Genomic DNA, 230,686 nt, shown 5'->3' with positions numbered 1-230,686 from the left:
GCAGCGCATGTCACCGATCGACCAGGGCGACGAGTACCACGCGTTGTTCGGCGACCTGGTTGCTATGGAGGCGTACCGGCGCAGCCTGCTGGAGCAGGCTAGCGGCGACGATCTGACGGCGTAAGGGCCTCGTCGGCCGGCCGCTCGACCTCCCGCCGCACGACGGCCGTCTCGTTGTCGATCTCGGCCACGGTGACGAAACCCGCGTCGGGCGAGATGGTGTTTGCGATCTTGCGCCGCCCCCCTTCGATCATCGACCGGGCCATCGGACTGCTGGTCAGCGCGCGATAGGTACCGACGAGCTGCTCGTACCGGCGACGGCCGGCTTTCGAGCCCAGCACGTAGCCCAGTCCGAGCACGACGACATAGCGGATCAAAGCGTCCCTCCCCACGCGGTGCGGATGGGTCCATCCTGCCTCACTCGGCGCAGTGCGTGCGCGTCCGATCGGTCTAGCTGGGCGCGCACGGCCGCCCGGCGAACTTGGGCGCGGCCGTGCCAGTACGCTAGAGTCGTCCAGCGATCCGCGCCAGATTCCGCGCGGGCCAGGTTAATCCCCTGTAGCTCAATTGGCAGAGCATTCGGCTGTTAACCGAAGGGTTGGTGGTTCGAGTCCACCCGGGGGAGCGGGCAACGGCGCATCTCCAGTCCAGCGTGCTCGGGAGCGCCAGCAACAGGGGGCTCGACATCCATGGTTAGAAATTTGACCTGTGTACAGAGCATGGTGCGTTTACGTCACCGTCAGTTAAATAGCGATGCGTACGGTTGGCCCGTCTCACTCGTGTGTGTCCGCACATGACGGCAGGAGGGTGGTGTCGGGCGGTGCCGTTGACCGGATTGGTAACCACATTCGACGCTGTCATTCGCGCCGGCTACCCGCACGGCGTGCCGTACGCCGACTACGTCCCGCTGTTGGCGCTGCTGCGGCGGCGCATGCCCGACAACGCGGTGGCCGCGGTGGCGACCCACGTCGCGGCCCGCGGTGAGCTCAACATCGATGCCTGCGACATCCAGGCGGCGATCACCCGCGTCGCGGCAGAACTGCCCTGCGCGGCCGATCTCGAACGCGTCCAGGGCCGGCTCGCGGCGATCGTCGGATTGACCCAACAGCCCGCGTAGTCACCCGCCTAGTCGTAGCTGGGACGCCACATTGTGTCGAGCGCGACTTGGCGGGGGTCGTCATGTGTTCGGGTGGCGACCCCGTCGGCGACGGCGGCGTGATAGACGGCCTCGGCGACCGCAGACGAGATGGCGCACAAGTTCTGCACATCCGGCAGCAGTGAGTCCCCGATTTTCGCTGGGCTAGCCTGTCCCGCAATGGCTTTCGCGGCCGCATGCAACATGGCCGGGGTCAGCCGCCGTGCTCCGGCCACGATGATGCCCAGCCCGAGCCCGGGGAACACCAGCACGTTGTTGGCCTGGCCGATGGTGTAGGTGACGCCGTTGTATTCGGTTGGGGCGACCGGGGTTCCGGTTGCCACCAGCGCCCGGCCATTCGACCACGCCAGCACGTCGGCCGGCATGGCTTCCATCCGTGAGGTCGGGTTGGACAGCGGGAAGATCATCGGGCGTTCGCAGGACGCTGTCATCGCCTGCACGACCTCGCGGGTGAATGCGCCGAAAACGGTTGAGCATCCCAGCAGCAGCGTGGGGGAGGCCAATTTGATGGCCTCGATCAGACCGATTCGTTCGTCGGGCGCCACGCCCAACTGTTGACGATTCTTGGCGTAGGGCACCTGGAAATCGCGCAGGTCGTCCATGTCGTCGAAAAGCAAGCCCTGCTTGTCGATCGCCCAAATCGCAGACGTGGCCTGCTCGATACTGGCGCCGTCGTCGACCATCGCGTCGCGGATCTGATCCGCGACACCGATTCCGGCGGTTCCGGCGCCGAACACGATCGTCTTCTGCTTTCGCAGCGGCACCCCGGTGACATGCGCTCCGCCGTGCGCGGCGGCCACCACCACGGCGCCGGTACCCTGCACGTCATCGTTGAACACGCAGTAGTCGTCGCCGTAGGTCCGCAGGATCTTGCGCGCGTTGATCGGCCCGAAGTCCTCGAAATGCAGGATGGCGTTGGGGAACAACCGGTTGGCGGTTTCGATGTAGCGCTTGATGAAGTCGTCGTATTCACCGCCTTGGCGCCGCGCGTGGCGATTGCCCAGATAGTACGGATCCTGCAGAAGCTGTTCGTTATTCGTGCCGACATCGAGTGACACCGCGATACAGCGGCGTGGATCGATACCGCCGCCGGCGGTGTAGAGCGCTAACTTGCCTACCGCGATTTGAATGCCGCCGACGCCCCAGTCGCCGATGCCCAGGATGGCTTCGGCGTCGGTGCACACGATCAGGTCTACGTCGTCGGCTCCCAAGCCGAACGTTTGGAACGCGTCGGCGATCTCGTCGGGTTCGTCGATGCTCAGAAACAGGCCGCGCTGACCGCGGTATTCGTCGGAGAAGCGTTGAATGGCCTCGCCGACCGTGGGTGTGTAGACCACCGGCATCAGCTCGGGTAGGTGATCTTCGAGCACCTTGTAGTACAGCAACTCGTGACGGTAGTGCAGCTGCTCGAGCAGCAGATTACGCCCGAGATCCGTTGACATGCTTTGCAATTGGTGCCACACCCGGTCGGCTTGCTGTTCCAGAGTGAGCACCGCCGACGGAAGCCGCCCGGTCAGCCCGAGCCGCCGCCGCTCTTCGTGCGTGAAGCCGACGCCACGGTTGAGGCTGGGCGAGGACATCGCTATTGGAATCCGCGGCACGTGGCCGTCGCTCATCGGAAGCCTCCGTTGTCGAGTCGGTACGTCAGTCACGGTAGCGCTGATCGCGGTAAACGGATCTTGAAGAGCAACTGAAGGCCGCGTCAGATGGAGAAGTCCTCACCGTGCCACACCCCGGCTTCGGGGGGCCTGATCATCCGGCCGTTCTCGGTGTCGTCCCCACTCGCGGCCTCGAGCCGGGCCACCCGGGTGAGCAGGGACTGCAGGCTGACCCCGACCAGATCGGGCATCAGTGCGTCGTCCTCGTGGCCGCGGGCCAGGCGGGTGACGACCTGACCGGGAACGCCGACGACGACGGAGCTGGTCGGTACCTCTTTGACGACGACGGCATTGGCGCCGATCCGGCTGTCGTCACCGATTTTGATCGGGCCCAGGACCTTGGCACCGGCCCCAATGATCACGCGGTCACCGATCGTGGGATGGCGTTTGCCGAGATCCGCGCCCGTGCCGCCGAGGGTGACGCCGTGATAGATCGTGACGTCGTCTCCGACCTCCGCGGTTTCCCCGATCACGATGCCGGTGGCGTGGTCGATGAACAGCCCCGAGCCCAGAATCGCGCCCGGGTGGATCTCGACCCCGGTCAAGATGCGGGTGAGTTCCGCCAGTGCGCGCGCGGCCAGCCGAGCGCCACGGTTCCATAGTTGGTGGCTGATCCGATGACCCCAGATCGCGTGCACGCCGGGATAGGCGAAGATGACCTGCAGCGTGGTGGGCCTGGCCGGATCTCGCTCCTTGGCCGCCCGGATGTCGCGCCGCATGGTTTCGAACATGACTAGTCCGCCACATCCGCGAAAAGCGGCGTACTCAAATATCGTTCGCCGAAGGACGGCAACACGACGACGATCAGCTTGCCGGCGTTCTCCGGTCGGCGGGCCACTTGCAGAGCGGCGGCGACGGCCGCACCCGACGAGATGCCGACCAGTAGGCCCTCCTCGCGGGCCAGCCGTCTTGCCAGGTTAATCGAGTCGTCATTGCCGACGGTGATGATCTCGTCGACCAGATCCAGGTCGAGCACCGGGGGAATGAACCCGGCGCCGATGCCCTGAATAGGGTGCGGGCCCTTCTGACCGCCAGACAGCACCGGCGACGCGGCCGGTTCGACGGCGACGAATTGCACCGAGGGCTTGCGCTCCTTGATGACCTGCGCGACTCCCGTGATGGTGCCGCCGGTGCCGACGCCCGCGACGAAAAAGTCGATCTTGCCTTCGGTGTCGTTCCACACCTCTTCGGCGGTGGTCTTGCGGTGGATCGCGGGGTTGGCCGGGTTCTCGAACTGCTGTGGGATGAAGTACCGCTGGTCGGTTTTGGCCAGTTCCTCGGCCTTGGCAATGGCGCCCGGCATGCCCTCGGCACCTGGGGTCAGGATGATTTCTGCGCCATAGGCGCGCAACACCTTGCGCCGCTCGACACTCATCGTCTCGGGCATTGTCAGCACCAGCTTGTAGCCGCGCGCCGCGGCCACCATGGCGAGGGCGATCCCGGTGTTTCCGCTCGTCGGCTCGAGGATGATGGTGTCCGGCCTGATCAGACCGGCTTCCTCGGCCGCGTCGATCAGGGACACCCCGATGCGATCCTTGACGCTGCCCGCCGGATTGAACGATTCCAACTTGGCGACGACGTCGGCGCGCGCGCCGTCGGCGACCCGGTTCAGCCGGACCAGCGGTGTATGTCCGACGAGCTGCGTGATGTCCTCGGCGATGCTCATGACACTTCCTCCACGATATCGATGTAAGATCCGTCAGCCGGGCTGGTGATGTCGGATATGCTGCACATCAACGGGATTGGCACTTGGAATAGTCCTATGAGTCCGGATACGGCGGTTGCCTGGTTGGGGTTCATCGGTGATCGCAAAAGGCCTTTTCGTGCTGTGATTTCTAATGAGCAAGAATGCGCCAAGAAATCAACGACAGCAGCAACAACAACAGTCCACAGCTGGGCGGCGCGTGAGGACAAGGCGCGGCTGTATGGCCTGATGCATAGGCACCACTATAGGGCACGGCGCATAGCCCCAGTTCAGGTCGCTGGCGTCGGGCTCCTTGTTGAAGGTTAGTGAAGCTTCGCGCCTACGGTATCGGCGTGCGGGCAGTACCTACGACCGATGAAATATTAACGGCGACAAGCGATCTGACCGATCAAGGGGGGCGGGAGCGGTCGCGGAGGCGACTGGCTTCGGCGAAGGCCGGCCCGCGTGCTACCCGGCGTGGCGCCGATCGTCGCTCAGCCACTCACGCGGGTGACTCGCGCCGGAGTCGAGCAAGCCGTTTTCGGTGGCGGCCTCAGCGTCGTTTGCGTCGGTGCCGTTTCTGAGCGCGCACCAACGCTTCCGCAACAGGTGCTGCGCGTAGACCTTGTCGCGCTGGGCGTAGGAGAACGCGAAATCCAGGTTGATCGGCAGTCCCGCCCACGCAACTTCACCCGTCGGTAATTCCTGGTCACCGAGGTGTTCGTCAGTCGCCATGCGGGCACCCCTTCATCGAGTACGCACCTGTTGTTGAGCACATGGTGCGACAGCGATGTTTCGGCCACGCTTGTCCGGCGTTTCCGCCGTATTACGAAGTCCTAGTAGACGTCGCGGTGGTAGCGCTTGTCCGCGCTGAGCGACTGGACGTAGTCCTTTGCCTCGTCCAGGTCGAGGTTGCCATGCTCGGCCGCGATGTCGCACAGCGCGCGGTCGACGTCTTTGGCCATCGGGTCGGCACTGCCGCAGACATACAGTTGGGCGCCGTCCTGCAGCCAGCTCCACAGCTCGGCCCCACGCTTGCGCATCAGGTGCTGGACGTAGACCTTCTCTTGCTGGTCCCGGGAGAACGCCAGGTCCAGCTCGGTGAGGAGCCCGTCGGCGTGCATCTTCTCGATCTCGTCGCGGTAGTAGTAGTCGGTCTCGGCGTGTTGTTCGCCGAAGAACAGCCAGTTGGGCCCGGTGTGGCCGAGGGCGCGGCGCTCCTGCAGGAAGCCGCGGAACGGCGCGATGCCGGTTCCGGGGCCGATCATGATCATCGGCGTCTCTGACTCACTCGGCGGCCGGAAATTGCTCGACGGCTGTAGGTAGACAGCCACGCGATCACCGGGGGAGCGGTCGGCAAGGTAGGTCGAACACACCCCGCGGCGGGGGACGCCCTGGAAGTTGTAGCGCACCGGAGAGACGGTCAGGTGAGCTTCGCCCGGGCATTCCTTAGGGCTCGACGAGATCGAGTACAGCCGCGGTTGCAGGCGTTTGAGGACGCGCAGCCACTCATGGGCCGACGCGTAGACCGGCAGCTGGGCCAGCAGGTCGATGGACTGGCGCCCCCACGTCCAATTGCTCAGGGCGGCTTTGTTTTCCGGTCGCAACAGTTCCGCGAGTTTCGGGTCACCGGTGCGCTCCTGCACGAACCGCACCAGGTCCCGGCTGATGTGGGCGATCTCGATTCGCTCGGTAAGCGCGGAACGCAGCGACATCAGGCCGTGCTCGCCGACCTCGACCGGCGTCTGCCCGTTCAGTCCGGTGACCGACAGCCATTCGTCGACCAGCTGGTCGTTGTTGCGCGGCCACACCCCGAGCGCGTCGCCCGCTTCATAGCTAGCGGCCTCGTCGGAAACGTCGAAGACGATCTGGCGCACGTCTTTTGCGGAGTTCGGCCCGCTGAGGGTGATGTTGCTGATCATGTCGGTGACCAGCGGGCGCTTCTTGTTGTAGGCGGGCGCCTGGGGGCGGGCCGCCGGACGGGGCGCGGACGTGGCGGGGGCCGGCGCCGGGGCGCCGACGCGGGTGGGGGTGCGCCGCAGCGCCTCGATCACTGCGCTCATCCACCCGGCGGCGGCCTCCTCGTAGTCGGGTTCGCAGTCGACGCGGTCGACGATCCGGGTCGCGCCCAGCTCCGCCAGCCGCTCGTCGAGCTTGCGCCCGTAACCGCAGAAGTCGTCGTAGTTGGAGTCGCCCAGGGCCAACACGGCGTAGCGGGTGCCGGGCAGCCGCGGTGCGCTGTCGCCGGTTAGCGCGCGCCACAGTGCGGCACCGTTGTCGGGGGCGTCGCCGTCGCCGGTGGTGCTGGTGATCACCAGCAGTTCCCGCGTGGTGGCCAGATCGGCCACCGGGAAGTCGTCCATGCTGTGCGAGGCGACCTGCAGCGACGCCTCCGCGAGCTGGGCGACGCAGTCGGCGGCGAGTTCTTCGGCATTGCCGGTCTGCGACGCCCACAACACCACAACCGGAGCCTGCTTCGGTTCTGCCGCAGTTACCGGGGCGCCGGGCGGGCCGGCCGGTTCCTGTGCGGCGGGGGAGACCGGGGTGAAAGCCGGCATCGACGGCGGTGCCTCGGTACGAGCGAACATCCCCGCGAGCAGACCGTCCACCCATAGCCGGGTGTTGGCGTCGAGTGGGGCGTTGAGCGGCAGGGTGGGGACCCCGGCCGTGCGGCGGCCGGCCTCCGAGCGCAGTCCGGCCAGCACCCCGGCCAGATAGGTGCGGCCCAGCGGACCCAGCTGGGGAGCGGGTTCGTTTGCGACACCGAGGATTTCCGCGAGGGCGTCCACCTGTGACACGCTGATTTCCATAACTTCCGTGGGAGCGGGCTCTGCTGTGCCGGTGGCCAACGAAGGCTCGGGCTCTGCGTCGGATTCGGCTGTGCCGGCAGCGATCTTGGTGACGGTAATCGCGCACGCCTTGAACTCGGGCTGGAAAGACACCGGGTCCACGGCGTCGTTGGTGACCGCGTTGATCGACAAGTATTCGCCGAACGCGTCGTTCCAATGGAAGGGCGCGAAGCAGTTGCCCGGCCGCACCCGGTCGGTGACCACGGCAGGAAGCACGGCTCGCCCACGGCGCGAGGCGATTTCGACCTGGTCGCCATCGGCGATCTCGAGCCGCGCGGCGTCGTCCGGGTGGATTTCGACGAACGGTCCCGAGTTGAGTTTGTTGAGCTTGGCCACCTTGCCGGTCTTGGTCATCGTGTGCCATTGGTGGGGGAGACGACCGGTGTTGAGCAGGAACGGGTAGTCGTCATCCGGCATCTCGTCGGGCGACAGGTGCGGCCGGGCGAAGAACATCGCCCGGCCGTTCGCGGTGGGGAAAGCCAACCGTGGCACGGTGCCGTCCTCGCGCACCAGCTGATTCTGGCTGACGCCGTCGTTGCGGTAGCGGATCGGGTTGCGGTCATCGGCGCCATCGGGCGGGCACGGCCACTGCAGCGGAGTCTGCCGCAGCCGGTCATAGCTCGCACCGCGCAGGTCGTAGCCCGTCTTGGGATTCCAGAACCGCTTGATCTCCTCGAACACGTCCTCGGCGGAGTCGTAGCTGAAGGAATCCGAAAAGCCCATCTCGCAAGCGATTCGGGCGATGATCTGCCAGTCCGGCATCGCCTGTCCGGGCGCTTGCACGGCCGGCTGGAACAGCGTCAGGTTGCGCTCGGAGTTGATCATCACGCCCTCGGACTCCGTCCACAGGGCGGCGGGCAGCAACACGTCGGCGTAGCCGTTGGTCTCGGTCTCGAGGAAGGCGTCCTGCGCGATCACCAGCTCGGCGTTCTCCAGGCCGGCCAGCACGGTCTTCCGATTGGCAACGCTGGCAACGGGATTGGTGCAGATGATCCAGCAGGCTTTGATCTCGCCGTTGGCCATGCGGGAGAACATGTCGACGGTGCCGGTACCGACCTCGGTGCGCAGCGTTCCGCGGGGGATGCCCCACTGGTCCTCGACAAAGTCGCGATCGGCCGCAGAAGTCACCACGCGCTGGCCCGGCAGACCCGGCCCCATGTAACCCATTTCGCGGCCGCCCATCGCATTGGGTTGCCCGGTGAGCGAGAACGGGCCGCTGCCCGGCTTGCAGATCGCCCCGGTCGCCAAGTGCAGGTTGCAGATCGCATTGGTGTTCCAGGTGCCGTGGGTGCTCTGATTGAGCCCCATCGTCCAGCAGGTTACGAAGTTCTCGGCTTCGCCGATCCAGCGGGCCGCGGTCCGGATGTCGTCGGCGGGGATGCCGGTGGTCTTGCTGACCCGCTCCGGCGTGAAGTGTTCGAGGAAACTCGGCATCTCGTCCCAGCCCTCGGTGAACTCGGCGATGAATTCCGGGTCGGTGTAGCCGTTTTCGACGATCAGGTGCAGCAGTCCGTTGAGCAGAGCGAGGTCTGCGCCAGACGAGATCTGCAGGAAGAGGTCGGCCTTTTCCGCGGTCGCGGTGCGGCGCGGGTCGACGACGATAAGCTTGGCGCCGGCCTTGACCCGATCCATCATCCGCAGGAACAGAATCGGATGGCAGTCGGCCATATTGGCGCCGATGACGAAGAAGACGTCGGCCTTCTCGAAATCCTGATAGGACCCGGGCGGCCCGTCCGCGCCCAGCGACAGCTTGTAGCCGGACCCCGCGCTGGCCATGCACAGTCGCGAGTTCGACTCGATCTGGTTGGTGCCGATGAACCCCTTGGTCAACTTGTTCGCGAGGTATTGCGCCTCCAGCGACATCTGGCCGGACACGTACAGGGCGAAGGCATCCGGGCCGTGCTCGTCGATAATGGCCCGCAGCTGCGTGGCGGACCGGGTGATCGCGGCGTCGATGTCGATCCGCGCCGGGGATTCGCCACGGTCGGCGCACCAATACGCCGAATCCATCCGGCCCGATGCCGCCAGCATGTCCGCGGTCGTTGTGCCTTTGGTGCACAGGCGGCCGAAGTTGGCCGGGTGGCTTTTGTTTCCAACAGATTTCGCAACGTGACGGCGGTCGCTGTCCGGATCGGTTGTGATCTGCAGCACCATGCCGCAGCCCACGCCGCAGTAGGCGCACATGCTGTTCACGGTGTCTTGACCGTGGTCTGCAGCCACGCCTACGACCTCCTTCCGGGCGCGCACGGGTCTATCCGCTAAATCGTGCGACAAGGATGTTTCGGCATCGGGCGTCCGATGTTTCCGCCGTTTTACGGCTTGATCTCACCGGCTCCGGACGCAAATGTGAGATGTCCGGGAAATCCACCGTCAAGCGCGTAGCCGCAGGTCAGCATTGATCCGCGACTGGGGCCAGATTACCCACGGATCCTTCGGAATTTCCCCTCAGAACAGGGGTTCCGACCAAACAAATGGCACATTCACAGTTTTCGCTAAGCTCACAATGTGCGTCGTCACTTTGTGATTTTTCTGGCTTTCTTGGCAGCGTCTTGCGGCGGAAAACCAACGGCACCGCCGGCGTCGTCGCGAGCGGACACGTGCAAGGAGGCCGACGGGCCGAGCGCGGCGACCGTGCGCCAGGCCATCGCCGCCGTTCCGATCGAGGTTGCCGGGTCGAGTTGGGTCGAGATCGCTCGCGGGCACACCAAGAATTGCCGGTTGTACTGGGTGCAGATCATCCCCACCATTGCCAGCGAGTCGACTCCCCAGCAGCTGGTGTTCTTCGACCATGCCCGGCCATTGGGTACGCCGACGCCAAACCCCAAGCCGTACATCACGGTGTTGCCCGGCGGCGACAACGATGCGGTCACGGTTCAGTACCAATGGCAGACCGGGAACGAAGAGCCTTGTTGTCCCAAGGGAATCGGCACCGTTAAGTTCCACATCGGGCCCGACGGCACACTACAAGCACTAGGCAAGATTCCGCACCAATAGGTCTACCGCACATCATGTTCCGACATTCCGCCGCATTGGGTCTTGGTATCGAAGGGATTACGGTGCCCGCACTAGGCGATGCTTCCAGTACTTCTACAGGAATCCACCAGCGATTTCGGGCCCAATTCCCGAGCCAACTTGCTTCGAACGGTCAAGCGAGTGGGTAGCTCACGTCACCTCTCGCATTGGGACGCAGAAGATCTCGAGGCATGGGAGGCGGGCGGCAAGACCATCGCGCGGCGCAACCTGTTCTGGTCCGCGATGACCGTGCACCTCGGTTATGCGATATGGGCGCTCTGGCCGGTTATGGCTCTGTTCATGCCCCGAGACGTGTATGGCTTTTCCGCCGGCGACAAGCTGCTGCTCGGTGTCACCGCCACCCTGGTCGGGGCATGCCTGCGGCCGACGTACGCGGTGGCAACGGCGATCTTCGGTGGCCGCAACCTGGCCATGTTCTCGGCCTTCGTCCTGGTGGTCCCGGTCATCGGGGCGATGGTGCTGCTGGCTCATCCGGGGCTGCCGTTGTGGCCGTACCTGGTGTGCGCGGCCCTGTCCGGCATGGGTGGCGGCAATTTCGCGGCCTCGGCGAGCAACGCCAACTCCTTCTATCCACACCGGCTCAAGGGCGCGGCGCTGGGGCTCGCCGGCGGGATCGGCAATCTCGGCGTGCCGGTGATCCAGATAGTCGGGCTGGTGGTGATCGCCGCCGCGGGCGACCGGCAGCCGTACTGGGTGTGCGGCCTGTACGTGGTCCTGTTGATGGTCGCGGGCATCGGCGCCGCGTTCTTCATGAACAACGTCGCCCAGCACCGGGTGGAGCCCGGCCGGCTGAGATCGATGCTGTCCGCGGTGCTTTCCACGCGCGACACCTGGCTGCTCTCGCTGCTCTATCTCGGCACCTTCGGAACGTTCATCGGGTTCTCGTTCGCGTTCGCCCAGGTACTGCAGACCAGCTTCGTGGCCGGCGGGCAGACTAATTCCCAGGCCGCCCTGCATGCCGCCGAACTGGCCTTCATCGGACCGCTGCTGGCCGCGGTGTCCCGCATCTACGGCGGCCGGCTGGCCGACCGCCTCGGCGGGGGCCGCGTCACCTTCGTGGTGTTTGTCAGCATGGTCGTGGCCGCCGGGCTGCTGATCACGGTCGGCACCATCGAGGATCCGCACGCCGGGCCGGTCAGCCGCTCGGCGATGGCGGGCTATGTCACCTGCTTCATCGCCCTGTTCACTTTGGCCGGGCTGGGCAATGGATCGGTCTACAAGATGATCCCGACCATCTTCGAAACGTGCAGCCGGAACCTGGAGATGGACGAGGCCGACCAGCGACAGTGGTCCCGCGTGATTTCGGGCATCGTCATTGGTGTCGTCGCCGGCGCCGGGTCCTTGGGTGGCGTCGGGATCAACCTCGCGTTGCGCCAGTCCTATGTCAGCACCGGCACGATGACGTCGGCGTTCTGGATCTTCCTGGCCGTCTATGTCGCTGCCGCGGTGCTGACCTGGGGCAGGTACGTGCGGCGCCCGCTGAGCTTGCGCAGCCTTGCCGATGCGGTCGACGCCGGTTGAGCCGCGTGTTCAGTCGGCTTCGGGCAGGTTTTCCGGGTGCAGCATCTCGGCGTAGCGCAACGGCTCCGGGATGCCGAAGCCGTCAACCAGTGTCTCGGCATGCGGGCGCAGGGCCCGGCACCGATCGTTGATGCCGCGGGTCACCGCCTTGGCCCGCCCGGTGGACAGGTAACCGTGCTCGATGTACCAGGCCTTGTCTTCTTCGATCACCGACAGCGCGTACAGGTCGCACACGATCTCCAGTAGCTCACGGGCCGCGTCGTTTTCGCAGGCGTCGATACCTGCGACGAATGCTTCCAACACGATGCGGTCGATGTGTGCACTCGCGGCATGCAGCACGTGATCCTGCACGGCGTTGAACGCGTCGAACTCCGACATCTCCTTGGACTTGCCCTGGAGGCGACGCGCGACCGAAGACAGCAGGTATTCCTCGCGCTCTTCGAACATGTTCACCTGGGTGCCGCGGTTGAACAGGCTGCCCTCTTCTTCGCTGTCCTGGCGAGAGTCGACGAGGGTTTGCATAATCGCTTCGGCCGCAGTACGTTTCAGCACCCGCTCGCCAACGGTGTTGGCCGCGAACCGAACCCAATCGACCGGGCTCATGCTCTTGATGTCGTCGGCGTAGGCGGTCAACAGTTCCTTGGCCACCAGCTGGGTCAGCACGTGGTTGTCACCCTCGAAGGTGGTGAACACGTCGGTGTCGGCCCGCAGGGCGATCAGCCGGTTCTCGGCCATGTAGCCCGCGCCGCCACACGCTTCGCGCGCTTCCTGAATGGCGCGGCTGGCATGCCAGGTGTTGGCCGCCTTCAGGCCGGCCGCACGCGATTCCAGCTCGCGCTGCTCCTCGGCGTCGGGAAAGTCCGACGTCTGCAGGTCGTGGCACTTGGACACCAGCTCGTTCTGGGCGAACTGCAGCGCATACGACTTGGCTATCAACGGGAATAGCCGCCGCTGATGCACCAGATAGTCCATGATCAGGACTTCGCCCTCGTCGGCGGGAGCGCTGAACTGCCTGCGCTGCAACGCATATCGAGTGGCGATGTCGAGCGCGACGCGGGCGGCGTTACCGGCGCTGCCGCCGACGGTGATCCGGCCACGGATCAGCGTGCCGATCATCGTGAAGAACCGGCGGTTCGCGTTGTCGATCGGGGAGCTGTACGTGCCGTCTGGCGCGACGTCGCCATACTTGTTCAACAGATTCACCCGCGGGACGCGGACATGGTCGAACATGATGCGGCCGTTGTCCACACCGGGCAGGCCGCCCTTGTAGTGACAGTCCGACGTCGTCACGCCGGGCAGATCGTTGCCGTCGGCGTCGCGGATCGGTACCAGCACACAGTGCACGCCGTGGTTGACCGGCTCACCGTTCTCGGTGGTGATCAGCTGCGCGAAAACCGCTGCGACCGTTGCTGTCTCGGCGGCCCCGCCGATGTAGTCCTTCCGGGCGGTCGGGGTGGGGGAGTCGATGACGAACTCTTCGGTTTGCGTGTCGTAGGTCGCTGTCGTCTCCAGCGCCTGCACGTCGCTGCCGTGCCCGGTCTCGGTCATCGCGAAGCACCCGCGGAGCTCGAGATTGATGACCTTTTTCACATACGGTTCGTGATGGCGCTCGGTGCCCAAGTTTTCGACGGCCCCACCGAACAGGCCCCACTGCACCCCCGCCTTGACCATCAGGGACAGATCCGACATCGCGAGCATCTCGATCATCGTGATCGCCGCGCCGACGTGGCCGGTGCCGCCGTGTTCCTTGCGGAATCCCTCGTCGGGGATTCCCGCGGCGGCGATGAGCTTCATCTGCTCGAACACCTTGGCGCGGGCCAGGACCGTGTTCGGCGTGTAGTGCGGCCGGAACTGATCCTGGCTCAGCCATTTGCGGGTCTCGTTCTTCGCATCCCGGAAACGTCCGTCCAACGCGTCGCGCAGGTGCTCGGCAGTGTTTGTCGTGTCTGGCGCCATACCCGACGGTAACCTGCCGGCCGCTCCGCGGGAACAACCCACCGGTGCCGACCGTGTGGCGGTGTATCAGCGTTGCGGAGGCGGCAGGATGCGATTAGATGACGTCATGTCCCAGCCCGGCACCTTGCCCGGAGAACCCGGAGTCCGACGACGCCTGCCTGCTCGTGGCGGCAGTCGTTTGATGCGGGGCCGGTCGCTGACGCTGGTCGGGTTATGTCTTGCCTGCTTGCTCACCGGTTGCGATGCCGCGCGCCCGTCGGCTCCGCCGAGTCCGCCGCGGCCGGTGCTGGCCTACCTCGGTCAGGCCCAGGTCGCCTTCGGCACCACTTTCGGTGACACCGCGATCGGCGGCTTGTCTGCTCTGAGCTACGACCCGGAGCGCGGACTCTACTACGTGATCAGCGACGACCGCTCGGAGAAGAACCCCGTCCGGTTCTACGCCGTGCAATTGTCGTTGTCGGACAAAGGAATTGACGGGGTTACCTTCACCGCCACCCACCCACTGCTGGACCGGTCGGATCAGCCGTTTCGGCCGCTGGCGGTGAACACGACGCCGCCGGTGGTTCCTCCCGACCCGGAGGGCATCGCGTTCGACCGTGCCCGGCAACGCTTGTATTGGAGTTCGGAAGGCGAGCGGCTGGCCGAGGGGCCGGTGCTGCTGGACCCGTGGGTCAGGACCGCGGGACTCGACGGCGCCTATCTTGGGCAGTTCACGTTGCCGGCCAATCTGGCCATGTCCGCTCAGCAGACCGGACCGCGGCGCAACCGGGCGCTCGAGGGCGTGACGCTGACGCCTGACGGTCGATCGGTGTTCGCCTCGATGGAGGACCCGGGCTACAACGACGGCCCCGAGACCGGTGACGGGAACCGGGTGCTGACCCGGTTCACCAAATTCGACGTCGCCACCGGAAAGCCCACCGCCCAGTACGCCTACCCGATGGAGCCACCCACACCGCCGGCCGAGGAGAACGGCGTCTCGGATCTGGTGGCGCTGACCGATACGACGTTTCTGGTGATCGAGCGGACCGATTCCATGCCGCAGACGATCCGCGTTTACCGAGCCGAGATCGGTTCTGCCACAAACGTATTGGATATGCCGTCGATGACGAACGTGATGTTGACGCCGATGACGAAGTCGTTGGCGGTCGACATGACAGCGACACCGGGCCTGTCGCCGCTGGGCAACATCGAAGGCATCACGCTGGGACCGAAGTTGACCGACGGCCGTCAATCGGTCGTATTCGTCAGCGACAACAATTTCTCACCTCGGGGAATCACTCAGTTCCTGCTGTTCGCGATGTAGCGGCCGCGGGCCGATGTCGCGGGTCGGCGGCCGAAGCCGGTACCGAGCAAAACCGGCCCACAGCGCGCCGAAGCTGGCGAGCACGATCATGTCGAACATCCACCAGCCCGCATAGTGCGTCCAGACCAGGATGTCGGCGGCCTGGGCGTCGACTCGGTGCAGGTCGACGGTCGAGGCGGATGCCGCGAAGCCCCACTGCGCGGGGACGAACCAGGAGATCTGGTCGTAGCCCCAGGTGCCTACCAGGGTGATCAGGCCACCGGCGAACACCGCCGAGGCCAGGATCGCCGGGATGGCCAGTGGCAGGACCTCGCGCAGCGACGTGCCCATGGCCGACAGCGCCAGGCCCACGACCGCCGAGACGATGGCCGTTAGCGCCACGCCGACATACAGCTCGGCGGTGGCGTTGTGCAGCAACACAGCGCCACGCGTCGGCTGGCCCTTGTCGGCGATGACGATCGCGAACACGACGCCCGCCAGCGCGGCCGCGGCCACGCCGAAGAAGACGATCTTGGCCGCCAGATATGCCGACGTCGAAAGCCCGACGGCTTGCTCGCGCCGGAAAACGCGCCGCTCGCCGGCCAGTTCGCGAATGGTCAGCGCGATACCCAGGATTACGGCGGCGATGTTGAGTGCGGCCAGGATCTCGACGGCTTCATGGGGGTTGCGGCTCGTCGGCCCGGGCCGGCCCAGGCCGGAGTCACCGGGAATCAGCAACGCCAAGCCCGCCAACGCGAGCGGCAGCGCCACCAAGAACACGGTGTAAAGCGGGTCCGCGACCAGCACCCGCACTTGGCGACGCGCGACCAGCCAGGCCTGGCGGGTCAGGGTCGGCGCTTGCTGCGGCGGCCACGGTGCGGCGACCTCGGGCGGTTCCGCCTGACCGGGTGCCTGTTGCCGTGCGGTGAACGCGCGGTGCGCCCCGTCGGGATCGGCGCTGATCCGCGCGAGAGCTTCGGACCAGTCCGCAGTGCCCAGCGCGGACTGGACCTGCGGCGGCGCTCCGGTGAAGGCCAGCGTCCCGGCGGCCGTGAGCACCAGGACCTGGTCGCAGATCGTGAGGTGGGTCGGTGTCGTGGTGGCCACCACGACGACACAGCCCAGATTGGCCTGACGTCGCAGCACGGCCATTACGTGATCTTCTTGCTCCTCATCGAGTCCGATGCCCGGCTCGTCGACCACCAGCAGGCTCGGCCGGGTGATCTGTTCGATCGCCACCGATGCGCACCGGCGTAGTTCCGGGGTGAGCTTGCCGATCCGCGTCGTGCGGTGCGGCGTCAGCTCCACCTCTTCGAGCACCTGATCGACCACCCGGTCGCGATGCTCGGGTGTCGTGTCGGGCGGCAGCCGCAACTCGGCGGTGTAGCGCAGGGCTCGTTCGACGGTCAGCCGCCGGTGCATGGTCTCGTTGCGTCCGACGATCCCGATGCGGGTGCGCATCGGGTCGAGTTCGGCGTACACGTCGTGGCTGTCGATGGTGAGCTGCCCGGTGCTGGGCGCCCGGGTGCCGGCCAGCATCCCCAGCAGCGCCGAATTGCATGCGGCCGACGGGCCGGTGACCGCGGTCAGCGTGCCCGGGCGCGCCGTGAACGACACGTCCGTGAGCAGATCGTGGCTGTCGGTGCGCAGTCCCAGCCGGTAGGCGTTGACGCCGACCGTGCGGGCACCGGTCGCCAGCGGCAGCCGATAGGTCGTGTTCGGCTCCTCGGCGCGGAAGTTGGTGGTGGCCTCGGCGGGACGGCTTGCCCGCAGCTTGCGGGTCGCGTCGGTCATCCGCTCGATCAGGCCACGGCCCTTGGGCTGTTCCTCCGGCGCGATGGGTTGCTCTCGTGGCGGAGGTGGGTGTGGTGGAGGCGGTGCGGCAGGTGGCGGCGCGGGCGGAGGCGGCGCGGTAAGGGGCGGTGGCGGCGCGGGCGGCCCGACCGTCGGCGGAGGCGGCGCGGGCGGAGGCGGCGGAGGAATCCGCTGCTCGACCGTGGGTTGTCGCGTCGGCCCGATCTGCATGCGCTGGGTTTCCCGCTGCGTCGGAATCTGCGGCGCGACGGGCGGGGGCTGCTGCCGCGGAGGCGGTATCGGCGGCTGCTGCGGCGGCGGTGCAACGGGCGGTGGCGGCATCGGCGGCGGTGCGACGGGCGGTGGCGGCGCGACGGGCGGTCGCGGCATGGGCGGCGGCTGAGGCGCGCGTTGCGGGGGACCGGGCGGTGGCCCCGGCGGGCTGGCGGGCGAGCCAAGCCGGAAAACCAGCCGTGGCCCGCGCTGGGGGTCCCCGAGCACGATCGCGAGGCCGTCGCGGATGTCGACCGTCGGCACCCGAGAGCCGTCGACGAAGATGCCGCCGCGGCTCCTATCGATGGCGACCCAGCGCGTCTCGGCAAAGCGCAGCAGCACGTCGGGCTGCGGAATCGGCGGTGGCGGGGCGGCAAAGCCCAGGCGGTCCAGCGGGATGTCACACCAATCCCCGTACGCCACGATCGCGTCGCGGCCCGGGGCAAACACGTACCGCATCGGGCCGACGAAGACGGTGAGCGGTGAGGCTGGGAAGGCGGAAGCCACTGACTAAGTGTCTACCCGCTGGCGGTCATCGCCCCACAAGGGGTGCACGCCGGTCACAGTGTGTTGCGGCGCGGCGTCGCCGCGGCATTGTCGAGCAGTCGGCGCAGCACCTGGACCGCCTCCGCGAGCACCTCGCGGTCGGCGGGCTCGAGCATCGCCAGCTGCGGTTCGATCGCGGCGGCGCGGTCGGCCCGGACCGCGTTCAGCGTGCGTCGTCCCTCGTCGGTGATGCGGATCCGGACCGCACGCGCATCGCCGGGGTCGACGGTTCGGCTAACCAGCCCGGCGTCCTCGAGTCGGCGCACCTGGGTGGTCATCGTGGGTTGCGAGCAGTGGTCGACGGCGGCAAGGTCGCCGATGCGGGCTTCTCCGTGAACCTCGACAGTCGCGAGCAGTCTGGCCTGCGCCGAAGGCAGCGGCATCTGGATACGTTGGGTAGCCAGTCGGTTCAGCCGCGCGACCACAGCGAGCAGGTCCGCGCCCAGCCCCTGCTGGAGCGCGACGTTTGCGGTGTCGACAACGTTGTCCATAGATCCATGCTTGCATAGCTTTGCTATGCGAGACCAACCGCTGTCGCCCTGATGCACAGAATCGTCACCGGCCAGCAAAGGGCCGCTAACTCGGGGCGGCCGGTGTGTCGGCCTGGCACAATCGAGAAAGTGACCTTGCGCCCTCTTCGGCACAGCACGAGCGGACCGCTGCAGCCGAACGAATTAGCTCAGGCCGCGGTGATGGGGGCGCTGTGTGCGGTGACCGCAATCATTGCCGCGGTCATTCCGTTCGCTCAGGGCTTCGGCGTGCTGGGCACGGTGCCGATGGGGTTGCTCGCCTACCGCTTCCGTCCTCGGGTGCTGATCGCCTCGGCCGTCGCCGCGACGGTGATCGCTTTCTTGATTTCCGGGATGGGCAGTTCGGCGATGGTTGTCGACGCCGCCTGGGTCGGTGGGATATGCGGCATCGTCAAGCGCAAAGGCCGCGGCGTACCCACGGTGATCGTCTCGTCCCTGGTTGCCGGATTCCTCTGGGGCGCCGCCTGGGTCGGCGTGTTCGCCGTGCTGACTCGGTTGCGGCAGTTGATCTTTGGCGTACTGACCGCGAACGTCAACGGCGTCGCCGCATTCTTGCGCTGGGTGCACCTGCCGAATGTCGCCGCGGCGCTGCAGCGTTACGTCGCGGAGGGGCTGCAGTACTGGCCGTGGTTGGTGCTGCCGTACTTGATGTTCGTCGTCGTGCTGGTGACGCTGGTCGGCTGGTCGGGGTTGTCGCGGCTGCTGGAACGGATGGGCGACATCCCCGATGTGCACAAATTGGATCCACCCGACATCGAACTGCCCGCGGATGCCGGGATCGGTCCGGTGCCGGTGCGGCTGGACCGGGTGCGGTTCCGTTACCCCAAGGCGGCTAAGGACGCACTGCGCGAAGTCAGCCTGGAGGTGCGAAGCGGCGAGCACGTCGCGATCACCGGCGCCAACGGCTCGGGCAAGACCACGCTGATGCTGATCCTGGCCGGCCGGCGGCCGACCTCGGGAACCGTGCACCGGCCCGGCGCGGTGGGTTTGGGCCGACAGGGCGGCACGGCGCTTGTCCTGCAACACCCGAAGAGTCAAGTGTTGGGCACCCGGGTCGCCGACGACGTGGTGTGGGGCTTACCCCCGGACGCCAAGGTCGACGTGAGCCGGCTCCTGCACGAGGTGGGCCTCGACGACCTTGCCGAAAGCGATACGTCCAGTCTGTCGGGCGGGCAGTTACAGCGTCTGGCGCTCGCCGGGGCACTCGCCCGGGAGCCCGCCTTGCTCATCGCCGACGAGGTCACCTCCATGATCGATCAGCAGGGTCGCGATGCCTTGCTGGACGTGATGTCGGGCCTCACCACACGGCACCGGACCGCCCTGGTGCACATCACCCACTTCGACGACGAGGCCGCGTCGGCAAACCGCACGATCAATCTCAGCGAGTCGTCGGACAACACCGTCACGATCGGATTCGACGAATCGTTGGTGTCAAGCGCCGTGCCGCCGCGGCGCCACGACGCGGGAGCGATCGAACTCGTCGGCGTCGGGCACGAATACGCCAGTGGCACACCGTGGGCCAAGACCGCGTTGCGCGACATCAACTTCGTCGCCGAGCAGGGTGATGGTGTGTTGATCCATGGCGACAACGGCTCGGGCAAGTCGACACTCGGGTGGATCATGGCCGGGCTGACGGTCCCCACCACGGGCACCTGCCTGATCGACGGCGAGCCCACCCATGAGCGTGTCGGCGTGGTGGCATTGGCATTTCAGTCGGCCCGGCTGCAATTGATGCGCAGCCACGTCAACCTGGAAGTGGCCTCGGCAGCGGGTTTTTCGCATGAAGACGAAGAGCGGGTCGCCGCGGCATTGGGTTTGGTCGGGTTGCAGCCCGCGTTGGCCGAGCGCCGCATCGACCAACTCAGCGGTGGCCAGATGCGCCGCGTGGTGCTGGCCGGAATGTTGGCGCGTTCGCCGCGAGCGCTCATTCTCGACGAGCCGCTGGCGGGATTGGACGTCGCCAGTCAGCGCGGGTTGCTGACACTGCTGGACCGCCTTCGCCGTGAGCAGGGTCTGACTCTGGTGGTGATCTCGCACGACAGCATCGGCCTGGAAGGAATTTGCCCGCGCACGTTGCATTTGCGCGACGGCGTGCTGGAAACGGTGCCCACCGCGACCGGGGGTGCGGCATGACCGACACCGCGTCCCCGCGCGCCGCCAAGGCCACCACCAAGAAACCCCGTCGTCCGGTGGTGCTGTTGGTACCGGTCCCCGGAGACACCGTCATCCACAGGTTGTGGGCCGGCACCAAACTTCTGGTCGTTGTCGGCACCGCGGTGCTGCTGACCTTCTATCCGGGTTGGGTGACCATCGGGCTACTCGGGGCCCTGACGATCGCGGCGGTGTGGCTGGCGCACATTCCGCGCGGCGCCATGCCATCGGTGCCGCGCTGGATGTGGTTCATGATCGCGCTGGGCTTCATCACCGCCGCGGTCGCCGGTGGTAGTCCGGTGGTATCGGCGGGCGGGCTTCATGTTGGCCTCGGCGGATCACTGCATTTCCTGCGGGTGACCGCATTGACGATCTTGTTGATAGCGCTCGGGGCGCTCGTGTCCTGGACGACCAATGTCGCCGAAATCGGCCCAGCACTGGCAACTTTGGGCCGCCCGTTCAAGGTATTCCGGATCCCGGTCGACGAATGGGCTGTGACGTTGGCGCTGGCGTTGCGCGCCTTTCCGATGCTGATCGAGGAGTTCCAGGTGCTCTACGCCGCCCGCCGGCTGCGTCCCAAAGAGTTGCCGGCGACCCGCAGGGCCCGGCGCAAGCAACAGGGCCGGGAGCTGATCGACCTGCTCGCGACGGCCATGGTCGTGACGTTGCGGCGTGCCGACGAGATGGGCGACGCGATCACCGCTCGCGGCGGGGCGGGTCAGCTGTCGGCGTCTCCGGCCCGACCGAAACCGGCGGACTGGGTGGCGCTGGCGCTGTTTGCCGCGGCGGGGTCCGCGTCGGTGGTGGTCGAGACAATGATGCACATCACTCCGATTTAAGACTTGTCGCGTAGCGTAAGCGCGTGGCCGACATCCAGCGCACTCGTACCATTGCTGCGCGCCCGCAAGAGGTCTGGGATGTCCTGGCGGACTTCGGCGCCATCGTTTCGTGGGCCGATAACGTCGACCACTCGTGCATCTTGGCTTCGGGAGCCGACGGAGCACCGGTCGGCACCACGAGACGAGTCCAGGTCAAACGCGACACACTGGTCGAGCGCATCACCGAGTTCGACCCGCCCCACGCGCTCGCCTACGACATCGAGGGTCTGCCCCGGCTGCTGCGCCGGGTGGTCAACCGCTGGACGCTGGCGGCGGGTTCGGGCGATTCGACCGTGGTGACGCTGACCACCACGGTTGAGATCGGGCCCTGGCCGCCGCAGCAGCTTGCCGAACGTGTCGTGTGTCAAGTCGCTGCGCGACAATCTGATTCGATGCTCGCCGGGCTTGCCAACCGATTGGAGAATGCGCGTGTCTGATCGCCCCGACATCGTCATCCTGATGACCGACGAGGAACGGGCGGTGCCGCCGTACGAGACGCCCGGTGTGCTGGCGTGGCGCGACCGAGTACTGACGGGCCGCAAGTGGTTCGACGACCACGGTGTCAGTTTCGGCCGCCACTACACGGGATCGCTCGCCTGCGTGCCGAGCCGCCCGACCATTTTCACCGGGCAGTACCCGGACCTGCACGGCGTCACCCAGACCGACGGTATCGGGAAGACGGCAGACGATTCCCGGATGCGCTGGCTTCGTCCCGGCGAGGTGCCCACCCTGGGCAACTGGTTTCGCGCGGCCGGATACGACACGCACTATGACGGCAAGTGGCACATCTCGCACGCGGATCTCGAAGACCCGGACACCGGCCGTTCGCTGGCGACCAACGACGACGACGGCGTCGTCGACCCGGCCGCGGTGCAACGCTATCTGGACGCGGATCCGCTTGGGCCGTATGGCTTTTCCGGGTGGGTCGGCCCGGAGCCGCACGGGGCGCTGCTGGCCAATGCCGGGATTCGCCGCGACCAGCTGATCGCCGATCGCGTCGTCGCGTGGCTCACCGACCGCTACGCGCGCCGTCGCGCCGGCGACCCGTCCGCGCTGCGCCCGTTTCTGCTGGTCGCCAGTTTCGTCAACCCCCACGACATCGTGCTGTTCCCGCTGTGGTCGCAGCGCGGTCCGGTCAAGCCGTCGCCGCTGGACCCGCCACCCGTCGCCCCGGCGCCCACCGCCGACGAGGACCTGTCGACCAAGCCCGCCGCGCAAATCGCCTTCCGCGAGGCGTATTACTCCGGCTACGGCCCGGCACCCGCGATCGACCGGACCTACGAGCGCGGCGCGCAGCGCTACCGCGATCTGTACTACCGCCTGCATGCCGAGGTGGACGGGCCGATCGACCGCGTCAGACGGGCCGTCGCCGAAGGTGGTTCGGAGGACGCCGTTTTGGTGCGCACCGCCGATCACGGCGACCTGCTGGGCGCCCACGGCGGGCTGCATCAGAAATGGTTCAACCTCTACGACGAGGCCACCCGTGTTCCGTTCGTGATAGCCCGCATCGGTGCGCGCACGACGCAGCCCCGGGTGGTCACGGCGCCGACATCGCATGTCGACCTGGTCCCGACGCTGCTGGGTGCCGCGGGGGTCGATGTCGCGGAAGTGGCTGTCACACTGGCGGAGTCGTTCTCGGAGGTACACGAACTGCCGGGCCGTGATCTGATGCCGGTCGTCGACGGCGCACCCGCCGACGACACCCGGGCCGTCTACCTGATGACCCGCGACAACATGCTCGAAGGGGATAGCGGCGCGTCGGGTCTGGCGCGGCGCCTGAAGCAGACGGTGAATCCGCCCGCGCCGCTGCGGATTCGGGTTCCCGCGCACACCGCCTCCAATTTCGAGGGTCTGGTATTGCGGGTTGACGAGGCCGGCGGCGACGGACATCTGTGGAAGCTGGTTCGCACCTTCGACGACCCGGGCACCTGGACCGAGCCGGGCGTTCGTCATCTGGCGGCCAATGGCCTTGGGGGAGAGGCGTATCGGACGTCTCCGCTCGACGATCAGTGGGAGCTCTACGACCTGACCGCCGACCCGATCGAAGCAAACAACCGGTGGACCGATCCCAATCTGCACGACCTGCGGCAGCACCTTCGGATGCAGCTCAAAGGGGCCCGGGCGAGTTCGGTGCCGGAACGAAACCAGCCCTGGCCTTACGCAACTCGCCAGCCAGCGGCCCGGCCGGCGCGCTGGTTCGGCGCTCGAGCGTAACCACACGCTGAAAATTCAACCAAAATCCCGGCCTGGCGTTACGCTCGCGAAGCCCGGCGCGCGCGCTAGGTCCGCATCCGGTCGATCAGGTTTGACAGCACCACGATGCTCTCGCTGCGCTCGATGTCGGCACTCTCCCGGATGCGTTCGAGTGCGGACTCCAGGTGGCGCATATCGCGGGCCAACACGTGCAGGATCGCATCGGACGTCCCAGTCACCGTCGCGGCGCTGACCACCTCGGGCATCTCCACCCAGGCCGCGCGCAACTGATCGGGCGCGATCGTGCCGTGGCAGTACACCTGCACATAGGCCTCGGTGTTCCAGCCGAGCGCATTGCGGTCGACGATCGTGGTGAAGCCCCTGATCACGCCGTTGTCGAGCATGCGGTCGATGCGCCGTTTCACCGCCGGCGCGGACAGATTCACCTTCTCGCCGATCTCGGCGAAGGTCGCCCGCGCATGCTCGGTGAGTTCGGCGAGGATGCGCTCGTCGGTGTCATCCAGGCGGTCCATTGTCCCCATTTCAAGCTTGCGCAATAAATCGCTGTCGACAGCACTGTAGCGCAATAAATCGTCCATAGACACGCAAGAATCGTCGTTTGATTGTGTATAGGCGTCCAAATACCCTTGATCTATGACGGATTCCTATGTCGCCGACCCGGCTCCGCGCGCCCGGCCCGAGGCATGGCAAGACGCCGCCCCCAGGCGGTCCAGAACAGCTCGGACTCGTCGATATGCGATGACGCCGCCGACCTACTTCGCGGTCGAGTACGCGATCAACCCGTGGATGGACACCAGTGCGCCCGTGGACGTCGACGTCGCACACGCGCAGTGGGAAGGCCTCCGGCAGACCTACCTCGGGCTCGGCCATCGCGTGGACATCGTCGAGCCGGTCCCGGGTCTGCCGGATATGGTCTACGCCGCCAATGGCGGGTTCGTCGCCGGTGAGGTCGCCATCGTCGCCCGATTCCGCTACCAGGAGCGGGCCGGCGAGGCGGTGGCGTACGGCGAGTGGATGTCGTCGATGGGTTACCAGCCCGTCACGACCCGCCACGCCAACGAAGGGCAGGGCGACCTGCTGCTGGTCGGCGAAATGGTGTTGGCGGGCTACGGCTTTCGCACCGATCGGCGCGCACATGCCGAGATTTCGGCGGCGTTGCGCATGCCGGTGGTCTCCCTCGAGCTGGTGGACCCGCGGTTCTATCACCTCGACACCGCGCTGGCCGTGCTTGACGACCACACGATCGCCTATTACCCTCCCGCGTTCAGCGTGGCGGCTCAGGATCAACTGCACGCGCTGTTTCCCGACGCTATCGTGGTGGGAAGCGCGGACGCCTACGTGCTTGGCCTCAACGTCGTATCCGACGGCCTGCATGTCGTGTATCCTTGCGCCGCAACGGTTTTCGGAGCCCAGTTGCGGGAAGCGGGCTTCGAGGGCGTCGGCGTCGATCTCTCCGAGCTGCTCAAGGGGGGCGGTTCAGTCAAGTGCTGCACATTGGAGGTGTTTGAATGACGATTCTGGACCACCCGACTTCGTTGGCCGGCGACGAAACCGAGAACGCGATCGGACTCGTCGAAAAGTATGCAGCACACAATTATTCGCCGTTGCCCGTGGTGGCGGCAAGCGCCGACGGTGCCTGGATCACCGACGTCGAGGGCCGGCGCTACCTGGATTGCCTGGCCGCGTATTCGGCGGTCAACTTCGGGCACCGCAACCCGGAGATCACCGCGACAGCGCACGCCCAGCTCGACACCGTCACGCTGGTCAGTCGCGCATTCCACGCCGCGAACCTGGGCCCGTTTTGCGCCGGGCTTGCCGAGCTGTGCGGCAAAGACATGGTGCTGCCGATGAACTCGGGCGCCGAAGCCGTCGAGAGCGGCCTCAAGGTCGCCCGCAAGTGGGGCGCTGACGTCAAGGGCGTGTCCGAGGGCCGCGCCAACATCGTCGTAGCCGAGAACAATTTCCACGGCCGCACGATCAGCATCGTCAGCTTCTCCTCGGACCCGACGGCGCGGGAAGGCTTCGGTCCGTTCACCCCCGGCTTCCGTGCGGTGCCCTTCGGTGACGTCGCGGCATTGGCCGACGCGATCGACGAGAACACCGTCGCGGTGCTGCTCGAACCGATCCAGGGCGAGGCTGGCATTATCGTGCCACCCGACGACTACCTACCGGCCGTTCGTGCGCTGTGCACCGAACACAACGTGCTGATGATCGCCGACGAAATCCAATCGGGCCTGGCGCGCACCGGTTACACGTTCGCCTGCGACCGCTGGGGTGTCGTGCCCGACGTCTATCTGCTCGGCAAGGCGCTCGGCGGCGGCGTCGTTCCGCTGTCGGCGGTGGTCGCAAACCGCGATGTCCTCGGCGTGCTGCATCCGGGTGAGCACGGCTCGACGTTCGGGGGCAACCCGCTGGCCGCCGCGATCGGCACCACGGTGGTCGCGATGCTGGCGCGGGGCGAATTCCAGGCCCGCTCGGCCGAATTGGGAGCCCATCTGCACGGACGGTTGCGGCACCTGATCGGTGACGGTGTGATCGCGGTGCGTGGCTTCGGCTTGTGGGCCGGCGTCGACATCGAACCCACCCTGGCCACCGGCAAGGAGATCAGCCTGCGGCTGGCCGAGCACGGTGTGCTGGTCAAAGACACGCACGGTTCGACGCTGCGGTTCGCGCCACCGCTGGTGATTACCGAGCAAGAAATCGATTGGGCCATCGACCAGTTTGCAGCCGTCTTACGGGCATAATCAGCTGATCCAGCACGAGGGGGCGCCATTTGCCAGCCAGCTCGATCAGCCTGACAGCACAGATGCTGCGGCGCCGCCCGGTATCCGGCGCGCCCGTCGCAGCCGGGGCCGCGGAGCATCTCAAACGCGGCATCACCGCGTTCCAGCTGACCATGTTCGGGGTCGGTTCGACGATCGGCACCGGCATTTTCTTCGTGCTGTCGCAGGCGGTGCCAGAAGCCGGCCCCGGGGTGATCGTCTCGTTCATCATCGCCGGCGTCGCGGCCGGGCTGGCCGCTATCTGCTACGCCGAATTGGCCTCGGCCGTCCCGGTTTCCGGGTCTTCGTATTCGTATGCGTACGCGACGCTGGGTGAGGTGGTCGCGATGGCGGTCGCGGCCTGCCTGCTGCTGGAGTACGGCGTAGCGACCGCGGCGGTGTCGGTGGGCTGGAGCGGCTACGTCAACAAGCTGCTGCACAATTTGTTCGGATTCGAGCTCCCGCATGCGTTGTCGGAGGCGCCGTGGGATTCCGACCCCGGCTACGTTAATCTGCCGGCGGTCATCCTGATCGCCATGTGCGCGCTGTTGCTGATCCGCGGCGCCAGCGAATCGGCGCGGGTGAACGCGATCATGGTGATGATCAAGCTCGGCGTGCTGGGCATGTTCGTGATCATCGCGTTCACCGCATTCGACGCCAACCAGCTCAAGGATTTTGCCCCGTTGGGCGTGGCCGGAATCGGCTCGGCGGCGGGCACGATCTTCTTCTCGTTCATTGGCCTGGACGCCGTGTCCACCGCGGGCGAAGAGGTGAAGGACCCGCAGAAGACCATGCCGCGCGCCCTGATCGCGGCGCTGACCACGGTCACCACCGTCTACGTGCTCGTCGCGCTCGCCGCACTGGGCACCCAGCCGTGGCAGGATTTCGCCGGGCAGGAGGATGCCGGGCTGGCGACCATCCTCGACAACGTCACACATCAACGCTGGGCCAGCACGATTCTGTGCGCGGGCGCGGTCATCTCGATTTTCACCGTCACCCTGATCACGATGTACGGCCAAACCCGCATCTTGTACGCGATGGCCCGCGACGGGCTGCTGCCGTCGCGATTCGCATTGATCAACAGGCGCACGTTGACTCCGGTGTCGAACACGGTGATCGTCGCCGTCGCCACCGGGACATTGGGTGGCCTCGTCCCGCTGGACAAGCTGGCGGACATGGTGTCGATCGGCACGCTGACCGCGTTCATAGTCGTCGGGGTCGGCGTGATCATTCTGCGGGTGCGCGAGCCGGACCTGCCCCGCGCGTTCAAAGTGCCCTTTTACCCTGTCACGCCGGTGCTTTCGGTGCTGGCCTGCGGCTACATCCTGTCCAGCCTGCACTGGTACACCTGGATCGCGTTCAGCGGCTGGATCTTCGTGGCGTTGATCTTCTACTTCGGGTGGGGCCGCCACCACAGCGCGCTCAACGAAACCGACTAGCGGTGCGCGGCGGCATTGGCCGCTGCCTGTGCCTGCCGCAGCGTGGTTGCGACGTTGCCGCGGCCGAGGAACATCTCGTCGAAATAGCTTTGCAGCGCGGCGTCTCCGGCCGCGAAGCCCGGACCACCCGGCGCCGGGATGCGCGGGCCCTGCAGGACGGAGAAGAAGGGCTGGACGTCGACGCCGCGCGCCGCCCAGTACTTGAAGTACACCTGCTGGGCCGAGCGCACCGCGGGGATCGCCGCACCCTGATTGCCCAGATAGGCATTGCCTTCGCTGCTGCCCATCCAGGCCAGCACCTGACGCACCGCGTCGGGATGCTTGGTAGCCGAATTACCAGCCGCGGCAATGCCATTGGTGACGCTGATCCGGCCCGCGGGTCCGATCGGCAGCATCGCGATGCCCCAGCGGAATTGGGTGTCACGCGCGATCGCCGCCAGGTTATAGGTGCCGGACTGGAACAGCGCCATCCTGCCGGCGAGGAATTGGTTGCGGGAGAAGTCGCCGTTGGTGTTGGTGTCCGAGGCCGGTGGCGCGACGTGGTCGTTGTTGATCAGGCCGACCACGTAACGGAAGGCCGCGACGGCTTGAGGATTGTCGAACGCGAACTCGTCACCGCGCTGGAACACCCCGCCCGCCGAGCCGATGTAGTTGAGGTAGATCGCCTGGGCGTCATTGGCCGCGTTGTAGCCCCACTGCCGGATCCGGCCGGGGTCGAAACCCGGTGTACCCGCAGCCTTTCCGCCGGCGTCGACGGTGAGGCGGGCCGCGGTCGGGCGCAGGGTGTCGTCGCCGTCGGGATCCCACCGCAGGCTGTTCAGCTGGCCGGGATCGATGCCGGCGGCGGCAAGCAGGTCCGCGTTGTAGTACACCGCGATACCACCGTCGGTCAGCTGCGGCACGCCCCACAGCGAGCCGTTGCGGGTGAACTGGTCGACCACCGCCGGTTCCCAATCCGAAATCGCGTCCGGGCTAAAGGTTTTGCTGATGTTCAGTAACCGGCCGTTGTCGGCGTAGCCGGCGAAGTAGGCATTGGACAGCCAGAAGATGTCGTCGGCGCTGCCGCCCGCGACGTCGGTGCGCAGCGTGTTGAAGTACGTCGCGTAGGCCACCAGGTCGACGCGCACCTCGATATCGGGATGCGTGCGGTTGAACTCCGCGAACGACTGCCGGTAGGCGTCGGCGATCGGCGTGCCCCAGACCCGCACGCGCACCACGATCTTGTTGCCGTGGGGATCGCCGGAGTAGTTCAGCAGCATGGCGATGGCGGCCAACAGCACCGCGACCAGTCCCAGCGCACCGGCGGCCAGTGTGGAGGAGCGCGGCCTTTTCACTTGACACCCGAGAGGACGATCGAGGAGACGATGTGTCGCTGGGAAGCGATGAACAGCAGGGCCAGCGGGACGATCGCGATCGTGGTCGCCGCCATCACCAGCGTCCACTGCGCGTTGAAGCGGGACTGCAGTTCGGCGGTCGCCACGGTGAGCACCCGCCACTTGTGGCCGCTGGTGATCACCAACGGCCACATGAAGTTGTTCCATTGCGAGACCACGGTGATCAGCGTCAGCGTCGCCAGCACCGACCGACTGGACGGAACGACGACGTGGGTGATGACGTCGAGGGTGTTGGCACCGTCCAGGCGTGCGGCGTTGACCAAGTCGTTGGGGATCAGGCGAAAGTGCTCGCGCAGCAAGAAGATCGCGTACGGGGAGCCGAACATGAACGGCAGCACCAACGCCCAGAACGTGTTGCGCAGACCCGCCTCGGCCATCATCAGATACATCGGCACTACGGTGACCGTCCCGGGCACCATCAACGTCGCGAGGTACACCCAGAACAACACGTCGCGCCCGGGGAACTCCAGCCGAGCGAACGCGTAGCCGGCCAGCACCGAGAACGTCATCTGGCCGACCAGGATCACTGCCGTCATCAACGCCGTCACCGCCGCGGCGCGCCCGAATCCGGCACCGGCCAGGTCGCCGTAGTTGGCCAGCGTGGGTGGGTGCGGCAGCTGCAGCGGTGTGCCCGTCGCGAACTGGTGCGCCGAGGTGAACGAGGTCAGTAGGCCAAGTGCGAACGGCAGCAACGTGATCAGCGCACCGACGAGCATGCCGGCGTAGATCAGCGCGTTAACGACGCGGCTAGACGAGGTCATAGGTGATCCGCCGCCGGAAATACAGATGCTGAACGACCGTGACGCCGATCAGGATCACAAACAGCACCACCGCCATCACCGAAGCCCGGCCAATGGCCGCCGAACCGAACGCTTCGGCGTAGATGCGGTGGGCCACCAGGTCGGTGCTGCCGCCCGGCCCGCCGTCGGTCAACGCGTACACGGTGTCGAAAACCTGTGCGGTGCTGACGATCCCGGTCACCAGCACGAAGAACATCGTCGGGCGCAGCATCGGCAGGGTGATGCGCCAGAACCGTTGCCACGCGTTGGCGCCGTCGGTGCGCGCGGCGGCGTGGATGTCGTTGGGAATGGCCAGCAGGCCCGCCAAAAAGGACAGCGAGTTGTAGCCCACGTTCATCCAGACGACGACCGCCGACACCAGGGGCAGTGCGAAGGTGGGATCGGAGAGCCACTCGATGCTGTGCCCGAGCATGGTCGCGATCGCGCCGTCGGTGGGCGCCAGGATCCAGCGCCACAGCACCGCGATCGCCAGCGGTGCGCAGATCCACGGCAGCACGAACACCGTCCGGAAGAAGCCGGTCCCCGGCAGCAGCCGGGCCAGCATCGAGGCGACAACCAAGCCCAGCACGGTCTGGGTGGGGACCACGATCGCCACGAAGATCGCGGTGACGAACAGCGAGTGCCCGAAGTCGGAGTCGGTCAGCACCGAGCGCCAGTTGGCCAGGCCGACGAAGCGCAGCGGACCCAGCAAGTCCCACCGGTACAGGCTGAGCCAGATCACCACCAGGATGGGCAGCAGCAGAAAGGTGACGACCCCGAACAGGCTCGGGGCCAGCAACCCATAGGCCAGCACGCTGGATCGCGGCTGACTCCGGCTGGCCATGCAGCTAATTAAAGCGGGCGCTGCCGGGGTTTGGAGTGCACAGTCGTTACGGTGGGAGCCGTGACACCGAATCGGGGGATCGATGCCGACTTCCTCGGCCTGCCGCGACACGAGCTCGCCGAGGCTGCGTTGTCGGCGGCCACGACGGCCGGGGCCAGCTACGCGGACCTGCGAATTCATCGCATCAACACCGAGATCATCCAGCTGCGCGACGGTGAACTCGAGACCGCGGTCGTCAGCCGTGAGGTGGGGTTGGCGGTACGGGTGATCGTCGACGGCACCTGGGGGTTCGCCTCGCACGCCGAGCTGGCGCCCTCGGTCGCGGCTGAGACGGCGCGGCGCGCGGTGCACGTGGCCACCACGCTGGCGGCGCTGAACACCGAGCGCGTCGAGCTGGCGGCCGAGCCGGTCTACGCCGACGCCACCTGGGTGTCGAACTACCGGATCGACCCGTTCGACATCCCCGCGGCCGACAAGATCGGTGTGCTCGAGGAGTACTCCGGGCGGCTGTTGAGCGCCGACGGTATCGACCACGTCTCGGCGGGACTGACCGCGGTCAAGGAGCAGACGTTCTACGCCGACACCTTCGGATCGGCGATCACCCAGCAGCGGGTGCGGGTGATGCCGTCGCTGGAGGCGGTGACGGTCGATCCCGCGGCGGGCAGCTTCGACTCGATGCGCACACTGGCCCCGCCGATGGGACGCGGCTGGGAGGTGCTTGTCGGCGACGAGGTGTGGAACTGGACCGACGAGCTCGCGCAGCTGCCGGCGCTGCTGGCCGAGAAGGTCAAGTCGCCCAGCGTGACCGCGGGGCCCACCGACCTGGTGATCGATCCGACCAACCTGTGGCTGACCATTCACGAATCCATCGGCCACGCAACCGAATACGATCGCGCCATCGGCTACGAAGCCGCATACGCGGGAACGTCGTTCGCGACTCCGGACAAACTCGGCACCATGCGCTACGGCTCGCCGGTGATGAACGTGACCGCCGACCGCACCGTCGAATTCGGTTTGGCCACTATCGGTTACGACGACGAGGGGGTGGCCGCCCAAAGCTGGGACCTGGTGCGCGACGGCATGTTCGTCGGCTACCAGCTCGACCGGGTGTTCGCGCCGCGGCTGGGGCAGTCGCGCTCCAACGGCTGCTCGTATGCCGACTCGCCGCATCACGTGCCCATCCAGCGGATGGCCAACGTGTCGCTGCGGCCCGGCCCCGACGACCTTTCCACCGACGATCTGATCGGCCGGGTTCAGGACGGCATCTACATCGTCGGCGACAAATCGTGGTCAATCGATATGCAGCGCTACAACTTTCAGTTCACCGGACAGCGGTTCTTCCGAATCCGCGACGGCCGGCTGGACGGCCAGCTGCGCGACGTGGCCTATCAGGCCACCACGACGGATTTCTGGAATTCGATGGAAGCCGTGGGCGGGCAGTCGACGTGGCGGCTCGGCGGCGCGTTCAACTGCGGCAAGGCGCAGCCGGGGCAGGTCGCCGCGGTCAGCCATGGTTGCCCGTCGGCGTTGTTCCGGGGTGTCAACGTGCTCAACACCCGGACCGAGGGCGGCCGATGATCACACCGCAACACGTCGTCAACATCGTCTTGGACGAGGCGGCCAAACTGGGCCGCGCCGACGAGACGATGGTGCTGGTCACCGAGAAGGTCGAAGCGACGCTGCGGTGGGCCGGCAATTCGATGACCACCAATGGGCTTTCGCACAGCCGAACGGTCACGGTCATTTCGATTGTGCGCAAGGGCGATAGCGCGTCTTTGGGCACGATGACGTCCGCCGAGGTTGACCCGCGGGTGATCCCGAGTCTGGTGGCGGCGTCCCAGGACGCGGCCGCCGCGGCGCCGGAAGCCGGCGATGCCGCGCCGCTGCTGGCCGATACCGGGGTGCCCGTCGATTGGGATGCGCCGGTGCCCGGCACCGGGGCCGAGGTGTTCGCCGATGTGGCCGCTTCGCTGAGCCGCGGGTTCGCCGGCACCGACCGGCTGTACGGCTTTGCACACCATAGTGTTTCGACGACGTTCCTGGCGTCCTCGACGGGGCTGCGGCGGCGTTACACCCAGCCGACCGGCGCGGTGGAGATCAACGGCAAGCGCGGCGACGCGAGCGCCTGGGCCGGTGTCGGGACGCACGATTTCGTTGGTGTGCAGACGGATTCGCTGCTCGAGGACCTGGCGCTGCGGCTGGGCTGGGCCGAGCGCACCGTGGCGTTGCCGGCCGGGCGGTACGAGACGCTCATGCCGCCGTCGACGGTGTCGGACATGATGATCTACCTGGGCTGGTCGATGGCCGGCCGCGGCGCGCAGGAGGGGCGGACCGCGTTCTCCGCGCCGGGCGGCGGCACCCGGGTGGGGGAGCGGCTCACCGATCTGCCGCTGACGCTGTTCTCCGATCCGATGGCGCCCGGGCTGGCATGCACGCCGTTCGTGATGGCGAGCAGTTCCTCGGAGACGGTGTCGGTGTTCGACAACGGCATGGAGATCAGCCAGGTCGACTGGATCCGCGACGGGGTGATCAACGCACTGGCCTACCCGCGCGCCTCCGCCGCGAAGTTCGACGCGCCGGTGGCCGTCGCGGCGGACAACCTGGTGATGACTGGAGGGGACAAGGACCTTGCCGACATGATCGCGGGCACCGAGCGCGGTCTGCTGCTGACCACGCTGTGGTACATCCGCGAGGTCGATCCCACCACGCTGTTGCTCACCGGGCTGACCCGTGACGGGGTGTACCTGATCGAGGATGGCGAGGTCACCGCGGCGGTCAACAACTTCCGCTTCAACGAGAGCCCGCTGGACCTGCTGCGGCGCGCGACCGAGGCCGGCGTCAGCGAGAAGACGCTGCCGCGCGAGTGGGGCGACTGGGCGACCCGGGCGGCGATGCCGACGCTGCGGATCCCGGATTTCCATATGTCCTCGGTGAGCCAGGCGCAGTAGTCGTAACGTATCGGGCATGGTGGTTCCCGCTACGGTTCGAAACGGACAGCTGACGCGGTTGGTTTCGCTGGCGTCGCCCGATGGCCGTCTGGTGGGCCTGGTGCGGCGGGTGTGTGCGCAGACGATGTCGTTGCCGCCGCTGCCGGTCGAGGTCTCGGTTTCCGAGCCGGTGTCCGACGTTGAGGCCGTCGTCGCCGAGTTCGCCGAGCAGTTCAGCGCCGACGTGTCCGCGATCACCGTCGAGCAGCGGACGCGGTTATTCAAGGCGTTGGGGGACAACACCTTTGGTGTCGTGGTGGCGATGTACATCGCCGACCTGGTGCCGCGGGTGCGGGCCGGATTCGAAGCGCTGGGTGTCGGTTCGAGCTTTTTGGATTGGACAAGCGGGCCGATCGAGTGGGATCACGCCACGGACCCGTCCGCGGAGGTGTTCAACGAGTTCCTGCCCTCGGTGGGACGGATGCGTTCGCTGGACCCGGTGACGTCCGAGCTGGTGCGGCTGCGCGGGGCGGGCGCGCACAACTGCCGGCTGTGCAAGTCGGTGCGGGAGAGCCGGGCGCTGGATGCCGGGGGCTCGGAGACGCTGTACGACGACATCGGGCGGTTCGAGCAGTCGGAGTTGATCGACGATCGCGCAAAAGCCGCGCTGCGGTATGCCGATGCGTTAATTTGGACGCCGGCGCACCTCGACGCCGACGTTGTCGCCGAGGTGCGCGCTCGGTTTTCCGCGGCCGAGGCAGTCGAGATCACCCTCGATGTGATGCGTAATGCCAGCAACAAAATCGCCGTTTCGCTGGGTGGCGATGCTCCGAGGGTCTCGGAAGGCACCGAGACCTACCTGCTCGATGTCGACGGGCAGACGGTCTTCAGCTGAATGTTTCGAACGCATGTGCGATGGATATTCCGTCGTCCATGACAAACAACACGCAAGCCGCGCCGCAGGAGACTCCCGAAAAAGACACGTCGGAATGGGTGACCGGCGACGAGCCGATGACCGGGCCGCAGCGCAGTTACCTGCACACGCTGGCTCAGGAGGCCGGCCGGGATGTTCCCGACGACCTAACGAAAGCAAAAGCCTCGGAGCTCATCGATGAGCTGCAGCAAGCGACGGGACGAGGCGCAGACTAAGCACCACGGCTTCGCCGGGAGTGCGAGCTGGGGCTAAGGTCGAACCCGTTGAATACCAGGGGCGGTAGCTCAGTTGGTTAGAGCCGCGGACTCATAATCCGTTGGTCGCGGGTTCGAGCCCCGCCCGCCCTACCGTATAAGGACTGGTAGAGGCTATTCTGCGGTGCCAGATCGGTCCGATCGGGCTCCCGTCGCGGCGTCGTCGCGGCGCGCGGCGAAATCCCGGCGGTGACGTTGGCGCGCTAGCTAACTCATAGCGTTCCGATGCGAGGCGTGGTGCGACACGGACGACGCGCGCAGCGGATCGCGATGACGGCGCTCGACGCGATGCCCGAAATGTTGTGTGCTGTCGTGGGTTTAAGCGGGCTGGAAGAATGTGGCGTCGATCCCGGCCGCATCCTCTGGCCAATGCTTCTCAATTTCGTGCCGCGCCAGCATGACGCCGACCGGCGACAGCTCCAGGTCCAGTGCATTCGTCGATGCAAGTTTGCCGAAGAACGTAGCTAGTTGTGGATAGTCTTTGGCAATCGTTTCTCGAAAAACTGTCAGCCGACATGGAGCGTCCTTGGGCAAAATGCAGAATTTCAAATTCTGTAGAATCCAAAGTGCTGTGCAATAAGAAAGGTCGGCAGATGGTTCGATCTGCCATTTCTTGATTGAGTCGAAAGCGCGGTGATCCGTCACCGGATGTCCGGGGATCGGACACTCTAGCGACGAACGGTGGTTCAGCGCCCATTTTAGCTAACTGCGGTGGAAGTTCGCTTAATTTGAACGGTGGATACATAACGTTTGCATAAACATAGTGGAGGTATTGATAGATCGACAGGGAGTGCCCGATTTTGAAGCTGCCTGCTTCCGTAGTTCCGATGTAACTGTAGTCAAACTGCCTTGTGGTGATGACGTCGAAGAAAGGAGCGAATTTCGTCAACCAATGGTCGAGGAGCTCTTCGAGTGAATTGGGCTCTACTCGGGATTTCGTGATCAATAAGTTGACGGCCAGGCAGGCCATCTGCAACTGCGTCAACAGTGGCGCGCAGTCGATTGCACGACGAAGGACGATTTCTTTAGTAGTCCGAATTGGTTCCGCCGCGGTGTCGGCGAGTAGGCCCGCGAGAAGTTTTCCGAGCTCTCTGTCGCCAATTTCGGCATAGCTTCGATGGGCTCGTGCGAGCGGCGCCAGAAATCTCGGATCTGCGAATCGCGAAAATAAATCTGGATCCTTTACATTTATGCGCTCCAACACCGTCTCAGTGAACTCGACCAGACGGCGGTTCATTATTTCCTCGGCGGTTGCCCTCGCGTCGGGCATACCGATCGAATGGATCTCCGGTAATAAGGCCGATTTGCCTGTGTTGATCGACGTCTGACGCGCCTGGTCCTCCGACACATGGATATTGATTGTCCCGGAGTCGGTGTGGGCTTGAATCGCATGCTGGCCCTTGCTATATAACTGCGGTGACCTTTCTCCGGCGACGTTCGTTGGAGAACCCTTACCAGATCGCATGTCAACTATTCGTCGTGCGGAACCGTCGTCGGTCTGGCCCCATGGGATCATAATTATCGACGCGATGCAGAGCAGGCCGAAAACGATGCAGGACACCCAGCGAGCAAGGTGATTTTCGACCTGTGCGTACGCCAAGAAACCCAGCACCAACGTGGTGATTGTCGTTCCGCCCCACAAGAGCCGCTGTCTGAGCATCCCGCCTCCTTTGCTGGCCTGCCCGCGCCGCCTGCCCCTGCGAAACCAGCCGAATACCGAGGAACGTGATCAGTTTATTTGGGCGGCAGGCGAATTAGGGTGGTCTTTATCCCGTCGAAGGGCTCGAAGAAAGGTGAGGTGTCGATCACCCATGCCGGTCAGCGCGAGGTACTTTCGATGGTCGTTGACCGGTCGCTTCTTTTGACCCTTGTCGATTAGTCCGAGAGCGCGGAACTGAAGAACGATCGAATCCCAGTCGTCGTCATAGATGCTCAGTTGGCGCTCGACAAGGTTTTCGTACACCTTGTCCTGTTCCGGGGTCGCCCATTGGTAGATCGTGAGTTCCGTTCGCCTACGGACGTCGTCTTCAGTTGCTTCGTCGATCATCAAGGCGGCAATGTCGCCGAACAGGTCATCCCAAGTCATCGCCACTTCGACCCGCTTTTGATACTTAGTCCATTGTTCTTTGGTACCTGCCTTGGTCTTGTCGCGCCCGACCACAGTCAACGGGATAACGATCTTATCGTTGCCCTGAGCCAGTTCCGACGTATCTGCGACCAAGGCGCGCTGAGCGTCTGCGCGCTCTGATTCCGCCTGTGCGAGTTTTTGTCTCAGATCGAGCATTTCGCGCTCGGTCTCGACAGTCATAGCCTTGTCGCCACGAACCCAGCCTGTGCGCGGGCTGTTTTTGATCTCGCGGTTCAGACTGGTTATAACTTGCCCACCCAGTTGATCAGGGTTGGTGAAATGTTTGACCATCCGCGTCTGGACTTTCGCGCGGAACTCCGCTAACTTTCTGCGCGCTCGCTGAGTCGACTCTGTTTTGCCGGACTCGATCTTGTCGGGCTCACCGTGAACCAAGCCAAGGATCGGAGTACCGGTCTCAACCGCATAGTCATACTCCATTTCGGTGTAGCTGATCCCTTCAGCGCTGACCGAACCGTAGCGACCTCCGACAACAACGACGTAATAGTCGCTCTGATCAATGACCTGTTTGATGAGCGTCCATTGGTCGTCGTTTGCAGCTGGGAACAACTCCATGCCGGCCGGGAAGTGTTCGAGGTTCAAGATCGCTTGGATTACAGCGGCGCGCTCTTCGGTGAGGTCCTTGTAGGTGGAGCTCACGAAGATCTGATACCGCTTCTCGTCCACGTGGCAATCGTCGCATCGCACGGCATGTCTTCACGCTGAGACGCGCCGTACCTAGATTGCAACCGCGTGGCTGTACCGGCGTTTTACCGGCGACCGAGGGCGATTTGTAGCCGTACCGGAGGCGTACCGCGCCCGTATTGGCAGGGCAGACTTTTGCTGTCTAGCAGCTCGTATAGCATCGACCAGCTAACTATCTGTGCTGGTCAGCGAGTCGCTGAAAAGGGACTCATAATCCGTTGGTCGCGGCTTCGAGCCCCGCCCGCCCCACTTCAGGCCATGTGATACCTCGGTTGATGCTCAACATCCCGGTTTCGGGTGATGGCTGACAGTGTTTCGGCTGATGGTTGACAGCTACTTCGGTTGATCCTTGACACTCCCGAGATGAGGGAGTTGCTGCACGTGGCCGGGCTGCGGTCTGCGGCCGTGTTGGCGGTGATCGGTGGTGGGTCGTCGATTTCGCAGGTCGCCGAGAAAGTGGGAGTGTCGCACGTTGCACCGGTCGCATCGGCCGGCGAGTTGTCCGCACCAGATGCCAGCGGTGGCAAACCTGTTAGCCTGCTCGGTGCACTGTCCCGGGAGGACGATTGAGCGCCGACACCACAGTACGTACCGCCGTGGTCTTCGTGCATGGTCTGCGCGAGCGCCGGCCAATGGACACCTTCGACGACTTCGCCAAGACGGTATTACGCCCCTGCGATAAAGGTTGGGAGTACTACTCCCATCCCATCGAGATCACGGATTCCTACGAGGCGCGCCGCTACGTTGCGCCGTCGATCGGAGTCGAACTCTTCGAGTACGACTGGTCGTTTCTGATGAAGAGCCCCCGGTATGCCGGATTCATGGCAGCGCTCGCGCGGGTGTTCCTCCGCCGACCTCGGCACGTGCCCGACCAGTTGTTTGGTATCTGGCGCCTGATCTGGCTGGCTCTGCTCGTCCCGCTCACCGTGCTGGCGGTGCTGTTTGTGGTGGGCGGCTACTTCCTCCACACCGGGGTGGCCGGATGGATCATCGGCCTCGCCACCAGCGTGGTGGTGGTGACCATCGGGCTGGCCTTGCTCCGCATCGCGCCGCGTGCGTTGACCCGCAGCTTTCTCACGATGGGCTTTGTCAACGTCGCCCGTTACTTCGACCCGTTGCCCGAATCTCACGCGGCCCGGCGGGCGATCCGGGGTGGGCTCGTCGACCTGTTGAACACGCTGCACCAAGGCCGCTACGCACGCATCGTCGTGGTCGGACACGGCATCGGCGGCTATATCGCCTATGACGCCCTGACGACGTTGTGGGACGAAACGCACGAACTCCGCGCGGCACCGGCCGAGGGTCCCGGCGGCCTCAAGTCGTTGGGCGGCCTCGAGAAAGCTGCCGACCGGCTGGCGGCCGACGCCGACTCGCAGGCCGCACTCGACGATTTCCGGGCCATGCAGTTCGGCCTGTGGCAGGACGTGCGAGCGCAGGGAAACCCTTGGCGAATAACAGATTTCGTAACTGTCGGTACACCGATGGCGCTGGCCGACCTGTTCGTAGCGCGACCGCCGATCCTCGGCGGTCTCAGCTCCTCCGACGGGCGGCGGCGCGAGTTGTTCGACGGGCTTACCCGCAGGGGCGTGGTGGTCAGTTGCCCCCCTCGGTCGGAGGCGTTGCCTGTCGACACCGTGGGGAACGGACCGGCGAACTACGGTGCGCCCGGTGTGCTGGGAGCGCAGTCCGCGTTCGCCGTGACCCGCTGGACCAACATCTGGTTTCCGGTGCGCCGGGGCAGCGTCCGCGGGGACTGGTTCGGCGGCGTGCTTCGCCCGTTGTTCGGACCGGGCATCCGCGAGATCGCGGTCAGCGGTAACCGACCCGAACGGCTTCGCCCGGGGACGGCGCACACCCAGTACTTCAAGCACCCCGATCGCGACGCCGAGGGCGACGTGGCGTTCCACCTCCGCGAAGTTCTTCGCCTCGCCGATCATTCGGGCCTCGACGCCTCGATCACCGCACCTGAGCCCGATCCCGCGACGGTCGGTCGGATCGTGTATCGGTCGTGGCAGCGCAGTATGTGACTACTCGGCGCGCCGGCGAAGGCACGTTCACCGGGCAACGCGGCGCGGTTCAGCTATAAGGTGCGGTCCTATGGCGCAAGAGGTTACGAGCGAGCTCGATCGCACCACGCTGCCGCTCCCTGACACACCGACGGGCGGCAGAGCGGCACGAACGATTTCTGATTCGGTGATGCCCACGATCACGCCCATCCGGCCGCCGCAGGGCGCACCGAATGTCGTGATCGTCCTGCTCGACGATGTGGGGTTCGGGGCCACCGCGACATTCGGCGGTCCGGTCCCATCGCCAACCGGTGACGCGTTGGCACGGGAAGGTCTGCGGTACAACCGCTTCCACACCACCGCGCTGTGTTCGCCGACGCGGGCAGCATTGCTCACGGGCCGGAATCATCATGTGGTGAACACCGGCAATATCACCGAGTGGGCCACCGGATACGACGGCTACAACAGCATCATCCCGAGATCGGCCGCCACGGTTGCCGAGACGTTGCGGCTCAACGGCTACAGCACCGCGGCGTTCGGAAAGTGGCACAACACCCCGGTCTGGGAAGTGAGCCCCAGCGGCCCGTTCGACCGGTGGCCGACGAGCATGGGTTTCGAAGAGTTCTACGGGTTCATGGGCGGTGAAGCGCACCAATACAACCCCGGCCTCTATCACGGGACGACGCCGATCGAGCGTCCCGAAAACGTCGAGAACTACCATCTCACAACCGATCTCGCCGATCGGATGATCGAATGGGTGCACCGGCAGCGGTCCATCTCACCGGACCGGCCGTTTTTCGCCTACTGGGCCCCCGGCGCGACCCACGCACCGCACCACGTCGCACCCGAGTGGAGCGAGCCCTTCCGAGGCCAGTTTGTCCAGGGCTGGGACGCGCTACGCGAGCAGATCTTCGCTCGCCAGAAGCAGCTGGGGGTGATCCCCGCGGACGCGGAGTTGACACCTCGCCACGAGTCCATTCCCGCATGGGACTCGATCTCGCCGGATCGGCAGCGCATCGCCTCACGGCTCATGGAGGTCTACGCGGGCTTCTTGGCCCATACCGACTACGAGATCGGGCGCATCGTCGCGGCGCTCAAAGACATGTCCGAATGGGACAACACGCTGTTCTTCTACATCATCGGCGACAACGGAGCCGCGCCGGCCGGCGGAATCGATGGTGTCTTCAACGAAATGGTGGCACTGAACGGACTCCAGGAGGACGTCGCGGTTGTGCTGTCGAAGATGGACGAATTCGGCGGGCCGAAGGCCAGCAACGAGTATCCGGTCGGATTCGCGTGGGCGATGTGCACGCCCTTCCAATTCACCAAGCAGTTCGCCAGCCACTTCGGCGGCACCCGCAACCCGATGATTGTGACCTGGCCCGAGCGACTTACCGACAGGGGCGGGCTGCGTTCCCAGTTTCACCACGTCATCGACATTGCCCCCACCATTCTAGAGGCCGCCGGCATCCCGGCGCCGACGGTTGTCCACGGTGTGGCCCAAAGGCCCTACGACGGCCTCAGTATCGCGTACACCTTCGACAGTGCCGCAGCCGAAGATCGTCGCCGCACACAGTATTTCGAGATCCAAGGCACCCGCGGGATCTATCACGAGAATTGGATCGCATGCACCTACCACGGCAAAATCCAGTGGAAGAAAAGCCCTCTGCCGGAGTTCAGCGATGACCGCTGGGAGCTCTACGACCTGAGCCGCGACTACAGCCAAGCGGTCGACCTATCCGCCCAATACCCGGACAAGCTCGCCGAACTACAGGCATTATTCGACGCCGAAGCCGAGAAGAACGCCGTCTTTCCCCTCGACGACCGCGGACCGATCCGCGCGATGGGTGCCCGTCCCACCATTCTGGGGCAGCGGTCTTCCATCTCGTTCAGTCAGGGCGCTATTCGCATGCCCGAGGACATCATTCGCAGCACGTTCAACCGGTCGTATTCGATCACCGCGACGATCGACACGCCGGGCGGCACAGCCGTGGAAGGCGTTCTGCTCGCAGCCGGCGGCTATTTCGCGGGGCTGTCGCTGTATGTGCAGAACGGGCGGCCCACGTTCACCTACAACTATTTCGGGTCGACGTACACCACCATCACCGCATCGGAAATTCTGCCCGCCGGCGAAGCCACCGTCTCGATCGAATTCGACTACGACGGTGGCGGTTTAGGCAAAGGCGGCGTGGCGAAGTTGCTGCTCGACGGTCGCCGCGTCGGTGACGCGCGCATCGAACGCACTGTGCCCTTCGGGTTCAGCGCGGACGAGGGAGTCGACATCGGCATCGATGGCGGAACACCGGCCGCCGATACTTACGACGGCACGTTCCCGTTCAACAGCACCATCAATGCGGTCACGATCCAGCTGCGATAAGCGGCGCCGCCAACCGGTAATCCGTTGGTCGCGGGTTCGAGCCCTGCCCGCTCTACCGAGTGTTTGTGCAGTTTGGCTGTTGGGCCTCCTCGGTCGCCGTTGTGTCGTCAACCGCGTGACCTAAACGAGTGGAATCAGCTGCGTGTTTCAGGGGCAAGCCACCTCAACGCGGAGGCTAAAGACTCTATTGTCTGAGCGCTCACGGAAGGAACGTGAAACTCTGGCGGCCAAATCCGCTGAATCATCAGCACCTCGAAGGAGAAAGTGAGATGGCGAAAAACATCGCGTGGGGGTACATCCGATGAAGACGCCGACAGCAGTAGCCTGGATTGGAATCAGCACTGTCGCGCTGAGCTTTTCACTGTTGGGCTGCGGTCCCAGCACCAAGACCTCCACTGCTACATCGACGTCAACCACTGCGTCTGCGCGGGCGTCGGGTGTCAACAGTGCATGTCCGAGAACTCAGATCCTCGCAAAGATAAAACAGATTGCTAAGGACGGCGGGGCTTATGTGGAACCAGTACACACGAAAGATGGACTAATTGTCATTGAGATGGCCAATGACCAAAACACTGTTACAGCCTTGCACGGCGCAGCAGACGAATACAAAAATGCTCAGAACAATTTCACGAGCTCCAAGACCGGCGAGAAATGCGACCCAGTGTGGGATGCGGTCCAGAGTCACAATTTGGACGAGAGCATCGAGCGGACCTCAAAGGGGTTCATTGTCGTGTACTCATCGCAAGACCCCAAGATGGTGGATTACATACAGAAGAATGGTTGCTGCAATTATTGCGTTTGCCCAGCAGGCACGGTGACTCAGTGCGCTTCCTGCTGTTAGAACGCTTTCGTCGTACCGACACGTAGCCTAGCGTTGCAGAACGAAGGCCGAATCTTTGCCTCGTGCTTCTTTGCACATGAGTGTATTTTGGTATGCAAACCCAAATTGTTTTGGGATTCTACTACGACCTTCTGGCGCCTTCCTCCAATGCATATCGTCTTTCGTGGTTATATAACTTGTAAGCCGAAACCGGAAGCGTGCCACGATGCTCCGAGAGTGGGCCTACGCGCTTACGTGCGACAGACTCTTCGCTTCGACGATGAAGGTTTTGTCAGAACGATCACTGCGACCTGAGCGCGCATCAGGAATTCAATGAAACCGGCCTACGCGTGACAATGATGCGTCCGGCACCTGGTTGAGCAGCGAACGTCCGTGCTTGCGCAGCTGCAGCGCGGGTACAGACCTGATCACGATGACACAAACGCCCTACAGCAGCACAGACGACGTCGACCCCTGCGTGCGGGTTTACGGAACCCGGGTCCACAACCTGCGGGGCGTCGACGTCGTAGCGCCCCGCGACGCGCTGGTCGCCTTCACCGGAATCTCCGGATCAGGCAAATCGTCGTTGGCCTTCGGGACCATCTACGCCGAGGCCCAGCGCCGCTACTTCGAATCCGTCGCTCCGTACGCCCGACGCCTGCTCTTGCCCTCTGGGGCGCCGAAGGTCGATGACATCACCGGACTACCGCCCGCCGTCGCGCTACAGCAGCGCCGCGGTTCGGCGACGTCGCGGTCGACGGTCGGCACCGTCACCACGCTGTCGAACCTGCTCAGGATGTTGTTCTCCCGCGCCGGAACTTACCCGCCGGGAACCACGGAACGACTGGACTCCGACGCGTTCTCCCCGAACACCGCGGTCGGTGCGTGTCCCGAATGCCACGGGCTGGGACGAATCCATCGGGTGACCGAAGAGACGCTGGTGCCAGACCCGTCGCTGACTATCCGCGAAGGCGCCGTTGCCGCATGGCCGGGGGCGTGGCAGGGCCAAAACCTACGGGACATCCTGGTCACGCTGGGGTACGACATCGATAGGCCATGGCGGAAACTGCCTAAGCGGCAACGTGATTGGATTCTGTTCACCGATGAGCAGCCAACGGTCGAAATCGATCCCAGCCAGCACCCTGTGCAGGCCGACTATTACTACAACGGCACGTTCTCCAGCGCCGAACGCCATGTCCGCCACACGCTGGCCAACTCCCAGAGCGCGATGATGCGTCGCCGCGTACTGCAGTTCGTCGACAGCGTCGAGTGCCCGACATGTGGCGGTTCCGGGCTTCGGCCGGAGGCGTTGCAGGTGACTTTCGCCGGGCGCACGATCGCCGACTACGTGGCGATTCCGTTGACCGACCTCGCTGATACATTGCGCCCGACGGCTTCTCGGACCGATGCCGCCGCTGCATACGAGTCAACAAACTCCGGTGAGCTGACGGACGTAGCGACCATGATCGCGGCCGATCTCGTGGCACGCCTGCAGGTGCTCATCGATCTCGGCCTCGGCTATCTCACGCTCGGTCGCCGCACTCCGACGGTGTCGCCGGGCGAACTGCAGCGGTTACGGCTGGCCACGCAGCTGCGTGCCGGCCTGTTCGGTGTGCTCTATGTGCTCGACGAGCCGTCGGCCGGACTGCACCCCGCAGACGCCGAGCCGCTCCTCGATGTGCTGGATCGCCTGCGGCGCGCGGGCAATTCGCTCTTCGTCGTCGAGCACGACATGGACGTGGTACGCCGTGCCGACTGGGTCGTCGACGTGGGGCCCGGGGCGGGGGAGTGTGGCGGGGACGTGCTGTACAGCGGGCCGGTGCCGGGCCTCGCCGACATCGAGGAGTCGGTCACTCGTAGGTACCTATTCGAGGAGGCAAGGCCGCTGGCTCGTCAAACTCGGACGCCGTCCGGGTGGCTGCGGCTGCGCGGGATCTCCTTTCACAATCTCAAAGATCTCGACGTGGACCTGCCACTTGGTGCGTACAGCGCGGTCACCGGAGTGTCCGGTTCGGGCAAGTCGACGCTCGTCGTCAAGGTCCTCGGCGACGTCGTGAACAGCCATCACGGCAACGGACGCGCAGCCGAACCGGCCGCAAGCGACGACGACGAAACCGACACCGAGATCGCCGATCTCGATCGTGACGCGAGCATCGGCGTGACGGCAGAAGGTGTCGAGCAGATCAATCGGCTGGTTGCTGTCGACCAGCGTCCGATTGGGCGCACGCCGCGCTCGACACTGGCGACCTACACCGGTTTGTTCGACGCCGTTCGTCACGAATTCGCCGCGACCCCAAAGGCTCGTCGCCGCGGGTGGACGGCGGGCAGGTTTTCCTTCAACGTGGCCGAAGGTCGGTGTCCCACTTGTCAGGGAGAGGGGTTCGTTTCGGTCGAATTGCTTTTTCTGCCAGGCACATACGCCACCTGCCCGGCGTGTCGAGGAGCGCGTTACTCCGACGAGACACTCGAAGTGCGATACCGCGATCGGACGATCGCCGACGTGCTCGCGATGACCGTCGACGAGGCCTCGGACTTTCTTGCCGACGTCACGAAGGCTGCGCGCAGCCTGACCACGTTGCGAGAGGTCGGATTGGGATATCTCCGACTCGGACAGCCCGCGACCGAGCTGTCAGGTGGTGAGGCGCAGCGGATCAAGCTGGCCTCCGAATTGCAGAGGCCGCGGCGAGGACACACCCTCTACGTCCTCGACGAGCCGACCACCGGGCTTCACCCCGCCGATGTGGATTTGCTCGATCGTCAACTGCATCGCCTGGTCGACGCGGGCAATACCGTCGTGGTGGCCGAACACGACATGCGGATGGTCGCGGGCGCGGACTGGGTGATCGACTTGGGGCCAGGAGCCGGCGGCGACGGCGGTCGCGTCGTTGCGGCGGGTCCGCCTACGGAGGTGGCTCGCGCTAAGGACAGCCGCACGGCCCCGTACCTGGCAAAGCGGTTGGTGCCATCCGCTACTCGCTGAATTCTGCCCGGACGAATAAGGCGGTGGCCGTCACGAGGCCTCGGCGTCGGCTCGTTCTTCCCGCAGTCGATCCGTGCTCCGCAGCAGTCGCAACAGAGTGACAAACAGCAACCCGCCCAACATGTTTCCAGCGACGGTGTAGCCGAACCAGGTCAGCCAGTCGAAATAGCCGAACGGTGCGCGACCGGTAATCAATGCGCCGAAAATCAGTAGGGAGTCCAGGATTGAATGAAACAACTGCAGACCAGCGAGCAGGAAAGCAACAGCAACGGCCGCGGCGATCTTTCCCGTCATCGAGTCCGTGCCGTGCTGCATCCGGGTCATCAACGTGATCGCCATACCACCGAGCACGGCCAGCGACATAGTTTGCGCCGACATCGGCGCGGTGGCGAAGTGGGTCGCCGATTCAACGGTCTGGGCGCGCAGCTGAGGAAATCCGACCATGATCAGACACATCACTACCCAGCCGCCAACGAGATTCGCGAACAGGGTCCCTCCCCACAGCTTGAATAGCTGAACGAAGCTGGCGCGCTTGGCCGCCACGGTCGTGACTGGCACCAGGAAACCCTCGGTAAACAACTCACTGTGGCCCAACAGCAGGGCCAAGAAGCCAATCGAAAACGCCAAGCCCGCCAGCAGCGGCCGGTGGGTGGCATCTAGGACCGCCAGGTAGGCAAGCACGCCCAGCGCGACCTCGGTGCCGCCGAAGAAGCCGGTGACCAAAAGACCGCGCCAGGTTCGGTGCAGGCGCTGCGCTCCCTCACTCAGCATCCTGGTGAAAGCATCTTCGAGCTTGTCTTCGATCGGGCTGTTGTGCGAGCCGAGTTGGCGTTGCGTTTCCTCGCTCATTGCGTGTCCTCCAAGTTCGCCGAGATGCAGCAATACCCGCCCAGCGAGGGCAGCGGCCCGCGCGCGCCTGTGAGCCGCCCCACCCGCGAGTGCAGGAGCACCGGGTGGGGCGGCCTCGCTAGAGTCAACGTGCGCCCAAAGGCCGGGAAGCTAAGTACGGCGTTCGCGCATCACACTCATAATTCACAACATGAGGCCCGGACCATCGCGGTGTAGGTTAGAGCGTCTAAGCTTACTCTTAGCTAAGCAATCCGAGTAGCCTTCGTCCCTGGTTAGGAAAGCGCCCATGACGACCACCAAGCCATGGACAGAGTCGCGAGATCCCAAGGCTGCGCCACGCGGCGAGGAAGAACCCCGTCCACCGCGCGCCCAGAAAAAAGGCCTGTTCAGCCGGTTCTGGCTCGTCCTCACTATTGTGGCCGTCGTCGCTCTCTCGGGTTTCATGGTGTACCGACTGCACGGAATCTTCGGGGTCCACGCCGGTTCGTTCGGTGGTGGCACGTCGGGCGAGGTCCTCGACCAGTTCAACGCCAAGACCATCACCCTCCAGGTCTGGGGCTCACCGGGCAGCACGGCGACCGTCAACTACTTAGATGAAAACTCCCATCCGCAGCAGGCCCTCAACGTCACCTTGCCCTGGAGCACAGTCTTGAGTTCAACCAAGCCCGGTATCCCGGCAAACCTGGTAGCGCAAGGAGACGGGAGTTGGATTGCCTGCCAATTCGTTGTGGACAACCATGACGGGCGCGGTGCTGTGATCAAGGGCGCTAATCACTCGCCCCCCAACGAAACGGTGAATGCCTTCGTCTACTGCCTGGACAAGTCCGCATGAGCGAGACCACCGAGGCACCCGCGCCGCGCGTCGATCAGCCACTGATCCCGCCGTTCCTGCCGCGGATGATCCATCGGCTTGCGCTGCCGATCGTCCTGGTGTGGTTGGGCATCGTCTTTGTCACCAACACCATTTCCCCGCAGCTCGAGGTTGTCTCCAAGAGCCAATCGGTGTCGCAGAGCCCCAAGGACGCGGTGTCCTTCCAGTCGATGATGCGCGTCGGATCGACGTTCAAAGAGTTCAATACCGACAGCTCTGCCATGATCCTGCTGGAGGGCGACAAGCCGCTGGGGGCGGACGCCCACCGCTACTACGACGAGATCGTCAAGCGACTCGAGCAGGACAAGAAGCATGTCCAGCACATCCAGGATTTCTGGAGTGATCCGCTGACCGCTGCGGGCTCCCAGAGCCACGACCAGAAGGCCGCGTACGTCCAGGTTTACCTCGCCGGCAACATGGGCAGCGCCATGTCCGGCGAATCCACGGACGCCGTCCGCAAGATCATCGAATCGGTACCCGCGCCGCCGGGGATCAAGGCTTATGTCACCGGGGCGGGTCCGCTGTTTGCCGATCAGTCGCACGCGGGTGAGAAGGGCGTTGCGACAGTCACCATGATCACCTTCCTGGTGATTATCGTGATGCTGCTGTGGGTCTATCGGTCGGTGATCACCATGCTGGTCATGCTGGTCATGGTCTTCATCGAATTGGCCGCGGCCCGCGGTGTCGTCGCGACGCTGGGCAATTACGGCATCATGGGGCTTTCGACGTTCGCCAACAACATGCTCGTGCTAATGGCGATCGCCGCCGGAACGGACTACGCGATCTTTGTGGTCGGCCGGTACCACGAGGCCCGCGGTCAGGGCGAAGACCGCGTGAAAGCGTTCTACACGATGTTCCACAGCACGGCGCATGTCGTGCTGGGTTCGGGGCTAACCATCGCCGGGGCGATGTACTGCCTGAGCTTCTGCCGGTTGCCCTATTTTTCCTCCCTCGGCATACCCTGCGCCGTCGGCATGCTGGTCGCGGTCCTCGCGGCCTTGACTCTGGCACCGGCGATCCTGACCGTGGCGTCGTTCTTCAAGCTCTTGGACCCGAAGCGACAGCTGCAGACCCGGGGGTGGCGACGCATCGGCACCGCCATCGTCCGCTGGCCCGCGCCGGTTCTCGCGGTGACGATTGCCGCCGCATTGGTCGGCCTGCTCGCGCTGCCCGGTTACAAGACGGACTACGACACCCGCCACTTCCTGCCGGCGGACACCCCGGCCAATGTCGGTTACGCGGCTGCCGACCGGCACTTCAACCAGGCTCGGCTGAATCCCGAGCTGTTGATGATCGAGACCGATCACGACCTGCGTAACCCGGCCGACTTCATCGTCCTGGACAAGGTCGCCAAGGCGATCTTCCACATCCCCGGTATCGGCCGAGTGCAGACCATCACCCGGCCGTTGGGCACGCCGCTCGACCACAGCACCCTCGGTTTTCAGATGGGCGCACAATCCGCGGCGCGGCTACAGACGCAGCACTATCAGGAAGAGCAGGCGAGCAACCTGCTGAACCAGGCCGACGAGCTCAAGAAGACGATGGCAACGCTGCATGAGCAGATGCAGGTCACCCAGGATCTGAGCAACACCACGCACGAAACCACCAGGCTCACCAAGCAAACAGTGGAGATCACCGAGAAGTTGCGTGACGACATCGCGAACTTCGACGACTTCCTCCGGCCGATCCGTAGCTACTTCTACTGGGAGAAGCACTGTTACGACATCCCGGTCTGCTGGGCAATCCGGTCGGTCTTCAACGCGCTCGACGGCATCGACCAGGTGGCTGAGAACATCGTGAACCTCAGCGCGAATCTGGACAAGCTGGATCAGATCCAACCGAAGCTGGTGGCGCTGATCCCGCCGCAGATCGAGAGCCAGCAGCACAACCTCGACACGATCATGTCGAACTACGCGATCACCAAGGGTCTCAACGACCAGGCGAAAGCGCAGGCCGACAACGCCACCGCGCAGGGCGACGCCTTCGACAAATCCAAGAACGACGACACGTTCTACCTGCCGCCGGAGGCGTTCAAGAGCCCGGACTTTGCGCGGGGTCTCAAACAGTTCATCTCGCCGGACGGGCACGCTGTCCGGTTGATCATCTCGCATGAAGGCGACCCGGCGACCCCTGAGGGCGTCAGCCACATCGAACCGATCAAGCAGGCCGTGCACGAGGCGATCAAGGGCACACCCTGGGAGGGCGCCAACGTCTACCTCGGCGGTACCGCCGCGACGTACAAGGACATGCACGACGGCTCCAACATCGACTTGTTGATCGCCGGAATTGCCGCGGCCACACTGATTTTCGTCATCATGTTGATAATCACCCGAAGCGCCGTTGCGGCATGCGTGATCGTCGGCACGGTGTTGCTGTCGCTGGGCGCCTCGTTCGGACTCTCCGTGCTCCTGTGGCAGTACATCCTGGGGATCAAGTTGCACTGGATGGTGCTGGCGATGGCGGTCATCCTGCTGCTGGCGGTGGGCTCGGACTACAACCTGCTGCTGATATCGCGGTTCAAGGAGGAAATCCACGCCGGGCTCAAGACGGGGACGATCCGCGCGATGGCCGGTTCGGGCTCCGTGGTCACCGCCGCCGGACTGGTGTTCGCCGCCACCATGGCCACGTTCGCGTTCAGCCCGCTGCGGGTGATGGCCCAGGTGGGTACGACGATCGCGCTGGGCCTGTTGTTCGACACCTTGATCGTGCGGTCGTTCATGACACCGTCGCTGGCCACCTTGCTCGGGCGCTGGTTCTGGTGGCCGCAGCACGTGCGCCCGCGGCCGGCCAGCAGCATGCTGCGACCGTACGGAACACGTACCTCGGTGCGTGAGCTGATCCTCAAGGACGTGGACGAAAACCCACCGGGCGGACTGGTCACAAAGCGCTAAAAGGGTTGACGACAACCTAATTCGGGCTACGGCTCTAATACCTTGCGGCGTTCCCACCAGGGAGCCGATTGCCAAGCATCAGTTCCCTTTTCGACGGTCGCCGCGCGGAAGCGTTCGTCGAGTCTTGCGACAGCCACTCTCAGCCGATGAGCGCGCCGCCCACCGTTGCGCATCATGCTTTCGAGCTGTCCGCGGCCGTCCTCGTGCGCGAGTTCGTCGCAACATGGACAGCCTGCGTGGGGGTTGAATTCGCCTCTACGGGCTCGGTGTTCAGTGAGTTCGACGTATTTGCGCCACTGGGCCAGGTAGCGCAGCGCAGCGCCGTCGTGGCGGGGCCGGCGTCGACGGTGCGGGTTCATCCGCGAGAAATGGCTGTGGCCTCTTCCGGAAATTTATTCACGTCTGAGCGCCGTGACGTGGCGCGGTCGGTGATTGGACAGCCCTGATGCCGTCGAAACGACTTTACCTTGCGACCGGTGATGACGGGAGCAGGTCACGCGGCGGTGAGATGCCTTGCCGTCCGTAGGGGTATGGAGATGGCGAGTTCGGTTCCGGGAGAGGTCGAACGCACGTCGAACTGTCCACCGGAGGCAAGCACTCTCGCGCGCATCGAGGTCATTCCGATGTGGCCTTCGTCAGCTTTTCGCGCCATGGCCGCCTCCGAGATGCCCACGCCGTCGTCGGCCACACGCAGCGAGGCCAGCCCGTCCCAGTGTTGTAACTCGATCCGAACATTTTGCGCCCGTGCATGTTTGATGACATTGTTCGACGCCTCACGCGCAGCGTTGTACAGCACGTCATCGGCCTCGGTGCGCAAGCCATCGGGCCAACTCGACGCGTCGAAATCGACGGTGAGCCCTGCCCGGGAACCGAGGCTTTCGGCGAGAGCGGCCAGGGCTGATTTCAATCCCATCCGCACGAGAACGTCTGGGTGCAGTTCCCGGACCACGTCGCGCAGCAGGCCCGAACATTCGGCGAGCGCCGATGCCACCCGGTCCGCGGCATCGGCCGAACCTTCGCGCACATCCTCGATGTCTTGGCGCGCGACCAGGATGTACTGCAGGGCGCCATCGTGCAGACGCTCTGAGATTGCCTGCCGCTCATGCCGTTCCACTTCGAGTAACTCTTCCAGCAGCTGGCGCCGTTGCCGCGCCAGGTCCGCGATCATGTCCACTCTGGACCGCTGGATGAACGATAAGACAACCGATCCGCCGGCCAGCGCGGCCAAGACGAACGAGCTCAGCAGGATCGACGCCCACGGCTCCTGGTTGGCCGACCTGGTGATCCAGCACGTCAGAACGAATACCGACAAAGTCGGAATCGCCACCGCCGCACTGATCTTGGGATCCAGTTGGGCGGCCGCGATCAACGGAATCAGGAAGAAGCCATTCCTCATCACGTCCGATGTCCAGTCCTGCGGCGACGTCACGCCGGCGAGTATCGACAGGACAGAGACCATCGCGACGTCGGCGGTCAGCATGAGCAGTGGTACCACCGTCCGGGTGGACGTTGTCGTGGGCGCCCGACGTCGCAGCGCCCACGCGGTCCAGCATCCGAGGACGATCACGTACACCATCGGGATGGACACACAGACCCACTCGTAGTGGTCCGGAGGCTCCAGCAACAAGGTCGCAACGACCAACACGATCAGCACCGAGCGCAATCCGAACTGCAGCAGAGTGCCTAGCCACAACGTCCGCCCGACGTCCGGGACAACCTGTTGCGCGCGCAGGTCGACCACACGCTGCTGGTCTCCGGGCATGGGCGGCTCCTGTCGTCTCGCGATGGCGAGATCATAACCGCCGATTACCGGCAAAAATGGACTCTGCGGCAAACGGATTCGGTGCCGGCCAAGGCCCCGGCTCGGGGTGGGCCGGAAGGCTAAGGCCGCGGTGCAGCGGGGGCAGCCGCAGTTCCGCGCATGCAGTCCTGAAACTCAGGACTAGCCGGCGCGAAGTCGAAGCCGCAGTTGCACTCATGAGCTTGCTGCGGGTTGCCCAGCGAATCGCAATACGGGGTGCCGGCCGACGCCGGAGACGCTGTCCACATCACACCAGCGGCCAAGGCCGCCGATGCGGCGCCAAAGGCGGCCATCAATGCTCTCGTCTTCATGCTGGGATTCCTTTTCGTCGAAGACGACGGTATTGCCGCCCCGGGTTCCAGCGGTGACTACATCCGTAGCACCCCGCTAGCCGAATAGTAGGGGCCGCAAGGCCTGCCCGCGATTCGAGATACCTCCCGGCATCGGGGGCGGGCCGCCCGACACGAGAAAATGCCTCCTCCACAGCGCGCTATCGTCTGCTGGTGGCTATACCTCCGCCCATCCGCGCAGCGGTTGCGACAATGCTGGCGATGACGGCGTGCGCGACGGCGCCCGTCGGCAACGCCGACCCGACGGCCCAGCAGTCGCCGTTTCCGACCGGCAAGTCCGGCACGTCGATCCATGTCACGGAGTACAGCACCGCGACCGCCGACGTCACGCTCAACAACGCGACCTGGGTCTCGTCGGGATGCACCAGTCTCGGTGGGGGAGGCTGCAACGTCATCGAGCTCACCATCGTCGGTAAGTCCGATGCACCCTTCAGCTATAGCGAAAGGTCCATCACCGCCGCCTCCACCGCGTGGCGGCAAGACCCCTACCGGGACATCCAGGGCGGCTCGTCCATGGTCGATTACCAGACGATCGGCAAGACGCCGCCGCTGCGCTCGGGCACCGTCACCAACGGCCAAACCGCGCACGGATTCATCGCCTACGACAGCAATGTGAAACAGGGCGATTTTTACATCGAGTTCAACGATCCCAACGCTCCGGCTGCACCGACCCCATTGGCCGGCTGGAAAGTGCACACCTAGCGGGGTATCGGTGAAGCGTTGACGCACATACACATTGGGTCCGCCGGTCCGCGCCAGACCATACTCCAAGAGACCGATCGTCTCATTTTTGCCACCCGAGCCTGAACCAAAGCGATAATGTTCGCTGGCTCGGTGGGATCGTAGACAGTTGCACACCGGAAAAGCACGGGGAGGACGGATGAAGTTTCGTGTGCTTATTGCCGCGGCGGTGATGCTGCTCGCGGCGGCATGCGGTTCGAACTCGACAGGCGGTTCAGGCAGCGCCGGGTCCACCTCCCGCAATCTGGCCACCGCGCCCCCCACGTCGGACGTGACCTTGTCGGAGACCGGTTCCAACAATCTCTACCCGCTGATGAGCTCGTGGGCCGGTATTTTTCACTCGAGATACCCCAACGTCACGATCAATACCCAGAGCGCGCTATCCGGTGTCGGGATCGCCCAAGCGGCCGCGGGCGCAGTCAACATCGGCGCCTCTGACGCCTACTTGTCCGACGCTGACATCGCCGCGCACCAGGGCCTGATGAATATTGCGATGGCGGTTTCCTCGGTGCACGTGCACTACAACCTGCCCGGTGTCACCGGGCACCTCAAGCTCAACGGCAAAGTACTGGCAGCCATGTACCAGGGGACTATCAAATCCTGGAATGACCCGGCGATCGTCGCGATGAACCCTGAGGTAGAACTGCCGGCCATCCCGGTAGTCCCGCTACACCGTTCCGACGGCCAGAGCAGCGATACATTCCTTTTCACCCAGTACTTGGCTAAGCAAGACCCCGACGGCTGGGGTAACTCGCCCGGCTCCGGCACCACCGTCAACTTTCCCGCGGTGCCGAACGCCGTAGGCGCCGCGGGCCAACCCGGCATGTTGGGTGGCTGTGTCAAGTCTCTTGGCTGCGTGGCCTACATCGGCACCCGGTACTACGACGACGCTGTGGAGAAGGGCCTCGGCGACGCCCAATTGGGCAATGCCTCAGGCAATTTCGTGCTGGCCAGCGCTCAAAGCGTTGACACCGCGGCGTCGGGCTTCGTTGCGCAAACCCCGGCCAACCAGGCGATTTCACTGGTCAACGGACCGGTCCCGGACGGATACCCAATCGTCGGTTACGAATACGCAGTGGTCTACAGCAAGCAGAAGGATCCCGCCGTCGCGCAGACGATCCGGGCTTTCCTGCACTGGGCGGTCACTGCAGGGAGTTCCCCGAGGTACCTGCGCAGGCCGCACCTCTACGCTCAGCCGCTGCCGGGAGCCGTGGCGAAGCTGTCTGACGCCCAGATCGCCACCATCAGCAGCTAGCCGGCGCGACGCTGGTTGATGGTGATCGCATCCGCATCTGCGGTCACGAATTGATCTTCGAAATGTGCGGACCTTGATTTAGCAGGACTATTTCAACCTCGCGCCACGTTGCCTCTTCGGAGTGCCAGGGCTGTTGCCATGTCTGGATGAAGACACCCTTGCCGGCATTCGCGCGCACGAAGGAGTCGAACTCATGAGCACGAGGCCTTTGCACTTCAACGCTTTCATCTGGCCGAACGGCTATCACGAGGCCGCGTGGCGCGTGGTGGACGGCGATGTACGCGATGTCCTGGGCCTGTCCTATTACACGGATATCGCGCGGATCGCTGAACGCGGCTTGATGGACTCGATCTTCTTGGCCGACAACCTCGCCATCGCCGAATATCGCGCCACCTACCTGCCTCAGACGCAGTTCGATCCGATTTCGGTGCTCTCGGCTCAGGCGGCGGTCACCGATCGCATCGGACTGATCGGAACGGGCTCGACGACCTACAGCAAGCCGTGGGAGCTGGCCCGCCGATTCGCGACGCTGGATCACCTCAGTGGCGGCCGCGCCGGCTGGAACATCGTCACCACCGTCACGCCGCTGGCCGCAGCCGCGTTCGGCGAGCAGTTCCACCCGGAGCACGCCGACCGCTACGCGCAGGCCCACGAATTCGTCGACGCTGTCACCCACGTGTGGGACAGCTGGGAGGACGACGCGGTCATCGGTGACCGCCAACGCGGCGTATGGGCAGACCGCGCCAAGTTGCATGCGCCGCGTTTCCACGGCAAGTACTACGACGTCGAGGGCGTCCAGCCATTTCCGCGCAGCCCGCAGGGACACCCGGTGCTCGTCCAAGCGGGACAGTCCGCCGCGGGCGTCGGGCTTGCCGCGCGATACGCCGAGGTGGTCTTCTCCGGGCCGCCCTCACTGGAGGCGGCCGTGGCTTTCCGGGCCAACCTGCATCAGCAGGCCGCGGCCATCGGCCGAAAGCCCGATCAGATGCTGGTGCTACCCGCGTTGATGATCACCCTCGGCGCCACCGAGGCCGAAGCGAGGGCGCGCGCACAGCGCCTCGAAGACCTGGAGAATCCGGAATTCCGTTGGCAGAACACGCTTTACACGGCCGGGCTGGACCCGGACGGTTTCGACCCCGATGCTCCGCTGCCCGCCGATCTTTGGACCGAGAGGTCGGCTCCGTCAAGCGGCGCCGAGCACCTCTTTGCGGCCTCGCGTGCGCGGCCCGAGGCCTCCTTGCGGGAGATCACCAAGGAGATGACCGGCGGGCTGGCACGGCAGACGCATTTCGTCGGCACCCCTGAGCAGCTGGCCGATCACGTGATCGCATGGCAGGATGCCGGCGCGGTCGACGGGTTCACGATCATGGGATCGACACTGCCACACGAGCTCACGACATTCGTCGACCATGTCGTGCCCATCCTGCAGCACCGAGGGCGATTCCGCACCGAGTACGCCGGTTCCACCTTGCGCGATCATCTCGGGCTCGAACGGCCGGCCAAATAGCCGCTTCCTTACACTTCCTCGCGATCAACGACGAAGCGGACCTGGCAGCATTTGTGAATGTTGCCAGGGCGGAACCCCACGATTTCCGTTTCCACGGTACGGAAGCCAAGGCTACTGAAAATCGAATGCCATTCGCTGACACGCTTGAACTGAAAGCCGAAATTCATATCGACGAGGCCCTGCGCAACAGCATTTCCGAAGAAATCAATGAGCATCAGCGTGCGGAATTGATCCCGGTCATTCAATTTGTTGAATTCAGCTAATTCAGCCTGTTTTCTTACCGCTCCCAGCCGCGCTGGGCGGACGGCGTAGGTATCCTCTTCGATAATCAACCGCCGCGCAACACGCCGCAGATTTACCAGCAGCGGAATCAGATCGGGCTCATCAACGTGATGGAGCACCGTCTTGACAATCGCACTGTCGAAGGAGTCGTCCGGGTAGGGCACATCAATGGGCGACGACATCTGCCGAAAAGGTAAGGCAGCAGCGTCCTCGCCCCGGTAGTCCATGACGTCTGTGGTGGAGCAGTCAAAGCCGGCACGAGCGATCAGTGCCGCCAAATGACCTCGGCCACAGCCGAAGTCGAGCACTGTGCGGCCTTTGATGGCGTCCGCGAGGTTGTTGAAATCCTGTATCGGCTTGCGCAGTGACTTATACCTCGAGTAGCCCTCGCTGAACCACGACCCGGATCCTTCGGACGTGAAGAACTGCTCATGCACCTCTGTGCATACCTGATATAAATCATGCCCGTCGCTGGCTGCGAGCAGATACTTCCACGCGTTCTGCAGCAGGGTGCTCACCTCGCTGGTGTGGTCAGGGAAGTGAGATTTGTAACTTTTTTCGAACAGGGACGTCGTGAAGTCGAGTGCCGCCGTTCCTTGTTGCAAAGTCTCGTGAATCAACTCGTATTGAGCTTGTTTGGTGGCTGTTGGCACCAAGAAATCCTTTCGTCGCCCACGCTGCAAATGCCTGACGCTGCGTCGTTGGGTAGCGGCAGGCACAGGGCCAAGTGGTTGATTAACGTATGATATCAGGACACTGCAAATTGAACGTATTAGGATAAAGGTAGTTAAATTTCCTTTGATTCGCCTTTACAAAAGCTGGCGACTCGCGTACGGGCAACGACCAATCTCACAAGACGGGGCCTCCCGGTCGCCGCAACGCGGTCTCGAAGAAGCCGTTTGACGTGCGGGTTTCTGCGCGGGACGGCCGAGTGATGCCGGTCTGAACATCGTCGACGCCATCGGCGACGGCAAACCCCAGACCGACCGTATCCGCCCCTTGAACCTCTGGTCGCCGGATCCGAAGCCGAGTGCATGACCGGCTACCGCGCCTGTTTCCTAGGACACACCGTCGGGTGTGCGGACGCTACCCGCATTAGGGTTGCAGTCGATGGCGGTTCTGCACGGCAAACGAGTCTTGTTCGACATCGATGGCACCTTGGTTGACTCAACCGCCACGGTCGAACGCTCCTGGGGCACCTGGGCCCACGAATACGGCGTCGACTACGACGAGGTACTGAAGGTCTGTCACGGCAGGCGAACCGAAGACACTGTCGCGCAGTTCGTCGCGCCACAGCAGCGGGCCGCAGCGACAGCCCGGCTACTCGCGCTGCAGGAATCCGCTGATCTGGATGGCGTCTTGGCGCTACCGGGAGCGCATCGGTTGCTCGATGCCCTACCCCTTAGTCATTGGGCGGCGGTGACGTCGGGGCCCCGTTCGTTGATGGCCGCTCGATTGGCGGCGGCACGGCTCCCGGCTCCGATGTTGTTGATCGGCGCGGAGGATGTGGCGTTCGGTAAGCCAGACCCCGAGAGCTACCTCAAGGCGGCCGCCGCGCTGGGCTTCGAGGCACGTGAGTGTCTGGTGGTGGAGGATGCGCCCGCGGGCGTCGGTGCCGGCCGAGCCGCGGGGGCGCAAGTGCTAGCCGTCACGACGACTCACCCCGCGGCCGAACTGGTCGACGCCGACGTCGTCGTGACCGATCTATCCTGCGTCAGCGTCGACGTCACTGACAGTGGTGTCGCCTTGCTGATCGCCTGAGACGCCTTCTGCTCAAGCTGTCCGCGGCCAGAAGCGGTACGCCACCAGCATCGGCACGATCAGCCAGGGCAGGTTGAGTGGCAGGTAGGTCGTCAGGTGTGGCGGACTGTCGGGTCCGAGAAATGTCTGCATGAAGTAGAAGTACATGTTCATCACGGCGCTGACGGCGTAGGCCAGGGCCAGCGTGCCCAGCCACGGCCAGGATTTGAGCTTCCAGACACCGATGGTCAGCACAACAAGCAGCGGAAGCTGAACGAAACCGTCGTACAACAGTGAGGCCTTCAAGGCGGGCGGCATGACGAGGTGCTGCGGTTCCTGCTCGACCGCCCAGGTGTGCAAGGCACGCAGAGGTGGCCACGGGCTGTCAGTGGCGACAGGAACTCCGAGGGCTTCCGGCAAACTCAACAAGGCGGCGTTGATGATGCCGAGCACGAAGGCCGGGAGCAGGAGGTAGTCCAGCCGACGCCGGACAAGGTCGCGCTGCATCTGCTCATCTTGCATGACGGGCGCGATGTTTCGAGTCTGAATCGGGGCGACATCTGCGTCGAGTTGAACACCCACGCGAGTCAAGCAGTCGTTCAAGAGGTTTGGGGTGCGCCCGGCGGTATAGGTGCACTGCACAGGCTTTTAGCCGAAATCGAGTAGCCCACTACTCGTGACCAATGACGATCGGAAATCCAATACTTGGTTTCGTCGGTGCCATTGCCAACAATGCCCGCACCGGCGACACTCCGATCAGGACAACACATCATGCGTCGAATCATTGTCGGAGCATTGTTTTTGAGCGCCATGGCATCGGCCAGTTCGGGGCTTGGCCCCGGCAGCGCCCAGGCCGACCCGTCAACGCACATCTGCAACCGCTTGGGAATGTGCAGCCGAGTTTGGTGTCCCGGCAGTCCTCTGCCGCACCAGGACGTGGTTTGGGACATGGGTATGTGCCACCACTACTACCGCGGCCGCCTCGGCCAGCCGGGAACCGCGGGCGGCATTCCCGTCGGTGCCCACATCCTGGAGGGAGATCCTGCCCGGGTGAATACCTGCCTCGGAACGCTCATCCGTGTGCCGGGCGGAAAGGTCGGCTGCCGGAAGTAATGAGCTGTAAATGCTTGGTGGCCATTGTGATTGGGATCATCGCTCGCCGGTAATGGCGCCACGGCCCGGCGGATTCCCCTGCGTAGGGGCATGATCTGGGCTATCGGCCGGCGGCGGGCTAGATTACCCATATGCGAATCGTTCGCCTGGTCGGAGTGGTCCTGACGACGCTGCTGGTGGCCCTCCTGCTGACAACGCCTGCCGGTGCGCAACCGCCGACCAAGCTCACCGATCACATCACTGACAACACCCAGGTGTTGACGGATTCCGATCGGGCGACGATCGGCTCGGCGATCGACCGGCTCTATCAGGATCAGCACGTTCAACTGTGGGTGGTCTACGTCGACAACTTCTCGAGGTATAAACCCGAGAACTGGGCCGACAAAACCCGCACCGCCAGCGGGATGGACGATCACGACGCGCTGCTGGCGGTGGCCACCAATACCAAAGCGTATGCGTTCTCGGTGCCGGGGACGGTGCGGGGCCTGACTGCTGCCGACTTGAATAGCCTGCGCAGCAACAAGATTGAACCGGCAGTGAGCGCTAAAGACTGGAGCGGTGCTGCCGTCGCTGCCGCCGCCGGGTTGGACCAGTCGGCACCGGCGACCAAACCGCCGGCGCCGAATCAAGCACACGGCCCGTCGAACCGGATCTGGCTGTGGATCGCGATCGGCGTCATCGCCGTCGTGGTCATCGTCGTGGTGGTTCTGCTGCTCTATCGCGCGCGGCGTCGGCGCGCCGCACGGCCGGTCGACCATCGCGACGGGCAACGCGTCGAGTCGTTGGTGCAGGCATTGCCCATCGCGGACGCGCGATTGCGCCAAATCGCCGACTACGTCGCCAAGCATCGCGACAACGTCGGTGCCGAGGCCCAGGGCCGACTGGAAGAGGCGAAGCGGCATTTGGCGGCTGCACGCGGCAAGGGAGTCAGCAACGAGGCCGAGGCCCTCGCACATGCCAACGGGGCATCGACGCTGGCCGCGCAGGCGCAAACGTTGGCAAATGCCGACGTGCTCGCGGCTCACCGTGCCCCACGACGCCGGGGCACCACATCCGCGCGATGAGCATAGGGATCGCTGAGTGTCGGCCGGTTCTGACCCGGATGAGGGCCGCCGGACCGTAGGGTTGACGGGTGCTGGCAAACGGGTCCCTGGTCTGCGGTTACCGCATCCAGGCGGTCCTGGGCAGCGGGGGCATGGGAACTGTGTACTTGGCCGCCGACCCGGCATTGCCTCGCAAAGTAGCGCTCAAGGTGTTATCCGCCGAGCTGTCGCGCGATCGGGATTTCCGGGCACGTTTCATCCGCGAGGCCGACACCGCGGCCGCCCTGGCACACCCCCAGATCGTGTCGGTCTACACCCGCGGACAAACAGACGACGGCCAGCTGTGGATCGCGATGCAGTTCGTGGACGGCACGGACGCCGAGGCCGCGCTGTGCGACGGAACCATGACCCCGCACCGCGCGGTACACATCATCACGCAGGTCGCCCGGGCGCTCGATTTCGCGCACGCCAACCACGTCATTCACCGCGACGTCAAACCCGGCAACTTCATGCTGTCCGGCCCCGTCGGCCCCGACGAGCGAGTTCTGCTGGGCGACTTCGGGATTGCACGCGCCCTGGACGACGTGGGGCTGACGGCCACCGGGGCGGTGGTGGCCACCGTCGGCTACGCCGCACCAGAAGTGCTGTCCAATGGGCGCATCGACGGACGGGTCGACATCTATTCACTGGGCTGCACGCTGTATCGGTTGCTTACCGGCAACACGCCTTTCGCGGCAACCAACGGGGCCGCGTCGGTGATGATGGCCCACTTGTTCCAACCGCCGCCGCGAGCCACCGACGTGGTGCCTTCGCTTCCTTCCGCCCTCGACCACGTGATCGCGGTTGCGATGGCGAAAGATCCGGCCGCCCGGTTCCCGACGGCGAGCGCCCTTGCCGACGCCGCCGTTTCGGCGCTGCACGATCGCAACCGTTACGCGCCACTGCCACCGATACCCAGCGGTGCCGTCAACTCCTACCCGCACACCTCGCAGCCGCCGACGGTGTCCGCGTGGCCGGGATCGCCGCCACCCGGACCGTTCCCGCCACCCGGCCCGGCTCCTAAGCGTCGGCGCGGTCTGATCGCCGCCGCGCTGGCCGGTGTGGTGCTGCTGTTGGCCGCCACGGTCACCGTGCTGGTCTGGCCCGACGCCTCGGGACCAAGCGCTGACTCCCGCCAGGGTGCCGGGTCACCCGGTGTGCCGGTGTCGCCTCCCGGGCCGCCGGCCACCAACGTCGCGCCCGCCCAATTGCGCGCCATTTTGCTGTCCGCCGCACAGCTTCCGGTCACGGCCAATGGCGATCCGCTGGTTCTGGAGCAAGACAGCGCCAGCCTGCTCGACGATTCCGCGGAAGTCGATAACCAGCAATGCCTGGGCGCGTGGGCGCCTGCGCAGCAGAGCGTCTACGGGCAAAAGGGTTACACGGGCGTGGCCGTGCAAACGTTGCGCGGCATGAACGAACAGGCCTGGCAAGACAGCGTCACCCAATCGGTTCTCGCCTTCCCCGGCGACAAGGCCGTCTCGGCCCTTACTGCTCAGGACGGGCAGTGGTCCCTGTGTGGCGGAAAATCCATCACCGTTACCGAACCGGGCGCGCCCGCCAAAATCTGGGACTTCGGCCAGCCGCAGACTACCGCCGGTGTGCTGACCCTGGCGGCGACCCTTCGCGGTGGCGGATCGTGCGACCACGGAATGATGGTGCGCGGCAACGTCTTAGTCGACATTCGCCAATGCCGTGCCGCGGGAGGTGCCGACATCGCCACTTTGGTCAGCGCCACCGCCAACAAAGTGCCTCGACAATGAGGCAACAAGGGGGACAGATGAATAGTTCCGCGCCGGTCATCGCCCGCCTGTGGGCCGTCGGTGTTACCGTCGCCCTGGCGACATCGTGTACAACGGTGACCGGGGGCTCGGCGCTGCCGCAGAAGACGGGTATCTCGGCCTCGCCGTCCGTCGTCGCCCCGTCCGGTCGCCCGGCGCCGCCGGCCCCCTCGGCCAGCCCTTCGGCCGAGGATCAGATCCGCGAGACCCTGATGGCGTTTCAGGACGCGTACAACACCCAAAACTGGGACGCCTACCTGCAATTGATGTGCACCGCGATGAGAAACCAATTCAGCGGCACCGCAATGAATTACGTCAAGAAGGGCCGTGCCCAGAACGGCGTGACCACGATCAAGAACATCACCAACATCGCGATTACGGGCAACACCGCCGATGCCACGTTCGAGGGTCAGAACGAAACTTTGGGCACTCGCACCGTCAGCTTGCCGTTGAAACTCGAAGACGGATGGAAGATCTGCAAGACGTCGTGACCAGTCACTCAAGGCCCGGGTCGATATGAAAAGTAAACTGCTGCAACCAAACCCGAGTGTTGTCAGTGTGCTACTCGCGCTGGTGCTGGCGGGCTGCAGCCACACCATCGGCGGAGAAGCCGCCCGCGCGCCCGGGTCGAGGTCATCGTCCACGGCGCCGGTGAACGCTTCGATGCTCGACCCTGGGAGCTATCCCGTCACGCCGCAGCCGCCGCTGGGCAATGCCGGCTCCGACCACGCGGGGCGACTGGTCGAGGGCCGTCGTATGGCGGCCTACGTCGTCGGTCCCTGGGAAGTCGAGCCGAGTCTGATTGGCCTGAACTCTTCCGGTCCGGCTGTGATCGCCGAAACCAAGGGGCTGACGCGCGCGGTGTGGGCGCCGATCGGCGGCGGCGCGTACAACTTATCGCTGGTGGTCGGATTCGTTACCGAGCGGCAAAGCCCGGGCCCCAATCCACAGATGGCGCTGCGCAATTCCGTGCTGCGATTCGCCAGCCCCGCGGAGGCCGCGCAGGCGGCGCAGAACATGACCACAGCGGCCCGACATATGCCTCGAGATCCCACCGCCACCCCGATCGTGACCGAGCCAGAAAGCTCGCTGCCCATTCCAGGGCATCCCGACGCCAACGGCACGGTGCTGACTTTCCAGGAGGGCACCCAAACGGTTCGTGAACTGACGGCGCTTACCGCGCGTGGTCCCTATGTACTCGTTCAGGTGGTGCGGTGTGCGGCCGGCACGGACTGCGAAGCCCAGCTCGCTGGGCGCACACTGGATCGCCAGGTTCCGCTCATCGACACCTTTGTGCCAACCGAAGCCGTCGAGTTTCCCACGCTTGCATTGGATCCCACCGGCCTTGTCGCGCGCACCTTGCCGGCGCCGGACGACCAGACCACCTCGATGTCCGGGGCCGCCTACCCGCCGGCGGGCGCGCTGCACCTCGAGGACGACCCGGTGCAGACCGGGCCGCTGCTTTCCGCGGCGGGTGTCGACTTCGTTTCGGTGAACCTGACCACCGTTTACCAAACGAAAGACCCCTCGGCCGCACAGACGCTCGCGCAAGCCTATAGTGATCTCGCTGCTAAAACCCCTGCTGCGCAAGCGGCTTCTTCAGTTCCCGGTCTTCCGGACAGCCACTGCACGCGCGTCGCCGGATCCAACGGCCTAGTGCCCCGCTACTGGTGTCTGGCCGCGGCGGGCCGCTACACGATCAAAACTGTTGCCCGCCAACTCGACAACGTGCAGCAGGAGATGGCTGCCCAGTATCGAATCCTGACGGCGAGTTGATGCAACGGGTAATTTCTTATCCGGCCGCCGCCACAGGAATCGCACCGGCCCCGGGGAAGGTGCTCGCCACCCAATCCGCGAGTCCTTCAGCGTTGTACTGAGGTTGGATTGCCGCGGTTCCGGCCAGTCCCGGCGAGCCGACCAACGGCGAGACCGGCCCAGTCGACACTGCGGCGCCGTTTGCGCCCACACCGACACCGACGCCGACGTTGACTCCGGTGGATCCGCCGACGCTGGCGCCGACTCCGGTGGAGCCGCCGGTGGAGCCGCCGACTCCGACTCCGGTGTTGACTCCGGTGGAGCCGCCCACGCCGACGCCGACGTCGACTCCGGTGGATCCGCCGACGCTGGCGCCGACTCCGGTGTTGACTCCGGTGGAGCCGCCGACTCCGACTCCGGTGTTGACGCCGCTACCGACGCCGCCCGCGCCGACTCCGATGTCGACTCCGGTGGACCCGCCGACGCTGGCGTCGACTCCGCTGGACCCGCCCACGGTGGCGCCGACTCCGATGTTGACTCCGCTGGAGCCGCCGACGCTGGCGTCGACTCCGCTACTGACGACGTTGGAGGCGCCGACGTCAACGCCGGACAGGGGTGCGGTCGTGCCGTCCAGAGAGCTGAGTTGTGTCAGCAGGCTTTGGGTTCGGGCGACGGTGTTAGTGGTCGCGGTCTGTGCGACCGCACGGGCCTGGGTGATCGGCCCGCTCGGGTTGGTGGTCTGTGGCGGCTCGTCAAATGAGACCAGGGTGCTCGCCGTGGCGGAGTCGAAAGCGTAGCCATACATGGCGATCGCATCTTGAATCCACATCTCCATGTATTGCGCTTCGGTGGCTGCAATCGCCGCGGTGTTCTGCCCGAAGAAGTTAGTCGCCACCAACAGCATCAGCAGTGCACGGTTGGCGGCGATCGCCGGCGGCGGCACCGTCATCGCGAATGCGACTTCGTATGCGGCCGCCGCGGCATACGCCCGGGTAGCCGTGAGCCCGGCCTCGGCAGCACTGGCGTGCAGCCACGCCACGTATCGTGCGGCCGCGGCCGACATCGCCATCGATGAAGGGCCCAACCATTGCCCGGTCAGCCCCGCAACCTGCGAGGAGTAGCCCGCGGCGGCGGACTCGAGTTCAGCGGCCACTGCTTCCCAGCCCGCCGCCGCGGTGAGCAGAGGCTCGGCGCCGGGGCCGGTGTACATGCGCCCCGAATTGACCTCTGGCGGCAGCAACCCAAAATCCATAACCCCGAACCCTTCTGCGAATTACGGAAGCGTCAATATTTGGGCGTAACGGTACCTGACCGGTTCGTCTGAACGTTTGATTAATAGGGACTTACGCCGGCCGCCGAAAAGCGTGGAATGTGTTCTAGGGCAATAAGTTTCGCAGCACCGGCGACACGCTTACGGCACAGTCGGCGCATTCTTTGAATCGCACATGAAATCTGCGCGTATGTTTCGAGGCCCCGGTGCAGCCCGTTCGGGCCCCGACAGAAGAGCAACCGCCTCGGCCCGTCGGGCGTGCGGCTCATGGGCGGCCGACGTGTGGAAATTCAGTGGCCGGGTACCCCGTCGTGCGTATGAGCACAGCACGGACGCAACCGGATCAGGGCGAACTCGACAGCGTGCGGGGGGTCATAGGCGCCATCTCCGAGGCATTCGCAGCCAAGATCGTCGGGCAGCAAGAACTCAGGGAGTCGCTGCTGATCGGCCTGCTTGCGGGCGGCCACATCCTGCTCGAAAGCGTGCCGGGCCTGGCTAAGACCACCGCGGCGAAGGTACTCGCCGAGTCGGTTCACGGCCGCTTCCACCGCATCCAGTGCACGCCCGACCTGCTGCCCAGCGACATCATCGGCACGCAGATCTATGACTCGGCGACCAACTCGTTCGTCACCCGTCTGGGTCCGGTGCACGCCAACATCCTGCTGCTCGATGAGATCAACCGGTCAAGTGCGAAGACCCAGAGCGCGATGCTCGAGGCGATGGAGGAGCGGCAGACCACGATCGCCGGACAGGAACATCCGATTGCGGATCCGTTCCTCGTCATCGCCACCCAGAACCCCGTCGACCAGGAAGGCACGTATCCGCTCTCGGAGGCACAGACCGACCGCTTCCTGCTCAAGGAGATCGTGCGCTACCCCTCCCCGGAGGAGGAGGTGGAGGTGATGTCGCGAATCGACGCCGGCGTGTACGACAAGGACCATCCCACCCCGCCGGTGGCCAGCCTCGAAGACGTGCTGCGCCTGCAGGACGTGGTGCGTCACGTCCACATGGATCGTGCGCTGATGCTCTATGCCAGCCGACTGGTCGACGCGACCCGCTACCCGGCGCGGGCGTTGCCCAAGCAGATCGCGAGGCTGGTCGACTACGGTGCCAGCCCACGCGCCACGATCGCGTTCTGTAAGGCGGCCCGGGCGCAGGCGGTGTTATCCGGGCGTGCGCACGTGCTGCCCGAGGACATCGCGAAGCTCGCCCACCGGGTGTTGCGGCACCGGCTCATCCTCGGCTTTGAAGCGGCCAGTGCCGATATCACCCCCGAGGTCGTCGTGGACGCCGCACTGCGGGCCGTCAGGGTCCCCTGAGGTGCCAGACGGTCGTCGTGGGTAAGCATCTCAACCGGGCGAAAGCCCACTTCGGCACCGACACCCGCGGCTTGCTCGAGGGTGGCCGCTACACGCTGTTACACACGCGCAGTATGGAATTCGACGATCTACGCCCTTATGTTCCCGGTGACGACGTCCGCGATATCGATTGGAAGGCTTCTGCGCGCTCGGGCAGCGTGCTCATCAAACGGTTCGTCTCCGAAAAGCACCACAAGATCCTGCTCGTCGCCGACGCCGGTCGCAACATGTCGGCTCTCGCCCCGAGTGGGGAGTGCAAGCGCGACGTAGCCGCGCACCTCATGGGTGCGGTGGGGCTGATCGGCCTGCGGCGCTCCGATCAGATCGGCATGGTCTACGGCGACCGCCGCGGCTGCGTCAACATTGCGCAGCAGCGCGGCGAGCCGCACGTCGAGGGACTACTGCATCGCTGGTACCAGCACACCACGAACGAACCTGGAGCCAGTGATATCTGCGGCCAACTCGATTACGCCGCAACGCATTACCGGCACAGCGTGCTGATCATCGTGGTGTCCGACGAACCCGAAATCGATGACCGGCTCCGCACGGTGCTCACCCGACTGCGCGCACGCCACGACATGATGTGGGCAATGGTGTCGGACATGCCCGCGGTGGGGCCCGACGACACGGACGGGTATGACGTCGCCACCGGTCGCTTCGTTCTGAACGGAGCCGACCTTGGCCCGCGGGTCGTCGCTGCTTACCGCCGGGCCGAGCGCGCTCGCCGCGCCCGTCTGGGTGCGTTTCTGACCGGACATGCGATTCCGCACGCAACTGTCGGCGCCAGCAGTGACATCCGGCGTGAACTCGCCGGCCTGACCGAGGTAGCCGCCCGTGCCGGATGACTTGCTGCGCCATGCGTTTGGGCCGCAGCCGTACTCGGCGTGGTGGCTGGTGTGGTCCGTCCTGTTGGTTCTTGGCGTAACCGCTTGGTATGCGTGCCTTTTCGTATGGACGCTGCCGTCGCATCGGTTGCGACGCATCCCCATCGTGCGGCGGGTGCACTCCCGGATCATCCGCAACCGGTTCGCGCGCGGTGTACAGCGTGTCGCCGCCGAGTACGACGCGGGCCGAACGTCGGCGGCGCAGGCGTGTGCGGCCATCGGCCGGACGGTACGCAGTTTCTTGCATCAGGCGACTGGTGAGCGCGCTCAGTACCTGCATATCGACGCGGTGGCCGACGGGGGTCTGGCCGCGGCCGCGCCCCTGCTGGCCCGCCTCGGAGACGGGCAGTTCAACGCCGAGACGCGAGTCGACGTCGGCGAGGTGAGTGCCTCGGCGCAGGAGTTGATCCGCTCGTGGACCTGAAATGGTGGCCGGTAGCGGCCATTGCATCGTCCTGCCTCCTCGCCGCCGTGGCGCTGGCGGCGTTGCTGCCCATGACCGCTGCCCGCAGACAGCTGCGACCGTTGGCCAACGTCGCCCGGCTGACCCGGTTGCCCGAGTACGCAAGAGTGGCTCGGCTTCGTTCACTGTCGACGATCGTGAAACTGGTGGTGCTGACAGTTATGTTCAGCGCTGCGACGTGGGCCGCGGCCCGGCCAAGCCGGGCCGGCAATGATTTTGACGCCATGCATCCCGAGGACATCATGCTGTGCGTCGCGCAGCCGGTAACCGATCCCGCGACGACTGAACTGCTCGACTACTTCGCGCGGCAGACCACCGCTTCGCCACAGACCCAACGCATCGGCCTGACATCGGTGAACCGGCGTCTGGTCCCGTTGACGCGCGATCACCAATACGCGGCCGGTCAATTCAGCGGATACGTTGGCGCCCATGAGGGGCAGTTGACGTCGTTTTCCCCTCCGGTGCCCTACACGGACTATGCCCCCAGCGTGAATGATGTTATCGCGCTGTGCCTCACCGGCTTCACCGCTAACGAACAGCAGGACTCGCATCGGCGCTCGGTGATTTATCTTGGGCCCTCGGAGCTTCGCGCGTCGGGGGAGTCGCGTGCCTCGCTGTTCACCGATAACTCTGTGCGAGAGCTGGCCAAACGTACGGGGGCTCAGGTCAATGTGGTCGACACGGCCCCATCGCCTGCCAGCGGTGCTCTGGTCGCGCTCGCGCAGCAGACCGACGGCCGGCACGTCAGGGCTGGGGCAAAGCCAGTCACCGCGGCACTCAACGAGATTCGCACGCACACTCCGGCGGCGCGTCTCGCGGACGGCACCATCGTGACAGCGGATTTCCGTGATGCACCGGTGATACCGCTGGCGATCGCGTTGTTGTCGGCGGCCGTGCTCTCGGTGGCCCTACTGGTATTGCGCCGATGACGTATCAGCCCGTGCTGCCCTGGCCGATCCTCGCAGTCGTAGCTGGCGCGCTCGCCCTGGCGCGGCTGGTGGCGCTTTGGCGGGTGCTGCAGTCGGCCGGGAGCCGGCGTCTGCGTGCGGTGCTGCGGTGGAGCGGCGTGACCGTGGCGGTGCTGCTGCTGATTGCGGCAACCACCCGTCCAACGATCCGCGACGACCAAAATCGCGCTGGGACAACGGCCGCGGCCGGAGCGAATCTCAACGTATTCCTCGTCGTCGATCGGTCGGCCGCCTCGGGTGTCGAGGATCACGGCGTCGACACTCCGCGCATCGCCGGGATACGCGATGACATCACGGAATTGATCAAGCAGTACCCGGCGGCTCGGTACGCACTCGTCAGCTTCGTTTCGAAGGCCTCGCTGAATTGGCCGCTTTCTGAAGATGTCTGGAGCTTGCGTGCGGCCATCGCGGCTCTCGGCGCCGCCCAGGACGGTGCCGATGTCGACGCCGCCGCACCGGGCAACGTCCTGCGGTACCAGCTGACGCAGGCGCTGCAACAGTATCCGGGTTCGCGCAACGTAGTGCTGTACTTCGGCTCCGGTGCGCCGGGATCGCCCGCGAGGCAGGGCGACCTCAACCTCACGCCACGGTCGGTAAATAGCGGGGCGGTGCTGGGTTACGGCCGCACCGACTCGATCGACGAAGCCGAATTGCGGCAAATCGCAGAACAACTCGAGGTGCGGTACGTACATCGGGACCCTGGTCAGCCCTTCCGGCTCGATCTCCCCGATGCAGCGCGCGGTCTTGACGTCGGGGTCGAACGGGTAGAGCTGTACTGGCTGCCTGCGTTGCTTGCGGCGGGACTGCTGCTGGCCGAGATCTATCTTTCGGTGCGCGAGTTCCGGCGCGGCCGTATTGCCCGACGAGACTTGGCATCATGATGCATAGACCGGCAAGGCTGCGGCTACGACGACGGCTGCTGATCTACTCGGCCCCGGTGACGGTCACGGCGCTATTGGTAATTGTCAAGCTGATTTCGGTTGTGGTAGCCGGTAATTCGGCCGGGACTTCTTTCGAGCACGGTGACGCAAGAGCGGTCCAAAGTGATGCAGAGGTCCTCGGCATCGCCAATGTGGTGGAACCGGCGAAGGCTTCGTTCGCCGCCGGCGCGGCCGCCGTTCTCGACGGCCGGCTCGACGATGCTGACTTTCACTTCTCGGCTGCCCTCGACCGCACCGATGCCGCCCGTTCTTGCCCCGTGCGAGTCGACCTCGAGCTGGTTCGCGAAACTCAGGGTGATCAGGCCACGGCGGCGGGGGACCGAGCCCATGCTGACGAACGCTACCGAAGCGCACTGGCCGTCGTCGACGCCGCGCCGCACGACTGTTTCTCGGGCAACAACGACTCGGACCCGCAACGGCGGGCCATTCGGCAGGACACCGCGAACCGGCTGACGAACAAACTCAACGCCGCACCGTCCGCGGTGCGACCGCTCCCGCCCCCGCCACCCCCGGCGGCGCCTCCCGCACCACCGCCCCCAGTGCTCGCCGCCGTCACACCCGATGGCCGCGAGATACCGCCGCGTCGGCTCGACCCCACCGAAGGCGATCCGCTCGACAAGTTGCAGCAGGTACTGCAGGACGCGGCGGCCACGGCAGGACCGTAAGCGTCTGTCAGGCTTGATGACGTGGACGAATTCCTCGGGCCGGCGTGCCCGTGCGGCAGTGGTGATGGCTATCGCGGGTGCTGCGGGCCGCTGCACGACGGCGAGTCGCAGGCACGATCGGCCGAGGAACTGATGCGGTCACGGTATTCGGCATTCGCCTGTGGAGACGCCGCTTATCTGTTTCGTACCTGGCATCCGCGAACTCGGCCGGCCGACGTGACCGTCGACCCGGGCATCACCTGGACGGGTCTCGAGGTGATCGATACCGTCGCGGGTGGTCCCGACGACGATCGCGGTGAGGTCGAGTTCAACGCCCAGTTCGAATCCGGGGGCCGCGCCGACCGCTTGCATGAGCGCAGTCGCTTCGAGCGCCGCGCCGGCCGGTGGTTTTACCTCGACGCCGTTTCAGACCGCGCGGCGGAAGATGTGTAGCCGCCTTTCGCGTTGACACGCTGTAAGGCTGACCGACAACAGAAATGAGGCACCGCCCATGACCGCAGATCTACCTGGCGAAGCACTGGAGCTGCGTTCGCTGGTGACCTCCGATGGCACGCTCGAACTTTCGTTGCACGAGCTACCCGTCCCGACGCCCGGCGCCAGCGAGGTGCTGGTGCGAGTGGAGGCCTCGCCGATCAACCCGTCGGATCTGGGTCTTCTGGTTGCCAGCGCCGACATGACCAAGGCCGCGGTGACGGGCACGCCCGAACGCCCCGTGGTCACCGCCTCCCTCGGCGAGGGCGCCCTGGGTGCGCTGTCGGCGCGACTCGACAAGTCGCTTCCGGTGGGCAACGAAGGCGCGGGCACCGTTGTGGCCGCGGGGTCCTCGGACGCGGCCCAGGCGCTCGTTGGAAAAACCGTGGCGATCGCGGGCGGCGCGATGTACTCGCAATATCGAGCGGTCGACGCGTCGGCTTGTCTGGTCCTGCCCGAGGGGGCCACGGCCCGCGACGGCGCGTCGTCGTTCGTCAACCCGATGACGGCATTGGGAATGACGGAAACCATGCGCCGCGAAGGACATTCGGGCCTCGTACACACCGCCGCGGCGTCGAACCTGGGACAAATGCTGGTCAAGCTCTGCCTGAAAGACGGGATACCGCTGGTCAATATCGTCCGCAAACCCGAGCAAGAGGAGCTGCTGCGCTCACTCGGCGCAACCCATGTCCTCAACTCCTCCACGCCCTCATTCGGCACCGACCTTGTCGAGGCCCTCAAAGAGACGTCCGCGACACTTGCGTTCGATGCCACCGGCGGTGGCACGTTGGCCAGCCAGATCCTCAACGGCATGGAGAAGGCAGCCAATGCGACCGCGGCGGAGTATTCGCGCTACGGGTCGAACGTCCACAAGCAGGTGTACATCTACGGCGCGCTGGATACGAGCCCCACGGTTCTCACGAGGAGCTTCGGCATGGCGTGGGGCGTCGGAGGGTGGCTGCTGACGCCGTTCATTCAGCGCGTCGGCGCGGAGACCTTTGGCCGGTTGCGCGCACGGGTGGCCGCCGAGCTCACGACGACGTTCGCGAGCAACTACACCCGAGAGGTTTCGCTCGCCGGGATGCTGCAGCCTGACGCGTTCAACGAATACGTCAAGCGAGCTACCGGTGAGAAGTTCCTCGTGACGCCGCAGGCGCGGCCCTGAATCCGCGGAGCGAGTGACGGGATTCGAACCCGTGTGTACGGCTTTGCAGGCCGCTGCCTAGCCGCTCAGCCACACCCGCATGAGTGGTCACGATGCCAGCGCGGGCGGCTAGGGCCCAGTGTTTCGCTCGCCCCGATCATTTCGGTCTAGCGGCGGCGCGGCGGACGACAGTAAGGTCGCAAAATGGCCAACGGTCGCCTCGCTGATCCGGATTGTTGTCTGCGAACCGAGCCTCGGGCGGACCCGCGAATGGTCGACGCTCTTGCGCCGGTCGGTCTCGACGACAACGCGCCGACGGTGGCACTGACACGTGATGCGCCACTCGAGGACCTGCTGGCCTATGCCGCGATGGCCGAGGAGGGGATGGGCGCCGTTCTCGGCCTTTTCGCGGCAGGTGTTCCGGACGCGGACGGCGTGACCACGACGGCCACCACGATCAGCGGCGAGGACGGCAACGATGTGACGCTCTACGTCAGCCGCCCCGCTGCGGATGGCCCATTGCCTGCCGTGGTGCACCTGCACGGTGGCGGCATGGCCATCGCCAGCGCCGCCGACGCAACGTACACGCGGCTGCGCGAGTACATCGCGGGCACCGGCCTTGTCGTTGTCGGGGTCGAGTTCCGCAACTCCGGCGGCAAACTCGGCCCACACCCCTTTCCCGCCGGGTTGAACGACTGCGCAGCCGGCGTTCGTTGGGTGGCATCGCATCGCGCAGAGCTCGGCGTCAGCCACCTGGTCGTCGCGGGCGAGTCCGGCGGCGGCAATCTCACTCTGACCGTGGCGCACAAAGCGAAACGCGAGGGATGGCTGCACGAAATCGCGGGCTTCTATGCGCAGTGCCCGTTCATCTCCAACCGATGGCACGAACCCCCCGCGGAGTTGCCTTCGCTACGAGAATGCGACGGCTACTTCATCAGTCTTCAACAGCTGGAGCTACTGGGTTCGCTGTACGACCCCGACAGTGAGAACTCGAACGACCCCACCTGTTTCGCCGGCGTCGCGACCGACGAGGATCTGAATGGCCTTCCGCCACATGTGATCTCGGTGAACGAACTTGACCCGTTGCGCGACGAGGGACTGGATTACTACCGCCGTCTGGTGCGCGCGGGTGTACCCACCGTGGGCCGGTTGGTCGCGGGCACCTGTCACGGCGGCGATCTGATATTCGCGGGTGCGATGCCCGAGGTTTTCGTGTCCAGCATCCGCGATCTCAGCGGCTTCGCCAAGAGCCTCGCCTAAGCGGCCCAGGGCCGACCCGCGAGCGTAACGCCAGGGTGGAAAATCGGCCCGGTTTCCCGCGTGACGTTACGCTCGCGGGAGCCGGCCTAGCCCCCGTCAGAGGCCGATGTAGACCGCCTTGGTGTTGAAGTAGGCTTCGATGCCCTTGCGGCCCCGCTCGCCACCCCAACCCGACTGCTTGTGGCCGCTGATCGGCATCGACGGGTCGGCTGCGAGCGAGGAGTTCACCCAAATCTGGCCTGCGCGAAGCTCATTGACGACGCGGTGGGCCCGGCTGAGGTTCTCGGTCCAGATCGAGCCGGCCAACCCGTAGTGCGTGTCGTTCGCCGCGGCGAGCACCTCGTCCTCGTCGTCGAACGGGATCACACAGCCGACCGGCCCGAAGATCTCCTCCTTGATGAGGCGCATGTCGGGCGTGGTGTCGGTGACGATCGTCGCCTCATAGAAGTAGCCCTTGCGGTCCATCGGCTTGCCGCCGGTGATCACCTGCGCGCCGCCCGCGACCCCGTCGTTGACGATGCCCTCGACGCGCGTGCGCTGCTTGTCACTGATCAACGGCCCGAGCACGGAGTCGGGATCGTCGCTGCCGCCCATCGGCAGCATCTGCGCGAAGCCGGCGAGCCCTTCGACCACCTGGTCGTAGATGCCGCGCTGCACGTAGATGCGCGAGGTGCACGAGCAGTTCTGCCCCGAACCGGCCAGCAGGCCCATACCGGCTCCCATGATCGCCTTGTCGAGATTGGCGTCGTCGAACATGATCAGCGGCGACTTGCCGCCGAGCTCCAATGTCAGCCGCTTGAGATTGCCCGCCGCCGCCTTGACGATCAGCCGTCCGACCTCAGTCGATCCGGTGAACGAGATCTTGTCGATGTCCGGGTGTGCGGTCATCGCCGCGCCCGTCGTCTCGCCGTAGCCGGTGATGACGTTGAGGACACCGTCGGGCAGGCCCGCCTCGCGGAAGATCTCCTCGAGCTTCAGCGCGGTGAGCGGCGTCTCCTCGGCGGGCTTGAGAACCGCGCTGCAACCGGCCGCCAGGGCGGGCGCGACCTTGAGCATCGCGACGAAGAAGGGCCCATTCCACGGAATGATCAGGCCGACGACGCCGACCGGCTCGAGCTGGGTGAACGTGTGGTAGGTCTCCCAGGTGCCGAGGAGGCCGTCGGACACGAGGTTGGCCGACTCGCCGTGGATCTTGCCGACCCAGCCGGCGTAGTACTTCAGCATCTCGACCGCCACCGGGATGATGTGCCGCGCGGCGGTCAGGTTCATGCCGTTGTCTTGGCCTTCGAGCGCGGCGAGTTCGTCGGTGCGCTCCTCGATGATGCGAGCGGCGCGGAAGAGCACGTTCGCGCGGTGCGACGCGGGCGCCTTGCGCCACACCCCCGACTCGAAGGTCTCGCGCGCGCGGGCCACCGCCGCGTCGACGGCCGCCTGATCGGAATCGGGGACCTCGGTGATCAGCTCCTCGTTGGAGGGGTTGTAGACAGCTATGGCGTCAGTCAATGTTCCCGGCCCTTTGCTCGCGTGGCGTCGTTGCCCGACAGAGGTTACGCGCGTAACTAGTCAGTGTCCAGTACGGCTCAGGCGGATTCGCGGACGACCAGCGTTGCGATGTTCCGGGCAGCTGGACGGGGCTCGTCGGGCACGCCGAGCTCGGTCAACACCGCTGTCAGCGCCACCTCGGCGATCGCCGTGCGGTCGAACATGACCGTCGTCAGAGCGGGGACGCTGAAGGGCGACAGGGCGGTGGCGTCGACCCCGATGACCGCGAGGTCGTCGGGGCAACGCAGTCCGGCGCGCCGAATGCCGTCGAGCACCACGAAGGCCACTTCGTCGCTCTGTGCGCAGACCGCGGTGACGCCCGCGTCGTGCAAGTCGCGGACCGGTGCGGCGCTGTCGTCCGGCGTCAACGCGGTCACCACGACGTCGGGCAGACCGTGCTGGTGCGCCGCGCGCCGGACGCCGTCGATCCAGTAGTCGCCAAGAGCGCGCCATCGGCGATCGCCGGAGTAGGCAAATCCGAGGTTGCGATGACCCCGGGAGACGAGATGGTCGACACGCAGCTGTCCGACCGAATACTGCGGGTCGCCGAGCCCCGGCAGGGTGTGCACGCAGATATGGGGGATGGCTGCATCCTTCACGGCGCCAGATGCCTTGCGGCCCAAGGGGAAAAGACTCGTCACAGCGATCGGTTGGAGATGATTGATGGCGTCGGCGACCGCGTCGTCGTGTTCGGTCTCGAACAGCTGGACCTGCATGATGCCGCGGCGGGTCAACTCGGTGGTCATGTGCGTGCCCACCTGCATGGGCATCTCACCGCCGGCGAGCTGCGGCACGATGTACAAGATCACCCCGCTTTTCCCGCGGGCCAGGTTGCGGGCGGCAAGGTTGGGCCGGTACCCCAGTTCGGCTGCGGCACTGTGCACCGCGGCGCGCGTCTGCGCCGAGATGGTCCGCCCGACCGAGTTATTCAGTACGTAGCTGACCGTCGCGGTCGACACGTTCGCCATGCGCGCGACGTCGGCCTTGGTGGGTCTGCCCTTCACGCTCAGATCGACCTCCCAGCCAGCCGTCTTGTGTGACGACTCAGATTACGTCGACCGAGGCGCGCTTCCTGCGCATTCGCTCTGCCCGCGGGTTCGGACACCCATTGAAGTCATGCGGGCTTATGCGAAAGACTCGGTGCGGGCCAACCAGTCGCAGGGCTTCACGTAATCGTTGGTGGTGGACGCAATGAACCGCAGACATGGGTGCGCCGCGCCGCTGGCTCTGGCGGTGATCGTGGTCGCAATCGTCGCAGGTGGGCGGGCGGTGGCGGCACCGGCGATGTTCGCCGAGGCGCCGGGTGTGCCACTCGGCGTGCAGCCGCAGCTGGCATCCGACCCAGCGCAGCTGGCCAAAGATCTCGTCGCTGACGAACTCGCGCTGCGCGACCAAGCGACGCCGGAGTCAGCGCTCGCCGCGGCGGCGCATCGCGAGCAGGCGGCCTACCGGGCCATCGGACGGCATCCGGAATGGGATGCGACCGTCCGGCCACTAGTCCCGGCGTCGTTGATCGATGTCTACGACCGCAACGTCGACGCCCGTCGACAGCTTCAGGCGATGGCGCAAGTGCGGGACACGGTGCCGGCTTGGCGGATCGACCCGCCGGCTCCGCCCGACGAGCTGATGGGTTACTACCGCGCGGCAGAGGCGGAATCGGGTGTCGGCTGGAACTACCTGGCCGCGATCAACCTGGTCGAGACGCGTTTCGGCAGCATCAACGGCGTAAGCACTGCCGGCGCCCAGGGTCCCATGCAGTTCTTGCCGTCGACGTTCGCGTCGTACGGCCAGGGCGGTGACGTCAATTCGCCGCACGACAGCATCATGGCAGCAGCCCGGATGCTCAACGCCAACGGATTTGCCAACGACCGCGATCGCGCCGTCTACAGCTACAACCACGCACACCAATACGTGCAGGCGGTCGACGACTACGCCGCGTTGATCGGGGCCGATCCCGCGGCGTTTGCCACCTTCTACCGCTGGGACGTCTATTACGTCACGACCGCCGGCGACGTGTTGCTGCCCGTCGGTTACGCCGCGTCGGCACCGATCCGCGTCGCGGACTATCTGGCCGACCACGCGCAGTAGCCGCGCGAGTGCAAACCGGATAGTCGACTTAACCGAACCCGCCCGCCCGGGCAAACGTCACAATTGTGGACTATCCAGCGAAAAAGTGGCGACGAGACGTCGGGGAATGGTTGTCTTGAGGGAGCCGCTACGGGCAGCGGTTAGGCGACCGTCTCTGGGTCTGAGCACATTCGGAAGGGATGTCAGTGGTTTTCCGGGCAGACCAGGAGATTGGCCTCGATCTGGCCGCCGTCGACTGGGCGGCCACCCCGCTCGGGCCAGTCGAAGATTGGCCGCAAAGCCTCCGTACGGCCGTCAGCATCCTGCTGTCATCCCGATTCTCGATGTGGATGGCGTGGGGCCCGGAGTTGACCTTCTTCTGCAACGCCGCCTATCGCCGCGACACCCTGGGCCGCAAGTACCCCTGGGCGCTGGGCCGCCCCGCCAGCGAGGTGTGGGCCGAGATCTGGGACGACATCGGTCCGCGGATCGCGAGCGTGTTGGTGACCGGCGAGCCCACTTGGGACGAGGGTTTGCTACTGATCATCGAGCGGTCGGGATACCCCGAGGAGTCGTATCACACGTTCTCCTACAGCGCGCTGCGCGACGAGGACGCCAGCATCGTCGGGATGCTCTGCGTGGTGCGGGAAGACACCGATCGGGTGATCGCTCAGCGTCGGATGGCGACGCTGCGCGACCTGGGCTCGGATCCGAGCGTCGTGCGGACCGAACGTCAGATGCTGGACCACGCCGCCCGACAACTCGCGAACAACCCGTACGACCTCCCCTTCACGATGACCTATCTGTTCGGTGAGCACGGCGAGGCACTGCTGGCCGGGGTCAGCGGAATCGAGCCCGGGCATCCCGCGGCGCCGCAAGTGCTTCCCGCCGGCGGCCTTTCCGACTGGCCCACGGAAATGTTGGCGCAGGGCACAACCCAACTGATCGACCTCGACAACGAAGCACAGGATCTGCCCACCGGCGCCTGGACGGAACCACCCGCACAGGCGCTCGTGGTGCCGCTCCTACAGCAGGGCGGGGATCCAGTCGGCTTCCTCGTGGCCGGGCTGAATCGGTACCGCCAGTTCGACGACGGCTACCGCGGCTTCGTCGAGCTCGTGGCCGGCTACATCGCCGGAGGGATCGGCAGCGCGCGCAGCTATCGGGCTCAGCAACAGCGGGCCGAGGAGCTGGCCGAACTCGACCGGGCGAAGACGGCGTTCTTCTCCAACGTCAGCCACGAATTCCGCACTCCGCTCGCGTTGATCCTCGGACCGGTCGACGAGTTGCGCGGCCGGACAGCCGGGTTGGACGAGCAGGCCCGCCAGGAGCTGGAACTGGTGCACCGCAACGGTTTACGGCTGGCCAAGCTCGTCAACACGCTGCTGGACTTCTCCCGTATCGAGGCGGGGCGGATGCGCGCCCGATTCGAGCCCGTCGACTTGTCAACTGTCACAGCTGATTTGGCCAGCGTGTTCCGCTCGGCCATCGACCGGGCCGGCGTGGCGTTCACGGTGGACTGCCCGCCGCTCGACGAACCGGTCTATCTGGATCACGAGATGTGGGAGAAGGTGATCCTCAACCTGCTCTCCAATGCGTTGAAGTTCACCTTCGAGGGGACCATCAGGGTCGCGGTGAGCCGCGATGACACCGATGCCGTCGTCACGGTGTCCGACACCGGGGTCGGGGTGCCCGCCGCCGAAATGCCCCGGCTCTTCGAGCGTTTCCACCGCGTCGAGAACGCGCGCGCCCGCTCCACCGAAGGCAGCGGAATCGGGCTGGCTTTGGTCAAAGAACTCGTCGGGCTACACGGCGGCAGCATCTCGGTCGACAGTCAGGAGGGCGTCGGCACCACCTTCACCATCCGCTTGGCCTTCGGCTCGGCCCATCTGCCGAGCGACGAAGTCTCGACGCCACCGGCAGCTCGCACCACATCCGGCGTGATCGCGGAGCCCTTCGTACAGGAAGCCTTGCGCTGGCTGCCCCGCGACACCGGCGCCACAGCGTCCGACGCCGGCAGCACAGCGATGATGACCGCGGTCGCGCCCGCCGGGAAAGACGGCGAACGGACACACGTGTTGATCGCCGACGACAACGCCGATATGCGTGAATACCTGATCAGCCTGATGCAGACGTCCGGCTACCAGGTCACCGCCGTCACCGATGGACAGCAGGCGCTCGACGCCATCCGAGCGCAGGTTCCCGACCTCGTCATCAGCGATGTGATGATGCCCGGGCTGGATGGTCTGCAACTACTCTCGGCGCTGCGCGGTGACCCCCGCACCGCGGCTTTACCGGTGCTGTTGCTATCGGCGCGCGCCGGACAAGAAGCGTCGATCGAAGGCTTGCTGGCCGGCGCCGACGACTATCTCGTCAAGCCGTTCGCCGCCGCCGAGCTGCTGGCCAGGGTGCGCGCCAACGTCGAGTTGTCGCGGTTGCGCAGCCACCACAACCGGTGGCGCACCGCCCTGGTGGATTCGCTGCAGGAGGGATTCTTCGTCTGCGACGAACAGGGTGCCGTCATCGAGATCAATGCCGCGTTCAGCGAGCTCATGGGCTACGGCCCCGAACAGCTGCCCTATGACGCGCCCCACCCGTGGTGGCCGGACGCCGAGACCAGCCCGGAAGCCCACCGCCAAGTTGCGGGGGTCTTCCAACAGCTACTGAACGAGACCCAAGGCGCGTTCACCGCGCCGGTGGTCCACCGGGACGGGCACCGGCTGTGGGTGGCGGCGAACTTCAACCACGTCGAAGACCCGGACACCGGCCGCCGAATCATGGTGGGCACCCTGCGTGACATCACCACCGAGCACTACATCGTGCAGAGTCAGCTCGCCCTGGCTGCGCTGAACCAGCAACTGGCACAAGCGGATACGCTCGACGACACGCTGCAGGGCGCGGTCGGAGAGCTACGCCAGACCTGGAATGCGCGCCGCGTTCTGGCTGCGACGTTTGCTCGCGACGCTCCCCAGGACGACACGCCTGCGCTCGTGTGCGCCGGTGAACCGTGTAACTGGGACGAACTGCCGCCGGGTCACCGGCTGTTGATCGAGTCGCTGCGCGATTCCGATCTGCTGACCACGGTCGCCGAAGAGCCTGGCACAGCGGGCATCTCGCTGCAGCATCCCCGCGGAGTGCTCGTCGTGTGGATCGACTTATCGGAGCAACGCCCGTTCACCTCCGAGGATCACAACCTGCTGAAGGTCTTGGGCGGGCGGCTCAGCCAAGGTCTGCACCGCGTCTATCGGTTGGACGAGCAACGCGAGACCGCGCTGGCGCTGCAACACGCGATGCTCGGTCCGACGAATTTGCCGGGAGGTTTTGCGGTGCGGTATCACCCGGCCAGCCATCCGCTGCAGGTTGGCGGTGACTGGTACGACGTGGTCGATCTCGACGACGGGCGGGTTGCGTTGATCGTCGGCGACTGCGTCGGCCACGGGCTGGCCGCAGCGACGGTGATGGGTCAGCTTCGCAGCGCGTGTCGTGCGCTGCTGCTTGACCGGCCCGGTCCCAGTGCGGTCCTCGCCGGTTTGGACCGCTTCGCCGCGCGTCTGCCCGGTGCCCGTTGCACCACCGCATTCTGCGCCGTGCTCACCCTCGACACCGGAGAGTTGGTGTACTCCAACGCGGGTCACCCGCCGCCGATCATGGTGCACGCCAATGGAACCAGCGAGCAGCTCGATGGTGAACATGGGCTTCCCCTGGGGCTGCGTCCGGAGTGGTCGCGGCCCGAAATTCGCGTGACGATGCCGCCGCGATCGACGTTATTGCTCTACACCGATGGTCTGGTCGAACGCCGCGGCCATTCGATCGACGAAGGCATCGCCAGTGCGACGGATCTGATTCAGGTCGGCCGGGCCCAGTCGCTTGACGAGGTGGCAGACGATCTCATGGTCGGGCTCGAACCTGGTGGCGGCTATTCGGACGACGTGGCCATGTTGCTCTATCGGCAGCCTGCGCCCTTGTCGATGAAATTCGCCGCCGATGTCGATCACCTCGCGCCGAGCCGTGAAGCGTTGCGCGGCTGGCTGACCCAGGTAGGTGTCGAGCCCGACCAAATCACCTATCTGCTCACCGCTGTTGGGGAAGCCGTCGCCAACGCCATCGAACACGGCTACCGCGACCAACGCGAGGGCACCGTCTCGTTGCGCGCGACCGCGGTCGTCGACGCACTGCACGTGACCGTCTCCGACGGCGGCACCTGGAAGACACCCCGCACCATCCCTGGAGCCAACCGGGGCCGCGGCATCGCCTTGATGCGAGGTCTGGTGGAGGACATCACGATTCGCTCCACCGAGGCCGGCACCACAGTTCACTTGTACGCGAGGATCGCCTAATGCCCGCAGAGCTCACGCTGAACACCGACCACGGCCCCGACGGGACGCCCCGGGTGACCGCGACGGGGGAGATTGATCTCAGCAACGTCGCCCAGCTCGTCGAGGCACTCAACACCGCGAGCGCGGGGTCCCGAAGTCCGATCACCATCGATCTCAGCACCGTCAAGTACCTCGACAGCGCCGGAATCAACGCGCTTTTCGACCATGCCGACAAGGTGGACGGGCTGCATGTCGTCGTCCACCGCTTGCTGATTCGAGTCCTTACCATCACCGGCCTGGACAAGGTAGCGACCCTGGAAGCCGCACCAGCAGGCGACGACGGTTAGGAACCGAGTCCTCGCAACGGCTCAGTCGGTAGAGCCCGGGGAAAAGCGGCTTCACTCGGCCGCATCGGCAGGCAGCAGTGAGTGCGCGACGTGTGTGCCCTCGAAACGGAACTGGTGCGCAGGACGCCGTAGCGGCTCGATGGTGTTGTCGGTGTGCACGACGACTCCGCCCCCGGCAGGGATTCCCAGCCCCGTGGCCGCACCGCCGAGCGAGGCAATCGCGCGGGAAAGTCGCGCCCAGCCTTCCCGCTCGTCGTGGGTGTCGATAACCGCGGGGACGAGGTTGAACACCTCGAGCAATTCGGGTCTCGGAGTCTCGACGATTGCGTACTGTCCGAGCTGGACCGCGCCGGCTGATATGCCCACCAGGATCGCACCACGGGTATAGCGGTCCAGCAGCACATCTTTCATTCCGGTTTCCTCGAACGTCCTCCAGCCGAGAGGCACGTCGCCGCCCGCGAGGACGATCAGCTGCGCGCCTTCCAAGAAGGTGCGGTCGTCTGGTCCGAACGACGAATCGACCATGCGGCGGTCCGTGATTCCAATCGCATCCATCCCCGCCTCGAAGATGTCGTAGAACTCCGGACGGTCACCGTTGGAGGCCCCGATGTACGCCGCGCATAGTCGTGTGTCGCGAGCCAACCCGTGAAGTGCCGCCTCGAGCAGTGGGCGACCACGTCGCCGCCAGAACAGCAGCTGACTGTCCGCGAGCAGATACAGCGGTTGGCGCGGTTTCCGATCGGCCTCGGACATGAAATCACCCTATCGGCGAAATGCCCCCGCGCTCGGCTCGGTTTCCAGGCACCGCTTCGGTGCGCGTGCGGGCCGCGCGGCCACGACCAGAATCGTTGTCGCACAGGGAATACGGTGCAGCGCAAGTCGAGTTGGTGGTTACCGGCGGACCGACATTTGCCCGCGCATGGTGTTACGGGTGCATCCATGATGGGAGCGTTAGGTGTAGGTGTCCTAAACTTCTAATCCTTGATGGAACGTGCCAGTCAGCTTCGTCGCTGGCACTGGCCGAACAGAGGGGCTGTCGACCATCGACTGTGTGGTGATTCAGGACCAGGAGCGCAAACCGTCGACGTGGGCGCCCTTGCGCAACCGCGTGTACCGAGGCCTGTTCATCGCCCAGTTCGTCTCCAATATCGGAACGTGGATGCAGGCGGTGGCGGCGCAATGGTTCTTGGTGGAGAACCACAGTCCGGACGTCATCGTGGCACTGGTGCAGACGGCGAGTCTTGGGCCGACGCTGCTCCTGGGGTTGTTCGCCGGCGTGCTCGCCGATCTGTTCGACCGGCGTCGCCTCCTGATATTTCTGCAGACGTATGCCGTACTGGTGGCACTCGCGCTGGCCCTGCTGACGAACCTCGGCCGCCTCACCCCGACCGCACTCTTGATGTTTACCTTGGCCATCGGGTTCGCTTCCGCATTGACCGGACCGGCCTGGCAGGCGATTCAGCCCGAGGTTGTTCCGCGCGAGCAGATACCGGCGGTTTCGGTTTTGGGCAGCGTCTCCGCGAACTCCACCCGAGCTATTGGGCCGGCTATCGGCGGCATCGTCGTGGCCTGGCTCGGCCCCGCGGCGGTCTTCGCGATCAATGCGGTGTCGTTCTCGGCGATCATCGTCGCTTTGCGGGCGTGGAATCGGCCGAAGCAAATCGTGCCGATCGAGCGAGAACGCATCGGCCAGGCCATCATCACCGGGCTGCAATATGTCGAGAACAGTCCGATCTTTCGCAGGATCCTGTTGCGCACAGCCCTTTTCCTGTTTCCCGCGTCGGCCATACTCGCACTTTTGCCGGTTGCCGCCGCGCACACGTGGCACCTCGGCGCCGGTGGCTACGGTGTGGCGCTGGGGGCCATCGGTTTGGGTGCCATACTCGCCGTGATCGCTGCCGAACCGTTGCATGCACGAATTTCGGATAACCGGCTGCTGGCGATCTCTGCCGCGGCGTACGGCCTCGCGCCGGTAGCGGTGGTCTGGCTGCCATTCGGGGCCGCGATTCCGTTTCTGGTGCTGTCGGGGACGGCATGGCTGATCACTTTGACGACGTTGAACGCCGCAGCGCAACTGTCGCTGCCCCGATGGGTTCGGGCCCGCGGACTGTCGGTGTATCTGTTGGTCTCGACCGGATCTCAGGCGCTCGGTGCCTATATCTGGGGCCTGCTTGCCACCCGGTGGGGACTTGACGTCGCGATGCTGTGGTCGGCCGCAGTGCTGGGCGTTGCTGCCCTCAGCGTTGCCGTGCTGCCGCTGCGGCCGTGCACCGGGACGGAGAGTGTCGAGGTTTCCAGCGCCTGGCCGACACCGACGCTGGTGTTCGAACCGTGCCCACAAGATGGACCGGTGCTGGTGGCCGTCCGCTACCAGGTGCCGCCCGAGAACCTCGATGAGTTCATCGAAGCGATGCGGGACGTTAGGCAGTCACGGCTGCGGACGGGCGGCCACAGTTGGCGGCTCTATCACAGCGTCGAGGAACCCAACTCGTTCCTCGAGAGGTTCACCGTGACGTCCTGGAGCGAATTTGAGCGCCAACGCACGGAGCGATGGGTGGATGTCGATCATGACGGCGTCACGAGGGCGGTCAGCTACACCGTCGACAACACCCGGCGACACGAGTACTACGTCGCGTTGCGCACGCGCAAGTGAGACGGCTATGTGGCTGCGCCACAACATAATCGGCAATTATCCGAGCGTCGGGGGCGGTCCCAGCGGCTCGCCGGGGCCTAGATCGAGTTGCATCCACGCGACGTCGTGCCAGCGGTCGTTCTTGAAATAGACACGCGGCCAGGCGCCGATATCCTCGAACCCGAAGGATCGGTGAAATGCGTTGCTGATCTCGTTGGGTTGGGTGATACCGGCGAAGATGCGCCGGTATCCGCGATCGGCGAGCCGGTGCAGCACCTCGGCATAAAGTCTGCGTCCCCAACCCGCGCGGTGACGGTCGCCGCTGATGTAGATGCCCGTCTCGGCCGACCATTTGAAGGAAGGCAGGCTGATCAGCGCATGGCCGTAGGCGAAGCCGATGACCTGATCGTCATGTTCGAGGACGAGCCATTCGTGCGCCCGTTGGGCGCCGGCGATACGCGCCGCCATCTCGTCCGGGCTCGGTGCCTCGAGTTCCCAACTGATCAGCGTGTTCTCGACGTACGGCCGGTAGATCGCAACGCAGGCGGCTGCATCCTGCGGCGTAGCCGAACGCACAGTACCGCTGATTGCTTGCATGCCAGCAGTCTTGCAGCCGCTCGGTTTGCCTGCGAATCGCGGGTCCAGGTTTCGCTGCGTCGTCATCGGCGCACAAGACTTGCGATCACGCAAACGGCCGCCGGGTCATGGACCCGGCGGCCGTATCACGGTTTATCGCAGTATGCGTGCGACGGTGGTCTCCGCGTCGGCTCAATCGCCTGGGCGGAACGAACGTAGTGCAACTCCTACGCCCCACGAATACTCCGTGAGAGTTGAAGGGGCGCAGAGGAAAAAGTATGAGATTTAGCGGCCGCCGCCGGCACCGCCGCCGCGGCCACCACCGGCACCACCACCGCGTCCGCCGCCGGCACCGCCACCGCGGCCACCACCAGCGCCACCACCGCGTCCGCCGCCGGCGCCACCGCCGTGGCCGATGAACATTGTCTCGATGCTGTTGTTGATCATGACCCTTACCCTATCGCCGAATCAGGCATGGCGGCAATACGATTCACGGCGCGCATCGGCACCGGTCGGGAAGTGAACAGAGACCGCAATTCGGTTGAACACAAGGGGTGCGGGGCCGTGGCAGCGTCCGCTGTTCGCGTTGCTCGGGCCCTTTGAACCAGGATTGGGCGAGCCCACAGGTTACGAGGCTGCGAGGACCAAATGGGAGGCTCGAGAAGAAAATCAGGCGATCGACGTGGTTTGCTGTCATTCCTTGCGTGGCGGCCACCCCTCCAACCGGCTGCGCGTGAGATGGCGACGTCAACCTGACGAGCAGCCGAGGCAAAGTTCCGGGCAGCGCGGTAGGGGTCTTGATGAAATCAACAGCGAAAGCTGATGGGCAGGGGCGATCGTCAATCGGGCTCGGCCCGGTTGCTTAGCGGGCGAGCTCGTCGAATCGGGCGAGGGCGGCGTCGAGATCGGACTCGTCGAACATCTCACAGTGGTTGATCAGGTCGCCAGCGACCGTATAGAGGCTTGTCATGCGCCACTCGGCGTAGAAGCCCTCTCGTGACGTTCCCTTAGCCACATGGGTGACGACCGCGCCGAGCTCGGTCAGCCGATGAACGGCCAGAATGTCGAGGCGGTTGCCCACCGAGTCCGCCAGCGCGGCGCGCAGGTACGGCATCAGGTCGCCGGGGCCAATCGTTGTGAGATGCCGATGGTCAACGTCGACGAAATCGTTTGTACTCAACGGCATTTCCCCTCGATTAAGCGCGGCATATCCCTCCACAACAATCGACCACGTATGGGCGTGCACTGCGCCTTCACCAGCGAGGTACCGGGCGTCAAGTTCGGCGAAGGCGGCGGCCATGTCGTCGGAATCGAAGACCACGGTGTCGTGCAGTAGGTCGTCGCCGGCTAAGTCCACGAGGCGCAGAAGTTCGACGACGACCGGTCGATCGGCTTGATCAATGTCGCGGTAACGCTCGCGGCTCAACGAGAGGCGAGACCCTCTGACCGCGATGGCCTCATGCTCCATCCGCCAGCTACTGGGTACGGTCTCGAACATCGACTCGGCGGCCGTCGGCCATGCACGAACCTCGAGGACAGCTCGCAGACCCTCTCGGCGGTCGTCGACTCGGCCCTCCACGCTGGCGAGCGCGAGCATTCCGGCCATGTCGTGCCGGTTGAACGCAGCGGCGAATTGCGCCAAGGCCTTTGTTGCGTCGTTCTCCAGCGGTGGCGCTGGTCGGGCGAGCTCGTCAAATCGGGCGAGGGCGGCGTCGAGGTCGGACTCGTCGAACATCTCGACGCGGTTCAGCAAGTTGCCGTCGATGATGATGACGTTGGTCACGCGCCACTCGACGTCCAAGCCCTCTGGAGTCGTCCCGTTCGCCACATGGGTGACGACCGCGCCGTGGTCAGTCAACCGGTAAACGGCGACAATACGGAGGGAGTTGTTCTCCGTCTCGTCGAAGGCGACATGAAGGTAGTCGATCAGGTCGCCGGGTGCCATCGTTGCCCCACTGCGGTGATCGATGTCCGCGAAATCCGCTGTAGTTGGCGGGATGTCGCCCCGATTGAGCGCGCCATACGCGTCCGTTATGGCCGACCAGGTGTGCGGGTGCGCCGCGGCTTCCCCGGCGAGGTAACGAGAGTCGAGTTCGTCGAAGGCCGCTTCGACAGCGTCGACGTCGAAGACCGCGACTGCTTTAGTCCGGCGTTCGGAATCGATCTCGACGACGTGATAGATGTCGAGCTGAAATGCGTCGGGGTCCTGGGGTTCTGAACCCGATGCGTGGACGAGCATCAGCGCGAGGTCGTTGCCCCGGGTCGCAACAACTTTCGACGTTATGTGCCTGAACCCGACCTCGACTGCCGCCCGCATATCGTCGATCGAGTTTCTCCGGCCGCGTCGAATTCCGGCATTCGCGCCGGGACGGCGATCCTCGATGGAGACGTCGGCGGCCAGGATGTCCGCCATGCCCTCCCAGTCACGTGTCGTCATGTACACCGGAAAGCGCTTGGCTACCCGGGTCGCCTCGTTTTCGAGTTGCCGCGTCGGTGCCTGCAGCTCCTCGAACCTCGCGAGTGCCGCGTCGAGGTCTGTCTCTTCGAAGAATTCGTAGCGGTTGATCAGATCGCCTTCGACCATAAAGACATCGGCCATCCGCCACTCGGCGTAGAAGCCATCTGGTGTCGTCGACTGAGCAACGTGGGTGACGACGGCCCCGCGACCGGTCAGCCGGTGAATTGCCTCAACGTAGACGATGCTTTGCTTTGTATCAACCATCGCGGCATGGAGGAACTCCATCAGATCGCCGGGCGCTAGCATTACCCCGCGTCGGTGGTCGACATCCTCGAAGGTCTGTGTCGTCGTCGGCAATTCGCCTCGGTTGAGCACCTCGAACACCCGTGTGATGGCAGACCACGTACGCGACTGGGGGGCCGCCTCTCCGGCATGGTAGCGAGCATCGAGTTCGGCGAAGGCTGAATCGATGTCATCAGGGTCGAAGGCGACGCGTGCCGATATCCTTTCGTCCGAGTCGATCTCCGTGATGCTGAGCAGCTCGACACCGAATTCGCCGTGCCGCAGTTCGCGATTGGAAGAGCAGAAGCGGGTGAGCGCGAGGCGCTCGCCGCGGATCGCGATAACGGTCAACGTCGTATTCGCCCCGCCGTCTACTGCCAGGGCTTTCATTTTCTCGACCACTTCGTCGCGACCGTGCCAAATCCCCGCATTCACCACGTGCCGACGATCCTCGACCGAACTATCGGCGGCCAACGTATTGGCTACTGCCGGCCAGTTGCGTTGCCCCAAATTTTCCACGAAGCGCTTGTCCATTCGGGTTGCCGCGTTTTCCAGCCGTCGCGCTGGTGGACGCAATTCCTCAAATCGCGCGAGCGCGGCGTCGACGTCGTCTTCTTCGTACACTTCCATCCGTGGTCCGTCGGCAACGAACAAAAGGGTTCGTGCCCACTGCAATTCGTTCCCATGTTTGTCGCTGCCCTCGATGACGAGACCGGACACGATCCCATGGGTATCGAGCGCGTGGGCCACCGTCGTACGGTAGCGAGCGTCGGGCACGAGAGACCATAGCTCTTCGACAGCGTGCGCGAAATCCCCGGGCGCGAAAGGAACTCGTCGATGATCCGTGTACGCGATTTGTCCCATCATCGGCCCCGGCTGGTGACGATTAGCCTCGCCCAGAGTGTCGATTCCCATCTGCCACACGCGCGCATATGGTGCGGCCTCGCCGGCCAGGTACCGACGTTCGAGTTCTTCGTAAGCGGCGTCGATGTCTCCGAGATCGAACGAGACCAGTGCGACGATCCGGTCCTCGGCGTCGACCTCGACGATGGAGAACGACTCTGTGAAGTACGCGTCGGCTCCTTGATCGCGGAACGTGAGCTGGCCGCGGGTGAGGACAAGGCGTTGCCCGCGCAGCGCAATGGGTTTCGACGTTATGCGCGTGGTCCCGACGTCGGCAATTGACCGGATGTCCGCCATCTGGGCGTCTCGACCGTGCCGGACTCCCGCGCCTACCACTCGACGGCGGTCGTCACTGCAGAAGTTGTCGGCGAGTGCCTCGCTGAGACCGGACCAGTCGCGAGCGGCAAAATGCGCAAGGAATTGGTCGGCCACCTTGCTCGCCGCGTTTTCGAGTCGTCTAACGGTCGGGTGCAGTTCGTCGAACCGGGCAAGGGCGGCGTCGATGTCTGCCTCGTCGAAGACCTCTAAGCGATCGATCAGGCTACCGTCGACTGTGAAGACGTCGACGGTACGCCACTCGGCATCTACGCCCTCGTCTGAAATCTCTTGCGACACAGAGCCGATCACCGCTCCGAGATTGCTGAGCCGATGCGCAACCTCGATATACGAAAAGTTCCTGAGTCCGGTTGACGGTTTCCACAACGCGAGTAATGCGGGCAGCTCGCCGGGCGGAAACGACGATCCCTGCCGGTGGTCGATGTTGAACCAATTCGGCGTCGTCACCGGAGGTCCACCCCGGTTGATTGACGTGTAACTGCGTGTGATGGCCGACCAAGTCGCTGCACACGATGCGGCTTCGCCGACGAGGTAGCGCGCGTCGAGATCGTCGAACGCCGCCTCGGTGTCGTCCAGATCGAAGACGACGATCGACACAATTCGCTGGTCTGCGTCGATCTCGACGATGTTGAAGGCATCGTTTTGAACCGTCTCAGGGTCGCGGCCACATGCGCGTACGCGGGTAAGGGCGAGGCGTTGCCCCCGGACCGCCACGACATCCACCATCCAGATCGCGAATCCGAGATCGGCAGCTACGTGCAGATCCTCGATCACGGTTTCTCGACTGCCTCGGTCCCCGGCATTCACGACCCGTCGATGGTCGGCGCCGGTAAGGCTTTCGGAAACAATCCCAGCGGCGGCGTTCCAGTCACGGGCGGCGAAGAACGACCAGAAGTGCTCGTACACGCGCGTTGCCGCGTTCTCGACCCGCTGCGGGTGGTCGCTGAGCTGTTCAAACCGCGTGATGGCAGCATCCAGGTCCGCCTCGTCGAAAAGCTCGCAGCGGTTGATAGATTCGCCCTCTGTCGTTAGTAGGAAGACTTCCCGCCACTCTGCGTCGAAACCCTCTCGCGAGCTGCCATTCATCGCGTTGGTTACGACTGCTCCACGATCACTCAACCGATGCACGGCTTCGATATAGATCTCCGACTTCGCCGTGATATCCCAGGTCGCATGGGTGTATCGAAACAGCTCGCCAGGCGCGAAAGATCTTCCTTGCCGGTGGTCAATGTTCACCCAGTCTGGCGTCGTCGATGGGAGTTCGTGCCGATTGACCGCGGCGTAGGCGGACAGAATAGCCGACCACGTCTCTGCGTGCACTGCCGCTTCACCGGCGAGGTAACGGGATTCGAGTTCGGCAATGGCGGGGTCGAAGTCTTCGAGGTCGTACGTTACGACGGTTGCGATTCGGTCATCGGCGTCTATCCCGACGACGTTGAGGGCATCGTTTTGTGCCGTTTCCGGGTCGTTGCCGCAGGCGCGGGTTTGTGCCAAGACGAGACGCTCCCCGCGAACAGCAAGGGCGTTCACCATCGAGATTGTGAAGCCAACCTCGGCGGCAGCCTGCAGGTCTCTGATCACGACATCGCGGCTGTGTTGAGTCTCGGCGCTCACGATTCGCCGGTGATCGATGCCGATGTAGTTATCGGCCACGGTTTGGGCCACCGCATCCCAGTCGCGAGTCGCCATGTGCGACCAGACATCCCGAAATACGCGTGCGGCCGCATTTTCGGGTCTCGGTGCCTGCGGCTGCACCTCCCGCTCGAACCGGGCATGCGCCGCATCGAGTTCGGCGAGCGCGGAATCGAGATCTTCGACATCGAACGACACCTGCAGCGAAATGCGGCCGTCTGGGTCAAGACCCAACAGATGGAGGAGCTCGTCCTGTGGCGCCCCGGGACTCTCGTCTGCCACGCCCAGAGTCGTTCGGACGAGAGCCAGGCGTTCACCGCGCACGGCGAGCGCTGCACGAGAGCACCGCACTATGCCAATATCCGGGAAACGCCTTGCCTCGCTTGCCCACTCGCTAGGTGAGAGCCCGATCTGCGATAAGCCGACTATCTTGCGACGGCTCTCAACGGAGACGCTAGGGGCGAGCACTTCCTCGACTTCGCTCCAGGCCCCGCGGGAAGCAGCGTCATCCAGCCGGCCGACCGCTCGCACACACGCGTTGTCGAGCCGGTGTGTCTGACCGTGCTCTTCTCGCTCGAATTGCGCCTGCATGGCATCGAGTTCGGCAAGCGCGGCGTCGATGTCTTCGACGTCGAACCAAATCTGCAGCGCGACTTGACCGTTGTCGTCAATGGCGTACAGCTGAAGAAGTTCGTCCTGCGGCGCTCCAGGGCTTGCGTCGCCAGTACTCGTCACCATTCGAGACAAAGCCAGCCGCTCGCCCCGTGCCGCTACCATCACATGGTCGATCCGGATTGCACCAGTCTCGAGCTCCCACCGCATCTCACGGCGCATCGCAGCCGACTGCGTTGTTAGGCCGACGACCTTCCGACGACTTTCGACCAAGGCATCCGGCGCGAACAGCCGCTCGAATTCATCCCAGTCCTCGCGATGGATGGCGGCCATCGCACGTTCGCCCACTCGTATGCACTCGGTGTCCAGCTCGACGCTGGGTGCTACCGGCAGGGGAGCGGCGGTCGCAGCGATCCGCTCGCCGAGCAAACCCAGTGTCTTTTCGACGAGTGCCGCCGCACCTTTGCGCTCGTAGAGGGCGACCGCTTGTTCGGCGGCGGCCCGTGCTCCGGCGGTATTGCCGGCGGCGGCCAAGACTGTTGCGAGCGTGAGGCACGCGTCACCATGATCGACCAGGGCGTCGGTCCGCTCGGCCAAGGCCACCGCGGCCTCGGCGACGCGCCGAGCTGCTTCGTGGTCAGCGCCGCGAGCCAGCAGGTGCGCCCGAAGTGTGCGCCACCCCATCGACGCCTTCAGCGCATGGCCGGCGAGACATTCACTCTCGGTGCATAATTCGTCCGCTTCTGCAACCCGATCCAGCGCAAGGCATGCCCGGCCCAGAAGCGCCGCGGTCTCGGCAGTGTCGGCGTCGAGACCCATGCGACGAAAGCCGTTGTACGCCTTGCGCAGATGCGGCTCCGCGGCAGCAGGGTCATTGACGATGAGTTCGACGATCCCGGCGAATTGCTCGACTTCGAGCCGTGCGTGACGCAAGCCGAGCTCGGTGACGGTGCGCCTGGCCGAGTCGATCATCCGCCGGGCGGCGGCGGCGCGCCCCCGGAACGCCTCCAACACGGCCTGACACCGCGTCGAGGTGGCCTCGACGGCGGGGGAGTCGGTCGTGATGCGAAGCAGCCGGACCACGTCGAGACACCGTCCGCCCGCCCGCGGAACGGGGTTGGGTCCCCACAACGCCGCGAGTGGTGCGCCCGCCAAAACCGCGTTCACACTGCGGTGTTCGCGCGCCCGCCGCGCCGCGGTCAGCGCATCGTCGAGTGCGATTTCACAGTCGGCGATGCGTCCCAGGCGGGCGAGGCACCCCGCGCGGACGGTGTGCGCCTTGGCTTCTCCGGCGGCATCGTCCAGTTGGGCAAGCTTGGCGGCGGCCGCGCTCAACGCGGATTCGGCCTCGTCCAAACGCTCGGGGTGAATCAACAACGAGAGTTGGCCGTCGAAGCATGCGGCCCACGCCGCGAACCGGGCCGAATCGACGGTCGTTTGCTGCAATTGAGCGACCGCGCCAGCCGCCGACGTCACATCGCCGGCGGCGAGCAGGGCCTCGCAGCGCGCAACCAACAGGTCGGCCGCTTGAGCGTCGCGGTCGGGCAACTCGTCGTCGATTTCTTCCAGCGCATGCAAGGCCTGGTGATACAGGTCGGCCGCGCCCTCGTAGGCAAGTCGCGCCATCGCCTGGTCCGCGGCACGCCGGCAGTAGAAGACGGCCTTCGCCGCGTTTCCCGCCCAGGCACACTCGAAGTAGTGGTGAGCCAGTTCGGCCAACAGTTCGTCGTCGGCGCCCGGCCGCGTCTCCAGCGTCGCGGCGATGCGCTGGTGCAGTCGCATGCGCCGCACCGAGGCCAACTCGGCCAACAGTGACTGGCGGACGATTGCGTGGTTGAACCGGTAGTTGCCGCCGGGTTCTTCGATGACGATGCCGGCTTGGCACGCCTCGTCGAACGCGTCGATCAAGTCGTCTCCGATGACCTGTTCGACCAGTTCCAGGGCGAACCGGCTGCCGACGACCGCAGCGGCTGCCAGAGCTTTGTTGGTCTCGGCTGGCAGCCGAGAAAGTCTGCGGCTCACCGCTTCTCGCACGCCCTGCGGCAGGGTGCTCTGATCCCACACGCCGCCACTTTCGTCGACGTGGCGCAACGCCTCGATCAGGAAGAAGGGGTTGCCGCCGGTGACCGTCGCCAAGGCGTGAGCAAGTTCCTCGTCGTCGTAGCCGGCCTCGGCGACGTAAGCGGTGACATCTTCCTCGTCGAGTCCGCTGAGGCTCAAGCGGTTTGCGGTGCCAGAAGGGGCACCGCGGTGCAGATCGGCGAGCATCGCGGCCAGGGGATGGGAGCGGTCGAGGTCGGTGCTGCGGTAGGTGCCGACGATCTGCACGCGGGCGTGGTCGCCGAAGCGCAGCAGATGGCGCAACAGCAGCAGCGTCGGTTTGGCCGCCCAGTGCAGGTCGTCCAGGATCAGCAGGACCGGCGCGCTGCGGGATGCGATTTCCAGCAGCGCCACGACGGCATCGAAAAGCGCGTAGCGCTCGGTGTCGGGATCCGGATGAGCCCGGGAGACCAGATCGGGCAGGACGTCGGTCAGCCCGGGCGCCAGCGTTAGCAGCGCTTCGACGCCGCGCAGTCCCCGCAGTCGGTCAGCGCCCATGCACGGCACCAGCGAACGCAGCGCCTCGGCGAACGGCTGGTAGGGCGCGCCGAGGTCCTCGTCGCACCGGCCGTACAACACGACCGCTCCTTGCGCATAGGCCCGCTGCGACCATTCGCCGGCCAGTCGTGTCTTGCCGACGCCCGGTTCGCCGGCGATCAGCACCGTCGGCACCCCGCCTGCGAGCGCGGTCTGCCACACCGACAGCAGCCGTTCGAGCTCGCGGCTGCGTCCGACGAACGGCCCGGGTCCGACGAGGACCGCGGGAAGGCCGGGGCGCTCCATCGGCGGTTCGGGTGCGTGCGGTTGGGGCGGGGCCGCGGCGGTTTCGAGTCGCAGCTCGAAAACATGCTCGGGGCGTGCGAGGTTTTTCAGCTGACGCGTCCCGAGGTCGTTGAGCATGACGTCGTCGGCCAGCGAGTCGATGACGAGTTCGGCGGTCGCGCCGGAGCACAGGATCTGGCCGCCCTCGGCCAGCGAGCGCAGGCGCGCAACCCGGTTGACCGCCCGGCCGAAGTAGTCACCGCCGCGAAGCTCGACCTCACCGGTGTGTAGCGCCATCCGGACGCGGATGGGCTCGACAGATGCCCACGGTTCGTGAGCGATTGCGTCTTGCAACTCAATTGCCGCGGCGGCAGCCGCAGACGGCCGCTCGAAGACCGAGAACGTCGCATCGCCCTCGCCACGTGTCTTGATCAGCCGACCGCCACGTGAGGTGACGACCTGTTCGACCAGCTCGTCGTGACGGGCGAGGGCGAACGCCATTCCATCGGCGTCGGCCTCCCAGGCCGCGGTCGATCCCTCTATATCGGTGAGCAGGAAGGTCACAGCGCGTGTCACCGACGGAAGATGCTGTGTGACAGCAACATCCAGTGACGAATCCTGAGCAACGATCGCGGATTCGAGCCGTCTGAGCTCCGGGCCGGGATCGACACCCAGTTCGTCGGCGAGCAGCGACCGCACCCGTTGATATGCCCCGAGGGCTTCACCTTGCCGGCCTGCCCGGTACAGGGCGAGCATCAGCTGCGCCCATCGTCTTTCACGCAGCGGCGCCTCGGCGACGGCGGCCTCGAGGTCGCCGATGACTTCGGCGGCGCGTCCGGTGGCCAGCAGCGCGTCTGCCCGATCCTCGACGAGTGCGGCATGGCTTTCGATCCAGCGCGTCTTTTCGGAGAGTCCCCGCGGGCCTTCGGGGAGTTCGGGGATTCCGCGCCACAGGACGAGCGCCTCCTCCAAGGACGCCACCGCTTGGCTGGTGTCGCCCACGGCAGCCGCATCGCGTCCCGTTTTCGCCGCCGACTTATAGCGCGACGCATCCACTTCGGCGCCGTCGAGCCGCCAGCCCGTTCCCTCGGTGACCACGAGGCCGTCGCCAAGCGCGCGGCGCAGCGCGGAGATGTGGGTTTGCAGGGCCTTGCCGGCGGTGCGCGGCGGATCGTCACCCCACAGCAACTTGATCAATGCGTCGGCGGGCACAACTGAACCGTCGTGCAGCCCCAGCATCGTGAGGATGGCACGCGGCTTGGCGCCCGGGATCGCGACGGTCTTCCCGTCCTGCCGGACCTGGAGAGGTCCCAAAACCCCCAGTTCCACGGTTGAAAGCGTACTCACGTCAACCATCGTCGGAGGAGCAATTCAATACCCGGTCAAGGTCGAGTAAAGGTGCCGCGCCGACGAGTCACGGCTGCCCTTGACTTCAGGGCCAGCTAATACTTCTTACTCGGGCGGTGCCGGCGTCATGGACGCGATGTAGTAGACCTCGTTGCCCTTGGGATATCCGCCGCCACCGGTGGCGATATGGACGTGGTCGTAGTGGTTGGCCGTTTCGTTTCCGAGGTCGGCCGTCCACGCGCCCGAGTTGGGGCCCGGGTAGATCTTCTGTCGCCAGATCACGTGGTTGATGCCCCAGCGCTTGGCATTCGCCAGCGCATACCCGGCGATCTGGTTGCCGAGTTCGATGCCGTCCGGGCTGCCGTGGTCCGGGATCATCACGTCAATCGCCAACCCGTTGGGATGCCACGGCAGTGGATCTTGCCGGTACCCGTAGATGGTCTTGATCTGCGGGAACAGCACGCTGATGACGCGAGCCGCCCAGATGGTCTTGACCTGCAACCGGTCCTCGGAGGCGATGCCGGGCGGTAACGGGAACTGGAAGCCCTGCGCCCCGGTGGGCGCGGTCGCCGCCAGCGCCGCCAACGACTCCGCTTCCGCCGGCGTCGCGACGTGCGGGCCCAGTCCGGTCGCCGGGTCTTTCGGAGGCGGTGCCGCGGTAACCGTCGGGGGCGCGGTCGGGGCCTCGGGGCTAACCGTGGACTTCAGTCCCTGGGCGTAAATCATGCCGGCGGACACGACGAGCGAGGCCGCGATCGCCATCCAGCGGCTTCGGCCGATGGCTAACACGTTCCTGCTCACGCTGAGCACTTTAGTGTCGCGTGCGACGTGTGTGGCGATCTTCGTCGTTTCTTGTCAGTCCGCTACCAACGGATGGTGCCGACCCGGTGCAAGTTATGGTGACTGCTATCGCTTTTCTGCTCTCGCGGCCGCTTTCAGGATGGGGGTAACGGTGTCATCGGATGGCGTAGCGCGCACCGAAGGGGACAGCTGGGATCTCGCCTCCAGTGTGGGAGCGACGGCAACGATGGTGGCCGCATCTCGCGCGCTGGCGTCACGCGAACCGGATCCACTGCTCGACGATCGATTCGCTGAGCCGTTGGTCCGGGCGGTGGGACACCCATTCTTCACCCGCATGCTCGACGGCGATATTCCGCTGGACGACAACGAAATACCCTTGACCGCGCGGCAGCGCTGCGAGCAGATGGCGGTACGCACAAGGTTTTTCGACAACTTCCTTCTTGCAGCAGCCGACAGTGGGATCCGTCAGGCGGTCATCTTGGCGGCCGGGCTCGACGCCCGGGCCTACCGGTTGCCGTGGCCGGCGGGCACGGTGGTCTTCGAGGTGGACCAGCCCGAGGTGATCCTGTTCAAGGGCACCACGCTGGCTCAGATCGGAGCCGAACCCACCGCGGAACGACGGGCAGTCGGCGTCGACTTGCGCGATGATTGGCCTACCGCCTTGCGCGACAACTTCTTTGACACCGCGGCGCCGACGGCGTGGATCGCCGAAGGCCTGCTGCCGTATCTGCCACCGGATGCCCAGGACCGGCTGCTGGACAACATCACCGCACTCAGCGCGCCGCGCAGCATGCTGGCCACCGAAAACATCACCGACATGCGCGTGTTCACCGACGAGCGCGCGCGGGCGCTACGCAGCGGCTGGAAAAAGCACGGACTCGATTTCGACGTCGCCGATCTGGTGTGGGCCGGGCAGCGGCGGCAAGCCGGCGAGCACCTGGCGGGAACCGGCTGGACCGTCACCAAGCACCTCACCGAAGACCTTTACGCCGAAAACGGATTCGAGCTGCCGGATCACGAACTGCTCGCCGAGTTTCGGCGCACCATCAGCTACCTGAGCGCAGAACTGGGCTGACCAAGGCCCCAGGCAGGCCGCTCGGGGCCAGCAAGTCCCTCGAGCAGATCGGCCGCTTCGGCAACGCTCGCATCGGGTTTGCTCATCCGAGTCGCGAATTCGCGGGCTCGGGCCACGCACTCCGGGCTGAGGATCTTGCGTAGGTCGGCCACCAACGATGCGCGGGTCGTGTTCGCAAATCGCCGGGCGGCACCGACCTTCAGCCGGGTGACTTGAGCTCCCCAGATCGTCTGAACGAGGTCCATCGACAGGACCAACGTGGGAACCCCGGCGCGCAGGCCCGCGGCCGTGGTGCCGGTGCCGCCGTGGTGCACGACCGCCCGGCAAGAGGGAAAAATTGCCGCATAGTTGACTTCGCCGACCACCTTGACGTTGTCGAAATGCGGCACCCCGCCGAAGTCGCTCCACCCCGAGCACACCAACGCCCGCTCACCGAGTTCCGCGCATGCCGCGCTGATCATTTCGACCGTTTCGGCAGGGGATTCGACGCGCATGCTGCCAAAGCCGAAGCAGATCGGTGGCGCTGCCGCGGCGATCCACGACGCGACTTCCTCGTCGGCATCCGTCATCAATTCCAGTGTCAGCGCGCCGACGAACGGGCGCTGTCCTTTCCATTTCGCCCATTCGGCTTCCAGGCCGGGAAAGCAAGCGTCGTCGTAGGCCTGGATTTCCAACGATCCACGGTCGGTGATGCGTCGTGAGGCGGGACGAGTTGCCCTGGGCAGGCCCAATTCACGGCGCTGCGCATTCTCGAGATGTTTAGTCATCCGCCACGTCAGCCAGTTGGACACACCCATGGCCGAGCGCACCAATGGCGCGGGCACCATCGGGACAAGCTGGCCGTTCGCCCGGATCGGGACGTAATGCAGGGTAGCCAGCGGTATGTCGTAGTACTCCGCGACGTTGGCCGCGGTTTCCATGAAGCTCTCGCCGGTGAACATCACGTCGGCCCCGTCGGCCAGCGGAGCCAGTGTTTCGCTCATCTGCACCCAGCTGCGGATGACGGAGTCGCGAAGTTCGCGCCACATCCCGATCAGAGCGGGGATCCTCCACGCGTTATGGAACGCAGACGCCCAGAAGTCGCGGTAGGTATCCAGCCACTCCCGCGTGTCGAGGCCATAGCCGACCGCGGTGAGGCCGGCGGCTTCGGCGAAGTCGACGAGATCCGGCGAGACGGCCATCTGCACGTCGTGCCCTCGGCGCAGCAGTTCGCGGCCGACAGCGACTGACGGCTCGATATCCCCCCGAGTTCCATAACTTGCGAGCACAAATTTCATTGCGGATCCCGGATCTTCAGTTGTAGTGCACCTGATCCGACCTCAGGGGGCCATCGGTGGCGGTCGTGCCGGCTCAGCCTAACGTGCTCCGCCAGCAAATTGGAGCAGGTGCTGACCGCGCAGGCGATGTCGCGTTGGTGAGCGGCCACGCCCCGGTCTTCTTGTGACGCATGAGAATCGCGGCGCAACGTCAATGCTCGGCCCCGCGTGAAACACGGTCGCCGCGCCAGCACCATGCGCGCATCGGGATATCGATCGCGTCAACACCGGGAAAGTGTGCCTGCATCGCCGTGCGTGCTGCGTCGAGCGTTTGGGCGCGGTCCTGCGGGGAGGCAATGATCGCCCGGCTGTATGTGGCCAGCATCGCGACGGCGTTCTCGAGGGTCATCGTCCGCACGAACCGGAAGATCTCGCGCTCGATGTTGTGGAAGGTCTGCGGTTCGGGAAGGTCGAAGTGCAGGCGCTGCCGGAAGCGGTCGACCGACTGGACCTCTTCGAGGTCCTGGCCGGGCAGCCGGCCGAGGTCGCGCACCCAGTCCACCTCACGGTCGCGGCTGGTCCAGATCAGGCCGAAGCGACCGCCGTCGCGCAGCACCCGAGCGATCTCGGGCAGGGCTCGTTCGTGATCCATCCAGTGCCACGCCGACGACACGAATACCGCGTCGGCGGCGGCGTCCGGAAGCGGGATCGACTCGCCGCGCCCCTCGAGCGCACGGACGCCCGGGGACCGCTCGGTCAACACCTTGCGCATTCGCGCATCCGGCTCCACCGCGATGACTTCTGCTGCCTTGTCCACCAGGGTGCGGCTGAATAACCCGGTGCCCGCCCCGACGTCGACGGCCACCTGGCACCCGGGCGGCACCAGCCAGTCGACTGCATCCTGTGGCGGCCGCGGCCGCAGTCCGTCATAGTCTTCGGCGATCGATCCGAAAGACATTGCGCGTTCTTGACGATCAGTCACACCGTCACGCTAAACCGCTCACCTGTGTCCGAACTTAGTGATTCCCGTGCGCTGCAAGCGTTTCGTGCAATCGGCTGACGGATCCCCACAGATAGAATTCGGGAACACCCCGTTGCAAGCCCGATCGGTAGATTCCTACGCCGGTGACTGGCAACTCGTCTCCGAGGTATGGGGCCTGAGCGGCCTGGGCCTTACGGAAGAGTTCCCCGGCTGAAAAGGCGGAGCCGTCATCGGCGTCGACTCGCCTTCCTGGTTTGGTGCCTCCGGCCGGTCCGAAGAGTGACAGATACACGCGGGCGACGTTCAGCTCTGCGCCACGCACGCCCGGCCGCCCGACGGGATCTGATGACCACGTGATCGCCGCGTCCTGCAGTGCGGCGAACGGCAGGTCGGGCCGGTGAATTGCCCGCTCGTCGTCGGTGAGGGGATCGGACCGTAGCTGCGTCGCCTTCTCCACCAGTGTGGTGACCGTGGTGAGGTAGTAGGCGATGCGCTTGCGTTGGACGGTGGCGAGGTTTGCCAGGCCCCAGCCATTCTGGTGCGGCCACCAGACGTCGTACATCACGACCTCGCCGTCGTGTAGCAGGACTCGGTTAGGCCGCTCATCGTGCGGGAACCGGAACACGGCTCCGAGTTCGATCGTGGACGCATCCATGCGCCGCAGCGTAGCGGCGATCTTCCGCCATCGCCTTCGGGCCAATGCCGGCCACGACGCAGCCGTCGAATCCGGACCGCAAAGTCTTCGGCTTGACGCACAATGATATTTCCGGTTGCTGGCCAGATGTTGGCGGGGAGGAGAAACCGACATGACCAAGACAATCAGCGGCCCACGATTGCTACGCCCTTGCGCGATAGGTGTATTCGCGGTCGTATTGGCAGGGCTGCCGATGGCCTGGATCGCCGCGCCCGCGATCAGCCGGGCCGACCCGTATTGCGCGCCGGGGTGGGCCTGGAGCGTCGAATTGAACCAGTGCGTGTTCGTGCTTCCTGCCGCAAATGGACCAGGCGGACCAGGCGGACCGGGTGGCCCGGGCGGACCTGGTGGGCCCGGCGGACCGGGCGGACCCGGGGGCCCCGGTGGACCCGGGTTGCCGGGCCACCACTAGACATGTTGTATGACCGCACCGCGACGTCGGGGGTTCAACAGCGCCATCACCGGGGTGTGGAGTTTTCTGGCTCCCGCCTACGACCATCCAACTTTGCAGCAGTGGGTGTATCGCCCGCCCCATGACGAGGTGATCGCGCGACTGCGTGACCACCAATCGCGCAGGATCGCCGACATCGCTTGTGGGACAGGAATTCTGAGTGATCGCATCGAGCGTGAACTGCAGCCCGACGCGATCTATGGGGTAGACATGTCGGACGGCATGCTTGCCCAGGCCCGCGCCCGATCCGATCGGGTGCAATGGCTGCGCGCCCCGGCCGAGCAGCTGCCGTTTGACGACGGCTCACTCGACGCCGTCGTCACCACCTCGGCGTTTCACTTCTTTGATCAGCCGGCAGCGCTCCGGGAATTCCATCGCGCTTTGGCGCCGGGCGGATTAGCGGCCGTGTCCGCGCTGAGTACGCGACAAACGTTGCTTCATGTGTCGACGAATAAATGGAAACCGCAGCACAACGCGTCACCTGCCGAGGTGCGGTCGATCTTCGAGGGCGCCGGGTTCACCGTCGTCGATCAGCACCGGATCCCGCGACCAATCTGGCTCCGGTTCGTTTCGGACGTGATTACCGTCGGTATCAAGTCCTGACGCCGGTCAGGAGATCAGCACGGCGGGGGATCGGCATCCCACTCGGTCATCGTCCAGCCGTCGGACGGATTCCCGGTAAGGATGACGTGACCGACATTGGTCAGTGACTTGGTTTTCAGCAACGACGGATCGGCATTGCGTGCGTTCATCAGCACCCAGAACATGATCGCCGCGCTGTGCGAGAACGCGACCGGATTCTGCTCGCCGCTGTCGTAGATGCGTTGAACGGCTTCGGTGAACCGCGCGTTGAACTCGTTGCCATCCACCGAGCCGGGGATCCGCGCGCTGCGGTCACCCTGCAGCCAGCGCGCCGGAGCGGCGAAGTAGGTCTGCGGGATGTCGGCCTCTGGTGTGCCCTCGAACTTGCCGGCCTCGATCTCGCGCAGCCCGGGCAGCACGGTGATCTGTTCGCCCAGCAATTGCGACGTCGGTGTGGCCGTCTCCTGGGTGCGGATCATCGTCGAGGCATAGACACCGTCGTAATGGTTGGGCGCCAGCTGCGCAGCCGCCACGCTCGCCTGGCAGAACCCGCGGGGCGAAAGTTCAGGGCCCGGGACCGTCGTGTCGATCAATCCCGATGCGTTGGCCGCCGACTGGGCATGTCGCACCAGCGTCAACGTGATAGTGCGATTGCCGGCGGCCCGCGCCGGCGCCCAGCTTGTCGCCAGCATCGCAATGATGAGGATGGCAACGAAACTTCGTATGGTCACCGTGATTTCACGCGCGCGCCGACGTTGGCGATCGTCCGCAGTTTTCACGCGAGAAGTGTAAGTCGTTCCGATCATCCGCGCTGCGCAAGCCCGGCAAACGTCGGCTTGTCACTGCGGGACGCTTGCACACCCGGTCGGCCATACCACGACGCCCGCCTCGCCGAATGGCGAAACGGGCGTCGTGGTGGGTCGTTGGTCAGCTATTTACAGCGGGATCCAGACTCCGAAGAACCAGAAGCCCCATGCGTTGAATCCGGGATCCCATACGGGAGTTTCCGGGTAGCCCCAGTAGTTGATCGGGCCGTAGTTCCACGGACCCCCTGGGGGCGGAAGCGGACGATCCCAGACCGGCCGAGGCGGCTCACCCGGTCCCCAAGGGGCCGGTCCGTCGCCCCACGGCGCGTTGTTGAAGTAGCCCCGATGGGGATCGCCGTGCCACGGACCGCCGGGGCCACCAGGCCCGCCCGGTCCGTTGAAGCCAGGGCCGCCTGGGTGTCCAGGTCCGCCCGGACCGCCGGGTCCACCAGGTCCGTTAGGACCACCAGGCCCACCCGGGCCGCCGGGTCCACCAGGACCGTTAGGACCGCCGGGTCCGCCCGGGCCGTGCTCGCCCGGGCCGCCGGGTCCGCCCGGACCAGGACCACCGGGGCCGCCCGGACCACCCGGGCCGCCGGGTCCACCCGGGCCAGGACCACCGGGGCCGCCGGGACCACCGGGATCGTTTGGCCCGTTCGGAGCGTGGCCGCCCCCGGGTCCGGGAGCGCCATGGCCCCCCGGGGCCGAAGGTGGTGAACCAGGAGCGGCATTTGCCAAACCGGCGCCCACGCCGAGCGCTGCCGCGCTGAAGGCGCCGGCCAGCGTGCCCGCCGCAATCAGTTGCTTGATTTTCATACTTATTCCCCCCACTCAAATTATTTGGTGGATATTCGAATGCTGACCCCCAACCCACTCGACGCTAGATAGGTTAGCTATGCGTCGGCTGTGACTGGGCCCTGCGAAGCCTTTGGCTGACCCTCGGCCTTAGGCGCCAGTCAGGTTGACCAGCGGACCAAGCGGTTTTGCGTGATTGTCAATACTGCTGTGCGCGTTGGTTTTTGATGCGAACAGCGACCGCGCATCCGATGCCCGGGAAAACGAACTGTAACATCTACTGTTGCTCACCTCAGAGGAGGAATCTGGATGAAAGCCCTGTTCGCGCGGAGATTCGCGTGGTGACCGAACCGAACATTCTGGCGGATGACGTCGATGCGATGACGCCCGGGCCGTACTTCATGCGCGACGAAAGTCGTTACGTGCCAACGGCGGTAGCACGCGGTGGGTGGGGCCCGACAATGAGCGGCCATGTGGTCGGTGGCATCCTGGCCGCGGTCCTCGACGGTACGGTCGACGACGCGGACTTGCAGCCTGCGCGCCTGACGGTCGACTTGCCCGCCCCCGCTGCGCTGGAGCCGTTCGAGGTGCACACCAAGGTCCAGCACGAACGCCGGCGATTGCGCCTGGTTGAGGCGCTTCTCATCCAGCGTGGTGAACCCGTCGCGCGAGCGAGCGCGCTGTTCCTGCGGCGGGGTTCGCAGCCCGACGGCAAGGTGTGGTCACAAACCCCGCAGATGCCGCGGCTGCCCGTCGAGCTTGACGGCGACCAGCCGACGCTGTTCCTACGGACCTATGGCTGGGGCGGAGACCTGCAGAATCCCGATCCCGAGTGGGACATGACCGGACCGAAGTACACCTGGCTACATGAAACGCGTCCGTTGATCGACGACGAGCCGCTCACACCGTTCGCTCGCGCCGCGCTGTGTGCCGACGTCACCGCCGCGATCGCCAACTGGGGCACCAAGGCGCTGGAGTTCATCAACGTGGACTACACGCTGACGCTGAGCCGACTGCCCGAAGGACCTCATATCGGGCTGGCCGCGCTGACCCACTACAGCGACGACGGCGTGGCCAACGGTTCAGCCGTTGTCCTGGACCACCTCGGTCCGATCGGCAGCGCGGTGTCGGTGTCCATAGCGCACTCCGGATTTCGACCACCTTCGGACTTGCCGTCGGTCTGATGACGACCGGAACGGACGTCACCTACTGGACGTTGATTGCCGAAGCCGCACTGCGTCAGCCGGATCGGGCACTATTCGCCGACGACTATGGCCGCAGCCTGACCGCTCGTCAGCTGCACGACGCCGCTTGTGTGACGGCGGCGGCGTTCGCCGAACGGGGAATTGGCGCGGGAACCGTGGTGTCCTGGCAGCTGCCGACCACACTCGAGACCGTGGTCGTCATGGCCGGGCTGGCCCGACTCGGCGCGGTGCAGAACCCGATCATCCCGATCCTGCGCGAGCGTGAAGTCGGCTTCATCACTGGGCAGCTGTCGACGGAATTCCTTGTGGTACCTGAAGTTTGGCGGGGATACGATCACGGCGCGCTGGCGCGTTCACTGGCCTCGGCTCAGGGCTTCGAGGTCGTCGCGGTAGACCTGGCAACGCCTCCGCGGGCCGGTGAGCTGCGGTTGCCCTGTGCCGACGCCCATGCGCTCACGACGGCGCCCGGTGGCGACAACCAGTGGATCTACTACTCATCGGGAACTACGGCGGCGCCCAAGGGAATTCGTCATACTGACAGCACCGTGATCGCCGGTTCGCGCGGAATGGTGAGCGCGATGGGTATCACCGCCGGCGACGTGGATCCGATCGCCTTCCCGATCGCCCACATCGGCGGGGCCGCGATGATGGCCGCCGCGCTGATGACCGGTATGCGGCTGGCGCTCTTCGAGGTATTCGATCCGGCCGCGACACCGCTTGCTATCGCGGCACACAGCCCGACGTTCCTGGGCACCGCCACGCCGTTTTTCGTGGCTTTCCTGGAAGCGCAGCGGGCCCATGGCGATAAGCCACTCTTCGGTGCATTGCGGGGTTGCATCGCTGGGGGTGCACCGATCACCGCCGAACTGGGGCGACAGGTCCGCGAGACCTTCGGCGTGGCCGGAATCGCCAACGCCTGGGGAATGACCGAGTTTCCGGTGGCGACCTCACCACCGCTCGGCGCCGCGCCCGAGGTCCTCGATTACACCGTCGGCGCACCGGTACCGGGGGTTAGCGTGCGCGTCGTCGACAACGGCGAGAACGAACTGCCCGCGGGACAGGAAGGGGAGCTGCGACTCAAGGGGCCGCAATGCTTCCTCGGTTACGCAGACGCCGCACTGGACGCCGACGCATTCGACCGCGACGGCTGGTTGCGCACCGGCGATCTCGGGTTGATCGACGCTGACGGCAATGTCCGTGTTACCGGCCGAATCAAGGACGCGATCATCCGCAATGCGGAGAACATCTCGGCCCTCGAGATTGAAAACGTGCTAGCCACCCATCCCGCCGTCGCCGATGTCGCCGTCATCGGAGTCCCCGATTACAGCGCGGGGGAGCGGGTGTGCGCCGTCGTGGTGCCCACGTCCGCCGATGGTGTGTCGTTGGAATCCCTGGTGCAGCACTGCCGTTCGCTAGGGCTAGGCCGCTACAAGCATCCCGAACGCCTCGTCATCGTTGACACCTTGCCGCGCAACCAATTCGGCAAAGTCATCAAGAAGGACTTGCGCGAGGCCTTCGGCCGTCCGTAATCGTGGGCCGAGGCCTTGGGGCGGCACGCTGGAACACGGCGCGAGCCTACAAACCCTTAGGCGCATCGCGGACGGTCTGCGCAACGGACGCATCGCCGTCGAATTCGACGCGGGCCTCGCGCCCGACCGAGAACAGCAGCAGCTCCTCGGGCGCACCGGTCACCGTGACGGCCGGGCCACTGCCGGCTATCAGCACCGTCTTGCCCTCCGGGGTGCGCAACGCGACCCGGGCCGGAACTTTCGCCAGCGTCATCCGGGCCATCAACGGCAGCGTGCGGCGCAGGCGTTTGACCAGGGCGGGCTCCAGGACACGCGGTGCCCAGTTCGGCTGCGCGCGGCGCACGTCCTCGTGGTGGATGAACATCTCTCCAACGTTGGCCACCGGGTCGAGCAACTTCAGCGGCGAGTAGGCCGGCGGACCGGACGCGACCTTGTCCAGCAGCGTGTCCCACTCGGTCCGCCCGGCCACGTCATTTTGCACCTTCTCGGTGTGGCCGGCGAAGAACGGGATCAGGATGCCGGGTGCGGCGTCCGGACGGTATTCGCGAATCACCAGGTGGGCGGCCAGATCTCGCGTCGTCCAGCCTTCGCACAGAGTGGGTGCATCCGGTCCGACGCTGCGCATCGTCTCGACGAGGGCGGCACGTTCGCGTTGTGCAACAGACACCTGGATTCCCTTCACCGGTTGGGCTGGCCTCTTCAGGGTAGGCAGGCCGGACCCCTGCACGGTAACGATTCCCACCTCGGTAAATTTGAATCCCATGAATGCCGGTGTTGAGCAATTGGAATTCCAGGCCGAGGCGCGCCAGCTACTCGATCTGATGGTCCACTCGGTCTACTCCAACAAGGACTCGTTTCTGCGCGAGTTGATCTCGAACGCCTCGGACGCGCTGGACAAGCTTCGGCTGGAGGCGTACCGGAACAAAGACCTCGACGTCGACACGTCCGACCTGCACATCGAGATCGACGTGGACAAGGCCGCGCGCACCCTGACCATCCGTGACAACGGCATCGGCATGACGCGCGACGAGGTCATCGGCCTGATCGGCACGCTGGCCAAATCGGGCACCGCCGAGCTGCGCCAGCAGCTGCGAGAAGCCAAGAACGAGGCCGCATCGGAAGAGCTGATCGGTCAGTTCGGTATCGGCTTCTATTCGTCGTTCATGGTGGCCGACAAGGTCGAGTTGCTGACGCGTAAGGCGGGCGAGAGCGACGCCACCAGGTGGGAGTCGACCGGCGAGGGCACCTACACGATCGAATCCGTGGCAGACGCCCCCCAGGGCACGGCCGTCACCCTGCACCTCAAACCGGAAGACACCGAAGACGAGCTGCACGACTACACCTCGGAGTGGAAGCTGCGGAGTCTCGTCAAGCAGTACTCCGACTTCATCGCGTGGCCCATCCGAATGGAGGTCGAGCGACGTACTCCCCCCTCTCAAGAAGAAGGGGAAGAGGGCGGCGACGAGGTCGTCACCATCGAGACCGAGACCTTGAACTCGATGAAGGCACTGTGGGCCAGGCCGAAGGACGAGGTGTCCGACGAGGAATACAAGGAGTTCTACAAGCACATAGCGCACGCCTGGGACGACCCGCTCGAGGTCATCGTGATGAAGGCCGAGGGCACTTTCGAGTACCAGGCCTTGCTCTTCATTCCCTCGCACGCGCCGTTCGACCTTTTCAACCGGGACGCCCAAATCGGCGTCCAGCTGTATGTCAAGCGGGTGTTCATCATGGGCGACTGCGACCAGCTGATGCCGGAATACCTGCGGTTCATCAAGGGCGTGGTCGACGCACAAGACTTGTCGCTCAACGTTTCTCGCGAAATCCTGCAACAGGATCGGCAGATCAACGCGATCCGTCGCCGGCTGACCAAGAAGGTCCTGTCCACGATCAAGGACTTGCAGTCCGAGCGGCCAGAGGACTATCGGACCTTCTGGACCCAGTTCGGCCGGGTTCTCAAAGAGGGCCTGCTGTCCGACGCCGACAACCAGGACACCTTGCTGCAAATCGCCTCCTTCGCGTCGACGCACAGCGAGGAGGACGCCACCACGCTGGCCGAGTACGTCGAGCGCATGAAGGACGGGCAAGAGCAGATCTTCTACGCCACCGGCGAGACGCGGCAGCAAATCCTGAAGTCGCCGCATCTGGAAGCATTCAAGGCCAAGGGCTACGAAGTCCTAATCCTCACCGACCCCGTCGACGAGGTCTGGGTGGGCACCGTGACCGAATTCGACGGCAAACCGCTGCAGTCGGTGGCCAAGGGCGAGGTGGACCTGGATTCCGACGAGGAGTCGAGCGACGCCGAACGTGAGGAGCGGGAGAAGGAATTCGCCGACCTGCTGACCTGGTTGAAAGAGACTTTGACCGAGCACGTCAAGGAGGTCAGGCTGTCCACCCGCCTGACCGAATCGCCGGCGTGCCTGATCACCGACGCTTTCGGGATAAGTCCCGCGCTCGCGCGCATCTATCAGGCATCCGGGCAGAACATCCCGATCGGGAAGCGGATCCTGGAGCTCAATCCGGACCATCCGCTGATCACCGGATTGCGCAAGGCTCACCAGGAGCGCGCCGACGATCCGACGGTCGCCGAGACCGCGGAATTGTTGTACGGAACGGCGCTATTGGCCGAGGGCGGTGCCCTCGAAGATCCGGCCAGATTCGCCCAATTACTGGCGAATCAGTTGACTCGCACCCTGTAAGCAGGCAACACGATCTCCGTCGGTCGAAATTGCGTGCGATTGAAACTCGTCCGGAGGGGATAAACACATCGCATGCCCACGTTTCGAGCTATCGACCCACACGGCGAGATAGTCGCGGCAAAGAATTTCGACAGCGCAGAGGATGCGCACGCATGGTTTATGGACACCATCGCGGGCCGTTGCGAGCTGGGTTGGCGAATGGAAGTCGACGACCACGGGTCGTGGGCGTTGTTCGACGACACCGGGGGTTTCACCGCCCCGGCGAGCCGTCGTCCAGGCAAACGGCGTACGCCGGCGCCCAGGTGTAGCTAGTCGGCGGCGGATAACCGCTTATCCGCGCGCGTCAGGTGCACGGGGAACTCGTCACCCGGCTCGGGCCACGGCTGACGCGCCAGCATGTCCGCGACGGTGACGTAGCCTTCCTCGATCACCCCGAGTTTGGCGTCCGCGATCCGGTAGCACTGTCGTTGCGTCTGAATGGGCTGGCCCTCCAGAATGACCACCCGCACATCGCCCTCCTCGAACTGACAGCGCCGCTGCAGGGCCTCTAACAATTGCTCGTTGTGCAGGTGGCCTTCGCCGAAGTTCCAGCCGACCAGCGGACCGGCGACGACTTCACCCTCGCGCATCCGGTAGTCGGCTTCGTTGTCGACGGCGCGGGGCAGCAACCCGTTGAGTGCGCGACCATGAGTGTGCATCGACCGGAACGCGCCGGCCTTGTCGATGGTGATCTCGGCGGTCGCCTCGTCGTACAGCCTGGCCAGTTGCTTGGCCGTGAGCGCAGAGCTTTTCACGACGTTGGCTTCGATCTTCTCTTCGGCCCCGGCGCGGAAGCACCAGACGCTGGTCGCCCAGTTGCCGGCGTAGTAGCGCATCGCGGGTAGGAACGAAAATTGCTGAGGGAAAATGTTTCCCAGAATTGGAACGACGGCCAGGGCGACGACGAGGATGGCCAGCAACAGCGGTGACTGAAGGTCGGTGGCGTGAATTGCGTTGTAGTGCCCGAACAAATAGAACAGCGAGAAGATCAGGAATACATTCCACTCCAACGGAACTCCCATCGGGAGGTTGGAAATGATGTTGAGGTGAAAGATCACCATGAAGGCGATCAGGAACCAGGCCCAGCGGTGGCCGTCGGCGAAGAAGACCAGCACCAGGGGCACCAGAAATTCGGCCGTGGTGCCGCCGACATGCGCCATGATTTTCGGCACCCAGGAGGGACGTATGTCGTTGACCGGGTCCAGGTAGAGCCGGTGTTTGACCCAGTTGAACATTTTGCTGCGCAATAGCGGGTGGTTGCTGGTCATCACCGCTACGACATAAGGGAAGTGATGGTTGAGCTTGGAGGTCGCCGCTCCCCACCACAGCGCGAGCATGACGATCTTGAATCCCGCGATCTGATCGGTGAAGGGGAAAAAGAACACGAACAGGGTCAGCCAGTAGTGCTCGCCGCGCGCCGCCAAGAACACCGTTTTGTCACGCAGACCCAGTAAGGCCAGGGCGACGATCGCCGGCACGACCAACATCGGGTCGAGCAGGCCGACGTCGCCGGCCGCGGTGACCGGGCCGCCACGGCCCGGCGAGAGCAGTGCCCAGATGCCGGAGCCCAGCACGATCGCGTAGAGGGCCACGTCGACGATCGAGCGAGTATCCCCGCGGGTGAAGGGAATCACGCGTGGCCAGGGTGGCAGGCGAATCGTCTTGGGCCGCAGCCAGAACAGGAAACCTCCGATCGGAGGCCAGAACCGTGCTGTCAGCGGCCCGGATCCACAGCCCAGACCGAGGACCTCGAACAGCAGCGTGAACACCACGACCTTCTGGTACACGATCGGTTGGGTCCACCACTGCTCGATGCGATCGAGGCCGCCCAGCCCCGGGGTCAACGCGATGACCGCCGCGGCTCCGCCGGCATAGGCGGCCATTTTCAGCACATACAGCAGATAGATCGCCGACGGCGTGCCGAAGCCGTGTTCCACCCAGTGCCGGGTCACCACTTGCATCCGCGCGGACCGAGGCAGCGTGGGCCAGGTGTCGTGGTCGACGTCGGGAAGGTCCGGCGTGATGAATCCCATGATGGCCCCGTTCCGCGTTGAACCTGGTAGGCGATTACTCAATGTAGCGCCACCACGCGATTTGGTCGTGGATGCCTCGATCGAAACTCGATTGGCGAACGACAACACCCATTGCCTTCTGGGGTCGAGCTTGCCGTGCGTCTTCGCTGGCACGTCGCTGCGAAATAGGCTGTCGTGACACGATTGCCATCGCAACCGCGCACGAAATCGCGCAATGCCAAAGCGATTCAGCAACGCCACTTTTGCGTACTCACGCGATGGCCGTTCGGCCGATGGTTTTCAGCGAGAGGGCGACATGAGTTCAACGACAGAACAGGTAGTGCGCGCGCGCCGTCGCACCCCGCTCAACCGCTCACAGATCGTGGGCTTTTGGGGGGCATGGACCGGTTGGACGCTCGACGGGATGGATTCGTTCATCTACGCGCTGGTGTTGACGCCCGCGTTGACTGAGTTGTTGCCGCGCTCGGGCATTGCCGCGACTCCGGCCAATGTCGGGCTGGTGGGCTCGATTTTGTTCGCCCTGTTCCTGGTCGGCTGGGGTCTGTCCTTCGTCTGGGGGCCGATCGCCGACCGCTTCGGGCGAGCCAAGGTGCTCGCGGCGACGATCTTCACCTTCGCAATCTTCACCGGGCTTTCCGCCATGGCGCAAAACGTCTGGGAGCTTGCCACCTTCCGATTCATCGCGGGGGTCGGGATCGGCGGCGAATGGGCGCTTGCCGGGACTTATGTGGCCGAGGCGTGGCCCGAGGATCGACGCAAAATGGGCGCTGGCTATTTGCAGACCGGTTACTACGCCGGCTTCTTCCTGGCCGCAGCGCTCAACTACACCGTCGGCGTCCAGTTTGGTTGGCGCGCAATGTTTCTGACCGGCGCATTGCCGGTCGTGATCGCCATCCTGATCCTGACGCGAGTCAAGGAGACCGAGAAGTGGCAGCGGGCCGACGCCGGCAGCCCGGTGCGCGTCAACCCGTTGCGCGAAATTCTCGGCGCCCGTTACCGGCGCCGCACCTGGGTGGCGTGCGCGCTGCTGACGATTGCGATCGTGGGCTTATGGGCGGGCACGGTGTACGAACCGACGGCCGTGATTCAGCTCGCGCAGCATGCCGGTCTGGGCAAGAGCGACGCGACCAAGACCGCCTCGTGGGCGACGGGCCTGTTGTCGATCGGAACCATCCTGGGCTGTCTTGTCTTGCCCCTGATCGCGGAGCGCGTCGGACGCAGGAAGACGGCCGCGTTCTATTTTGCCGGAATGGCGGTCGCGATCACCGGCAGCTTCGGCTGGGCGTTTTATCTGCCCAACGGCCTCGGGCCGTTTATCGGGTGGCTGTTCGTGCTGGGCTTCTTCGGCGGTAACTTCGCGCTGTTCAGTCTCTGGCTGCCCGAGCAGTTCGAGACACGGGTGCGCGCAACGGCATTCGCATTCTGCACGTCATTCGGCCGTTTCGTCGGGGCCGGCGTGAACTTCGTGCTCGGCGCCGCGGTACTGCACACGCACACCCTGGGCTTGCCGGTTGCGTTGACGGCGATCGTATTCGTGGTTGGGCTCCTGATCATTCCGCTGGCGCCCGAGACGCACGGCGAGGTGCTGCCGCAGTAGGGGAGTCGTCGCGGTACTCGGCGCGCCAGCCGGGAGTAAACGACCTCGTTACGCAGGTCTTCGAGTCGGTGGCCACCGGCATGACGGTCAGCCGTTCGGGGTGATCGTCAGATGCCGTCGACCTGAAGCAGCGCGTGCATTTTCAGTGTCGACTGGGCGTGGGCGACAAAGCGTTTCCGCGCCTCGCTCAGCTCGGCGAGTCGGGTGTCGACGGCGGCGCGAGTCCGCTGAATGTGTTCGGTGGGAGCATCGGATCGGATGGTTTCGCGGTGGGCATTGGCGGGTTCGACCACTTGATCGGCCGCGTGACGGATCTGCGCGCAGGTGTCCGCCAGTTCAGGAAATCCGATGAGGCTCAGGCTGTCTGCTGTGGCTGACAGTCGCCGGATTTCACCCGCAAGAGTGAGCATATTCTGGGTGAACACGTCGTCGTTGGTGGCGAATGAGCGCACGTTGTACAGGCGGTCGATCTCGAATGCGTGCCCGGCGGCATGCGATCCGAGCTGCAATAGCGTTTCTCGTAACCACTTGTGATGATCGAGCATGCGCGCCGATCGGATGGCGGCGCGGCTGTTCTTGTTGTTGATCATGACGCCGAGAAATGCGGTCGCGGTGACGAGTATCGACCCCAGCAGGGGCAGCCAGGGTATCCACCATTGCGTGTTGTCCATGGTGTGCCAGTATCCCTGGTCCGCGCTCGCGGCAGGACGGGTTTGCAGCGCTCGTCAATAACCGATCGACGCCAGGAAGGAACCGCGCGGCTCTTGGTAGTAACCAAGCGCCATCATGTTCAGCAGGTAGACGACGCGCAGGTCGTGGTCGAAACACCATCGCAACAAGTCGGCGTTGCGCAACGGAACAAGAAATCCGTTCCAGGAGAACTTCTCTGCGTCGGCGATCAACGCCTCGATATCCTCGTTGCTCACGGCGACGGAGTGGCCGGTGAACCCGACATCGGTCGTGTAGCCGGTTATTTGGCCGTCGCGCTCGACGACCTTGGCCGATCCCTGTGCGATCGCATCGCGCAGTTCGCCGCTTCGATCATGGCCGTGCACCTGTAAGCAAAGCTTGTCGCAGTCCGCCAGATCCCCTTCGTGAGCCCTGCGCACGTCAAATCCGTTGATCTGCATCAATAGTGGCTTGCCCTGAATTGCGGCGAGGGGCTCACGGGTTTGAAAGCCCAGCTTGGTGTAAAGGCTCATCGAACGGTTGTGATACGCAACCTGTACCAGCCGCACTCCCGATGCCTGCTGCTGGGCGCTTCGGTCCAGCACGGCCTGCATCAGGGTGCGACCGACGCGGCTGTCCTGGGCATCTGTAGCCACGCTGAGGGGACCGACTCCGAAAATCGCGGAGCGCTCGTCGAGAAAATTGCTGCCAATGATCTGACCATCGGATTCGGCTACGACACTGAAGTATCCGGGGTGAGGCTGCAACGCACCGACGAGATCGTGAGCATGTTGGACCGAGGGAAAGTCCGACGGAAAGTTGTGCCTGGCCGCGATCGCGTTGAACGCCTTGTAGCAGATCCGCGCGGCCGCATTGGTGTCTGCCTGTGTCATGGTGCGTATGCGGGTCATCTGTTGTTCCTCTATCCGTCGCCTGCACTAACGACGCAGCCTACCTAGTTGACCAGCGGCCAAACACCCTGCGGTTGAAAGGTTTACCCTCCGAGAAGGAAGCCAGTTCCTCTCAACGACGCGAAAACACCAGGGGGAGAACCAGGTACGTGTCTAACTGCCGACCACGAAACAACGGCCACTGCTCGACGCTAGCAGTACTTCCTGAACGGCGGACTTATCGATGGCCGGGAATTCGAAGCGATGTGTCTGTTGGCCGGCCGCGATTGCGGCATCTTGAGACTCGTTGGTGCCGTCCTTCTTGCGCACTATTGCCGTGACCTTGTCCGGCTTCGACATGTTCTGCGGCTCGTGGAAGTACCAGACTTCGATGCCCGCCCCGGCTGAATTCGATTGCCAGCCATCGGAGTAATAACACGCAGGATTCCCCTCGGCGTCCGGCGGCGGTGGAGTGCAGATCGACAATCCGACACAATCGGGCGGTGCGCTGCTCGTAGCCGGGGGAGCGACGGTCGTAGTGGCAGGGGGAGAAGCGGCAATGCTGCTGCTGGCCAATGGTTTCGCCGAACTCGAGCCGGACGTGCTCGGGCCGGACGCCTGGTGCGAACCGCACGCCGTCACGGCGATGCAGCACACGCCGATGGTGGCCTTCAATCGGAACATGGGTACCTCTCAGTGGCAGATTTCGCAGGCAATGCCGTCGTTGTCACGGTCAAGAGGAGCCCGATAGCCCGGCTGTCCCCGATAAATCGGAGCCGCACCGGCATCGCAGGCGGCCTTGCAGTTCGGGTAATAGACGCTCGAACCCGTCGTCGGTGCAGGAGACGTGGTGGTGGTGGACGGCGCAGCGTGGGCTGGGGGCGTCCCCGCTATCCCTGCCGCAATAGCTCCCACGGCGAACATCTGACGAAGCATTGGGCAAAGCCTCCCATTAGCCAGGCAGCGTTGGTTGCTAACGAGTACAGAGCTAACACCTCGACGCACTCGCATGGCAAGGGGCGAGCGCCGGGCAGTACGCCTAGCAGTGGTCGGCGATCCAGGTGGTGGTGAAGCGCTGCACCGCGGGGATGCTGTCAGACAAACCCGCGCCGAGAGTTTTCTCCAGTTTGCCGCCCACCAATGGGATTTTCACGTGCACGTTGACCGCGAACCGCAACTGTGTGCCGGCACCGCTGGGCTCCAGCCATGCTTGTGCGCGGGCCCCGCCTACCCCTGGCGAAGTCGAGACGTTGACCTGCCCGAGAACCTGGCCGTCGCCGTTGGGTTTCCACGTCTCCTCATGGACGAGTTTCAGCTCGCCAGGTGCGAATTTGGCGACCGGTCCGGGCAGCAGCTGGCGTCCCACGTGCTGAGTAACCCGCACTGTCACCCTGCCGGCGGGGTCGACATCCAGCGAGTCCAGTGTGGTGGTCGCGGCGTCCCCCAGGGCGATCCGGGCCAGCCAATAGGCCTCACTACTGAACGCCGCGTGGATTTGGTCAACACTGGCGGGCGATTCGGTCAAGATGTCGAATGAGCGCGGCATAGCATCCCATTCTTACCAAAGTCACTGTCGTTTTGTCGGGCTTGCTCGAATCGCCTGAACGCCAGGGGAACTGACGCGCGATGATTACTGCTTGTCGACTTTGGCCGCGATCTGTTTGGCGGCGCTGACGCCCGCGTCCCCCGGATCCTTACGGCATGCCTCAGTGTCGATCACGACGTTGTTGCGGACCGTCAGCGCTCGCTGACAGGTTTGGCCCATCGACTCGGTGCCCTTGCTCAGGGTCACGCTCACGGTCGTGCTCAATATTCCGTTGCTGTTGGAAACGGGTCCCACCTTCCACTGAATATCCGGTGCGTCCGGGTCGCCGCCGCTGGGAACGGTTTCCTGGTGGTTGGCGCAGGCGGGCCAACGCTGGGCCGACGTGTTGAAGAAGGCGTTCGCCTGGTCGGCGGACGGAAACAACGCCACGAATTGGCTGATGTCCGGGTTCGGATCGGTCGAACCCTCGGGAATCGGCGCAATGTCACGTTCGCCGTGCACCGCGGTGTTGCCGCTGCCCGTGTAAATGGGCGTCAAGCCCACGCCGGTGATGTAGAGGCACTCGGCGGGGAATTTGTATCCCTTGGGGAACACCTCAGTGCTCTTGTCCTCTTGGAGCGTGTCGAACGATTTGTCGTTCTTCGACCCCGTGACGCCCAGAACACTGTCTACCTCGGCGGGAGTGAGCAACAGGCTCGGCAGTGCGGCCTGCGCCAGGGGAGGCTTCGACGAAGTGGTGGTGGTCGACGAAGCTGTGCCACCGCCGTTGCTACCGCCGCAGGCAGCGACCAATATCCCGGTAGTGACGACGGCGGCGGCGACGGCAAATGGGCGCATCGTTGGTGCCTTCCTGCTCGAGTCGACTCGACAGCGTTGCGAGCATGGTGCGCGTCGGCCGGTCAGAGGGTGTTTGCGGATGGAGCATACGACAGCTTCGCGGGTCCTGGGGTGTTTGCGGGCAGCGGGACGCATCCAACACGCCAAGCGAGATGGCAGAGGGAAACGCTGAATTCGTGCGGACGGTGCAACGTCTACTGTTTGTCGACTTTGCCGGCGATCATATTGGCGATGTCGACGCCCACGTTGCCCGGGTTTTGGCGGCACCCGTCGACGTCGATCGCGACGTTGTTGCGTACCGTCAGCGCCCGCTGGCAGGCCTTGACGATGTGCTCGCCATCCTTGGTGAGGTTTACCGACACGGTCGTGCTCAGAACTCCGTTTTCAGTGGAAACCGGTCCGACCGTCCACTGGAAGCCCGGGGAGATCGCGCCGTCGGGAACAGTGCCTTGGCGGTTGGCACACGCGGGCCAGCGCTGGGCAGAGTTGTTGAAGAAGGCGTTCGCCTGTTGGGCGGACGGATACAGCACCACATACTGGTTTGCGTCGGGACTGGACTCAGTCGACCCGCCGGGGGAGGGCTCGGTAATTCGCTCGCCGTGTACCGACGTGCTCCCGCTGTTGGCGAATACCGGTGCGAGGGCAGGTCCGGTGATGTACAAGCATTCCTCCGGGAACCTGAATCCCTTGGGGCCCATTCCGGCGGTTGGGTCTTCTTGCAGCGAGTCGGACACCTTGTCGGTCCTTGAGCCGTTAACCCCCAGAACGTTGTCGACTTCGGCCGGAGTGAGCAAGAGATCCACGAGTGCCATTGGCGCAAGTGCCTGTTTCGACGAAGTCGTCGCGGTCGACGATGGGAAAGAGGTGCCGGTGCCACCCCCGTTGCTGTCGCACGCCGCCGTCAGCATCACGGTGGCGGCGACTGCGGCGAAGGCCGATAGCTGACTCATCATTGAGTGCCTTCCTGCTGCGGTCGACTCGGTGGAGCATACGACAGCGTTCGCCGGCGCGATCAGCGCGACGAGCTGACAGACTCACGGTGTGCCCGAAATCGATTTCGCCTCGGTAGCCCCGATCGTTCCCGTTCGAGATCTCGACATCGCCTTGGACCGTTACCGCCGACTCGGCTTCGATGCCCGCAGCTACGAAGGTCCCCAGCGTTACGGCTTCGTTGACCGCGGCGCGGTGTCGATGCACCTCAGCGAGTGGGCCGAACACGATCCGCTGCGCACGGCATCGAGCGTGTACTTCTATGTCAGCGACGCCGACGCCCTGTACGCGCAGTGGGCCGCGCTGAAGGATCTCGAGGGCCGTTTGGTGGAACCAGTCGATACGCCTTACGGCTTAAGGGAATTCGCCTACATCGATCCCGACGGGACCTTACACCGGATCGGTTCGCGGCGACGCTGATCGCGCGTCGACGGACGGATCGGCGGCCGGGGTTCCGGCGGCCTGGCTGTGTGCCAGCGCCACCGCCGCGGCGATCATCACCGCGACCGAGACACCGAGCGCAACCATGCCGACGTGGTTGGTGCTCAACGTCTCGCCCAGCACGGTGACGCCGAGCACCGAACCGACGAGTGGCTCAGCGACCGTCACCGCGGGCAGCGACGCGGTCAGCGAGCCGGCCCGAAACGCCGACTGCTCCCAGGCCGTCGCGGCGATCCCCAGTACCGCCCACACGTACAACTCGGGGGTTCGCAACAACTCCGGAATGCCGCGGCCGAGTTGGTCGACCACACCCTTGGTCAACACCGAGAAAAGCCCCCACAACGCTCCCGACATGAGCCCCAGCAGCAGCGCGCTGAGCCAGCCCGAGGTCAACCGAGCGCCGATCACACACACGATCAAGGCTGGGCCCAGGATCAAAGCCACGATCGTCCATGTCTTGATGGACCCACGGGGAGTGCCGGCCTGCGGATCCCCGACCGTCACCACCACCGCGACGGCACCAACGAGGAGGAAAGCCCAAATAGCTTGCCAGCGTGAAATTCTGCGGTGATTTGTGGTGCTACTGATGATCAGCGCGAACAGCAGCGACGTCACCGACAGCGCCTGCACGAGAACCACCGAACCCAGGCCGAGCGCCGCAGCCTGCAACCCGAACCCGGCGGCGGCCACGAGACTGCCCAGCCACCAACGTCGATCGCGCAGCAGCCGATGGAACAGCGCCGGGGTGCTGACCGGTTTGTCGGTTACCTGCTGGGCGGATCGCTGTTCCAGGACGTCTCCGATGCCGATCATCAGCGCGGCCGCCAACGCGAGCAGTACCGCGAGTCCGGTGGTTTTCACCTGACGCTCCGGTCAGCTGTTGCGCATGATCTTCAACGCGGTGGTGATCATCGGAATCTGAAGCGGCAGCCGGGCGAAGGCGGCAATGCGCATCGGCCACGGCTTGTTCCACCACAACCGGCACATGTTGACGTTGGCCGGGAACACGCCGATGTACAGCAGGACGGCGGCCAGTGCGGCGAACCGCCGGGTCTGTCGCGGCACCAGCAAGGCGCCGGTGGCTATCTCGGCGACACCCGATGCGTAGGTGTAGAAGCGCGGATCTCCCGGCAGCTCGACGGGGACGATTGTGTCGAACGGTTTGGGGGCGAGGAAGTGCACCGTGCCGACACTCATCAACATCGCGGCGACTCGGTATGCGGCGTTCTGGGCCTCACGCTGGGCTACGGGGGTGGTGGTCATGGACTCATTGTGCTCACGCCGCGCGAACGTCGAGTTATCCGGGGGGAAATGTCACAGTCGCCCAACATCTCGACGTTGGCGCACCAGGTGCGATCAAACCCTGTCGGCGTCGGTGAATCGGATGACACCACGGATGTTGCGCCCCTCAAGCATGTCGCGATAGCCGTCGTTGACCTGCTCGAGGCGGTATTCGCGGGTCACCATGTCGTCGAGGTTGATGTGACCTAGTTTGTAGAGCTCGAGAATCGCCGGGATGTCGTGTTGCGGGTTGCCTCCGCCAAAGATGCTGCCCTGCAGGCTTTTCTGGAGCAGCGACAGCCCGGCAAGATTCAGCGTGACATCGGTGTCCAGCACGCCGCCCATCGCGGTGAGGCAGCACACGCCGCCCTTGGCGGTCAGGCCCATCCAGGATTCGACTTCGCTGCCCTCGGTGCGGCCGACGGTGACGATCACCTTGTGGCACATGAAGCCGCGTGTCGCCTCCGCGATGCGACCGAAGGCGCTGGCGACACCGGCGAAAGCCTGTGTGGCGCCGAACTTCAACGCCTGCTCACGCTTCCAATCAAACGGGTCGATCGCGAATATCCTTCGGGCGCCGGCGATTCGGGCACCTTGCAACGCGGCGACGCCGACACCACCGATTCCGATGACCGCGACGTCCTCACCGGGTTTGACCGCCGCGCTGCGGACCGCCGAACCATAGCCGGTGGTCACCCCGCAGCCGACCAGGCAGGCGACTTCGAACGGGATCGTCGGATCGACCTTGACCACCGAGGTGTGATGTACCACCACGTAGGGCGAGAAGGTGCCCAGCAGCGACATCGGCAGGACGTTGTGCCCTCTGGCGGTCACCCGAAAGGATCCGTCGGATACCGATTGGCCCGACAGCAGGCCCATACCGAGGTCGCACAGGTTGCGCAGCCCGGTCTGGCACGGCTTGCATGTCCCGCACGACGGGATGAACGACATCACCACGTGGTCGCCGACGGCCAGATTCTCGACGCCCTCGCCGATCTCGGTGATGATCCCGGCGCCCTCGTGGCCGCCCAGGACCGGAAAGCTCGGGATCGGGAAGTCGCCGGTCAGCAAATGTTGGTCGGAGTGACACAGGCCGGCCGTCTCGAGCGCAACGGTCACCTCGCCGCGGCGGGGATCGCCGATCTCGATCTCATCGATCGACCACGGCTCGTTCAACTCCCAGACCAGCGCACCTTTGGTCTTCAACGGTCGGCCTCCGTTTTACCCGAAACGCTTAATTGTTAGCGCCGTCACAGACCCCGGCGTACCGAATTTAGACCATTACTATTGCCTATACAGTATTTGATACGATTCGCGTCGTCTGACCGCCCACCGCAGCGAGGTTAAGAACATGGGAACACCCGTCATCGTCGGAGCTGTCCGAACGGCCATTGGCCGGTCGTTCAAAGGGACGCTGGTCAACACACCGCCGGAGACGCTGATCACCGCGGTGCTCCCGGAGGCGGTCCGCCGGTCCGGCGTCGACCCATCAGAGATCGACGACATCATCTTCGCCGAATCGCATTATGGCGGTGGCGATTTGGCCCGCTATGCCGCGACAGCTACCGGTCTCGAGCACGTTCCCGGTCAGTCGGTCAACCGCCACTGCGCGGGCAGCCTGACGGCAATCGGCAACGCCTCGGCGCAGATCGGCTCAGGTATGGAGCGGGTGCTGATCGCCGGTGGCGTGCAGTCGCTGTCCATGACGCCGCTGACGAACTGGCGCATCCCGGGACCTGAACTGAAGTTCGAGGAGCGGTGGATGCCGCCGACGCACGTCGAGACGCCGGATGCGCCCGCCAAGGACATGTCGATCACCGTGGGTTGGAACACCGCGCAGAGCGTCGGCATCACCCGCGAGGAGATGGACGCCTGGGCGGCCCGCTCGCATCAGCGCGCCGTCGCGGCCCAGGACGCCGGCAAGTTCGCCGACGAGATCTTGCCGCTGAAGATCACCCAGTTCGACGGCTCGGTCACCGAGTTCGCCGTCGACGAGCACCCGCGTCGTGACACCACCATCGAGAAGCTGGCCGGCCTGAAGGTGCTGCACCCGGAGATCGAAGGCTTTTCGATCACCGCGGGCAACAGCAGCGGTACCAACGACGCCGCCGCGGCCGTCGCGCTCGTCGACAGCGATTACGCCACGGCCAACAAGCTCAACGTGATGGGCACGGTCAAGGCGTGGGCCGCCGCGGGCGTGGCGCCTCGGGACTGCGGTCTGGGCGCGGTGAAGGTCATCGGAAAGGTGCTGCAGCGGGCCGGCCTGTCCCCGTCGGATGTGGCGCTGTGGGAGATCAACGAGGCGTTCGCCTCGGTGCCGATCGCGGCGTGCCGGGAGTACGGCCTCGACGAGGAGAAGGTCAACTTCTCCGGTAGTGGATGCAGCCTTGGCCACCCCATCGCCGCCTCGGGGGCCCGCATGGTCACGACCCTGGTCTACGAGCTGGCTCGCCGCGGCGGCGGTATCGGGGTTGCCGCGATGTGCGCCGGCGGTGGCCAGGGCGGCGCCGTCGTCGTCGAGGTCTAAGCGAGTTTCGCTTGCCGAACGTGCTCTGACGGTGAGATTCTGCCGATTTTTGCGTCCTGAGAGCACGTTCGGCGCGTCTCGTTGCCGAGATGTTCAGTTGCAGAACGTGTAGCCGATGAACTCGGTCTGGTGGGTATCGCTGGGCGAGTAGTTGACGAAGTGCACCGCGGGCATCCCTTTGTACTGAGTGTCGATCGGTTGCGCATTGGGCGGCGGGACGTCCTTCGGGAAGGCCATGATCATGTCGCTGAAGATCCTGAGGCCGACCACGCAGATGGCATCCGGACGTGGTTTCTGCGCATTCCACGCATGAACGACAACCGGTTCTGTGAGTTGGGTGCCGGTGGCGCAATTCGGATCGCACAATTTGAAAACGGCGGTTCCGGTCCCGTCGGCGCCCTGCGGTCCCCAAGAACTCCATGACATGTCTTGCAGCGCAACGGCAACGCTCGCGCATCCCAGGACATTGAGCTTTTTCGGACGTGCGCTCGGCTGGACCGACGGGTTGTAACAACCCGGGAGGGCGTAGCTGTCCGGCGGGGCGGGTGGTTGGCTGGTGGACTGGGCCGTCGTGCTGTGTTGGCCCTGGGTCAATTTCACGCCAGCAAAGATCAGCACACCCACCAGTAGAAGGGCCACGACGATGCCGATCGCCGTCAGCCGCCCCCGCGGAATGTGCCGCAACCCGCCCGTCGGAGAGACGTTGCCGCTCACGTTCTCCAGGTTATGTCAGAAGCCGGTGGTGGGTGCCGACTGCGCCAAGCCAGCTGGCACGGTAAATTTGGTCAACGCTACCAACATAGGGAAGTATGAAACTCTCGCGACGGGTTAGGAGTAACCGATGAATGACCACGCACTGGCTGCGCGCTTGGCCACCGAGGCGGGGCAGCTGTTGCTCGGGGTGCGCGAGGAATTCGCCGACGCCGACGCGAGCGATCGGAAAGCGGCGGGGGACAAGCGATCCCATGACTTTCTGATGCAAGCACTCGGCGCTGAACGACCCCAGGACGCCGTGTTGTCCGAAGAGGGCGCCGACGACCCAGTGCGGCTGCGCTCGGAGCGGGTCTGGATCGTCGACCCGCTGGACGGCACGCGGGAATTCTCCGAACTGGGACGCGACGACTGGGCGGTGCACGTCGCGCTCTGGCAGGCCGGTGAGCTGGTCGCCGGCGCCGTGGCGCTGCCGGCCCAGGGTGTCACGTTGGCGACTCCCGACGTGGCCGCCCCGCCCGCCGCCCCGGCCAAGCCGCGCATTGTCGTATCACGAACTCGTCCACCGGCTATCGCGTTGACTGTTCGCGACGCGTTGGACGGCACACTGGTCGAAATGGGTTCTGCCGGAGCTAAAGTCGCGTCGGTCATCCAGGGGCTGTCGGATGTCTACGTACACGCCGGCGGACAGTTCGAGTGGGACTCGGCCGCCCCCGTCGCGGTGGCGCGTGCGGCCGGCTTGCACACCTCCCGCATCGACGGGTCGGCGCTGCTCTACAACCAGGCTGACCCGACGTTGCCTGATGTGGTGGTCTGCCGCCCCGAGCTCGCCGAAGCGGTGCTGGCCGTCACCGGTTAGCGCCGCCGAATTGATGCAGCCCCAGGTGATGTCCGACTGAGGCTGATTATTGCGACCCGCTGTCAGATGAATCTGCCCAACGGTACTACCTGCTGCGGCTTTGCCTTCGGCGCCGACGGCCTTTCGCCTCTTCGGTCCACTCCTTTTCGACGCGTCCGATCTCCAGCGAGAGTTGCATCAGAGTCGGGTTATCGCAGTGGACTTCGTGGGCGGTGCGAAACTTGGCGGCTTCGCCGGTGATCGATAGATGGGGCCGCAGGCCCTCGAACCACTCGTCGCCGACGACGTTGGGCGGGTCGTCGACGCGAGGGCCGCAGGACCACTGTCGGTAGGCATCTCGAGCCCCGGCCAAGCCGCTGCGCCACTGTTGGATCGCTTCGCATCGCTGCGAATGTATCTGGCACCGCATCTGATGCCGGTTGGTGCCGCTTATCGCCATGCCGGGGATCAGGTTGTCGACGGTCGACTTAGCAATGCCCGCGATGCCCATGGCCGAAGCGCCCACGACCGTGCCCATCAGGCCCATCGTCATCATGTCCATTGGCTGATCGTTGCACTCGGGAACCCCCGACAAAAGAAAACTGCCGCATTCGGTGGACACGCCGGCGCTGGTCGCCGCGCCGGATCGGGGGAGTCGATGCCATCGGCACGCCGCGAATGGTTCAATCGGTTGTCCATCGACTTCCTGGGCGGTGCGCGATCATTCCACCGGCAACGTCTGTCCGGGGACCGGCGATCGGCGATGGCGAGGACGTCGCCCCGCACTGTCAGTGCCGAACACCGCGGACCCTTGAGCGCCAATCACGTAAGGAGCAGCAACGATGCGGATCGACACGCACCACCATGCCATCCCATCCTTCTACCGGGACTTGTTACGAAAAGCGGGTGTTGACGAAGCCGGTGGCTGGGCCGTACCGGAATGGAGTCCGGAAAGCTCACTGGTGACGATGGCCGAACTCGGTGTGGCGACGGCAATTCTGTCCGTCTCCACGCCCGGGACCACGATACTTTCCAGCCCCGCCGATGCCGCCGCACTCGCGCGTGACCTCAACGACTACCTGGCTGATTTGGTTGCGGCACAAAGCGATCGGTTCGGGTTTTTCGCGACCATACCGATGCCGCACGTAGGTGAAGCCGTCGACGAGGCCGTCCGTGCACTCGACGATCTACACGCGGATGGTGTTGTGCTCCTGGGCAATAGCGTGGGGACCTACCTCGGCCAAGACGGCCAAGACGATCTTTTTGCCGCATTGGACGAGCGTTCGGCGGTGGTCTTCATCCACCCCAGCGACTTGCCCGGCGCCGCGGTGGCAGGAATTCCGCCATTTGCCGCCGACTTCTTGCTCGACACCAGCCGCGCGGCATTTCTACTGGTCCGCAATCAGATACGCCGCAAGTACCCGAGCATTAAGTTCATCCTGAGCCATGCGGGCGGATTCGTGCCCTATGCCTCGCACCGCATGGCCGTCGCGATCATGGGCGACACCGGCCGCGGCCTGACCGACATCCTGGATGACTTCGCCGGCTTCTACTTTGACACCGCGTTGTCCTCGACCGCCGCGGCGCTGCCGAGCCTGCTCGCGTTCGCGAAGCCCGGGCATGTGACCTTCGGTTCCGACTTTCCCTTCGCACCGACCGCGGCCGCTAAGCTGTTCGCGGCCGGCTTGGAAATCTACCCCGGTCTCGGCGTCGAGGCCCGCACGGCGATCGAGCGCACCAATGCACTGCGACTGTTCCCCCGTCTGGGGACGGCGGCACCGCCGCCCGCGAACTCGGCGGTCGATCAGGTCCGCCACGCGGTCAGCAGAGTCGTCATGCGCGGTATCGCGCGACTAGCCAACACCCGGTGACGGGCTCATAGCAAGGGCTTCTGCCAGGCGAGGACGCGTTCGGCCAGCTCGGGCCCGCTGTCTTCCTGGATGAAGTGACTGGCCCGGATGCGAGCGTGCGGCTGGCCGGTGGCACCGGGGACGTGCTTGATCAGGGGGCGATCCGCCTGCCCCAAGATCGGGTCGCGATCTCCGAAGATGGTCAGGAAGGGTTTCTCCCATCGGCCCAGGGCATCCCAGGCCGCGCGATTGGCCGGAACCGCCGGATCGTCGGGTGACGTCGGCACCAACTGCGGAAAAGCCCGGGCCCCGGCTTGATACGTCTTGTCCGGAAAGGGCGCGTCATAACCGGCCCGCACCTTGGGTGGGACCCTGCGGACGGTGCCCGCCGCGACGATGCGACCGGCGGGCAGCATGGGGGAGTAGCGCGCGAACGCCCGCCACGCCAGAAATCCCGGCGAGGGCTTGCGCTGGGCGGCAGGCAGAAAGCCGTTGGCCACGACGATCCGCGCGATCCGCTCGCCCTGCTCGGCGGCGATGCGCAGACCGATCAGTGATCCCCAGTCCTGGACGAACAGCGTGACTTCCTTCAGGCGGAGACGCTCGAACCACGCCGTCACCCACTCGACATGGCGCAGGTAGGTGTAATCCTCGATCCGGCTGGGCTTGTCGGAGCGGCCAAAGCCGATCAGATCGGGCGCGAGTACCCGATTACCCGCGTCAACCAGCGGCGGAATCATCGTGCGGTACAGGTAGCTCCAGGTGGGCTCGCCGTGCAGCAGCACGATCGGCGGGCCGTCGGCCGGCCCCTCGTCGAGAAAGTGCATGCGCACCGGCGGAGAATCGCTCGCCGTCACGTCAATGTAATTCGCTACGAACGGATAGCCTTCCAAGTTTTCGAATCGGGAGTCCGGGGTTCGCAGCACATCCATATTCAGCTCCTCCGGTGAACGGGCACCCCTGCTAGCCTCTCTCCGCTACGCCACTTCGTCCAGTACGAAATTTGGAGAACCTGGCAGGTCACTAAACTAGCGAATTTATGGCCATCCGGCGCGGCGTTCGGCTGATCGTGGACATCAGCGGCTACCCGGGCTCGGTGCATTGGACCGGATGCCTGTGTCGGAGTGTGTGTTGATAACAGTCGTCGTCATCGAAGCGTCCTGCCGCTGACGCACCAGCGGATGGGAGAACCGCTGCCTGCAAAAGGTGGCTTGCCCGGACGCCTCGGTGCCAAGGCGAGGTTCGTTGCCCGTCATGCTGAGCTTCCGCAACTTGGGCCGCGAAACCCTGGAATTCGTCTTATAGTCGAAAGGCGTTGTCGCGCAGTGTTACTGGGCGTCAACGAGTGCACGGCCCATGCGTGACACGGCCTCGGTGAGAATTGCTTGCGAGGTAGCGAAATTTAGCCGCACGTGGCCGGCTCCGCCACTACCGAACACATGGCCGGAGCTGAGCGCGACACGGGCGTGGTCAAGAAACCAGCGTGCCGGCCCGGACAGGTCGGCGACCACGGCGAGGCCGTTGTCGGCATCCTCGGTGAAGCCGAGACGCCGGCAATCGAGCCACGCCAGGTAAGTGCCCTGTGTGCCTTGATATTTCACTTGTGGAAGGTGTTCGGCGACCAGGTCGCCCAGTAACGTCCGATTGGCGTCCAGACCCCGCAGCAGCGCGTCGAGCCACTCGTCGCCGGTCCGGAAGGCTTCCGCGTGCGCGATGACGCCCAGGTGGCTCGGCCCGTGGCTGACCTCTTCCGGCATCCGCTGCAGATCCGCCGCCGCCTCCGGCCCGGCGATGGCCAGGGCCGCCTTGAGCCCAGACAAGTTCCATGCCTTCGAGGCGGAGGTCAGGGCGAACGCGTCCTCGGCGCCCGGAACGCTCAGGTACGGCGTGAAGCGCGATCCCGCCAGGATCACTGGTGCGTGAATCTCGTCTGCGACCACCCGCACTCGCGATCGCCGGGCGCATTCGGCCACCCCGCGCAACTCGTCGACGGTGTGAACTGTGCCCGTCGGATTGTGCGGATTGCACAACAAGTACGCGACCTTGCGGCCCGACGCGCGCGCCCAAGTAAACGCTTCCTCCAACACGTCCAACGCAATTCGGCCCTCAGGATCGAGCGGCGCCTCGATCACCCGCCGGCCCGAGTGCGACACGAACGCGTAGAACGGCGCGTACACCGGGGGATTGACGACGACCGCATCGCCGGGGTCGGTGATAAGCCGCAGTGTCTCAACGATTCCGAGCATGACGTCTGGGACGATCGTCGTACGGCTGACTTCGAGGTCGTGCCATTGCCAACGGCGCGAAGCGAATTCACCGACGGCCTCGGCGAGTGCGGTGCCCGACGGATAGCCGGTGTCGCCGATGTCAATCGCCGCGTGCAGGGCCTCGGCGACGGTTGGCGGCAGTTTGACGTCCATCTCGGCAACCCACAGCGGCAGGACGTCGGCGGGATGCGCGCGCCACTTCATGCTGGTGCGCAACCGCAGTTGTCCCAGCGTGAGTTCCTCGAGTGGATTGACCGTCATTCCCGCCAGACTAAGCCGCGGGTGCCGCGCGCCGGCTCAGCCGGTCACAAACGCGCCCTTGGGGATCGTCAACGGCAAGTCGATTGAACTCAACAATCCGGGCTCGGCGGCGACGACATAGGGCACGGCGTTGACGACGCGCATGGCGGTGGCGACCATGGCGCCCGCGCCCGAGGTCATGCCCCCGATGCCGGCCTGCCGCGGATCCTTCAGCGTGGCCGCGAGCGTGCAGTCGATATCGGGATCACCACTGATCTGGACGCGGTAGGACAGGTCGCCGATGCCTTCCGGCCAGTCCGGGGCGACGTCGTGTGCCAGTCGCGTGACGTGCTCGATGATGATGGCTTCGCGGCCGTCGACGATCCCGGTGGCCCGCATACGCAGCGCGCCGCACGTACCCGCCTCGACGGTTCCCATCGCGACCTCCAGCGTCCGGTTGGTGACCGCGCGGTCGAAATGCTCACGGACTTCCTGGACTTCGACTCCCAGCGCGTCGGCGATCAACCGGATCTGCCCCTGCCATTCGCCTGCGATCGCGCCCGGGAAGCCGATCCACGGCTGGTAGTCGAGCGGCCGTCCGAAGCCCAACGCGTCGCTCATGATGTCGGGCACGCCGTAGTCGTCGTACAGGCCGATCTCCCACGCGTGAATCTTGTCGATGGACGACGACTGCGTGGACAACACCAACGGCAGATAGTCGGCGGCGAAGCCCGGCTCGATCCCCGAGGCGTAGAGCGACGCCTGGCCCTGCTTGGCCGCGGCGACCAACTGGTCGCGCCACTCGGCAGGTTCGTACGCGTGTGGATTGACCAGGCGCGTCGTGCTCGTCGTGACCACGTTGATTCCGGCCTCGAGCAGCCGGACGTAGTCGGGGATGGCCAGGGCGTCGCGTTCCGGGCCGCTGGCCGCGTAGATCACGCAATCCGGCTTGGACGCGATCAGCGCATCGGCGTCAGTGGTGGCCCTCAGGCCGATCGGCTCACCGTTGGCGAGTTCGCCGGCGTCCTTGCCGTCTTTCTCCGGGGAGTGCACCCACACCCCGACCAATTCCAGGTTGGGGCGCCGATCGATCGCGCGGATGGCGATCGAACCGATTCCGCCCGTTGCCCAAACCACTACCCGCTGAGCCGTCATCTCGTTCCTCCTCAGTTGCGTGCGCGATGAAAGCCGAGGCGGCCGTTGCCCTTACGCCGGCAGTTACCCAACGTTCGAACGGAAGCTAACAGCCGCGAGCCAGCACGGTCAAGGGTTTAAGAGAGTAAGTACTATCCTAAAGAACAAATCTTAGGTTATGTGCGCATGGGCTGAGAATCCGGACCAAGCGGGCAGCGAGAGTGAATCCGACGACGCTGCGACGGCGTGTCGCGTCGCAGGATTCACACTCGGCGCCGACCACGCTGCCGCTTTACGCCTTCGACTGAACGTGTAACGTGCATCACAACGTTTAGGCCAGCTAGGAGTTAGCCGTGTACACACTGCGCTTCGACATGCGCGACCCCGAGTGGGCCGCGCCCCCAGCGGATCTCTATGCCGCGGCGCCCGAGATGTGCGCGTGGGCCGAGGATCACGGCGGTCTGGCCGCCGTTCTCTGCGAGCACCACGGCTCCGATGACGGCTACCTGCCGTCCCCGTTCTTGCTGGCCTCAGCGGTGGCCGCGCGAACGCAACGGCTGGCGCTGAGCCTGATCCTTATCCTGCCGTTTTATGAAACCGTGCGCCTGGCCGAGGACATGGCGGTGCTCGACATCATCAGCAACGGGCGCGCGTCGTACATCCTGGCGCTGGGTTACCGGCCCGAAGAGTTCGAGCACTTCGGCGTGCCGATCAAGAAGCGCGGCCGCGTCTGCGACGAGAAACTGTTGCTGTTACGGCGACTGCTGGCCGGTGAAACGGTCGAGGAGGACGGACGGCGCATCACGGTGACGCCGCGGCCACTGACCGCTGGCGGGCCGGGATTGATGTGGGGCGGTGGAACGGTGGCCGCGGCCCGTCGTGCCGGTCGATACGGGCTGGGCATGCTCGGCAATGCAAACGAGCCCGGCATGCAGGAGGCCTACGAGCAGGCCTGCCGTGAGTACGGCCATCAGCCCGGTCCGACGATGTTTCCCGACCGCAACACCCCGTCGGTCGTCTTCGTCGCCGACGATCTGGACCGGGCGTGGAAGGAGATCGGGGAGCATCTGCTGCACGACGTGCAGACCTATGCGGCGTGGAATCCCGGGGACGAGACGACGGCGGGTTTCTCGCACGTGAAGACGGTCGACGAGCTGCGCGCCAATCCCACGTCGCACATCATTATCTCTGTGCCGGAAGCAATTTCGCGGGTCCGTGCCGGTCAGGTGCTCAACTTGTCGCCGTTGTGCGGCGGGCTGTCGCCCGACATCGCGTGGCGGTATCTCAAACGGGTGGGCGAAGAGGTGCTGCCCGAGGCGCTGGGCTGACGGCTACCCGCTCACTGGGGTTGGTTCGGTACCCCCGGGTACAGCTGCTCGGTCGGGCCCGCGGTCACATAGCCGCCCAGCTTCGTAATGAGATGCGGCGCAAAGACCGCGCCGTACACCAGGTGTCCGACGACGATGACGGCCACGACGGACAACGCCGCGGACTGCCCCCGGCTCTTGGATCTTGCGTCGGCCCACATATCGATGACGTTGCGTCCTTGTTCATCGGTGCGGCCGAGCAAATAGGTGAAGACCATCATCTGGATGCCCATCGCGAGCGAGTCGTACAGCGGGTACTGGTGCTTGGTCCCCTCGAAGATCGCCAGGCCGGGGATCACGTAGCCGTAGTAGAAATTTCCGAGCTGGGCTCCGGTGAACCCGTTGAAAAACAGTGCCCAGCAGAACCCGACGACGAGGCCGACCACCAGAAGAGTAATAGGCTTGCGCCAGTTGAACTTTGCGCTCAGCTGGCGTCCCAGGGCCGCCGCGGTGACGGCGGGAATGATGAAGTAGGAGACGTAGCCGATCGGCACTGCCAACGGCAACCCGCCCCACGTCACGTTCAGCGGCCACCAGGACGGCATGCGGGGCAGCCCCGGCGGGAATTGTGCGTACATCGCCCAGTCGTAGGGTGACTCGATCCACGAGAACGAGATCGCCGAAATGCCCAGCAACAACAGCGGATGGATGCGGCGGCAACGGTAGCTCAAATAGCTGCCGATCACCAGGAAGGTGATGCTCGCCGCGTAGGAAAAGTACTGAGCCCCGGCCATCACCGGCGTCATCCCGGTGTTCACTGGCGGCCCTTTTCGCCGGGCGCGCGCCGGGCCTCGGGATCGAAGCGGAGTACCAGCCCGAAAATCAGGATGATCAGGCCGAACAGCGTGCCTAGCATGATGACAGCGCCCATGGTGTCACCCTTTCGATGATGCGCCTTTTTAAGGTAGTGGATACTATCTTATCGGGATAGTGGATACTATCCCCACGGCGGTGGGTTATGGAGGAGTGGACATCGGTGCCCCAGCGAGCGACTAAGCGGTCGATACCGGCAACGGTGGTGCGTCGGCCCCGCGGAGAGCCGCGCAGGCTGCTGCTCGACGCCGCCCGGGCACTGTTCGCCGGCCAGGACTATCGCAGCACCACCACGCGTGAGATCGCTCAGGCCGCCGGTGTCACTGAGCACCTGCTGTTCCGCAATTTCGGCTCGAAGGCGGCGCTGTTCCGCGAGGCACTCGTCGTGCCCTTCGTCAGCTTCGTCGACGAATTCGGCAAGACCTGGCAGTCGGTGGTCCCCGAGGAGACCGACGAGCAGGAGCTGACTCGGCTTTTCGTATCGCAGCTCTACGACGTGTTCGTCGAACACCAGGGTCTGCTGCTGACGCTGATGGCGGCCGAAAATCTCAGCGACGAGGAAAAGACCGACGCCGGCATCGCCGAGATCCGCAGGGCGGTCACGGTGCTCGGCCAAATCAGCGTCGAGGGAATGCAATTGCGCGGGTTGCGGTCCGACCACCCCGACTTGCCGGCCCACTCCACGGTTTCGATGATCGCGGGGATGGCCGCACTGCGTTCGACCTACTTCGGGGACACGCCGCCCCCGCGGGAGGTGATCGTTGAAGAACTCGTCCAAGCGCTCTTGCACGGCTTCTTGCACCGCAACGACTGAGTTAGGGATCCGACTATGACAAGCGCCAATGCCGTCGAGTTGTATTACGACCCATTCGATGTCGAGATCGACTCGAACCCGTATCCGGTGTGGAAGCGCATGCGTGAAGAAGCGCCGCTGTACTACAACGAAAAATACAACTTCTACGCGCTGAGCCGATACGACGACGTCGTTCGCGAACTGCCGAACTGGGAGACGTACCGCTCCGGCCGGGGCACCACCGCCGATATCTTGTTCGCGAATATCGAAGTGCCACCGGGCATCCTGTTGTTCGAGGATCCTCCGCTGCACGATCTGCACCGCAAGCTGCTGTCCCGTGTCTTCACGCCCAGGCGGATGTTGGCCGTCGAGTCGATGGTGCGGGGATTCTGCATCCGCGAGTTGGACCCCCTGGTCGGCGGGAGCGGGTTCGATTTCATCGCGGACCTCGGCGCGATGATGCCGATGCGAACCATCGGCTATCTGTTGGGCATCCCCGAAGAGGATCAAGAGAAGATCCGCGACCGCAGCGTCGCCAACATCGAATTGTCCAAGGACAGTGACCCGGCTGCCGTGGATGCGAACGTCTTCGCGAATTCCATCGCGCTATTCGCCGAATACATCGAATGGCGGGCCAGTCATCCGTCCGACGACCTGATGACCGAACTGCTGCGCGCCGAGATCGACGAGCCGGACGGGACGCGCCGACCCCTGTCGCGGACCGAGGTGCTGGCCTACACCGCGATGATCGCCGGCGCCGGTAACGAAACCACTGCTCGCTTAATCGGTTTCATGGGACAGCTGTTGTCGGATCACCCTGATCAACGCCGTGAGCTCGCCGCGGACCCGGCACTGATCCCCGGCGCGATCGAGGAGACACTGCGCTACGAGCCGCCGTCGCCGGTGCAGGCCCGCTATGTCGCACGCGATGCCGAACATTATGGTCGCGTGGTTCCCGAGGGGTCGTTCATGCTGCTGCTGAACGCATCCGCCAACCGCGACGAAAACCATTTCACGGATCCGGATCGCTACGACATCCACCGCCGCGGAAGCCATCTCAGCTTCGGGCAGGGCCTGCATTTCTGTTTGGGCTCGGCACTGGCCAGGTTGGAAGCGCGGGTGGCCTTCGAAGAGGTCCTCAAACGCTGGCCGGATTGGGAAGTCGACTACGCGAACGCCCAACGGGCGCATACGGCGAGCGTGCGCGGCTGGGCACGCTTGCCCGTCGTTACCGGCTGATCAGCGCCGAATGTGCGGCTGGCAGCACACCCGAGCGCGAACATGCGGCTGGCCGCACAGTCGCGGCAGCCTACAGGCTTTGATCCACCAGCACGGCGCCGTCGGGCTGGTTCCCGAGGGTGTGCAGCGGAATGTCCTCGTCCTGGACCGTCATCAGGACAATCTGGGCCAATTGTCGTGCGGCGTCGCATTGCACGTAGTGGTCGGCACCCGGCACCACCCAATAGCGATTACGTCCGGGCTTGGCCTTGAGGTACGTCTGCCACACGTGGTTCGGGACGCGCAGCGGCGCGACGTTGTCGTGCAGTCCCCACACCACGGTGGTGTTCACGTCGCTGGTGGAAAGTGCTTCCAGCCAACTGGTTTCGTCAGCGGCACGCTCGTGCAGATATTGGATGGTGTCCGGCAGCACCCGGATTCCGTCGTTATGGGCAAAACACTTGGCCAGAGCGTCGATTTCGGGATCGGCCAATTTCCTTCTCGGCATGAAGGTGCTGGCCCCCATGCCGGCCGCCAGCGTCTCCGGTGTGGTCGCCGCCGCGGTGGCTCGCCCCGTTTCAGGATCCAGCAGCGCGGTCTGGAACAGTGTCAGGTTCGCCAGCGGGAGGTAGATGTTGGCGTTGGTCAAGATGAGGTCGAGAGGGGCCACCGGCGGGTCCAACGCCGCCAACATGCCCAGCGCGATCATGCCAACACTGCTGCCTCGATCATGGGTGAGCATGCGAAATTCGGTCAGCTGCCACACTTCGGTGATCGCGTGCACCAGCAGACGGGCATCGTCGTACAACGAATAGACGTACGGCTCCGGGGGTTTGTCCGACAATCCGTAACCCGGAAAATCCAACAGGTAGATATCGAAGTCGGAACTCAGCTCGTGCGCCAGCTCGAAGTAGTCGATGCTCGACGTCGGAAACCCATGAACGAGCACGAGTGGCGGTGCCCCAGCCGTGCCGCAGCGGCGACTGAACACCCCCACTTCCTGCCCGTCGTTGGCGGCCGTAGTCGAGCGCCAGCGAAGTTCGGTCCCGCCCTTTTGCCACTCCGCGAAGATGTCCAAGATGCCAGCATCTCAGAGGCGATCGTGGTTAGACAACCGATGTTTCGCGAATCGGGCGCTCACGGGCAAGTTAGGTGTATCCCGAATGTGATCTGTCGCATACCGGTTTGGCCTGGCATGGTCCCCTGACCATTGCCCGTGATCGTGTAATTCGGGCCGTCTTTGGCGACCATCACCTGGTTGACGGATTGGGTGGGTTGATAGGGCAGTTGGTACTCGCCGTTTCCGACTTTCAGCGAAATCGAAAAGCCGTCAACGCTGGGCGGCTTCTCGTCCGAGAGCGCGAAGGACAGCGACGCCGAATCGTCGTGGACGCTGATTCGCGTCGTCAGGTCGCCCGATTCCGGCGGCGTTGCATGCGGCGCCGAGGCCGAGCTGGTGCAGCTGACTTGGGAGGTGATCGTGTGGGTGTGCTGGTCCAGCATCAAGATTGTGTGCGACGGAGGCGGACTTGAGCTCGTCGGCGACGCGGGCTTGCTGCCGTTGTTCGAACAGCCCGGCAGGCCCACCGCCAACACGACCGCGCCGAGCCCGGCAACACCGCGGCCGATTCGCCGCCGGGCGTCCGGATTCTTCATCGCAAGTCCTCCTAGAGGTCTTTCTCCGAAGGCGCGCACCGCGCCGTGCCTACCGTAGCCGCGAAGCCGCTGTTCAGCGCGTGCCGGCCCCCAACGGGCTACGGCCAGGCTTCCCACTGGATCATTGTGCGCAGCGGGCCGGCGAAAACGGGACGCACCGCCCCGGTTCGCCAACGTTCTTCGACGAGCGGTGCGAGGGTCTTTGTGGTGCTCAGCGGATCCCCGTCGAGGTAAACGACGGTGATGTATTGGTGGTCGGCTCGCCATCCCCGGGGTAAATGGCTCCATCCGGTACTCGAACCGAATGTCCAGGCGCCCGCGGTGCCCGGGGTGGCGAGCAACGCCGGAAAGTGTTCGGCGTGCAGCCATTGCAGCCATTCGTTCGAACGGCCGTCGGTGGGCTCCTCGACGATGAACAGGACTCCGCGGTGCGGGCGGAACGGAACGACCTCAGCGGAAACGAGCGCCTGCGGCGCGCAGTGCCACTGCAGCAGCCGCAGTCCCGCGATTTGCAGTAACGGCCGTGCGACAGGGAAGCGACCGTTCTCGCGCAATTCACGGCCGAGCGCCACGAAGTCGTCGAATGTTTCTTCGACGGGGTCGCTGACCAGATAGTGCACGACGTTGCCGACCTCGCCCAGTGGTCCGGCCGCCGCGAGACGATGGTTGAGGTACTCGCCGTCTGCTATCCAGCGCAATCCGTACACGATGCCCGGGAGTTGATACTGCTCCGGCATGTGATCGAGCAGATGCCAACGCAGATAACCGCTTTCGTCGTCTGCCGGCGCGGTGAGGCTGAAAATGCCTGCCTTGACTCGGTTCATGCGACGCCGCCCGGGGGATGGAGTTCGGCGAGAGCGTGCAGGTTCTCCAGATAGTGCTGCACCGACGTATGGGTGAACCAGGTGGTGACGGTGGTGGCGCCGTGGGCGGCGGTGTCGGCGAGTATCTCGCGGGTGCGTTCAGGGTCGTTGATCGGGTCCAGCGGCGCCGGCGGCGGAAGCACTACCTCGAAGCCGGCCGGAAGTTCGAAGCGGCCCAGCCATTCTCGGCTCTGCTGCAACGTCACGTTGAAGGGAGACCACCCGTCGGCCAGGGTGACGGCGCGGCGCAGTGATCGCAACGTGCGTCCCCCGATCCAGATCGGGACATGGGCCTGAACCGCGCACGGGTCGACGACCATGCCGTCGAACGAATAGAACTCACCGTGGTAGGCGGGTTCTGAAACCGACAGGGACGCGCGCAGCGCTCGCAGCGCGTCGTCGCCGCGCGGTCCGCGGTCGTCGAAAGGGGCGCCGAGCAGGTCGAATTCCGCTTTGAGACTGCCAACGCCGACGCCGAGGATGAGCCGGCCATTGCTGAGCTTGTCCAACGTGCCATAGCGCTTGGCGATTTCGAGCGGGTGGTGGTAGGCGAGGACTAACACGTTGGTGGCCAACCGGATCCGCTGCGTGCGCGCGGCCAGGTAGCCCAGCGTCGCCAGCGGATCCCAGTACCGCATACCCCGGCGCTGACGTTCCACTGCCGGCAGCGCGATGTGCTCGCTACAGTTCAGGTGGTGATAGCCCAACCGGTCTGCGGTCTCGGCGATCTGAGCCAGGTCCTCGATCGAAGCATCCTGCTCCCAGGCCGCGCTGGCGCCGGGCACCGTGATCACGACCGGTGTGGATAACGACAGCTTCACGGATGGGGTGCTCATCCCTGCATGTACCCTCCGGCGTCGACGGGGATTGATTGCCCGGTGATGGTTCGGCTCTCGTCGCTGGCCAAGAACAACGCCAGGTTGGCCACATCGTCGGGTGACGAAATATCGCGCAGAGCGACGCCTTTGAGTGACTTCGCGCGCACGGCCTCGACCTCGAGGCCCTGCTCGTCGGCGGTGCGCTGTAACCAATTGCGATATAGATCCGTATCGATCGCGCCCGGCACGATGCAATTGCAGCGGATGCCGTGCGGACCGACTTCGAGGGCAACGGTCTTGGTGAAGGCACGCAGTGATGCCTTCGCGGTGACGTAATGGGTTTTGCGGACGATGCCGTTGTAGCCCGCGGTAGAGGAGAAATTCAGGATGACTCCGCTGCGACGTTGCAGCATCGACTGGTTGAGCACTTCGCGGGTGCACAGCATCGCCGCGGTGACATCGATGGCGATCGTGGCATTCCAGTTGTCGAGCGTCTGCTCCCAGATCCAGTGGTCTTTGCCCGGCGCGGCGGCGTTGTTGCACAGGATGTCGACGTGCCCGAACTCGTCGACCGCGCGCGCCACCATGGCGGCGACGTCGTCCTCGTCGGTGACGTCGGCCCGCATCGCGATCGCGCCGGACCCGGCCGCCGCCGCGGCCTCGCGGACCAGCTCCTCACGTCGCGCGGCGAGCAGTACCCGCGCGCCTTCGCGGACAAACACCGAACCGAGGACTGGGCCCAGGCCGGTGCTTGCCCCGGTGATAATCGCCACCTTGCCCGCTAACCGGCCCGTCATTGGGCAAATATTACATAGCGGATTCATTGGTTACGGCACCCCGATACCGGGTAAATTCGAACGGTGCTCGAATCGCTTTTTAACGACGATCGAAACTGATGGAGGAATGACGTAGTGGTAGCAACCGGCACTCCGGCCGCCGTGCCGTCGGGCGCACGCCGCGCCTACGGCGGTCTTGATCGCGATGAGGTGGTGGTCGCGCTGCGGGACTTGGCGAAGCGGGTGGGCGTGCAGCGTGTGACGATGCGCGAGCTGGCCGCTGAACTCGGCGCGGCCGTGCCCTCGGTGTACTACCACGTCCCCAGCAAGCAGACCGCGCTCGAGCTCGTTGCCGAGTCCGTACTCGCGGAAATCCCGGTCCCGGAAGGGGGACGATGGGACAAACGGCTGGTCGAGCTCTATTGTGCCGCCAGGGAGATGATTCTCGGAGTCCCCGGTGTCGCGAGCATCCTGCAGACCAGCGCCGGGAACGAGCCCGCCCGCCGTCTCGATCGACACAGCCGGGCCCTGCTCGCCGAGGCGGGCCTCACTAAACCCGCTGCGGCCGCGGCTCATACGGTCTTGTACACCTACCTGCTGGGCTCGATTGCCCTGGAAGAGACCCGCTCCGGCGACGCCACGCCCCGCGTCAAACGCCAGCTGGCCACCCATTTTCGCGCCGGACTGGATGTGATCGTCGCCGGAATCAAGGCGTCGTCCTAGGTGCCTTGATGAGCATTCCCAAGCCGAATGTGTTGGGGTCCCTGGTCGTCGAGAATCAGCAGACCGCTTACGATCGGGATGCCGCGGCGGTGCTCGATCCCGACACCTTCGTCGCCGGCGCCCCATTCGACGCGTTGGCCCGGTTACGGGCCGGCTCACCGGTGCACCCGGTGCAGTTACCGGGCCTGCCCAGGGCGTGGCTGCTCACCAAGCACGCCGATGTGCGACTCGTCAGCCGCGACACCGATACCTTCACCAGCAGCAAGGGCAACACCCTTGTGGAGGTCGAGGCGGCACCCGACTCGGCGCTGCTGCCCGGCATCGACCCACCACGTCACGTGCTGTACCGCAAGTTGATCAACCAGGGCTTCACCGTCCGCAATGTGCAGCGCCTGGAACCACGCATGCGTAAGGTCGCCCAAGACATCGTCGCCGATATCACCGCCAAGGGTGAATTCGACGCCGTTACAGACATTTCCGCGGAAATGTCGCTACAGGTGATTGCCGATGTGCTCGGGGTACCCGCCGCAGACCGGATGGAGGTTTTCCGTTGGAGCAATGCCATCGGAAGCCTTGGCATCGAAGATCCCGACTACGCTCCGACTCCGCAAGCCCTTGGGCAGGCTGCAGCCGAAATGTTTTCCTACTGCGGCGAACTGGTGGCCCACCGGCGCAAATACGGGCTCACCGAGGACATCTTGTCGGCGCTGCTGGCCGCGGAGGTCGACGGCGAAAAGCTGAACCGCGACCAGCTGAACGAGTTCTTCCTGCTGCTCGCGATCGCCGGCAACGAAACCACCCGCAATACCCTGAGCCACGGGGTGTTGGCGCTCTCAGAGCACCCGGAGCAGCAGGCCCTGCTTGCCCGTGATCGCGAGGCGGTCAAGCCTGCCGTGGAGGAACTGCTGCGCTGGGCCTCACCGGTCATGCATTTTCGTCGTACCGTCACCCGTGACGTCGAAATCCGTGGCTGGCACATTCCCGCCGGCGATTGGGTATTGCTGCATTACCTGTCGGCCAATCGCGACGAGGAGGTGTTCGATCGGGCGGGCGAATTCGACGTCACTCGCCCGGACGCCGGTCACGCCGCGTTCGGTGGCGGGGGAGTGCACTTCTGCCTCGGCGCTCAGCTCGCCCGGCTGGAACTGCGCGTCATGCTCGAAGAGTTGTACCCAAATGTGCCGGGCCTGACGGTCACTGGGCCCCCCGACCGATTACGCTCGTCGTTCTTCCACGGCATCAAGCGCCTGCCGTGCAGTACGCGGGGCGGTTAGGCCTTCCAGCCACGCGTGAATTCGTGCGGCCACCAGGGCCCATTCGGGCTCGACCATCATGTTGTGGCCCATGTTGGCAAAGATCTCTGCTGTGGTGCCGTAGGCCCGTGCGGTCTGATGCACTTCGCGCGGGGTGAAACACCCGTCGTCTTCGGCGCCCAGGACCAACACCGCAGTGTTGACCCGCTCAGGTTTGGGCAGGTCGAGGAACAACATATCGAGGAACCATCTGCCCGCATATTCTTCGCCCAGCGGTGCGGTGTAGCGCACCACGTCGGCTTCCGGGGTGTATCGCGAATAGAACTGCTCGCGGGCTAATTTCGGTGTGCCACCTACGCCGTGTAATGACTTGGTGGTCAACAGAGTTCGTGCGGTATGCCACGGATGCCGCCTGCCGAGGCGCAGCATGAATCCGGTGACCCCGCTGGGCGGTGCGGAGGCGAGCAACACGGCGGCTGGAGCGTCGTGTGACTCCAGGTACTTCTGGACCACGAACCCACCCATCGAGTGGCCGACCACGATCGGCGGGGTCGGCAAGTCGTTGGCAACGGACGCGACATCGTCGACGTAATCAGCGATCGAACAGAGTAGATTCCGCTTCGGCTCAGCGCTCTTGCCGTGGCTGCGAAGGCTTACCGCGAGCGACCGATAGCCCTGTTCGGCGAAGAAGTCCAAGAAGTACTCGTCCCAATACCACGCGCCGTGCCAGGCGCCGTGGACGAAGAGCACCGGCGGTTTCCCGGAATCGCGGCCCGGTCCCTTTTCAATCACCTCAAGCATGGGCAGACTCCTTTGTCGCGCCCTGAGACTAGCTTCTGGCCGCCCGTGACGAGCGGAAAAGGCGATAATGGTGGGTGCCGCCGAACCTGAGGAGTGCCCCGACGTGACGGTGGATTCATCCGAACAGCGCACGCTGGTCTTGACGGCCTTTCCCGTCGAGGCAGATGAGGTGCTGTCGCACACCACACTCGACCTCGACCCCGTGGTCGTGGCCGACCGTCGACACTTCTATCTCGGCTCGATCCGCGGCAGGAAAGTCATCGTGGCGATGACCGGCATTGGCATGGTCAACGCAACCGAGGCCACCGATACCGCGTTGACCTACTTCTCCAGCATCGTTGGCGCGGTGGTGTTTTCGGGCGTGGCCGGTGGTGCCGGGCGGACCTCCATTGCCGATGTGGCCGTGCCGGCGCGCTGGACATTGGACAGCGGCAAGACATTTCATCCGGTCGATGCCGACATGCTGGCTGCTGCCGAGACCCTTTCCGTCACACTGGAAAGCGCCAAACGGATGCGTCATGAGCCGCGGCTGCTGGTCGGCGGTGACGGCTGCAGCTACGACAACAACAACGGGCGGGCCTTCCCGGGTGTCCCGCTCGGTGGCGGGGTGTTCGGCTGCCAACCGCGAACGGCGCCAGATCACTCGTTCTTCCACACCGGCAACTTCTTTCGGGCCGCGTGGCCATGGCTGCGGCATGGCCTGATCAGCAACGCGAAGATCGTTTCGGCGGCGGATCCGGCCTTCGATGCCACCGACAGTGAGACCGCGGCGGCGCAGGCCGTCGCGGACGCGCATGGCGTGCCGTTCCTGGGGATCCGTGGAATGTCGGACGGACCGGGCGATCCACTTCGGTTGCCGGGTTTCCCGTTTCAGTTCTTCGTCTACAAGCGGGTTGCCGCGGTCAACGCCGCGCGCGTGACGGCAGCGTTTCTGCGGCGCTGGCCGGGCGCCTGATCTATTCGGGTCCGTGAGCGACGGGGAGGCTCGGATCCGAAGACCATTCGGACCACGATCCCGGGTACAGCGCGGTCTCGCGGCCCATCGCCGCGAGCGCCGCGACCGCGATGGTGGCGGTCACGCCCGAGCCGCAGTAGGCGCCCAACGGGCCGGTGCTGTCGATGCCGCGATCGGACAACTGCTGGGCGAGCGCGTAGTCACCGAGAAACGTGCCGTCGGCCGCCAGCACCGAGCCGCTGGGCAGGTTCCGTGCCCCGGGAATGTGACCCGCGACAGCGTCGACGGGTTCGGAGTCGCCGCGATAGCGTTCCGGTGCGCGCGCATCGAGCAGTGTCACGTCGCCCGCGCCGGCTTGTTCGGCGGTCAGGGTAGGTAGAGCTCCGGCGTACAAATCCGTATGGGACACAGTCACATTCCCCGCTTCCGGGGTGACGTCGCCCGTCTCAAGGCTTCGCCCGGCTGCCCGCCATGTGCCCAGTCCGCCGTCCAAGATGCGGACGTTCGCGAGTCCGGCCGCGGTCAGCACCCACCACGCGCGCGCCGAACCCGCGCGATTCCAGTCGTCATAGACCACGACCAATGCGTCTTGCCGGATACCCCAGCGGCGTGCGGCGTTTTGCAGGCTTCGTCCCGAGGGCAGCGGGTGACGGCCGCGGCCGGACACGGTGTGATCGCTGAGTTCGTCGTCGAGCGACACATAGACCGCACCCGGGAGGTGGCCGTCCCGGTACGTCGCCCGGCCGTCGGGTTGGTCGAGCCGCCAACGGACGTCCAGTATGGTCAGCGGATCACCGGCCTCGATCAATTCCGCCAACTCCGTGGCGGTGATCAACACCTGGTCGCGCGGTTCCACGGTCCACCTCCTCGTCGTCTTCAGCGAGCCTAGCCCGCGGACCGAAAGCGTTTCGTCTCAGCAAACAACGGCGTAGCGTCGGCTATCAGCACCGGCCGTCGACGGGAGCCGATATGGGCAACATCTATCGGATAGCGCTCGCAGCGGGCATCGCGCTCGCGGCCGTGCCGGCGATTCCGGCCAATGCGATGCCAAATACCCAGTGCACGCTGACAACACCGGTGACGGAAGTGCGCAGCCTGTCGCAGTTGCCGCCGGAACTCGTCAAACTCCTTCCGCCGATCGCCGACGTCGGCGCGCCGTTCAACAAGACGGATTCGGTGACCGATCCCTCGTTGCCGTTCCGGCGGCTGATCCGCGCCGGCAACCGCGACGCCGACTGGTTCATCTGGTACGAACACGGCGGCGCGGGCTACTTCTGGCAAGCAGTGGTGGCACGCGTGTCACCGGGCAGCCCGCCGACGGTCATCGCAAATGCCGGAACCATCACCGACACCCTGTGCAGTCTCACCGACGGCGCCTTTGCCGGCCGCGTGCCGCCCTATCCGGCGGGCTCGTGGGGTGCGTCCGACTTTTAGGCGGTGTTCTCGGTGTCGTCGTCCGGCCCACCGATCGCGGGTCCCAACGTCGCCAGCATGCCGGCCGCCGCCCGCTGCCAGGTGAAGTTCTCGGCACGGCGCCGCGCGGAGGTCCGGCGGTGGTATTCGGGCAGGCTGATGACGGTGCCGACGGCCCTGGCGATGGCCTCCGGGTGGTTGTCGGCCGATGCGCCGCTGTCCGGGGTGATGATCTCGGTGAGTGCCGAGGTGCGCGAGACCACGGCCGGCGTGCCGCATGCCAGCGATTCCAGCGCGGCCAACCCGAACGTCTCATGCGGACCCGGGGCCAGGGTGACATCCGCCGAGGCCAGCAGCCCGGCGACGGTGTCCCGGTTGGAGACGAACCCGGTGAAGTCGATCGGCAGCCCGGTGGCCTGGCGCTGCAGCTTGGCCCGCATCGGGCCCTCGCCCATCACGACCAGTCGGGCATCGACGCCGAAATCGCACAGCGCGGCCAGCGCGTCGATGCTGCGATCGGCCCGCTTCTCCACCGACAGCCGGCCGCAGTGGACCAGCAGAAGCTGGTTGGGCGTGGCCCACTGCCGGCGGACCAGCGCGGAGTGCCGACTCGGGTGGAAGGTCTTCAGGTCGACACCCAGTGGCACGGTGACGACGTTCTTGGCGCCGATGCGGTCGAATTCCTCGCGCGCGAATCCGGTAGTGCAGACGACGGTGTCGTAGTCGGCGGCGGTGCGGCCATTGGCAAAGTCGGCGAGGCTGCGCGCCGGTCGCTTCGGAAGTACTTGTCCGGCAAGGCGATCCAGCCGCTCATGCGAGATCATCACGGTCGTGGCGCCGTGTTCGCGGCCCCAGCGGCCCAGTGACCTCAGGGTCAGGCGGTCGGAAACTTCCAGCGCGTCGGGTTGCAGCGCTTCCAGCAGCGCCTTGACCGGACCTGGCATCACCGCGCGATAACCACCGGTGAAGGGAATCAGCCAGGCGGGCATAGTGATTCGCACCACACCCGTCGGCAGTAGGGTACGTTCGGCGCGCGGCCCGGGAACGATCAGAAAAACTTCATGCCCGTTGGCGCTGTATTCCGCGCCCAATCGGTCCACCGCGGTACGAAGACCGCCGGACCGTGGGCCATAGAAATTAGCGACCTGTACTACGCGCATATGCAGAGGACACGCGGCGGTTGTGTGCGTTCAACGATGCGGACCTGACGTGTGCCTTAACAGTCCATGAATTCGGCTGGTTATTCGCCGTCCTTCAGTGTGCCTTCGGGGATTTGAGTGTGCGGCCACGGTGGCGATACCCCAAGCCGGGCCAGGTCACCCAGGACGCACACTCGGTGCGACGCTGGCACTCAGCGTTTTCCCCAGTCCCAGCGCGGTGTGCTGAGCAGGTCCTGGCCGGTGATGCGGGTTTCGCCCCAGTCCTTGTAAAGCTCGATTTCCACGGCCCCGCCGCGATCGCTCTCCGCGACCGGCACCGTGTCGAGAAACGTCAGCAACGACCGCGAGTGCGTCACGACCACAACCTGAGTCTGCTCGGCGGCGGCGCGGATCAGTGCGGCAAGCGGTCGCACCAGGTCAGGATGCAGCGAGGTCTCCGGCTCGTTGAGCACCATCAGCGACGGCACTTCCGGGCTCAACAGCGCGGCGGCCCACAGCAGGAATCGCAGTGTGCCATCGGATAATTCGGCCGCACGCAACGGACGCAGCATGCCACGCTGGCGCAGCTGAACGTCGAATAACCCGTCGTGGATCGCTACCGAGATCGTGGCGCCGTCGAAAGCGTCTGCGATGACCCGGCTTAACTCGTCGGATCCCGATTCGAGGATGGTTTGAATCGCCGCGGCCAGGTCGCTGCCGTCGTCGCTCAGCACCGGGGTGCGAGTGCCCACCTGCGGATGCCGCGCGGGCGCTCCGCCGTCGACACGAAACCCGTCGTAGAACCGCCATCCGCGCAGTCGCTCCCGCACCGCCGCGAGTTCGGGAAGCGCGTGCGGGTTGGCGTACTCGGCAAGCACGCTGCGGTACAGGGGCAACGATCGGCTCAGTTCGTCAAAACCGTTGTCGGCGTTGACGGCTTCGGCGAACGCCCGTGATCGGCTCACCAGCGTCGCACTGGGCCGCAGCACCGGTCCGGCGAATATTATTTCCCGTTTGATCTCGGGATCGCGGACGAAGACCGACGGCCCGGCCGACTGCGGGATGCCGAGGTCGACTAGATAGCCGAAATCGTCTGCGGCGAAGCCCATTTCGAGCGAGATAGGCCGGGTGCGAACCGTGCCTTGGGTCTTCTGGGAGCGCCGCGCGCCCTTCAGTTGCTCGGGGCCGGCCCACAGCACCGATTGCAACCCGCCCTCGCGGGCCAGCGAGCCGATGACCTCACCCCGGCCGCAGTCCGCCAACAGCCGCAGCGCGCGGTAGACCGACGACTTCCCCACGCCGTTGGCGCCGGTGATGAGCGACAACCGCCCCAGCGGCAGGATGACCTCGCGCAGTGACCGGTACCCGCGGATCGCGACCGTCTGCAACATGTCGCCGACTGTACGGCGGCACACCGACTCCCAGTCAGCTGTCGGCGGTGTCGAGCAGTTGCACCTCTTCGAGGTCCATCTCGGCCTGCAGCTCGCGCAACACCAGGTCGTCGATTACCCGTTGATTGCGTAGCCCGACGATGGCCCGCCGCTTGTGCTCGAGCACCCCGAGGCGCACCCGCCGAACCATGTCGTCGCGCCGGGCCAGGTCGCCGGTCGACGTGCCGTCGTCACACTCCGTCACGAGCGCCGCGTGCTCGTCGTATTCCTTTTGCAGGCGGCTCAGCATTTTCGGGCTGACGCCGAGTTCGCCCGCCACCACCGGCAGCGCGTCGAGCGCGGCCTTGGCGCCCGCACTGCGGGCCAGCTGGAGCTCGGCGGCGTAGGCGACGTCTTCGGGCATGCGCGCCCACCGAACGACCGCCGGCAGCGTGATGCCCTGAACCAGCACGGTGGTCAGGATGACGACGACCACGACGAAGATCAGCAGGTTGCGGTCGGGGAACGGTGCCCCGTTCAGCGTGGTCGCCGGGACGGCGAGCGCCGCAGCGAGCGAGACGGCGCCGCGGAATCCGGCCCACGCGGTCACGAAGCGCTGACGCCACGGGACACGACGCTCACGCTGCACCTCACGGCGGTCGATCAGGCGCAGCAGCAACGTGGTGAATTCGCCCCAGAAGATCCGCGACACGATCACGACGCCGGTGACGGCGAACGCGATGAACAGGGCGTGGCGCAGTCCGCCGTCGACGCCGTTGATGCCGCGCACCGCGCCCGGGATCTGCACTCCGACGAACACCCACAGCGAGCCGTTGATCAAGAACGTCGCCATGTCCCAGAAGCCGTAGGACAGCAGCCGGGACCGGGCCCGGATCACCACCGGCCCGGAGTACGCGAGCACCAGCGCCGACACCAGTACCGCGACCACCCCGCTGCAGTCGAAAGCCTGGGCCAACAAGAACGCCGCGAAGGGCGTCAGCAGGCTCATCGCTCCTTCTTCTTGCGGCGCGTCGATTCGTTTGCGGGCCAGGGTGACCAGCCCGCCGACCAGCAGCCCCGCGGCGATACCGCCGAGGTAGGAGCCGATGAAGCGCAGGACCAGGTCGGTCGGGCCGATTTCGGCCCCGCCGACTGCGACGTGCACGGTCACGAAGAACAGCACCAGCGCCGTTCCGTCGTTGATGAGGCTCTCGGCGCGCAGCACGGTGAGCGTGCGGCGGGGCAACTTCTTCGCCAGGCCCGCCACGGCGGCGGCGTCGGTGGGGGAGAGCACGGCGCCCAGCACCGCCGCCGTGTGGGATTCCATGCCGAGTAGGCGGGCCGTCCAGGACACGGCGACGGCGGTGACGATCACCAGGATGACGGACAGGAAGATGATGATGCGCAGGTTGGCGCGAACCTCACGCAGGCTGGTGTCCAGGCCTTCCCAGTACAGGATCGCCGGCAAGAACAGCAGCAGCACGATCTCGCCGTTGATGTGAATGTGGGCGAACGCGGGGATCAGGCCCAACAACGTGCCCAGAAAAATGAGCAGCACCGGGGGACCTACGCGATAGCGCCGGCCGAACACCGTTCCGACGATGACGGCCGACACGAGCGCAACGATGACTTCGAGCCCAAACACGTGCCCATCCTGCCGTACGGGACCGCGTCTAGTTATCTGGGCCGAGACACGTCACAAACATGTAATGGCGCAACGGGTTCGACGAGCCGCCTTACGAGCAGTCGCAGCAGTCTCCACAATCGCAGCAACACTCGCAGCCATCGCAGCAGCAAATGCAGGTGCCGTCACCGCGCCCGCCCTTGCGCTTGTTGCCGGGGTCTGGGGTCTCGCCCTCGGGGTTTTCGCCGGTCGGATAGCCGGCACCGACGGGCTGATTCCCGAAGTTGATGCCCTCCTGCTGGCCGTGCGGGGTCCCGCAGGTGGGATGGCCGGACCGGCTGAAGGTGCGCGAGATCGCCCGTCGTACCTCGCGGGTCAGCAACCGCTGGGCCAGGCGGCCGTCGGTGAACTCGACTTCGGCCAGGGCCAATTCGATGCCGAGCGCCGCGTCGTCACACAGCACACGGGCCTGCTCCATCGGAGTTTCAGTGGCGGCCAACGGGTTCCACTTACCGCGGGCGAGGTCGTCGTGGTAGTCCTCGACCGCGTCGAGCAGGTGCGCGACCCGTCCGAACAGCTGACCGATCTCGCGCAGCGGCGCCTGGTTGCCCGGCCGGCCGGCCAGCAGTGCGGTGTGGGCGAACGCCTCGGCGACCGCGGTTTCGGTGGGCTCGGTCACCAGCAGCAACGAGCTGCCCGGCCCGGCCGTCGCCTCGAGCCTGCCCTGGCGGTCCATCGCGGCGACGAGCACGCCGGTGTCGAATCCCAGGGTGTGACCGGTGTCGGTGCCCTGGCGCACCCAGCGCTCGGCGATGCGGCGCGCGGCCGGTCGCACACCGACGGCCCCGACCATGCCGTCGTGGTCGTCGACGTGATCGCGGACCCGGGCCGCGGCCAGGGCCAGGGACACGACGGCGGCCAGTCGTGCGCAGTCGCCGGTGGCCACCTCGGCGCGCCGCATGCCACGCCCCGGGCAGGGCCCCGCCTTGCGGCGGGTGGGCTGCTCGGGGGACTGGGCTTCGACCAGAAGGGAGACCACCAGGCCGTCGTAATTGGTGGCGATCCGCGCGGACTGGCCATAGTCGTCGCGGAGTGCCAGACACAGTCCGCACAGTTGGGCGGTCCAGGCTGCTGCGAGCTCACTGCCGAGTCGATGACGGCAGGGTCGAATGATGCCGAACATGCACAGAAGCTACCCGACCCACAGCAAACGCGTGCCTAAAAACGCCGACCTGTGATCGGCGACGGCAAAGATTGCCGCGAGGGAAAATCGCGCTGCCAAAATGGTGATCATCACAGTCCTGCCCCCAGGACGCCGAACGGGAACATTCTGCGCCCCGCCATAATGGAGGCGATGACTGTCGTGAAGATCAGGTTACTGATGACCGTCGCGATTCTCGTCTCGTCGATGCTGGTGGGTTGCCACTTCGAGAGCAGAAACCCGCCGACGTCCAAGTCCCTTGTGGTTCCGATGGAACAGGTGCTCAAGCAGAACAGCATCACCCAGAACGTCACGTTGGCGGTGGGGAACACGCTGAAACTGCAGCTGGGCGCAAACTACAGCACCCCGTTCCGGTGGCAGGTCGACACGAAGATCGCCGACGGTTCGATCATCGAGCAAACCAGCCACCAGTACGTACAGCCGAGCACCGATGCGATGGGCGCGCCCGGCACCGAGATGTGGATGTTCACGGCGCTCAAGCCGGGGACGACGACGATTTCCACCTATTACTCGAGCTTCGTGGGCAAGAACACCGCGCCGGTGTGCCAGTACACCGCGATCGTGACTGTGCAGTAAAACACTGCGGACGGCCACTGCCTCAGCTAACGTCTGGCTGTGCTTGGCTTACTTCGCAAATGGGCGCAGTTGACCAATGTGCCCGCCGAGCTGCACGCCGAGCTCGAAGCCGAGGGGCTTATCTTTCTGGCCGGCCGGGTCGGCGTCGTGCGGCATTTCAGTGGGCATGTCCCCGGTGTCTTCTCGGCCTCGGGTGTCGCGCGCTATTCGGGTGCGTTCGCATTCAGCGCCGCACGGCTGGTCGCCACTTTCCCGACGCGTGGAGACGCCGATCTGCGGTCCATCGACTGCCCTTGGGATACCAATAAGGGTCCGGCCGCCGCGACGATCACCCGTAAGGGTCTGCTGATCGACATCGATCTGCGCGGTGTCGACCCCGCTTTCAGCGGTTCGATGAAACTGCATTACAAGCGACACGTGCCCGACGAGGTGTTGGAGCGGCTGCCGACCCGTTCGCTGCGGTTCCCGGTTGACCCGGTGTTCGTCTATCGCGCCGCGGGAGTGCGTCCCAAGTCGTAGGGTCAAGCGATGAACACCGTGGTGGACTTCCACTTCGACCCGATGTGCCCCTTCGCGTTTCAGACGTCGTTGTGGATCCGCGATGTGCGTGACCAACTGGGCACCACCATCAATTGGCGGTTCTTCAGTCTGGAAGAGATCAACCGGGCCGACGGTAAGAAGCATCCGTGGGAGCGCGACTGGTCCTACGGCTGGTCGCTGATGCGGATCGGTGCGCTGCTGCGTCGCACCGACATGATGTTGCTCGACCGGTGGTACGCCGCGATCGGCCACGAACTGCACACCCTGGGCGGCAAGCCGCACGAGCCCGCGGTGGCGCGAAAGTTGTTGCGCGACATCGGCGTCGACGAAGCGAATCTCGATGCGGCACTTGCCGACCCGACGACCCACGACGAGGTTCGCGCCGAGCATCAGACAGTGGTGGATGCGGGCGGCTACGGTGTCCCGACGCTGTTCATCGACGAACAGTGCCTGTTCGGCCCGGTGTTGGTGGATCCGCCGACCGGGTCGGCGGCGCTGAGACTGTGGGACGTGGTGACCGGGATGGCCGAGCTGCCGCATGTGTACGAGTTGCAGCGGCCCAAGACGGCGGCAGACGCCGAGCTGATCGGGAAGAGTCTGCGTCCGTACCTCGACGGTCGCGATTGGGTCAGCATCAATCGCGGTGAAGTCCTCGACGTCGAGCGGCTCACCGGTGGATCCTCGGGCTGAAATACCGCGATGGCCGATGTTTGGCTGGACACCCAAGAGCGCCTGGAGCTTTGCGATCTGTTCGACGAGCTCGGCCCGTCGGTGCCGACGCTTCTTGACGGCTGGACTGCCCGCGATCTCGCCGCCCATCTGGTGTTGCGGGAGCGTGATCTCGTTGCCGGGCCCTGCCTCGTGTTGCCCGGGCCCTTCGGCCGGTTCGCCGAGCGGCGGCGAGCGGGATTGGCGCGTCGCGAGGACTTCTCGTGGCTCGTCACGCGAATCCGGTCCGGACCGCCAGTCGGGCTCTTCCGCATCGGATGGGTTCGCGCGATGGCGAATCTCAATGAGTTCTTCGTTCATCATGAGGACCTGCGCCGAGCGAATGGGCGAGGCACTCGGAGCCTCACGCCCGCGATGGATGCCGCACTGTGGCGAAATGTCCGCCGAGGTGGTCGATTTCTGAGTAGACGTCTTCAGGGCTTTGGGCTCGAAATCCGCCGGGCCGGAACCAGCGAGTGGGTGACGGCTGTAGCGGGAGATCCCGCGGCTCTGCTCACCGGAGAGCCGGGCGAGCTCCTGCTTTACATTTTTGGGCGTCAAGCCACCGCACAGGTGCAAGTCGGCGGACCGCCGGAGGCGGTTGCGGCCGTGCGCCGCACGCGTTTTGGCATGTGACTTTGTCGCCGGCGGGGAGCACGACGTTTTGCCCGCCTCTGAGCGACAATTCGCGGCTTGGCGTCACTCACGCAGCTGGCGGGCGACCTCCCCATACCGCTCGAAACGCTCGTCATCGCCCAGGGCGTTGTAAAGGGCCACGCGCGTGGCGATTCCGCCGTACTTCTGGGTCAGCGCGTCGGCCAGGCCGTCCCACGTCGACTCGGTGGCAAAAGCCGCGATGTGTTCGTCGCTGATCTGGGCCGCCATGCCTGCGAAATCGCCGGCCTTCTGCTTCTCGCGGATGCGGGCTGTGGTGCCCTCGAATCCGGCCTCGTCCCAGATGAATGCGTAGTTGGGGGTACTGCCGTAGAAGGCCATGCTGGTGCGCACCGTCTCGCGTTGAGAGTCGCGGTCTTCGTCGCTGTCGCCGACGATCGTCATGACCGGGACGATGATCGCGACGTCCGACGGTGAGCGCCCGGCCTGCTTCGCGCCGGTGGCGATGTTGGGCAGCACATGACGCTTGAGGTAACCGAGCTCGCCGAGCGGATGGACGTGCACGCCGTCGGCCACTTCGCCGGCCATCCGCAACATCCACGGATTGACTGCCGCGACATCGACTTTCGGATCGGGCGCGTCGATCGGGCCCGCGCTCCACTGCGGCGTGATGAAGTCGAGGTCGTAGAACTCGCCGTGGTGATCGAGCTTGCCGGTGCGGAAGGCCGAGAAGCACGCCTTGACTGCCAGCACGTAGTCGCGCAGCCGCGGGCCGGGGTGTTCGAACGCAACACCGTAGCGGCGCACGACATGCGTGCGCACCTGGGTGCCCAGGCCGAGCCGGAAGTTGCCGCCGGTCGCCTCCTGTAGCTCCCATGCCGCGGCGGCGGTGACGAAGGGGCTGCGCGGAAAGGCCACCGCGACACCGGTGGACAGCTGGAGTCCGGGAGCGGCCTGCGAGGCCACCGCGGCGTTGAGGTAGGCGGTGCGGCCGGTTTCGGTGAACAGCATGCCGGAGAAGCCCGCGGCCTGGGTGCGCTGGGCCACGCCGCCGATCTGAGTCAACGGTTGCGGAACCGTCATCACGTCAATGTGCACGGCGCAACCCTATGCCTTGGCGTGATCACTGGGTCGCGAGCGTGGCATTCTGCGAGACTTGCGGAATCTCAGAGGCAGGCACCGGGGGACAGAAGAAGTTGCCCTGCACGGCGTCGCAACCGTATTCCCTAAGCCGCAGGGCTGTTTCCGCGTCTCCGACACCTTCGGCGATCGAGGCGATGCCGAACTTGGTCGTCAACTCGATCACCGACCGGACGATGGTGGCGGCGCGTTCGTCGTGCAGAATCGGCGCGATGAAGAGGCGGTCGAGTTTGACGTCGTCGATGGGCAATTCGCGCAAGTAGGTCAGTGAGGCGTAACCGCTACCGAAGTCGTCGATCGCCACCCGAATACCGGACTCGCGCAAGCGATCGAGCACCGCGCGGGCCTTCGCCAGGTCCGCCACCAACAGGTCCTCGGTGATCTCGACCGTGAGCGAACTGGGGGACATGCCGCGCGCATCGAGCAACGACATGATGCGGTCGGGCAGGGCGTCTTCGTCCAGCGAGGGCGCCCACAGGTTGATCGCGACGGGGATAGCCGCGCCGGCCGCGTACCAATCCGACGCGTCGGCGACCGCCCGCGACAGCACCAGGTCGGTCACAGCGTCCATGAGCCCGTGATCGCGGACCAACGGCAAGAATTCGCCGGGCTCGAGCGTGCCGAGTTCTGGGTGTTCCCATCGCACCAATGCTTCGGCGCCACAGACGGATCCGGTCGCCATGTCGAATTTCGGCTGGTACAGCAGCGTCAGCAGGCGATCGTCGATGGCTCGTCGCAGCTCACCCAGCAGTTGCAGGCGGGCCATGCTGTCGTCGTGTGTCGGGTGTTTGCCGCGCCGATCAAACATGGCGGGGGTGAAAGTCTGCACATCGGTCGAGCTGGCCTGCTGAGCCCAGCGGCGGGCCGCGTTGGCCTGGTCGAGAAGCTCGGCCGGCATCAGGACCGAGCCAGGTTCGGTTCCGGCCGAGGCCAAGCCGATGTTGAGGTGTATGTGCAGCCGATGATTCTCGAGTTCGAGAGGCTCGGCGAAGGCATAGACGAGTTTTCTTGCGACCTGTGCGGCGACCTCGGGGCGGTCTTGGACCAGGATGGCGAAGTCGTCTCCGTTCATCCGCGCGACCGTGTCGGCGGGGCGCACATTGATTTGGAGCCGCTCACCGACACTGCGCAGTAACTCGTCGCCGACGGCATAACCGAGCGTGTCATTCACCATCTTGAAATCACTGATGTTCAGCGCAATTACGCTGGCCGGGACGCCGTGGTGAATTTGCAGCCGAGCCGCGTGCGCGAGCCGATCGTCGAATAGTCGCTGATTGGCCAACCCCGTTAACGGGTCCCGCAAGGCCGCTTCTGACAGTTCGGCGGCCAGATGTTGCTTGCGGTCGAGCAATAGCAGGTGGCGGGCGACCGTGGTTATGAATAGCACCACGCAGACCGAGAAAATAAATGCCTCGGCACGGGTCGTGGGCCAAAAGTGCACAGCCCCGACGGCGATGGCCAACAGTACGGGCCCGTACGGCAGCCACAGCGAAATTTTCGGCAGCGGCTGAGAAAAGCCGAGATCGAGCTCGGGCCCGGGGCGAGACGCAATTCCAGCAAGGGCGATGAAATATATTCCGATCGCCCAGCCGAAAATGACGATGTCGTGGGGCACTCGTTCGGGATGATCTTCCCAGACGTGGACGATTCCGGCCGTCGCAATGGCCGCCCAGCCCACGGTCATAAATGTCGGCGAGAGTTTGCGGCCCGGCTCGGCTTTCCACACGGTGATGGTCGACATCACGAAAAGCCCGGCGTACACCGCGGACGCGGCGGCCAACAACATCAAGGGCATGGTGACAATTTGTTCGGGTTGGCCGAAATGGCCCAGCACCAGGATGGCCAACACGATCAACAACGACGCCGCGACGAGGATGCCGTCGAGCAGGAGGCCGATCCCGAACCGGGAGTCGTCGCGGCTGGGAATGGTGGCGGCGGTGGCCAAGGCGCACAGCGGCAAAATGACGAAGCCCAAGTTAGCCGCCGAGACGCCCGCCATCGGGGGAATGCCGCCCAGTGTCACGTAGCACCACACCGCCTGGCCGGCCGTCCAGCCGGCCAGCCCGATGCTCATCACGGTCCACGCAAGACGTTGGCGACCGCGACCGATCCGCGCGGCGCCGACGGCGCAGTCATTGGAGAACATGCCGATAATCCAGAGTCCGATCGGACCGGTGGCCGCCCGATCTGAGGGACCGGTTCTGGTGAACAACAGCAAGCCGAACACGAGCAGACCGACAGTCGCCAACGCCAGCGCGGTTCGGCGTCGCGTCAGTGAGAACATTTCTCCTGCCCTGTCGTATGCGGTTGTCCGAAGCAGAATAAGGCACGGTGCGGGCGTCCGTGCTCTCTATAGTGGTGCTCTTAACAATTTCGCCGAAAAGTCTTCGGGTCGTTACGGGGTGGGCTGTCGCGCTATACCAGAAGTACGCCGGTGATAGCGATTCGGGAATGAATTCGCAATCGGTGATGCGATGTCACTGGCGTTCTGCGGCAAAGATGACATCGGGGTTGAGGATGCCGGCCGGGTCGAAAGACTGCTTGATCCGGTGCAGCAGGTCGACCTTGACGGGGTCTTCGAGCTCGCGCCAGTACGGAGCCTTGGCGCGGCCGAGCCCGTGTTCACCCGAGATCGCGCCGCCCAATTCCATTGCGAGAGCGAAGATGTCGGTGAGCAGGCGCTTGCGGGTGTCGGGGTCCTTACAGAAGATCGCCAGGTGCACATTGCCGTCACCGGCGTGGCCGCAGCCCGCCGCGCCGCCGCCGGCCGCCGTCGCCAGGCCGCGCACGGCCTCGAGGAACTTCGGCATGGCCCCGCGCGGTACGACGGTGTCGATCAGGTCGTCGGCGCCGATCGCCTTCAGCGTCCAGAACGCGTTCTCCCGCGCCTCGATCAGCTTGCGCGCCGAACCACCTTCCAGCACATAGGCATCCACGGCTCCGAGCTCGGCAAGCAGCTCACCGGCCCGCTCGATATCCTCGTCCAATCGGTCCGCGGTCCGGTTCTCAAGTCCCACAACGAGATACGCCTGACAGCTGTCACGGATCTGGTCCGGGACACCGAGTTCGAGGTTCTGGGTATGGACAAGAGCGGCCATCGTCAGGTTGTCGATGTATTCGAGGATGTAGGGGCCCAAGCCGCTGGCGATGACCTGCGGCACCGCTTCCATGACCTGATCGAAATCGGCGAACGGCGCGAGCACCGTGGCGCTGTGCTCCAGGCGCGGGTGCAGCTTGACGATCACCTCGGTGGCCAAGGCCAGAGTGCCTTCGGAACCGACGATGAGTTGGGTCAGGTCATAGCCGGTGGAGACCTTGGCGATCCTGCCGCCGGTGCGGATGATCTCGCCGGTCGGCAGCACGGCTTGCAGCCCGAGCACGTTATGGCGGGCGATCCCGTATTTGACCGCGCGCATTCCGCCGGCGTTGGTGCCGACGTTGCCGCCGACGCTGGAGGACAGCTCGCCGGGCTGGACCATGTAGCGCAGGCCCGCTTCGGCGGTGGCCTCGTCCAGCTCGGTGAGCGTCACGCCGGGTTGGACGACGGCGACCTGGTTGGTGGTGTCGACTTCGAGGACCTTATTCATCCGCTCAAACGAGATGACCAGCCCGTCCTCGCGTGGCAGTGCCGCGCCCGACAGGCCGGTGCCGGATCCGCGGGCGGTCACCGCAACCTGGTGCTCGGTGGCCGCTTTCAGCAGCTGTGCCACCTCTTCGGCGGTGGCGGGTTTGGCGACGTATGCGGGCCGCTGCGGCGGATGATTCAACTCCTCGTCGTGCCAGTAGTCGTCGGGGATGGCGTCGCCTGCGAGAAGGTTGTGGCCGCCGACGATTTCCTTCAGGCGGGTCGCGATGTCGCTCATGAAGGCCTCACTTCTGACTGTGCGTGCCGATCAACTCTATAGCCGTCGGCGTCGTGAGCCGCCGCACGTTATGTCGAGGCCGATAGCGGGAACCCGCGAGGCTGACTATCTTCGGGGTCGGCGGAAGGAATACGCATTGTTCTACCGTTCGCGTCTGGGTACGCGGTTCGGGCCTTACGAGCTGCGATCGCTCCTCGGCGCGGACGACACCGGCGAGGTATTCGGGGCGTACGACACGGCTAACGATCGGATGGTTGCCCTCAAGCTGGTGCGTGCAAAGATCGCGCGGAGTCCTGGCTTCCAGCAACGCTTTTGGCGAGAAACCCAAACGGCGGCACGAATACCGGAGCCGCATGTCATCCCGGTGCATAACGTCGGCGAAATCGACGGAGTGCTCTTCGTCGATATGGAGTTGATCGAGGGCCGCAGCCTGCGCGATCTGCTGCACGAGCAGGGTGCGCTGGAACCGTCGCGTGCGGCGTCGATCGCCGGGCAGGTGGCACGTGCACTGGATGCGGCGCACGCCGCGGGGCTGGTGCACGGCGATGTGACGCCGGAGAATGTGCTGCTCACGCGAGACGACTTCGCGTACCTGCTCGACTTCGGCACGTCGCTTTCCGGCTCATTGGCTTACCTGGCGCCAGAACGGTTCAGCGGCGGCCGGATTGGACCTGCTGCGGATATCTACTCGCTGGCCTGCGTGCTCTACGAGTGCCTCACCGGTCAACCGCCGTATGACGGGGCTGACCGGGAGATGCGGGACGCACACCTGTTCTTGCCGGCGCCGCGACCCAGCATCATGCGCCGGGGCATCGGCCGTGGCCTCGACGACGTCATCGCGGGCGCGATGGCAAAGCAGCCCAGCGAACGGTATGGATCCGCGGGGGAGTTCGCCCGGGCGGCCAGAGAAGTGGTGTCGCCTTCTCATGAGCCGGTTGCTGCGGGGCCGCCGCTGCCCCGCACCCGGCCGTTCCCGGCGATCTATCCGAATGCGGATGACACCGGTTTCAGCCCGTATGCGCCGCCTTCGGCGGAACCTACCGGGGCGTCATGGTCTGCGCCCGCGGGTCGCATCCATGCACCGCTGATTCTCGCCGCGGCGGCAGTGGTGGTGTTGATCGCCGGATTGATCCTGGCGGTGATATCGGTGTTCGGTGGCAGCCACAACGGCTCGCCACCCAAGTCTGTGACGGCGGCGCCACCTGTGCCGTCGGCCGCGCCGTCGACGACCCCGACGCCCAAGGCGCCGACGCTGTCACGGCCCGTGCGGGGCGCCGACGGGTTGGGGTTCGTCGGCGAGACCGCGCGATGTGATCCGGGGAATCCGCCCGCCGCCGTGGTGCGCACCCGCAAGTCGCTGGCAGTGGTCTGCCAAAACCTCAGTGGTACTTACTATTACCGTGGTGAACGGATCAGCGACCGAGCCAACATCGAACTGTCCAACGCCGAACGCGTCGACGATGGATTCGACGTCACCAATCCGGTCGACGGCGTCGTCTACCAGGTCCGACCCGATCGACTGAAGATCATCAGCAACGGTCACGTCGATTCGTCGGAGCGGGTGCTGGAATACGCCACGGCGTCGTAATCGGTTCGGGCGCAACGGGTTACGGCTGCTGTAACAGCCTGATCGGGTGCAGGCCGTCGACCGCGCCGACAAACGGCGGGTGGATGCTGTAGCCGATCATGCGTTGGATGTCGGCCGAGAGTCGTCGCGCGACGTCCTGCGGCACCGACAGTGCGAAGGCCTCCATGGTCCGCAGCCATGGTTGGCAGTACTGGGCGGTGACGGCAAGCCGTGACTGGTCGGTGGTGTTGGCGCCGCCACCGTGCCAGAGCGTTCCGACGAAGAAGACGCAGGAGCCGGCCGGCATGACGATGGGAATCGACTTGTCGTCGGGACCGGGTGGGCGGTTGGGCCAGCGGTGGCTGCCGGGGAAGACGACGGTGGCGCCGTTGTCGGCGGTGAAGTCGTCGATCGCCCAGATTGTCGCGGCGGCCAACGGGTCTCGCGGTCGGGGGATCGGGTAGAACCCGTCGTCGTGGTGGGGCAGCTGCGCGGTCTCGCCGGGCTGAATGTTGATGGCCTGCAACGCCGAAAGCAGGTAGTTGGGCATCAACAGCCGATCGAGTACCGCCAGCACGCGCGGATGTTCGACAATTCGGTCGCACTGGCGGGTCCTGCTCAGCACGCTGTAGATGCGCTGGGTTTTTCGGCCTTCGAAGGCGTTGCGTCCGGTATGGCCCAGCCAGGGGGTGACGGTGTCGCGGATCTGCTGGCACTCGTCGGCGCTGAGCAGGTTCTCCCAAATGACGTAGCCGTCGCGATCGAGGGCCGCCATGTCGGCGTCGACGATCGCGGGATCGACTTGTGTGCCGCTGCTCGGCGTCCATTTGTGCCGGCCCGCCAGGTCGTTCTTGAGGTCGGCCAGCGTCGTGACGGGCTCGTTCATGTATCGACAGTGGACCTCGGATGTCCGCTGGTCAAGCAGGCCGCGCGGGGTGGGGACTTCCGCCCCTGGTGTGGCCGTTCGGAACGTGGTCGGATGCCTGGTGGACCCGCGGCCATCAGCGATACCAGCAAGGACGTCATGCCCCGCACCGCCTATGTCACCGGAGCGGCCGGTTTCGTCGGCCGTCATCTGACCGAGCGCCTCGTCGCGGACGGCTGGCACGTCACGGCACTGTGCCGGCCAACCGACCGGGTCGAGGTGCTGCCGCCCGAAGTCGACGTGCGATTCGGTGACGTCACCGATGCGTCCACCGTCACCGACACACTGTTGCCCGAGACCGACGCGGTCTTCCATCTGGCCGCCAACACAACGACGTGGTCCCGGAATAGGAGGGCCCAGTTTCACGACAACGTCGGAGGCACCGCGGTGCTCGTCGACGCTGTGCTCGCTCGGGGCGCGCGGCGGCTGATCTACACGTCGTCGATCTCCTCGTTCGGGTATCAGCCCGGTGTGGTGATCGACGAGCGCACCCCGTCGAATGTCTTGCAGCGCGGGGACAACTACGGCAAAAGCAAGCGGGCGGCCGAAGAACTGATTCTGGATGCGTGCGCACGCCGCGGCCTCGATGCGCTGATTCTCAATCCCGTCAACATCCTTGGTGCCTACGACGCGTCCAACTGGTCGCGGCAACTGATTCTTCCGATTGCCAGCGGCAACCTGCGGCTGGTGCCACCCGGGTCGGCGACCTGGGCGTGGGTCCGCGATGTGGTGGACGCACAACTGGCCGCGGTGACCGCCGGCGGCACCGCGCGGCGCATCGTCCTCGGCGGGGTCCGCGCATCCTTCAAAGACGTCGTCAACACCATCGAAGAGCTGCTGGGCAAACCGCCGACAACGCGGGTGACCCCGCGACTGGTCGTCGCCTTGCTGTGTGCGGCATCGACGGCCACCTCCGCGCTCAGCGGTCGCGAGCCGGAATTGACTGTCGCCAAGTATCGGCGTGCGGTGGGGGATTTGCGGGTAGACGACCGGTTGGCCCGCGAGGAACTCGGGCTGAACCACACGCCGCTGAAAGACCAACTTGCCGACACCGTCGCCTGGCTCACGCAGGTCGGGTCGTTGGGTTCGGAAAAGGTTGACAGACAATGACTATCGTCGACAAAGGCAGTGATTTCGGGGTTGATTGGGTAGATGTCACCATCGAGCCGCATCACGTCGAGCAGTTCGGCGACGCGGACGTGCGGATTTACGAGGCCACCATCGCGCCCGGGGCCGCCACCATGTTTCACCGCCACACCTGGGACACCCTCTACGTCGTCACCGCGGGTGGTCGGTTCCGCTCCGAGGAGCCGGGACATCAGAAGCCGGGCACCCGCCCGGGGCGGTCCACGCCGCTGCTGCGCCAGCTGGGGTGGCTGCTCGCCCGCAAGGTGGGCGGCGGCTGGATATCCATGCCCACCGGCACGCTCATCGCGCAGCCGCACCGCACGCACCCCCTGATCCATCGCGTCGTCGGTAACCCCGGCAACGCCGCGCCGATCCGCATGCTGGGCGTCGAACTGCACCGTGATCGGCCCATATCGGACGTCCTGCCCGGCGGGCCCGGGATTCGGGTGGAAAACCCGGGGCACCCGTGGCCGGCCTATCGGCTGACCGCCCCGGCTGAGGGAGGGCCGCTGGAGGTCACGCTCGCCGGCGGGGGAGTGCTGGTTGTGGTGGCGGGTACGGCCACCGTCGAGCACAACGGGCAGGCTTTGGGTCCCGGTCAGGCGGTGCGGCTACCGCCGGGTCGTCATGCGCTGGGGCCCGGTCCCATGGAGGCCGTGCTTATCCCGTTGTGAGGCAAGGGTTTAACCGTTCACCACGGGCGCGGGGTTTGCCGGCTTGGTCCCGGGGTGAAGGTGATCGGCAGGGTGCCCAGCCCGGTCATGGCGGGGTTGCCCAGGTATTGCTGGACGCCGTCTTCGTCGACCTGGTAGTCGGGGATGCGGTCGAGCACCGCGCGGACCATGACCTCGGACATGACGCGGGCTAGGTGCGAGCCGATGCAGCGGTGCGGTCCGAGGCCGAACGCGACGTGGCGGTTGGGGGAGCGGTCGAGAACGATTTCGTCAGGCTTTGCGAATTCGTTCTCGTCGTGGTTGGCCGACAGCCAGCTGATGATGACGCGGTCGTTCTTGCGTAGGCATTGGCCTTGTAGCTCAACGTCTTTGGAGACGGTGCGGCTGAGCGTCCGGTTGACCGAGAAATAGCGCAGGAATTCGTCAGTGGCGGTGCGGTACAGCTCGGGTCTGTCGATGAGCTGCTGGCGCAGGTCGGGGTGAGTGCCCAAATGCCTTAGCGTGAGCGCGGTTTGGGAGGTGGTGGTGTCGACGCCGCCGGCGATGAGATTCCACAGGATGTTGAGCAGCTGCTCGTCGTCGAGGCGCTTGCCGTCGAATTCGAATTGGATGAGGAAGCTGGTCAGGTCGTCGGTCGGTTTGGCGCGTCGGGTGGCCGCGTACTCGAGCACCTCGTGCATCATGGCGGGGACTTTGGCGATGGCGTCGGCGTACTCGGCGCTGTCCTGCGGGACGGCCATGACGTTGTGGAACAGGGTGGCGTACAGCGCCCAGTTGTCGTAGGGCAGGCCCATCAGCTTCATGGTGAGAATCGCCGGGACGGGGCTGGCGTAGTCGAGCACCAGGTCCATCTGTCCTTTGGTGGCCTGTTGGTCGAGGAAGTGATGCGCCGTGTCTTCCATGAATGGCCTGAGCCTGTCGACAGCGCCGGGGGAGAGGAACGGCGCCAGCGCGTGCCGCAGCGCGAGGTGGTAGGGGCCGTCTATTTCGCCGATGCCCAGGGCCGGCTGGTTGTCGGGGCGGGGGATGCCCATCTCGCCTTGGTAGTCGACGCCGTCGGGGGCGTTGGGTTCGTATTTGTGGGCGAAGGTGTCGCCGTCGCGGGCCGACTGGCTGACCGCGGCGTAGCTGCTGAGATACCAAAAGCCGTCGTAGTTGGTGTTCCAGGCGACGGGGCAGCGTTGTCTCAGCTCGGCGTTGACTGCTTCTTGTTCCGCGTTGAATTCATCGGAGTGATGGTCGAAGTCGACCACGGCGTCGGGGCTGACGTCGGGCGGGGTGGGCGTTGACTGCATTCTAGCTATCTTTGCATTATTAAGCTTCTGGGTCCGCAACTGAAGTAGGAGCGATGACGGAGCAGCGAACGGTTTTCAACCATGTCGGTCTGTGTGTTCGGGATACCGCGCGGTCGCGACGGTTCTACGAGGAAGTGCTCGGATTCCAGTACTGGTGGGAGCTCGAACCGCCGGACAACATGACGGCGCAGGTGGTGCAGCTTCCCGAGCCGCTCGGGGTGAAGGCGACGTATCTGGTGAAGGACGGTTTTGTGCTTGAGCTCATCGATTATTCGAAGCGCGATGTGCATGCCGGCCCGACGCGCGTCATGGATGAGGTTGGGCTGACACACATTTCGCTGTCAGTCTCGGATCTGGGTGCAGTCCTGGCGAAGGTTCCGGAGTTCGGGGGGTCGGTGGTCGAGGAGGCGGTGTCCGACATGATGGGCATCATCCGCGACCCCGACGGGCAGATCATCGAGCTGGTCACAGACGGATGGCTGGCGGCGCTCCCGCCGAAGCCGTAGGGCGGTCGTGTGGTAGCGGGTCCGCGGGCTGACTAGGTAGTGCTCGATAGGACTCGAAGAGTCGTTCCTGAATCAGCTTCATGTTCAAGTCGGGGACTCGATGCGACGACGAAAGTCGGAATGCTGCACCAAAAGTTGTCGATGGATGAATCAAGGAATGCTGTGGCGCGGAATCCGCCGATTCAAGTTCCGAGAAAACATCAGCCATCCCGATGTGGTAGCGCCTGCCGCGGGCCCTCGCCGTCGATCGGTTCAGCAACTCGCCGCAACTTCCTTCTAGAAATGCGGCGCGTTGGTTGAAGTCCAACGGTATCTTGCTCATGAGCTGGGGCGTCAGCCATGAACGGGCACGGCAGGCAGTCACCAGCTGGCATGTTCGACGATCTGTGGGTATGGAGAGCTTGAGTGGCGCTCATCACCAGCTTTAGATTTCGTAATGATCGAACGATCAGCTTCAAAACGAAGGTGGAATGTGGCTGGACGTATGACCGATCAGCCGGTACGGCTGGGCTCCTTCAGCTCGAGACGTATGCCTCCGACGGCACGACCAGCCAAGTGCTTCAGATCGATCAGGATAGAGCCGCCGACCTGTTGACGATTCTCGCTGAGGTGTTCCCGGGCCTCGCGATGTTGGCGCGCTCAGGCGTCGTGGAGGGCGAGCGGTGACAGAGATGATGCAAGCAACCGATTTGGACTCGCTTGCCGCCGAGGACCCTTTTGTAAAGATGCTCGCACGAATCATTCGCGATAGCCCTTCGTTGACGCTCGATGATGCGGTTGCCGAGCTGTCGCAGATCGGTGACATTGCGCGCATCAACGAGGCTGCACGGAGAATTCGCGAGCTCAGTGTCCTGGTAAAAAATGCGCAGGTCCCCACGTCAGTTGTTGCAGGCAATATCGAGACTTGGTACCCAGGCCCGCGCGAGGAGGACCGGAATTGGTCGGCGCTCGTCGAGATACTGCGCGCTGAAGGCTGGGATGACGCGATGTTGAACGATTTGAATAACTCGTCGACAAAGGTCGTTGCAAATCTCCCCAACCCCGCCGGCCAGGGCGAGTATCATTGTCGCGGACTGGTTCTCGGATACGTACAGAGCGGCAAGACCACCAACTTCACTGCGGTGATCGCAAAAGCTGCCGACGCCGGTTACCGCCTTTTCATCATCCTTTCAGGAATTCACGACGCCTTACGTCAACAGACTCAAGATCGCCTCAATGAGCAGCTCTGGCAGCCTCATAGCAACTTATGGCACCGCTTAACCGACGACGAAGACTTTCGGCCAACGGCAAACGTCGATGCGCTCCTGTCTATTCAGCGGCAATGCGTGCTCGCGGTCGTCAAGAAGAATGGCCCACGGCTTCGCGCCCTCAAGAATTGGCTGTTCGGTGCTCGGCCGGAGGTCCTGGCGGCATGCCCTGTCTTGATCATCGATGATGAGGCTGACCAGGCCACAGTCAACACTTCGAAGCCCGATCGGCAGCCGACTCGGATCAACGCGCTGATCCGCGAGATCGTCAATAAGGTTCCAAAATCGGCTTATGTCGGATACACGGCCACACCCTTTGCGAACGTCTTGGTCGATCCGACTGACTACGAGGATCTCTACCCGCGCGACTTCATCGTCGACCTTCCTCGTCCCCTTCCGTACATCGGGCCCGAGGCGATATTCGGTCGAGAAACGCTCGACTTCGACGACACGGATGTCGGCGACGACGGAAACGATTTCATCCGCTCCGTGCCCGAAGAAGAGCTCGACGATCTCCGACCCAAAGGCGCCGCGAAGCGACACCAATTCGAACCACGCATTACAGACAGCCTTGACGAGGCGTTGCGGTACTTTCTGATGAGCACCGCAGCTAGGCGCCTTCGCGGCAAGGGAAATCGCCATGCCACAGCCTTGGTCCACACCTCCCAACACATCGATGTTCATGAACGGACCGCGCAGGCGATTTCAGACTATCTTGTGTCACTACGGGCGCGGTTATCCCGTGGAGATACTGTGCTTTTGGAGTCGCTCGAGCGTCAATGGGCCGATGAATGCGCGAAGGTTTCTGCTTCCGATTTTCGGCTTGAGGCCGTGGGGTGGTCAGAGCTGGTAGAAGCGCTACCCGCGGCTGCGGATGACGCCAAAGTCATAACTGATAACTCCCGCAGCGCCGAGAGGCTCGCGTTCGATGACTCGAATCCGCGGGTCCTCATCGCTGTCGGGGGTAACACACTTTCGAGAGGATTGACTCTGGAGGGCTTGGCCGTCTCATTCTTCGTTCGAAGCGCCTCTGCCTACGACACCTTGTTGCAAATGGGGCGTTGGTTCGGATACCGCAATGGGTACGCCGACCTGACCCGTATCTGGATGACCGACGAGATGCGGGGCTGGTTCCATCATCTGGCGACGGTGGAACAGGAAATTCGCTATGACGTAGAGAGGTTGGAAGTCGAGCATCTCACCCCAGAGCAGTTCGGGATACGCATCCGAACCCATCCCACCCTCGCCATTACGTCTGCTGCCAAGATGCAGCACGCAAAGACGGCGCAAGCCTCGTACGCCGGACGTCGGTTGCAGACAATTCTCTTTAATCACAAAGACGACGAGTGGCTTGCCGACAATCTCAGAGCAGCACGCGACCTCGTATCTTCGGCGGCATCGGTGCCGCGGTGGCATCCGAGGCCTGGAATCACCGTCTTCGAGGGCATCGATTCACAGAATGTAGTGAGCTTTTTGTCTGCGTATCACTTCCACGAGAATAGCCGAGACCTCGACAGCCCGTTGATAAGTCGCTACATCTTAGATCGTTGTGAGGAAGGCGAACTACTGCGATTCAATGTCGCGGTTATGGGCCGCAGTTCTGAATCCGACTATCTTGGCACCGTCGATCTCGGCATCGATGGAAAAGACACGGGTTGCATAAACCGCGCAAGGTTACAGCAGATCGGCGGTGCGACTTACGCTGACATCAAGGCCCTCATGAGTCGCCACGATCGAGTAATCGATCTCAGGCTTCCTGATGGGACACTGAAGGCGGATACGAAACCCGCTGACCTATCAAGGTTTCGGAACAATCCGGATCGTGGAGGCCATGGCGACGGCTCTGGCCTTATCCTGCTATATCCGGTGTCGAAAGATAGCCGTCCTGTACGTGGTTCCGTAAAGACGCGCGAACCTTTAAACGCGGCAACGCATGTCGTCGGTGTAGGGCTTGTGTTCCCTGAAAGCAGTAGCAGTAGAGCCAATGTCGAATACGTCACGGCAGACGTCGCATCAATGCCCGATATCGAAGTTGAGGTCCCAGACGACTCCGATGAATCCGTTGAGGCTGAAGAAGAGTCGTCGTGATCGACGACGTCAGAATAGCATTCAGCGCTCTCACCACCCACGGCGCGCCCAGCGCGACGGGACTTGCGGTCCTACCTGTAAAATCCTTGGAAGGTGTATTGGTGGGCGTCGACGATCAGTCGCGCCAGCACCTCTTACTCGCGACGAACGCGGAAATCGTTAACACACCGGCTGTTACGACCCTCGCGCTCACAACTAGAAATCTGCTTGTCGACGGCGAAAGTCGCCTGTTCTTGGACATCACATGCTTATTCGCGGCGCTTTCGGAAGTCTTCGATCATTTTGCGGCAGCGGTGATTGAGCGAATATCGGTAGGCGGCGAAGCACCCGAGCTGGCGGTCGAGCACGTTGTCAACGGTTGGCGCGAGTTCCTTATTCCCCCAACCGGTCCGCCGAGCCGCGACAAGTTGGCGGCAACCCTAGGGGAGCTGCTCGTTGTTCGGGATGCGGTCAAAACCGAAGGCAACACTGATATCGGCTACTGGGTCGGTCCTTTCGGCCAGCGCCATGACATTAGAAGCGGTCCAACGGCTATCGAGGTCAAGACGACGCGTTCCCACGCTGGGTACCGCATAACGATCCACGGCGAGGACCAGATGCTGCCTCCTGAAGGGGGCAGCCTGCACCTGCATCTAGTACGTCTTGAGGAAGTCCCCGGGGGGAGCACAGGGGTATCTGCCGTCGTTGATGAACTTCTCGGAGCGGGAGTTTCAGCTCAGAAGCTTTTTTCTGCCCTGATGGCGAATGGCATTGCAGCCGCAGACCTAACTGAAACCGATAACGTGACGTTCGAGGTTCGGGAGCGGGTGACCCTACCGGTGGATCATCGCACGCCACGTATCGTGCCTGACTCCTTCGTTGGGGGTAAGCGTCCGAGCGGCGTCGTCGATGTCAGCTATGTCGTGGATCTGACGAGTGTACTTGCTAGTTCGCTCGGGCCGCTCGAGTACCAAGCTCTTTTGGCCTCACTAACCCTAGGAACCGCATTGTGATTAGGTTCCAAAGATACTCAGAGCCCTACAACGCAACCGGCGGCCTGGCCGCGATCGGTATCCTAAATCAACTCGGGCGTCCGGACACAGAGCCGTTGGAAGTGCTGATCCGTGAAGCCGTTCAAAACTGTTGGGATGCAAAGCGGCCCGATTCGCAGGGCATCCGTGTCGAGATCGGGCGCGCGACGTTCGACCGTGAAAAGGTCGCTCGATTGCGGGACAATGTGCTTGTGGACCCGCCCCCGGGTCTCGCTCTTGCCGAGGAACTTCGAGATGGGATGTGCACCTTATATGTTGCTGATTTCGGTACGCACGGTCTCGCTGGACCGACCCGTGCGGACCGACAGGGCGAGCCCCGGGACTTCGTTGATTTCGTCCGCAATATTGGACAGCCGCCCGACAAGGATTTCGGTGGCGGGTCTTTTGGGTACGGAAAGGCCGCCTTTTACATAGCGAGCACGGCTAGGACGGTGATCATCGATAGTCTGTGCGAACTATCGCCTGGCGAGTTTGAACGCAGGCTACTGGGTTGCGCTCTCGGTGACACGTTCGACGTCGATGGTGTTCCTTACACCGGAAGGCACTGGTGGGGCCGCATGATAAGCGGTGCGCCAGAGCCGATTACCGGCGACGAGGCGGACGAGGTCGCCGACTTGCTCGGCCTGCCTGCTAGGGCTGGCGCAGATGGTAGAGGAACTACGGTCCTTGTCATCGCGCCCTCAATCCGCATCGAGACGGATGACGGCACTGACGCCACGATGGACTTCGTCGCCGAGGCAATCGCTTGGAATTTCTGGCCCAGGATGATCGACACCCTGGGCGGCGCAAGGCGCACTATGGAGTTCTCACTTCGTGACAACGGCAACTTGATCCGGATTCCCAACCCGCGAACACATCAACGGTTGCGCGGATTTGTTGAAGCCATGGACCGCCATCGCCAGGAGCCCACAGATGATGGCGACGATCTGACGATTGACAGCGAAATTCGCAGCCTCCGGCCGGTGCGACGCCTAGGCCGCTTGACTATCCAGAAAGGCCCAGTGGCACCTGCAGATCTGGCTGACCGACCGGTTCCCCGTGGGGCGCGAATAACCGCGACCGGTGTGCACCACGTGGCGCTTATGCGAACTCCCGAACTGGTCGTGAACTACTTCGCGGGTGCAACGCCGGCGAGTGGCAGGTTGGGTTATTCGGGCGTTTTCAAGTGTGCGCTCGATGTTGACGACATGTTCAAAGCCGCCGAGCCTCCGACGCACGACGACTGGATTTATCGATCTGTGCAGGACAAGCAATGGAGATCGTTCGTCAAGATCGCGCTGGAACGTGTCGACCGCCACTGTCGGCTCGCAGCTGGCTACGATGCTGCGGCACAGCAACTCCGAGAATCAGACGCAATTCCGCTTGGTGAATTCGCAGATGCTCTTGCGACGCTTATGCCCGGCCAAGAGGGGCCCGGGGCAAGAAGGCAAGCTTCCAAGCGTGAGAGCAAAACCCGAACCCCAACCCGCCGCCGTGCGCCGGGGCGAAGGGTAACCGACACGGCCACCGAAGACGCTTGGGTCGACGCAACTACATCGCGGAGCACTGAACCAAACACCGATAAATCTTGGAACGACACTGCACGGGACCGCGAGGCGCGGGTGCGGCCGCTCCCACCGCCTCAGACTAGGGCTGCGGGTGACCCGAGCCCCGCGATCTCTATGGACGGCACTCCGGTCATCACTTACCCATTTGAATTGCGCACCAAAGGAAATCGAGTCCGACTGACCGCTGCGGTGGAAGTCATGACCAACGATGGTGCACTCGTGGAAGTAGAGCCTCCTGTTGGATATGTGAAACCCACCGTTCATTGCTGGGTCGACCCTTCCGGGGCGCGCCATACAGCCGGGGAATTGACAGTAGGCCCAGATGGTGTTGATGGGGAGTGGGCGGTCGAGATTCAGCTTAGAGACGAAATGATGAGAGTGGATCTCGCAGTGGAGACCATGTGAAGACTGCGGGTGCCACCCCATATTTGTTGCCACCAGACTCGGCAATGGTCGCCCAGCCTTGGTGTGTTGCCGACGGCGTAGCAGTTGGTGATCGAGTCGATCATTGGGACCCTTTTACGGATCTTCAACTTGTGCGGGTCGTGGAGGTCGACCTCGACAGCGTGCGCAGCTCGTGCGCATTGCCAGATGACGCAGCATTTGCCATTGCCACGACGTGGTCGTCGAACAGAACTCGTACTACGGGCGACGGACCGATGGTCGAGCTGGGATTTCTGCGCGGACTGGCGCGAACTGCCTTAACACTTTGTGTGCCTGGCGCTTTGTCTGGGGGGCGGTTGACCCTGCGGACACGATTGGTTTTGCGAAACCCTGGTGGCGCCCCGTCGCCGATCTCTCCGCGTCGCTTCGGTGCGATCTTGTGGGAGGAGGAAACGCAAATCTCGCTCGAAGGTGGGGCTGCGCGGTTCCCAATCACGGCAGCCGATTTCAAGAAATTGCCTCATTACCCAGACAATGCGGCCTGGGCGTTGGACTGGGACCCCGATGAACTCGAAGCGCCGGTCTTGGGCGGTATGCGACTTATCGTCAATAGCGGCCACGAAGTTATGCCCGAGCTGCTGCGTTCAGGTAGTTCAGACCCTAGAGCCGCATTACTAAGGTCGTTTGTAACATTTGATGTTGCTAGATCGCTTATCGCCGGCGCGTTGCGCAATGATCGTTTCGTGGACGAACCAGAAGCTTTCGAGGACGGCACTGTAGGCCGCATGCTGTTCGAACTCATCTCGATGTGTTGGCCGGGCATCCAACTCCCAGCCCTCCGGTCGCGCAGTCTTCAGGATTCAGCCCGGTTTTTCGCTGAGTTACAAGCAAAGTTTGGAGTAGTCGCGTGATCGTCCTGCCGCGCATCGACAGGCAGACAGCATTCGAGCTACTGAACAGCCATCTGGGCGAAGACCTACCCGAAATCAGCAGCCGGATGCCCGATCAAACTCCGGTAGTCACATTCACCCCAGTAGGGGGGTCGCGGATTGACGACCAGCGACTTTTCGATCTCCGCAAAGAAGTTGTAGAACTCGCCTGTCAGTACGGGATGCCAGGCCGCGTTGCTAACCTGTCCGTATTCGAGGGACGACTGGCCCGTCTGCTGCACGAGCGTATTCCGATGTCTCTCAACGAGGCTTCACACGAAGAGGTCTGGAGTTACCTGACCTGCTGCTGGCTCCTCGATGTAGCTATTTGGAGATTTGGCAAAGACGCCGATGCGCGCAGGTTCATCGGTGATGTCAACCGCAATACCTTCAGACGTCTTTGGTGGAGAGCCGCGATAATGGGTCCCCAAGTTGACCTCACTCTTCTGGGCGAAGACGAGCTCGTGAACATAACTGAGCGCCCTACAATCGCAAGCGATCAGAGGCTGGCACGAACAATTGCGTTGGAGTTCCTCGACCGTGTCGACCGCGGCGAAGCCGAATCACGCATGCACCTGATGCGTGATGCCATGAAGAGACTGCTCCGCCTGACGCCCTTCATTTCTTTTGCCGCGCTGCGCGACAACGAGCTTCATGAGGTCGTCGAAGGTTGCTTCGACGCTGCAGCTGCGGCCATCTCGCGCGAATCTGGCGATCCCGGGGGCCGCCACCGCAGCCTGTCGGAAGCTGAAACGAGCGGCAAGCATCACGACGTGCCAATGGTAAGCCCTGGCGTCGTCGCAATTGAACGAATGACGATGTCCGAGGACGAGGCTGCCAATATTTCTTCTAGCAGCACCGTGACGCCGGATTTCGAAAACGTTGCCCAAACAGCGCTCGGGATTGCCCGGAGGGTTGGTCGCGTCACAAACAGCAATTTGCGAGAGATCGTGCCGATTACCTCAGGTGAGGCACGGGAGGTACTCCAAGCACTGATGAAGGAGGGGCTGCTGGCGCGGCGCGGGGTCAGACGTGGAACTTACTATGTGTTGGCGGAGTCGGCGCCTACCTCTGATACGGCGTGGCCTCCGCAGACACCCACGGACACAACTGAACTCGGGGAAATGGACGTCAGCGCTGCGAGCAGTGAATCCGCGCTGCGTCGACTCCTTCGGAGAGGCACGTGAAGATCAAGCATTTCGGTGTTGTAGACGAAGCTTTGAGGACAAAGGACTAATGGGTACCGAGGACGCGCCGCGTGCAGCCCGCTCGTCGCCTTTACCGCTCAGCGAGAGCGTCCGCCGCCAGATGAGTGCAATGCCCACGAGAGATACCGGTACTGAGATAGCTCTCCGGAGAGAGCTTCACAGGCGGGGCTTGCGTTTCCGTGTGCAAGTCCGGACACTGCCTGGGCGGCCCGACGTCGCGTTTACGCGCGCGCGGATAGCGGTGTTCGTCGATGGCTGCTTCTGGCATCGTTGCCCCTCACACGGCACTGCGCCAAAAAATAATGCAGAGTGGTGGGCTGCGAAGCTTGAGGCAAATGTGACCAGAGATAAAAAGAAGGATGAGAAGCTGCGGTGTCTGGGCTGGCTACCAGTCCACATTTGGGAACACGAAGACCCTGCCGACGCGGCCGAGACGATTTACAAACTTTGGCTGGCGCGGGTCCAAACTCCGAAGGAGGTCGCGGTTTGGGCTGCGAATGCCCGTTCGCGGAACGACATCCGGCGATCCGACTGACCGCGCACCTGTGACACAGGCGGACCGCTGCGCCTCGGCGCACGACGGCGCGCCTCAGTACGGTGTCGTCACCCTCACTTAATCTGGCTGTATGACCGCGCGCCAAGTGACGACTTCTGGATCGTCATATGCGGTTAAGCAGATCCGAGGGCCTTTCGTCGAGCTTGCTCCCCATCCATGCCACACGCGCTCCGACGAGGACCTGGCCGCGCTGTGCGCCAATCTGCGGGCTCACGGCGTGCCGTTGGCCGCGGACCTGTTCAGTGGAGCCGGTGGTATGAGTCTGGGTTTCGAGGAAGCCGGCTTCAGGGTGGTGTTGGGGGTTGACCACTATGGCTTCGCAGTTGAGACACATCGGCATCATTTCGCCGGTATGTCGCTGGACGACGACCTAGCGGATCCAGCAATGATTAAGCGGGTCGCGAAGCTGTTGAAGCGCAATAGGATAGAGGTCTTGACAGGCGGTCCGCCGTGCCAGCCATTTTCTAGGGCGGGGCGGTCGATGATTCGGCACCGAGTTTTGACGGGTGTGGCCGACCCGCATGACGAACGCCGTGACTTGTGGCGATCCTTTTTGGAAGTCGTTCAGTTAGCACGGCCTCGCGCCGTCGTGATGGAGAACGTTCCTGATATGGCCCTCGATCGCGAAATGTTCATCTTGCGCAGTATGACGGAGGAACTCGAACAGATCGGTTATTCAGTGTCGGCGCGGGTCATAGATAGCTGGCGCTTCGGGGTCCCCCAAATGCGGCAACGACTGCTATTGGTCGCCCTCAAAGATCGTGTCCGTTTCACTTGGCCAGCAGAATCAGAGAAGCGGGTCACTTTGTGGAACGCCATTGGTGATATGCCCGAAGTTGAGGGTGGTTGGCGTCCGGCCGGCGGTGCCTTCGGATGGGCGAATTACGTTGGGCCCCGGACTGAATACCAAACATGGATGCGGCGAAACGTCTCGGAGGCGGACGCGTGCAAGCTATTCGACCACATCACTAGGCCCGTACGCGAGGATGACCGCGCCGCATTTGAATCGATGACCCACAAGACGAAGTACACGGACCTAGCGCCCGAGTACCAGCGCTACCGCAAAGACATCTTTGATGACAAGTACAAGAAGCTCGATGAGAACGATCTCTCTCGCACAATAACCGCACACATCGCGAAAGACGGTTACTGGTACATCCACCCCAGGCAGCCGCGTACGCTCACTGTGCGAGAGGCTGCCCGAATTCAAACTTTTCCAGACGACTTTCGTTTCGCTGGGCCACCATCGGCGGCTTTCAAGCAGATCGGTAACGCAGTTCCACCTCTGATCGGAGAGGTGATCGGCCATGCGGTACAGACCTCCCTGGCTTCGGAAATCAAGGCTGGGCTTTCCACCCGGGCGACCTCCGCGAAGTTGGCGCGTTGGTTTCAACGGCAAGCTTCCATCGCCGCGATCCCGTGGTTCAAGACTGGGAACCGTTGGAAGTTCCTCTTAGCCGAACTCCTTCTTGACCGTGCTACGCCGACAGTGATGAATGCGGTATGGCCGATCATCGATACGCGGCACGATATCCGCCCCGGAGATTTGCCCGATGACGAGGCCGTCGATCTCCTCGACGAACTCATGTCGGGGGTGGGTCGCGGCCAGCGGATTTCGGTGGTGCGTCAGCTTGCCGTACAGCTGGCTGCTGCCCCAAATGCATTGTGGCAACCGACCATCGACCGTGCAGTCCTCCCGGCCATACCGTCTGCAGTGGCGGACCTACTAGAGCTTGCTCTGCCAATTAATCACGACGGGAGAGAGAGCGAGGAGCCTGTATTGATCACTAAAGGTGTCTTGCGCGTCGCCAGTCGGTTCCAAGGCAACGACGCCGACAAGAGAAACGTGCAGACCGATGGGCGAATTGCAGTAGCCAGCATGATCGGCTTCGGCGACGATTCGCGGCCGGCGCACTTGGGCCTTATTGCGCTGGCGGCCGACGTTTGTCTGGTGGAAAAGCCGCTATGTGGCGTCTGCCCGCTAAGCAGCTGGTGCGCAGCTGCCGGCCCCTAGAAACCTAGGCCCCTGGCAAGGTCAGGGTGTTGATCCTGCATGAACGCCATTACCTTCTTGAATGTTTCGTAGTGACCTGACTGAATTGCTGCTGACTTCAGGGCCAATCCGATCTCCGGAAGCGAGCCGCTGGCTGGTGCTTTATTGTCGCGTTCCATCGGTTCGTCGGGCGCGTCAGCTGCGTCGGAGTTGTGGCGGCGGTACACACGATCGGCGAGAATGCATAATTCACTTACCGGCCGCTCCAACATCTGCTTTAGCTGGGCCGGTACAGACACCCGCATTTTTGCGACGTTGATATTGAAGACTTCGTCGAGGCTGCTGGTGAAGTCGAGACTCGCGCGAGCAAGCTTCGTGTGTTCGTCGATGCCCCGAGTGCCCGCCCAGCTGCCCCACTGCACCAGCCGATTCTCGCGATACACATAGAGGCCCTGTTGCCGGTTCCAGTTGAGAGGCCCTGCCGCATTGTCGAATGCATCGAGAGAACTGAATGTCCTCTTGCCAGGGAGGATGTAGCGACGGAGCTCGACTGCTCCGACTCCGGTTGCGCTCTCAAGCTCGAACTGCTGGGTCGACAGTTGCTGTGTCCCCGGTTCATGACGAACAAACGGGTCCCATGCCAAGAGCTTGTCGCCGTTCACGCTGATAGAAATCCGAGGGGCGTTGTTCTCACCGGTTATGAACCTGTGAAACACCATCGCTAAGTGCCGCTTGGTCTTCTCGACTAGTACCTCGAAACGGCGTTTCGCCCAGCCGCCAGATGCACCAGAGGCAGGAAGCACGCGGTCTAGGTTTTGCCACACCACGACTGTGCCGGTCCCAGTGCCAAGCAGTTCTTCGCTCCTCGCGATGGCATGATCGCGAGGGTTCTCGGCTAGAACCCAGTCGTCCAACTCCGCAATCAGATCCAAGTCCAGCGACCTCCAAAGTGGACGTTTTCGGTCAGCCGATTTGGAAATCACAGTCACGCAGCGTGCTTGAGATAACGATGCCGTCTTCAGCCCTAGGCCGTATCGACCCAAATCACCCGAGCCATAAGTGCGTCGGCTACCGAATCGAAGTGCCTCAAGCATGCCCCGCGCGTTTAGCCCGCAACCATTGTCGGCGATGTAGATTGTCGATGCTTGGCCCGCGAATTCGATCTCGACCCCGACATCGGTCGCGCCCGCAGCGATGCTGTTGTCTATGAGGTCGGCCACCGCACTGACGAAGTCGTAGCCGATGTCCCGCAGAGAGGAAGTGAGGCGAGCGGCCGACGGTGCCACGCTGGAAAGTTTCATCGGATCAAAGGCTCCAGGTTCAGTCCTGATGTTGGCCTTAAGTTAAACAGCAGGCACAGACAATGTCGGATCGACTCGCGCGGCGCGTGCGAAGTTTGGCCGCTCGTATCTACCGCTCACTGGCTGTAATGCCAGCTAACCAGCATAAAGGCCCACCGCAGCACGATTTGTTGTCCGGCGGTTTCTCAGACCAGAGTCCGCGGCGCGCCATCAGCTACCTTCGGCGCTATGGAACCGAACGAGCGAGAGCACGCGTTCGTGCAGTGGCTGTCCAGTCTGACGACACTCACTCATACGCACGAAGCATCCAAGGCTTGGCGGGAGCACCGCTATCAGTTTGCTTACCGCTTGGGGGATATGCTCGCCGGCGCGACGGATGCTGCTGAGGCAGTCAAAGGGCCGGTTGTTTACGGTATTTGGCTCGATTGGGGCTGTCTCTACGTCGGACAGACGACAGAGGCGTCGCGCCGGCTCCGCGATCTACCCGTTGGTGAAAGCCATCACCTTGCGACAACATTTCCTCCCGAGACGTGGGATCGCGTAGTCGTGGTGGCATGGCCTGCCTTGAAGGAGGCCGAAGAACTTATGGTGACCTCCGATTCGAACAGGATCGGTCTAGCGCTTGAGTACCGATTGCAGTCTCGGCTGAAACCATTGGTAAATTCTTGGCGCCGGACCCCCAAGGGAGGATGGCGCGCCGTCGACTGGCACGGGAGTAACTCAGCAGGAGCTCGCGCAGCATCGCAGATTGGCGCACTGTCAGAACGACTCGATGAGCTATTCGATTTTGCATCCACCCATGAGGGCGGGCATCCTCCATTGCCAAGCTATGTGCGTTGCGTAAGACCGAGACATCTCTTGCACGGCTAGCAGCGATGATGATGGTGGTTTTGTCGCTCCACGACACGAGTACGAGTGTCCGACGGTCGTTATAAGAGAATTGCAATGACGCGTTCGTTCGAGTGCATACGAGCTCAACACATCGTGTCACCGGAGGTGGCGCGCGTCCGATTTGTCGCCTGCAGCTCTCGACGGGAGAGCGCTTCCGATCCTGCGCGCTGGTCGGCGTTATGGTGACAGGTAAGAATTAGCTGGCGGCTTCGAATCAGCCGCGTGACAAAGGACAGGCGCGTTGGACCCCATTGCTATGGCAGATGCAATCGCGGCCGAGGCGCATGCGGGCCAAGTGGACAAGGCCGGCATGCCGTACATCGGGCACGTCCGTCGGGTCGCCTCCTACGTGGGCCCTGATAACACCAATGCCGTCGTCGCGGCATTGCTGCACGACGTCATCGAGGACACCGACATCGACGCGATCGCACTGAGCGATCGCAGAATCCCGCAGGCAGCCATCGATGCAATCGAGCTGCTCACCCGACGCAGTGACCAACCATCCGCCGAGTATTACCAACAAATCAACGACCACCCGATCGCCCGGGAAGTGAAGCTGGCGGATCTGGCGGACAACACCGACCCCGACCGGATGGCAACGCTGACCGAGTCCGACCGCGCCCGACTGACCCAGAAGTACGGCGGCGCCTACGCAGCGCTCGGTGCCGACTTCGACGATGGGGCCCGGCGCAGAGCGCGCGCGGCGCAGTGACCCCACTTGTGCTGTGATGAGGCGGTGGCGCTATCTGCCTACGAGCAAGAACAGCTCAAGAAGGTCACCGCGCATAAAGAGCGCGCCCTTCGTCCGTCGCGTCGCCTGATCCCCGCAATTCCCGACAGCGTGCGTGGCATTGGCCCGGGGCTGGTCAATAAGGCACTGAAGGTGTCGGGTCTGGACAAGGTGACCGACTCCGGGGCGGCGCTGCTCGGCACCACGGCCGCGAACGCCGGCAAAGCGATGACCAAAACCGGTCAAATGACAACGTCGCCCAGCCTGGTGATCGGTGCCTATGCGCGCCAAGGCCATCCGGTCCACCACCTCGACGACATCCGCAAGCTCGACCTGAGCACCATCGACGACGTGGCGGCGTTTGCTTTCACGCGGCACGCCTACTCAATCTCGGCAGCGGTCGAAGGTGCGGCAGCCGGTCTCGCCATCAGCACTGGTGAGGCAGTCGCGACCGTCGGTGCGGCGGGAACCGCCGGTGTCGCGGCCGGGCCAGGACTGGGGACAGTCGTCACGGCCATGGGTGTCGACGCCGCAGTGCTCTTGACCGCGTGCAGCAGCGTGGTGGCGCAAGACGCTTTGTATTACGGCTATGACCCGTCCCAGCCCGCCGAAGAAATTTTCATGATGCAGGTGATCGGGCTGGGTCTAGCCGGAACAACATCGGCGAAAGCCGCTGCCTACCAACAGCTTACGCTGTTGACGGAAAGCCTAGCCCGCAACGCCGCGTGGCATGAGCTCGACGAACAGACCTTCGCCAAGGTGGCTCAGAAGTTCGCCGTCAAGTTCACCGAGAAACTGGCCAGGTCAAAACTCTTCCAACTCGCACCCGTCGTTGGAGTCGGGATCGGCGCGGCCTTGAACTGGAAAGCGGTCAACGACATTGCCGACGCCGCGTACTGGGCCTACCGCGAGCGCTTCCTATACGACAAAAGCGGTGCCGCCGGCGACAACGACGACGAAGCGCTAGACCTCATCGACCTCCTCAAGTCGGAAGGCATCCAGATTGCCGATACCGACGAACGTGAGTGACGGAGGAACAGCCCATGCGAGCCTTGCGCTTCGACACGTTCGGTGACCCCACCGTCCTGCATGTCACCGAGCTGCCCGCCCCGAAAGCAACAAAGCAGTAAGCGGTGATCCGCGTCGAAGCCGCATCGGTCAACCCGTCCGATGTGAAAAACGTTGCCGGCCTGATGGACTGGACGGTGCTGCCGCGCACGCCCGGACGCGACTTCGCCGGGGTGGTCGTCGGCGGCCCGTCCGAATGGGAAGGCGCCGAAGTGTGGGGCACCGGCGGTGACGTCGGCTTCACCCGCGACGGCTCACACGCCGAGCTGATGAAGGTGCCCATCGAAGCGCTGGCGCGCAAGCCAGAAAAACTCAGCTTCGACGAGGCCGCCGCCGTCGGCGTCAACTTCGTCACCGCGTGGGCCGGCGCGGTCGAGACGGCCCAGCTGCAAGCCGATGAAACGATCGCCATCTTTGGCGTATCCGGGGGAGTCGGCGGCGCCGTCGCGCAGATCGCGCACGCCCTCGGCGCCCGGGTGATCGGCGTGGGCCGTCGCAAACCCGACCCGCAGACCCCCGCCGCCCAAGCCATCGACGAATTCGTCACCCTCGACAAAGACACCGCCGCCGAGATCAAACAACTCACCAACGGCAAGGGCGTCGACATCGTCTACGACGCGGTCGGCGGCGTGACCACACCAGCCGCGCTGGCCTCGCTCGCCCGGCGTGGCCGGCTGGTGGTCATCAGCGTCGTCGGCTCGCCAACAGTCGACATCGATCTCAGAGCGTTGTACCGCAACGAAACCCGCATCCTCGGCGTCGACAGCGGCAAGCTCAGCGTCGTCGACTGTGCGCAACTACTCGAAAAGATGTTGCCCTACTTCGAATCCGGCGAGTTCCGCCCACTGCCCATCACCGCCCGCTACTCCCTCGACGACAGCGCAGCAGCCTACAACGCGGTCGCCAGCCACACCCCGGGCCGCGTCGTGATCAATCCCCAAGAGAGGCAACCGCAATGGCAACGGACCTGACCGAACACACCATCACCGACGAAGTGTTGAAAACGTTCGACACCGCCACCGATGAACGCTTCCGCCAACTCTTCCGAAGCCTGGTCCAGCATCTGCACGATTTCGCCCGCGAGGTGCGGCTGACCGGGGACGAGTGGTTCACCGCGATGGACTTCATCGAACGGCTCGGCAAGATCTCCAGCCCCACCCGCCAGGAGGTGGTGCTGCTCTCCGACATCCTCGGTCTGTCGATGCTGCTGGACAAAATCAACGAACAGACCGGCGGATCGGCCACCGACTCGGCGCTGCTGGGTCCGTTCTATGTCCAAGACCGCCCGACCGCGCCCAATGGCGCCGACATCGCCAATGGTGTTGCGGGAACCCCGATGTTCATGGCCGGCCGGGTCGTCGACGAGCAGGGCAGGCCGATCGCCGGCGCCCAGGTGGACACCTGGCACAGCGACGGCACCGGGTTCTACGACGTGCAAATGACCGAGCCGCTGCACGGCGAGTTCGCCATGCGCGCATTGCTGACCACGGATCACGACGGCAAATTCTGGTACCGCTCGATTACGCCGCGCTACTACCCAGTGCCCACCGACGGCCCGTGCGGGGAAATCCTGCGCGCCGCCAATCGATCCGTGATGCGGCCCCAACATGTGCACTTCTGGTTCCACGCCGACGGTTACCAGCCGCTGATCACGCAGCTCTTTCTCAAAGACGACCCCTACATCGATTGCGACGCCGTGTTCTCGGCGCAGGAGTCACTGAAGGCCGACTTCGTGCGCCACGAACCGGGCGTCGCGCCGGACGGAACGAAAGTCGACGAACCCTTCGTCACGCTGGACTGGACGTTCACCCTCGCGGCACAGTGAAGCCATGACACGCCTCCCGTTAGCCGACCTCGACCAGCAGCCCGAGTCAACCCGCGAGTGGGCGGCCCGTCGCGGCAACCTCAACGTGTTCCGGCTACTGGCCAACGCGCCCAACGTATTTCCCGGATGGATACAACAGGTGGACGAGCTGTATGCCAGCCCGACCTTCAGCGCGCGCCTGCGCGAAGTGATCGTGCTGCGCGTGGCCAACCTGCAGGAGTCAGCCTACGAACTCGCCCAGCATCTGCCAATGGGCCGCGCCGCCGGGCTGACCGAGCACCAGCTCGAGGCCCTGGCCACGGGCGACCTCGATGACGCCGGCTTCAGCGCCGACGAACGCACGGCGCTCGACGTCGTCACCGAGTTGTGCACCACCCACCACCTGCGCGACGAGTCCTTCGACGCCGCCCAGGCCGTGTTCGGCGACGCGGCGCTGACCGAATTGCTCACCCTCGTCGGCTGCTACTACGGGCTGGCGCTGGTGCTCAACGCGGTGGACTTGGAGATCGAATGACGCGCATCCCGTACCTGCGGCCCGAAGACATGAACGACCAAGCTCGCGAATTGACCTTGGAGCGCGGCAATCTCAACGTCTACCGCACGATGGCCAACGCCGAGAACGTGTACACCGGCTGGATGATGGCCGGGCGTGGTGGCCTGACGAGTCCGGTGGTGCCGCGGCGGCTGCGCGAATTGGTGACGCTGCGCACCGCCTATCTGATGGACTGCGCCTACGAACTCGGCCAGCACCGGGACGTGGCGCGCGACGGCGGCGTCAGCGCCGACGAGATCAACGCGGTTACCACCGAGTCCGATTGGGAAACAGGCTATTTCGAGGGGACCGAACTCGCGGTCTTACGGCTGACAACCGAACTTGTCAGTACGCGCGCGGTGCAGGCCTCGCTTTTCGAAAGCGTGCGGACGGCCCTGGGGCCGGAGGCCACCGTGGAAGTGCTGATGATTATCAGCAGGTACGCGGGCCTGGCGTTGATGCTCAATGCGCTCGACGTCGACCTCGACGACTCCGCGCGGCTGCCCACGCTGCCCATCGGTGACTAATTTTGCACAAGTCTAACGATGCGGTCCTGATTGCCCGTAACGTTGCACAACGTGGTCGCGCGCAAGCCCCCGTTGACGCGTCTGTCAGCCGACGACTGGCTGCAGGCCGGCTACACCTTGCTCGCCGAGGAGGGGGCGCGCGCCCTCAAGATCGAACGGCTGTGCCAACAAGTCGGCGCCACCCGCGGCAGCTTCTACTGGCACTTCGAGGACATGGACGGCTACCGCGCCGCACTGGTCGACTCGTGGAATGCGTTCCGCGAGGAGGATCGGCAAATCCTGGCCGAGATCGACGCGCTGCCGCCCCGGGAACGCTTGTCCGCCTTGATGATTTCCTTGGTGAGGCCGCAACACTGGATGCTGGAACGCGCGATGCGAGAGTGGGCCCGCACCGATCAAACCGCCGCCGCGAACATTCGCGACGCCGATCGCCGGCTGCTTCGCGCCGTCACGAAGGCCTATGGTGAATGTGGATTCAGCCACGAGGACGCCAAACTGCGCGCCGAGCTGACCTTCGCGGCGGGCATCGGACTGCTGCACCTCACCGCCTCGCCCGGCCAAGCGCAGAAGCTGGCTCAACACGAACGCTTCCTGGACCTGATGCTGGCCGACGCGAAGTAATCACACCATCGCGATCGGCGAGATCTTGGCGCCAATCGCCAACGCCCCGGCCAACTCCCGGCTCACGTCGTAGTCGAACACGACATGGCCCGCGGCAATGTCCACATCGCGCTTGGCGCGCTGCAGCGGGCTGGACAAGAAGTGAGCGCTCGCGCCGGCGGCCTCCAGCAGATCGGCGATGATCGCCCGGCACTCGTGCACGGTGTACGCCGCGGCCAGCCGGGCATTCGCCCGGACGGATCGACGCACACGTTCACCGCTGACCACCAGCTCGTCGATGGTCGCGGCAGTCTCGGCCACCAGCGCCCGCAGCGCGCGCAGCCGCACGGTCGCATCGCCCAACCTGATCTGCGCGGCGGGCTGATCCTTTTGCGCCACACCGCTATACGCCAGCACGCGGCCGCTTAGCCGTTCGGCGAACAGCTCGGTCACCCGTTCGGCGGCACCGAGCACCGGCATCGAGGCCACCAACGCGAGCGCGGGCACCAGCGGCCACCGGTAGGTAGCCGCCCCGTGCACCTGCGCGCCCGGGGCCGTGCCGCCGTAGATGTCGGCCACGCTCGCGATGCGGTGTTCAGGGACGAAGACGTCGGTCACGATCAAGTCGTGGGAGCCGGTCGCGCGCATGCCCGCGGTGTGCCATACGTCGTCGACCTCGACCTGGTCGGCGGGCAGCACCACGAGCGCCGCAACGATGCCGTCGTCGCGCTCGATCAGCGCACCCACGATCACCCAGTCGGCGTCCATCGCCCCCGTTGCCCATGACCACTTGCCGGTCAGTCGCACGCCGCCGTCGACCGGAGTGCCACGGCCGGTCGGGGCCAACGGCGCCGGCGCCAGTACCGGACCCGAGGCGAACACTTCCTCCTGAAGCCGCGGGTCGAACAGCGACAGCATCCAGTTATGCAGCGCGTAGAACCCCAGCGTCCACGCGCTCGACGCGCAGCCGTGTGCCATCAGCCGAATCGGTTCCAGCACTTCGGGAAACGATGCCTGGATACCACCGAACCGGTCCGGGAGCAGCAGCCGGAACAGCTCCGTCTGCCTGAACTCGCCGACCGTCGCCGCGGGCAGGCGCCGCAGTTGCTCGGCCTCCTCGGCACGCGCCGCTAACCGCGCGACGAATTCGTCGGTGATTCCGTGCAACGGGCGGCTGGCAACCGCGGACATGCGGCCACGGTAACATACTTTTTAGTATGTTCAGGCGGTCAGTTGCCGAATCCGGTATCGGTCGGCGCGTGCACCACGATGGCCGGTCCGCTGGCGGTGTCGTCGAGTCGGCTGGCGGCGAAGGACACACCCTTGTCGATGTAGGCGCCGCCGTCGGCGTAGGTGTCGTGGGCGGCGAAGTTCATGCCGTCCGAGCACACCGGGTCATCCGTCGCACAGACCTTGAGCGTCTTGGCCTGATAGATCGGCCCGATGACCAGAGGCGGCTGGCCCAAGAAGTTCATCGCCCGCACGTTGGGCGTGCCGAAGAGCACCACCGCCGCGACGTGGTCGGCGATTTCGGGTGCCAGGGGCTTGGGCACGGTTGCCGGGTCGACACCGTCGGGCACCTGCGCCGAGGTGACAAAGCCCATCACGGCCGCGCCCTGCGAGAATCCGCTGAGCACCATCTTGGTCTTCGGGCAACTGCTCGCCATCGACACGACATGAGCGCCGGCATCCCTGATTCCGTCAAGGCCGGTCTGCCACTCATTGCTGGCGGGGTAGTTGACCGCGTAGACGTCGACGGATTTTCCGGCTTCGCGCGCGCGCAGACCGTCGACGAAGGCCTGCCCGGTGGGACCGATGCCCTCCGGTTCGCCCGTGCCACGCGCGAACACCACTTGGGCGTCGGGACATGGCTCGGCCAGAGCCGACGGAGTAGGGGAGACTAGGAAACTGCTACCAAGGCCCACGGCTGCTATCGCGGTGGGTTTGATGAATCGAATGATGTGACCGGCGATCATGCCGAAGTAAGTGCCCATCGGTGCCCATCCCAAACCTTTGAGTTCCAAGACCAGTTCACCACCGTTGCCAAGGACCACAAAAGCGACACGCAGAAGTTCGGTGGTGGTCTTGTACGGCCTGATATCCCCGGTCAATACCGAAGGACTGCTGGCCGGTCCCGATGTCGTGCCTTTACAAATCAATCGGCTTGATCTTGAGGATACAGACGGATTGTTACCATCGCGCGGTGAGCGATCCGGCTGCGTATCGGGGGCTCGCCCGGCTGAAATCTGTTTCTAGACGCGACGTCTTGAAAGTTGCCGGTGCGGCCCCGTTGTTCGGTGTGACAACGCTTGTTGCCCCGTGCGCATCAGCCGCCGGCTCATCGGTCTTCCTCGACGCGGGCCACAACGCCGTCAATGACGCCTCGATCAACGAGCAAGTGCCGAACGGCCGGGGTGGCACCAAAGCGTGCCAAACGTCGGGCGCCGCGACGAACGGCGGTTATCCCGAGCATGCGTTCAACTGGGCCGTCGTCGGCCTGATCAACGACTCGTTGCGGCAACAAGGCGTGACTACCGCGCTGTCCCGCGACAACGACAGCTCCGTCGGGCCGTGCGTCGACCAGCGCGCCGCCCAGGCGAACGCGATGCACCCCAATGCGATCGTGAGCATTCACGCCGACGGTGGTCCGGTGTCCGGCAGCGGCTTTCACGTCAACTACTCGGCCCCGCCGCTCAACGATGTCCAGGCCGGCCCGGCGGTGCAACTGGCCCACACGATGCGAGATGCTTTGGTGCAAGCGGGTTTTCACCCGTCTACCTACGTCGGCTCGGATGGCCTCTACGGGCGCGCTGACCTGGCCGGCCTGAACCTGGCTCAGTACCCGGCGGTGCTCGTCGAACTGGGCAACATGAAGAATCCGGACGAAGCGGCGCTGATGGAAAGCGCGGACGGACGGGCGAAGTACGCCGCGGCCGTCACGCAGGGGATCGTGGCGTTTCTGAACGGCCGCTGAAACTCAGCCTGCGACGGCCGCTTTGGGGACTTCGGTCGGCCAATCGGCGAGCGTGTCCAGATAGAGCTGGCGCACCTCGGCAATGCGATCCGGCAACGTCTCCAGCGTCCACTCGTCGACCGGGATCGGCGGCAGCACGGCGACATCGACTGTGCCCGGGGTGATCTTGAGCGAGTTCTTGGCGGCGATGATCTCGGCGTTGCGGATCACGATCGGCACGATCGGAATGCCCGCGGCCATCGCGATCCGGAACGCTCCCTTCTTGAACGGCCCCACCCCGGTCATGGTGTCGCGCGAGGTGCCTTCCGGCGCGATCAGGATGGACAGTCCGTCCTTCGCGCGTTCCTCGACTTCGTGCAGGGTTTCCACCGCGGCGGCGGGGTCGTCGCGATCGAGGAAGACGCCCTCGTTGAACTTGAGTAGCGTGCCGATGATCGGGTCGCTCGCCAGTTCCTTCTTCGCGATCTTGATCCAGTCGTCCCGCAGCAGTGCGGCGGCGATGAAGGGGTCGACTCCGTTGCGGTGGTTGTAGAGGAACACGGCCGGGCGCTGCGCCGTCAAGTTCTCGGTGCCGATCACGCGGTAGCGAATGCCGTTGGTGGCGAGCAGCAACTGCGGCCAGGTGGACCGGAAGAAGTTCAGCCCGCGTCGACGGCTGCGGGTCAGCAGGCTAACACCCAGCGCGCCCGCGCCGACCGGCAGCGCCAGGCCGAAGCCGGCGACCAGGTTTGCTTGCCTGCGAATTCGGACGCCGCGCGGCGTGTCGGGCAAACCCGTCGTCGTCATTGCAGCCTCCCGATACATCGCATTGGACCCAAGCGGCACGCCGATTGTAAGGAGCTATTCAGCCGCGCCGCATCCGCAGCGGTGCAGCGAAAAGTCATGGTGAACACCAGGTTTGGTCATGGTGAACGCGAAGGGTGGGCGCGCCGTTACAGCAGCTGCGCGGCCGTGGCCATCACGATGAGCAGCAGCGTGGCGATTCCAATGATGTACACGGGGCGACGAGGGCTGATGTCGGCCGGCAGCGGTCGGCGCTGCAGGATCGCCTGGCGCCGGAACGCGATCAGATAGGTACACATCGCCGCAAGCAGGGCCACACCCGCCGGGATCAACGGCAGCCATCCCCGTGCGCCGTGGATTTCCTTGATGGCCAGCAGGACGCCGTTGGCCAGGAACGCGAACGATGTCCGCGACCAGGCGAGCGTCGTACGTTCGGCCTGTAGCCCGCGGACCGGATTGCCGTGCGCCGCCGTCAACCCGCGACGACCTTCAGCACGACCAACCCGAGTGCGACGACTCCGACCAGGCTGAGCCCGACCGCGAGGTAGGCCGGCGAGGGATGACGGGGCAGGGGGTCGCCGCGGCGCATCGCATGGTCGGCCTGCTGCCAGCGCAGCAACCCCATCCCGCTGGTGAGGATCGCCAGCACCACAAGGCCGAGGCCGAGCAGCCGGCGAGCACCCGGCACCGTCATCTCCGGAACGAGTTGCACCAGGGCCACCGCCGCCGCGAGCAGCCCCAGCGCGGTGCGCTGCCAGGCCAGGAAGGTGCGTTCGTTGGCCATGGTGAACCGGTAGTCGGGCTCTTGCGTGCTGTCGGCGTGGCGCTCGGTGATGGCCTTCTCGGACACGGCGACCTCGCAGGAAGTATGGGAACAAGCATTTCTTTACCCGTGATTTTAACTAACCCCGTGGCCGGCCAGCGCGCCTTGCGCTGCGCCGTTGCATGATGAAGGTTGTGGTTAAGGCGTTGTTGTTCGACGTGCAGGGCACCGCGACAGATTTCCATTCGACCGTCTGCGACGAGGCGCAACGGATCAGCGCGGGACGCTACCCGCAGCTCGATTGGCCCGACCTGGTCCGGCGTTGGCGGGCCGGCTACTTCGCCGCACTCGAGGCCGCGCGCAGCCAACAGAGTGGCTGGGTTTCGGTGCACTCGGTCTACCGCACCGCGCTGGACACCCTGCTCGACGAGTGCGGCATCGACGGCTTCACCGATGCCGAGCGTGAGGATCTCACCCTGGCCTGGCAGCGACTCGAGCCTTGGCCGGACGTCGCACCCGGGCTCTCCTGGCTGAAGAGCGACTTCACGTTGGCGACGCTGTCGAACGCCGACGTGTCCGCCGTCATCAATATCTCCAAGCGTGCGCGGTTGCCCTGGGATGCGATTTTCGCCGCCGAGATGGCCGGTGTTTTCAAGCCGGACCCGGCGATCTATCGGATGGCCGCGACCTACCTGGGCCTGGAACCGGCCGAGATCATGATGGTGGCCAGCCACAAATACGACCTCCGCGCGGCAGCCGAACTCGGCTTTCGCACGGCGTTCATCGCGCGTCCTTTGGAGTTCGGCGCCGACGGCGATCCCGACGTGGCGTATTCGGACGAGTTCGACATCAATGCCTCGGACTTCCTCGACCTCGCCGATCAGCTGGGCGTCTGGTGGCCGTCGTGAAGCGTGAACGCCGGCGGCACGGTATTGGTCAGCGCCGGGTCCGGTTTCTCCGAAGACATCGACAGCAGGCCGCGCACCACGCGTGCTGCGAGTAGCCAGTTCGCCGGTTTCTTCATGTCCAGCCCGCCGAGGAGCTGTTTGACCATCGTCAGCTGGTCGAAGTAAATGCGTTCGCAGACAAGCGTTTCGGTGTCGTCGAAGACGAAGTAGGCGTTCATGCGGACCCGGAAGCGGCTGCCGGTGGGCGGAACCTTGCCGAGGAAACCGCGATGCGTGCCCATCAACCAGAACTCGACGATCACCGCGTCGGCACTGTGTCGCAGCGCGATGATCTCGTGGTCCTGATCGGGGAACGCGGTGCGCGTGTAGTGGTAGTAGCCACGCACCGCCTCGTTTCCGTCGTGGACGACCAGCTGCGGGATCAGCTCGTAGTGGGGGTGCGGGAAGGTCGCCAGCACGTCATCCCAGTCCTGGCGGACCTCGTCGTGAAAATGGTCGAGCACGAGTTTCTGGCGCGCGGCCAGCACTTCGGGGGCGGGAAACGCGGGGGCTGTCATCCGGTCAGCGTAATCCCGGGCGGTGCTGCTGATATCGCGTGCGCTGTGGCTTCCGGCGGGGCTGCGGAGGCCCTAGCCCGGGGTGGTCCAGGACACCGGCAGAGTTTTGATGCCGTGAATGAATTGAGACAGCAGCCGCGCCGGCTTGCCGGTCACGGTGATGTCGGGGATTTCGCGGCGCAGTTCGTCGAAGACGACCCGGATCTCGCGACGAGCCAGGTTGGCGCCCAAGCAGAAATGGGCGCCGCCGCCGCCGAAGCCCAGATGCGGATTGGGGTTGCGCGCGACATCGAATGCCCACGGATTGTCGAACCGGGACTCGTCGCGATTGGCCGAGTTGTAATACAGCGCAACCTTGTCGCCTTCGGCCATCTTGACGCCGCTCAGCTCGAAGTCGCGGGTCAGGGTGCGGCGCATGTAGATCACCGGGGAGGCCCACCGCACGATCTCCTCGACCGCGGTCGGCGTCAGGGCCTCGAAGTCGGACCACCACTTCTCCCGTTGTTCGGGGAAGCGCGACAACGCCAGCACGCCGTGGCTGATCGCGTTGCGGGTGGTTTCGTTGCCCGCCACCACCAGCAGGATGAAGAACGACGCGATCTCCTGGGAGGTCAGCCGATCGCCGTCGACCTCGGCCTCCACCAGAGCCGTGGTCAGGTCGTCGTGATGGTTGGACCGTCGGTCGTCGGCCATCGCGGTCGCATAGGCGCCGATGTCCATCGACACCTGCATGAACTCCTCGAAGTCCAAAGTCAGATCGGGGTCGCCGAACCCGAGAATCACGTTGGTCCAGTGGAAGATTCGCTGATGGTCCTCTTCCGGGATGCCCATCATGTCGCAGATGACCTGCAGCGGCAGTGGCCCCGCCAGCTCGGTGACGAGGTCGGCCTGGCCGTCGGGATGGTTGGCGGTCAGTGAGGTGACCAAGCGGTGGGCCCGCGCCTTCACCGAAGCCTCAATGCGGGCAACGACTTTCGGCGTGAACGCCCGGCTGACGATCGAGCGCAGCCGCTGGTGTCGCGGGTCGTCCATCACGATCATCGAGCCGAAATACTCGGCCAATTCCGGTGTCTGGTCGTTGATCGTGATGCCGCTGGCGGAGCTGAAGATGTCGGGATGGCGGCTGGCGAAGTGGACGTCGTCGAGCTTGGTCAGCGCCCAATACCCATTGCCGGTCTCGAATCCCTCGTACTGAATCGGCGACCAAAACGAGATCGGGGCTTCCCGGCGCAAGGTGGCGAAAGCCGCGTCGCGCAGGTCGTCGTTGCGCACCCAGAAATCGAGCGACTCGAGCTGGACATCGGCAAGCGGGAGTTCGGGCGGGGGTGTTCCATTCGGTCGCGGCGCGATACCGGTCTCGAGGCTCACGTGGCCTTCCCTTCGACGTTGAAAGGGGTATCAAGAGGTGACACTGCGGAGCCTAGACCCGGATCAGTGCGTGCAGACGGTTCTCGCGGGAACGCCCGTCGTCGCCGTCGCGGCGCTGACCACGTTGCCGTCCATCAAAATCTTGCAGGAGATGGGACCCGGCCCCTGCGCGCTGATCGCGAACACCTGCCCACCGAACGCGGTGAACTCCGTCGACCAGGGCAGCGGCGCGTTCACCTGATGCAACTGCCCGGTGTCGGTTTGGTAGTAGATGAACTGCGCGACCGCCGGGCCATTGACCTCGTAACGGACCTGGGGCATCTGCGGAATGGCGTGCGCGACGCCGCAGGCGTTCGCGAACCCGAAACCGACAGCCAGCAGCATCGACGGTGCGGCGAGGTGCGTTCTCATGAATTGCATCGTGTCACCACCGGCGACGGTAGGGAAGCGGTTGACGTCAGACGCTGTCAGGAGACCCGGCCGATGCGGCGAACCGCCAGGGCGCCCAGCAGAACAACAGCGCACGCCGCCCCGACCACACCCGAGATCAGCAACGGCAGCCGACCGTCGGCGCCCCACAAGAAGCCGGCCCACAGGCCCGCCGCCAGCACCGCACACCCGCTGAGCCCCTGGAAGACGCCCTGGGCGCTCGATTGCAGGGATTCCCCGACGAGTGTCGATATCCAGGCCTTCGCGACGCCGTCATAGCAGGCGGTGAACATCCCGTACGCGACGATCAGGGCCGACGCGAGCGCCGCGTCGGCGGTGATGCCCAGACCGATATACCCGATCGCGAAGAACGCCAGACCGGCAGCGTAGACGACCGAACGACCGAAACGGTCCGCCAGCCACCCGGCCGGGAAGCTGGCCACCGCGTAGACCAGGTTGTAGCCGACGTAGGCCAAGATGACATCGGCCACCGAGAAGCCGATCTCCTTGAGCCGCAACAGAAGTAGCGCGTCAGGGAAGTTGGCGAGGCTGAACACCACCAGAAACGAAACCACCGCCCAGTACCGGCGAGGCAGCAGCCGGGTCTCGGCGAACACCCGGACACCGGTGCCTCGCCGCACCTCTCGCGGTCGTTCCCGAACCCAGGCGATGACCAGCACGCTGAGCACAGCGGGGATCACCGCCAGATAGAGCACCGGACCGATCCGGTGATGAAACAGCTCATATCCGGCCAGCCCGAGCAACGGCCCGATGACCGCGCCGAGCGTGTCCCACGCGCGGTGGAACCCGAACACCCGGCCACGCTGGGCGGCATCGATTCCGTCGATCAGCAGTGCATCGCGTGGCGCCCCCCGCAGTCCCTTGCCCAATCGGTCGACAACCCGTCCGAGCAGCACGCCGGGCCACGCGCTGGCGACGGCGACGAAGACCTTGCCGAGCGCCGCCATTCCGTATCCGGTCGCAATCAGCGGCCGGCGGGAAAAGCGGTCGCCCAACGGGCCCGACACCAGCTTGGTGATCGACGCGGCGCCCTCCGCGGCGCCTTCCACCGCCCCGACCACCGACGGCGGCGCCCCCAAAACGGTCGTCAAGTAAATCGGCAGCAGCGGGTAAAGCAACTCGCTCGCGGCGTCTTGCAGCAGTGACACCAGCGACAGCACCCACACATTCCGGGTGAGCCAGACCGGGCCCTTACTAATAGCGGCGTCGGGGCGACTCATCGCGGCATCCCTGTTCGCACAGTCAGATGTTAGGTGCCACACCTGTCGCCCACTTAATGTGAAGCGGGGGGCTGGTGACCGGAAGGTTGGGTATGTCGATAAGCAGCTCAAAGCGCGTGGTGGTGTTTGGAACCGGCTTCGTGGGCAGGATGGTGATCCCCGAGATCGTCAAGCACCCGCTGTTTGAGTTGGTGGGCGTCGGCGTCAGCAATCCGGACAAGGTCGGCCGCGACGTCGGCGACATCTGCGGGATGTCGGAGAAGGTGGGCGTTCTGGCCACCGACGACATGGACGCGCTGATCGCGCTGAAGCCCGACGCGCTGGTGCACTACGGCCCGACGGCGATGCACGCCAAAGAGAACATCAAGCTGATCACCAGCTTCCTGCGCGCCGGCATCGACGTGTGCTCGACGGCCATGACGCCATGGGTGTGGCCGACGATGCACCTGAACCCGCCGAACTGGATCGAGCCCATCACCGAGGCCTGTGAGCTGGGTGAGTCGTCCTGCTTCACCACCGGCATCGACCCCGGATTCGCCAACGACCTGTTCCCGATGACGCTGATGGGCCTGACATCGGAGATCCGCAAGGTGCGGGCATCCGAGCTGCTGGACTACACCAACTACGAGGGTGACTACGAGTTCGAGATGGGCATCGGCCGCGAGCCCGAATTCAAGCCGATGCTCGAAGACCGCGACATGCTGATCTTCGCCTGGGGCGCGACCGTCCCGATGATCGCGCACGCCGCCGGGATCATGCTCGACGAAATCACCACCACCTGGGACAAGTGGGTGACTCCGACCGAACGGAACTCCGCGCGGGGCGTCATCAAGCCCGGGCACGTCGCCGCCGTCCGGTTCACCATCAACGGCGTCTACCAGGGCGAGACTCGCATCCAGCTCGAGCACGTCAACCGCATCGGACTCGACGCCGCGCCCGACTGGCCGACCGGTCACGACAACGACGTCTACCGCGTGGACATCGAAGGAACCCCGAGCATCTTCCAGGAGACCGCGTTCCGGTTCACCGACGGCTCCGGCCGCGACGCCGCCGCGGCCGGGTGCCTGGCGACCGGACTGCGGGCATTGAATGCGGTGCCGGCGGTCAACGATCTGCGGCCCGGCTGGGTCACGCCGCTGGATCTTCCGCTTATCGCGGGAACCGGCAACATACGGTGACCAGGGCTTTAGACTGAGCCGAGACGTTATACAGCTCACGCATAGCCAACGCAGAGATTGGCTATAGGTATAACCGTCAAAATCGGGGTAGGCGGATGCGGGGGCATACCGCTCGATAACGGGGATTGGGACCATGTCAGACGGAGCTACGCCCGCGCTGGGGCTCTCGATTGGTGCCACCAACTTCGCCGCGGTCACCGCCGACCAGGCCATCACGCGCAAGCCTGTCATGACGCTGTTCCGCGAGCGCCTGCCCGAGATCGGGGTGCCGTCGGAGAATCCGCGGCTGGACCAGCCGGGCCTGGTGATCACCGACTTCGTCGATCGCGTCGGCGACCCGATCGGCATCGTGGCGGCCGACGGCTCCGTGCACCGCAGCGAGGTCTTGGCCGCCGACGGATTGCGTGCCCTGGCGTACGCCGCCACCAATGGCGCCGGCCTTCCGGAAAACGTCGCGGTGACCCACCCCGCGCACTGGGGATCGAACGCCGTCGACGCGCTGGGTTCCGCGCTGAGCCGGGTGCCCGAATGGGCAAACCGCGAGCGGCCGCTGACGTTGATCCCCGATGCCGCCGCGACGCTGTTCGCGGCGCGGGCCAACCCCGGCATCCCGGCGCGCGGCACCGTCGCGGTATGCGACTTCGGCGGCAGCGGCAGCAGCATCACGTTGATGGACGCCGCCGGTGACTATCAGCCGATTGCCCCGACCGTGCGGCACCTCGACTTCTCCGGTGACCTGATCGATCAGGCGCTGTTGACCACGGTGTTGGCCAACCTGCCCAGCGCCGATTCCTTCGATCCGTCCGGCACCTCGGCGATCGGGCCGCTGAGCCGGCTGCGCACCGGATGCCGCATTGCCAAGGAACAACTTTCGTCGACCACGGTCGCGACCCTGGCCGAGGGGCTGCCGGGCATACCCGGCGAAATCCGGCTCACCCGTAACGAACTCGACGACGCGATTCGTACCTCCCTGACCAATTTCGTTGCGGTGCTGGATGAAACGTTGGTGCGCAACGGGATTCGTGATCTGATCGCGGTGGTGTCGGTCGGCGGCGGCGCCAACATCCCGGCGGTAACCACGATGCTCTCCGGTCACTTGAGGGTTCCGGTCGTGACGACGCCGCGACCGCACCTGGCCCCGGCCATCGGTGGGGCGTTGCGTGCGACGCGTGGGCCGGCGGAGACCAGCGCGACATTGCTGACTCCGTCGGTATCCCGCGCGACCGCGGCAGCCGTGGCGGCGGCACCAGCGGCACCGGTCGCGGTCGAGGAGCGCCCGTCCGCGCTGACCGATGCCCCGGAGCCGGTGTCGAGGCTGATGCCCGCGCTGGCGTGGTCGGAGGCCGGCGACGAGTCGCGGATGATGCCCGCTGCCCCCGCTGCGGCCGAGCAAATCCCGAATCATGTTGGCGGGTCGGGGTATACGTCGGCGCGACCGGCGTTGAACTTCGAACAGCCCGGGCGGCCACGCCGGGAGAAAAAGACGCCGGTGGTTCCCTGGTCGCGGGTGCCGGGCATGGTGGTCATAGGCACGGCCGTGGCGGTACTGCTGGTCGGCATCGCATTGGCGATCGGCCTGTCCGACGACAAACCCGCCACAACGCCGAACCCGGGTGTGAAGACGACACCGGCTACCGCGCCGTCTGCCAACGGTGCTGCTCCGCAACCTGCCCCGCCGAGCCAGGCGCCGATGACGGGTCAGGCCGCACCCCAACCGGCCGCGCCGCCGCCGACGGCCGACGCTCCCGCTCCCGCGGATACTCCGGCCCCTGCGGCCGTGGACCCGCCACCGCCCGCGGCGGTCGACACGCCGGTCCCGGCGGCTCCGCCGCCACCTCCCGTCGAGGCTCCGGCGCCGCCGCCCATACCCGCGATACCGGCGCCCGCACCCCGGGTCCCGCCGATCCCGGCGATTCCGCCCATCCCGCGAATTCCTGGACTGGGCTTGCCGATTCCCGGATTTGGCGGCGTGTAACTACTTAGCGCCGGTCGCGGGCCGCTTTTCGCCCTTGTTCTCCTCGGCGGCGAGTTTCCTGAGTTCTTCGTTCAAGGCCTTGTCTTTTTCGACCTGCTCTTGCCGGGCCTTGTCGTCCGAGCCGTCGCCGTCCGAATCCTTGTTGGCCGGGCCGTCGGTGGTCTTCGGATTGCCGTCCTCGTCCAGCCAGTCGTTGACCGCGGTGCCCGAGACCGCCCCACCGGATCCCGGCAGTACCAGCGTCGGCCGGTCCTCGTAGGCCACCATCATCTCGGCGGCTGCCTTCTTGTCGTCCTCGTCGGGCTCCGGCTTCTCTTGCGGATGCTGGTCGCCCTTGACACCTTCGGGTCGGTCGCTGTCGCCGGACTTACCGCTCACCTGCTGGTCGTCCTCGTCACCAGCTGTTCTTTCGTCCTGCACGCTCATTCGAATACCCCCTTGTTGAGTCGCAGTCCGGTCTCGGTTACCCGTCGCCGCGCTGTGTCGAAACTCTCGTTACCGCAATCTTTTCTGCGTGACCAGCGGTCATGTGCATGCCCAGAGGGCATATGCACCGGGGTGCATTTGACAGAGGTAGGCGGAGCCCGCCGCGAAAAGCTGTGCGGCAGTTGCTAGTTGGTCGCCGGATAGGTGACTTTCGTCAGTTCCTCGGAAATCTCCCACAGTCGCCGGCAATCGTCCTCGTTGCGGGCCCGCGCCGGCGTTTTGGCTACTTTCACACCACCGCCGGCCAGCTCCATGAAACCGCGGGGTCCGTAGAACTCGCCGCCCTCGGCCTGCGGCGTGGCCGCCGCGTACAGCGCGGGCAGAATCCCGTCGTCGATCTCCTGCCACAGGAACGGCGTGAAGCGCCATGACGTCTTGTACAAGCGCTCCATCAGCGCCGGCTTCTCGCGACCGTAAGAGGGTCCGCTGATTTGCAGGTTGGTCTTGGTCAGGCCGGGGTGTGCGGCGTTGGAGACGATGCCCCAGCCGCCGGCGCGACTGCGCTTGTCCAGCTCGCGCGCGAACATCAGCACCGCGATCTTCGACTGGCCGTAGGCCGACATCGGCGCGTAGGACTTTTCGAACTGCAGGTCGTCGAAGTGGATCTTGCCGCTTTGGCTGGCCGCGAGGCTGCTCAGCGAGACCACGCGGGCACGCTGCGCGGCGCGCAACAGCGGCAGCACGTGCCCGGTCAGCGCGAAGTGCCCGAGATGGTTACTGCCGAACTGCAATTCGAAGCCGTCGGCGGTGGTGTCGCGCTCCGGGGGCGTCATCACCCCGGCGTTGTTGATCAGAATGTCGATCGGACGGCCTTCGGCGTTGAGTTGCTCACCCAGCGCGGCGACCGACGCCAGCGACGACAGGTCGAGGGATTTGATGGTCAGCTTTGCGTCGGGCACGCTGTGGCGGATCTCTTCGATCGCGGCCTCACCCTTGGCCCGATTGCGGATGGCCATGATCACGTCGGCGCCGGCCGCCGACAGCCGCCTGGCCAACCCGAAGCCCAGACCGCTGTTGGCACCGGTGATGACGACCAGCTTCCCGGTGAGGTCCGGCACGGTGGCGACGAGATCGTTCGACATGGGTATCAGTGTGCTCTTTCGCTGGCCCCTGGTCACTAGCGGTGACACACTCCGGGAATGTGGAGCAGACTGCCCGCCAAGATTTCATTTGTCTCAGCCGTCGTCGTCACGATCATGTCACTGGCCGGCATCGTCGTCGCCATCGTTCTCAACGTATTTTTTCTGGACGATTACAACGCCTACGGCGAGGTTCCGGTCCCCGGTTCGGGCAGCCTGCAGCTGCCAAAGGGTGAAGTCACCGTCAGCCTGCACACCATCGTGATCGGCAGCCCAAACGGTGGGTTGCCGGTGCCGCCGCTCGGCATCACGATTTCGCCGCCCGACGGCGTCGCGCAGCCGACGATGACGGAAAACATCGGCAGCACAACCTCAGTCAACAATGACGCGCACGTGCGGGTGTGGGTAGCCCAGATTCCGGCCGACGGCACCTACAACATCACCACGGACGGCCAGGTCAACGGATTCATCGCACCGCGACTCGCCTTCGGCCACTCGAGCTCCTACGGATTTCTGATCTGGCTGTTCGTCGGGATGTTCGTGGTGGGCCTGACAGCTTCGATTGTGGCGGGGCGTTGGCTGCGCAGCACCCGGCGCAAGGCGGCGGCGGCCGTCGTAGAGGGGTCATGGCCGACACCCCAGCAGTCGCCCACCACGGCATACGAACCCACCGACGACGGCGTTCGCCTGGAGCGCCTCAAAACGCTTGCGGCGCTGCGGGATTCCGGGGCATTGACCGAAGAGGAGTTCCAGGCCGAGAAGCGGCGGATCCTCGAAGGGCACTGAGGTGTGCGGCCTTTTGCCCGCCTCTGAGCGACAAACTGGGGGGAGGTGGGAATGCGCCAGGCGCGGCCGAGTACCAAGGCAAACGCCGAATAAACACAAGCGTTGTCGCTCAGAGGCGGGCACAACGTGCCTCGCCGACTCCCGGGTATGGGTGTGGGTGGTGGGTGTGACTGGGTCAGTGACCCCGGGCCACCCACTCCTCGTAGTGCACGATCTCGTCGCCGATGACGGTGCTGTCGCCGTGGCCGGTGTGCACGACGGTCTCACCCGGCAACGTCCCCAAGCGCTCGGAGATCGACTTCAGGATGGTCGGGAAGTCGGAGTACGACCGGCCCGTCGCGCCGGGGCCACCGGAGAACAAGGTGTCGCCGCTGAACACCACACCGAGGTCGTGCACGTACCAGCAGACCGATCCGGGGGAGTGTCCGGGCGTGTGTATCGCGGTCAGTTCGGTGCCGTCGATCTTCAACTTCTCGCCATCGGACACGGCGCGAAAGTCGCTGTCCGGGTGGGTCATTCGCCACAGCACCTCGTCGGCGGGGTGCAGCAGCACCGGCGCGTCCAGTGTCTTGCCGAGTTCGGGCGCCACAGTGACGTGGTCGTTGTGGCCGTGGGTGCACACCACCGCCACCACGTGACGCCCGGCGACGGCGTCGACGATCGGCGCCGCGTCGTGGGCCGCATCGAACACCACGACATTGGAGTTGTCACCGATGACCCAGATGTTGTTGTCGACTTCCCAACTGCCACCGTCGAGTTCGAAGGTGCCGTGGGTCACCACGCGGTCGATTTGAACCATCAGAGCATCACCACCGAACGCAATACCTTGCCGTCGTGCATCTTCTCGAACGCCTCCTCGATGCCGTCTAGCCCAATTCGTTCGGAGACAAACTTCTCGAGGGGGAGCCGGCCCTGCAGATAGAGGTCGATCAGGGTGGGGAAGTCGCGTTCGGGCAGGCAGTCGCCGTACCACGACGACTTCAACGATCCGCCGCGGGAGAAGAAGTCGACCAGCGGCATCTCCAGTTTCATGTCCGGCGTCGGCACCCCCACCAACACCACGGTTCCGGCCAGGTCGCGGGCGTAGAAGGCCTGCTTCCAGGTCTCGGGCCGGCCGACCGCGTCGATGACGACGTCGACGCCGAAGCCGTCGGTGAGGTCCTGGATGGTGTCGACGACATCGAATTCGCGGGCATTGACGGTGTGGGTGGCGCCGAACTTGCGGGCCCAGTTCAGCTTCGTGTTGTCGGTGTCGACCGCGATGATCTTCTTCGCACCGACCAGCGCCGCGCCGGCCACCGCCGCGTCGCCCACACCGCCACAGCCGATTACCGCCACGGTGTCGTCGCGGTTGACGGCGCCGGTGTTGATCGCGGCGCCGATTCCGGCCATCACGCCGCAGCCCAGCAACCCGGCGACGGCGGGGTCGGCCTCGGGATTGACCTTGGTGCACTGGCCGTCGGCCACCAGCGTCTTGTCGGCGAACGCCCCGATGCCCAGCGCGGGCGTCAGCTCGGTGCCGTCGGTCAGCGTCATCTTCTGGGTGGCGTTGAACGTGTCGAAGCACAGGTGCGGCTTGCCGCGCTTGCAGGCGCGGCACTGGCCGCAGACCGCGCGCCAGTTCAGGATCACGAAGTCGCCCGGCGCCACCGACGTCACCCCCGGCCCGACGGCTTCGACCGTGCCCGCGGCCTCGTGGCCGAGCAGGAACGGGTACTCTTCGTTGATGCCGCCCTCCCGGTAAGTCAGGTCGGTATGGCAGACCCCGCAGGCGATCACGTCGACCAGGGCCTCGCCCGGGCCGGGGTCCGGGACGACGATGTCCACCAATTCGACGGGTTGGCCCTTCTTGCGTGAAATCACTCCGCGCACTGTCTGACTCATGGGCTACAACCTACTGTGAGGGCCATACACTCGGCAGGCCGGTGTCCACCCATCAACAAGCGCCGTTCCAGGGACCGACAACCGGGTGTAGCGTCTGCAGAGCGTGACGACACTCGACAAGAGTTCGGACGGCGCACAGCGCCAAAGTCAAGAGACTGTCGAAGATTTCGCGGGACGCATCGTCTCGGCAATCGACGGCGCGAGCCTTGCGATCCTGCTGAGTATCGGACATCAAACCAATCTGCTGGACACGATGGCCGGACTCGGTCCGGCCACCAGCGCGCAGATCGCGGACGCCGCGGGCCTCAACGAGCGTTACGTGCGGGAGTGGTTGGGCGGCATGACGACCGGACATGTCGTCAACTACGACCCGGGCAACGCAACCTACTCGCTGCCGGCCCATCGCGCGGCGGTGCTGACCCGCGCCGCCGGGCCCGACAACCTGGCTGTGGTGGCCATGTTTCTTCCGCAGCTCGGCGAAGTCGAGCAGAAAATCATCGGCTGCTTCCGCGCGGGCGGCGGCCTGCCGTATAGCGAATTTCCACGGTTCCACGCGCTGATGGCCGAGCAGAGCGCGGCGGTGTTCGACCTCGCGCTGGTCGACGTCGTGCTGCCGTTGGTCGACGGCCTGCCGGACCGGCTGCGCTCCGGCGCCGACGTCGCCGATTTCGGGTGCGGCAGCGGTCACGCGATCAATGTGATGGCCAAGGCCTTTCCGGCGAGCCGGTTCACCGGAATCGATTTCTCCGAGCAGGCCATTGCCACGGGTACCACCGAGGCGGCCAGCCTCGGCCTGACCAATGCGCGCTTCGAGGCCCACAACCTGACCGACCTGGACAAGACGGAGGCCTACGACGTCATCACCGTGTTCGACGCGATCCACGATCAGGCGCAGCCGGCCCGGGTGCTGGAGAACATCCAGCGCGCCCTGCGACCCGGCGGTGTGTTTCTGATGGCCGACATCAAGGCTTCCAGCCGACTCGAGGACAACATCGACGTCCCCATGAGCACCTACCTCTATACCGTCTCGCTGATGCACTGCATGACGGTGTCGCTGGCGCTGGGCGGCGCCGGACTCGGGACGGCCTGGGGCACGCAGCTGGCCACCTCGATGCTCGTGGACGCCGGGTTCGACGACGTCCGGGTGCTCGAGGTCGACTCCGACCCGATCAACAACTACTACATCGCGACGAAGTGACCCGCCCGATCTGATGGCTGCTCTCGATGCGCTCGACGACTGGCCGGTGTCGGCTGCCGCCGCCGCGGTGATCGGACCCGGCGGGGTGCTGGCCACGCACGGCGACACGGAGCGGGTGTTCACGCTGGCGTCGGTCACCAAGCCGCTGGTGGCCCGCGCCGCGCAGGTCGCGGTCGAAGAGGGCGTCGTCGAGCTGGACACCCCGGCCGGCCCGCCCGGCGCGACGGTCCGGCATCTGCTGGCGCACGCGTCGGGCCTGGCGATGCTGGACGGTCGGGTGCTGGCCAAGCCCGGCACCCGGCGCATGTACTCGAACTACGGCTTCGCCGTGCTGGCCGAAACCGTGGAGCGCGAGTCGGGCATCGAGTTCAGCCGCTACCTCAGCGAGGCGGTCTGCGAGCCGTTGAACATGGGCGCCACCCGGCTGGACGGCGGCGCGGCGGAGGCCGGCTACGGGGCGACCTCGACGGTCGCGGACCTGGCGGCGTTCGCCGGCGACCTGTTGCGCCCGTCGACCGTGTCGGCCGAGATGCACGCCGAGGCGACGACCGTGCAGTTCCCGGGCCTGGACGGGGTGTTGCCGGGCTACGGCGTGCAGCGGCCCAACGATTGGGGCCTGGGTTTCGAGATCCGCGACGGCAAATCGCCGCACTGGACGGGGGCGCGCAACTCGGCGCGAACCTACGGCCATTTCGGCCAGGCAGGCGGTTTTATCTGGGCGGATCCCGACGCGGACCTGGCCCTGGTGGCGTGCACGAACCGCGATTTCGGCGACTGGGCGCTCGACTTGTGGCCGGCCCTCGCCGAAGCGGTGCTCGTCCAATACATCAAATAGGCATCGAGCACTAGCGCAACACGGGTATCACAGGGCACAATAGACACGCACGAAACAAAACATCTGCTTATCGGATCCGCCAGGTCGTTGGGGAAGACGTCCCTCGTGGAACCGAAGGAGCAGGTAAATGCGTGCGTCGAATCAATTCGCCGACGTGACGGCAGGTGTGGTGTACATCCATGCCTCGCCCGCGGCGGTATGCCCGCATGTTGAGTGGGCGTTGTCGTCGACCCTGCAGTCCAAGGCCAACCTGGTCTGGACACCGCAGCCGGCGATGCCGGGACAGCTGCGTGCTGTGACCAACTGGGTCGGTCCGGTGGGTACCGGTGCCCGGTTGGCCAACGCGCTGCGGTCCTGGTCGGTGCTGCGGTTCGAGGTCACCGAGGACCCGAGCCCCGGCGTCGACGGCCACCGCTTCTGCCACACGCCGCAACTGGGCTTGTGGAGCGGGGCGATGAGCGCCAACGGCGACATCATGGTCGGCGAGATGCGGCTGCGGTCGATGATGGCGCAGGGTGCCGACACGCTGGCCGCCGAGCTGGACTCAGTGCTGGGCACCGCGTGGGACGACGCGCTCGAGGCTTACCGCGACGGCGGCGAGGCCGGCGAAGTCACCTGGCTCAGCCGGGGCGTCGGCTAACCTCCGTCGTGATCGCAAGCGCGGCGCAGCCGGGCGCCGCGGGTCACGACCATCACACGGTGGGCGGGACGGTCGGCGGGTTCGCCGGCGCCGCGGTCACCGGCATATCGACATTGCCCCGACACGCTCCGCTGGTGATGTCGGTGTGGAAGACGCCGGTGAGCACTCCGTTCGGCCCCGGGGTGTAGGCCGTAATCGATTTCGCCGGGTCGTATTCGACGGTGCCGTCGGGCAGCAGGCAGTCCCATTTCCAGGTCATCTCGCGTACCCACTGCGATCCATTCCAGGTGAATTCGACCGTCTGCGGCATGAACTCGTTCTTGGGCGGCGGCGGGTCGTTCACCGTGGCGGTGCAGACGCCGGCCGCGCATTTCGAGGTGATCGAGACGCTGGCCCGGTGCGCGTATTCGGGTTGGCGGGCCGCGATGCTGGTGCCGGCCTTCGCGTTGGCGGACAGCGTCAGGATGTACTGCCCGTTCCACAGCGGATCAGCCGCGAATGTCGTGGGGGCCGTTGCCAGCGCGTCGCCCACTGACAGAGCCAGGGCGACGACCGCCGTTGTGCGATGTCCCGACATCGTTCCTCCCAGGGCAGCGCTCCCACGGCGCAGGTATGCCCTGATGTCGCGTTTGTCGCACGAGTTGTTACATCTTGGGGCGCAGGATCCGCAGAGCGCCGGGCACTGCGGACAGTTCCGCGGGCAGTGGGCACGCGTAGTCACCGTCGGCGTAGACGTTGATGCCGGGGCATTCGACATGGATCGTCTTGGCGCGCTCCGTGGTGACCTCGTCGAGCTGCACGTGGGTTCCCTTCAGCACGGTGGGGAAGAGCCGGACGAATTTCGTCCGGGATGCGCTGTGTGCCATCGTGATGTCGAGCAAGCCGTCGGTGTAATCCGCGTCCGGGCAGATCAGCAGACCACCGCCGTAGCTTCGGGTGTTGCCGAACGCCGCCAGCGTGATGTCGGTGTCGATCTCCCTGGTGCCGTCGAGCACCAAACGGAACGGCAACATCCGCAGTTGGGTCAGCTCGGCGAGCATCGCGACGTAGTAGCGCAGCCGCCCGTGCGGCCAACTCATCCGGTTGGCGCGATCGGTGACCAGGGAATCGAACCCGGCGGCCGCGACCGTGCCGAACCACTTGTCTTGGCCGTTGCCGTCCCGGATGCGGCCCAGGTCGATCGTCTGGGTCCAGCCGTCGGCGACGATGTCCGCGGCGGCCTCGGGATCCTTTGTGGGAATGCCGAATTCGCGGGCATGGTCGTTGCCGGTGCCCGCCGGGATGATGCCCAGCGGAATGTCGGTGCCCGCCAACACTTGCAGCGCGTTGGAGATGACGCCGTCGCCACCGGTGGCCACCAGCGCGTCGGTGCCGCGTTCGATCGCCGCGGCGGCCAGGTGGCGGGCGTCTTGGGCGTCGTCGCCGATGATCTCGTTGACCTCGATACCGTGGGCGTGCAGTCGCGCGATCGCGACCTCGGCGACGTGCACGGCGGTGCCATGCCCCGAGAGGGGATTGGTCAACGCGGTCACCTTGCCGATCTCGCGGCGATTCACGGAATCAGCTTGCCGGGATTGAGGATTCCCGCCGGATCCAGTGTGGCCTTGACCGCGCGCAGGACCCGCACGCCGAGCTCGCCCACCTCGTCGCGCATCCAGGGCCGGTGATCGGCACCGACCGCGTGGTGATGGGTGATGGTGCCACCGGCGGCGATGATCGCATCAGATGCGGCCTTTTTGGCGGCCTGCCACTGCTCGATCGGATTGCCTCGCTGGCCGGCGACGACGGTGAAGTACAGCGATGCGCCGGTGGGATACACGTGCGAAATGTGGCACATCACCAGCGCCGGTGTCCCGGTTTCGGCCAACGCGGTGGTCAGTGCCTCGGTGACGGCGGCCTTGAGGACTGGGATGTTAGACCAGTCGGTGGCGGTCTCCAGCGTCTCGCACAGTGCGCCCGCGGCCAGTAGCGAGTCGCGCAGGTAGGGCGCGCCGAACCGGCCGCGCTCCCACGCCTGCGCGGGACCCTCGCCCAGCGACGTGCCGCCCTTTTCCGCGAGCAATTGGCGGGTTTCGGCGTGCCGGCTCTCGACGTGCTCCTTGGTGCCCTCGAAGACCGTGATGCCCAGGCAGCCGCCGGTGATCTGGTTCTCACCGATCGAGTCGGTGGTGGCCAGGTTGACTCCGGTCTCGGCCTCGTCGGAAAGCCGAATCACGGTGGGCCCCGTCGCGTTTTGGGTGACCGCCCGTAGCGCGGCCGCTCCCGTCGCGAAGTCGGGAAAAGACCAGGCCTCGTAGGCGACGGCCTCCGGTACCGGATGCACCCGCAGCCGCACCTGGGTGATCACGCCCAAGGTGCCCTCCGACCCGATCAGCAGCTGGCGCAGGTCGGGCCCGGCCGCCGACTCCGGTCCGCGGCCCAGGTCCAGCGTTCCGGCCGGGGTGATCACCCGCAGCCCGCGCACCATGTCGTTGAAGCGGCCGTAGCCGGCCGAGCCCTGACCCGAGGACCGGGTCGCGGCAAAGCCGCCGATGGTGGCGAATTGGAAGCTCTGCGGGAAGTGTCCGAGCGAGAAGCCGCGTTCGCCGAGCAGGCGCTCGGCGTCGGGACCGGTGAGGCCCGCGCCGAGGACGGCCTGCCCGGACTCCTCGTCGAGTGAGATGAGCTCGTTGAAACGGCGCAGGTCGAGTGAGATCACGGCGGTGAAGTCGCCGCGGATCGGGTCGAGGCCACCGACCACGCTGGTGCCGCCGCCGAAGGGGACTACGGCGATGCCGTGCTCGGAGCAGTAGCGCAGGATTTTCCGGACGGCGTCGTCGTCCGCCGGCAGCAGGATGGCGTCGGGCGCGTCTTGAGCCGCGGCTTTGCGCTTCAGCAGATCGAGGGTGGACTTGCCGCCGGCGTGCAGCAGCCGATCGCGGTCGTCGGTGCGGCAATATTCGGCGCCGACGATCCCGGCGAGCGCGTCCTTGTCGGCCTGCGCCAATGCGGACGGACGCAGCTGCACCTGGTCGGGCGTGAGTTCTTTGCCGGTCGAATCGTCCAGGCCGACAGCCTGTTTCAGCAGTGACCGAATGCCGTCCGAGAGCGGTTTGGCGCTAGCGGGATCGCCCCACGCGTTCCATTTCATCGGCGGGAGAAGGTGCTCGGTCCCAAGATCATGCGTCATGCGTTACAGTATTACACATGCTGTCAATCAGTAACGCAGGTGTGGATGTGGCCGACCGGATCCTCGCGGCGGCCGCCAGCTGTGTGGTCGATTTCGGGGTCGACCGGGTGACCCTCGCCGAGATCGCCCGGCGCGCGGGGGTGAGCCGGCCGACCGTGTACCGACGCTGGCCGGACACGCCCGCGATCGTCGCCGCGCTGCTGACCCAACGGATCACCGGTGTGATGCACGAGGCGCCGCTGCTGGGGGAAGACCGTGAATCGCTTGTGCGCCAAATTGTTTCGGTGGCCAATCTGCTGCGCCGCGACGAGCTGATCATGTCGGTGATGCACTCGCACCTGGCGCCGATCTACATCACCGAACGGCTCGGCGAAAGCCAGCAGATGCTGATCGGCGCGCTCGCCGACCGGTTGCGGGTCGCCCAGCGTCACGGCAGCGTGCGCCCGGGCGATCCGCTGCAGATGGCGACGATGGTGTTGCTGATCGCGCAGTCGACGATTCAGTCCGAGCGAATCGTGCGGCCGATTCTCGACGCCGAGGCGCTGACCGTAGAACTCACTCATTCGCTGAACGGATACCTGTCCTCATGACCGAGTTGAATGGCGCGCGTTTGACTGCCGCCCGTCGTGCCGCCGATTTGAACGCACTGGCCGACGGTGCGTTGTTGGACGTGCTCGTGATCGGCGGCGGGATCACCGGGGCCGGAATCGCGCTGGACGCCGCGTCACGCGGGCTGCGCGTGGCGCTGGTGGAGAAACACGATCTGGCATTCGGCACCAGCCGGTGGAGCTCGAAGCTGGTCCATGGTGGTCTGCGCTACCTGGCGACGGGCAATGTGGGCATCGCTCGCCGCAGCGCCATCGAACGCGGAATCCTGATGACGCACAACGCCCCTCATCTCGTGCACGCGATGCCGCAATTGGTTCCGCTGCTGCCGTCGATGAGTCACTCCAAGCGTGCGCTGGTACGCGCGGGATTCCTGGCCGGCGACGCGTTGCGTGCGCTGGCGGGAACGCCGTCGTCGACGCTGCCTCGTTCGCGCCGGGTGTCCGCCCGGCGGGTGGTGGAGATGGCGCCCACGGTGCGTCGCGACGGCCTGGACGGTGGACTGTTGGCCTACGACGGGCAGTTGATCGACGACGCGCGCCTGGTCACCGCGGTCGCCCGCACCGCGGCTCAGCACGGCGCCCGAATCCTCACCTACGTCGCGGCATCGCAGGCCACGGGCACGTCGGCGCGGCTGACCGACCAGCGCACCGGCCAGTCGTTCGACGTGTCCGCCCAGGCGGTGATCAACGCTGCCGGGGTGTGGGCGGCCGACATCGACGGCTCACTGCGCCTGCGGCCCAGCCGTGGCACACATTTGGTCTTCGACGCCAGCGCTTTCGGGAATCCGACTGCGGCGCTGACGATTCCGATTCCCGGCGAGCTCAACCGCTTCGTGTTCGCGATGCCCGAGCAACTGGGCCGCGTCTACCTCGGGCTCACCGACGAGGCCGCGCCGGGCCCGATTCCGGATGTGCCCGAGCCGTCTGCTGGCGAGGTCGAATTCCTGCTGGACACGGTCAACACCGCTTTGGGCACCGCGCTGCAGGCCACCGACGTGATCGGGGCGTACGCCGGCCTGCGACCGCTGATCGACACGGGTGAGGGTCGCACCGCCGACGTGTCGCGCGAGCACGCCGTCGTCGAGTCGCCCGCCGGGGTGATCAGCGTGATCGGCGGCAAGCTGACCGAATACCGCTTCATGGCCCAGGACGTCCTGGACCGCGCCGTCAGCCTGCGGCGACTGTCGGCCGCCAGCTGCCGGACCCACCAGCTGCCGCTGATCGGGGCACCATCCAATCCCGGGCCAGTAGCCGGTGCAACGGCCGGGCTGCCGGCCTCGCTGATCGCCCGCTACGGCGCCGAGGCGCCGACCGTCGTCGCGTCCGCCTCCTGCGCGCGCCCGACCGAGCCCGTCGTCGAGGGCATCGACGTGACCCGCGCGGAGTTCGAATACGCCGTCACTCACGAGGGCGCGCTGGACGTCGACGACATTCTCGATCGCCGAACCCGGGTCGGACTGGTACTCCGTGATCGTGAGCGGGTGGTGGATGAGGCGGCGGAGTTCCTCGCGGGGGTCGCCGGGAGTTAGTAGGTATTCAAATATGACATGAGCTATCATTTTATAGTGACTGTCATATTACGGGTTCCGGTACTGATTGTCGGCGCCGGCGCGGGCGGGCTGGCCACGTCCGCGCTGCTCGCACAGCACGGCGTCCGGTCGCTGCTGGTCGAAAAGCGCGGCGAGGTGTTCATCTATCCCAAAGCCCGCAACCTCAGCTTCCGCAGTCTGGAGATCCTTCGCGGCCTCGGCCTGAGCGACGAGGTGCACGCGATCGGCGAGCACGAGCCGGTCGTGGTGACCAAACCGACCCTCAACAGCACGACGGAAGAGCCTGCGATCGACTTCGAGGCGATGTTCGCCGGCCTCGACGCGTTGAGTCCCGAGCCGACCGTGCAGTACTGCCCGCAGAGCAGATCCGAGCCCATGCTGCTGGCGGCAACGCGCCACCGCGGCAGCGAGGTTCGGTACGGCACCGAGCTGCTGTCGTTTGAATCGGACGAGACCGGCGTCACCGCCGTCATTCGCGACCGGGACTTCCAGGAGACGCAAACGGTCCGGGCCGACTATCTGGTCGGCGCAGACGGAGTGCACAGTCCCGTCCGCACTGCGCTGGGCATCGAGACCTCGGGCTACGGCGCGCTGCCGATCTTCGTGGTTTTCATGTATTTTCGGGCACCCTGGCGCAAGTTCGTCGCACACATCGGCGAGGGAGGTGGCGTGCAGGTCAAAAATGCTGACGTACAAGGCATCTTCATTGCCGCCGACGACGACCTCGGGATGTTCATCACCACCTATTTCCCCGACAAGGGCGAAACCGCAGACCAGTTCACGCCGCAGCGGTGCCGCGAGATGCTCACCCAAGCGATCGGCGAGCAGATGGACATTGACATCATCGAGATCGCGGCGTGGCAGCCGTACGAGCAAGTTGCTAACCAATTCTCTTGTGGGAGAGTATTTCTCGTCGGGGATGCGGCGCACACTATGCCGCCGTTCAAAGCCGGGGGAGCCAACACCGCGATTCAGAGCGCACACAATCTGGCCTGGAAGCTGGCCGCGGTGCTGCATGGGACGGCCCGGCCGGCGCTGCTGGACACCTACCAGACCGAACGGTATCCGGTGGGGCTGTTCGCCGCCCGTCAATCGCTTTCCGGCCCAACCATTTCCTTGCTCCGGCTCGAGGATGACCGGCCGCTACTGCCGCCGGGCGAAGAGTGTTCGATGTTCGCGTTGCTGGTGGGCTACCGCTACCGCTCGGCCGCGATCGTCACCGACGATTCGTCTGACGGCCAGTTGGTGGAGCAGTTGCGCGGCGAGCCGGGTACCCGGGTGCCACACGTGTGGGTGCGCGACGGGGTCTCGACGCTCGATCTGATCGGCGGTGAGTTCACCGTGCTCAGCGGCGACCAGCGATGGTGTGCCGCCGCGGATTCGGCGTCGATCGCCGCCCATCGCATCGACGGCGACGAGTGGGCCGCGGCGACCGGACTCTCGTCGGACGGCGCGCTGCTCGTTCGGCCGGACGACTTCGTCGGCTGGCGTGCCGAGAAGCTGCCCGCCGACCCGGAAGCCGAACTACGCCAGGCGCTTTCGGCGATGCTGTGTCGCGAGTGAATCGCGAGCGCTGAGAAATTACAGCGGGATGTTCTTATGGCGACCGCGGCGCGCGGGCGCTTCGGCCAGCGCCTCGCAGAGCCTGCTGCGGGTGTGCGCCGGGTCGATCTTCTCGTCGACCACGCCGATCTCGATGGCGCTGTCGACGCCGCCGGCGATCCGCTCGTGCTCGGCGGCCAGCTCGTCGTGCAGCGCTTCGCGCTCGTGGTCCGGCGCGGCGGCCAGCTTGCGCTTGTGCAGAATCCCGACCGCGGCCTTGGCGCCCATCACCGCGACCTCGGCGTCCGGCCACGCGAACACCTTGGTGGCATTCAGTGAGCGGGAGTTCATCGCGATGTAGGCCCCGCCGTAGGTCTTTCGGGTGACCAGCGTGACGCGGGGAACGGTGGCCTCACCGAACGCGTGCAGCAGCTTCGCGCCGCGGCGCACCACGCCGCCCCACTCCTGGTCCACGCCCGGCAAGTAGCCGGGCACGTCGACGACCACGATCAGCGGAATCCCGAAAGCGTCGCACAGGCGCACGAAACGCGCTGCCTTCTCGGCACTTTCGGAATTCAGGCAGCCGCCCAGCCGCAGCGGGTTGTTGGCCAGCACGCCGACCGTCCGTCCCGACAACCGGCCCAGGCCGACCACCATCGACGGTGCCCAGTGGGCCTGGAACTCGTCGAACGGCGTCTCGCTGTCCAGGATCGCGGTGACGATCGGGTGCACGTCGTAGGCGCGTCGCGCGGATTCGGGCAGCAGTGCATGAATGTCGGTGTCACCGGCCTCGGCCTTGGTGCGGTCGAAATGTCCTTGCTGGCAGAACAATCCGACCAGCCGACGGCCGCGCGCGTAGGCGTCGAGCTCGTCATCGGCGACGATGTGGCACACACCGGACTTCTTGTGGTGGGTCTCGGGACCTCCGAGCGAGCACATGTCCACGTTCTCGCCGGTGACACTGCGCACCACGTCGGGGCCGGTGACGAACACCCGACTTTCCGGCGCCATCACTATGACATCGGTCAGCGCCGGCCCGTAAGCGGCACCACCGGCGGCGAAGCCGACGACCACCGAGATCTGCGGGATATAGCCCGACGCCCGGATCATGGCCTCGAACACCAGGCCCACCGCGTGCAGCGCCTTGACACCCTCGGCCAGCCGGGCACCACCGGAGTGCCAGATGCCGACGATCGGGCTCTGCTCCTCGATGGCGGTGTCGTAGGCGTTGACGATGTGCTGGCATCCCTCGATGCCCATCGCGCCGCCCATCACGGTTCCGTCGGTGCAGAACGCGATGGTGCGTACGCCGTTGACGGTGCCCGACGCGGAGAGCACACCCGAGCGGTCACGCTCGTGCAGCAGCTCGACGCTGCCGTCGTCGAAGAAGTTGCTCAGACGCAGCAACGGGTCTCGGGGGTCGAGCGACTCGCCAACCGCCTCGGGGGCCATGAGTGTCATCGCAGATCTCCTGTTTCCGGTGAGCTCGGGGTCCAATACCGCTGGGTTCTAATACCGTCCAAAGGTGATCGCCACGTTGTGACCGCCGAATCCGAACGAGTTGTTGATCGCATACCGGTAATTGCCCGGCCGCGGCTTACCCGCCACCACGTCCAAATCGATTTCTGGATCGAGGTTTTCCAAATTCAGTGTCGGCGGGATTACCTGCTCCCGCAACGCGAGGACCGTCAAGATCGATTCCAACGCACCGACCGCACCCACCGAGTGACCCAGTGCCGCCTTGGGCGCATAGATCGCGGGGTGGTTGCCGCCCAAGGCCCGGTTGATGGCCTTGCTTTCGGCGAGGTCGCCGACCTGGGTGCCGGTGGCGTGGGCGTTGATGTGGTCGATTTCGGCAGGGGTGATGCCCGCGAGCTGGATCGCCCGCTGCATCGCGTGCGCGGCACGTTCCCCGTTGGGATCCGGTGCCACCATGTGGAACCCGTCCGAGGTCACGCTGGCCCCCATGATGCGGGCCAGGATGTTGGCGCCGCGAGCCTTGGCGTGCTCCTCGGTCTCGATGACCATCAGCGCGCCGGCCTCGCCGAACACGAAGCCGTTGCGGTCCTTGTCGAACGGACGGCACGCGCCGGCGGGGTTGTCGTTGGTGGTCGACATCACGACGCGCATCGCGGCGAACGCCGCGATCGGCACCGCCTCGATCTGGGTCTCGACGCCACCGCAGATCGCGATGTCGGCCTCACCGAGCACGATCTGCTGCCAGGCCCGGGCGATGCCCTCATTACCGGATGCGCACGCCGAAACCGGCGTCATCACACCGGCTTTGGCTTGCCGTTCCAGCCCGACCGCTGCGGCCGCACCGTTGGGCATGTACTTCTGCACGCCCAACGGGGAAACCGCTTTCATGCCACGCTGGCGCATGTCGTCGTAGCTGAACACCAATTCCTCGGACGAGCCGAGGCCGGTGCCGATCGACACCGCCAACCGGTTGGTGTCGACTTCCGGCGAACCGGCGTTCTCCCACACCCGGCGGCCCAGGATGGTCGACATTCTCTGCAGATAACCGGTGCGACGCAGCTCGATACGAGTGAGCTGACTGTCGAACTCCTCCACGAGATGCCCGCCGATGCGAACCGGCAGGTTGTACTCCTCAACGAACGGGTCGGTGAGGGTGCGGATTCCACTCTGGCCGTCTAGCAATAACTTCCAGGTTTCTTCCGCGTCGGGTGCCAAGGCAGTCGTCGCGGCGATGCCGGTGACGACCACGTTGGGGAATGCTTTCCCCGTAACCAGCTCTGTCATGGGAGTGGCGAACGTTCCTCTCGTGCTTGTCCGGTTCCTCCTCGGGCCGTTGCGGCCCGCATCGTCACCGGACGTCGTGCTCAGTAACGCCCGAAGGCGAGGGCCACGTTGTGGCCGCCGAACCCGAATGAGTTGTTGATCGCGTAACGGAAATCGCCGGTGCGAGGTTCGCCCGCGACGACATCCAAAGCAATCTCGGGATCGGGGGTTTCGTAGTTGAGGGTTGGCGGGATGACGCCATCCCGCAGGGTCAGCACTGTCAGCACCGACTCGAGCGCCCCGACTGCGCCGATAGAGTGCCCTAGCGCCGATTTCGGCGCGTACACGGCGGCCCGCTCGCATCCGGCAACCCGGATGGCATTGGCCTCAGCGGTGTCGCCGATCGGCGTCGCCGTGCCGTGCGCGTTCACGTGGTCGATGTCCTTGGGGGACACGCCCGCCAGTTCCAGCGACCGGGTCATCGCGCGACCGGCACGCACGCCGTCCGCCGCGGGCGCCACCATGTGGAAGGCGTCCGAGGTGATACCGGCACCCATCAGCCGGGCCAGCGGCTTGGCGCCGCGGGCCTTGGCGTGCTCTTCGGTCTCGATGAGCATCAGGGCCCCGGCCTCGCCGAACACGAAGCCGTCGCGGTCCTTGTCGAACGGCCGCGACGCACGCTCGGGCTCGTCGTTGCGAGTCGACATGGCCCGCATCATCGAGAACGCCGCGATGGGCAGCGCCTCGATCGGTCCCTCGACACCGCCGCAGACGGCGACCTCCGCGTCACCCATGACGATCTGGCGCCAGGCGTGCGCGATTGCCTCGGAGCCCGAGGAACACGCCGACACCGGGGTGATCACCCCGGCCCGCGCGCCGAGCTCCAGACCAACTACGGCAGCGGCGCCGTTGGGCATGATCATCTGAACGGCGAGCGGCGACACCTTGCGGGGGCCGCCCTCGTTCATCAGGTCATAGCTCTCGACGATCCGCTCGGCGCCGCCCAGACCGGTGCCAACGACGACGCTGAACCGGTCCGGATCGAGCTCCGGGTTGCCGGCCGACTCCCACAGCTGACCGCTGAGATATTTGGCCAGGCGCTGGACATACGACATACGGCGCAGGTCCAGCCGTCCCATGTGGTTGTCGATCGGCTCCTTGAGGTGCCCGCCGATTTTGACGGGCAGATCCCATTTGTCGACGAATTCGTCTTCGAGGACGCGGATGCCGCTTTCGCCTGCCAGCAAGCCCTTCCACGTGCTCTCGATGTCCGGCGCGATCGACGTCGTCGCCGCGACAGCGGTTACCACAACATTGGGGTAACCGCCGTTAGCAGTGGAAGGCTTGGTCACTTGCTGTCCGCTTCCAGCCTCGACTGGACGTTGGCAGCAGCCTCGGGGTTCTCCGACACGATCTTGGCGCGCAGCGCCTCGGCGGCCTCGGGGTTCTCTTCTTCCAGCTTCTGGATGTAGGAGACGACGTCACCGACGGTACGCAGACCGGCCAGGTCCTCGTCCGGGATCTTCACGCCGTACTTGTCCTCGGTCTGCACGGCGATCTCAACCATCGACAGCGAGTCGATGTCCAGGTCGTCGACGAAAGACTTCTCCGGGGTGACCTCAGAGGGCTCAATACCGGTGACCTCTTCGATGATCTCGGCGATACCGGCGATGATTTCTTCCTGCGAAACGGCCACAGCCTTTACTTCCCTTCGTAATGTGTTGTGTTGCAATCGGTTTGATGTGATTTTATGCGGTTGTCCTGGCCGCGGCTGTTGTCAGATGTCAGCCAGTGCGTCCAGGTCTGCGGGCGACTTGACGGCACGGACCGTTACCCCCCGAAGTTCACGCTTGGCGATGCCGGCGAGTGTGCCCGCGGGCGGGAACTCCACAATCGCTTTGACATCGTGCTCAGCCAGCGTTGCGGTGCACAGGTCCCACCGCACCGGCTGGATCAATTGAGCGACCAGCGTTTCCATCGCCACCGCCGCCGAAGCGACCGGCTTTCCGTCGCGGTTGGACAGCAGCGTGGCAGTGGGCTCGGCGGTCGCGATGGCGGCCGCCGCGGCGGCATAGCCCTCCATGGCGGACGCCATGTACTTGGTGTGGAACGCTCCGGCGACGCCGAGAGCGCGCACCCGGGCCTTGGCCGGCGGGTCCTCGGCCAGCTTTTCCAGCGCGGTCAGCGGACCGGCGGCGACAATCTGGCCGGCGGCGTTGCGGTTCGCGGGGAACAGGTCCAGCTGCTCGAGGCGGGCCAGGACCTCCGTCTCGTCGCCGCCCAGCACCGCGGACATGCCGGTCGGCTCGGCGGCGCACGCCTTGGCCATTTCGGCGCCACGGGTGGCGGCCAGGGCGACGGCGTCGTCGGCGGCCATTACACCGGCGATCGCGTAGGCCGCGATCTCGCCGACCGAGTGACCGGCCACGATGAAGTCTTTACCGGCAAGCACGCCGCGCTTCGTCAGCTCCTGGTGTGCGAGCAGGGTGGCCGCGACGACCAGTGGCTGAGTGACCGACGTGTCGGTGATCTCTTCATTCGAGGCGGTGGTGCCCAGTCGAACCAGGTCCAAGCCGCTGGCCTTCGACCACAGAGTCATCTGCTCGGTCGCCCCCGGCAATTCCAGCCATGGCGAGAGCATTCCCTCTGTCTGCGAGCCCTGTCCGGGCGCGAGTAATGCAATCACGTGTCTAAGAGAACACTGTGGAAACGGTTTTGGCGGGTGTAACAGATTATGAACCTCGTCTTAGGTTTTTGTAGATACTCCACAAAACCGCTCGACAAGCTACGTATTCGATACCGTGCCGCGATCTGTTGCCTGGGTCACTATCGTACGGATGGCGCCGCAGAACTGCCTCTGACCGGCAGCGGAACCGCCGTTACCCCGCTGTGACCAACACTGGAGGGGTTGGTGGGGTAGTTGAGTTGGCCCACGGTCGCGGCCACTCGCAACACGTACGCATCGCGCGGCTGAGTGGGATCGCGCCCGGTGAAGTCGGTGATGCGCTTGAGCCGGTAGCGCACGGTGTTTGGATGAACGAACAACTTGCGTGCGCAGGCCTCAATCGCGCCACCGCAATCTAAGTAAGCGTCAAGAGTTTCGATAAGAGTGGGCCCGGCGTCGGCCAGGGGTCCCATCACGTCGGTGTGCAGCGCGACGATGGCCGAGGCGTCTCCCATCAGGGCACGTTCCGGCAGCAGCTCGCGGGCGTGCACGGGCCGCGGCGCACCGGCCCAGCCGGGAGCGGCGTTCATCCCGGAGATCGCCTCGCTGGCGCTGTGATAGGCCGCGGTCAGCATCGGTGCGGTGGGACCGATGACCACCGGGCCCTCGGCGAATGCGCTCAACAGATCGCCCAGAAACTTGTCCGTCGGGGACAGCTGGCCCGACACGATGGCCACCAGCCAGGTGCCGTGCACGTCGGTGAGGGCCGCTCGGCCGTGCTTCGCGGCGGTGTCGCGGACGATTTGGCTGGCCCGCTCACTGGCGACCTCGCCGTCGCTGTTGTCACGGCTGGGCGCGGGGGTGCCGACCACGACCGTGGCCGGCGCGGTGGTGTCCCAGTTCAGCGCGGCCGCGCGGGATAGTAGCTCGGGGCCGGTATCGCCGCGCACCACTGCGTCGACGACGCTGGCCTCCATCCGGCTGTCCCAGCTGCCCCGCGCCTCGGCCGCGTCCGCATAGGCCGAGGCGAAGCTGAATGCCAGGTCGCGGCTGTACTTCAGAATGCCGACCGTGAGTGCGGTCAGTTGCTCCTCGGAGCGGGCCAGTAGCGGCACGACTTCCTCGAAGAACTCCATGGTCACCCGCACCATGTCCACGCTGTGGCGCAACGCGATTCGGCGGGTGAGCTCCTGGGGTACCAGTTCGAAGGCCTGCGCGGTGTAGCTGACGTTGCTGTGTGGGTCTTGCATCCACTCGACGAAGTTCACGACGGCGGTCTGCACCACCAGCGCCACACTGGCCCGCTGGGACGCTTCCAGCTCGGCGAAGAACGGCAACCGCTCGCCCATGGCCGTGACCGCCTCGGTGGCCAGCCGCCCGGAGTACTGCTTGAGCCGCCGCAGCACGGAGTCCGGGACGGTGTCCAGGGTCTCGAGCGGGGACCTCGGATGCTTGGCGAACGGGCCGGCGAATGGGTTGTCATTCACCCCTAAAACCTACGCCGAATTTATGGAACTTTCCGCCAAAGGCGCGGCGGGGCGTGCGCGAACGCCCGGCGGGGATGGGACGCGGCGACGTGGGGCGGGCGACGGCCGCGTCGTCCAGCGTCACGCCAGAGTGACGTTCCGCGTCGAGAGCCACGCTGGCGTGACGCTCGGCGAATAGGGGCGCGGGTGCCCGGCTGGCCGGGCACTCGGCGGCCAGCGCCCGGCTGGCCGGGCACTCGGCGGGGCGGGGAGGTACCGGCTCAGGCGACGCCGGGGTCGGAGGTCTGCTTCGGCGCGGCCTGGACGTCGTCGATCTTGTACTGGCGCGCCGCGGCGAGCGGCACCGACGGGTCGATTTCGCCGTCGCGGGCCAGCGCCTCGAGCACCGCCACCACCTGCGACTCGGCGTCAGTGTTGAAGTAGCGCCGCGCCGCCGGGCGGGTGTCGGAGAAGCCGAACCCGTCGGTGCCCAGCGTCACGTAGGTGCCGGGCACCCACGGCCGGATCTGCTCGGGCACCCCGCGCATCCAGTCCGAGACGGCGATCACCGGCCCCGCGGCGCCTTCGAGGGCTTTGGTGATGTACGGGACGCCGGCCGGCTGATCGGGATGACGCAGCTGCGCCTGCTGGATCGCCAGCCCGTCGCGATTGAGCTCACCCCAACTGGTCACCGACCACACGTCGGCGGCGACGTCCCACTCGGCAGCCAGCATCTCGGCGGCCTTCACCGCCGACGGCATCGCCACCCCGGAGGCCAGGATCTGCGCGGTGTTGGTGCGCCGCTCGCCGGCCGCCCGGTAGCGGTAGATCCCGCGCAGCACGCCCTCGGGATCGAGGTTGTGCGGCTCGGCCGGCTGTACGTAGGGCTCGTTGTAGATGGTGATGTAGAAGTAGATGTTCTCCGGGTTGGGGCCGAACATCCGCGCCAGCCCGCTCTCGACGATGTAGGCGATCTCGTAGGCGAAGGCCGGGTCGTACGAGACGACCGCCGGGTTCGTGGCGGCCAACAGCAGCGAGTGACCATCGGCGTGCTGCAAGCCCTCACCGGTCAGCGTGGTGCGACCGGCGGTGGCCCCCAACACAAATCCGCGTGCCATCTGGTCGGCCGCGGCCCAGAGGCCGTCGCCGGTGCGCTGGAACCCGAACATGGAGTAGAAGATGTACAGCGGGATCATCGGCTCGTTGTGCGTCGCGTACGACGTGCCGGCCGCGGTGAACGACGCCGTCGAGCCGGCCTCGTTGATGCCCTCGTGCAGGATCTGGCCGACTTCACTTTCCTTGTACGCCAACATCAATTCGGCGTCCACGGCCGTGTAGAGCTGGCCGAGGCGGTTGTAGATCTTCAGCGACGGGAACCACGAGTCCATGCCGAAGGTGCGGGCCTCGTCGGGAATGATCGGCACGATGCGCGGGCCAACTTCCTTGTCCCGCATCACTTCTTTGAAGGTGCGCACCAGTGCCATCGTGGTGGCGACCTCCTGGTGACCCGAGCCCTTCTTCAGCGGGGCGTAGATGTCGCGGCTCGGAAGCTTGAGCGCCTTGGCTTTCGTCGGGCGCTCGGGCAGGAAGCCGCCCAGCTGGCGACGCCGGTCCAGCATGTAGCGGATCTCGGGGGCGTCGGGTCCGGGGTGGTAGTAGGGCGGAAGGTAGGGGTCTTCCTCCAGTTGCGCGTCGCTGATCGGAATCCGGATGGCGTCGCGGAAATACTTAAGGTCTTCTATCGCAAGCTTTTTCATCTGATGCGTGGCGTTACGGCCCTGGAAGTGCGCGCCCAGCGAGTAGCCCTTGATGGTCTTGGCGAGAATCACCGTCGGCTGTCCCTTGTGGTCGACCGCGGCGCGGTAGGCCGCATAGACCTTGCGGTAATCGTGGCCGCCGCGCTTGAGATTCCAGATCTCCGAATCGGTCATCGATTCGACGAGCGCCTTGGTGCGCGGATCGCGGCCGAAGAAGTGGTCGCGGACGTAGGCGCCGTCGTTGGCCTTATAAGTCTGGTAGTCGCCGTCGGGCGTGGTGTTCATCAGGTTCACCAGCGCGCCGTCGCGGTCGGCGTGCAGCAGGGCGTCCCACTCGCGGCCCCAGACCACCTTGATCACGTTCCAGCCGGCGCCGCGGAAGAACGACTCCAGCTCTTGAATGATCTTGCCGTTGCCGCGCACCGGGCCGTCGAGGCGCTGCAGGTTGCAGTTGATGACGAACGTCAGGTTGTCCAGCGCCTCGTTGGCGGCCACCTGGATCAGGCCGCGGCTTTCCGGTTCGTCCATCTCGCCGTCGCCGAGGAACGCCCACACATGCTGATCCGAGGTGTCCTTAATGCCGCGGTCGTGCAGGTAGTGGTTGAAGCGGGCCTGGTAGATGGCGTTCATCGGGCCCAGGCCCATCGACACCGTCGGGAACTCCCAGAAGTCGGGCATCAGCCGCGGGTGGGGATAGGACGGCAGCCCGCCGCCCGGATGGCTGTGTTCCTGCCGAAAACCGTCGAGTCGGTCGGCGCTCAGCCGGCCTTCCAGGAACGCGCGGGCGTAGATACCTGGGGACGCGTGGCCCTGGATGAACACCTGGTCGCCGCCGCCGGGATGCTGCTTGCCGCGGAAGAAGTGGTTGAACCCGACCTCGTACAGGGCCGCTGAGGAGGCGTACGTCGAAATGTGGCCGCCCACGCCGATTCCCGGACGCTGGGCGCGGTGCACCATGATGGCGGCGTTCCAGCGGATCCAGGCCCGGAAGCGGCGTTCGACGTCCTCGTCGCCGGGGAACCACGGCTCGAGCTCGGTCGGGATGGTGTTGACGTAGTCGGTGGACGTCAGCGCCGGCAGCGATACCCGCTGTTCGCCCGCTCGTTCCAGCAACCGCAGCATCAGGTAGCGGGCCCGCGCGGGACCCGAGCGCTCCAGCAGCTCGTCGAAGGACTCCAGCCACTCCGACGTTTCCTCGGGATCGATGTCGGGTAGATACGACGCGACCCCGTCTCGGATCACCCGGACGCGATCGGGTTCGCTTCCGTTGCTTGGGGTTTTGGCCAGGTCGTGGCGCGCGAACTCGGTCGTCAACTTCCGCTCCTGTTGTCGGCGGTTTCCTGCACGGGTGTTCGTCTTCCTATCGTGCCGTACCGGCGCCTCGGGCGGGTAGCCGCAATCGGATCGCCGGCGAACATCACCCGGCGACACGAAACCGCGGTGCGTTGACGGCGGCGGCAATCGCTACCCGGTAACGTCAGAAACCGTGCTCACCGGATGGAAAGTCGTCCCTCGCACGCACGGGGGACAGTTCCCCAAGCGTGGCGTGCTGGCGCTGGGCTGCATCGCCACCGCGCTGATGGGCATCGTGGGGTGTACCACCGTCACCAACGGCACGGCCACACCCGACACGAAGGTCGCCCCCGCCTACCGGCAGTCGGTCTCGTCGTCGGTGTCGGCCTCGATCGCGACGTCAAGCGTCCGGGAGTCCCAGCGGCAGCAATCGCTGACCACCAAGGCGGTGCGCAGCTCGTGCGACTCGTTGGCCACCACCAGCAAGGAAGCCATCGACAAGGTGAACGCCTACGTCGGGGCGTTCAACGGGGGCCGCGGCACCGGCCCGTTCGAGGGTCCGGCCATCGACGCCCTCAACAACAGCGCTTCGACGGTGAGCAACAATTTCAACGATGCGCTGTCGGCCCAGCTGAAGGACGCGTTCAACGCGTATATCGACGCCGCGCGCGGCGTCGCCAACGCGATCGGCACCCACGCGGGGACCGGTGAATTCAACCGTCGAGTCGATCAACTCAACGACACCAAGACCAAGGCGCTGAAATTGTGCCTGGCGTCGTTTTGAGGCGGAGTGTGAACCAGCTTCTGGCTGTGCGACGATAATCCCCAATCGCATGGCGCGCAGGTTGTGTTGTTAGGAGGTCCCACGGTGGTCGCGGCGGATGACGCCTCGAACTACGCTCGCAAGCTGGGCGTCCAACGAGACCAGGTTGTCCAGGAGTTCGGTTGGGACGAGGACACCGATGACGACATCCGCGCGGCGGTCGAGGAGGCCTGCGGTTCCGAGCTGCTCGACGAGGACACCGACGAGGTGGTCGACGTGGTGCTGCTGTGGTGGCGAGACGGCGACGGCGACCTGGTGGACACCCTGATGGACGCCATCAGCCCGCTGGCCGAGGACGGCGTGATCTGGGTGCTGACGCCCAAGACCGGCAAGCCCGGCCACGTGCTGCCCGCCGAGATCGCCGAAGCGGCTCCGACCGCCGGCCTGATGCCGACGTCGTCGGTCAACCTGGGGGACTGGAGTGCCAGCCGGCTGGTGCAGCCGAAGTCGCGGGCGCACAAGCGCTGATGCTGCCGGTCGGGACGACGGCCCCCGATTTCACGCTGCGCGACCAGAACCAGCAGCGCGTCACCCTGAGCAGCTATCGCGGCGACAAGAACGTGCTACTGGTGTTCTTCCCGTTGGCGTTCACCGGGATCTGTCAGGGTGAGCTGGACTTGCTGCGTGATCGCCTGCCTGAATTCGAGAACGACGACAGCGTGGTGCTGGCCATCTCGGTGGGACCACCGCCGACGCACAAGATCTGGTCGCGCGAGAGTGGCTTCACGTTTCCCGTGTTGTCGGATTTCTGGCCGCACGGCGAGGTCGCTGCGGCTTACGGCGTGTTCAACGACCAGGCCGGCTATCCGAACCGCGGCACGTTCGCCGTCGACCGGTCCGGGATCATCCGGTTCGCCGAGATGAAAGAGCCCGGCGAAGCGCGCGATCAAAGCCTGTGGACCGAGGCGCTAAAAGCGTTGCGCGGCTGAAGGTTTTCCCGGCGGCTGCAAGGGCGTCGATGTTGAGCTGTGGTGGGATTCCGGCGGTTCCCGCCAGGCCGGGTGCGCCGAAGGACTACTGCAGTCACGCCGTGAACGTTTTGGGTGGCAGGCCCGCGCCAGGTAACCTGCTGCGGGTCCCGTTTGGTTCCAAGGGCGCGTAGCTCAGTGGTAGAGCTCTGGTTTTACACACCAGCGGTCGGCGGTTCGATACCGTCCGCGCCCACCAGGATCGATCTTCTGCGCCGCGGCGTCCGGTGGTGGCACTGTGGGAATATGCGTGCGCTTACCGCTGCTAGCAATTCCAGGTGCTTACGTGGCCGGCACGGTTTTGAGCGGCCATTGCGGCGGACAGTCGGAAGGGCACCCTCGCGACGAAGGTGCCAGGATGCCGTCTGAACATGCGCCGCCCCCGCCCAAATCCACGCCGGGGTGGTACCCGGATCCCGCCGGGGTGGGCCACGGGCTGCAGCGCTACTTCGATGGCCGCAACTGGACCAGCGAGTGGGCCTTTTCCACCGAGCCCCCGAAAACGCTTGCCACAGAGCCGAAGAAAGACGCGTCCGGAAAGGCGGCCCTGGCGCTGGCGGCCCTGGCCGCGCTCGTCGTCCTGATCATCGTCGGCAAAAGTTGGAGCTTCAACGATCGGAACGACAATCAGTCGACGTCGTCGAGCGGTCCGGCCGCGACTGGACCGTCGACACTGACCGAGGCGATGCCACCGACCCCGACCGGCCCCAAGAAGCCGGACGGAGTCAACTACACCGTTTCTCCCGGCCCCAATGGCGACGTCGTCGAGGCCCGATTCGCGATTCGTGACAATTACACCGAGACGATGATCAAAGACGGTGCGCGCCGCGACACCATCGACATTCTCAGGTACGCACGAGCGACCTACCCCGATGCCTCCGCGGTGAATGTTCAGGGCACCTTCCCCATGACCGACCCGTACGGCAACACCTCGACTCAGGTGGCTATCGACCTCACGTATTCGCGAGCAACGTTGAACAAGATCAACTTCGATGGCGTGAGCAAAATCAGCATCTGGGAGATTCGCGATTCCGGATCTGTTCTTCCGGCATTTGAGCCCTAGCGGACGCACCCTGCAAAACTGGGTTCGCAGGGTGTGGAGGGAGAGGGTGCGTGAAATTCGTGCTGGCCGGCTACGGCACTCGCGGCGATGTCGAGCCGTTCGCCGCGCTCGCTCGCGAGCTGCGGAGCCGGGCTCACGAGGTGTGCCTGGCGGTGCCGCCCTGGATGCTCGGCTTCATCGAGTCGACGGGGCTCGACGCGGTCACGTTCGGCACCACCCCGCCGCCGCTGGGCGGGGTCGAGGACGTCGTAAGGCGTGTCACGCAGATCATGGCGGACTGGAGCACGGGCTTCACGGCGCTGGCGAACGGGGCCGACCTGCTGGTGACGGGCAAGGGCGAGCAACGAGTGGCGGCCAACGTCGCGGAGTACTACGGAATCCCGCATGCGGCATTGCATTTCTTCCCGGGCGACCCCGCGATCCCTGGCGGGCTGATGGGAGAGCTGACGCAGCGGGCGCACGACGCTCAGCGTCGCGATCTGGGCTTGCCGGATATCGCCGCGCCCGCTCGAGAACCCTTGGAAATCCAAGCATACGAGGAGTTCTGCTTTCCCGGGCTGTCCGCCGAGTGGGCGCAACGGGGTAAGCGGCGGCCCTTCGTCGGGGCACTGACGCTGGAGTTGCCGACGGGCGCCGACGACGAGGTGTTGTCGTGGATCGCCGCGGGAACACCGCCGATCTACTTCGGCTTCGGCGGCGCCATCACGCTGCCCGATCCCGCCGAGACGGCCGCAATGATCTCCGCCGCCTGCGCGCAGTTGGGGGAGCGGGCGTTGATCGGTGGCGGCCCGCCCGGCATTGCACCTGCCGGCCATGTGAAGTTCGCGGACGCGGTGAATCACGCGGCGATTTTCCCGGCCTGTCGAGCGGTCGTCCACCATGGCGGCGCCGGAACCACGGCCACCGCCATGCGCGCCGGCGTTCCGGCATTGATCCTGTGGCAAGCCAGCGACGATCAACCGGTGTGGGCGGCGGCGGTCACCCGGTTGGGCGTCGGCTTCGGCCGCGAATTCTGGTCCACCACCTCGGATTTGCTGGTCGCGGGGCTGCGCTCTGTTCTCGCGCCGGACTGCGTTGCGCGGGCCCGCGAGCTAGCGGCCACCATGACCGAACCCGCCGAAAGCGTTGCGAGGGCAGCCGATCTTCTCGAGGACGCCGCCGGTGCCGGGCGGGGCGGCTAGGCCGCGACGACGGGTGAATGCACGGTAGCCGTTCGGATAACGCGGCGTTCCGTTGTCGCTGCTTGCCTGGGTATGGCATTGTCTGGGAGCGTGAGCGAGGTACCCGGTTCTCAGAGCGCCAGTGCGGCCCACCCGGCACCTGGCGTCGGGCCGCTTTCGGCGGCGAATCAACCGGCTACCAAGGCCGATCTGTACGCCGCTGTCGATGCCTTGCGCGCCGACATGCGCGAGCTGATGAACGAGGTCCGCAAGCTGATTCAGGAAGCGGATCGTCAGGTGACTGACGCCGAGCGCGTGACGGGCGACGATCGCGACGGTCTCGACGACGCGTGGTGATGGGTCTCAGTCGGCGGGATCGTCGCGCAGTGCCGGTGTCATAGCACTCTAACCAGTCGAACCGCCGCTCGAAAGACGCTCGTTCAGTTGATGTTTCACAATCCGCAAAACATCATTCGCAGCTCGTACTCACAGTCAGCCAACGCCGAGCGCCGGCGGTACGATCTTGCTATGTCGTTGGCCAGCGGCAGTGCGATTGCCAGGCGCATCGTCCTGCGGCTGCTGGGATGCATTGAGATGGACGAAGTTCACTTCGCCCGTCATCTCCGTTTGCCCGGCGGCACATCGCTCAGAGCACCGAGCACCGGCGCCTTCGCCGGACGAGGCCTACTGCCGATGTCTCCTGAGAGACGGATCCGGCGCCCGTCAACGGCGACACCCGCAGACAATCACACCTGCGGCCTAGGTGATTATCCGAAGTCCGTCGGGACGGGCTCTTGCAGAATGGAAGCCCTCTCATGTTGACCGGCACCTCCAGATTCACTGGCATCACCAGGTATGTCGGAATTCCGATTGCCGCCATCGCGTTGCTCGGCGGCTTTGCAATCGTGCGCGGCGGTGCAGCAGCGGCTGACCCAAACGACGACCAATTTCTGGCGCTTCTCGATGATGAAGGCATTCCCGCCCTGGCGGGCGTGCCAAGCCTCGTCGAGTCGGCTCACAAGGTTTGTCAGGCACTGGATAACGGCACGCCGGCGAACCGCGTTGTGGACACTCTGGTTGACAATGCCGTAAGCGATGATCCGTCCCAGAGCCAGATCGCCCGCGGCCCCCTCACACGCACCGAGGGGCGCTTCGTCATTGCAGCAGTCGGGGCCTACTGCCCATACGACAAGAGCAAACTCGCGGTCCTCATCACCCGTCCCAAAGCGGGATGGAATGAACCGACCCGGCGGGCCGCCGACGGCATTCGCCCGGCGGGCTTTCAGGTTCATGGCAGCGCGCCCGTCTCGCTGATCGGAATTGTTCGCCCCGCAGGGATCGCCGATCCAGACCCGCCGACGATTCCCGAACCACCGCCTTTGGCGCACCTCCAGGCACCACCGCCGCCGATCGCGGCACCCCCTCGACCACAGCAGCCGTTACCTCAACGTTTGCCTGCGCCTCCGCCACAGGAGCCGCCGCCTCCGCAACAGTTGCCTGCGCCTCCGCCACAGGAGCCACCGCCTCCGCAGCAGTTGCCGCCCACGCCGCAGGAGCCGCCGCCTCCTCCGCAACAAGTGGCGCCGCCTCCGCCACAGGAACCGCCGCCTCCTGCTCCGCAACAGTTGCCGCCACCCTCGCCGCCCGCGCCACCGCCTCCGCCGACTTCGCCACCGAAGGAGCCGGGGTTGATCAGGGTCGCACCCTGAGACCGGGCAGTGCCAACCCCGACCGGCAGCCCGCTCTATTCGCAGAGATCGTCGGCGGGCGGCCGCACCGCGACCGTGTGGAAGATCGGCTGCAGCCCCGCGGGGTCGCCAACCCAGGGCAGATTCGCCAGCTGACGGCGGCTGCGCCGGCCGCTGAAGACGCGCAGCGCCTCGAAATCGCTGAGTTCGACCGCGATTTGGCCGGGCGCCGAGGCGGGGTCGCCGAGTTGCGTGGTTCCCGTGGTCGGGGTCGTCAACCGCAGGCAAGGATACGCATTGCGCCGGATGGTCCGGTCGATCATCGTTGTCAAGAATCCGATGGCCACGGCGAACGCCGGATCCGCTGTCCGAGAACCGGGTTCGCCGAGCGCGCCCCGGATGTCGTGTTCATGGGTGAGGGCATCGAAAACTGCTTGGGCACCAACGAGTTTCGGGCTATCGGTCAAGAATTCGACGACCGTTTCGGTGGCCGTCGCCCACAGGTCGAGCACCTCGTCGAGGGGACGGTCGGCCAGCCGGTCGAGCTGGGCTCGGGTCCATTCGTCGGTGCCCACATTGGCGAGGTTGGCGGCGACCACGTCCTGGGCGGTACCGGCCAGGTGGCACACCGTCTGGCGAACGGACCACCCGGGGCAGGCCGGCACGACGCGCTCGCACAGGTCGGTGCGGCCCCGCAGCAACGCATCGACGCGGCCCTGCACCGTGCGGTACGCCGCCGCAGCGTCGGCGCTGGAGCGCAGGTGGCGCCGCGGGCCGGTAGCGATCACGTCGCTCATGGCGGACACGCTACACAAATCCTAAGAGAACGGTAAGGGCTTCGCGCGAGACGTGACGGCCCACGGGGCGGCTGTCGCCGGGTTCATCGCCGGCGGCACTATGAATGCGTGAAGCCGTTTCGAATCGACGTTCCCGACGACGTACTCGATGATCTGCGGTCGCGCCTGGCGCGCACTCGATGGCCGGAAGCCGAATGTGTGGACGACTGGAGTCAGGGCATTCCGCTGGCCTACACCCGCGAGCTGGCCGACTACTGGGCCACCGAATACGACTGGCGTGCGCGCGAGACCGCGCTGAACCGCTTCGACCAGTTCGTCACCGATATCGACGGGCTGGACATTCATTTCATTCACCAGCGATCCCCGCACTCCGAGGCCTTCCCGCTGGTGATCACGCATGGTTGGCCGGGCTCAATTGTGGAGTTCCACAAGGTGATTGAGCCGCTGACCAATCCGGCATCCGGCCGTGCCGAGGATGCTTTCCACGTGGTGTGCCCGTCGCTGCCCGGATACGGCTTTTCCGGTAAGCCCACCCGCACCGGGTGGGGGGTGGAGAAGACCGCCCAGGCATGGGAGCAGTTGATGGTCCGGCTGGGATATCAGAACTACGGCGCCCAGGGCGGCGACTGGGGGGCGGCGGTCACCACCGCGATCGGCCGAAACCGGGGGCACTGCAAGGCAATTCACCTGAACATGCCGATCGGCCGTCCGGGCAACCTGGACAACCCGACCGAGCAGGAGAAGGCCGCGCTGGCCGCGATGGCTGAGCACCGCGAGTGGGGCACCGGCTATTCCAAGCAGCAGTCCACCCGGCCGCAGACGCTGGGCTACGGTCTGGCCGATTCACCGGTCGGTCAGTTGGCCTGGATCGTTGAAAAGTTCTGGGCCTGGGCCGATTGCGACGGGCATCCAGAGAATGTCATCAGCCGAGACGAGTTACTCGACAACGTGATGGTCTACTGGGTCAACAACGCGGCTACGTCGTCGGCGCGGATGTACTGGGAGAGCTTCCGCAACTTCGGCACGGGCGGTCGCGTCGAGTTGCCCACCGGGGTCGCCGCTTTCCCGGGTGAATTGCTGAAGATGCAGCGCAGCTGGTGCGAGCCGAACTACAACATCACCCACTGGACCGACATGCCGCGCGGCGGTCACTTCGCCGCGTTCGAACAGCCCGAGTTGTTCGTCGACGACGTGCGCGCGTTCTTCGCCACGGTCCGCTAGGCGCTCAGCCGTCCTCGGTGCTCGAGTGTGCATTTCACGACGCAACACGCCGGGTGCGCGTCGTGGGCTTCACACTCGGCGGGTGCGGGGCCCGCTGCGTCAGCCCGGCAGGGCGAAGAACTCCAGCGCGATGCCGTCGGGGTCGCGGAAGCTCAGGCCCGAGCCGTAGGGCGCGTCGACAATGCCGCCGTGGGCGATCCCGAGCTCGTCGAGCCGGGTGACCCAGTCTTCGAGTTCGGCGCGGTTGGCGCAGCCGAACCCGACATGGTCCAGGCCGACGCGATGTTCGCTGAACTCCTCGTCGGGCGCCTCGTGGTCGTGTTGATGGATGCCGAACACCGTGCGGTTGTGCAGCAGCACACCTGATGGCGGAATCCGGCGTCGGTGTGTTCGTCGAGCATGGGATCGGTCCCGAGCAGATTGCGATACCAGGGGCCGCTGACGCCGATGTCACGCACCGTGACCGCGACGTGGTTGAGGGCGGGGAAGGTCATGACTCGACTGTACGAGCCGAGCGCATCAGCTAGACGATTCGCCAGCCGTGGCGCGCCCGAAATCGCATGTCCCACAGGTAAAGCTGATAGCCGAAGAGCCACGCGCGGTGCGGGATGAACAGATCGGCCAGCCGCAGCGCCGACAACAGCCACTCGAAACGGCGCTGCTGACGCTGCGACCAGTCCAGCTGCATCATCGCCCGGAACTCCGGGGCCAAGAACCCCGTCGTCGCGAACAGATTGAGCGGACCGGCCAGCATTCGCAACGGCCACGGCAGAAACGCCATGGCGGCCACGCCGCGCAGGTGCTCGCGCACCGGCGGGTCGATGCGCAGCTCGTCGAGCGAACGCTTCCAGTATTCGTCGAACGCGACGAGGTCCGGCGGCCACATCCGCTCGGGCACCTGCAACGTCGTGCCCAACCGCTTGGCGTCCTGATAGACCGCCTCGGCGCTGGCCTCGTCCAGTGGGCCATGGAGGAACTCGTGCTGATCGACGAAGTAGCGATACAGGCAGGCGGCCACCCACAACTGCAGCTTGGGGTCGAACGCGTTGTAGGACACCGGGCTGACCGCCGTGGACCGGACCTGGCGGTGCGCGACGTCGACGGCGACGCGGATCAGCGCCCGGTCGGACTCGGTCCCGATGGTCGCCACCGCCAGATAGGTGCCGGTGGTGCGGGCCCGCTTGAACGGGTGTTTGTAGACGTTGCCGCTGTCGACCGGGCTTTCCAGCACGCCGTAGCCGACACCCGGCAACGACAACTGCATGATCACGTTCGCGGCGGGCAGCAGCAGCGCTGCCGCGTTGAGCAGGTCGGCGACCCGGGTCGCGGGCTTCATGCACCCGAGTAGACCAGACGTTAGTTCCGGCCGGAAGTGGGCATCTGTGGACTCATGGACCTCGATACGTCGTCACTGCTGTGCTGGGTGCTGGCCGGCACCGCCGTCGTGGCCGTAGTCCTGATCGTCGTGTCGATCGCCTAGCGGCGCGCCCGCAAGGTACATGTGAGACGCTGCCGAAGTGGTTGCGATGCGGACCCGGATCGCCGGCGTGCTGGTCGGCTACCTGGCCGACCTCGCGCTGAGTGATCCGAAAAGGGGCCATCCCGTCGCGGCATTCGGCGACGCGGCCGCCAGGCTGGAGCGGTTCACCTATCGCGACGCCAAGATCGCCGGTGCAGTGCACGTGGGCCTCGCGGTCGGCGCGGTGGGGCTGATCGGCACGGCCGTGGCGCGGGCCGCCGCAAACCGCAACCCGCTGTGGTCGATCGCCGCCACGGCCACCGCGACGTGGGTCGCGCTGGGCGGAACGTCGTTGGCGCGCACCGGGCTGGACATGGCGCAGCTGCTCGATCGCAACGACATCGAGGCCGCGCGGCGCCTGCTGCCGTCGTTGTGTGGGCGCGACCCGTCCCGGCTGGACGGCTCGGGGCTGACCCGCGCGGCGCTGGAGTCCGTCGCCGAGAACACCTCCGATGCGCAGGTGGCGCCGCTGCTGTGGGCGGGCGCGGCCGGGGTGCCCGGTGTGCTGATGTACCGCGCCATCAACACCCTGGACGCGATGATCGGCCACCGCTCGCCCCGCTACATCCGATTCGGTTGGGCCGCAGCACGATTGGACGACGCGGCCAACTACGTCGCGGCCCGGGTGACCGCGGTGCTGGTGGTGGCGTGCGCACCGCTGGTCGGCGGGTCGCCGCTGGGCGCGGCCGCGGCCTGGCACCGCGACGCGGTTCGTCATCCCAGTCCCAACGCCGGTGTCGTTGAGGCGGCTTTCGCGGGCGCGCTGGGTGTGCGGCTGGGCGGCCCCACGCAGTATCACCACGAGTTGCAGATCCGCCCCACCCTGGGCGACGGGCGTCAGCCGATCGCGGCCGATCTGCGCCGCGCGGTCGCACTGTCGCGAGCGGTGCAGCTGGGTGCCGCGGCGTTGCTGGGCGCGCTATCGAGCGCGCGGGTGCGGCGTCCAGTGTGCGGCTAGGGCGCCCGCACCGCACACTCGACGGCTGTTACCGGCGGCGGCCGTAGCGGTCGGCGAGTTTCTCCTCGACGGTCATCGGGGTTTCGGGCGCTTTCGCTTGCTTTTCCTGACGCCGGATCCGGATTTCGGAGTAGGCGAAATAGGCCAGCCCGATCGGGGCCAGGATGCCGAACGAAATCCACTGGATGCCGTAGGACAGGAACGGTCCGGCGTCGAGGTGCGGTACGCCGATCAAGCCGAGACCGCCCGGCTGGCCTTCGACCAGTTGCAGATACGATCCGGCCAGCGGCACCTTGGTCAGCACCGATACCTGGTCGGTGTTGATCGAATACACTTGCTGCACACCATCTCTGGAGAACGGCTCTTTGTCGGTAACCGCCGGCTCGGAGTCGCGCAGCCGCGCCGTGATGGTCACCCTGTCCGGCGGCGGGCGGGGGATCGGCGGGACATGCGAGCCTGGCTCGGGACGCACGTACCCGCGGTCGACGAGCACGGTCGGCCCGTCGTCGACGACGAACGGGACCAGCACCTCGAACGCCTGATTTCCCTCGATCGCCCGCAATCGGGCCAGCACCTCGACGTCGGGCAGGTAGTGCCCGGTCGCGGTCACGCGTCGCCACTGTGCAGCCGTCGCCGACGAATCCTGCTGCGGCAAAAGCGTTTTCAAGGGCACCGGTGCGGTGTTCAGCGAATTCTCGATCTGGTGGTTTTCGCGTGACGTGCGGGCGTTCTTTCCCAGCTGCCACGGCGCGAGCACCATGAAGCACAGGTAGGTGAAGGCGATGACCACCAGGATCAGCGCTATCCAGCCGGGCCGGAGCAGGAATGCCCACCGTGCGAGAAAACGCCGCATCAACCGTGCCCGTTTTTCGCCAGCTGTTCGTCGACCCAGTCGTGCAGCCCGGGCAGCGCGGCCTCGATGACGGCCAGCACCTCTTCGAAGTCGGCATGGTCGCCGTAGTAGGGATCCTCGACGTCGAGGGCGTGGGCGCCCGATCGCGGGTCGAACGAGCGCAGCATCCTGATCCGGTCGTTCTCGACACCGAGTTGCTGCAGCATCCGAAGATGGTTGCGGCCCAAGGCCACCACCAGGTCGGCGCCCAGGTGGTCATCGTCGACCTGCGCGGCGCGGTGAGCGGTGGAGTAGCCGTGGGCCCGCAGCACCTTGGCCGCCCGCTCGTCGGCGCCACTGCCGACGTGCCAGTTGCCGGTGCCCGCGCTGGTCACCCGCACCGCATCGGCCAGACCGCGCTGCCGCAGCTGATCGGCGAACATCTTCTCGGCCATCGGCGAGCGGCAGATGTTGCCGCTGCACACGAAAGTGACGTGCAAAGCCTCAGACACCCAGCGCCCTCCGCAGGTCGGCGATCGTCGCCGCGTGGGTAACTCCGGTCACGGCGTATCCGTCGGCGAAGTCGGACTTGCCGTAGCCCCAGCCGACGACGACCGTGTCGATGCCGTGGGCGGCCGCCCCGTCGACGTCGTGGCTGCGATCGCCGACCATCAGCACGCGTTCGGGCAGCGGCTGCAGCTGGGCCAGCGCATGGGCGAGCACCTCTTCCTTGCTGCGGCGGGTACCGTCCGGGCACGCGCCGGCGATGACCTCGAAATGGTGATCGAGCGCGAAGTGGGCCAGGACCCGGCGTGCCGTCGGCTCCAGCTTCGAGGTGGCCACGGCCAGCCGCACCCCGGCGGCGCGCAGATCGGCCAGCAGTGGCTCGATCCCCTCGAACAGGGTGTTGTTCGACCAGCCCCGGGCGCCGTACTCGGCCCTAAACGCCGTGAACGCCGCGTCGGCGTCCTCGCCGAGCATCAGCTGGAACGTTTCGTCCATCGGCGGCCCGACGATCTGGGCCACCAGGTCACCCTCGGGCACCGGGGCGCCGACGTGCTCGAGTGCATGGGTGAAGCTGGCGACGATGCCCGCCGCGGAATCGGTCAGGGTGCCGTCGAGATCGAAGATCACCAGCTGCGGGGCCTGGCCATCGGCCGAAACTGCGCGTGTCACGTCACCATTGTCCTAGATGGCCGGCGTCCCGGTGTGACGGTGTTGCTGCCGGGCTCCCAGGACGGCGCACTAGTGTTTCACGGATGGCGAGTCCGGACCCGAGCCCGCTGGCGATGGCGCGCTATCACGGTGATGAGGCCGCCGCGCCGGGCATGCTCGATTTCGCCGTCAACGTTCGTCATGCGCAGCCACCGCACTGGTTGATCGAGCGGCTGGCAGCGCGGCTGCCCGACCTGGCGCGCTACCCCGGCATCGAGGACCTGCACCGGGCGCAGGACGCGGTCGCGCGGCGGCACGGCCGGGCCCGCGACGAGGTGCTGCCGCTGGCCGGGGCCGCCGAAGGGTTCGCGCTACTGCCCAACCTGCGGCCGGCCCGGGCGGCGCTGATCGCGCCCTCGTTCACCGAGCCGGCCGTCGCCCTGAGCGCGGCCGGTGTGCCGGTGCACCACGTCGTCCTCGAGCCGCCGTTCGGCCTTGACGGAGCCTTTCACGCTCACGGCGTGCCCGAGGACGCCGATCTCGTCGTGGTGGGCAATCCGACCAACCCGACCGGCGTGCTGCACCGCCGCGAGCAGCTGCTGGCGCTGCGCCGGCCCGGGCGGATCCTGGTGGTCGACGAGGCGTTCGCGGATTCGATTCCCGGCGAACCGGAGTCGCTGGCCGCCGACTCGCTGGCCGACGTCCTGGTGCTGCGCAGTCTGACCAAGACCTGGGCGCTGGCCGGATTGCGGGTGGGATATGCGCTGGGTGCCCCAGAGGTGTTGGCGCGGTTGACCTCCCGGCGCGCGCACTGGCCGGTGGGCACGCTGCAACTGACGGCCATCGACGCCTGCTGTGCGGCCGACGCGGTTGCCGACGCGCAAGCCGACGCCGCGCGGCTGATGCTGTTGCGCACCGAGCTGGCGGCCGCTCTGACGGCGGTGGGGGCCGAGGTGGTCGACGGCCGCGCCCCGTTTGTACTGTTCCGCATCCCCGATGCTGTTCGTATGCGAAAAGCATTGCACGACAAGGGTATTGCGGTGCGCCGCGGCGACACGTTCGTCGGCCTCGACGAGAGCTATCTGCGGGTCGCGGTGCGCCGGGAGTGGCCGCTGCTGGTCCAGGCGATCTCGGAGGCCACGCCGGTCTCGAATGGTGGGAGGCAACGGTGAGCGCACGGCTGTCCGACGTCATCGAGGTACTGGACGAGGCCTACCCGCCGCGGCTTGCCCAATCGTGGGATTCGGTTGGTTTGGTGTGCGGGGACCCCGGCGATGAGCTGGATTCGGTGACGATCGCCGTCGATGCCACGCCGGCGGTCGTCGACGAAGTCCCCGAGGGGGGCCTGCTGCTGGCTCATCACCCGCTGCTGTTGCACGGGGTCGACACGGTTGCGGCCAACACGCCCAAGGGCGCGCTGGTGCACCGCCTGATCCGAAGCGGGCGTTCGCTGTTCACCGCGCATACCAACGCCGACTCGGCGTCGCCGGGTGTCTCCGACGCGCTGGCGCACGCTCTTGGTCTCACCGTCGAGGCCGTGCTCGAACCCCTTTCGGAGCCGGCCGATCTCGACAAGTGGGTGATCTACGTGCCGCGCGCGAACGCAGCAGCGGTGCAGGCGGCCGTGTTCGAGGCCGGCGCCGGGCACATCGGCGACTACTCGCACTGCAGCTGGAGCGTCAGCGGTATCGGGCAGTTCCTGCCCCACGACGGCGCCACACCCGCGGTGGGCAGCATCGGGACCGTCGAGAAGGTGGACGAAGACCGGTTCGAGGTCGTCGCACCGGCGCGGGCCCGCGCGGCCGTGCTGGCCGCGATGCGCGCCGCCCACCCCTACGAGGAGCCCGCGTTCGACATCTTCGCCCTGGAGCCTGCACCGGGCGAGGCCGGGCTGGGCCGCATCGGCACGCTGGCCCAACCCGAATCGTTGCGCGCCTTCGTCTCCCGCGTCGGTGCCGCATTGCCGCGGACGTCCTGGGGCGTGCGGGCCGCCGGTGCCCCGGACCGGGTCGTGTCGCGGGTCGCGGTGTGCGGCGGCGCCGGAGATTCGCTGCTGAGCCTTGCTGCCCGCGCCGACGTGCAGGCCTATGTGACCGCCGACCTGCGCCACCATCCGGCCGACGAGCATTGCCGGCGGTCGGACGTGGCGCTGATCGACGTCGCGCACTGGGCCAGCGAATTCCCTTGGTGCACGCAGGCCGCCGAGGTGCTGCGGTCCCGTTTCGGTGCGGACCTGCCGGTACACGTGTCCACCACTCGCACCGACCCCTGGAATATCGGCGACGAAACATGTGGAGATCAATAATGAAAGCCGAAGTGGCACAGCAGCGTTCGCTGCTGGAGTTGTCCGAGCTGGATGCGGAGCTGACCCGGATCGCGCATCGGGCCACTCGTCTGCCGCAGCGCGAGGCCATCGAGCGGATGCGCGCCGAACACGACGCCGCCAATGACCGGCTGGGCGCGGTACGAATCGCGTTGGAGGACTTGGACACTCAGGTGTCACGCTACGAATCGGAGATCGCGGCGGTGCGCCAGCGCGAAGACCGCGACCGGTCGTTGCTGGAGTCGGGGGCTACCGACGCCAAACAGCTGGCGGACCTGCAGCACGAACTGGAAACCCTGATGCGTCGTCAGAGCAGCCTGGAAGATTCGCTGCTGGAAGTCATGGAACGACGCGAGGAGTTGCAGGCCCAGGTGATCGCCGAGCAGGACGCGATGGAGGCATTGCAGGCCGAGCTGGCCGGAGCACAGCAGGGCCTCGACGCCGCGCTGGCCGAAATCGACGAGACCCGCCAGGCGCACGCGTCGCAACGGGACCGGCTGGCCGCGGCGCTGGATCCCGATTTGTCCGCCCTCTACGAGCGGCAGCGGGCCGGGGGAGGACCGGGCGCCGGGCCGCTGCTCGGGCATCGGTGCGGCGCATGCCGGATCGAGATCGACCGGGGCGAGCTGGCCCGGATCTCCGCGGCGGCCGACGACGACGTGGTGCGCTGCCCGGAGTGCGGCGCGATCCTGTTGCGGGTCAAGGGGCCCGGCCAGTGAAGGTCGTCATCGAAGCCGACGGCGGGTCCCGCGGCAATCCCGGGCCGGCTGGCTACGGCGCGGTGGTGCACGCCGAGCACCGCGACACCGTGCTAGCCGAAAGCAAGCAGGCGATCGGCCGAGCGACCAACAACGTCGCCGAATACCGCGGGCTGATAGCCGGTTTGGAAGACGCCGTGCGGCTCGGCGCCAGCGAGGCCGACGTCTACATGGATTCCAAGCTGGTGGTGGAGCAGATGTCGGGGCGATGGAAGGTCAAGCACCCCGACCTGATCGAGTTGCACGCCGAGGCTCGAAAGCTGGCGGTCCGTCTCGAACGGGTCAGCTACACGTGGATACCGCGCGAACGCAACAAGCATGCCGATCGGCTGGCCAACGAAGCGATGGACGCCGCGGCCGAAGTGTGTTCGCAGCAGGCCGAGTCGGCGATCTCCGAGCCGGCGCCAGCCGAATCCACGGTGGCTTCGGACGCGAAATCAGCTGCGGCACAACCATCGTCGCCACCCGGCTGGACCGGAGCGCGCGGCATCCCGACCCGACTGCTGTTGCTGCGGCACGGGCAGACCGCGCTGTCGGTGCAGCGGCGCTATTCCGGGCGCGGCAATCCGGAACTGACCGACCTGGGTCGCCGGCAGGCCCAAGCGGCCGCGCGGTATCTGGCAGAGCGCGGTGGCATCGCCGCGGTGATCTCCTCGCCACTGCAACGCGCCTACGACACCGCGTCCGCGGCGGCCAGGGCGCTGGGCCTGGACGTGACCGTGGACGACGACCTGATCGAGACCGACTTCGGCGGCTG

Annotated in this window: 205 protein-coding genes, 4 tRNA genes and 2 pseudogenes (2 of these 211 cut by a window edge); 114 read left to right on the top strand and 97 right to left on the bottom strand. The window is 65.2% G+C overall.

Going from position 1 to position 230,686, the window contains the following annotated elements; translation table 11 throughout:
• Positions 1-124, top strand: the 3' end of a protein-coding gene (gene dnaG / locus AC5Y5O_RS05065; protein WP_096289085.1) for a DNA primase. 1,802 nt of this gene lie to the left of the window's left edge; 124 of the gene's 1,926 nt are visible here — the last part of the coding sequence; its start codon lies beyond the left edge, outside the window; the stop codon is at positions 122-124.
• Here dnaG and AC5Y5O_RS05060 read toward each other — a convergent pair.
• On the bottom strand, positions 99-377 hold the full coding sequence (locus AC5Y5O_RS05060) for a hypothetical protein (protein WP_096289083.1): 279 nt from the start codon (positions 375-377) through the stop codon (positions 99-101). The genes dnaG and AC5Y5O_RS05060 overlap by 26 nt on opposite strands.
• Before the next feature lie 175 nt (positions 378-552).
• Between AC5Y5O_RS05060 and AC5Y5O_RS05055 the strand changes: the two genes are divergently transcribed.
• Both AC5Y5O_RS05055 and AC5Y5O_RS05050 read left to right on the top strand, forming a co-directional pair.
• Positions 553-625: transfer RNA gene (locus AC5Y5O_RS05055), tRNA-Asn, on the top strand.
• 195 nt (positions 626-820) lie between these two features.
• A complete protein-coding gene (locus AC5Y5O_RS05050) occupies positions 821-1,117 on the top strand; it encodes a DUF3349 domain-containing protein (protein ID WP_341477099.1) in 297 nt (98 codons plus the stop codon).
• An 8-nt stretch (positions 1,118-1,125) separates the two neighbouring features.
• Here AC5Y5O_RS05050 and AC5Y5O_RS05045 read toward each other — a convergent pair whose 3' ends face one another.
• From AC5Y5O_RS05045 to AC5Y5O_RS05025, 5 genes are all read right to left on the bottom strand, one after another.
• Positions 1,126-2,772, bottom strand: coding sequence for an NAD-dependent malic enzyme (locus AC5Y5O_RS05045; protein WP_096289079.1), 1,647 nt, complete (start codon positions 2,770-2,772; stop codon positions 1,126-1,128).
• An 86-nt stretch (positions 2,773-2,858) separates the two neighbouring features.
• Positions 2,859-3,545, bottom strand: a complete 687-nt coding sequence (gene cysE / locus AC5Y5O_RS05040; protein ID WP_096289077.1) for a serine O-acetyltransferase — start codon at positions 3,543-3,545, stop codon at positions 2,859-2,861.
• A 2-nt stretch (positions 3,546-3,547) separates the two neighbouring features.
• Positions 3,548-4,480: a cysteine synthase A gene (gene cysK, locus AC5Y5O_RS05035; protein ID WP_096289075.1), complete on the bottom strand. Its 933-nt coding sequence runs from the start codon at positions 4,478-4,480 to the stop codon at positions 3,548-3,550.
• Positions 4,481-4,966: 486 nt separating this feature from the next.
• Positions 4,967-5,233 (bottom strand): hypothetical protein, encoded by a 267-nt coding sequence (locus tag AC5Y5O_RS05030; RefSeq protein ID WP_096289073.1) that lies wholly within the window; start codon positions 5,231-5,233, stop codon positions 4,967-4,969.
• 101 nt (positions 5,234-5,334) lie between these two features.
• On the bottom strand, positions 5,335-9,531 hold the full coding sequence (locus AC5Y5O_RS05025; protein ID WP_500024137.1) for a bifunctional nitrate reductase/sulfite reductase flavoprotein subunit alpha: 4,197 nt from the start codon (positions 9,529-9,531) through the stop codon (positions 5,335-5,337).
• 321 nt (positions 9,532-9,852) lie between these two features.
• Here AC5Y5O_RS05025 and AC5Y5O_RS05020 point away from each other — a divergent pair, with 321 nt between their 5' ends.
• Positions 9,853-10,341, top strand: coding sequence for an LppP/LprE family lipoprotein (locus AC5Y5O_RS05020; RefSeq protein WP_423790910.1), 489 nt, complete (start codon positions 9,853-9,855; stop codon positions 10,339-10,341).
• A 78-nt stretch (positions 10,342-10,419) separates the two neighbouring features.
• Entirely contained in the window at positions 10,420-11,901 is a 1,482-nt protein-coding gene (locus AC5Y5O_RS05015) for a nitrate/nitrite transporter (protein WP_103175414.1), read from the top strand.
• Positions 11,902-11,910: 9 nt separating this feature from the next.
• Here AC5Y5O_RS05015 and AC5Y5O_RS05010 read toward each other — a convergent pair whose 3' ends face one another.
• Positions 11,911-13,857: an acyl-CoA dehydrogenase family protein gene (locus AC5Y5O_RS05010; protein WP_500024038.1), complete on the bottom strand. Its 1,947-nt coding sequence runs from the start codon at positions 13,855-13,857 to the stop codon at positions 11,911-11,913.
• Between the two features lie 181 nt (positions 13,858-14,038).
• Between AC5Y5O_RS05010 and AC5Y5O_RS05005 the strand changes: the two genes are divergently transcribed.
• Complete coding sequence (locus tag AC5Y5O_RS05005) at positions 14,039-15,160, top strand: esterase-like activity of phytase family protein (protein ID WP_500024036.1); 1,122 nt, start codon at positions 14,039-14,041, stop codon at positions 15,158-15,160.
• Here AC5Y5O_RS05005 and AC5Y5O_RS05000 read toward each other — a convergent pair.
• Positions 15,119-17,665 (bottom strand): ATP-binding cassette domain-containing protein, encoded by a 2,547-nt coding sequence (locus AC5Y5O_RS05000; RefSeq protein ID WP_500024135.1) that lies wholly within the window; start codon positions 17,663-17,665, stop codon positions 15,119-15,121. The two genes, AC5Y5O_RS05005 and AC5Y5O_RS05000, sit on opposite strands and share 42 nt — an antisense overlap.
• A 101-nt stretch (positions 17,666-17,766) precedes the next feature.
• The gene (locus tag AC5Y5O_RS04995) at positions 17,767-18,243 is read right to left on the bottom strand and encodes a MarR family winged helix-turn-helix transcriptional regulator (RefSeq protein ID WP_096289065.1); all 477 of its coding nucleotides are present in this window, start codon (positions 18,241-18,243) and stop codon (positions 17,767-17,769) included.
• 201 nt (positions 18,244-18,444) lie between these two features.
• Between AC5Y5O_RS04995 and AC5Y5O_RS04990 the strand changes: the two genes are divergently transcribed.
• The 4 genes from AC5Y5O_RS04990 to AC5Y5O_RS04975 are packed head-to-tail and all read left to right on the top strand — an operon-like array spanning position 18,445 to position 23,525.
• Positions 18,445-20,415, top strand: a complete 1,971-nt coding sequence (locus AC5Y5O_RS04990) for an ABC transporter ATP-binding protein (RefSeq protein ID WP_500024133.1) — start codon at positions 18,445-18,447, stop codon at positions 20,413-20,415.
• Positions 20,412-21,272, top strand: a complete 861-nt coding sequence (locus tag AC5Y5O_RS04985) for an energy-coupling factor transporter transmembrane component T family protein (protein ID WP_096289061.1) — start codon at positions 20,412-20,414, stop codon at positions 21,270-21,272. Before AC5Y5O_RS04990 ends, AC5Y5O_RS04985 begins: the two co-directional genes overlap by 4 nt.
• A 23-nt stretch (positions 21,273-21,295) precedes the next feature.
• Positions 21,296-21,748, top strand: a complete 453-nt coding sequence (locus AC5Y5O_RS04980; protein WP_096289059.1) for an SRPBCC family protein — start codon at positions 21,296-21,298, stop codon at positions 21,746-21,748.
• Positions 21,741-23,525, top strand: a complete 1,785-nt coding sequence (locus tag AC5Y5O_RS04975; protein WP_500024033.1) for a sulfatase-like hydrolase/transferase — start codon at positions 21,741-21,743, stop codon at positions 23,523-23,525. The genes AC5Y5O_RS04980 and AC5Y5O_RS04975 overlap by 8 nt, the downstream gene beginning before the upstream one ends.
• A gap of 65 nt (positions 23,526-23,590) precedes the next feature.
• Here AC5Y5O_RS04975 and AC5Y5O_RS04970 read toward each other — a convergent pair whose 3' ends face one another.
• Positions 23,591-24,037: an Rv2324 family transcriptional regulator gene (locus AC5Y5O_RS04970; RefSeq protein ID WP_096289057.1), complete on the bottom strand. Its 447-nt coding sequence runs from the start codon at positions 24,035-24,037 to the stop codon at positions 23,591-23,593.
• Positions 24,038-24,158: 121 nt separating this feature from the next.
• Between AC5Y5O_RS04970 and ddaH the strand changes: the two genes are divergently transcribed.
• Genes ddaH through AC5Y5O_RS04955 form a run of 3 tightly spaced genes read left to right on the top strand, consistent with a single transcriptional unit; the run spans position 24,159 to position 27,726 of the window.
• Positions 24,159-25,037: a dimethylargininase gene (ddaH, locus tag AC5Y5O_RS04965; protein WP_500024031.1), complete on the top strand. Its 879-nt coding sequence runs from the start codon at positions 24,159-24,161 to the stop codon at positions 25,035-25,037.
• Positions 25,034-26,269 carry an ornithine--oxo-acid transaminase gene (rocD, locus tag AC5Y5O_RS04960; RefSeq protein ID WP_500024029.1) on the top strand — a complete coding sequence of 412 codons (1,236 nt, stop codon included), beginning with the start codon at positions 25,034-25,036 and terminating at the stop codon, positions 26,267-26,269. Before ddaH ends, rocD begins: the two co-directional genes overlap by 4 nt.
• A 29-nt stretch (positions 26,270-26,298) precedes the next feature.
• Positions 26,299-27,726, top strand: coding sequence for an APC family permease (locus AC5Y5O_RS04955; protein ID WP_096289053.1), 1,428 nt, complete (start codon positions 26,299-26,301; stop codon positions 27,724-27,726).
• Here AC5Y5O_RS04955 and AC5Y5O_RS04950 read toward each other — a convergent pair.
• Genes AC5Y5O_RS04950 through AC5Y5O_RS04940 form a run of 3 tightly spaced genes read right to left on the bottom strand, consistent with a single transcriptional unit; the run spans position 27,723 to position 30,743 of the window.
• Positions 27,723-29,060, bottom strand: coding sequence for an ABC transporter substrate-binding protein (locus AC5Y5O_RS04950; protein ID WP_500024027.1), 1,338 nt, complete (start codon positions 29,058-29,060; stop codon positions 27,723-27,725). The genes AC5Y5O_RS04955 and AC5Y5O_RS04950 overlap by 4 nt on opposite strands.
• Positions 29,057-29,881 (bottom strand): carbohydrate ABC transporter permease, encoded by an 825-nt coding sequence (locus AC5Y5O_RS04945; protein ID WP_500024025.1) that lies wholly within the window; start codon positions 29,879-29,881, stop codon positions 29,057-29,059. The genes AC5Y5O_RS04950 and AC5Y5O_RS04945 overlap by 4 nt, the downstream gene beginning before the upstream one ends.
• Positions 29,868-30,743: a carbohydrate ABC transporter permease gene (locus AC5Y5O_RS04940; RefSeq protein WP_500024023.1), complete on the bottom strand. Its 876-nt coding sequence runs from the start codon at positions 30,741-30,743 to the stop codon at positions 29,868-29,870. The genes AC5Y5O_RS04945 and AC5Y5O_RS04940 overlap by 14 nt, the downstream gene beginning before the upstream one ends.
• A gap of 60 nt (positions 30,744-30,803) precedes the next feature.
• Between AC5Y5O_RS04940 and AC5Y5O_RS04935 the strand changes: the two genes are divergently transcribed.
• The 5 genes from AC5Y5O_RS04935 to AC5Y5O_RS04915 all read left to right on the top strand — a co-directional run bounded on the left by AC5Y5O_RS04935 (position 30,804) and on the right by AC5Y5O_RS04915 (position 34,951).
• On the top strand, positions 30,804-32,321 hold the full coding sequence (locus tag AC5Y5O_RS04935; RefSeq protein WP_500024021.1) for a TldD/PmbA family protein: 1,518 nt from the start codon (positions 30,804-30,806) through the stop codon (positions 32,319-32,321).
• A complete protein-coding gene (locus tag AC5Y5O_RS04930) occupies positions 32,318-33,691 on the top strand; it encodes a metallopeptidase TldD-related protein (RefSeq protein ID WP_500024019.1) in 1,374 nt (457 codons plus the stop codon). Before AC5Y5O_RS04935 ends, AC5Y5O_RS04930 begins: the two co-directional genes overlap by 4 nt.
• Positions 33,692-33,707: 16 nt before the next feature.
• A complete protein-coding gene (locus AC5Y5O_RS04925; RefSeq protein ID WP_500024018.1) occupies positions 33,708-34,565 on the top strand; it encodes a carboxymuconolactone decarboxylase family protein in 858 nt (285 codons plus the stop codon).
• 38 nt (positions 34,566-34,603) lie between these two features.
• On the top strand, positions 34,604-34,819 hold the full coding sequence (locus tag AC5Y5O_RS04920) for a DUF3072 domain-containing protein (RefSeq protein ID WP_500024016.1): 216 nt from the start codon (positions 34,604-34,606) through the stop codon (positions 34,817-34,819).
• Between the two features lie 58 nt (positions 34,820-34,877).
• A tRNA-Ile gene (locus tag AC5Y5O_RS04915) sits at positions 34,878-34,951 on the top strand.
• Between the two features lie 283 nt (positions 34,952-35,234).
• Here the strand turns inward: AC5Y5O_RS04915 and AC5Y5O_RS04910 are convergent.
• Together AC5Y5O_RS04910 and AC5Y5O_RS04905 are read right to left on the bottom strand one after the other, a co-directional pair.
• Entirely contained in the window at positions 35,235-36,518 is a 1,284-nt protein-coding gene (locus tag AC5Y5O_RS04910; protein WP_500024014.1) for an LPO_1073/Vpar_1526 family protein, read from the bottom strand.
• Between the two features lie 69 nt (positions 36,519-36,587).
• A complete protein-coding gene (locus tag AC5Y5O_RS04905) occupies positions 36,588-37,670 on the bottom strand; it encodes a DUF4062 domain-containing protein (protein ID WP_500024012.1) in 1,083 nt (360 codons plus the stop codon).
• Positions 37,671-38,051: 381 nt separating this feature from the next.
• Here AC5Y5O_RS04905 and AC5Y5O_RS04900 point away from each other — a divergent pair, with 381 nt between their 5' ends.
• The 4 genes from AC5Y5O_RS04900 (at position 38,052) to AC5Y5O_RS04885 (ending at position 45,871) form a co-directional block, all read left to right on the top strand.
• Positions 38,052-38,258, top strand: coding sequence for a hypothetical protein (locus tag AC5Y5O_RS04900; protein ID WP_096287363.1), 207 nt, complete (start codon positions 38,052-38,054; stop codon positions 38,256-38,258).
• Positions 38,255-39,715, top strand: a complete 1,461-nt coding sequence (locus tag AC5Y5O_RS04895; RefSeq protein ID WP_500024009.1) for a hypothetical protein — start codon at positions 38,255-38,257, stop codon at positions 39,713-39,715. The genes AC5Y5O_RS04900 and AC5Y5O_RS04895 overlap by 4 nt, the downstream gene beginning before the upstream one ends.
• A 70-nt stretch (positions 39,716-39,785) precedes the next feature.
• Entirely contained in the window at positions 39,786-42,071 is a 2,286-nt protein-coding gene (locus AC5Y5O_RS04890) for an arylsulfatase (protein WP_500024007.1), read from the top strand.
• Between the two features lie 1,253 nt (positions 42,072-43,324).
• Complete coding sequence (locus tag AC5Y5O_RS04885; protein WP_096289021.1) at positions 43,325-45,871, top strand: excinuclease ABC subunit UvrA; 2,547 nt, start codon at positions 43,325-43,327, stop codon at positions 45,869-45,871.
• A 30-nt stretch (positions 45,872-45,901) separates the two neighbouring features.
• Here the strand turns inward: AC5Y5O_RS04885 and AC5Y5O_RS04880 are convergent, their stop codons facing one another.
• The gene (locus AC5Y5O_RS04880) at positions 45,902-46,720 is read right to left on the bottom strand and encodes a formate/nitrite transporter family protein (RefSeq protein ID WP_096289019.1); all 819 of its coding nucleotides are present in this window, start codon (positions 46,718-46,720) and stop codon (positions 45,902-45,904) included.
• Between the two features lie 286 nt (positions 46,721-47,006).
• On the opposite strand from AC5Y5O_RS04880, the gene AC5Y5O_RS04875 reads away from it, so the two are divergent.
• The 3 genes from AC5Y5O_RS04875 (at position 47,007) to AC5Y5O_RS04865 (ending at position 50,928) form a co-directional block, all read left to right on the top strand.
• Entirely contained in the window at positions 47,007-47,552 is a 546-nt protein-coding gene (locus tag AC5Y5O_RS04875; protein ID WP_096289017.1) for an MmpS family transport accessory protein, read from the top strand.
• Entirely contained in the window at positions 47,549-50,482 is a 2,934-nt protein-coding gene (locus AC5Y5O_RS04870) for an MMPL/RND family transporter (RefSeq protein ID WP_096289015.1), read from the top strand. Before AC5Y5O_RS04875 ends, AC5Y5O_RS04870 begins: the two co-directional genes overlap by 4 nt.
• Positions 50,483-50,628: 146 nt before the next feature.
• The gene (locus AC5Y5O_RS04865) at positions 50,629-50,928 is read left to right on the top strand and encodes a hypothetical protein (RefSeq protein ID WP_096289013.1); all 300 of its coding nucleotides are present in this window, start codon (positions 50,629-50,631) and stop codon (positions 50,926-50,928) included.
• Positions 50,929-50,975: 47 nt separating this feature from the next.
• Here AC5Y5O_RS04865 and AC5Y5O_RS04860 read toward each other — a convergent pair whose 3' ends face one another.
• Positions 50,976-52,244 (bottom strand): sensor histidine kinase, encoded by a 1,269-nt coding sequence (locus AC5Y5O_RS04860; RefSeq protein WP_096289011.1) that lies wholly within the window; start codon positions 52,242-52,244, stop codon positions 50,976-50,978.
• A gap of 231 nt (positions 52,245-52,475) precedes the next feature.
• Between AC5Y5O_RS04860 and AC5Y5O_RS04855 the strand changes: the two genes are divergently transcribed.
• The 4 genes from AC5Y5O_RS04855 to AC5Y5O_RS04840 all read left to right on the top strand — a co-directional run bounded on the left by AC5Y5O_RS04855 (position 52,476) and on the right by AC5Y5O_RS04840 (position 56,136).
• Entirely contained in the window at positions 52,476-52,682 is a 207-nt protein-coding gene (locus tag AC5Y5O_RS04855; RefSeq protein ID WP_096289009.1) for a hypothetical protein, read from the top strand.
• Positions 52,683-52,825: 143 nt separating this feature from the next.
• On the top strand, positions 52,826-53,335 hold the full coding sequence (locus AC5Y5O_RS04850) for a hypothetical protein (protein ID WP_500024131.1): 510 nt from the start codon (positions 52,826-52,828) through the stop codon (positions 53,333-53,335).
• A gap of 178 nt (positions 53,336-53,513) precedes the next feature.
• Complete coding sequence (pstS, locus tag AC5Y5O_RS04845; RefSeq protein ID WP_500024003.1) at positions 53,514-54,629, top strand: phosphate ABC transporter substrate-binding protein PstS; 1,116 nt, start codon at positions 53,514-53,516, stop codon at positions 54,627-54,629.
• A 193-nt stretch (positions 54,630-54,822) separates the two neighbouring features.
• A complete protein-coding gene (locus tag AC5Y5O_RS04840) occupies positions 54,823-56,136 on the top strand; it encodes an NtaA/DmoA family FMN-dependent monooxygenase (protein ID WP_500024001.1) in 1,314 nt (437 codons plus the stop codon).
• A gap of 8 nt (positions 56,137-56,144) precedes the next feature.
• On the opposite strand, the gene AC5Y5O_RS04835 is transcribed toward AC5Y5O_RS04840, so the two are convergent.
• Positions 56,145-57,071: a class I SAM-dependent methyltransferase gene (locus AC5Y5O_RS04835; RefSeq protein ID WP_500023999.1), complete on the bottom strand. Its 927-nt coding sequence runs from the start codon at positions 57,069-57,071 to the stop codon at positions 56,145-56,147.
• Positions 57,072-57,528: 457 nt separating this feature from the next.
• On the opposite strand from AC5Y5O_RS04835, the gene AC5Y5O_RS04830 reads away from it, so the two are divergent.
• Positions 57,529-58,179, top strand: coding sequence for an HAD-IA family hydrolase (locus AC5Y5O_RS04830; RefSeq protein WP_500023997.1), 651 nt, complete (start codon positions 57,529-57,531; stop codon positions 58,177-58,179).
• Positions 58,180-58,191: 12 nt separating this feature from the next.
• Here AC5Y5O_RS04830 and AC5Y5O_RS04825 read toward each other — a convergent pair whose 3' ends face one another.
• The gene (locus AC5Y5O_RS04825; RefSeq protein ID WP_165796429.1) at positions 58,192-58,665 is read right to left on the bottom strand and encodes a DUF2781 domain-containing protein; all 474 of its coding nucleotides are present in this window, start codon (positions 58,663-58,665) and stop codon (positions 58,192-58,194) included.
• A gap of 737 nt (positions 58,666-59,402) precedes the next feature.
• Here AC5Y5O_RS04825 and AC5Y5O_RS04820 point away from each other — a divergent pair.
• The 4 genes from AC5Y5O_RS04820 to AC5Y5O_RS04805 all read left to right on the top strand — a co-directional run bounded on the left by AC5Y5O_RS04820 (position 59,403) and on the right by AC5Y5O_RS04805 (position 63,910).
• Entirely contained in the window at positions 59,403-60,335 is a 933-nt protein-coding gene (locus AC5Y5O_RS04820) for a TPM domain-containing protein (protein ID WP_500023995.1), read from the top strand.
• 68 nt (positions 60,336-60,403) lie between these two features.
• A complete protein-coding gene (locus AC5Y5O_RS04815) occupies positions 60,404-62,116 on the top strand; it encodes a serine/threonine-protein kinase PknH/PknJ (protein ID WP_500023993.1) in 1,713 nt (570 codons plus the stop codon).
• Between the two features lie 17 nt (positions 62,117-62,133).
• The gene (locus tag AC5Y5O_RS04810; RefSeq protein ID WP_133160871.1) at positions 62,134-62,625 is read left to right on the top strand and encodes an Rv0361 family membrane protein; all 492 of its coding nucleotides are present in this window, start codon (positions 62,134-62,136) and stop codon (positions 62,623-62,625) included.
• 25 nt (positions 62,626-62,650) lie between these two features.
• Positions 62,651-63,910: a DUF7373 family lipoprotein gene (locus tag AC5Y5O_RS04805; protein WP_500023991.1), complete on the top strand. Its 1,260-nt coding sequence runs from the start codon at positions 62,651-62,653 to the stop codon at positions 63,908-63,910.
• A 16-nt stretch (positions 63,911-63,926) separates the two neighbouring features.
• Here AC5Y5O_RS04805 and AC5Y5O_RS04800 read toward each other — a convergent pair whose 3' ends face one another.
• Positions 63,927-65,141, bottom strand: coding sequence for a PPE family protein (locus tag AC5Y5O_RS04800; protein ID WP_500023989.1), 1,215 nt, complete (start codon positions 65,139-65,141; stop codon positions 63,927-63,929).
• A gap of 335 nt (positions 65,142-65,476) precedes the next feature.
• On the opposite strand from AC5Y5O_RS04800, the gene AC5Y5O_RS04795 reads away from it, so the two are divergent.
• Genes AC5Y5O_RS04795 through AC5Y5O_RS04760 form a run of 8 tightly spaced genes read left to right on the top strand, consistent with a single transcriptional unit; the run spans position 65,477 to position 72,074 of the window.
• Positions 65,477-66,478, top strand: a complete 1,002-nt coding sequence (locus tag AC5Y5O_RS04795) for an AAA family ATPase (RefSeq protein WP_500023987.1) — start codon at positions 65,477-65,479, stop codon at positions 66,476-66,478.
• 17 nt (positions 66,479-66,495) lie between these two features.
• Positions 66,496-67,362 (top strand): DUF58 domain-containing protein, encoded by an 867-nt coding sequence (locus AC5Y5O_RS04790; RefSeq protein ID WP_096288985.1) that lies wholly within the window; start codon positions 66,496-66,498, stop codon positions 67,360-67,362.
• On the top strand, positions 67,352-67,825 hold the full coding sequence (locus AC5Y5O_RS04785) for a hypothetical protein (RefSeq protein WP_096288983.1): 474 nt from the start codon (positions 67,352-67,354) through the stop codon (positions 67,823-67,825). Before AC5Y5O_RS04790 ends, AC5Y5O_RS04785 begins: the two co-directional genes overlap by 11 nt.
• Positions 67,816-68,793, top strand: coding sequence for a hypothetical protein (locus AC5Y5O_RS04780; protein WP_500023984.1), 978 nt, complete (start codon positions 67,816-67,818; stop codon positions 68,791-68,793). Before AC5Y5O_RS04785 ends, AC5Y5O_RS04780 begins: the two co-directional genes overlap by 10 nt.
• Entirely contained in the window at positions 68,790-69,713 is a 924-nt protein-coding gene (locus AC5Y5O_RS04775; RefSeq protein ID WP_500023982.1) for a vWA domain-containing protein, read from the top strand. Before AC5Y5O_RS04780 ends, AC5Y5O_RS04775 begins: the two co-directional genes overlap by 4 nt.
• Positions 69,710-70,438, top strand: a complete 729-nt coding sequence (locus AC5Y5O_RS04770; RefSeq protein WP_500023980.1) for a hypothetical protein — start codon at positions 69,710-69,712, stop codon at positions 70,436-70,438. Before AC5Y5O_RS04775 ends, AC5Y5O_RS04770 begins: the two co-directional genes overlap by 4 nt.
• Positions 70,439-70,459: 21 nt before the next feature.
• Entirely contained in the window at positions 70,460-70,870 is a 411-nt protein-coding gene (locus AC5Y5O_RS04765; RefSeq protein WP_500023978.1) for a YchJ family protein, read from the top strand.
• A 58-nt stretch (positions 70,871-70,928) separates the two neighbouring features.
• Complete coding sequence (locus AC5Y5O_RS04760) at positions 70,929-72,074, top strand: zinc-binding dehydrogenase (RefSeq protein WP_500023976.1); 1,146 nt, start codon at positions 70,929-70,931, stop codon at positions 72,072-72,074.
• Positions 72,075-72,082: 8 nt separating this feature from the next.
• Here AC5Y5O_RS04760 and AC5Y5O_RS04755 read toward each other — a convergent pair.
• Positions 72,083-72,153: transfer RNA gene (locus AC5Y5O_RS04755), tRNA-Cys, on the bottom strand.
• A gap of 104 nt (positions 72,154-72,257) precedes the next feature.
• Between AC5Y5O_RS04755 and AC5Y5O_RS04750 the strand changes: the two genes are divergently transcribed.
• Positions 72,258-73,313, top strand: coding sequence for an alpha/beta hydrolase fold domain-containing protein (locus tag AC5Y5O_RS04750; protein ID WP_500023974.1), 1,056 nt, complete (start codon positions 72,258-72,260; stop codon positions 73,311-73,313).
• Positions 73,314-73,409: 96 nt separating this feature from the next.
• On the opposite strand, the gene AC5Y5O_RS04745 is transcribed toward AC5Y5O_RS04750, so the two are convergent.
• Together AC5Y5O_RS04745 and AC5Y5O_RS04740 are read right to left on the bottom strand one after the other, a co-directional pair.
• Positions 73,410-74,816 (bottom strand): aldehyde dehydrogenase family protein, encoded by a 1,407-nt coding sequence (locus AC5Y5O_RS04745; RefSeq protein ID WP_500023972.1) that lies wholly within the window; start codon positions 74,814-74,816, stop codon positions 73,410-73,412.
• A gap of 77 nt (positions 74,817-74,893) precedes the next feature.
• Positions 74,894-75,823, bottom strand: a complete 930-nt coding sequence (locus AC5Y5O_RS04740) for a LacI family DNA-binding transcriptional regulator (protein ID WP_096291247.1) — start codon at positions 75,821-75,823, stop codon at positions 74,894-74,896.
• A 316-nt stretch (positions 75,824-76,139) separates the two neighbouring features.
• Here AC5Y5O_RS04740 and AC5Y5O_RS04735 point away from each other — a divergent pair, with 316 nt between their 5' ends.
• From AC5Y5O_RS04735 to AC5Y5O_RS04725, 3 genes are all read left to right on the top strand, one after another.
• On the top strand, positions 76,140-76,943 hold the full coding sequence (locus tag AC5Y5O_RS04735) for a lytic transglycosylase domain-containing protein (RefSeq protein WP_500024129.1): 804 nt from the start codon (positions 76,140-76,142) through the stop codon (positions 76,941-76,943).
• 179 nt (positions 76,944-77,122) lie between these two features.
• The gene (locus tag AC5Y5O_RS04730) at positions 77,123-81,259 is read left to right on the top strand and encodes a SpoIIE family protein phosphatase (protein ID WP_500023971.1); all 4,137 of its coding nucleotides are present in this window, start codon (positions 77,123-77,125) and stop codon (positions 81,257-81,259) included.
• Complete coding sequence (locus AC5Y5O_RS04725; RefSeq protein ID WP_096288965.1) at positions 81,259-81,585, top strand: STAS domain-containing protein; 327 nt, start codon at positions 81,259-81,261, stop codon at positions 81,583-81,585. The genes AC5Y5O_RS04730 and AC5Y5O_RS04725 overlap by 1 nt, the downstream gene beginning before the upstream one ends.
• A 51-nt stretch (positions 81,586-81,636) precedes the next feature.
• On the opposite strand, the gene AC5Y5O_RS04720 is transcribed toward AC5Y5O_RS04725, so the two are convergent.
• Positions 81,637-82,338: a Type 1 glutamine amidotransferase-like domain-containing protein gene (locus tag AC5Y5O_RS04720; RefSeq protein WP_096288963.1), complete on the bottom strand. Its 702-nt coding sequence runs from the start codon at positions 82,336-82,338 to the stop codon at positions 81,637-81,639.
• 298 nt (positions 82,339-82,636) lie between these two features.
• Between AC5Y5O_RS04720 and AC5Y5O_RS04715 the strand changes: the two genes are divergently transcribed.
• Entirely contained in the window at positions 82,637-84,238 is a 1,602-nt protein-coding gene (locus AC5Y5O_RS04715) for an MFS transporter (protein ID WP_243394107.1), read from the top strand.
• Between the two features lie 36 nt (positions 84,239-84,274).
• Here the strand turns inward: AC5Y5O_RS04715 and AC5Y5O_RS04710 are convergent, their stop codons facing one another.
• The 4 genes from AC5Y5O_RS04710 to AC5Y5O_RS04695 form a co-directional block, all read right to left on the bottom strand.
• Positions 84,275-84,814: a GNAT family N-acetyltransferase gene (locus AC5Y5O_RS04710; protein ID WP_500023970.1), complete on the bottom strand. Its 540-nt coding sequence runs from the start codon at positions 84,812-84,814 to the stop codon at positions 84,275-84,277.
• A 264-nt stretch (positions 84,815-85,078) separates the two neighbouring features.
• Positions 85,079-85,240: a hypothetical protein gene (locus AC5Y5O_RS04705; protein WP_165796427.1), complete on the bottom strand. Its 162-nt coding sequence runs from the start codon at positions 85,238-85,240 to the stop codon at positions 85,079-85,081.
• A 415-nt stretch (positions 85,241-85,655) separates the two neighbouring features.
• The gene (locus tag AC5Y5O_RS04700; RefSeq protein WP_500024127.1) at positions 85,656-95,207 is read right to left on the bottom strand and encodes a BTAD domain-containing putative transcriptional regulator; all 9,552 of its coding nucleotides are present in this window, start codon (positions 95,205-95,207) and stop codon (positions 85,656-85,658) included.
• Positions 95,208-95,330: 123 nt separating this feature from the next.
• Positions 95,331-95,987: a VldE C-terminal domain-containing protein gene (locus tag AC5Y5O_RS04695; protein ID WP_096288961.1), complete on the bottom strand. Its 657-nt coding sequence runs from the start codon at positions 95,985-95,987 to the stop codon at positions 95,331-95,333.
• A gap of 190 nt (positions 95,988-96,177) precedes the next feature.
• Between AC5Y5O_RS04695 and AC5Y5O_RS04690 the strand changes: the two genes are divergently transcribed.
• Complete coding sequence (locus AC5Y5O_RS04690; protein WP_096291244.1) at positions 96,178-97,101, top strand: class I SAM-dependent methyltransferase; 924 nt, start codon at positions 96,178-96,180, stop codon at positions 97,099-97,101.
• On the opposite strand, the gene AC5Y5O_RS04685 is transcribed toward AC5Y5O_RS04690, so the two are convergent.
• From AC5Y5O_RS04685 to AC5Y5O_RS04675, 3 genes are all read right to left on the bottom strand, one after another.
• Entirely contained in the window at positions 97,077-98,378 is a 1,302-nt protein-coding gene (locus AC5Y5O_RS04685; RefSeq protein ID WP_096288959.1) for a glycosyltransferase, read from the bottom strand. The two genes, AC5Y5O_RS04690 and AC5Y5O_RS04685, sit on opposite strands and share 25 nt — an antisense overlap.
• A 190-nt stretch (positions 98,379-98,568) precedes the next feature.
• Positions 98,569-99,339, bottom strand: coding sequence for a class I SAM-dependent methyltransferase (locus AC5Y5O_RS04680; RefSeq protein WP_096288957.1), 771 nt, complete (start codon positions 99,337-99,339; stop codon positions 98,569-98,571).
• Positions 99,340-99,373: 34 nt separating this feature from the next.
• On the bottom strand, positions 99,374-99,994 hold the full coding sequence (locus AC5Y5O_RS04675; protein WP_096288955.1) for a hypothetical protein: 621 nt from the start codon (positions 99,992-99,994) through the stop codon (positions 99,374-99,376).
• 460 nt (positions 99,995-100,454) lie between these two features.
• Between AC5Y5O_RS04675 and AC5Y5O_RS04670 the strand changes: the two genes are divergently transcribed.
• Positions 100,455-101,087 (top strand): class I SAM-dependent methyltransferase, encoded by a 633-nt coding sequence (locus AC5Y5O_RS04670; protein WP_096288953.1) that lies wholly within the window; start codon positions 100,455-100,457, stop codon positions 101,085-101,087.
• 14 nt (positions 101,088-101,101) lie between these two features.
• Here AC5Y5O_RS04670 and AC5Y5O_RS04665 read toward each other — a convergent pair whose 3' ends face one another.
• Entirely contained in the window at positions 101,102-101,758 is a 657-nt protein-coding gene (locus AC5Y5O_RS04665; protein WP_096291243.1) for a histidine phosphatase family protein, read from the bottom strand.
• A 243-nt stretch (positions 101,759-102,001) separates the two neighbouring features.
• Positions 102,002-102,688, bottom strand: coding sequence for a chitin-binding protein (locus AC5Y5O_RS04660; protein ID WP_096288951.1), 687 nt, complete (start codon positions 102,686-102,688; stop codon positions 102,002-102,004).
• 380 nt (positions 102,689-103,068) lie between these two features.
• Here AC5Y5O_RS04660 and AC5Y5O_RS04655 point away from each other — a divergent pair, with 380 nt between their 5' ends.
• Positions 103,069-103,851 (top strand): acyl-CoA thioesterase domain-containing protein, encoded by a 783-nt coding sequence (locus AC5Y5O_RS04655; protein ID WP_096291242.1) that lies wholly within the window; start codon positions 103,069-103,071, stop codon positions 103,849-103,851.
• The gene (locus AC5Y5O_RS04650; protein WP_096288950.1) at positions 103,851-105,401 is read left to right on the top strand and encodes an AMP-binding protein; all 1,551 of its coding nucleotides are present in this window, start codon (positions 103,851-103,853) and stop codon (positions 105,399-105,401) included. Before AC5Y5O_RS04655 ends, AC5Y5O_RS04650 begins: the two co-directional genes overlap by 1 nt.
• Positions 105,402-105,447: 46 nt before the next feature.
• Here AC5Y5O_RS04650 and AC5Y5O_RS04645 read toward each other — a convergent pair whose 3' ends face one another.
• The gene (locus AC5Y5O_RS04645) at positions 105,448-106,068 is read right to left on the bottom strand and encodes a TIGR03085 family metal-binding protein (protein WP_096291241.1); all 621 of its coding nucleotides are present in this window, start codon (positions 106,066-106,068) and stop codon (positions 105,448-105,450) included.
• Between the two features lie 94 nt (positions 106,069-106,162).
• On the opposite strand from AC5Y5O_RS04645, the gene htpG reads away from it, so the two are divergent.
• Positions 106,163-108,100, top strand: coding sequence for a molecular chaperone HtpG (gene htpG / locus AC5Y5O_RS04640; RefSeq protein ID WP_096288948.1), 1,938 nt, complete (start codon positions 106,163-106,165; stop codon positions 108,098-108,100).
• 72 nt (positions 108,101-108,172) lie between these two features.
• A complete protein-coding gene (locus AC5Y5O_RS04635; RefSeq protein ID WP_096288946.1) occupies positions 108,173-108,412 on the top strand; it encodes a hypothetical protein in 240 nt (79 codons plus the stop codon).
• Here the strand turns inward: AC5Y5O_RS04635 and AC5Y5O_RS04630 are convergent.
• Positions 108,409-110,172 (bottom strand): DUF3556 domain-containing protein, encoded by a 1,764-nt coding sequence (locus AC5Y5O_RS04630; RefSeq protein WP_096288944.1) that lies wholly within the window; start codon positions 110,170-110,172, stop codon positions 108,409-108,411. The two genes, AC5Y5O_RS04635 and AC5Y5O_RS04630, sit on opposite strands and share 4 nt — an antisense overlap.
• Positions 110,173-110,467: 295 nt before the next feature.
• Between AC5Y5O_RS04630 and AC5Y5O_RS04625 the strand changes: the two genes are divergently transcribed.
• Complete coding sequence (locus AC5Y5O_RS04625) at positions 110,468-111,769, top strand: MFS transporter (RefSeq protein ID WP_096288942.1); 1,302 nt, start codon at positions 110,468-110,470, stop codon at positions 111,767-111,769.
• A gap of 107 nt (positions 111,770-111,876) precedes the next feature.
• Here AC5Y5O_RS04625 and AC5Y5O_RS04620 read toward each other — a convergent pair whose 3' ends face one another.
• From AC5Y5O_RS04620 to AC5Y5O_RS04610, 3 genes are all read right to left on the bottom strand, one after another.
• Positions 111,877-112,440, bottom strand: coding sequence for a hypothetical protein (locus AC5Y5O_RS04620; RefSeq protein WP_096288940.1), 564 nt, complete (start codon positions 112,438-112,440; stop codon positions 111,877-111,879).
• A 54-nt stretch (positions 112,441-112,494) separates the two neighbouring features.
• A complete protein-coding gene (locus AC5Y5O_RS04615) occupies positions 112,495-113,349 on the bottom strand; it encodes a GNAT family N-acetyltransferase (RefSeq protein ID WP_096288938.1) in 855 nt (284 codons plus the stop codon).
• A gap of 153 nt (positions 113,350-113,502) precedes the next feature.
• Entirely contained in the window at positions 113,503-113,814 is a 312-nt protein-coding gene (locus AC5Y5O_RS04610) for a hypothetical protein (protein WP_243394106.1), read from the bottom strand.
• On the opposite strand from AC5Y5O_RS04610, the gene AC5Y5O_RS04605 reads away from it, so the two are divergent.
• The gene (locus AC5Y5O_RS04605) at positions 113,801-114,079 is read left to right on the top strand and encodes a hypothetical protein (protein WP_500024147.1); all 279 of its coding nucleotides are present in this window, start codon (positions 113,801-113,803) and stop codon (positions 114,077-114,079) included. The genes AC5Y5O_RS04610 and AC5Y5O_RS04605 overlap by 14 nt on opposite strands.
• Here AC5Y5O_RS04605 and AC5Y5O_RS04600 read toward each other — a convergent pair.
• The 4 genes from AC5Y5O_RS04600 to AC5Y5O_RS04585 all read right to left on the bottom strand — a co-directional run bounded on the left by AC5Y5O_RS04600 (position 114,022) and on the right by AC5Y5O_RS04585 (position 116,661).
• Positions 114,022-114,252: an excalibur calcium-binding domain-containing protein gene (locus AC5Y5O_RS04600; protein ID WP_500024124.1), complete on the bottom strand. Its 231-nt coding sequence runs from the start codon at positions 114,250-114,252 to the stop codon at positions 114,022-114,024. The two genes, AC5Y5O_RS04605 and AC5Y5O_RS04600, sit on opposite strands and share 58 nt — an antisense overlap.
• Positions 114,253-114,367: 115 nt before the next feature.
• Positions 114,368-114,874 (bottom strand): DUF2505 domain-containing protein, encoded by a 507-nt coding sequence (locus AC5Y5O_RS04595; RefSeq protein WP_500023963.1) that lies wholly within the window; start codon positions 114,872-114,874, stop codon positions 114,368-114,370.
• Positions 114,875-114,958: 84 nt separating this feature from the next.
• Positions 114,959-115,711: a sensor domain-containing protein gene (locus AC5Y5O_RS04590; RefSeq protein WP_096288930.1), complete on the bottom strand. Its 753-nt coding sequence runs from the start codon at positions 115,709-115,711 to the stop codon at positions 114,959-114,961.
• Positions 115,712-115,905: 194 nt separating this feature from the next.
• Entirely contained in the window at positions 115,906-116,661 is a 756-nt protein-coding gene (locus AC5Y5O_RS04585; RefSeq protein ID WP_096291240.1) for a sensor domain-containing protein, read from the bottom strand.
• Positions 116,662-116,761: 100 nt separating this feature from the next.
• On the opposite strand from AC5Y5O_RS04585, the gene AC5Y5O_RS04580 reads away from it, so the two are divergent.
• Positions 116,762-117,121, top strand: a complete 360-nt coding sequence (locus AC5Y5O_RS04580; protein WP_096291239.1) for a bleomycin resistance protein — start codon at positions 116,762-116,764, stop codon at positions 117,119-117,121.
• On the opposite strand, the gene AC5Y5O_RS04575 is transcribed toward AC5Y5O_RS04580, so the two are convergent.
• The 3 genes from AC5Y5O_RS04575 to AC5Y5O_RS04565 all read right to left on the bottom strand — a co-directional run bounded on the left by AC5Y5O_RS04575 (position 117,092) and on the right by AC5Y5O_RS04565 (position 119,629).
• Complete coding sequence (locus AC5Y5O_RS04575) at positions 117,092-118,003, bottom strand: DMT family transporter (protein WP_096288928.1); 912 nt, start codon at positions 118,001-118,003, stop codon at positions 117,092-117,094. The genes AC5Y5O_RS04580 and AC5Y5O_RS04575 overlap by 30 nt on opposite strands.
• Positions 118,004-118,015: 12 nt before the next feature.
• Positions 118,016-118,405, bottom strand: a complete 390-nt coding sequence (locus AC5Y5O_RS04570; protein WP_096288926.1) for a DoxX family protein — start codon at positions 118,403-118,405, stop codon at positions 118,016-118,018.
• Between the two features lie 93 nt (positions 118,406-118,498).
• Positions 118,499-119,629, bottom strand: coding sequence for an NDMA-dependent alcohol dehydrogenase (locus tag AC5Y5O_RS04565; protein WP_500023960.1), 1,131 nt, complete (start codon positions 119,627-119,629; stop codon positions 118,499-118,501).
• Between the two features lie 145 nt (positions 119,630-119,774).
• On the opposite strand from AC5Y5O_RS04565, the gene AC5Y5O_RS04560 reads away from it, so the two are divergent.
• Entirely contained in the window at positions 119,775-120,950 is a 1,176-nt protein-coding gene (locus AC5Y5O_RS04560; RefSeq protein ID WP_096288922.1) for a thiolase family protein, read from the top strand.
• A gap of 93 nt (positions 120,951-121,043) precedes the next feature.
• Here AC5Y5O_RS04560 and AC5Y5O_RS04555 read toward each other — a convergent pair whose 3' ends face one another.
• Positions 121,044-121,634: a hypothetical protein gene (locus AC5Y5O_RS04555; RefSeq protein ID WP_207768580.1), complete on the bottom strand. Its 591-nt coding sequence runs from the start codon at positions 121,632-121,634 to the stop codon at positions 121,044-121,046.
• Positions 121,635-121,791: 157 nt separating this feature from the next.
• Between AC5Y5O_RS04555 and AC5Y5O_RS04550 the strand changes: the two genes are divergently transcribed.
• Entirely contained in the window at positions 121,792-122,520 is a 729-nt protein-coding gene (locus AC5Y5O_RS04550) for a 3'(2'),5'-bisphosphate nucleotidase CysQ (RefSeq protein ID WP_096288920.1), read from the top strand.
• Between the two features lie 85 nt (positions 122,521-122,605).
• Here AC5Y5O_RS04550 and AC5Y5O_RS04545 read toward each other — a convergent pair whose 3' ends face one another.
• Positions 122,606-123,061 (bottom strand): hypothetical protein, encoded by a 456-nt coding sequence (locus AC5Y5O_RS04545; RefSeq protein ID WP_096291237.1) that lies wholly within the window; start codon positions 123,059-123,061, stop codon positions 122,606-122,608.
• A 280-nt stretch (positions 123,062-123,341) separates the two neighbouring features.
• Here AC5Y5O_RS04545 and AC5Y5O_RS04540 point away from each other — a divergent pair, with 280 nt between their 5' ends.
• The gene (locus tag AC5Y5O_RS04540; protein ID WP_096288918.1) at positions 123,342-124,370 is read left to right on the top strand and encodes an amidohydrolase family protein; all 1,029 of its coding nucleotides are present in this window, start codon (positions 123,342-123,344) and stop codon (positions 124,368-124,370) included.
• Between the two features lie 5 nt (positions 124,371-124,375).
• Here the strand turns inward: AC5Y5O_RS04540 and AC5Y5O_RS04535 are convergent, their stop codons facing one another.
• The 3 genes from AC5Y5O_RS04535 to AC5Y5O_RS04525 all read right to left on the bottom strand — a co-directional run bounded on the left by AC5Y5O_RS04535 (position 124,376) and on the right by AC5Y5O_RS04525 (position 128,011).
• The gene (locus AC5Y5O_RS04535; RefSeq protein WP_096288916.1) at positions 124,376-125,281 is read right to left on the bottom strand and encodes a haloalkane dehalogenase; all 906 of its coding nucleotides are present in this window, start codon (positions 125,279-125,281) and stop codon (positions 124,376-124,378) included.
• 396 nt (positions 125,282-125,677) lie between these two features.
• A complete protein-coding gene (locus AC5Y5O_RS04530; RefSeq protein WP_096288914.1) occupies positions 125,678-126,877 on the bottom strand; it encodes a MalY/PatB family protein in 1,200 nt (399 codons plus the stop codon).
• A 36-nt stretch (positions 126,878-126,913) separates the two neighbouring features.
• Positions 126,914-128,011, bottom strand: coding sequence for an NAD(P)H-dependent amine dehydrogenase family protein (locus AC5Y5O_RS04525; protein ID WP_096288912.1), 1,098 nt, complete (start codon positions 128,009-128,011; stop codon positions 126,914-126,916).
• 332 nt (positions 128,012-128,343) lie between these two features.
• Between AC5Y5O_RS04525 and AC5Y5O_RS04520 the strand changes: the two genes are divergently transcribed.
• The gene (locus AC5Y5O_RS04520; protein WP_500023956.1) at positions 128,344-129,318 is read left to right on the top strand and encodes an LLM class flavin-dependent oxidoreductase; all 975 of its coding nucleotides are present in this window, start codon (positions 128,344-128,346) and stop codon (positions 129,316-129,318) included.
• Between the two features lie 11 nt (positions 129,319-129,329).
• Here AC5Y5O_RS04520 and AC5Y5O_RS04515 read toward each other — a convergent pair whose 3' ends face one another.
• Positions 129,330-130,115, bottom strand: a complete 786-nt coding sequence (locus AC5Y5O_RS04515; protein ID WP_500023954.1) for a spirocyclase AveC family protein — start codon at positions 130,113-130,115, stop codon at positions 129,330-129,332.
• 218 nt (positions 130,116-130,333) lie between these two features.
• On the opposite strand from AC5Y5O_RS04515, the gene AC5Y5O_RS04510 reads away from it, so the two are divergent.
• Positions 130,334-130,984 (top strand): TetR/AcrR family transcriptional regulator, encoded by a 651-nt coding sequence (locus AC5Y5O_RS04510; RefSeq protein WP_243394103.1) that lies wholly within the window; start codon positions 130,334-130,336, stop codon positions 130,982-130,984.
• Positions 130,985-130,999: 15 nt separating this feature from the next.
• A complete protein-coding gene (locus AC5Y5O_RS04505) occupies positions 131,000-132,202 on the top strand; it encodes a cytochrome P450 (RefSeq protein WP_096288906.1) in 1,203 nt (400 codons plus the stop codon).
• Positions 132,203-132,272: 70 nt separating this feature from the next.
• Here AC5Y5O_RS04505 and AC5Y5O_RS04500 read toward each other — a convergent pair whose 3' ends face one another.
• From AC5Y5O_RS04500 to AC5Y5O_RS04480, 5 genes are all read right to left on the bottom strand, one after another.
• On the bottom strand, positions 132,273-133,259 hold the full coding sequence (locus AC5Y5O_RS04500) for an alpha/beta fold hydrolase (RefSeq protein ID WP_096288904.1): 987 nt from the start codon (positions 133,257-133,259) through the stop codon (positions 132,273-132,275).
• 59 nt (positions 133,260-133,318) lie between these two features.
• Positions 133,319-133,837 (bottom strand): lipoprotein LpqH, encoded by a 519-nt coding sequence (locus AC5Y5O_RS04495; protein ID WP_096288902.1) that lies wholly within the window; start codon positions 133,835-133,837, stop codon positions 133,319-133,321.
• A 98-nt stretch (positions 133,838-133,935) separates the two neighbouring features.
• A complete protein-coding gene (locus AC5Y5O_RS04490; RefSeq protein ID WP_096288900.1) occupies positions 133,936-134,661 on the bottom strand; it encodes a hypothetical protein in 726 nt (241 codons plus the stop codon).
• Positions 134,658-135,536, bottom strand: coding sequence for an LLM class F420-dependent oxidoreductase (locus tag AC5Y5O_RS04485; protein ID WP_096288898.1), 879 nt, complete (start codon positions 135,534-135,536; stop codon positions 134,658-134,660). The genes AC5Y5O_RS04490 and AC5Y5O_RS04485 overlap by 4 nt, the downstream gene beginning before the upstream one ends.
• The gene (locus AC5Y5O_RS04480) at positions 135,533-136,315 is read right to left on the bottom strand and encodes an SDR family NAD(P)-dependent oxidoreductase (protein WP_096288896.1); all 783 of its coding nucleotides are present in this window, start codon (positions 136,313-136,315) and stop codon (positions 135,533-135,535) included. Before AC5Y5O_RS04480 ends, AC5Y5O_RS04485 begins: the two co-directional genes overlap by 4 nt.
• Before the next feature lie 114 nt (positions 136,316-136,429).
• Here AC5Y5O_RS04480 and AC5Y5O_RS04475 point away from each other — a divergent pair, with 114 nt between their 5' ends.
• Both AC5Y5O_RS04475 and AC5Y5O_RS04470 read left to right on the top strand, forming a co-directional pair.
• The gene (locus tag AC5Y5O_RS04475) at positions 136,430-137,017 is read left to right on the top strand and encodes a TetR/AcrR family transcriptional regulator (protein ID WP_243394101.1); all 588 of its coding nucleotides are present in this window, start codon (positions 136,430-136,432) and stop codon (positions 137,015-137,017) included.
• Positions 137,018-137,025: 8 nt separating this feature from the next.
• The gene (locus AC5Y5O_RS04470; RefSeq protein ID WP_096288894.1) at positions 137,026-138,291 is read left to right on the top strand and encodes a cytochrome P450; all 1,266 of its coding nucleotides are present in this window, start codon (positions 137,026-137,028) and stop codon (positions 138,289-138,291) included.
• On the opposite strand, the gene AC5Y5O_RS04465 is transcribed toward AC5Y5O_RS04470, so the two are convergent.
• Positions 138,232-139,071, bottom strand: coding sequence for an alpha/beta hydrolase (locus AC5Y5O_RS04465; protein WP_096288892.1), 840 nt, complete (start codon positions 139,069-139,071; stop codon positions 138,232-138,234). The two genes, AC5Y5O_RS04470 and AC5Y5O_RS04465, sit on opposite strands and share 60 nt — an antisense overlap.
• Positions 139,072-139,174: 103 nt before the next feature.
• Between AC5Y5O_RS04465 and AC5Y5O_RS04460 the strand changes: the two genes are divergently transcribed.
• Positions 139,175-140,026 (top strand): 5'-methylthioadenosine/S-adenosylhomocysteine nucleosidase family protein, encoded by an 852-nt coding sequence (locus AC5Y5O_RS04460; RefSeq protein WP_243394099.1) that lies wholly within the window; start codon positions 139,175-139,177, stop codon positions 140,024-140,026.
• A 1-nt stretch (position 140,027) separates the two neighbouring features.
• Here the strand turns inward: AC5Y5O_RS04460 and AC5Y5O_RS04455 are convergent, their stop codons facing one another.
• Positions 140,028-140,882, bottom strand: a complete 855-nt coding sequence (locus tag AC5Y5O_RS04455; RefSeq protein WP_500023949.1) for a sulfurtransferase — start codon at positions 140,880-140,882, stop codon at positions 140,028-140,030.
• A gap of 113 nt (positions 140,883-140,995) precedes the next feature.
• On the opposite strand from AC5Y5O_RS04455, the gene AC5Y5O_RS04450 reads away from it, so the two are divergent.
• Positions 140,996-141,460, top strand: coding sequence for a hypothetical protein (locus tag AC5Y5O_RS04450; RefSeq protein WP_243394097.1), 465 nt, complete (start codon positions 140,996-140,998; stop codon positions 141,458-141,460).
• Here the strand turns inward: AC5Y5O_RS04450 and AC5Y5O_RS04445 are convergent.
• The 4 genes from AC5Y5O_RS04445 to AC5Y5O_RS04430 form a co-directional block, all read right to left on the bottom strand.
• A complete protein-coding gene (locus AC5Y5O_RS04445) occupies positions 141,457-142,599 on the bottom strand; it encodes a glycosyltransferase (RefSeq protein ID WP_096288887.1) in 1,143 nt (380 codons plus the stop codon). The two genes, AC5Y5O_RS04450 and AC5Y5O_RS04445, sit on opposite strands and share 4 nt — an antisense overlap.
• Before the next feature lie 191 nt (positions 142,600-142,790).
• Positions 142,791-143,969 carry an AAA family ATPase gene (locus AC5Y5O_RS04440; protein ID WP_096288885.1) on the bottom strand — a complete coding sequence of 393 codons (1,179 nt, stop codon included), beginning with the start codon at positions 143,967-143,969 and terminating at the stop codon, positions 142,791-142,793.
• 34 nt (positions 143,970-144,003) lie between these two features.
• Entirely contained in the window at positions 144,004-145,593 is a 1,590-nt protein-coding gene (locus AC5Y5O_RS04435) for a Na+/H+ antiporter (RefSeq protein WP_096288883.1), read from the bottom strand.
• A 91-nt stretch (positions 145,594-145,684) separates the two neighbouring features.
• A complete protein-coding gene (locus AC5Y5O_RS04430; RefSeq protein ID WP_500023946.1) occupies positions 145,685-146,755 on the bottom strand; it encodes a DUF5685 family protein in 1,071 nt (356 codons plus the stop codon).
• Positions 146,756-146,935: 180 nt separating this feature from the next.
• Between AC5Y5O_RS04430 and AC5Y5O_RS04425 the strand changes: the two genes are divergently transcribed.
• From AC5Y5O_RS04425 to AC5Y5O_RS04410, 4 genes are read left to right on the top strand one after another with little or no spacing between them, the layout of a single operon-like run.
• Positions 146,936-147,370, top strand: a complete 435-nt coding sequence (locus AC5Y5O_RS04425) for a protease inhibitor I42 family protein (RefSeq protein ID WP_096291233.1) — start codon at positions 146,936-146,938, stop codon at positions 147,368-147,370.
• A 39-nt stretch (positions 147,371-147,409) separates the two neighbouring features.
• Positions 147,410-147,889 carry a hypothetical protein gene (locus tag AC5Y5O_RS04420; RefSeq protein WP_133160869.1) on the top strand — a complete coding sequence of 160 codons (480 nt, stop codon included), beginning with the start codon at positions 147,410-147,412 and terminating at the stop codon, positions 147,887-147,889.
• 9 nt (positions 147,890-147,898) lie between these two features.
• On the top strand, positions 147,899-148,600 hold the full coding sequence (locus tag AC5Y5O_RS04415) for a mycothiol-dependent nitroreductase Rv2466c family protein (protein WP_096288877.1): 702 nt from the start codon (positions 147,899-147,901) through the stop codon (positions 148,598-148,600).
• A 9-nt stretch (positions 148,601-148,609) separates the two neighbouring features.
• Entirely contained in the window at positions 148,610-149,254 is a 645-nt protein-coding gene (locus AC5Y5O_RS04410; protein WP_500023944.1) for a TIGR03085 family metal-binding protein, read from the top strand.
• 63 nt (positions 149,255-149,317) lie between these two features.
• Here AC5Y5O_RS04410 and AC5Y5O_RS04405 read toward each other — a convergent pair whose 3' ends face one another.
• The 3 genes from AC5Y5O_RS04405 to AC5Y5O_RS04395 all read right to left on the bottom strand — a co-directional run bounded on the left by AC5Y5O_RS04405 (position 149,318) and on the right by AC5Y5O_RS04395 (position 154,236).
• A complete protein-coding gene (locus AC5Y5O_RS04405) occupies positions 149,318-150,331 on the bottom strand; it encodes a TIGR03617 family F420-dependent LLM class oxidoreductase (protein WP_096288873.1) in 1,014 nt (337 codons plus the stop codon).
• A gap of 25 nt (positions 150,332-150,356) precedes the next feature.
• Entirely contained in the window at positions 150,357-152,657 is a 2,301-nt protein-coding gene (locus AC5Y5O_RS04400; protein WP_096288871.1) for a putative bifunctional diguanylate cyclase/phosphodiesterase, read from the bottom strand.
• A gap of 193 nt (positions 152,658-152,850) precedes the next feature.
• Positions 152,851-154,236: an FAD-binding oxidoreductase gene (locus tag AC5Y5O_RS04395; protein WP_500023942.1), complete on the bottom strand. Its 1,386-nt coding sequence runs from the start codon at positions 154,234-154,236 to the stop codon at positions 152,851-152,853.
• A 136-nt stretch (positions 154,237-154,372) separates the two neighbouring features.
• Between AC5Y5O_RS04395 and AC5Y5O_RS04390 the strand changes: the two genes are divergently transcribed.
• On the top strand, positions 154,373-155,824 hold the full coding sequence (locus AC5Y5O_RS04390; RefSeq protein WP_500023940.1) for a serine/threonine-protein kinase: 1,452 nt from the start codon (positions 154,373-154,375) through the stop codon (positions 155,822-155,824).
• Between the two features lie 19 nt (positions 155,825-155,843).
• On the opposite strand, the gene AC5Y5O_RS04385 is transcribed toward AC5Y5O_RS04390, so the two are convergent.
• Positions 155,844-156,689, bottom strand: a complete 846-nt coding sequence (locus AC5Y5O_RS04385) for a phytanoyl-CoA dioxygenase family protein (protein ID WP_500023938.1) — start codon at positions 156,687-156,689, stop codon at positions 155,844-155,846.
• Positions 156,690-156,782: 93 nt separating this feature from the next.
• Here AC5Y5O_RS04385 and AC5Y5O_RS04380 point away from each other — a divergent pair, with 93 nt between their 5' ends.
• Both AC5Y5O_RS04380 and AC5Y5O_RS04375 read left to right on the top strand, forming a co-directional pair.
• A complete protein-coding gene (locus tag AC5Y5O_RS04380) occupies positions 156,783-157,838 on the top strand; it encodes an NAD-dependent epimerase/dehydratase family protein (protein WP_500023936.1) in 1,056 nt (351 codons plus the stop codon).
• Positions 157,835-158,530, top strand: a complete 696-nt coding sequence (locus AC5Y5O_RS04375) for a cupin domain-containing protein (protein ID WP_500023934.1) — start codon at positions 157,835-157,837, stop codon at positions 158,528-158,530. The genes AC5Y5O_RS04380 and AC5Y5O_RS04375 overlap by 4 nt, the downstream gene beginning before the upstream one ends.
• 17 nt (positions 158,531-158,547) lie before the next feature.
• On the opposite strand, the gene AC5Y5O_RS04370 is transcribed toward AC5Y5O_RS04375, so the two are convergent.
• Positions 158,548-159,825 (bottom strand): cytochrome P450, encoded by a 1,278-nt coding sequence (locus tag AC5Y5O_RS04370; RefSeq protein WP_500023932.1) that lies wholly within the window; start codon positions 159,823-159,825, stop codon positions 158,548-158,550.
• Positions 159,826-159,878: 53 nt separating this feature from the next.
• Here AC5Y5O_RS04370 and AC5Y5O_RS04365 point away from each other — a divergent pair, with 53 nt between their 5' ends.
• From AC5Y5O_RS04365 to AC5Y5O_RS04325, 9 genes are all read left to right on the top strand, one after another.
• Positions 159,879-160,331: a VOC family protein gene (locus AC5Y5O_RS04365; RefSeq protein WP_500023930.1), complete on the top strand. Its 453-nt coding sequence runs from the start codon at positions 159,879-159,881 to the stop codon at positions 160,329-160,331.
• A 405-nt stretch (positions 160,332-160,736) separates the two neighbouring features.
• Positions 160,737-160,997, top strand: coding sequence for a hypothetical protein (locus AC5Y5O_RS04360; RefSeq protein WP_500023928.1), 261 nt, complete (start codon positions 160,737-160,739; stop codon positions 160,995-160,997).
• Positions 160,998-161,002: 5 nt separating this feature from the next.
• Complete coding sequence (locus AC5Y5O_RS04355) at positions 161,003-163,666, top strand: Z1 domain-containing protein (protein WP_500024122.1); 2,664 nt, start codon at positions 161,003-161,005, stop codon at positions 163,664-163,666.
• Complete coding sequence (locus AC5Y5O_RS04350; RefSeq protein WP_500023926.1) at positions 163,663-164,658, top strand: PD-(D/E)XK motif protein; 996 nt, start codon at positions 163,663-163,665, stop codon at positions 164,656-164,658. The genes AC5Y5O_RS04355 and AC5Y5O_RS04350 overlap by 4 nt, the downstream gene beginning before the upstream one ends.
• Before the next feature lie 95 nt (positions 164,659-164,753).
• Complete coding sequence (locus tag AC5Y5O_RS04345; protein ID WP_500023924.1) at positions 164,754-166,649, top strand: hypothetical protein; 1,896 nt, start codon at positions 164,754-164,756, stop codon at positions 166,647-166,649.
• Positions 166,646-167,539: a hypothetical protein gene (locus tag AC5Y5O_RS04340; RefSeq protein ID WP_500023922.1), complete on the top strand. Its 894-nt coding sequence runs from the start codon at positions 166,646-166,648 to the stop codon at positions 167,537-167,539. Before AC5Y5O_RS04345 ends, AC5Y5O_RS04340 begins: the two co-directional genes overlap by 4 nt.
• The gene (locus AC5Y5O_RS04335) at positions 167,536-168,744 is read left to right on the top strand and encodes a DUF6339 family protein (RefSeq protein ID WP_500023920.1); all 1,209 of its coding nucleotides are present in this window, start codon (positions 167,536-167,538) and stop codon (positions 168,742-168,744) included. Before AC5Y5O_RS04340 ends, AC5Y5O_RS04335 begins: the two co-directional genes overlap by 4 nt.
• A gap of 49 nt (positions 168,745-168,793) precedes the next feature.
• A complete protein-coding gene (locus AC5Y5O_RS04330; RefSeq protein WP_500023918.1) occupies positions 168,794-169,300 on the top strand; it encodes a very short patch repair endonuclease in 507 nt (168 codons plus the stop codon).
• Between the two features lie 91 nt (positions 169,301-169,391).
• Positions 169,392-171,335 (top strand): DNA cytosine methyltransferase, encoded by a 1,944-nt coding sequence (locus tag AC5Y5O_RS04325; protein WP_500023916.1) that lies wholly within the window; start codon positions 169,392-169,394, stop codon positions 171,333-171,335.
• Here the strand turns inward: AC5Y5O_RS04325 and AC5Y5O_RS04320 are convergent.
• On the bottom strand, positions 171,332-172,615 hold the full coding sequence (locus AC5Y5O_RS04320; RefSeq protein ID WP_500023914.1) for an ATP-binding protein: 1,284 nt from the start codon (positions 172,613-172,615) through the stop codon (positions 171,332-171,334). The two genes, AC5Y5O_RS04325 and AC5Y5O_RS04320, sit on opposite strands and share 4 nt — an antisense overlap.
• Before the next feature lie 1,147 nt (positions 172,616-173,762).
• On the opposite strand from AC5Y5O_RS04320, the gene AC5Y5O_RS04315 reads away from it, so the two are divergent.
• From AC5Y5O_RS04315 to AC5Y5O_RS04285, 7 genes are all read left to right on the top strand, one after another.
• Entirely contained in the window at positions 173,763-174,218 is a 456-nt protein-coding gene (locus tag AC5Y5O_RS04315; protein ID WP_500023912.1) for an HD domain-containing protein, read from the top strand.
• Positions 174,219-174,242: 24 nt separating this feature from the next.
• Complete coding sequence (locus tag AC5Y5O_RS04310; RefSeq protein ID WP_096288832.1) at positions 174,243-175,265, top strand: EcsC family protein; 1,023 nt, start codon at positions 174,243-174,245, stop codon at positions 175,263-175,265.
• Positions 175,266-175,369: 104 nt separating this feature from the next.
• Complete coding sequence (locus tag AC5Y5O_RS04305; RefSeq protein ID WP_500023910.1) at positions 175,370-176,275, top strand: quinone oxidoreductase family protein; 906 nt, start codon at positions 175,370-175,372, stop codon at positions 176,273-176,275.
• Positions 176,260-177,129: a dioxygenase family protein gene (locus AC5Y5O_RS04300; RefSeq protein ID WP_096288830.1), complete on the top strand. Its 870-nt coding sequence runs from the start codon at positions 176,260-176,262 to the stop codon at positions 177,127-177,129. The genes AC5Y5O_RS04305 and AC5Y5O_RS04300 overlap by 16 nt, the downstream gene beginning before the upstream one ends.
• 4 nt (positions 177,130-177,133) lie before the next feature.
• Entirely contained in the window at positions 177,134-177,643 is a 510-nt protein-coding gene (locus tag AC5Y5O_RS04295; RefSeq protein WP_096288828.1) for a carboxymuconolactone decarboxylase family protein, read from the top strand.
• Positions 177,640-178,188 carry a carboxymuconolactone decarboxylase family protein gene (locus AC5Y5O_RS04290; protein WP_096288826.1) on the top strand — a complete coding sequence of 183 codons (549 nt, stop codon included), beginning with the start codon at positions 177,640-177,642 and terminating at the stop codon, positions 178,186-178,188. The genes AC5Y5O_RS04295 and AC5Y5O_RS04290 overlap by 4 nt, the downstream gene beginning before the upstream one ends.
• Before the next feature lie 51 nt (positions 178,189-178,239).
• Positions 178,240-178,809, top strand: coding sequence for a TetR/AcrR family transcriptional regulator (locus tag AC5Y5O_RS04285; protein WP_096288824.1), 570 nt, complete (start codon positions 178,240-178,242; stop codon positions 178,807-178,809).
• Here AC5Y5O_RS04285 and AC5Y5O_RS04280 read toward each other — a convergent pair whose 3' ends face one another.
• Both AC5Y5O_RS04280 and AC5Y5O_RS04275 read right to left on the bottom strand, forming a co-directional pair.
• Positions 178,810-179,979, bottom strand: a complete 1,170-nt coding sequence (locus tag AC5Y5O_RS04280) for an acyl-CoA dehydrogenase family protein (RefSeq protein ID WP_096288822.1) — start codon at positions 179,977-179,979, stop codon at positions 178,810-178,812.
• A 38-nt stretch (positions 179,980-180,017) separates the two neighbouring features.
• Complete coding sequence (locus AC5Y5O_RS04275) at positions 180,018-180,782, bottom strand: cutinase family protein (RefSeq protein ID WP_096291230.1); 765 nt, start codon at positions 180,780-180,782, stop codon at positions 180,018-180,020.
• 209 nt (positions 180,783-180,991) lie between these two features.
• Here AC5Y5O_RS04275 and AC5Y5O_RS04270 point away from each other — a divergent pair, with 209 nt between their 5' ends.
• Positions 180,992-181,762 carry an Rv3717 family N-acetylmuramoyl-L-alanine amidase gene (locus tag AC5Y5O_RS04270; RefSeq protein ID WP_500023906.1) on the top strand — a complete coding sequence of 257 codons (771 nt, stop codon included), beginning with the start codon at positions 180,992-180,994 and terminating at the stop codon, positions 181,760-181,762.
• Positions 181,763-181,792: 30 nt separating this feature from the next.
• Here the strand turns inward: AC5Y5O_RS04270 and AC5Y5O_RS04265 are convergent.
• From AC5Y5O_RS04265 to AC5Y5O_RS04255, 3 genes and pseudogenes are all read right to left on the bottom strand, one after another.
• A pseudogene (locus AC5Y5O_RS04265) lies at positions 181,793-182,515 on the bottom strand (lysophospholipid acyltransferase family protein); the annotation flags it as partial.
• 179 nt (positions 182,516-182,694) lie between these two features.
• On the bottom strand, positions 182,695-183,021 hold the full coding sequence (locus AC5Y5O_RS04260; protein ID WP_500023904.1) for a DUF202 domain-containing protein: 327 nt from the start codon (positions 183,019-183,021) through the stop codon (positions 182,695-182,697).
• Positions 183,018-183,329 (bottom strand): DUF202 domain-containing protein, encoded by a 312-nt coding sequence (locus AC5Y5O_RS04255; RefSeq protein WP_370495498.1) that lies wholly within the window; start codon positions 183,327-183,329, stop codon positions 183,018-183,020. Before AC5Y5O_RS04255 ends, AC5Y5O_RS04260 begins: the two co-directional genes overlap by 4 nt.
• A 161-nt stretch (positions 183,330-183,490) precedes the next feature.
• On the opposite strand from AC5Y5O_RS04255, the gene AC5Y5O_RS04250 reads away from it, so the two are divergent.
• On the top strand, positions 183,491-184,216 hold the full coding sequence (locus tag AC5Y5O_RS04250) for a haloacid dehalogenase type II (RefSeq protein WP_370495389.1): 726 nt from the start codon (positions 183,491-183,493) through the stop codon (positions 184,214-184,216).
• Here AC5Y5O_RS04250 and AC5Y5O_RS04245 read toward each other — a convergent pair.
• The 4 genes from AC5Y5O_RS04245 to AC5Y5O_RS04230 all read right to left on the bottom strand — a co-directional run bounded on the left by AC5Y5O_RS04245 (position 184,189) and on the right by AC5Y5O_RS04230 (position 187,811).
• Positions 184,189-184,773 carry an ester cyclase gene (locus AC5Y5O_RS04245; protein ID WP_500023902.1) on the bottom strand — a complete coding sequence of 195 codons (585 nt, stop codon included), beginning with the start codon at positions 184,771-184,773 and terminating at the stop codon, positions 184,189-184,191. The two genes, AC5Y5O_RS04250 and AC5Y5O_RS04245, sit on opposite strands and share 28 nt — an antisense overlap.
• 72 nt (positions 184,774-184,845) lie before the next feature.
• Positions 184,846-186,141: a cytochrome P450 gene (locus tag AC5Y5O_RS04240; RefSeq protein ID WP_500023900.1), complete on the bottom strand. Its 1,296-nt coding sequence runs from the start codon at positions 186,139-186,141 to the stop codon at positions 184,846-184,848.
• A 63-nt stretch (positions 186,142-186,204) separates the two neighbouring features.
• The gene (locus AC5Y5O_RS04235; protein ID WP_207768549.1) at positions 186,205-186,552 is read right to left on the bottom strand and encodes an MmpS family transport accessory protein; all 348 of its coding nucleotides are present in this window, start codon (positions 186,550-186,552) and stop codon (positions 186,205-186,207) included.
• Positions 186,553-186,608: 56 nt separating this feature from the next.
• A complete protein-coding gene (locus AC5Y5O_RS04230) occupies positions 186,609-187,811 on the bottom strand; it encodes an MFS transporter (protein ID WP_500023898.1) in 1,203 nt (400 codons plus the stop codon).
• 92 nt (positions 187,812-187,903) lie between these two features.
• On the opposite strand from AC5Y5O_RS04230, the gene AC5Y5O_RS04225 reads away from it, so the two are divergent.
• Both AC5Y5O_RS04225 and AC5Y5O_RS04220 read left to right on the top strand, forming a co-directional pair.
• Positions 187,904-188,989 carry an NAD(P)H-dependent amine dehydrogenase family protein gene (locus tag AC5Y5O_RS04225; protein WP_500023897.1) on the top strand — a complete coding sequence of 362 codons (1,086 nt, stop codon included), beginning with the start codon at positions 187,904-187,906 and terminating at the stop codon, positions 188,987-188,989.
• 133 nt (positions 188,990-189,122) lie between these two features.
• Positions 189,123-190,964 carry an Hsp70 family protein gene (locus AC5Y5O_RS04220; RefSeq protein WP_500023896.1) on the top strand — a complete coding sequence of 614 codons (1,842 nt, stop codon included), beginning with the start codon at positions 189,123-189,125 and terminating at the stop codon, positions 190,962-190,964.
• On the opposite strand, the gene AC5Y5O_RS04215 is transcribed toward AC5Y5O_RS04220, so the two are convergent.
• The gene (locus tag AC5Y5O_RS04215) at positions 190,965-191,390 is read right to left on the bottom strand and encodes a hypothetical protein (RefSeq protein ID WP_096288800.1); all 426 of its coding nucleotides are present in this window, start codon (positions 191,388-191,390) and stop codon (positions 190,965-190,967) included. It abuts the gene before it with no gap.
• Positions 191,391-191,575: 185 nt separating this feature from the next.
• Entirely contained in the window at positions 191,576-192,532 is a 957-nt protein-coding gene (locus AC5Y5O_RS04210) for an SDR family oxidoreductase (protein ID WP_096288798.1), read from the bottom strand.
• A gap of 57 nt (positions 192,533-192,589) precedes the next feature.
• Between AC5Y5O_RS04210 and AC5Y5O_RS04205 the strand changes: the two genes are divergently transcribed.
• Positions 192,590-193,315, top strand: coding sequence for an SHOCT domain-containing protein (locus AC5Y5O_RS04205; protein ID WP_096288796.1), 726 nt, complete (start codon positions 192,590-192,592; stop codon positions 193,313-193,315).
• Positions 193,316-193,490: 175 nt separating this feature from the next.
• Here the strand turns inward: AC5Y5O_RS04205 and AC5Y5O_RS04200 are convergent, their stop codons facing one another.
• Together AC5Y5O_RS04200 and AC5Y5O_RS04195 are read right to left on the bottom strand one after the other, a co-directional pair.
• Positions 193,491-194,114 (bottom strand): MBL fold metallo-hydrolase, encoded by a 624-nt coding sequence (locus AC5Y5O_RS04200; protein ID WP_096288794.1) that lies wholly within the window; start codon positions 194,112-194,114, stop codon positions 193,491-193,493.
• Positions 194,114-195,199 (bottom strand): S-(hydroxymethyl)mycothiol dehydrogenase, encoded by a 1,086-nt coding sequence (locus AC5Y5O_RS04195; RefSeq protein ID WP_096288792.1) that lies wholly within the window; start codon positions 195,197-195,199, stop codon positions 194,114-194,116. Before AC5Y5O_RS04195 ends, AC5Y5O_RS04200 begins: the two co-directional genes overlap by 1 nt.
• Before the next feature lie 103 nt (positions 195,200-195,302).
• Here AC5Y5O_RS04195 and AC5Y5O_RS04190 point away from each other — a divergent pair, with 103 nt between their 5' ends.
• From AC5Y5O_RS04190 to AC5Y5O_RS04180, 3 genes are all read left to right on the top strand, one after another.
• Entirely contained in the window at positions 195,303-196,397 is a 1,095-nt protein-coding gene (locus tag AC5Y5O_RS04190) for a class I SAM-dependent methyltransferase (RefSeq protein ID WP_096288790.1), read from the top strand.
• Positions 196,398-196,410: 13 nt separating this feature from the next.
• Entirely contained in the window at positions 196,411-197,232 is an 822-nt protein-coding gene (locus tag AC5Y5O_RS04185; protein ID WP_096288788.1) for a serine hydrolase domain-containing protein, read from the top strand.
• 127 nt (positions 197,233-197,359) lie between these two features.
• A complete protein-coding gene (locus AC5Y5O_RS04180) occupies positions 197,360-197,872 on the top strand; it encodes a DUF3145 domain-containing protein (protein ID WP_096288786.1) in 513 nt (170 codons plus the stop codon).
• A 52-nt stretch (positions 197,873-197,924) separates the two neighbouring features.
• Here the strand turns inward: AC5Y5O_RS04180 and AC5Y5O_RS04175 are convergent, their stop codons facing one another.
• The 3 genes from AC5Y5O_RS04175 to AC5Y5O_RS04165 form a co-directional block, all read right to left on the bottom strand.
• Positions 197,925-198,449, bottom strand: a complete 525-nt coding sequence (locus tag AC5Y5O_RS04175; RefSeq protein ID WP_096288784.1) for an Rv2253 family sensor-like surface protein — start codon at positions 198,447-198,449, stop codon at positions 197,925-197,927.
• Between the two features lie 67 nt (positions 198,450-198,516).
• Positions 198,517-199,428: a diacylglycerol kinase gene (locus tag AC5Y5O_RS04170; RefSeq protein ID WP_096288782.1), complete on the bottom strand. Its 912-nt coding sequence runs from the start codon at positions 199,426-199,428 to the stop codon at positions 198,517-198,519.
• Entirely contained in the window at positions 199,425-201,002 is a 1,578-nt protein-coding gene (locus AC5Y5O_RS04165; protein WP_096291228.1) for an FAD-binding oxidoreductase, read from the bottom strand. The genes AC5Y5O_RS04170 and AC5Y5O_RS04165 overlap by 4 nt, the downstream gene beginning before the upstream one ends.
• 56 nt (positions 201,003-201,058) lie before the next feature.
• Between AC5Y5O_RS04165 and AC5Y5O_RS04160 the strand changes: the two genes are divergently transcribed.
• From AC5Y5O_RS04160 to AC5Y5O_RS04150, 3 genes are read left to right on the top strand one after another with little or no spacing between them, the layout of a single operon-like run.
• Positions 201,059-201,631 (top strand): TetR/AcrR family transcriptional regulator, encoded by a 573-nt coding sequence (locus tag AC5Y5O_RS04160; protein ID WP_096288780.1) that lies wholly within the window; start codon positions 201,059-201,061, stop codon positions 201,629-201,631.
• Positions 201,628-203,178: a glycerol-3-phosphate dehydrogenase/oxidase gene (locus AC5Y5O_RS04155; RefSeq protein WP_096288778.1), complete on the top strand. Its 1,551-nt coding sequence runs from the start codon at positions 201,628-201,630 to the stop codon at positions 203,176-203,178. Before AC5Y5O_RS04160 ends, AC5Y5O_RS04155 begins: the two co-directional genes overlap by 4 nt.
• A gap of 36 nt (positions 203,179-203,214) precedes the next feature.
• Complete coding sequence (locus tag AC5Y5O_RS04150; RefSeq protein ID WP_500023892.1) at positions 203,215-204,762, top strand: FAD-dependent monooxygenase; 1,548 nt, start codon at positions 203,215-203,217, stop codon at positions 204,760-204,762.
• An 18-nt stretch (positions 204,763-204,780) separates the two neighbouring features.
• On the opposite strand, the gene AC5Y5O_RS04145 is transcribed toward AC5Y5O_RS04150, so the two are convergent.
• From AC5Y5O_RS04145 to aceE, 7 genes are all read right to left on the bottom strand, one after another.
• Complete coding sequence (locus tag AC5Y5O_RS04145; protein WP_096288774.1) at positions 204,781-206,202, bottom strand: acyl-CoA carboxylase subunit beta; 1,422 nt, start codon at positions 206,200-206,202, stop codon at positions 204,781-204,783.
• A 48-nt stretch (positions 206,203-206,250) separates the two neighbouring features.
• Positions 206,251-207,504: a 3-oxoacyl-ACP synthase KasB gene (kasB, locus tag AC5Y5O_RS04140; protein WP_096288772.1), complete on the bottom strand. Its 1,254-nt coding sequence runs from the start codon at positions 207,502-207,504 to the stop codon at positions 206,251-206,253.
• A gap of 80 nt (positions 207,505-207,584) precedes the next feature.
• Positions 207,585-208,835, bottom strand: a complete 1,251-nt coding sequence (gene kasA / locus AC5Y5O_RS04135; RefSeq protein ID WP_096288770.1) for a 3-oxoacyl-ACP synthase KasA — start codon at positions 208,833-208,835, stop codon at positions 207,585-207,587.
• Positions 208,832-209,179, bottom strand: coding sequence for a meromycolate extension acyl carrier protein AcpM (gene acpM / locus AC5Y5O_RS04130; protein ID WP_096288769.1), 348 nt, complete (start codon positions 209,177-209,179; stop codon positions 208,832-208,834). The genes kasA and acpM overlap by 4 nt, the downstream gene beginning before the upstream one ends.
• Positions 209,180-209,260: 81 nt before the next feature.
• Positions 209,261-210,169 carry an ACP S-malonyltransferase gene (locus AC5Y5O_RS04125; RefSeq protein ID WP_500023889.1) on the bottom strand — a complete coding sequence of 303 codons (909 nt, stop codon included), beginning with the start codon at positions 210,167-210,169 and terminating at the stop codon, positions 209,261-209,263.
• A 140-nt stretch (positions 210,170-210,309) separates the two neighbouring features.
• Entirely contained in the window at positions 210,310-211,635 is a 1,326-nt protein-coding gene (locus AC5Y5O_RS04120) for a PucR family transcriptional regulator (protein WP_096288765.1), read from the bottom strand.
• Between the two features lie 260 nt (positions 211,636-211,895).
• Positions 211,896-214,685, bottom strand: a complete 2,790-nt coding sequence (gene aceE, locus AC5Y5O_RS04115) for a pyruvate dehydrogenase (acetyl-transferring), homodimeric type (protein ID WP_096288763.1) — start codon at positions 214,683-214,685, stop codon at positions 211,896-211,898.
• A gap of 172 nt (positions 214,686-214,857) precedes the next feature.
• Here aceE and AC5Y5O_RS04110 point away from each other — a divergent pair, with 172 nt between their 5' ends.
• The 8 genes from AC5Y5O_RS04110 to AC5Y5O_RS04075 all read left to right on the top strand — a co-directional run bounded on the left by AC5Y5O_RS04110 (position 214,858) and on the right by AC5Y5O_RS04075 (position 220,387).
• The gene (locus AC5Y5O_RS04110) at positions 214,858-215,448 is read left to right on the top strand and encodes an Rv2240c family protein (protein ID WP_096288761.1); all 591 of its coding nucleotides are present in this window, start codon (positions 214,858-214,860) and stop codon (positions 215,446-215,448) included.
• A gap of 84 nt (positions 215,449-215,532) precedes the next feature.
• The gene (locus AC5Y5O_RS04105) at positions 215,533-215,955 is read left to right on the top strand and encodes a DUF3052 domain-containing protein (RefSeq protein WP_096288759.1); all 423 of its coding nucleotides are present in this window, start codon (positions 215,533-215,535) and stop codon (positions 215,953-215,955) included.
• Positions 215,955-216,416 carry a peroxiredoxin gene (locus AC5Y5O_RS04100; RefSeq protein WP_096288757.1) on the top strand — a complete coding sequence of 154 codons (462 nt, stop codon included), beginning with the start codon at positions 215,955-215,957 and terminating at the stop codon, positions 216,414-216,416. Before AC5Y5O_RS04105 ends, AC5Y5O_RS04100 begins: the two co-directional genes overlap by 1 nt.
• 163 nt (positions 216,417-216,579) lie before the next feature.
• Positions 216,580-216,654 (top strand) — tRNA-Val (locus tag AC5Y5O_RS04095).
• Between the two features lie 159 nt (positions 216,655-216,813).
• The gene (locus tag AC5Y5O_RS04090) at positions 216,814-217,518 is read left to right on the top strand and encodes a DUF2510 domain-containing protein (protein ID WP_096288755.1); all 705 of its coding nucleotides are present in this window, start codon (positions 216,814-216,816) and stop codon (positions 217,516-217,518) included.
• Between the two features lie 50 nt (positions 217,519-217,568).
• The gene (locus AC5Y5O_RS04085) at positions 217,569-218,699 is read left to right on the top strand and encodes a glycosyltransferase (protein ID WP_500023885.1); all 1,131 of its coding nucleotides are present in this window, start codon (positions 217,569-217,571) and stop codon (positions 218,697-218,699) included.
• 90 nt (positions 218,700-218,789) lie between these two features.
• The gene (locus tag AC5Y5O_RS04080) at positions 218,790-219,035 is read left to right on the top strand and encodes a hypothetical protein (protein ID WP_096288751.1); all 246 of its coding nucleotides are present in this window, start codon (positions 218,790-218,792) and stop codon (positions 219,033-219,035) included.
• A 458-nt stretch (positions 219,036-219,493) separates the two neighbouring features.
• Complete coding sequence (locus AC5Y5O_RS04075) at positions 219,494-220,387, top strand: DUF732 domain-containing protein (protein ID WP_096288749.1); 894 nt, start codon at positions 219,494-219,496, stop codon at positions 220,385-220,387.
• Between the two features lie 35 nt (positions 220,388-220,422).
• Here the strand turns inward: AC5Y5O_RS04075 and AC5Y5O_RS04070 are convergent, their stop codons facing one another.
• Complete coding sequence (locus AC5Y5O_RS04070) at positions 220,423-221,163, bottom strand: maleylpyruvate isomerase N-terminal domain-containing protein (protein ID WP_096288748.1); 741 nt, start codon at positions 221,161-221,163, stop codon at positions 220,423-220,425.
• A gap of 108 nt (positions 221,164-221,271) precedes the next feature.
• Between AC5Y5O_RS04070 and AC5Y5O_RS04065 the strand changes: the two genes are divergently transcribed.
• Positions 221,272-222,384 (top strand): epoxide hydrolase family protein, encoded by a 1,113-nt coding sequence (locus AC5Y5O_RS04065; protein WP_500023882.1) that lies wholly within the window; start codon positions 221,272-221,274, stop codon positions 222,382-222,384.
• A 99-nt stretch (positions 222,385-222,483) separates the two neighbouring features.
• On the opposite strand, the pseudogene AC5Y5O_RS04060 reads toward AC5Y5O_RS04065, so the two are convergent.
• Together AC5Y5O_RS04060 and AC5Y5O_RS04055 are read right to left on the bottom strand one after the other, a co-directional pair.
• A pseudogene (locus tag AC5Y5O_RS04060) lies at positions 222,484-222,878 on the bottom strand (VOC family protein).
• Between the two features lie 29 nt (positions 222,879-222,907).
• Positions 222,908-223,720, bottom strand: coding sequence for an oxygenase MpaB family protein (locus tag AC5Y5O_RS04055; protein WP_500023880.1), 813 nt, complete (start codon positions 223,718-223,720; stop codon positions 222,908-222,910).
• Between the two features lie 190 nt (positions 223,721-223,910).
• Here AC5Y5O_RS04055 and AC5Y5O_RS04050 point away from each other — a divergent pair, with 190 nt between their 5' ends.
• Positions 223,911-224,861, top strand: a complete 951-nt coding sequence (locus AC5Y5O_RS04050; protein ID WP_096288742.1) for a cobalamin biosynthesis protein — start codon at positions 223,911-223,913, stop codon at positions 224,859-224,861.
• A 28-nt stretch (positions 224,862-224,889) separates the two neighbouring features.
• Here the strand turns inward: AC5Y5O_RS04050 and AC5Y5O_RS04045 are convergent, their stop codons facing one another.
• The 3 genes from AC5Y5O_RS04045 to AC5Y5O_RS04035 are packed head-to-tail and all read right to left on the bottom strand — an operon-like array spanning position 224,890 to position 226,869.
• A complete protein-coding gene (locus tag AC5Y5O_RS04045) occupies positions 224,890-225,714 on the bottom strand; it encodes an SURF1 family cytochrome oxidase biogenesis protein (RefSeq protein ID WP_500023878.1) in 825 nt (274 codons plus the stop codon).
• A complete protein-coding gene (locus tag AC5Y5O_RS04040; RefSeq protein ID WP_096288738.1) occupies positions 225,714-226,205 on the bottom strand; it encodes a low molecular weight protein-tyrosine-phosphatase in 492 nt (163 codons plus the stop codon). The genes AC5Y5O_RS04045 and AC5Y5O_RS04040 overlap by 1 nt, the downstream gene beginning before the upstream one ends.
• A complete protein-coding gene (locus AC5Y5O_RS04035; protein WP_207768546.1) occupies positions 226,198-226,869 on the bottom strand; it encodes an HAD-IA family hydrolase in 672 nt (223 codons plus the stop codon). Before AC5Y5O_RS04035 ends, AC5Y5O_RS04040 begins: the two co-directional genes overlap by 8 nt.
• A gap of 83 nt (positions 226,870-226,952) precedes the next feature.
• Here AC5Y5O_RS04035 and cobC point away from each other — a divergent pair, with 83 nt between their 5' ends.
• The 4 genes in view from cobC to AC5Y5O_RS04015 are tightly spaced (each overlapping or abutting the next) and all read left to right on the top strand, a layout consistent with a single transcriptional unit that may run on beyond the window.
• Positions 226,953-228,020: an Rv2231c family histidinol phosphate aminotransferase CobC gene (cobC, locus tag AC5Y5O_RS04030; RefSeq protein WP_096288736.1), complete on the top strand. Its 1,068-nt coding sequence runs from the start codon at positions 226,953-226,955 to the stop codon at positions 228,018-228,020.
• On the top strand, positions 228,017-229,153 hold the full coding sequence (locus AC5Y5O_RS04025) for a Nif3-like dinuclear metal center hexameric protein (protein WP_500023875.1): 1,137 nt from the start codon (positions 228,017-228,019) through the stop codon (positions 229,151-229,153). Before cobC ends, AC5Y5O_RS04025 begins: the two co-directional genes overlap by 4 nt.
• Entirely contained in the window at positions 229,153-229,890 is a 738-nt protein-coding gene (locus tag AC5Y5O_RS04020; RefSeq protein WP_096288732.1) for a zinc ribbon domain-containing protein, read from the top strand. Before AC5Y5O_RS04025 ends, AC5Y5O_RS04020 begins: the two co-directional genes overlap by 1 nt.
• On the top strand, positions 229,887-230,686 hold the 5' portion of the coding sequence (locus AC5Y5O_RS04015) for a bifunctional RNase H/acid phosphatase (protein ID WP_500023873.1). The gene runs 340 nt beyond the window's last position; the window shows 800 of its 1,140 coding nt (coding positions 1-800); it begins with the start codon at positions 229,887-229,889; its stop codon lies off the right edge, out of view. Before AC5Y5O_RS04020 ends, AC5Y5O_RS04015 begins: the two co-directional genes overlap by 4 nt.

The sequence above is a fragment of the Mycobacterium sp. NGS40 genome (assembly GCF_059812735.1).
Note: the sequence above shows the minus strand (reverse complement) of the source record. Positions and strands in the feature narration are given on the sequence as shown.

Coding starts and splice junctions, on each gene's coding strand:
- AC5Y5O_RS05045 (WP_096289079.1), bottom strand. CDS start 2,772: ATGAGCGACGGCCACGTGCCGCGGATTCCAATAGCGATGTCCTCGCCC.
- cysE (WP_096289077.1), bottom strand. CDS start 3,545: ATGTTCGAAACCATGCGGCGCGACATCCGGGCGGCCAAGGAGCGAGAT.
- cysK (WP_096289075.1), bottom strand. CDS start 4,480: ATGAGCATCGCCGAGGACATCACGCAGCTCGTCGGACATACACCGCTG.
- AC5Y5O_RS05030 (WP_096289073.1), bottom strand. CDS start 5,233: ATGGCGACTGACGAACACCTCGGTGACCAGGAATTACCGACGGGTGAA.
- AC5Y5O_RS05025 (WP_500024137.1), bottom strand. CDS start 9,531: ATGTGCGCCTACTGCGGCGTGGGCTGCGGCATGGTGCTGCAGATCACA.
- AC5Y5O_RS05015 (WP_103175414.1), top strand. CDS start 10,420: ATGCTTCCAGTACTTCTACAGGAATCCACCAGCGATTTCGGGCCCAAT.
- AC5Y5O_RS05010 (WP_500024038.1), bottom strand. CDS start 13,857: ATGGCGCCAGACACGACAAACACTGCCGAGCACCTGCGCGACGCGTTG.
- AC5Y5O_RS05005 (WP_500024036.1), top strand. CDS start 14,039: ATGCGGGGCCGGTCGCTGACGCTGGTCGGGTTATGTCTTGCCTGCTTG.
- AC5Y5O_RS05000 (WP_500024135.1), bottom strand. CDS start 17,665: ATGCGGTACGTGTTTGCCCCGGGCCGCGACGCGATCGTGGCGTACGGG.
- AC5Y5O_RS04995 (WP_096289065.1), bottom strand. CDS start 18,243: ATGGACAACGTTGTCGACACCGCAAACGTCGCGCTCCAGCAGGGGCTG.
- AC5Y5O_RS04990 (WP_500024133.1), top strand. CDS start 18,445: ATGGGGGCGCTGTGTGCGGTGACCGCAATCATTGCCGCGGTCATTCCG.
- AC5Y5O_RS04985 (WP_096289061.1), top strand. CDS start 20,412: ATGACCGACACCGCGTCCCCGCGCGCCGCCAAGGCCACCACCAAGAAA.
- AC5Y5O_RS04970 (WP_096289057.1), bottom strand. CDS start 24,037: ATGGACCGCCTGGATGACACCGACGAGCGCATCCTCGCCGAACTCACC.
- ddaH (WP_500024031.1), top strand. CDS start 24,159: ATGACGGATTCCTATGTCGCCGACCCGGCTCCGCGCGCCCGGCCCGAG.
- rocD (WP_500024029.1), top strand. CDS start 25,034: ATGACGATTCTGGACCACCCGACTTCGTTGGCCGGCGACGAAACCGAG.
- AC5Y5O_RS04945 (WP_500024025.1), bottom strand. CDS start 29,881: ATGACCTCGTCTAGCCGCGTCGTTAACGCGCTGATCTACGCCGGCATG.
- AC5Y5O_RS04940 (WP_500024023.1), bottom strand. CDS start 30,743: ATGGCCAGCCGGAGTCAGCCGCGATCCAGCGTGCTGGCCTATGGGTTG.
- AC5Y5O_RS04930 (WP_500024019.1), top strand. CDS start 32,318: ATGATCACACCGCAACACGTCGTCAACATCGTCTTGGACGAGGCGGCC.
- AC5Y5O_RS04925 (WP_500024018.1), top strand. CDS start 33,708: ATGGTGGTTCCCGCTACGGTTCGAAACGGACAGCTGACGCGGTTGGTT.
- AC5Y5O_RS04920 (WP_500024016.1), top strand. CDS start 34,604: ATGACAAACAACACGCAAGCCGCGCCGCAGGAGACTCCCGAAAAAGAC.
- AC5Y5O_RS04910 (WP_500024014.1), bottom strand. CDS start 36,518: ATGCTCAGACAGCGGCTCTTGTGGGGCGGAACGACAATCACCACGTTG.
- AC5Y5O_RS04900 (WP_096287363.1), top strand. CDS start 38,052: ATGAGGGAGTTGCTGCACGTGGCCGGGCTGCGGTCTGCGGCCGTGTTG.
- AC5Y5O_RS04890 (WP_500024007.1), top strand. CDS start 39,786: ATGGCGCAAGAGGTTACGAGCGAGCTCGATCGCACCACGCTGCCGCTC.
- AC5Y5O_RS04885 (WP_096289021.1), top strand. CDS start 43,325: ATGACACAAACGCCCTACAGCAGCACAGACGACGTCGACCCCTGCGTG.
- AC5Y5O_RS04880 (WP_096289019.1), bottom strand. CDS start 46,720: ATGAGCGAGGAAACGCAACGCCAACTCGGCTCGCACAACAGCCCGATC.
- AC5Y5O_RS04875 (WP_096289017.1), top strand. CDS start 47,007: ATGACGACCACCAAGCCATGGACAGAGTCGCGAGATCCCAAGGCTGCG.
- AC5Y5O_RS04870 (WP_096289015.1), top strand. CDS start 47,549: ATGAGCGAGACCACCGAGGCACCCGCGCCGCGCGTCGATCAGCCACTG.
- AC5Y5O_RS04865 (WP_096289013.1), top strand. CDS start 50,629: ATGAGCGCGCCGCCCACCGTTGCGCATCATGCTTTCGAGCTGTCCGCG.
- AC5Y5O_RS04860 (WP_096289011.1), bottom strand. CDS start 52,244: ATGCCCGGAGACCAGCAGCGTGTGGTCGACCTGCGCGCGCAACAGGTT.
- AC5Y5O_RS04850 (WP_500024131.1), top strand. CDS start 52,826: ATGCTGGCGATGACGGCGTGCGCGACGGCGCCCGTCGGCAACGCCGAC.
- pstS (WP_500024003.1), top strand. CDS start 53,514: ATGAAGTTTCGTGTGCTTATTGCCGCGGCGGTGATGCTGCTCGCGGCG.
- AC5Y5O_RS04840 (WP_500024001.1), top strand. CDS start 54,823: ATGAGCACGAGGCCTTTGCACTTCAACGCTTTCATCTGGCCGAACGGC.
- AC5Y5O_RS04830 (WP_500023997.1), top strand. CDS start 57,529: ATGGCGGTTCTGCACGGCAAACGAGTCTTGTTCGACATCGATGGCACC.
- AC5Y5O_RS04825 (WP_165796429.1), bottom strand. CDS start 58,665: ATGCAGCGCGACCTTGTCCGGCGTCGGCTGGACTACCTCCTGCTCCCG.
- AC5Y5O_RS04820 (WP_500023995.1), top strand. CDS start 59,403: ATGCGAATCGTTCGCCTGGTCGGAGTGGTCCTGACGACGCTGCTGGTG.
- AC5Y5O_RS04810 (WP_133160871.1), top strand. CDS start 62,134: ATGAATAGTTCCGCGCCGGTCATCGCCCGCCTGTGGGCCGTCGGTGTT.
- AC5Y5O_RS04805 (WP_500023991.1), top strand. CDS start 62,651: ATGAAAAGTAAACTGCTGCAACCAAACCCGAGTGTTGTCAGTGTGCTA.
- AC5Y5O_RS04800 (WP_500023989.1), bottom strand. CDS start 65,141: ATGGATTTTGGGTTGCTGCCGCCAGAGGTCAATTCGGGGCGCATGTAC.
- AC5Y5O_RS04795 (WP_500023987.1), top strand. CDS start 65,477: ATGAGCACAGCACGGACGCAACCGGATCAGGGCGAACTCGACAGCGTG.
- AC5Y5O_RS04775 (WP_500023982.1), top strand. CDS start 68,790: ATGACGTATCAGCCCGTGCTGCCCTGGCCGATCCTCGCAGTCGTAGCT.
- AC5Y5O_RS04770 (WP_500023980.1), top strand. CDS start 69,710: ATGATGCATAGACCGGCAAGGCTGCGGCTACGACGACGGCTGCTGATC.
- AC5Y5O_RS04760 (WP_500023976.1), top strand. CDS start 70,929: ATGACCGCAGATCTACCTGGCGAAGCACTGGAGCTGCGTTCGCTGGTG.
- AC5Y5O_RS04750 (WP_500023974.1), top strand. CDS start 72,258: ATGGCCAACGGTCGCCTCGCTGATCCGGATTGTTGTCTGCGAACCGAG.
- AC5Y5O_RS04740 (WP_096291247.1), bottom strand. CDS start 75,823: ATGGCGAACGTGTCGACCGCGACGGTCAGCTACGTACTGAATAACTCG.
- AC5Y5O_RS04735 (WP_500024129.1), top strand. CDS start 76,140: ATGTTCGCCGAGGCGCCGGGTGTGCCACTCGGCGTGCAGCCGCAGCTG.
- AC5Y5O_RS04730 (WP_500023971.1), top strand. CDS start 77,123: ATGTCAGTGGTTTTCCGGGCAGACCAGGAGATTGGCCTCGATCTGGCC.
- AC5Y5O_RS04725 (WP_096288965.1), top strand. CDS start 81,259: ATGCCCGCAGAGCTCACGCTGAACACCGACCACGGCCCCGACGGGACG.
- AC5Y5O_RS04720 (WP_096288963.1), bottom strand. CDS start 82,338: ATGTCCGAGGCCGATCGGAAACCGCGCCAACCGCTGTATCTGCTCGCG.
- AC5Y5O_RS04710 (WP_500023970.1), bottom strand. CDS start 84,814: ATGCAAGCAATCAGCGGTACTGTGCGTTCGGCTACGCCGCAGGATGCA.
- AC5Y5O_RS04705 (WP_165796427.1), bottom strand. CDS start 85,240: ATGATCAACAACAGCATCGAGACAATGTTCATCGGCCACGGCGGTGGC.
- AC5Y5O_RS04695 (WP_096288961.1), bottom strand. CDS start 95,987: ATGGCGATCGCGGCCTCGCTCGTCGTGTCCGCCGGCATGATTTACGCC.
- AC5Y5O_RS04685 (WP_096288959.1), bottom strand. CDS start 98,378: ATGAAATTTGTGCTCGCAAGTTATGGAACTCGGGGGGATATCGAGCCG.
- AC5Y5O_RS04675 (WP_096288955.1), bottom strand. CDS start 99,994: ATGGATGCGTCCACGATCGAACTCGGAGCCGTGTTCCGGTTCCCGCAC.
- AC5Y5O_RS04670 (WP_096288953.1), top strand. CDS start 100,455: ATGACCGCACCGCGACGTCGGGGGTTCAACAGCGCCATCACCGGGGTG.
- AC5Y5O_RS04665 (WP_096291243.1), bottom strand. CDS start 101,758: ATGCTGGCGACAAGCTGGGCGCCGGCGCGGGCCGCCGGCAATCGCACT.
- AC5Y5O_RS04660 (WP_096288951.1), bottom strand. CDS start 102,688: ATGAAAATCAAGCAACTGATTGCGGCGGGCACGCTGGCCGGCGCCTTC.
- AC5Y5O_RS04655 (WP_096291242.1), top strand. CDS start 103,069: ATGCGCGACGAAAGTCGTTACGTGCCAACGGCGGTAGCACGCGGTGGG.
- AC5Y5O_RS04650 (WP_096288950.1), top strand. CDS start 103,851: ATGACGACCGGAACGGACGTCACCTACTGGACGTTGATTGCCGAAGCC.
- htpG (WP_096288948.1), top strand. CDS start 106,163: ATGAATGCCGGTGTTGAGCAATTGGAATTCCAGGCCGAGGCGCGCCAG.
- AC5Y5O_RS04635 (WP_096288946.1), top strand. CDS start 108,173: ATGCCCACGTTTCGAGCTATCGACCCACACGGCGAGATAGTCGCGGCA.
- AC5Y5O_RS04630 (WP_096288944.1), bottom strand. CDS start 110,172: ATGGGATTCATCACGCCGGACCTTCCCGACGTCGACCACGACACCTGG.
- AC5Y5O_RS04625 (WP_096288942.1), top strand. CDS start 110,468: ATGAGTTCAACGACAGAACAGGTAGTGCGCGCGCGCCGTCGCACCCCG.
- AC5Y5O_RS04620 (WP_096288940.1), bottom strand. CDS start 112,440: ATGGACAACACGCAATGGTGGATACCCTGGCTGCCCCTGCTGGGGTCG.
- AC5Y5O_RS04615 (WP_096288938.1), bottom strand. CDS start 113,349: ATGACCCGCATACGCACCATGACACAGGCAGACACCAATGCGGCCGCG.
- AC5Y5O_RS04600 (WP_500024124.1), bottom strand. CDS start 114,252: ATGTTCGCCGTGGGAGCTATTGCGGCAGGGATAGCGGGGACGCCCCCA.
- AC5Y5O_RS04595 (WP_500023963.1), bottom strand. CDS start 114,874: ATGCCGCGCTCATTCGACATCTTGACCGAATCGCCCGCCAGTGTTGAC.
- AC5Y5O_RS04590 (WP_096288930.1), bottom strand. CDS start 115,711: ATGCGCCCATTTGCCGTCGCCGCCGCCGTCGTCACTACCGGGATATTG.
- AC5Y5O_RS04585 (WP_096291240.1), bottom strand. CDS start 116,661: ATGAGTCAGCTATCGGCCTTCGCCGCAGTCGCCGCCACCGTGATGCTG.
- AC5Y5O_RS04570 (WP_096288926.1), bottom strand. CDS start 118,405: ATGACCACCACCCCCGTAGCCCAGCGTGAGGCCCAGAACGCCGCATAC.
- AC5Y5O_RS04560 (WP_096288922.1), top strand. CDS start 119,775: ATGGGAACACCCGTCATCGTCGGAGCTGTCCGAACGGCCATTGGCCGG.
- AC5Y5O_RS04550 (WP_096288920.1), top strand. CDS start 121,792: ATGAATGACCACGCACTGGCTGCGCGCTTGGCCACCGAGGCGGGGCAG.
- AC5Y5O_RS04545 (WP_096291237.1), bottom strand. CDS start 123,061: ATGGACATGATGACGATGGGCCTGATGGGCACGGTCGTGGGCGCTTCG.
- AC5Y5O_RS04540 (WP_096288918.1), top strand. CDS start 123,342: ATGCGGATCGACACGCACCACCATGCCATCCCATCCTTCTACCGGGAC.
- AC5Y5O_RS04535 (WP_096288916.1), bottom strand. CDS start 125,281: ATGGATGTGCTGCGAACCCCGGACTCCCGATTCGAAAACTTGGAAGGC.
- AC5Y5O_RS04530 (WP_096288914.1), bottom strand. CDS start 126,877: ATGACGGTCAATCCACTCGAGGAACTCACGCTGGGACAACTGCGGTTG.
- AC5Y5O_RS04525 (WP_096288912.1), bottom strand. CDS start 128,011: ATGACGGCTCAGCGGGTAGTGGTTTGGGCAACGGGCGGAATCGGTTCG.
- AC5Y5O_RS04505 (WP_096288906.1), top strand. CDS start 131,000: ATGACAAGCGCCAATGCCGTCGAGTTGTATTACGACCCATTCGATGTC.
- AC5Y5O_RS04495 (WP_096288902.1), bottom strand. CDS start 133,837: ATGAAGAATCCGGACGCCCGGCGGCGAATCGGCCGCGGTGTTGCCGGG.
- AC5Y5O_RS04490 (WP_096288900.1), bottom strand. CDS start 134,661: ATGAACCGAGTCAAGGCAGGCATTTTCAGCCTCACCGCGCCGGCAGAC.
- AC5Y5O_RS04485 (WP_096288898.1), bottom strand. CDS start 135,536: ATGAGCACCCCATCCGTGAAGCTGTCGTTATCCACACCGGTCGTGATC.
- AC5Y5O_RS04480 (WP_096288896.1), bottom strand. CDS start 136,315: ATGACGGGCCGGTTAGCGGGCAAGGTGGCGATTATCACCGGGGCAAGC.
- AC5Y5O_RS04470 (WP_096288894.1), top strand. CDS start 137,026: ATGAGCATTCCCAAGCCGAATGTGTTGGGGTCCCTGGTCGTCGAGAAT.
- AC5Y5O_RS04465 (WP_096288892.1), bottom strand. CDS start 139,071: ATGCTTGAGGTGATTGAAAAGGGACCGGGCCGCGATTCCGGGAAACCG.
- AC5Y5O_RS04450 (WP_243394097.1), top strand. CDS start 140,996: ATGGGCAACATCTATCGGATAGCGCTCGCAGCGGGCATCGCGCTCGCG.
- AC5Y5O_RS04445 (WP_096288887.1), bottom strand. CDS start 142,599: ATGCGCGTAGTACAGGTCGCTAATTTCTATGGCCCACGGTCCGGCGGT.
- AC5Y5O_RS04440 (WP_096288885.1), bottom strand. CDS start 143,969: ATGTTGCAGACGGTCGCGATCCGCGGGTACCGGTCACTGCGCGAGGTC.
- AC5Y5O_RS04430 (WP_500023946.1), bottom strand. CDS start 146,755: ATGTTCGGCATCATTCGACCCTGCCGTCATCGACTCGGCAGTGAGCTC.
- AC5Y5O_RS04415 (WP_096288877.1), top strand. CDS start 147,899: ATGAACACCGTGGTGGACTTCCACTTCGACCCGATGTGCCCCTTCGCG.
- AC5Y5O_RS04410 (WP_500023944.1), top strand. CDS start 148,610: ATGGCCGATGTTTGGCTGGACACCCAAGAGCGCCTGGAGCTTTGCGAT.
- AC5Y5O_RS04400 (WP_096288871.1), bottom strand. CDS start 152,657: ATGTTCTCACTGACGCGACGCCGAACCGCGCTGGCGTTGGCGACTGTC.
- AC5Y5O_RS04395 (WP_500023942.1), bottom strand. CDS start 154,236: ATGAGCGACATCGCGACCCGCCTGAAGGAAATCGTCGGCGGCCACAAC.
- AC5Y5O_RS04385 (WP_500023938.1), bottom strand. CDS start 156,689: ATGAACGAGCCCGTCACGACGCTGGCCGACCTCAAGAACGACCTGGCG.
- AC5Y5O_RS04380 (WP_500023936.1), top strand. CDS start 156,783: ATGCCTGGTGGACCCGCGGCCATCAGCGATACCAGCAAGGACGTCATG.
- AC5Y5O_RS04375 (WP_500023934.1), top strand. CDS start 157,835: ATGACTATCGTCGACAAAGGCAGTGATTTCGGGGTTGATTGGGTAGAT.
- AC5Y5O_RS04370 (WP_500023932.1), bottom strand. CDS start 159,825: ATGCAGTCAACGCCCACCCCGCCCGACGTCAGCCCCGACGCCGTGGTC.
- AC5Y5O_RS04365 (WP_500023930.1), top strand. CDS start 159,879: ATGACGGAGCAGCGAACGGTTTTCAACCATGTCGGTCTGTGTGTTCGG.
- AC5Y5O_RS04355 (WP_500024122.1), top strand. CDS start 161,003: ATGATGCAAGCAACCGATTTGGACTCGCTTGCCGCCGAGGACCCTTTT.
- AC5Y5O_RS04330 (WP_500023918.1), top strand. CDS start 168,794: ATGGGTACCGAGGACGCGCCGCGTGCAGCCCGCTCGTCGCCTTTACCG.
- AC5Y5O_RS04325 (WP_500023916.1), top strand. CDS start 169,392: ATGACCGCGCGCCAAGTGACGACTTCTGGATCGTCATATGCGGTTAAG.
- AC5Y5O_RS04320 (WP_500023914.1), bottom strand. CDS start 172,615: ATGAAACTTTCCAGCGTGGCACCGTCGGCCGCTCGCCTCACTTCCTCT.
- AC5Y5O_RS04315 (WP_500023912.1), top strand. CDS start 173,763: ATGGCAGATGCAATCGCGGCCGAGGCGCATGCGGGCCAAGTGGACAAG.
- AC5Y5O_RS04300 (WP_096288830.1), top strand. CDS start 176,260: ATGGCAACGGACCTGACCGAACACACCATCACCGACGAAGTGTTGAAA.
- AC5Y5O_RS04295 (WP_096288828.1), top strand. CDS start 177,134: ATGACACGCCTCCCGTTAGCCGACCTCGACCAGCAGCCCGAGTCAACC.
- AC5Y5O_RS04290 (WP_096288826.1), top strand. CDS start 177,640: ATGACGCGCATCCCGTACCTGCGGCCCGAAGACATGAACGACCAAGCT.
- AC5Y5O_RS04280 (WP_096288822.1), bottom strand. CDS start 179,979: ATGTCCGCGGTTGCCAGCCGCCCGTTGCACGGAATCACCGACGAATTC.
- AC5Y5O_RS04275 (WP_096291230.1), bottom strand. CDS start 180,782: ATGGGCACTTACTTCGGCATGATCGCCGGTCACATCATTCGATTCATC.
- AC5Y5O_RS04255 (WP_370495498.1), bottom strand. CDS start 183,329: ATGGCCAACGAACGCACCTTCCTGGCCTGGCAGCGCACCGCGCTGGGG.
- AC5Y5O_RS04250 (WP_370495389.1), top strand. CDS start 183,491: ATGATGAAGGTTGTGGTTAAGGCGTTGTTGTTCGACGTGCAGGGCACC.
- AC5Y5O_RS04245 (WP_500023902.1), bottom strand. CDS start 184,773: ATGACAGCCCCCGCGTTTCCCGCCCCCGAAGTGCTGGCCGCGCGCCAG.
- AC5Y5O_RS04235 (WP_207768549.1), bottom strand. CDS start 186,552: ATGAGAACGCACCTCGCCGCACCGTCGATGCTGCTGGCTGTCGGTTTC.
- AC5Y5O_RS04230 (WP_500023898.1), bottom strand. CDS start 187,811: ATGAGTCGCCCCGACGCCGCTATTAGTAAGGGCCCGGTCTGGCTCACC.
- AC5Y5O_RS04225 (WP_500023897.1), top strand. CDS start 187,904: ATGTCGATAAGCAGCTCAAAGCGCGTGGTGGTGTTTGGAACCGGCTTC.
- AC5Y5O_RS04220 (WP_500023896.1), top strand. CDS start 189,123: ATGTCAGACGGAGCTACGCCCGCGCTGGGGCTCTCGATTGGTGCCACC.
- AC5Y5O_RS04215 (WP_096288800.1), bottom strand. CDS start 191,390: ATGAGCGTGCAGGACGAAAGAACAGCTGGTGACGAGGACGACCAGCAG.
- AC5Y5O_RS04210 (WP_096288798.1), bottom strand. CDS start 192,532: ATGTCGAACGATCTCGTCGCCACCGTGCCGGACCTCACCGGGAAGCTG.
- AC5Y5O_RS04205 (WP_096288796.1), top strand. CDS start 192,590: ATGTGGAGCAGACTGCCCGCCAAGATTTCATTTGTCTCAGCCGTCGTC.
- AC5Y5O_RS04200 (WP_096288794.1), bottom strand. CDS start 194,114: ATGGTTCAAATCGACCGCGTGGTGACCCACGGCACCTTCGAACTCGAC.
- AC5Y5O_RS04195 (WP_096288792.1), bottom strand. CDS start 195,199: ATGAGTCAGACAGTGCGCGGAGTGATTTCACGCAAGAAGGGCCAACCC.
- AC5Y5O_RS04185 (WP_096288788.1), top strand. CDS start 196,411: ATGGCTGCTCTCGATGCGCTCGACGACTGGCCGGTGTCGGCTGCCGCC.
- AC5Y5O_RS04180 (WP_096288786.1), top strand. CDS start 197,360: ATGCGTGCGTCGAATCAATTCGCCGACGTGACGGCAGGTGTGGTGTAC.
- AC5Y5O_RS04175 (WP_096288784.1), bottom strand. CDS start 198,449: ATGTCGGGACATCGCACAACGGCGGTCGTCGCCCTGGCTCTGTCAGTG.
- AC5Y5O_RS04165 (WP_096291228.1), bottom strand. CDS start 201,002: ATGAAATGGAACGCGTGGGGCGATCCCGCTAGCGCCAAACCGCTCTCG.
- AC5Y5O_RS04160 (WP_096288780.1), top strand. CDS start 201,059: ATGCTGTCAATCAGTAACGCAGGTGTGGATGTGGCCGACCGGATCCTC.
- AC5Y5O_RS04155 (WP_096288778.1), top strand. CDS start 201,628: ATGACCGAGTTGAATGGCGCGCGTTTGACTGCCGCCCGTCGTGCCGCC.
- AC5Y5O_RS04145 (WP_096288774.1), bottom strand. CDS start 206,202: ATGACACTCATGGCCCCCGAGGCGGTTGGCGAGTCGCTCGACCCCCGA.
- kasB (WP_096288772.1), bottom strand. CDS start 207,504: ATGACAGAGCTGGTTACGGGGAAAGCATTCCCCAACGTGGTCGTCACC.
- AC5Y5O_RS04100 (WP_096288757.1), top strand. CDS start 215,955: ATGCTGCCGGTCGGGACGACGGCCCCCGATTTCACGCTGCGCGACCAG.
- AC5Y5O_RS04090 (WP_096288755.1), top strand. CDS start 216,814: ATGCCGTCTGAACATGCGCCGCCCCCGCCCAAATCCACGCCGGGGTGG.
- AC5Y5O_RS04075 (WP_096288749.1), top strand. CDS start 219,494: ATGTTGACCGGCACCTCCAGATTCACTGGCATCACCAGGTATGTCGGA.
- AC5Y5O_RS04070 (WP_096288748.1), bottom strand. CDS start 221,163: ATGAGCGACGTGATCGCTACCGGCCCGCGGCGCCACCTGCGCTCCAGC.
- AC5Y5O_RS04055 (WP_500023880.1), bottom strand. CDS start 223,720: ATGAAGCCCGCGACCCGGGTCGCCGACCTGCTCAACGCGGCAGCGCTG.
- AC5Y5O_RS04050 (WP_096288742.1), top strand. CDS start 223,911: ATGCGGACCCGGATCGCCGGCGTGCTGGTCGGCTACCTGGCCGACCTC.
- AC5Y5O_RS04045 (WP_500023878.1), bottom strand. CDS start 225,714: ATGCGGCGTTTTCTCGCACGGTGGGCATTCCTGCTCCGGCCCGGCTGG.
- cobC (WP_096288736.1), top strand. CDS start 226,953: ATGGCGAGTCCGGACCCGAGCCCGCTGGCGATGGCGCGCTATCACGGT.
- AC5Y5O_RS04020 (WP_096288732.1), top strand. CDS start 229,153: ATGAAAGCCGAAGTGGCACAGCAGCGTTCGCTGCTGGAGTTGTCCGAG.